The sequence below is a fragment of the Algoriphagus sp. genome, assembly GCF_029254265.1.
In the GTDB taxonomy this organism is placed as follows: Bacteria; Bacteroidota; Bacteroidia; order Cytophagales; family Cyclobacteriaceae; genus Algoriphagus.
Genome location: NZ_JAQWXX010000073.1, coordinates 1 through 197,839, shown reverse-complemented (window position 1 = coordinate 197,839; position 197,839 = coordinate 1). Strand labels below are relative to the sequence as shown.

Genomic DNA, 197,839 nt, shown 5'->3' with positions numbered 1-197,839 from the left:
AACTTATTTATTGTCGCCAAATTTTGGCGTTTACTTTCTGTTTTTGTTTAGGTAACAGCGATAAAAGGCTCCTTTATGTTGCTGATATCTTTTATAGGTCATCAAATGGAGATTTAATATTCATAATTGATTTAATGGATACATGCGTATAGATTTCGGTAGTCTTGCTGCTTTTGTGACCTAACAATTCTTGAATATACCGAAGGTCTGTGCCACTTTCCAATAAATGAGTAGCATAACTGTGACGAAGCCAATGAAGAGTAGGCTTTTGTTTGATGTTGGCTTTAGTTACTGCCTGGTTCATCACGTTTTCAAGACTTTTACCCGAATAGGCTTTCCCCGCTACTTGTCCCTCAAACAAATAAACCTTTGGCTTTTCATACTGGTAGTATTCTCGAAGTAAGCTCACTAGCTTTTCACTGATCGGCACCATCCGGTCTTTCTTTCCTTTTCCTTGATTTACGCGAAGCATTCCCCGAGTGGAATCAATATCCTGTGGCTTCAAATTCAGCAGTTCTGATCTCCTCAGCCCACACGCATAGATAAGCGAAAGCATCGCTCGGTGTTTGATGTTTTGATGGGATTCCAGGATTGCTTTCACTTCCTCTTTCGATAATACATGTGGTAATAGTCTTGGGTTTTTTGGACGTTCTATAGCCACTGGTTCCAGTTTTCGCTTTAGTCTGTTCGAAAAGTACAGCTTCACGGCATTGATCACCAAGGATTGAAATGAAGCAGAATAATTTCTACTAATGATATAATCTTTATGAAAGGATTCCAAATCAGCATTGGTGATTTCTTCCGGATTTTTGTTGCCGGTAAATCGCAAAAACAAACTCAGGCTCTGCACATAATTTTTGATGGTCGATTCCGAATAGCGCCTGTTTCGCATCCAGTCCTGAAATTTAGAAATTTCCAACTGCGTAGCAGGATCAATAGCTGGGAGTGAAGCATGTGCCGGCTCGGGCATTTTCACCTTTTTGAAGTCGGAATAGTCCAGCCAAGCTTTTCCCTGAAAGACAGGTAAGAGTTGAGAAATAACATCTTCGGAATAGGGGATAATCCATGCTTTTTGCTGGATAGACCAAGACCAGGATGGAAGGGTTTTCACCAGATCAATCAGTGTCTGATCAAAAGGAAAGGATAAAAGGACCACTGGCCTCTTTCTGATTTCGCCGTTTCGAATAAAAACTGTTTTCATGATTGATCCTTAAAAAGTTTCCTAAAGTATGTAAAAAGCAGTTCAAAAAAAATCCCTCAGATTGCTCCAAGGGATTTGTAAGTATTCGAAGTTCTGAATAGTGATGTTTACCCCAAGCACTTGTAGTAACGGTATCTCTATTCTCTTAATCTCTAATCTCAAACTTATAATGACGAATGCCGAATATCGAAGTTTAAGAAGCATGAGCCTCAACCCAAACCCTCGCATTCACAAAAGCTTCCATCCACGGCGTAAAATCATCGTTTCGATCCATCGGATAATGCGCCCAGTTCCAAGGCTTCAGGCTTCGCTCTATATGTGGCATAATCGCCAAGTGACGTCCATCGGCTGAGGCGATACCTGCTGTGGCATGATCAGAACCATTTGGATTGCCCGGATAGGCTTCGTAGCTGTATTTCATCGCGAAGTTGTATTCGCTTTCTGCTTGAGGAAGTGAGAATTTTCCTTCCCCGTGCGCCAGCCAAACACCCAAACGCTGTCCACTCAAAGAACCGAGCATCACAGAGCTGTTTTCCGGAATAGTCACATTCACAAAAGCAGATTCAAACTTATGGCTTTCATTGTGGAGCATTTTCGGTTTTTCTGCATGATCAGGAGTCACCAAGCCTAGCTCAATCATCAATTGACAACCGTTGCAGACACCGAGACTCAAGGTATCAGGTCTTGCATAGAAGTTGTCCAATGCTTGCTTTGCTTTTGGATTGTACAGGAATGCCCCGGCCCAGCCTTTGGCAGAACCTAATACATCCGAGTTGGAGAAGCCACCTACGAAGACAATCATTTGTACGTCTTCCAGATTTTCACGACCAGCGATCAGGTCGGTCATGTGCACATCTTTCACTTCAAATCCTGCCAACCAAAGGGAATAAGCCATCTCACGATCGCCATTTACGCCCTTTTCCCGGATAATTGCTGCCTTCGCTTTTCCTTTTTTCGTACGGAAAGGATCAAGTCCAGCTGCCTCAAAACTTCCCTTCCAACCTTCAGCAAAAGAATAGGAAAGCGGCTGGTTTTTATAATTATCAAATCGAGCTTTTGCTAGTCTTTCACCACTTTGCTTGCGGTCAAGCAGATAGGAAGATTGATACCAAACGTCTCGCAGCTCTGCTACATTAAGGCTTAGATTTTTTCCTTCGAAAGTCAAAACGCCGGAATCAGTAACGGTAGCCAGCTCCACGTAATCTACATCTGCCTCGACAAGTAAACTTTCTACGGCATTGTCATCAGCTACTTGAACCAGGATTCCCGGATTCTCCGCGAAAAGTGCTTTTACTAAATCAGTTTCTTCCAATCGATCCAGCTTGACATCCAATCCGATCTGAGTAGAAGGGAAGCACATTTCCAATAATGCAGTGATCATTCCACCCGAAGAAATATCGTGTCCAGCCAATATCCAAGTCTGATCGATCAGATCCTGAACGGCCATAAAGGCTTTTGCGAAATAAGCAGCATCACTTACAGTTGGAGTTTCAGTACCCACTTTATTCAAGGTCTGATAGAAGCTAGAACCGGCAAGCTTGAAACTGTCTTTAGAAAAATCAATGTACAAGATTTTGCTGCCTGCGATTGGTTTCAAAGCAGTTTTCACAGTTTTCTTCACATCGCTGCATTCGCCGACGGTGGAGATGATTACTGTTCCTGGAGAGTAAACTACTTTACCATCCGGATACTTTTGAGTCATGGAGAGTGAATCTTTTCCTGTTGGGATATTCACGCCCAATTCGATAGCAAACTGTGAAACAGCTTCCACAGCTCTATACAAACGATCATTTTCACCTTCATTTTTCGCTGGCCACATCCAGTTGGCAGAAAGGGAAATTCCCGCCAAGCCATCTTGAATCGGTGAAAAAACCAAGTTGGTCATTGCTTCAGCGATTGCCAATCGGCTACCTGCCTCAGGATCTGCCAAAGCCGCAACCGGTGCATGACCTATGGAAGTTGCGATTCCTTTATTTCCGGTGAAATCTAAAGCCATTACCGCCACATCATTAAGAGGCAATTGGATTTCTCCTACGGTTTGCTGGGTAGCTACACGGCCAGTTACGGAGCGATCGACTTTATTGGTCAACCAGTCCTTGCAGGCCACTGCCTCCAACTGTAGTACTTCACGGATATAGCCGAGAATCAATTCAGGATTGTAGTTTGCTTCCGCAAAGTTTGAATGAGAAGTCTGATCTTCCAGCACTGTCTTTGGCGATGAGCCAAACATGTAGGATAGATTCCAATCGACCGCTTTTTCCCCGGTTTTTTGATTTTCAAATTTGAAATGCATGTCCCCGGTCGTCTCACCCACCACATAGAATGGCGCGCGTTCACGATCAGAGATTTGATGCAGCATGTCTACGTCTTTTTTACCGACTACCAATCCCATTCGCTCCTGAGACTCATTTCCTACAATTTCTTTGGCAGAAAGCGTAGGGTCGCCTACAGGAAGTTGGTCGATATGAATCGTACCTCCGGTGCTTTCCACCAATTCAGAAAGACAGTTCAAATGTCCACCTGCACCGTGATCATGAATAGAGATGATCGGGTTATTATCGCTCTCAGCCATGGCACGGATCACATTGGAAACTCGCTTTTGCATTTCTGGATTCGAGCGCTGGATCGCATTGAGTTCGATCGCGTTGGAAAGTTCGCCGGTATTCAAGGATGAAACAGCAGAACCGCCCATTCCGATTCGGTAGTTATCACCACCCATGATCACGATCTGATCACCGGCTTTTGGTTCTTTTTTCTTGGTGTATTTGGCATTGGTAAAACCAACGCCGCCAGCTAGCATGATAACTTTATCGAAGCCATGCTGCTTTCCGTTTTCCTCATGCTCAAATGTCAAAACTGATCCACAGATAAGCGGTTGACCGAATTTGTTTCCAAAATCCGAAGCTCCATTGGAAGCCTTGATCAGGATATCCATTGGGGTTTGATACAACCAAGGTCTAGGCGCAAGATTGGATTCCCAGCTTCTGCCTTCAGCAGATCTTGCATAGGAGGTCATGTAGACTGCTGTTCCAGCTAAAGGAATGGAGGCAGTTCCGCCAGCCATACGGTCTCGGATTTCCCCACCTCCACCTGTTGCAGCTCCGTTAAACGGCTCTACTGTGGTTGGGAAGTTGTGAGTTTCTGCTTTTAGGGAAATGACCGTGTCAATCTCCCGAGTTTCGAAAAAGTCTGCCTTATCAGCAGTTTTTGGAGCAAATTGTTGTGCTTTCGGTCCATCCACGAAAGCCACGTTGTCTTTGTAAGCCGAAGCAATCCGATTAGGATGTGCTTTGGAAGTTTCTTTGATAAGTTGGAAAAGTGTTTTTGGCTTTTCTTCTCCGTCAATGATGAATGTACCATTGAAGATTTTGTGCCGGCAATGCTCTGAATTCACCTGAGAGAATCCAAATACTTCGGAATCTGTCAAAGGTCGCTCAAGCTGTTTAGATACGTTTTCTAAGTAATCTACTTCTTCCTGACTCAGCGCCAGACCTTCTGCTTTATTGTAAGCAGCAATATCTGTGATCGCCTTGATAGGCTCAGGCTGTAGGTGAATATCGAAGATTTCCTGGTCCAAACCCTCATAGCTTTTTTGAAGCATCGGGTCAATTTCATCACCCTCTTTCATTGGGAAAAATTCCTCGATCCGCTGAATTCCATGAATCCCCATGTTTTGGGTGATTTCCACGGCGTTTGTCGACCACGGCGTGATCATTTCTTTCCGTGGTCCAGAAAACATTCCTGAGACCGAATTTCCTGAAAGTGGCTTTGCTTCTGCAAAGAGCCAAATCAGTTTTTGGATGTCTTCAGGTGCTAAAGGTTGAGGAGTTTGAACTGCGTAAACGAGTTGCTGAGGGGATTCAAAGAAGAAAATCATGTCCTTTGGATGGTAAGGTGCAAAGGTAAGGAATTGAGAATTTAGAAGGAAATGGAAATGTTATTAGAAATTCGATTGAAATAGACCTTCCTGTGGTAGTTGAAATAGGATAGAAATACACCTCGCTTCGCTTGGGGAAATAAAATAGAAATACATCTCGCTACGCTCGATGAAATAGTATTTCGCGAAGCCTATTTCGCCGAAGGCTTATTTCAGCGAAGCTGTATTTCCTGAAAAGCTATTTCGATATATACGTTACCGTTTCTTCTATCAATTGCCCATGCCCAACCGGCAAGGTGATTAATTCGAGGTGGGGGATTTTCGAGCTGAAGCGTTTTAGGTTTTCGCCTTTGATCATTTTATCAAATTCTCCTATATATAATGTGATTGGAGTTTTTCGGTTTCTAATCTCTGTAATGATTGTGCCTAGTTGTGGTTGGAATCCACCGAAGACCCGCCAAGTCAAATAAACCTGCGCTCGCTTGGATCGGGTTTTCATCTCGTTTTTTACGAATTTGGTTAAGCTACTTTCCACTAAACCGACCTGTTCCAGATTTTCTATAATTTTGAAAAAACGGTTTGGTTTGAAAATTACACTTCGGAAAGACTGGTGCAAAAAACTCGGGTAACTGTTAAGACTGTACCAAAGGCCTGTTTTGATTCCATCAGGTGCCAATAATTTAAGACTCTTTACTTTTTCTGGAAGGAGTTCATAGGTAATCAAAGAAAATTTTCCTCCCATACTATACCCGATCAAGTGGAACTCCGCGAATTCTTCTTTCCTCATCAGCTCGCAAATTATTTCCTTCCAAATCGATTTGCTTAAAGTGAGATTAGGGTCTCTCCAAGCACTACGACCATGATAGAAGACATCAATGAAAATGAATTTCCTATGTTCATTAAGTAAGGATTCGAATGGAAGCATATCCTCGTGACTTTGACCAAAGCCATGAAAAATTAAAAAAATATCATTTCCATCACCTTTAGTGGCGTAAGCAAGTTTTCCCCATTTCGTTTTTAGGAAATTCATCTGGATTAATAAAATTTCATTTGGTAGTCAATAAAATGTCGAAATTAACTAAATATTTTTATTTCAAACACAACACAATATTTCGAATTAGGGGCGAAATATCCGAAAACGATCAGTTTCTAATATTAAATAGATGCTAACTCAGAATAAAATTTCTTAAAAAACTTCAGAAACTTTGAACCTTCTCAAAGTTTCCATAGTTTTGACCTCGAATTTAAGAGAATTTTGAGATGAGAGAAAGGATTTTAGAGTTAGCCGGAGAGCAATTTACCCGATTTGGTGTCAGGACTGTCACGATGGAGGATATTGCAAGGCTTGCTGGAATTTCCAAAAAGACGATTTACCAGGAGTTTAAGGATAAGAAAGATTTGGTAAAAGAAGCTTTCAAGCTTATTCTAGAAAGAGACAAAGAACAGCTTCAATTTATTGTTGACTCAGAGGATCGAGTGATTGAGCACTTGGTGAAATCTTCACAAACCATGCGGGAGCGTTTAGAGCATATGAATCCAATCGCAATTCTGGAAGTTCAGAAATATTTTCCTGATGCTTGGGCTGAATTTGAATCTTTCAAAGAGGATTTTGTATTGAAAGACATATATAATGTAATAGAGCGCGGGAAGACCTTAGGCTATTTTCGCCCCGAAATAGATTCCATGATTCTAGCACGGCTTCGTGTAAACCAAGTTTCCTCAGTATTCGACTCGGGTATGCAAGGTCGGACAGGGCTTGAAGTTTTAAATATGCAGCTGGAGCTTATGGACCATTTTCTACATGGGATTTTTACAGAAAAAGGAAGGTTAGCATACAATCAGAAAAAAGAAATTACCAACTAATATGAGTTCATTTAAAAACCTAATTGTAGCAGTTTTATTGATTGCTGCTATTCGCCAACCAGTATCAGCCCAAGAAGTGGTACAGCTCAATCTAAAGCAAGCTTTGGAATATGCTTTGGAAAATAATGTAGATGCGAAAAATGCGAGACTCGAATTATTGATCGCAGAGACTACTGTAAAAGAAGAATTGTCGAAAGGTCTTCCTCAACTCAACGGTTCTTTCAATTTGAATTACAATCCTGAAATTCAGGTCATCTTTCTTCCCAATGAACCTCCTTTTGGAGATCCTACTATTGATTCAGATGTGATTCCGGCACGATTCGGGGTCAGCTATCAATCAGGTTTGGGAGTGACTGCCAGCCAGATGATTTTCGACGGTTCATTCTTCGTAGGATTGAGAGCATCCAAAACCCTTCGCGAGCTGACCGAATACGATCGAATCAAAACCGAAAATGATGTGCTTCTGACTGTAAAGAAGGCCTATTTTGGAGTTTTGGTAAATAAAGAGCGGATTAAATTGGCCCAGGCAAACCTTTCCCGGATCGATTCACTTTTGCAGGAAACCAAAGTGCTTAATGAAGCAGGTTTTACCGAAAAGATTGATGTTTCTAGAATTCAGGTTCAGAGAAATAATACCTACACCCAAGTGGAGCGAAGTCGGACTGCTTATGAAATCAGCAAGCAATTGCTGAAAATTCAGATGGGACTTCCTAGAGAATATGACATTATGATCACCGAAACATTGGCAGAATTGAACCCTGAGGAACAACTCACTCAATTGTTGACAATGGAGGGAATGCCTCGTGTAGAGGTCAATCAGCTAGATAAAAATCTAGAATTGGTGGGTTTGGATTTGAGAAATAATACCGTGCAATACATGCCGAAGATTACATTCAATGCCAACTATCAGCGCTCTGGTGCAGGGAATACCTTTGGACAGGTTTACGATTCTAAGAATTGGTTCAGCAGCTCCTTGTTAGGGGTTTCAATGCAAATCCCAATTTTTGACGGGTTTTTAAAGAGTTCTCGAATCCAACGAAATAGAATCCAACAGGATCAGTTGGAGAATCAACGCTTGTTTTTGGATGACAACATAGAATTGGAAATCTATCAGGCAAGAACCAACCTCAAGAATGATTTAAATATTCTCGCGGTACAAAGAGAAAACATGGCATTGGCTCAGGAAGTCTATGACATATCTAAAATCAAATACAACGAAGGTGTAGGATCAAACTTGGAAGTTGTAGATGCTGATGCTGCCTTAATCGAATCAGAAATCAATTATTTATCAGCGCTTTACGACGGCCTTATTGCAAAAGTTGACTTAGAAAAAGCTCTTGGAATATTAAAATTTGGAATTGAAAATTAAACCAACTATTCCTTACACAAAAAGGAATTTTACCAACATATTATTTACAAATCTATGAAATTATTAGTTAGATTTTTGCCCTTATTAGCACTTTCCCTTTTGGCAGTTTCCTGTGCAAAAGATGAAAGTCTTGAAGCAAAGAAAGCAGAACTTCAGTCGCTCAAGCAGCAATTGAATGAGATTAATACTTCTATCAAGAGTTTGGAGACGGAGATTTCAACACTTGATCCTGAGTTTGCAAAGCAGAATAGAAAGTCTATTCTAATCACTACAGCTTCTGCCAGAAAAGGTAGGTTTGAGCATTATGTGGAGGTGACAGGTTCGGTTCTTTCTAAAAAGAATGTGAGTATCAGTGCTGAAACTATCGGAAGAATCCTCACCGTTCCTGCTGTAGAAGGAATGAGAGTTGAAAAAGGATCAGTTCTAGCAACTATAGACTCTGAGTCCACTCAGAGAAATATCGATGAGCTTCAAAATTCCTTGTCCTTAGCAAAAACTTTATTTGAAAAGCAAGAGCGGCTCTGGAAACAGCAGATCGGTACCGAGGTACAATACCTAGAGGCAAAAAACAGAGTGGAAGGATTAGAGAGAAGCCTTGCATCCTTAAAAACTCAATTAGATAAGGCAGTAATCCGAGCTCCTTTTTCAGGAACTATCGAAACTGTAAATGTCAGACTAGGAGAGTTAGTACAGCCTGGTGCCCAGATGTTTCAATTTGTAGGTGTAAGTGATTTATTTATTGAAGCGGATATTTCCGAGTCTTATGTTGGAGTATTGGGTAAAGGTGATTCTGTAGACGTTAGTTTTCCTTCGATTAATGAGGAATTGAAGACCAAAGTATCTTCAGTTGGTGCCATCATAAATCCAAATAACAGGACTTTCAAAGTCGAAGTATTTTTACCAAATATTTCAGGTGTAAAGCCAAATATGATCTCAGTATTAAAGATTCAGGATTATGAGTCGAATAGTGCGGTGATTATCCCAAGTCATTTGATATTGAGTGACAATAGAGGTGATTATGTGTTCACGGTGGTGGATGGAATAGCGAAAAAGACCTATGTGAAAAGAGGGAAAACCTTCAATCAGGAAACTGAGATTTTAAATGGTTTGGAAGGTACCGAAATTCTGGTAGATAAGGGCTTCAGAGAAGTTGGAGATAATTTTAGCGTGAACATAGCTCAACAGTAAATCATGGCAGATCAACAAAATAAAAGTAAATCCAGAGAATTTGGGCTGTCGAGCCTGAGCGTGGATAATTCCACCTCGGTGGTAATCCTTACCCTAATCATCAGTGTATTGGGGCTGGGAGCATACCGATCGATGCCAAAAGAAAGTTTCCCGGAAATTGTTATCCCTACGGTCTATGTAGGTACTCCTTATCCCGGCAATTCGCCGGTGGATATGGAGAATTTGATCACCAGACCGATTGAAAAGGAACTGAAATCCATCAATAATGTCAAGGATATCAAATCTACTTCTGTTCAGGATTTTTCGTCCATTGTAGTCGAATTTAATCCTGGTGTTGAAATCGCAAAGGCGATTCAGGATGTGAAGGATGCGGTGGACAAGTCGAAGAGTGAGTTGCCAACAGATTTGGATCAGGATCCAAATGTGTTAGAGATCAATACTTCGGATTTTCCAATTATGAATGTGAATATTTCGGGTAATTACTCGGAGGCCGAGCTCAAGAAGTTTGGGGAATATTTGGAAGATGAAATTGAAAAACTTCCTGAAATCTCAAAGGCGGATTTAGCTGGAACCGTAGAGCGAGAAATTCAGATCAATGTTGACCCTTACAAAATGGAGTCTGTTGGGGTGAGTTTTGGTGATATCTCAGGAGCTATTCAATCAGAGAATGTGACAATTTCTGGAGGTAATATTCGGTCCGGAGACTTTCGACGAACACTCCGGGTTGATGGTGAATTCACAGATCCCTCAGAATTGCTTGATGTAATCGTAAAAACTGACAATCAGAAAATCGTTTATCTCCGTGATGTAGCTACGATAAATGATACCTACAAGGAGAGATCAAGCTACGCTAGAAGTAAAAATTTACCGGTAGTAACCATTAACGTGGTGAAGCGAAGTGGAGAGAACTTGTTGAATGCATCCGATAAGATTAAAGAAATCATTCAAAAGACTCAAGCGAATCGATTCCCACCTGACTTGGAAATCAGTATTACAAACGATCAGTCAAAAAAGACAAGATCGCAGGTAAGCGATCTGGAAAACTCGATCATCTTTGGTGTGATTCTGGTAGTTTTAGTTTTGATGTTCTTCTTGGGATTCCGTAATGCACTTTTCGTAGGTACAGCGATTCCTTTGTCCATGTTTATTTCATTCCTCATTCTCAATGCTTTTGGGATCACACTAAACTTGATGGTGTTATTCTCCCTAATTCTGGCTTTGGGTATGCTTGTCGATAACGGAATTGTGGTGGTGGAAAATATTTACCGACTAATGTCGGAGGGTAAGTCCGCGATTCAAGCCGCAAAAGAAGGAGTAGGAGAAGTAGCTTGGCCGATCATTACATCGACCGCGACTACTTTGGCTGCTTTCTTACCTTTGGCTTTCTGGGAGGATACTGTGGGAGAATTCATGAAGTTCTTACCGATTACGCTAATAATCGTTCTTTCTTCTTCACTTTTTGTGGCTTTGGTAATCAACCCAGTGTTGACTGCCCTTTATATGAAAGTTGAAGATGTTACCAAAGTGAAACCGAAACAAAAACCGATCATTGTTTCCGGTATTTTCTTGATACTATCGGCTATACTCTATTTGTTGGGTTGGACAGCCATGGGATCTTTGTCCTTGATCGCTTCCGTACTCACTCTCTTTAATGTGTTTTTACTTCGGGGAGCGATTCGCTGGTTTCAGACTGTTTTCTTGGTAAAACTTGAAAATCTATACGGATCAACTTTGTCTTTTGCTTTGGAAGGTAAAAGACCTTATGCATTCTTTGGGGGAACTGTACTTTTACTAGTCTTTTCGGTCGTGTTGTTGGGAGTTAGATCTCCAAAAGTTCTTTTCTTCCCGGATAATCAGCCTCAGTTGGTCAATGTGTTTGTGGAATTCCCAATCGGTACAGATATCGAAGCTACGAATGAGTTTGTAGATAAGATGGAAGATGAAGTGATGGTTACTTTAGAGCCCTATCAAAACATTATTGAATCTGTAATCTCACAAGTGGGTGAGGGGACGGGTGATCCTACTGAAGGACCAAGTAATCAGGCAACTCCTCATAAAGCTAAAATCACTATTGGATTCGTCGATTACATAGATCGACAAGGGATCAACACAAATGGTGCTATGGAATTGATTCGGGATATGGCTGAGCAATACCCTGGAGTTCTGATTACAGTGGATAAGCAAAGGGATGGTCCTCCAGTAGGAAAGGCAGTAAATATTGAATTTGTAGGAGAAGACTACGATCAGTTAATCGCCTACGTCAATCAAACAAAGGAATACTTAGAGGATTTGAATATTGCCGGAATTGAGGAATATAAAACAGATTTGTCTCTTGGAAACCCAGAGCTGATCATGGATATCGATCGGGAAAAGGCAAGAAGATTTGGACTGTCGACTTCACAAATTGCGCAAGACCTTAGAACTGCCTTGTTTGGTTTGGAAGTGTCTAAATTCAAAGAGGGAGAAGATGACTACCCAATTCAGTTGAGATTGGATGAGGATTATCGGTATGATATCAACACTCTGGTTAACAAGAAAATTGGATTTAGGGATAAGTTTGGTACAAAACGAGAGGTTCCGATTTCTGCAGTTGCTGATATACAATATGGATCTACGTATGGATCAGTAAAGCGTAAAGACCTGGAGAAAGCGGTAACAGTATTCTCAAATGTACTTGATGGTTATAATGCGACAGAAATCAATCAGCAAATTCAAATCGCTATGAATAATTACGAGGTGCCTGATGGTATCTCTGTGAAATATACCGGAGAGCAAGAAGAACAGGCTAAGTCTATGGAGTTTCTAATCGGAGCTTTGGGAATTGCCGTTTCTCTTATCTTCTTGATCATAGTTGCACAATTCAATTCAGTGACAACTCCATTTATTATTATGGCATCTGTTGTTTTAAGTACGATTGGTGTTTTTCTTGGATTGGTTGCATTTAACATGGATTTCGTAGTGATCATGACTGGTATAGGAATTATATCTCTAGCAGGAGTGGTAGTGAACAATGCCATTGTATTAATTGATTATACTAATTTGGTTCGAGAGCGAAAGAGGGATGAGTTGGGAATCAAGCAAAATGAATATCTAAACTATTCGGATCTTGTAGGGAGTATAGTAGAGTCTGGGAAAACAAGACTTCGTCCAGTGCTTTTAACTGCGATCACCACAGTACTTGGATTAGTCCCTCTTGCAATCGGTATGAATATCAATTTTGGTTCACTATTAAGTTCTTTTGATCCTCAATTTTATGTTGGTGGAGATAATGCAAATTTCTGGGGGCCGATGGCTTGGACTGTGATATTTGGTTTAACCTTTGCGACTTTAATTACGTTAGTGATTGTACCGGTTATGTATTTGATGGCGGACAAGCTTAATATGTCAATTCGCCAGTTCAGAGCAAAATCGAATTAAGGTTGGTGGTTTTTTTTATGAAACCTTCGGGACGATGTCTCGAAGGTTTTTTGTTTTAATTACAAGTTGTAAATCTTAGAGAAAGGAGCTAGATTTTGTAGTTTCGTCCTCCGAAAATTGAAGAAAATAGAAGATGGAAGAATTGAAATGGTACGTGATGTACACCGCTTCTAGGTCAGAGAAGAAAGTTGCTGAGCGATTGAAAGAAAGAGGGGTGGAGGTTTACCTTCCAATCGTAGAAGAATTACGTCAGTGGTCAGATAGAAAAAAGAAAGTTCAAAAGGCGCTTTTTAATGGTTATGTTTTTGTCAAAACCCGAAGGAACGAACTTTGGGAGTGTCTTCAAGTTCCTGGAGCTGTCAAGTTTGTTCACTTTGCAGGGACACATGCAACAGTGAGGGATGAAGTGCTTGATATGATCAAGCGTATCGTAGAAACTGGCGTAGCGATTGAAACCGATGGTTCAGAAATCGAACCAGGCGAAAAAGTGAAAGTTATCGGTGGGCCACTTCAAAATATGACTGGAGAGGTCATTGAAAAAGGAAATAAAGATTATTTCATGATTCGAATTCCGGGAATTCACCAGAACATGTTAATAAACCTTCCTAGAAAGTTCCTAGAGGTTATTTTGAAGCCAAACCCCTAATTTTATTGTTACTTAATTTTCCTGGATTTTCCCTTTGGATCTTTTGATCCTCTGAATCTCGCCGGAGTCCAATTTTTTTTCGATGATAATCCGATTTTTAATCTGAGGAGCGTTTTTCAGTTCCTTTCGTTCAAAGATTCGATTTTCATAAATTAATGGGGCAGATTTAATTTTGCTTAAGGAATCTACGATTTCAACAAAGTTCAACTCTTCAATAGGGTTATTCGAAGGGTTATTAAGAGAATCTGAAAAAAGTGTCAAAGTAAAATCTCCAAGATCCGCCTGCCAAAGCTCCTCAAGTGTTTCTGGACTTACTTTGAAAATACCGACCTCTGTCACAATTTCCCCGCTTGGTACAATTGATTCAAGGCTCATAGCAATCATTACATTTTGATTATTTTCTAGCCCCTTGGGGAATTCCATGCTGATATTTGGATTTAGTTCTTCAAAATTAGAGTCGGGCGAACTAGTATTATCTACTGAAACAAAATCTGGAGAAGATGAATCATAGGATGGGAAAAAGAAAAATGCAATCAAAATAATCCCAGCTAGCGAAGCTGCATAAGGTAATATCTTTTTAAAGATACTTTTGCCTCCTGCTTTTGGTATAGAGGGAGATGGTGAGCTAACTGTAGGTTTAGAAAAAGAAGTAGGAGTGTTTTTCGGGATAGGTAAGTCTCCAATTTTTGATTCCATTTTAACTTCTTCTGACCCGGAGTATTCGAATGAAAATTCTGGAGGACTTAAGTTGCTTTCAGCAGTCTCATATTTGGCAAGAGCCTTAGGGACATTTGCTGCTGTTTTTACATTACGTTCGAGTACAATGTCTTTTTTCCGCTCTTTACCTAGAATTATTTGAATCAAGGTGACTCTCAAAATCAGGATGAAATCACCTGCTACTAAAGGTTTGACATCAAAGAGCCATTCGGTAAAGTCATCGCTAAGAATAAACTGTTCCTCATTATTTAGAGCTTTTATTTCGAAATTGCTACCTGATTGTCCTTCATTCAAACTTACTTGCATGATTTCTCCCAATCGAATAGATTCGATGACTTGCTCCTCTTCAGGGATCTTTAGTCCTTCTTTCAGTAAGATTTCTTCCCAAGCAAGCCTGACTGTGCACCTAGTCCAAGAGAGAACCTGCATCGTTCCTGGAATATGATACAAGACTTTCCCTTCTTTTCGGCTCGAAGTTGGAGCAGGAGTTTCTGTTGTATCAGAAACAGAGGATTTAAGAGCTTCAATTAATGGCTGGTAAGATTTGCTCCTCATGATTTCAATACTCAGCGTATTCATATTACTGAGTGTTCCTGCTAATTCATCAATGGCAGTTCTGATTTCAGCAAAAAGATTAATCTCGGTTTGAATTGTATTGATTTTTTCAAGACTATCCAACTCTTTAGCACTGGCATTCAGGTCTTTTAACTTTTTATCCCAATATTTTAAGTAGCTAAGTATTCCCAATCCATCATAGATAGCAGCATCGGGCAAAACGATAGGGAAAATCCGATCTAAAAATGATCCTCTCTTAGCAACCTCCATCAACTCAAACATGCAGTTTTTAGATTTGAGGTATTTGTCGCTGATAATCAAAACTACAAAATCCCCTTTGCCTATCTGCTCCATAAACTCCCGAATCAGTCCTTTAAAACCAAGGTTATTTTTATCTCTGATCAGGTCGATTTGATTGGATTTTAGTATTGCCTCTAACTCATTTGCGACTTGTTCGCTTTCTCCTCCCCAAGCATATGAAATAAAAACTTGTTGCAAGCCCATTTTAAATAGAAGTCTTTGATAATTAAGTTACCGCTCTTTTGTCAGAATATCAAAAAATGAAAAAACCAACCATTTACGGTTGGTTTGGATTTGGCAGGTCGAATAAGTCTAATCTCTACTTTTTGGAATAAAGTACCTCCGGTAAACGATTTGAGCTTGGGCTAAATGATCTCCGTATCGATTGAATCCTATATTGCCATCAAGATTGTCAGTAAAAGTAAAAAACATAGTGCCCTCTCCTGCAATATCTGAATATGGCCCAATCCTATAGCTCAATCCTGCTCTCACGGGAATATAGGCTGTGGTTATCTGCTCTTTGGTAGGTACTTCATTTTCGCTAAATGATTTCGTCTGCTTGGTGCTGACATTCATCACTCCGATTCCAAAACCTCCGTAAAGATTCCATCTGCTTCTATTCATGTGATTGGCAAATGGGACTACATTCATGCTTGGCATCAGGTCAAAATAGAAACCTTGACCTACTGCTGTATAAGAAGAAAAATTAGCAAACCAATTGTCAGTTACTGAAGTGCTTGGATTTCCTCCACTTGAAATCCATTGCACCCCTGCTGTGGCCCGAAGGTCAAATCTCGTATTCAAGCGTTTAATTATGGAAGCTGAGATAGATGGCTTAATCTCAAAATTACTAGCCCGATATTGTCCACCATTATCCATGTAGGCAAAAGATGGCCCGACACCAATGCTAAAAATATTATCTCTGGAAATCCGCTCTTTGTAAAAATTTTGCCCATAAATAAGAGGGCTTAATCCAAAGAAAAAGAGCGTAAATGTGATTTTAATTAGTGTCGACATATCAAAGTAGCCTGATGAATTCTTGATTCAGGACGGGATTAAGATGTGAATTTGGCAACAAATATGCCAATCAGCCCTGCCCGGATATAGTTTAAACAGAGAAATGTCAAAATTAGTATTTGGGGCTTTTGTGAATTATGCCCCTTCAAAAGCTTTTAAAATATCTTCCTCTGTGGATTTGAGTTTTGCCTTACAGCTTTTTACAAGTTCAGAAGCTTCTTTTACAAGTTCAGATAGCTCATCCACACTCTTTTTCCCTTCTTCCAGTTGACTCAGAATCAGCTCCAGCCGATTCATGGCTTCATCGTATTTTAGATTGTTCATTTTGATTCTATTTTGGTGATGGTACTCTCTATTTTTTGCTTTTGTGAATAAGTGAGTAGTTTTTCCCCAACCTTTAATTTGGCCAAGTCTACAGGAACACCTTCAACTTCGGATCTTGTGTAACCGCGTTTGAAAATTGATTTTGGATCGAGTTGATTCAAAGTGATGGATTTGGATTGTAATTCCTGTTCTTGAGTTCGGACAAACTGTAGCATCCCCTTCAAGATCGACTTTTCCAGACTTACCAGATTATTTTCAGCTATTCGGATCTTATTTCTGCTAGAAGAAATCAATCGCTCAGCCTTGGATTTTAATTTTTCAGATTCAAGTTTGATTCGGCTATCTCCCGTAGCTTTCACTTGATGACTAAGTTGATTCAATTTGGCTTCAGTATTTTTCAACTGAAATCGAGTGGATCTATCTAATCGAGTTAATGCAAGATTCAGGTTTTCCTCAAATTCTCTAAAGCTTGCCAATAGAAATTCAGCTACTGCGGTAGGTGTTTTCAGTTGCGTATGAGCTGTAAGATCGGCAATTGATTGATCTCGCTCATGGCCAATTCCCGTCAGGACTGGGATTGGAAATCTGGCTATTGCTACAGCTAACCTGTAATCATCAAAGCAATCTAAATCCAGTTGTGCACCACCGCCACGGATAATGACTACTGCATCAGGTTTGAGTTGATCCAAATCCGCGAATATGGATTTTAAACTATTTATCAAACTGATCACCGCTTCATTTCCTTGCATCATGCTTGGATATAGCTTGTGATAGATTTGATAGTTATCCGGATTTGATTCGATTTGATTGATGAAGTCCCCATATCCTGCGGCTGTGGGGCTACTGATAATTGCAATTTTTTGAATTACAGGTGGTAATTCATGTCTCGCATTGAGTCGGATTAATCCCTCTACCGTAAGTCGATCAATCGTTTCCTGTCGGATTCTGGCACGCTCGCCCAATGAAAAAGAGGGGTCAATATCCTTCACATTGACACTTAATCCATAAAGTGGGTGAAAATTCACAGCAACCTGTGCCAATACTTTCATCCCATTTTTGATACCACTACCGGTTATTGATTCAAACCTTGCCGCAACGGTTCGGTAAGTAAATTGCCAAAGATTGGCTTTGATTTTTGCCAGAACTTGATTCCCCTGCTTCTCTACCAGTTCGAAATAGGCATGCCCTTGTGGCGCCTGTCTAAAATCCGAGATCTCACCCACCACCCAATAAACCGGATCAAGTTCACTTTCCAGCGTCGCTTGAATGAGTTGATTGAGTTCTAAAATGGATTTTGGAGTCATAATCAGTTCATGCTATCTAATTCAGCCTTGATTCTCGAGTTTAAGCTTTCGGTGGCGCGAAGCATGGGAAGACGCACCTGATCTCCACAGATTCCAAGATGCTTGAGTAGGTTTTTTATTCCAACTGGATTTCCTTCCTGATACATCAATTCATTCAGTTTAATCAAAGAGAATGCTGCCTTCAATTGACTCTCATGCTCTGCATGGCAAAGTGTTTGGAAAGTTTCAGGCAGGGCATTCGCCAAAACAGAAATAATTCCTGAACCCCCAATGCTGAGCATAGCCTTGGTCATCAAATCATCTCCTGAAATCAATAAAAAGTCCTTCGGCATTTCACTGGCGATCCGCATACACTGCTCCAAATTGCCACTTGCTTCTTTCATCCCAATAATATTGGAATGCTGCGCTAGAGTCAGCGTAGTTTCGGCTGTCATATTAGACATCGTCCGTCCTGGAATATTATATAGAATCACCGGTACTGGAGAGGCATCTGCTACAGCTTGAAAATGTGCAATAATTCCAGCCTGTGAAGGTTTGTTGTAATAAGGACTTACTGAAAGGATAGCTGTGATTCCGTCAAAGTCTGTCGCTTTGATCTCTTCTACCACAGCATGGGTATTATTTCCCCCGATTCCATAGACGACAGGAACTCGATTGGCATTAAACTCTAAGCATTTTCCTAATACTTCCTTTTTTTCGGAGCTACTCAATGTCACTGTTTCACCTGTAGTTCCCAGTACCACTAAATAATCCACTCCACCAGCGATCACGAAATCGATGAGGCGTTTCAAGCCTGCGAAATCTATCGAATAGTCTTCATTAAATGGGGTTACTAGTGCTACTCCTGTACCTTTGAGTTGATTCATGGATGGTTAAAGTTTGAGGCCTCAAAGATACGGTTCTGATTTCAAATGCAATTCCGTTTATCCTAAAATTGGGGAATGAAAGGTTTAAACCCAGAAAATGAAATCAAAGTCTCTCATTGGTTGTCCCCATTGATCATCTTTAAAAATTCCTCCTCCGAAATCAGTGGCACTCCAATCTTTTGAGCTTTTTCTTTTTTACTTGGTCCCATTTCTTCTCCCTCGATTATAAAATCGAGATTTTTAGATACCGAAGAAATGTATTGCCCACCATGAGCTTTTACAGTATCAATGATCTCATCTCTTTTAAAATGATTCAATTTTCCGCTGGCTAGAATTCGCTTTCCGGCCAAAGAATTCCCCAAGATGGTCGACTCTTTTTCGGCTATTTCAAGATTCAATCCATGAGACTTGAGTCGATCGATTATTTTCAGGTTTTCTGGCTGCGCAAAAAAGTAGTGAATACTTGTGACCAGGATTTCTCCAATTCCGTTGATTTCAAGTAATTCCTCGCTACTTGCCTCTTTTAATTTGTCAATACTTCCAAAGTGATTGGCTAGGAGTTGAGCGGTATTCTCCCCGATATTCCGAATTCCGATTCCAAAAAGCACTTTCTCAAAGGGTTGTTTTTTGGAAGCCGCAATACCTTCCATGATGTTTTTCACGACACCCTCTTGAAAAGTATTTGCTTTTAACTTTTTGATTCGCTCTGTCAGCTGATCGGATAGCTCCAAATTCAATTTTAGCAAAATCCCGTGAATCGTTCCTTCGTTTTTGCTAGCTTCAAGAATAGTCTCGAAATCTACTTTTCTTCCTAAGAAAATTTCCAGAACAACTGCAACGGGCACATAATCTTCGAGTTTTGGAAGTTGGTGATCTTTGAGGCTTGCTATTAAAAAATCAACCATTCCAATATTAGAAGGCACTTTTTTCTTCCATTTCCGAATCTGTTCTTGGAATGCTCTCAAAGTTTCATTTAAGGGCAGCGCAGCATTCTCGTTTAAGAAATCTTGGATTTGCTTGAATGAAATCTGTTCCGTTAAAGCAAAAAGTGCCTTTTCCAACGAAATATAGAGAAGACCTTCTCCTTCCAATTCATATTGGTCATGAGACATTTCCAAACCCAATAATTCGGCTTTTTTTTCTTCCAGATCATAGATATCAGCAGGGTTAGAGATGAATTCCTGATCGATTAATGCTCTAATCCGCTCGGTACCCATGGAGTCGATGTCCATAGCTCTTTTGGATACAAAGTGCTCGATTCTCCCTAAAACCTGAGGAGGACACTCTGAAGCATTGGGACAGTAATGTTTGGCTTCACTTTCTTTTCGTTCCAGTAAAGTGCCGCATTCTGGGCAATGTGTGATATAAGAAATTGGTTTGGCTCCGGGCTTCCGGAGTGCTTCATCTACTCCAGTGATTTTAGGAATGATCTCACCTCCTTTTTCCACATGAACAAAATCACCTTCATAAAGCCCCAATCGCTCGATTTCATTCGCATTGTGAAGTGAGGCGCGCTTTACAGTCGTTCCTGCTAAGCTTACCGGAGAAAGGTTCGCAACCGGGGTTATGGCACCAGTACGTCCTACTTGGTAAGTGATCGAGAGTAATTCGGTTTCGGCACTTTCTGCTTTGTATTTGTAAGCGATTGCCCATCGTGGGTTTTTTGCAGTGAATCCCAATTCCTCCCGCTGATTGTAGCTGTTGATTTTCAATACAACTCCATCTGTATCAAGTGGAAGTGTGAACCTCTTTTCTCTCCAATCCTCAATGTATTGAATTACATCCTGAATAGAGCTAGTCTTGCGGTAAGTAGGGGAGACATTGAAGCCCCATCTTTCGATTAGGTGAATAGCTTCCTCATGGGTTTGCACCGTGTCAACTCCGAGAAGTTGATAGAAATAGCAATTCAATCTTCGCTTTGCGACGATGGAGGAATCTTGCATTTTTAGGGTGCCGGAAGCTGCATTTCTTGGATTAGCGAGTAATGCTTCTCCGTTTTCTTCACGCTGTTGATTGATTTTTTGGAATTGGGAATGGGGGAGAAAAATCTCTCCTCGTACTTCAAAGTTTTCGGGAATTCCAGGTCCTTTTACAGTCAGAGGAATATTTCGAATGGTTTTTACATTTTCTGTCACATCATCACCCTTGTAACCGTCACCTCTCGTTACAGCCCTGGCAAGTGTGCCGTTTTCATAAACGAGACTGATCGCCACTCCATCAAACTTCATTTCGCAGAAGTACTCATAGTCAGTTCTTCCAAGACCTTTTTGCACCCGCTCATCGAAAGCGATTAATTCTTCAATCGTATAGGTATTTCCTAAGGAAAGCATTTTGGTGGTATGCTCCACCGTCTTAAAATCTTTCGTAATCGTACCGCCAACCCGCTGACTCGGACTATCTGACTTTAATAAATCCGGAAATTGATTTTCCAACTGAATCAATTCTTCCAAAAGCTGATCGAACTTAAAATCAGATATTTCGGGATTACTTTCTTGATAGTAGCGGAAATTATGATAGTTGATCTGCTCAGAGAGTTGGGCGATTCTTTGTTCAGCTTCGGTACGAGTCATTCTTTTCTTGGAAAAATTTGAGGAGTAAAAGTACATTTTGAAAAGCCAAAGAACAATTCAATTCTAGTGGAGATTCTTATGGTGTCAGATACTTTTGAACTAGTTGTATTGGTTATATTTGAAGTCAGTTTCCTAATCTATGAGTAAGAAAACAGTAAACGAGCGAAGTATTTTGGAGTCAGCCTATTCCCTTTTTTTGAAAAAAGGCTATCGTCATACTACTATGGATGATATTGCGCTGTCTCTGGCTATGAGCAAAAAGACACTTTACAAATACTATCCTGGAAAATTGGAATTACTTTCTGCTTCTTTTGAAATCTTAAAGACCAAAATGACAGCAAAAGTGGAGGCAATCTTAGAAAATAAATACATTCCTTTTCCTCTTAAGCTAAAGTCCACACTTACAGTAATCGCTACCCATTTAGCACCAATCAATCCTGAGCTCTTTGAAGACCTGAGGGAATATGCTCCTGAAGTATGGGAAGAACTACGAGTTTATATCAATGAATCCGCCTATATCCGTTTTCAAAAATTGATCAAGCAGGGTGTTGATCAAGGATTGGTAAACCCGAGGATTAATATCAGTCTGATGGTGATGCTCTATGCAGCAGCTGTTCAGTCACTTTTGGACCCCAAATTCATTGGTCAATTTCCAGAAGATATCACCGGTCAAATTAATCTCAGTCCTTCGGAGATCTATGATCAGGCAATTAGTATAATTTACAATGGAATCCTGACCGAAGAGGCGAGAAACGAATTTGTCAATGCCTGAGGCCTCCTTTGGCTGATTTCCCTATCTTTGCGCTTATTCCGATTTCAGACTTTCCATGCACTGTTTTGGACAGGGCAATGAATCAATTATAAAACATGAGTTCTAAGAATTTTAAGCGATATACCGTCACATCCGCACTTCCGTATGCTAATGGACCTCTTCATATTGGGCATTTGGCGGGATGCTATATTCCTTCCGATATCTATGTTCGCTATTTGCGAAGCAAAGGTAGGGATGTAGCTTACGTATGTGGCTCAGATGAGCATGGTGTTGCGATCACAATCAAAGCCAAGAAAGAAGGTAAAACTCCCCAAGAAATCGTAGATCGATATCATGAGATGATGAAAGGGAGTTTTCAGGAATTTGGAATCAGTTTCGATCATTATTCTAGAACTTCCGCAAAGATTCACCATGAAACAGCTCAGGGGCTTTTCAAAGATCTCTACCAAAAAGGTGAGTTTTTGGAGCAAACTACTGAGCAATATTATGATGAAGAGGCGGAGCAGTTTTTGGCGGACCGATACATCGAGGGCACTTGCCCGAAGTGTGGGAATGAGCGCGCTTATGGAGATCAATGCGAGCGATGTGGTACTTCACTTAGCCCAACAGAGCTAATCAATCCAAAATCTAAATTAAGTGGTAGAACGCCCGTTTTGAAGGAGACCAAGCATTGGTTTTTAGATTTAGGTAAATACACTAATTTCCTAAAAAATTGGATTCTAGAAGAACATGCTGATGACTGGAAGAATAATGTTTTGGGACAATGCCGATCTTGGCTAGAAGCTGGTGATGGCTTGCAAGCCCGATCCATGACCAGAGATATGGTATGGGGAATTCCTGTTCCAGTGGATGGTGCCGAAGGAAAAGTGCTCTATGTCTGGTTTGATGCCCCTATTGGCTACATCTCTTCGACCAAAGAATGGGCAGCTGAAAAGGGAATCGATTGGGAACCCTATTGGAAGGATAAGGATACTAAACTGGTCCACTTTATAGGGAAAGATAACATCGTTTTCCATTGTATTATTTTCCCGGCAATCTTAAAAACGCATGGTGAATTCATCCTTCCGGATAATGTGCCAGCCAATGAGTTTTTGAATTTGGAAGGGGATAAGATTTCTACTTCTCGTAATTGGGCGGTCTGGCTACATGAGTATCTGGAGGAATTTCCAGGAAAGCAGGATGTGCTCCGCTATGTCCTGACTGCGAATGCACCGGAGACCAAAGACAATGACTTTACCTGGAAAGATTTCCAGACCAGAAATAACTCAGAACTCGTAGCGATCTACGGTAATTTCATCAATCGCGCGGTGGTTCTTACACATAAGTACTATCAGGGAGTTATCCCTCTGCGGGGAGAATTAGTAGGATATGATGAAGAAGTGATCGCGGCATTGGGTGAATTCCCGGAGAAAATTGCAGCCTCCTTGGAGCGCTATCGTTTCAGAGAGGCTTTGGGATTGATGATGGATCTCGCTCGTCTTGGAAATAAATATCTGGCCGATACTGAGCCTTGGAAGGTAATTAAAACCGACCCTGATCGAACCGCTACCATCTTGAATATTGCCCTGAATATTGCAGCTAATCTAGCAATAGTTTCAGAGCCGTTTTTACCTTTTACGGCAGGTAAGCTAGTCGAAATGTTTGGAATGAAAACAGTGAATTGGGATGCTGCAGGTTCGGCAGAGTTGCTTTCCAGCGGACATGTGCTGGGAGAAATGGGGCTCCTGTTTGATAAAATCGAAGACGAAACCGTAGAAAAACAAGTTCAAAAACTATTAGATGCAAAAAAAATGAATGAAGCCGAAAATGCCCAAGTGCCAGTAATGAAGGAACTGATCACCTATGACGATTTTGCAAAATTAGACATGCGCGTAGTGACTGTTTTGGAAGCGGAGAAAATGCCGAAGTCTAAAAAACTGATAAAGCTAAAGGTTGATACAGGACTTGGTCATCGCACTGTTTTAAGTGGAGTAGCGGAGCATTTCGAGCCGGAGTTTCTAATCGGAAAGCAAGTGACGATGCTTATTAATCTTGCGCCTAGAAAGATGATGGGAATCGACTCGGAAGGGATGATTCTGATGGCGGAAGATAAAGACGGAAAGTTGAAGCTGCTTACCCCGCATGAAGGAACTGCGAGCGGATCGACGATATCGTAAAGTGATCGTCACTGTGAGCGCACCGAAGAAGTCTTTTTTTAGAACCAAGAACCAAGAACCAAACTCAAGATTCGAGTCTAAGTTCTTGGTTCTAGATTCTCAAGCCTTGACACTTAATATCTAGCTACTTTTTTAATGCAACGGCCGCTTCTTAATCATCCCACCCTTGGTATCCTTGATTGGATATTGGATCACAAATGCTTTGGGATCGATTTTATCAATTTCTGTAAGCATCCGAGTCACTTCTAATCGTGTAATCACGCAGAAAAGTACTTTTCGGTCGGGGAGTAGTTTTGCTTTTTCTCCATAGCCTCCATCAGATTTAAGGACAGTCACTCCGCGACCTAAATCATGAGAAATCATGGATTTGATTTCTTCGGCATATTGAGACATGATCATAACACCAAGGTATTCTTCCACCCCGTTGATGATGAAATCGACCGTTTTCGAAGCAGAGAAATAGGTGAGGAGGGAATACATTGCCGTTTCCAGATTCACAAAGAATGCGGCAACAATAAATAGGAAAACATTAAATACGGTGATAAAATCACCTACGGTCAAGCTGGAAGTCCTACTGACAGAAATTGCCAAAACCTCTGTACCATCGATTACGGCACCTCCTCGGATTGCAAATCCAATCCCGCTTCCCAAGAAAAATCCTCCAAAAACAGCTATTAAAAGCTTATCAGCGGTGATGGTAGGGAATTCAATAAGGTGAACCAATAGTGCCAGTCCAAAAATGGCAAGCGTACTCTTGATCGCAAAGGGAAGTGAGATTTGGCGAGCACCCAGAAGGATAAAGGGCAGATTGACTAAAATGATCAAGACTGAAAGATTCATCGGAGTGAGGAGTTCGAGTAAAAGCGAAATCCCCATTGCTCCACCATCAAAGAATCCATTTGGAAGCAAAAATCCTTTCAGACCAATGCTGGCCATAAATACACCCATGGAGATAAAAATAAAATCCTTAATCTGTCGCCAAACCGTGATTTTCTTCACCCAATTGGAATCCTGTATTTTCAAAAGTCGCTTTACCATTACTTAAAGGTAGAACCGAAATTTTAAAAATTTAAAGTACGATCATATATATCTCGTATTTTTAATTTAAACGAAATGGATTGAGGTTTTTTTTGAATTATTACTAATTATTTATTGATCTTTTGAATTCCAGTAAATTCAATTACCTTATAGAGGTTCAAAATTTTTATAAAAACATGAAATCGAGCATGACTCAAAAGCCACACGCTGGGATGATTAAGTGCTGCGAGATTCCATATGGCCTATAAAAATCAAATTATAATCATATGAAAACAGAAGGATATAAATCAGGAGAACATTACGACGAAATGTTTACTCCCGAAGGGGAGACTAGAGCACATTATTTGGAGTTTTGCGAGACCTTGAAGAAAAACACAGCAAAGAAAATGCATCATTTGCAGTTTGCGGCAAATCAAACGCAGCGCTCGATGGGAATGACTTTTAATGTGTATCATGATAATCAGGGATTGGAAAAAATCCTTCATTTAGACATCATCCCTCGCATAATTCCAAATGAAGAATGGAAAAAAATCGAAGCAGGATTGAAGCAGCGAACCAATGCTTTGAATATGTTTCTTCAGGATATTTACAATGAGCGTCGAATTCTAAATGATGGAATAATTCCCAGTGAACTGATTCTGAATAGTAAGGATTACCTCGAACCTTGTGTGGGGCTGACTCCTCCAAAAGGGATTTGGTGTCATATCACAGGAACCGATTTAGTCAAAAGCAAGGATGGTGAATATTACATCTTGGAGGATAATCTCAGATGTCCTTCGGGAGTGTCATATATGCTGGAAAGTCGGGAGATTATCAAGCGAGCCTATCCTAAGCTTTTTTACAAACGTGGCGTGATGCCAGTGTCTGACTATCCTGCAAAGTTATTGCAGATGCTCCAGAACCTGTCTAATAAGGCAAAACCTGTGGTAGGAGTGTTGACTCCAGGGATTTACAACTCGGCCTATTACGAGCACTCTTATCTAGCTTTGCAAATGGGTGTAGAATTAGTTTCTGGGGTAGATCTGATCGTGGAGAACAAAATAGTATATATGCAAACCACCCAAGGATTGCAGCAAATCGACGTTTTATATCGTCGGATTGATGATACTTTTTTGGATCCTTTGGCTTTTAATCCAGATTCCATGCTCGGTGTGCCTGGGCTATTTGAAGCGTATAAAGCAGGAAATATCGCCTTGGCTAATGCTCCTGGAACTGGAGTGGCAGATGATAAAGCAGTATATGCTTACGTCCCGAAGATCATCAAATACTACTTAAATGAAGAACCTATTCTGAATAATGTGCCTACTTATCTCTGTCGGGAAGAAAATGACAGAAATTATGTTCTGGAGAATATTCATGAATTGGTAGTTAAAGAGACAAATGCCGCGGGTGGCTACGGAATGCTAATCGGGCCAAAGGCCACCGAAGAGGAACATGAAAAGTTCAGAGAACTGATCAAGAATAACCCAACCAATTACATTGCGCAGCCCACACTTTCGCTTTCGACAGTTCCCACATTGACTGAAGATGGAATTGAAGGGCGACATGTAGATTTAAGACCATATATCCTTTATGGTAAAGAAATCGAAGTAATCCCTGGAGCCTTGACTCGAGTCGCTTTGAAAAAAGGCTCTTTGGTAGTAAACAGCTCTCAAGGTGGTGGAAGTAAGGATACATGGGTTTTATATTAATTAATCAAAAAAATTATGCTGAGTAGAGTAGCAAACCATATTTATTGGCTAGGTAGATACCTAGAGAGGGCTGAGAATTATGCAAGATTCATTGATGTGAATTTTAATTTGATGCAGGACCTTCCTATTGATATGAAAGAACAATGGATGCCACTTGTGGCGGCCACAGGTGATTTGGATTTGTATAATAAATTTAATGAGGGTTTTGATAGCAAAAACGTATTGTTTTTTCTTGCCTTTGATGAAAGGAATCCAAATTCCATGATGTCCGCTGTCAAAAGTGCAAGGGAAAATGCAAGGATCATTCGAGAGAATCTAAGTAAAGAAACTTGGGAAAAATCCAATGAGCTGTACTATATGATGCAAGAGGGCTGCGAAAAGAAAATCTGGAAGAAGGAAGATCCTAGAGCTTTCTTTGAGAAAGTGAAGAACCAAATTCTCTTGCTTTATGGTATTGCTGACAGCAGTTTGGCTAGGACAGAAGGTTGGTATTTTCGCCAACTTGGTCAATTTTTGGAGCGGGCGGATAAGACTTCTAGAATCTTAGATGTGAAATATCATATCCTTTTACCTTCTGAAGAAGAAGTTGGTACTCCCTTGGACTTTCTTCACTGGATGGCATTGCTGAAATCTGTTACGGCTTTCAATACTTATCGAAGAGCATATGGAAATATTGCGCCGGCTAGCGTAGTGGAATTCCTGGTATTGGATAAATATTTTCCAAGGTCGATTTACTATTGCATCAGAGAGGCAGAAAGCTGCCTTCATAAGATCTCTGGAAATCAAGGCGGTGGGTATAAGAACTCTGCCGAGAAAGCTATTGGGGAGCTCCGATCCAAACTGGAGTTTGCGGATGTCAAGGAAATAATTGCCTTTGGACTGCATGAATACCTTGATAATCTTCAAATTAAAATCAACTCAATCTCTAATCAGATTGATGGTAATTTCTTCACGATTAGAGATAACTTTACCAAACAAACAACGGTTCAAGAATGACATTTTGCCTAGGCATTAAAACGAAGGATGGTATTGTGGGATTATCAGATACGAGAATCACCACAGGAAGCGAAACCACCTCATCTAAAAAAGTATATACCGTCAACCGTGAAAAACACTCCTTCTTTATTATGACTTCAGGATTGCGATCGGTACGAGACAAAGCCATCACTTATTTTTCAGAAGTCATCGAAAATAAAGATGATTCATTCACAAAGCTCTACCATGCGGTAAATGAGTTTGGAAATCAAGTAAGGGCAGTCGCTAAAGAGGATCGGGAATATTTGGAAGAAGCCGGGCTGAATTTCAATGTGTATTCGATTATTGGTGGCCAACTGGAAGAAGATTCAGAACCAAAGCTTTATTTACTCTACCCTCAGGGAAATTGGATAGAGATCCGAAGAGGAACTCCTTTTGTGATCATAGGGAATACTGGATTTGGAAATCCTGTTTTAAAACGATCACTTTCCTATGAAGACTCCCTGGATTATGCTTTGAAATGCGCCTTTTTGGCATTTGATGCTACGCGGATTTCTGCAAATGATGTGGATTTCCCCATTGATATGGTTGTTCTCCCCAACAATACGTTTATGGCGAAAGAGCAGCGATTCGAGCAAAAGGAATTGGAGCATATTTCCACTTTCTGGAACGAGCGGCTTAAGAACGCCATTGAAGAACTTCCGGCTTCCATTTTAGATAAAGCGTTTGAAGGCGATTTCAAACCTGTTTCTCAAGACTAAAACTAGGAATGTATCTAAAAATCAAGCATCTAAGTAAATATTATTATGAAAATCCCGTGACCCTTGGGATCCATGATTTTTTTTTAATTCCCCAAACTCAGGATTTTCAGACAGTTTTAAAATGTGATCTATTGATTGATCCATTGCCAAAGGGAAAATCCATGAGGCGAGATTTTATAGGCAATTCCTATTTACAAGCTTGGTTTGAAGGGGAAACAAAAAGTCTGGAAGTAAAAAGTGAAGCACTGATTGAATGTCATAAATTCAACCCTTTTGCTTTTATTATTGAGCCGCAATTTTTAAAATCTTTTGACAGGGAAAAAGCTGGTGGCTTCGAGTATCCTTTACCAATTCAATCGCTAGTCCATCCATTTATTCACCGAAATTCAGATTCTCAACTTGCTCCTTCCGTACTAAACACATTTAATCAGTCTGTAGATTTATTGGATTTCTTAGTCAAAATCACCGCTCAGATCCATCAGGATTGGAAGCATTTGATTCGAGAGGAAGAAGATATTTGGTCTCCTGAATTCACTTTTTCGCAAGGCAAAGGATCTTGTAGAGATCTTGCCTGGATGGAGATGAATATGCTTGGAGTGCTCGGTTTGGCAAGCAGATTTGTCAGCGGATATGCATACAATCCAGAGCTTGACGAAGGTCACGAACTCCATGCTTGGATGGAAACATACCTTCCCGGCGCAGGCTGGATTGGATTGGATCCTAGTTTGGGTTTACTTACTAATGAATTGTATGTTCCTCTTGCTTTCCACCCTAATCCGCAATTGACGTTACCTGTACAAGGAAAATATGGAGGCGAATCCAATTCAAAATTAGAGGCGCTCGTTCAAATTGAGCAAGTCAAAAATCAGTCGCTGTAGACTCCTGTCTTTGGCTTTTCGAAGATTGAAGCATCAAACTCATCAGGTAAAAGCAATAAGTCTCCAAAGCTTAAATTGTACCTAAGCTCCTTGGTAGAATCATTTTCAAACTTGTAGCCAGTAAGGATTCTCGGGAAATAGATTCCATTATTATCCCGGTAATCCTCATACTTCAGTGCATTCAAGCTAGGGTTGCTTTCTCCATAATAAGTCACGGTATAGAGTAAATATTCCAGACGATTGGTTTCAGGATTAATCAGCATGAAATATTCGTCATCGGGGCTGTCTCCGACATTGTTGTCAAAACTTGCACGCAAAGTGGTATAAAACTGACCATTCAGACTTTTATCGGAAACCTTCTCCACAGTCACCCCAGGGTCAGTAAATACGAAGGGAATGGAGTAAAAATAGAAATAGAGGTTGTGATAGAACTTTAAGGACTTCCCAGAATAGGCGTCTCGACTAGGGCTGATCCATGTTTTTTCACCATCAAATCCCAAATCGAAAAACTGGGTGGAGATTCTTGTCTTTCGGCTATTAAGATTAATAAAGTGACTTTCTTGGGTAAGGTTAGTTTCATGAACCATAGCGTAACTCATCGCCTTGGCATCCATCCATTTTTGCCAATCCCCATGTGCTTCAAGTACTTTTTTAAAATCTGGATTTAGTTCTTTCTTGCTTTCCGAAACCGAGACATTTTCCTTCTCAGCACAGGCAAATTGAATTAAAAGCAAAAAGGCAAGGGTAAAAGATCTTAAGACTGTTTTCATGGGGCTACTTAGTTTGCATGCAAGTTAATAAACAATCTTTTTTTGAGCTTAGATATTCATTTTCTATTGAATCCTGTAGAAAATAGAAATTTTGATTATCCACTTCCTTATTAGCAGCATCATTTAACGACTTAATAGTCCGATTGAAGTTCAGTTTTGCTAAACTTTGGTCTTCGTTCATCCAGTCCAACAACTAGAGGAAATCGCCACAATGGTGTAATTGCTGCTATACTTAATTGAAACTTTATACTATTAATTATATTCAGTCTAAAGAAAAATAATCTTTAGAATTAATCTAAATAAATAAAATTGTTTTTATTTTTGTCGGGTATTCCGATTGTCAAAACTCAACCCGAAACACATGAGATCTAACTCATCTTCTGCTTGGAAAATCATCCGAAAACTTTTTAATAAAATTCATCTTTACGCAGGATTAAGTTGTGGACTGATTGTTATCGCAGTCTGTTTTAGCGGAACGATTTACGTTTACAATACAGAGATTCGAGAGTTTTTTGATTCTGAGCTTTATTTTGTAGAAGAGGCAGGGGAGAGAAAGAGTCCTGAGCGCTTAAAAATTATTTTGGAAAAATCCCAAGAGTCAAAAGTTATAGCTGTAAACTGGAATGAGGAAACTGATCGCAGTGTTCAGTTCACTTTGAAAAAGGAAACCGAGGAGGGGAGAGGGAATACGTTTTTTGTGAATCCATACTCAGGGGAAATAATTGGAAACAGTTCGGATAAAACTTCCACAGCTGAGTTTATGGGCTATATGTTTAGCCTTCACCGCTGGTTGTTGCTGGATCGGGTGGAGGAACCCATACTAGAAAGTATGGGGAATCGCGATTTGGGTAGATTAATTAATGGGATTGCGACGCTACTGTTTCTTATCGGGGTGATTACGGGAATTGTGATCTGGGTTCCTAACAAGGTCAAAAACTGGAAGCAAGGTCTCAAAATCAAATGGTCAGGAAATTGGAAGCGAACCAATCACGATTTACATAACACTCTTGCTTTTTATTCGCTGATTTTCTTATTCATCATGGCTGCGACTGGACCTTTTTGGTCTTTTACCTGGTATCGTGAAGGTTATCAAAAGACCTTTGATACGTTTGTGTCTCCTAAGCAAAAAGAGGCTGAAAAAAATGTCGCTCTGCCAATTTTCATCAAAAATCAGGACATTACACTGGACGATATTTTGGCCAAAACGGATCAAACCTTTGATTTTGAAGGTTCCTTGCGGATATCCCTTCCGGCATCTGAATCAGAGGTAATTTCTGTCCGTAAATATAAATCAGGTTTTTTTGCAGGGACTGGATCCGACGAGTTGCATATGTCTCCAGAGAATTTAGAGATTTTGGAGGTGAAACTTTTTTCAGATTTAAGCTTTCGTCAACAGATTGGTAGGTCTGTAAAAGCACTTCATACTGGAGAGATTTTCGGGCAATTCTCTAAGTTTCTCTGGTTTTTAGCTTGTGCAGTAGCTACCTCATTACCAATCACAGGTACCCTGATCTGGTGGAATAAGCGGAAAAAGAAATCTTTTTACAGAAAGCCAAAGCAGTCAAGACAAGTCGAAATGGCGTAAGATTTATTATCTATATCCGCAATTACAGCAGTATGGTAATTTCATTTGATTTTTGGGCTGGAAGACAGATGACTGAAGACCGAAGTTTGCCAAAGCTTAGATCAATTGGACTTTTATGCCTTTAAATTAAGCTACTAGTAAGAAAGCGGATAATCATAAAATTTATTATTAACGTCTCAAAAGCTACCATTGGGTAAATTTTCTATGTTTGACCAAATGCATCTCCTTATTTATTGGTAATGCATATTTTTTACCAACCAAAAACCTATCTTCCGATTCAAAAAAACTGCTCAATAATGAAGAAGTTGATTTCTTTAATCCTGATTTTTCTTTCTTTTTTTTCAACTCAAGCCCAAGAAAAGTCCTGGATGCTAGGCCCTTTTCTTAGGCCTGAATCTGCGAAACCAATAATCACTCCACAGAATACAACCAATTTTGAAGACCCGATGACTGGTAGAACTGTCGCTTGGGAGTCGATGGCTACGTTCAATCCTGCTGCTATCGTAAAAGATGGAAAGGTACATGTCCTTTATCGGGCCGAAGAAAAACTCGGTGAAAAAGAGATTGGTGGTCATACTTCCAGATTAGGTATGGCCATTTCAGCTGATGGTTTTTCTTTCGTTCGCGAGACGGAACCCATATTTTTTCCAAAAGATGATAATCAGAAAGAATTTGAATGGACGGGAGGTACCGAGGACCCTCGAATCGTAGAGACGAAGGAAGGACTTTATGTATTGACCTATACACAATGGAACCGGGATGTACCAAGACTAGCTGTTGCCACTTCGAAGGATCTACGAAACTGGGAGAAGCATGGGCCGATTTTCAAAGATTGGAAGGATGGGAAATACCACAATACGGAATCAAAATCTGGTGCCATCGTTACGGAATTGAAAGACGGAAAGCTGACAGCAGCTAAAATCGATGGGAAATATTGGATGTATTATGGTGTACCTCATGTTTGGCTAGCTACCTCAGAAGATTTAATTCACTGGCAACCTGTGGAGAACCACGAAGGCAATCGGGTGCCCGTCCTAAGTCCTCGACCTGGTTATTTTGATTCTTGGTTGGTGGAGGCTGGGCCTCCTCCAGTGCTAACAGAAGATGGAATTGTGGTCCTTTATAATGCCGGAAATTCCCAGCAAGTCGGAGTTAAGAATCTAGGAAATCGAGTTTATTCAGGTGGTCAGGCACTTTTTTCTGCCACAGAGCCTTGGAAACTTTTAGACCGAGTGCAAGAGCCTTTCATCCAACCTACTTTACCTTTTGAGAAGTCAGGCCAATACCCAGAGGGAACCACATTTTTGGAAGGATTGGTTTATTTCGAAGGAACTTGGTTGTTATATTATGGAACAGCAGATAGCATGGTAGGGGTGGTTTCCTCAGTATTTAAAAAAGGATCTTAAGATAATCTTAAGGAACACTTAAGTAAATTGTGAATCCCGAAACTGTAATTTTATCTTTTTAAAACTTAGATGAAAGAACTGACTATAATAGTTCCGATTTACAATGAAGAAGCTGGGATAGATATATTGGAAAGTGAGTTCCAGATCTATTTCGAAAAGTCCTCTTTAAACCCTCAAGTACTTCTTGTAGATGATGGCTCTACAGATGGGAGTTTGCTTAAGATTAAAAAACTATGTCTTGCAAACTCGAGATTTCATTTCCTTTGATCGAAATAGGGGATTAAGCGCGGCGATTCTAGCTGGATTTAAGTATGCAGAAAGTGATTGGTTAGGCTATATTGACGCGGATCTTCAGACGAAACCGATTGATTTCCTCAAATTCGAACCCTTCTTGAGTTCTTTTGACTTGGTCCTCGGTGCTCGCGTGGGCAGAAAGGATTCTCCTGTAAAGAAAATTACTTCACGATTTGCGAATTGGTTTCGGGACTCAATGCTTCATGATGGAGTAAAAGACTCTGGCTGTCCGCTTAAAATCATCAAGCGAGAGTATGCTCTTGCTTTACCTTATTTTTCCGGAGTACACCGATTCATTCCCGCATTGGTGCTGATGCAAGGAGGTAAAGTCAAGGAGATTCCAATCGCCCACTATCCTAGAGAAAGTGGCAAAAGTAAATTCAATTTCCTTAATAGATCGATTGGACCGCTTGTGGATACATTTGGAGTCAGATGGATGATGAAGCGTAAGATTAATTACAAGATCCAAAGTTCAGATAGAATGTCTAAAAATCAGATTCTATGAATGGCATTGGATTACTTTCACTTGGATTTTTAGCTCAGGGGCTATTTTCTGCTCGTTTTATTATTCAATTGATTCGCTCCGAAAAAGCAGGGAAAGTGCTTTCGCCTTTGATCTTTTGGCAGCTAAGTATTCTTGCCTCTTTCCTGTTGATGGTATATGGGACATTTCGCCATGATATTGTGATTGTTGGAGGGCAGGTTTTTGGATACTTTATTTACATACGTAATCTTCAACTTCAGAATGCTTGGGATAAGTTTCCGAAATGGAGTAGGGTCCTAATTCTGATAATGCCTTTTGTCTTTTTCGGATTTCTTTTTTCAGGGGACTTCTCCTTTCCTTCTTTATTTTCTAACCCTGAAATTGGCACTTTACTCCTGACTTGGGGTAGCATCGGTCAAGTGCTATTTACAGGTCGGTTTTTTGCGCAGTGGTATTTCGCAGAGCAAAAAAAAGAGTCTCATTTCCCTATCAGTTTCTGGTATATCAGCATTGTTGGAGCTGTAATAATTGCTTCTTATGCGATCTTTCGAAAAGATGCTGTTCTATTTATCGGTCAGGCATTCGGGGTCTTGGTTTATGCTCGTAATATCAGTATCGAAAAGAATCTAAAATTTTCCATTCCCTCCGCATTTCTTGATCAGATTAAATCCTATCGATTGCCAGTACTAATTGGATTTACCGCTTTTGTACTCTTTTTCAATATCCAATCTTGGTCTGTAACGGAATCAAGCGAGGCACGGTATGCAGAAATTGGCAAAGAAATGCTGGAGTCAGGAGATTGGATTCATCCGCAATTGATGGGGATTTATCATTATCACAAGCCCCCAATGACCTATTGGATTACTGCGGTAGCTTATAAACTCTTTGGCGTTTCGCCTTTCTCTGCCCGGTTTTTCTTGCAAATCGCAGTTCTGTTCCAGATTTTTTTGGTTTATAGACTTGGCCTTTTGCTTTTTCAAGATTCAAAAAAAGCCTTTTTGGCAGCTATGCTTTACAGTTCATTCTCGGTGGTAATCATCGGAAGTAGAGCTTTGACCACTGATACATATTTAGCCACCTTCATATTGGTAGCGATATTTTTTTGGTTTTCCCATCAAAAATCCAAAAAACCCATTTCACTAATCGCCTCTTTTGTTTTTTTAGGTTTGGGATTTCTGACCAAGGGTCCTGTGGTGTGGATTGTGCCGATAGTACTTAAGGTTTATCAAGCTTATCAAAAAAGAGCTTGGCCAAAATTCAATTGGCCTACGCTGTTGGGGCTGGTATTAATGCTTGGGATTGGACTGTTTTGGTTTGTTGGGCTCTATATTGAAGATGCCAGATTTCTGGATTATTTTCTTTTTAAGCATACGATTCAGCGATTTGCCACTGATACTTTTTCACGAGGTCAGCCTTTTTGGTTTTATCCGGTAGTCCTTATTGTTACTGCTTTTCCATGGTTTTTGATTTTGCTTCAGAAGTCTGTTTGGGTGGCAAAAAATAAGTCAACACAACTTGCCCTCTTTTGGGTATGGGTGGTCATTCCGGTTCTTTTTTTCTCCATCAGTCAGTCTAAATTGGTTCTATATATACTTCCCGTGTATTCGGGATTAGCTTTCGGTTCAATATTAGCCTGGGATCAACTTTCGGATCGAGCCCAGAAAAAGTGGGAAATCACCCAATTCATTTTCTTTGGTCTGGTGTTGATAGGCCTTATCATTTCTCCTAAGATTGATCCGAGGATTACTTTAGGGTATAAATTTTATTATATCTGGTTCATTTTAATAGGAACATTAGTAGGGCTTTTGATTTCAGGAATTCAACGAAAAGATCGTGTTTTGATCAATGCATGGGTATTTACAATGGGAGTCGGTTTGATGGCATCGTATTTTTTCAGTGCCAATCCAGCTGTCGTCAATGATACCCGAAGAGTCGCTGCGTGGATATCTGAAAATCATATTCCTGATGATGAAATATTCATCTATGACAAGCGACTTCCTTCAATTTCTTTTCAGAGCGAACTGCCTATTGTTTCCATTTACGATGGAGATGAAAGCCTCAATCGGGAAACTCAATTTCAAAAAGATGAGAGTTGGAAAGAAACTTTGATTAATTTAAAAACTGATCCGGATTGGATCAATCAAGCTGTCAATCAAAAAGGGTTTTGGATTTCAAAATCAAGTAAAAAACTTCCTGATCTTCCTACTGACTTCAGTTGGAAGCTTCAAGTTGAAATCGACGGTTGGAAAATTCATCGGATAGAACCTAAAAAATAGCAAATGAGAATTCTAGTAGTAGAGGATGAACCAGGGATTTCCGGTTTTTTAAAGCAAGGACTTGAGGAAGAATCCTATGCCGTGGACGTTGCGGATAATGGGAAGATAGGCTTGGATTTGGCCCTTTCGGGTAATTATGATCTTTTGCTTCTAGATTGGATGCTTCCAGGATTGAGCGGGATTGATCTTTGTCGAGCTTTCCGAAAAGAACATAAGGATACTCCAATCATCTTTCTCACCGCTAAGGACACGACTGACGAAACCGTCTTTGGCTTGCAGGCAGGGGCAAATGATTACATCAAAAAACCCTTTCATTTCGAAGAATTACTAGAGCGCGTACGCGTACAACTTCGGGCAAAAGTCGGTGAACCGGAATTCTTCACTTTAGGTACGATTTCCATTTTTCCTGAAAGACATCAAGTATTGAAAGACAATGTTGAGATTCCTCTTACACAGAAGGAATTTGCTCTTCTGGAATATTTGGTCAGAAACAAGAATAAGGTATGCCGAAGAACATTAATTATCGAAAAGGTATGGGATATACATTTCGAGTATAATACGGGAGTGATCGATGTTTTTATTAATTCGCTTCGGAAAAAACTGGATCTTCATGAGGAAGAAGGATATATACAGACTATTCGCGGAGTAGGTTATATGGCTAAAGAATAATGAAGAAAAGAAATTCCTATCGTGAACGAATAGCTAGGAGGCTAACCAAGATGACTGCGATGATCATCTTGGTTGTTTTTGCGATTATCTATTTAGTGGTTAATTATTCAGTTATTGAAAATAGTGATAAAGCCCTTTTAGCTGAGGCTCAAGATCATTTGAGAGAAATCTCTCTTGTGAACGGAGAATTGATTTTTTTAAATAAAAATGAATGGGAAGAAGCGGAACATTCTCAAATTCAGCTCAATCCGATTTTTATTGAAATCGTTGATCTTAAGGGAAATACTATGGACCGCTCTCCAAATCTTCGAGGAAATCATTTGACTTTTTTACCCGATCGAGCTTCAAGAGATGATGCATTGACCCTAGAGATAGGAGATGAAGAGGTTCGGCAGATACAGATTCCCTTGAGACATGAGGGTAAAATTGAAGGGTATATGCTTGTGGCAACTTCCTTTGAGGATTCGCGACATTTACTTTATAATCTCCTTAAGATTCTTGTAGTCCTTTATCCTGTCATTTTGATCTCACTTTTTTTAATGATGAGATTTATGGTTGGAAAAAGTATTGCACCAATCCAAATCATCACAGATACTACCAATCAGATTAATCAGAAAAATCTGAATGAACGGGTACCACTTACCGAGCAAAATGATGAAATAGGTCAGTTGGCTCGATCGATCAACTCATTACTTTCCAGACTGGAACAATCACTAAATCGCGAAAAGCAATTTACCTCTGATGCTTCCCATGAGCTTAGAACTCCGTTAGCTGTTCTTCGGGGGACATTGGAAGTCCTGATCCGTAAGCCTCGTGCCACAGAAGAATACGAATCAAAAATTCAGACCGCTTTACAAAGTATTGATCGAATGAGTGAGATGATTGAGCAGCTTTTGGCTTTAGCCCGTGTTGGTAAATTTTCGAACTCTGATTATTTGTCAATCGATTTGCTTGAATTTGGACGCAACTTCGCTCAGAAAATGTCTCTAGATTATGCGAGAAAAATTGATTTCGAAACCAACCTTACTCTACCTCTGGTGATTGAGGTGAATACGAAGTCTCTTCATATGATCTTGAATAATCTGCTTCAAAATTCGCTGAAATATTCCGATCATGACTCTTCGATTTCTATTCGGGCAGGAATTCATCAGGGTGCACCATTTATTACTGTAGAGGATCAAGGAGTAGGTATTGAAGAAGATTCCTTAGATCGGATTTTTGATCCATTTTTCAGAGAAACTCAGCTTTTGGAAAAACCTGTTCCAGGAACTGGTTTGGGACTAGCTATTGTAAAAAAACTCGCTTTGGAGTCAGACATTTCAATAGATGTGCAAAGTCAAAAAGGCTCAGGTTCTATTTTTAGATTGACTTTTCAAGAGAAGATTTAAGCGAACTTTAAGGATCCCCTTAGGATATCTACTGTAGTTTATAGTCATTTTTGTAGTATAAAGATTATAGCTATGCTAGATAAAATTATTAATTGGAGTATTTCAAACAAGCTTATTATTTTCCTGCTGATTGCAGGATGGATAGGGTTTGGGATTTACGCTTTATCGCGTCTCTCAATTGGTGCCGTTCCTGACGTGACCAATAATCAAGTACAAGTCATCACCACCTCTCGAAATCTCGCTACCGAAGATGTAGAAAAATACCTGACCTATCCAGTAGAGCTGGAGATGGCCAATCTACCAGGAGTAAAAGAGATTCGTTCCGTTTCTAAATTCGGCTTGTCAGTCGTGACGATTGTTTTTGAAGATGATTTAGGCACGTATTTACCTCGACAGTTAATTGCCGAACGAATCAAAATCGCGCAGGATCAGATCCCGGATGGTTTTGGTCAGCCTTTTATGGGGCCAATTTCTACAGGTTTGGGGGAGATCTATCAATATGTGATTGATGTGAAGCCTGGCTACGAAGACAGATATTCGATCACTGATTTACGAACAATCCAAGATTGGGTAGTTCGCCGTCAACTTTCTGGTATCGTGGGAGTCGTAGAAGTAAATACCTGGGGAGGATTTCTCAAGCAATATGAAGTAGCGATCAATCCAGAGCGATTGAAAGCGATGGGCATTAGTCTGACTCAGGTCTATGATGCATTGAGCAAAAATAATTCTATTGCTGGGGGTAGCTATATTGAAAAGACCAATGAAAGCTTTTTTATCCGAGGCGAGGGCTTGGTGAAAAGTTTGGAAGATATTGGGAACATAGTACTTGAGGTTCGGGAAGGAACGCCACTTTATATCAAAGACATTGCAAAAGTCGATTTTGGACATGCCAATCGTTTTGGGGCAGTTACTGCGAATGGCGAGGGCGAAAAAGTACTCGGTCAAGTCATGATGCTCAAAGGGGCTGGATCCAAAGCAACCATTGATCGGGTAAAAGAAAGACTGGTTCAGATCGAATCATCTTTGCCTGAGGGAGTAGTTATAAATGGGTTTTTGGACCGTTCAGCGTTGATTGGACGAACGACCTTCACAATCGCCGAAAACCTGATATTGGGTTGTTTGATTGTGATTTTTGTAGTCGTTTTACTTTTGGGAAATATTCGATCCGGTTTGGTAGTTGCCTCTGTGATTCCTTTGAGTTTGCTTTTTGCCATTTCGATGATGTACATCTTTGGAGTCGATGCCAACTTGATGAGTTTGGGAGCGATTGACTTTGGGATTATTATTGATGGTGCAGTAATTATCGTAGAATACATTGCATTCCGATTTACTAAAATCGGAGAGAGTTCTGTTCAGCTTTCCCCAGAGGAACTTCGGGTGAAAAAAGATGAAGTCTCCCTTCAGGGTGCTTCCAAAATGATGCATTCAGCAATTTTTGGGCAGATCATCATTATTATCGTCTTTATTCCTATTCTCTCCCTGACTGGTGTGGAGGGCAAGATGTTCCGACCAATGGCTGAAGTATTCAGCTTTGCGCTCGTGGGAGCCATGATTTTAGGTTTGACCTATGTTCCGGTTGTTTCTTCTATGTTTCTGAAGACAACTCCTCCTGGTCCTAAAAATATTTCTACCAGGATTATTAATTCGATCAATCGTGTCTATGAGCCAGCTATCAAATGGGCACTAGATCATACAAAAGCTGTTTTAGCAGGAGCCTTTGGTTTGCTGGTAATCACGATTTTTGTCTTTTCCAGAATGGGATCTGAGTTTGTTCCTACACTAGATGAAGGTGATTTCGTAATCCAGCCGGTTTTGAAGACTGGAACTACACTGACCAATACGGTTGAAACGATGACACGTATTGAGAATGTACTCAAGCAATTCCCTGAAGTAAATCAGATCGTAACTCGAATTGGTGCAGCAGAGATCCCGACTGATCCTATGTCCATGGAAGAGACAGATGTGATCGTGACTTTGCATCCACCTTCGGAGTGGACCACTGTGGAGACCAAAGATGAATTAGCAGAAGCATTCAAAAAAGCTTTGGAAGTTATTCCAGGATTGGAATTCGAATTTACCCAGCCGATCGAAATGCGTTTCAATGAATTGATCACCGGAGTCCGTGCAGATTTAGCGATCAAAGTTTTTGGAGAAGATTTGGATGTTTTGCTGCAAACAGCAGAGAAAATAGAATCTGCTATTCAAGGAGTAGAAGGTGCTGCAGATATCATTGTGGAGAAGGTTGACGGTTTGCCTCAGATGAGAATCGAATATGACCGAGCAAAAATTGCACGCTTTGGATTAAATATTGAAGAACTCAATCAAATCGTTACAATGGGTTTTGCCGGGCAAACTGCCGGAAGAGTTTTCGAAGGCGAAAGACAATTTGATCTGGTCGTTAGATTTGAGAAAGAATTTAGACAGGATATCTCTAATCTTGAAAACGTGGCGGTTCAATTGCCGACTGGAGGATCTATTCCACTATCTGAATTGGCAAAAATCTCTTACACCAAAGGACCTGCAAAAATCTCGCGAGATAACACACAACGTAGAATAGTGGTCGGTGTAAATGTCCGAAACAGAGACTTACAATCAGTCGTGGATGATATTCAGGCTATTGTGGCTAATGAAATTGATATTCCTGAGGGCTATCGTGTTTCTTACGGAGGACAATTTGAAAACTTGCAGCAAGCGAGAAGTCGCTTAATGATAGCTGTACCAATCGCTTTGTTCTTGATATTTGTGCTTTTGTATTTTGCATTTTCTTCAGCAAAAGATGCTATTATGATTTATTCAGCGATTCCTCTTTCTGCCATTGGAGGTGTGTTTTTGCTCTGGGCTCGGGATATGCCTTTTAGTATCTCCGCAGGAGTAGGGTTTATAGCTTTGTTTGGAATCGCGGTGTTGAATGGTATTGTACTGATCGAACATTTTAAATCCATGGAATCGAAGTTTACTAATCTTAAGGATCTTGTATTTATTGGAGCTAAAGAGAGACTACGTCCAGTTTTACTGACTGCCTCCGCAGCGGCTTTGGGATTTCTCCCAATGGCAATTTCCTCCTCAGCAGGAGCAGAGGTACAACGGCCTTTGGCTACAGTCGTGGTCGGTGGATTATTCACAGCTACATTTTTAACACTGTTCGTTTTACCGGTATTGTATGTGCTTTTCAAAGAAAAAAAGGGAAAGAGTGGTTTGAATCCAAAAGTGATTGCGACCATTATCCTTCTCATGATCGGTGTGCCAGCTATGGCTCAAGAAGTAACAGAACCACTGACTTTGGAAGCAGCTCTAGAACTCGCAGAAAGTCGTAACCTTAGAATTCAATCTGCTCAAAAAGCGGCTGAATCGGCTTTGGCAAGAGAAGGAGCAGGATGGAATGTCGATAAGACTACAGTGTATTATGGTTTTGACAAAAATGACATTGCTGAGAATGGTGTCTATAACCGTGTGTGGGGAGTGAATCAGCGGTTTGCTTTTCCTTCGCTGTATGCTGCCCAGAAAAAGGTGCTTCAAGATCAAGCACAAATCAGCCAGCAGCAAACGGAGCTCGAGAAAATGCGAATCAGAGGTGAAGTGAGTAGCGCTTTTTTAACTGCGCAGCATTTCAAAAATTTGATTAATCATTATGACTTTTTGGACAGTCTTTATGCAGTTTTTTCAAATGCTGCTACCAGAAGGTTTGAAACAGGAGAAACTAATTACCTCGAAAAATTAACTGCCGCTGGTAAACTGCAGGAAATCAAACTCAAAAAATCCGAAGCTGACCAAAATTATAGAATCGCACTGGATCAACTCAAATTGCAATTGAACTGGGACGGAGAATTGCAAGTGAGTCAAACTCCTACCAAACTCGAATTAGTGACTTTAGAGCAATGGGATTCCCATCCTGGAATTCTATTATATGAGGGGGTACGAATCCAAGCGGCGCATCAGCTTCAGGTGGAGAAGCGAAAATTGTTACCCGATATTTCGGTGGATTTATTCCGTGGTACCAATCCAGGTCCTAACGCGGCAGTTTATCCAGGTTTCCAAACAGGCCTTTCCATCCCTTTGTTTTTTGGTTCCCAAAAGTCAGAAATCAATTCTTCTCGATTTCAACAACAGCGGGTAGCTATAGAATCTGAAAATTATCAAAATCAGCTGATTAGCAAATCCAGCCAGCTTCAGACTCAATTGAAGCAGCAGATTCAAGTGATAGACTACTATGAGTCTGAGGGTAAAGTACTTTCTGAGCAATTGATTGACCAAGCACAACGATCCTATAAAGAGGGCGAAATCGACTTTCTTCAATATGCACAATTACTGGAAAACTCCAGAAATATCACACTTCAGTATTTGCAAAGCAGATACGATTATCAACTTACTATTTTGAAAATCAATTACTTGATAAACTAATGAAAACTAAATCAATTTATTTTCGATATTTCCTTGCTCCATTGACTTTATTAGTTGCCTTTTCATGTGGTCAAAATTCCGGTGATAATTCCGGACTTGAGATAGGGGATTCTTCTGCTGACAATGGTACGATTCAATTGAATACCGAGCAGTTTAGCTCTTCTTCCATGGCCTGGGGGAAATTAGAGAAAAGTGAGTTTTCTGAAGATATTACAGTTCAGGGAGCTATTAGAGTTCCTGTGGAAAATATGATTGATGTGACTACCTACTACGGTGGATATGTCACTGGCTTGGAATTGCTGGAAGGGCAATCGGTAAAAAAGGGGGAAGTGCTTTTCTACTTAGAAAACCCGGAATTTATACTTCTCCAACAAAATTATTTGGAAGCAAAAAGCCAATTGAACTATTTAAAGTCCGAATATGATCGTCAGAAAACTCTTTTTGATGAGCAGATTGCTTCGCAAAAGAGTTACTTAAAAGCAGAAGCAGACTACCAAAGTACACGGGCAAAAGCAGAAAGTTTGAAGCGTCAGCTTGGCTTGCTTCGAATCAATGCAGACCAACTCCAGCCTGAGTCGATCAGATCCAAAATTGCTATTTATTCACCTATTGCAGGCTTTGTGACGGAGATTAATGCTGTTCCCGGTGCCTATGTACAGCCTACGGATGTTCCAGTTCGTCTAATTAGTAGGGAGCATTTGCACATCGAGTTAATGATATTCGAGAAAGATGCCACAGCAATCAAGAAGGGACAAACGGTGGAGGTTCGGGTTCCGGAACTTTCTTCAGAAATATTTATTGCGGAGGTTTTTATGGTTGGGCAATCCATAAATGATGCACGTCAAATTAATGTTCATGCAGACTTTAAAGACGAAAGCAAGGAGTCGCTTCTCGTTCCCGGGATGTTTGTCGAAGGGAAAATCCAAAAAGATCCTCAGGAAGCGATTTCAGTTCCACAAACTGCGGTGATCGAATCAGAAGGAAAAATGTATGTATTGGTACTACGAGAAAAAAATCAAGCTGGGTTTTCATTGGAGAAAGTTGAAGTTGAAACGGGCCGAATGGTAGATGGAAAGATTGAATTATTACCAAATGCGAAACTCTCAGAAACTGATCAAATATTAATAAAAGGTGGGTTTAATCTGATTTAAAGTAAAAGAAAATACGATTATCCACTTTCTTGCCAGTAACTTGATTTACCGGCCTAAATGCTCGGTTGAAGTCAAATTTTGGCAAACTTCGGTCTTCGGTCATCCGTCTTCCAGCCAAAAATCCAAATGAAATTTTCCTACTGGTGTAATTGCCTATAATCATAAAAGAAAACAACTTCTCTCTTTTTGAACATTCAATTTCAACCCGGTTTGTTACTTTTGGAATCATGAAGCATTTCCTGATTCTGTTATTAAGTATCTCAGTATTTCTGACCTGTCAAATTTCTTTCGCCCAAAAAGTATATCGAAATGAAATGGGCGGAATCATAACTCGTGAAAGCTATGAAGAGCAGATTTTGAATGGACCCTACTTTGGGGTACCAGGACTTGATGAAAATGACCAAGTTCTGATTCACCGAATGCCTTTTGGGCAGATTGATAATCCTGAAGTATTCTATAAGGCATTAGGCTTGTCGGAAGTCCTAAAAGAAGGAAAGCCAATTGTGGTGATTTTCTACCCAGGAAAAGATGAATGCAACTCAACCGGATTAACAGAGGGAAATACCAAATTTTATCAAAAAGATCAGGAATGGCTAGCCAAAAATATAGCTAAAAAAGGTGGTTATGGTCCATTGTATATTTATAAAAATCCTTCGGGTTTGGAGAAATATTCAGGCATCATGACTTGGGCTCCAGACCCTGAAGGGCTTTTTGAGCAAAGGTTTTTCAAATTCCCATATCCCTGTAGAAGTTTTGTAGTGATCGATCCTTCAGGTAATTATCGGGCTATTTTGGGGGAGTTTCCAAATTCCCAAATAGTTGATGCTTTGAAAAAACTTGAAAAATCCAGATAATCATGGGTTATCGCATCCTAAAGTCTGATGTGTCTGATTTGCCAGAATTATTGAACATGGCTCAAAAGGCTTTTGTCCAAGCTTTCACCGCAAATAATAAACCTGAAAATGTAAAAGCTTACTTAAATGAAGCTTTCACCCTAGATCAATTTCGGGAGGAATACCAAAAAGAAGGTTCTACCTTTTTTAAGTTGGTCAGTGGAACTCAAATCATCGGCTACACCAAAGTGAACCTCACCCCTGCCCAAACCGATGTGCACGATCCGGAAAGTTTGGAAATCGCTAGGCTTTATCTGTTAGATGAATTTATAGGCTTGGGTCTTGGGAAAATGCTTTTGGAGCAAGCGATTGATTTCGCGAAGGAGAAACAGAAGAAATACATCTGGCTGGGAGTATGGGAGCATAATCCCAGAGCGATCAGTTTCTATGAGCGAAATGGATTTGAAAAATTCAGTTCACATCCCTTTCCTTTTGGAGATGAGGTTCAGACAGATTGGCTGATGAGGAAATTGATTTAATCAATTGATTTTACTTTAGGCTGATTCCCAGGAAAACCTGATGAAGTTTCGTTCAATCCAAAATTTCCAAACCTAAGTATCAACTTTAATTGTTTAGTATTTATATACTTTATTTTTTAATATTTCCTTAAACTTCACGAAACATTTCAAATACTTCTGATTTTAAAAATGGCCAAAACAGTTTTATATGACTGTATTTTAATTTTTTTAGAAAAAACTGTAAAACATTTGTTCATTTTTTGATAATTCTGATTTAATCAGATTGGCTTCTAGGATGTATAGTTTTGGTAAAAATTTAACCAAAATTATTATCAAAAACATCTACAAAAAAATGGCTGCGAACAAGAGCATTTGGCGATGGATGGCTACTGCCAGTCTATTGCTGATCATGAATTTTTCGTTTGCTCAGGAATCCAGACTCACTGGAAAAGTAACTGATGCAAACAATGAAGCTTTACCAGGCGCAACGGTCTTGGTAAAAGGTACCAATCGGGGGACCGTCACTGACGTGGACGGGACGTATATGATTGAGGCAAATCGAGGTGAGATTTTAGTTTTCTCGTTCGTGGGTTTTGAGAGTATTGAGCGAACAGTTGGAAATGCCTCTCAAATTGATGTTTCACTAAGTGAAGGTCTAGCATTAACTGAAGTAGTAGTAACAGCTCTAGGAGTTGAGCGAGAGACAAAAGCACTCGGTTATTCTGTTCAGGCCGTGGATGGGAGTAGGTTTACAGAAGCCAGAGAAAGTAATGTAATTAACTCATTGAGCGGTCGAGTAGCTGGAGTTCAGATTACGAACGGTTCCAGTGGAATCGGAGGGTCTACGCGTGTGACTATCCGAGGAGAATCCTCTTTGAATATCAATGCAAATCAACCTCTATTTGTGGTGGACGGAGTTCCGATTTCAAATAGTGTCGTAGGATCCTCTGGTTCAGGAAATCAAGAAGTTGATTATGGAAATTCAGCGGGTGAGATCAATCCTGATGACGTGGCTTCAATGACTGTATTGAAAGGTCCCGCTGCTGCGGCATTGTATGGTTCACGTGCGGCAAACGGAGCAATCCTAATCACTACCAAATCAGGTAAAAATAGACAAGGCTTAGGAGTGGTAATTAACTCCAATACTACTTTTGACAATACTCTTGTGATGCCTCAATGGCAAAATGTTTATGGTCAAGGAAATAATGGGCAGTTTGAATTCGTCAACGGAGCAGGTGCAGGTATAGCAGATGGAGTGGATGAAAGTTGGGGTCCACGCTTGGACGCAGGTTTGTTGATTCCTCAATTTGACTCTCCAAGATCGGTGCCTGGATTCAGAGGTGGTGATTTAAATGCACCTTCGGGAAGTACCATTCAGGCAACACCCTGGGTAGCACAGCCTAATAATATTGATGACTTTTTTCAGACTGGCGTCACACTTAATAATAACGTGGCTATCTCAGGGGGGAATGAAAAATCTAATATTCGACTTTCTTGGACCAATTTGGATCAGAAAGGAATCGTTCCGAATACTGATTTGAAAAGAAATACGATCTCGCTCCATGGAGGAACTAAAGTGACTGAAAAATTGACCGTTAATTCCTCAGTAAATTATCAGCGAACCAACAGTGGCAATCGACCTAATATTTCCTACGGTACAGAAAACCTGATGTATCTCTGGATTTGGTATGGAAGACAAATCAACACCGCCAATCTAAGAGATTATTGGATGCCGGGTCTGGAAGGAGAGCAGCAGTTTAACTATAACTACAACTATCACGATAACCCGTATTTCAACGTCTTTGAAAATACGAATGGGCAGGAAAAGGATAGGATTTTTGGAAATATCTCGTTGAACTACAAATTCACTCCAAAGTTGAACTTGATGTTACGGACTGGTTTGGATTCCTACAATGAACTTCGAGACCGTAAGCGAGCATTTAGCACACAGCGATTTCCAAAGGGAAATTACCGAGAGGATAATATATTTTTCAGTGAACAAAACTCCGACTTCTTGTTGACTTATTCTGAGACTACCAAGCCGGTATGGTCTTACAGCATCGCTTTGGGAGGGAACTCGATGAGGCAGGAAAACCGATTCCTTCAAACTGTTGCTCCTCAACTGTTGATTCCAGGGATTTACAACTTTACCAATACTGCAGTAAATCTTCAAGTCAATCAATTTACTTCTGAGAAGCGAATCAATTCCTTCTACGGTTTTGGTCAGATAGGCTACAAAAATATTTTGTTCCTTGATATTACGGGTCGAAATGACTGGTCAAGTACCCTGCCTGCAGACAACAATAGCTATTTCTATCCTTCTGCTACCCTTAGTTCAGTGATTTCGGATATGATTACGCTACCATCTGCTATTTCATTTATGAAAGTTCGTGCAGCTTATGCAGAGGTGGGGAATGATACTGACCCTTACAGTCTTTCGAATGTCTATAACTCTCAAGTAGCTTGGGGAACAATCCAAGCAAAATCAGAATCTAATCGATTATCAAATGCAGAGCTAAAGCCAGAGCGAACAGCTGCCTTCGAAATTGGGGCTGATATTCGTTTTAATGAAGGAAGGTTAGGATTGGATTTCACCTATTTCGACAACCGTACCAGAAACCAAATCATCCCAATTGAATTGGATATCGCTACAGGCTATGCTTCTCGAATCATCAATGCGGGTGAGATTCAAAATCAAGGAATTGAAATTGTATTGAATGCCAAGCCGATCCAGAATAAGAATGGATTTAACTGGGATTTCATAGCTAACTTTACCAGAACTCGTGGAAAAGTGATTGAACTGACCGAAGGTTTGGATGCCTATACCCTTACTGATCGAAATGGAGCCATAATCCAGGCGAGAATTGGTGAGCGAATGGGGAACATTTACGGTGTAGGTTTTGAGCGGGTAGAAGATCCAAATTCTGAATTTTTTGGTCAAATCGTCCATAACTCAACAGGTACTCCTTTGAGAGATCCTGAATTGAAACTTCAAGGAAATTACAACCCTGACTGGATGTTGGGATTACAAAATAACTTCAGCTACAAAGGCATTTCTCTAGGGTTTTTATTTGATTTCCGATACGGTGGAATTGTTGTTTCTCGAACCAAGACTATTGGAAGTACTTCTGGACAATTAGAGGAAACACTCTATGGACGTGAGAACGGCTATGATTTGAACGTGGAAGGTAACGGTATTATCAGTCCAGGAGTAGTTCAAAATTCGGACGGATCATACAGTCCCAATACTGTAAAAATTACTTCACGAAACTGGCATAACAGGTATTACGAGCGAAATAATGTGGAAGCGGCAAAATATGATGCGACTTTTCTGAAGCTGAGAGAAGTAACGATTGGCTATACGATTCCTCGATCTTTATTTGGCAAATTACCTATTCAGGATTTTAAAGTATCTCTTGTGGCAAGAAATCTTGCTCTTTGGACTGAGAACCCACACTTCGATCCAGAGACCTTGTCTATGGCTGGAGGTACGTTACAGCCAGGTATTGAAAATATGGCTTTCCCTTCTACCAGAAGTATTGGATTTAATATCAATGTTAAATTCTGATCAGTTTAAAATTTATTCTAAACGAAAGACAAAATGAAATTTAATAGAAAATACATATCAGGATTAAGCTTAGCAGTTGTTTTTGCACTTAGCTCCTGTGATAAAGATTTCGAAGAAATCAATATGAATCCAAATAGTCCTGAAGTGGTTTCTTCAGATTTGCTATTGCCAAATGTGATGCGAAGCACAACGAATGAAATTGCAGGAAATGCATGGGGAATCGGAAACGTGGTCATGCAATACTCTGCAAAAATCCAGTTTACAAATGAAGATCGATACAACTGGGGTCCTTTTGGAAACCCTTATGATAACTTCTACAATTCACTTAGGGATTTAAACAATGTAATAGAAATCTCTACAGAAGCTCAACAGAGTAACTATGTGGGAATTGCTAAGGTAATGCGCGCTCATTTGTACTCCTTCATGTCAGATGCCTATGGAGACCTGCCTTATTCGGAAGCAACACAAGCTAAACAAGGTATAAATTATCCGGCTTTTGAAACCCAAGAGGCCATCTATGCCGGGATATTGAAAGATTTGACCGAGGCAAATGCGCTTTTGGGTTCGACTGCCGAGCAAGTAAAAGGAGATATCTTCTTTGATGGTGATATTATGAGATGGAAGAAATTCGCAAATTCACTTAGACTTCGGGTGTTAATGAGGATATCCGATCGTCAAGATCCTTCAGCTGCGATGCAGGCGATTCTTTCAAATCCTTCCCAGAGTCCGATTTTCACTGGAAATGATGATCAGGCAGTACTGCAATATTTGGGTGATGTACCTAATCAGCATCCGCTATATACGACTAGATCTGGTTCATTTGATGAGTATCGATTGAGTGAAAATATGGAAGACAAACTGAAAAATCTTGGAGATCCGCGTCTTTACGCTTTTGCTCAACCTACAAACGCTTCGGGTGCAGGGATAATTGGCGAATTGGATGATTATCAAGGAGTACCAAATGGTCTTGCTGATGAAGAAGCGCTGCAATATTCTCCTTCAGGAGACCCTGCTTTTGGCGGATCTAATTACATCTCAAGAATCGGGCTGCTTTGGTCTTGCTCTGCTTGTACTTCATTGGCTAATCCAACTGGATATCAGGCAATTTTGATGAGCTATGCAGAGCTGCAGTTTATTTTGGCAGAAGCTCATGAGCGTGGATTTATCACTGTTGGTTCTGCGGAAGAATATTACAAAAAGGGTATAGAAGCCTCTATGAGTTATTACAAAGGACGCTATGAGACAGTTAATCTTCCTCAAATCGCCGAAAAACTCATAGTGACTGAGGCCTACTTTGCCCAGCCAGAAGTGGCCTACACTGGTACTCAAGATCAAAAGCTCGCAAAAATTGGAACACAAAAGTGGCTTTCCCTTTTCTTCACAGGCTTGGAGGGATGGTATGATTGGAGAAGAACAGGGTATCCTGAGATTGTCCCAGGTCCAGCAGCTTTCATCAGTACTGTGCCTGTACGATACATGTACCCATCCAGCTTACAGGCTCTTAATGGGGAGAATTATCAAATCGCTATACAAAGACAGGGTCCTGATGCGATTACAACTCGTGTTTGGTGGGATGTCAACTGATAGAATTTAAGTAACTTCAAATCCGCTTCCTTTTCGGGAAGCGGATTTTTTAATCCAAATTAATAGACTATGAAAACTAAAATAATAAATATAATTTCAATTGCCCTATTTACTTTTGGGTCTGTGCAAGCCCAAGAGTACAAAACCGAGAATGTTGTTCTGATAACATTTGACGGACTTCGCTGGCAGGAGCTTTTCAAAGGTGCGGATTCTCTGTTAGTAAATGATACCGGAATGATCGAAACTCCCAATTCCCTGCTGGCGGATTACTGGTCAACTGATCCTGTTAAACGAAGAGAAATGCTCTTCCCGTTTTTTTGGAATACTATTGCAAAAGAAGGTCAGATATATGGTAATCGGGCCTATGGGAACTTAGTGGATAATCAGAACAAAATGTGGTTTTCCTATCCTGGATACAATGAGGTTTTAAGTGGATTTGCCGATGATACACGGATTACCAGCAATGATAAAATCAATAATTTAAATGTGACTTTTTTAGAATACCTGAATCAGATGCCGGAGTATAATGGAAAAGTAATGGCTTTTGGCTCTTGGGATGTTTTTCCTTACATCATTAATTCGGAGCGAAGTGGGATTCCCGTAAATGCTGGTTTTGGAAAAGCCACGGGAGATAATCTTACCGAGAAAGAGGAGCTACTCAACAGAATGCAAGATGAGATCCGTGGTCCATGGGGAGGGGTGAGGCTAGATCCATTTACGCATCATTATGCAATGGAGGCTTTAAAGACCAAAAAGCCGAAGGTGCTTTATATCTCCTATGGTGAGACAGATGATTGGGCGCATGGTAATAGATATGATCAATACATTTGGTCGGCAAAACAGACAGATGCATACATTAAAGAGATATGGGAATTCATCCAATCAGATCCTCAGTACAAGGATAAAACAACGATGATCATCGCGGTAGACCATGGAAGAGGAGTGACCAAAACTTCCTGGAGAAGTCACGGTTCATCTGTACCTGAAGGTGGTCAAATCTGGATGATGGCCATCGGGCCGGATACTCCTGCTACAGGTGAAATGAAAATCCGGGGGCAATGGCAGTCTGCGATGATCCCACGAACTATTTTCAAGCTTCTGGGAAAAGAATATCCGGATGACAAAGCTGCTCCAATAATTAAAGAAATGATGAAATGAAGGGAGTAGTATTTCTGGTTTGGGGGATTTTAATCCTTTCAAGCTGTGAAAATAAATCTATTAAAAATGCTTCTCCAACTTATGGGGAGGCATTTTTTTCTAATGAGCACTTATCTAAAGTGCTTTTAGGCAATCAGTTTCCAAAAGATGGCTTACGGTTAATCGATAAAAATTGGGAGCTTTTGTCCATCGATTCTCTTCCGGGAATTGATCGGGATTTACCGGAGTTTGAAAAAGGAGAGAAGATCACTTTGCCACATCGGGTTTCCCTTCCGAATCATTCGTTTTGGTACCGGACTTTTCTGGATCTTAAGGAAGGTTATCTGATTATTGACTCCGATGATGGCGCCCAACTCTGGATTGATGGAAAAAGAATCCGAAGAGAAAAGGAACTGGAATTTTTTAAAGTTGATGGAAAAGCGAATGCTGAACTAATCATCCGTGGTATTAACAATGCCATGGCGGGTGGTCTCCGTAAGGTCTATTGGATCGGAAAATCGGATGTTGATAGGTGGAGGGCTACACATAGCGCTTTGAAAGATTCCCTGATTTTCAAAAGTAAGATTCATTCTTTGCAAAATATTGAATTGCAGGATGAAATCAACTTCTTAAGTATTCAAGAGCAGCAAGTGAAATTAAGAGACTATTCAATTTTGATGTCTGAACCTGTGTTGATCAGCAGTGCAGATGGTGATTATTTTGTTCGTTGGGTTTCTGAGAAAGCAGGAGAAGCTAATCTGATTTTTGAAGATGGGAGCGTAGCAAAAATCCATTCGCAGAATGAGGTTTTCACCTTTTCACTGGAGGATTATTCAAATCACTCTTTCCGGATTTCTCAGGAAAAATCTTTTTTCGGACCATTTGAGTTTTCCATCCCCAAATCAAAAGAATCAATCAGATTAGCAATTTGGGCAGATTCTCAGGGAGGTTGGGAAACTTTCCAAACGGTCTCTGATAGGATCTCCTTTCATCAGCCTGACCTGAGTATCGGAGCAGGTGACCTAGTCAATAATGGTTCTGAAACTTATGCTTTTTCCCGCTTTCTCCAAAAACTAAGCACGATGAATTCACCTCAACTGTTGGTGCCGGGAAATCATGATTACGATGGGTTTTATGAGGATTTACAACCCCAACTGCTCCGGAAATACATTCAAAGAAGCTTTGATAAAAGTTATGGAATACTGCAAATCGGGGCTGCGACTATCATCAGTCTGGATCCAAATTTATATTTTCCCGTGTCTATTCCGGAAGGTTCCGATCAATTCAACTGGTTTAAAGAAGCGATGGAATCCGAGGAATGGGCCTTGTCTCCCTGGAAAATCATCGTCCTACATCAGCCCCCATATTCTCAAGGATGGCCAGGATATCAGGGTGAAAAATCAGTTTTGGATTTATTGGAGCCTTATTTTCATCAAGGAAAAATCGATCTGGTCATTGCAGGGCATACCCATGACTACGAGCGATTGACCAAGGATTTTTCCGGGAATAAGGTCACCTTTTTAATTGTGGGCGGAGCCGGGGGAAGTCTGGAACCGATAGGTCAGGAATCTGATTCTCCTAAGATGGATCTGCTTATTAAAGAACATCACTTTGGGATTTTAGAACTTGATTCCACGAGGTTTAGCTGGAGGGTGTATGGCCTAGATGGACAGGAATTCGATAGTCTGCTTGTGAATAAAGCGAAATAAATATCAAAATTTAAATCAAGTTTTTGATTCAGCTATCCAGGACTTCTTTAGCCATCTCCTTGTATTTATTCAAGTCAGGAATAGGAACCTGTACTTCTTTTGCTGCTTCATCCCAGCTTCGCATCTTTAAGGACACTTCGAAAAGCGGATCTTTTTCAAAGCCTTCCGCCTCTTCAGCATTCATCGCACCTCCTTGGTATTCCAGAGTTTTTAGACTTGCTTCAGAAAGTTTTGCTAAATAGTCTGGGTATCTGAAGGTGAGGTATCGCTTGGCTTGGACATGATTCTCAACCAATTTTGCCACCCGCTCAGGGAAGCCATTTTCACGTAAAAAATCCGCACCGATTTGTTCATGACTTTTCACTCCATAGCCTCCCATGGATTCCGTCTCGGTATCTTGAGCTAGAAGATGCCCTATGTCATGAAAAAAAGCTGCCAAAATTATGGCAGAGTCATACCCTTCCTTTTCTGCCAGTTGGGCTGACTGGGCCATGTGTTCGAGTTGAGATACTGGTTCGCCGATGTAATCCGCAGAGCCAAAACGCTCATAAAGTTCAAACACTTGGTGTACTCTTATGGCTTTTTCGAGGTTTTTCATTTAACAAATGTTTATAAATACTAAATAAGTGAAATGAATTTTAAAATTAAGCTGACGGATGTGAAGTTTTTGTGAATTTCCAAAAACATCCTTTATGCTGATAATTTGAAAGATTTTATGCTGTTTTTGAACGGTTAGGGTTTATGTCGACCGGTTTAATTCATGATTTTTTAACAAATGAATAACCTGAAATTTTTATAAATTATAGTTTAGGTGTTTAATTTTACTAAACAGTAATTGAAATGGTTTTGCCTTTAAAAAGGGGATAAGAGCGTTGCTAATCCCCCTTTTTTTCCGGGAAGACCTCATCCAACTAATTAAATCAGCATGCCTCAAATTAAACTGGCGGTTTTTGATATGGCAGGAACCACTATTCACGACGAAAACAGCGTGGCTAAAGCTTTTCAAGCTGCACTGAACAAACATGGCTACCCGTTAATCTCACTTCAGGAAGCCAACGAAAAAATGGGCTATTCCAAACCTCAAGCCATAAAGGAACTTTTAGAAATCCATGAAGAAGATTTGTCAAAAATCACTGCTGAATTGATCGCAAAGATTCACGAGGATTTTGTGGAGGGAATGATGGACTATTACCAGACAGATCCTTCTATCCGTGCAATTGCCGATGCTGAGGAAGTATTTGATCAATTGCATAAGTGGGGTATAAAGGTGGCTTTGGACACAGGTTTCAGTCGGGACATCACAGATATAATTTTGAGGCGGGTAGGATGGACAGATGGGCGGTATGTGGATGCTACCGCGGCAAGTGATGAGGTGCCGGAAGGTCGACCAACACCACACATGATCCATCAGATCATGGATGAATTGGGGATTTATGATCCGAAGGAAGTGATTAAAATCGGGGATACCGAAGTTGATGTAAATGAAGGGCATAATACCGGATGCCTAATGAGCATTGCGGTCACCTCTGGGATATTTTCCGAAGAAGAACTCATTCCTCATAAGCCAACTCACTTGGTGAAGAATCTAACTGAGATTTTGGCAATTGTGGAGGATTACGAAAAAACGTTGAACCAGGGATGAAACAAATCCCTGCCTTGACCCGGAAATTGGCTCAGACTAGCTCCTTTAAAATGAGTCTTTTTGCAGCAATTACTGGGTTTTTGGTGTACAGCAGTATGTATGCTTTTCGCAAGCCTTTTGCTGTCGCGACTTTTGCAGGGGAGGAGTTTTTGGGATTCGATTACAAAGTTTGGTTAATTCTTGCTCAGACTTTGGGCTATATGGCCAGTAAATTTTTTGGAATCAAAATGATCTCAGAGCTTTCTTCCAAGGGAAGAGCTTGGCTGATTGTAGGACTTATTTCCATTTCGTGGCTAGCCTTACTTGGCTTTGCGGTATTGCCATCTCCAATGGGGTTGGTTTGTTTCTTAATCAACGGTTTCCCTTTGGGCTTAATTTGGGGCATTGTCTTTCACTACATGGAAGGCCGCAAGTTTACCGAGATGATGGGCAGCATGCTTGCAGCAAGCTTTGTTTTTTCCTCTGGGTTTGTTAAAAGTGTAGGCCAATTCCTGTTGGTCAATTTTAATATTTCCGAATATTGGATGCCTTTTGCCACCGGAGCAATCTTCTTTCCACTACTTATTTTGAGCGTTTTTCTCCTCAATCATATTCCGGAACCAACCGCAGAGGACAAAATTCTTCGATCACCTCGAAGCGCCATGTCTGGAAAATCCCGAATGGATCTTTTCAGGGAATTTAGACTTGGATTGATTTTCCTAATTCTGGTCTATATGATGCTCACGGGTCTTCGTGATCTTCGGGATAATTTCGTGGTGGAGATTTGGAGAGGACTGAATACTAACGTAGAACCCGAGCTGCTTACCCAAACAGAGATCCCGATTACTTTGGCGCTTTTGGTTATGATGTCTCTTTTGGTTTTGGTGAAAAATAATAAGAAGGCTTTCTACCTGAACCACTGGATTATCATCGCGGGATTTGCAGTTTCGATTCTGGCAACATTGGGATTGCAAGCTGGGATTATTGCGCCATTTCTTTGGATGGTGTTAGCCGGTACAGGAGTTTATATGGCTTATATTCCATTCAACTGCCTACTTTTTGACCGACTCATTGCTACTTTTAAATATGCAGGGAATGTTGGTTTCCTGATGTATTTAGTGGATAGCTTCGGGTATTTAGGCTCTTCCATGGTTTTGGTTGCCAAGCAATTCGGTCAATTTGAAAATATCAGTTGGCTCAATTTCTATATCAATTCCCTTTTGCTTTTCCTCAGTATTTCATTGGTCTTAATCTTGAGTTCCTACCTCTATTTCCAGCGAAAAAGCAAACAGAATTCTCAAGCAATCACATTTCAACAACCAACGCTCACTTGAATGAACTCAAAACCTACTGCAATTGTAATTGGAGCCGGAATCCTTGGATTAGCTCTGACGCGAGCTCTTAAAGAGAGAGGATATTCCGTTCGTGTTTTCGAAAGACATCCTCAGGCTCAAGGGGCGTCGGTTCGCAATTTTGGGATGATCTGGCCCGTGGGACAAGCCCAAGGGAAAACCTTTGATCGAGCGATTCGCTCACGCGAAATTTGGTTGGAAATGAGTCAAAAAGCTGGGTTTTTCGCTGAACAAACCGGCTCACTTCACCTAGCTTATACTGATCTGGAAATGCAAGTGGTGAAAGAGTACGTGGCTGAAATGCAGGGAGTAAAATCCGCTTTTTCCCTTTCCCCTGAAGAGACCCTAAAGAAAAGTCCCGCCGCTGTTAGCAAAGGGTTGAAAGGCTCTCTTTGGACAGCAGAGGAAGTGATTGTGGATCCCAGAGAGGCGGTTTTAAAACTTTCAACATATTTTTCGAAATCGGAAGACGTGGCCTTTCATTGGAATACTGCGATTTCAGGAATTCAAGGCAACACAGTTTTTTCAGGACAGAAAAGCTGGTCGGCTGATCAGGTTTTTGTCTGCTCCGGTGCTGACTTTGAAACCCTGTATCCGGAAGTTTATGCGGAAGCCGAAATTACAAAGTGCAAACTCCAAATGATGCGGCTAACGCAGCAGCCTCAAAATTGGCGGATCGGTCCTCCATTATGTGCAGGATTGAGTTTTATTCATTATAAGGGATTCGAGGTCGCTTCCTCCCTTTCTGAGCTTAAGTCTTATTATCAAAATCAATATCCTGAGCTTATAGAATGGGGAATTCATGTCATGGTTTCTCAAAACGGACTTGGAGAATTAACGATTGGAGATAGTCATGAATATGGATTGAATCTTTCACCATTTGACCGTCAGTATGTTAATGACTTAATTTTGAATTTTTTGAAGACTTTTGCTCAATTCCAAGACTGGAGCGTGGATTCGGCTTGGCATGGGATCTACCCCAAAATGACCAACGGAGCGACTGAGTTTGTCAGGAAAATTGATGAGCAGGTGACCATAGTCAATGGGATCGGAGGAGCAGGAATGACACTTTCTTTCGGATTGGCAGAAGAGGTGGTAGAGAAAATGGATTTTGGGAGATAGGCTTTTCTAATCTGTAATTTCTCTAAAATGCCTTTAGAAAATTGAAATCAACTCAATAATCAATGAGTGTCACAAAATCTATTTTTGCCATTCTTCCAATTTATTCTGGCTTATTTCTTTGCTAACCGTAATTTTTTCCATCTTTTTTGTAGTTTCCAAGATCAACTAATTTTTCCAAATCCATGGAGCATGAAGTGATCGTTCAGATCAGCAACAAGATCAAAAGCATCCGAAAGGAAAAGAATCTAACCCTTCAGGATATTGCCGACAGGGCAGGTGTTACCAAAGGTTTGATTTCGCAGATCGAGAATAGCCGCACCATTCCTTCATTGGTAGTTTTGATTCAAATCGTTAAGGCACTGGAAGTGGATTTGGATTTGTTTTTTAATGATTTGAGTGCCCATTCAGCTGCCTCTTCTATTTTGGTACAGCGAAAATCAGACTATGAACGTTTTGAAAAAGAACCATCAAGTGGTTATGAGTATTTTCGGATTTTCACTAAAAAAGTAAAGCAGAGCACGATTGATTTTGTACTGCTCGAAATTCAGCCCGGGAGTTCAAGAGACTTTGTCCAAACAGAAGCATTTGAATACAAATACATTATTTCAGGTTCAGTCAAATACCAGTTTGTAGATAAGGAAATCATGCTTCATGCAGGAGATTCTATGCTTTTTGACGGCAGAATAGCCCATAATCCCATTAATGAAGGAACTGAAGTTGTACAGATGTTGGTGGTTTATTTCTTTGAAGAGAAGTGATGGCTAATTAATTAAATGATTAAAGCCATTTTGAATACTTTATCATAGCTCAGTGTATTAGCGGTGGGCTAAGTAGTTTATGATAGAGTTCAAAAAACCCCGTTCAATGGTTTTATTTAGAGGAAATAGGAAGTTTAGGGTTTTAGTGATGGTAATTCCTTTGCTATTTTTTGATTTGATGAATTAGTAAGCAAAGCCATCAGCAATAGGAATATTCCCAAAAAATAAACTAAAGCTGAATATCCTGTTAGTATTGTTATTTTCCCAAAAAGAAAGGGCATTAGTGTAATTCCAACGTATGCACTGGCCATTTGCATCCCCATAATTTTTTGTGAGTGTTTTTCTCCAAAATTCACCGGAGTTTCATGCAAAAGACTTGGAAAGATCGGAGCACAACCTAATCCAACCATCAGAAATCCCGGTAAAAGCATGGCATCATAAGGCATGAACAATAAACCCAATCCTATAGCAATAACTCCCTGTCCCAAATAGACCAATTGACGGTTGCTGAAATACTTGGTCAAGAAACCGGAAAATAGTCTTCCCGCTGTAATTCCCACGTAGTAAAGAGAGACAAGTCTTGCTGCTGCATCTGCCGCGTAACCTTTTTCAAAAACCAAAAAACTAGCCCCCCATAATCCGAAGGTTGCCTCAATCGTGCAATAACAAAAGAAGACCAAAAGAGCCTGTTTAAGACCGGGAATTGTTTTTAATAAATTCAGTAGGTTACCAGAAACTCCTTTGTGTTCTGCATCATTGGTTAGTTGTCTATTGCTCCAAAGCGGAAGCGAAAGAATCAAAATGACCACCAGACCGATTTGAATCCATGCGATTGTTTGATAGCCGTTGGACCAAGACATTCCTTTAGCTAAATAACCGGCCATGATTATTGGCCCAATGGCTGCCCCGACACCCCAAAAACTATGAAGCTAATTCATATGCCTAGCTTGATAATGAAGTGCCACATAATTGTTGAGTGCAGCATCTACACTGCCTGCCCCTAAACCCAGAGGAATGCTCAATAGGCAAAGAAAAAGGAAGTGATGGGAATAAGAGAATCCCATTAGGGCGATTGCGGTCAGTATTACACTGATTGTTGTCACCTTTGCTTCACCAATCTTTTGGATCAAACTACCACTGAATAGGCTTGAAATAACGGTTCCTGCTGCCACGATCATCGAAATTATCCCTGCATAATCTATAGGGACATTCAGATTTTCAAACATTGTCGGCCAAGCAGAACCCAATAGTGCATCTGGGAGCCCAAGGCTGATAAACGCCAAATAGATGATGAGAAGGAGTATTAGCTTTTTCACCGATTGGATTCAAAATAATCTTGTTGAAGAAAATAAATCACAAGGAGTTATCCTCTTTTTCTCCCTATTTATTCTCCTCCAAGGTTAAGCTTTAAAAAGAAGAAAATAATCTGGATTTATCAGGAAGAGTTTGAGGTTTGATTTTAGACTTTAATAAACGTTTTATTTTTGTACATATACCATAGTAACAAATAGAGGAGAGCAAAACCTCCTGTTGCGGTGATCATTCCGTAATAGGTCCCTACGTATTGCTCTAATCCAAAAAACAGAAAGTCTGAAATCTTAGAAAAATTAAAGACGTGAGAAAGTACATACGCTGCGATTGCATTCATGCCAATTACCTTGAAAGGAAATGCCCACTTCACTTTTCCTTTTACATCAATAATCCAATAGAATAAAGCCAGTAAAATATAACAAACTCCAGATGATGCCAGTACGAATGAACTGGTCCATATTTTTTTCACAATCGGATGCCAAATCCCCCATATCAATCCTAATCCAAGCGCAGCAATTCCGGCAATTAATAAATACAAGGCTACTTTTTCTCGGGGCAGTTTTGATTTAATTAATTCACCGGCAAAGACTCCAGACAAGGTTGTTGCTGTAAATCCTAATCCGGTGAGAAACCAAGTATACTGAAGGCCATCATCAAATTTTCCAAAAACCAAATGATCAAAGTATAAAGCATAATTACGATCTGGAAGTATTACACTCTTTCCAACACCCGGAACATTGGGTATCGTTAAGATCAAAGCATAAGCAATTAAACAAAAGGCAAAAATTAAATACAGCCATTTTCTCTCCAGGTTGATATAGGCAATACATGAAAAAAAGTACCCCACGGCAATTGCTTGCAAAGTATTGCTGAAAACATGGAATTGAGAAGAATCTAAGGCCAATAGATTACCCTGAACAATCCAGCCAAGAATAAATAGGATGATGAAACGCTTGATAAGCTTTTTGTAAATAGAGTAGGAAGAGGTGTTTTCCTGCATCCTTTTAGACAAAGAAAATGGGATTACTGCTCCGACAACAAAAAGGAATAAGGGCATTATGATATCGTAGAATGTAGAACCAAACCATTCGGGATGATCAAATTGATTTGCCAAAGATTCAGTAAAGGAGGTTCCTGCACCTTCATGTAGGCCAATAAAAAAACGATCCGCAAAAATTATTAGCAACATGTCAAAACCTCTCAAGACATCAATTGAAAGGATTCGATTTGAGTTTACTAAGCTTTTATTCATAAGAATTCGAGTTAATTGGACCTGGTTTTTTCGATAGGTATGCTTTTATGGGCTATATCCCCCTTATTTGATTTATATAATTACTTCTTAGACTTTTTATTCCTTTAAGAAAACTCTGCAAATCAAAATATATAAAAGCGCTGAAAAGGTTTTATGAAATTAATTTAGAATTATACCTCTAATTTCCCGCCGATTTCCAAAACCTGATATGGAATCCCTTCCCTTTCAGCGGCTTCTATAAAGCGCTCAGGATCTTCAGTGTTAAACTCGAACATATTATAATGGTGCGGAATGACTATCCCTGAGCCTGCCGCTTTTCCAAACGCAGCGGCTTCTTCTGCACTCATATTTCCTGCAACTTTCCGTTCCGGTTTGTTTCCGTTGATGGGTAAAAGAAGCACATCAGGCTGGAAATGAGCTACTTTTTTCTCTAAACCCTCATACCAAAGTGTATCGCCAGAATGATAGATGGAATAAGGTCCAATCTGAATGACATATCCTAGAAACTTGTGATGTCCATTTTCATTGACCTCCAATTCATTATGGGCGGATGGAATGGCATTGATTGCTACTGCTTGGTTGAGAAAGTAACTCTGTCGATCGGTCAATCCAATTGGGAAATTCAGATCACATCCCACACGCTCAGCTACAAAAGCTCGATTTGCTTCCGGTATCACAAAACGGATTTTTGGGTTTGCCTTTAAAATTGGCTTTAGGGTCTCCGCATCCAAGTGATCAGTATGATTGTGGGAGGAAGTGACCAAATCAATGAAATCTAATTTTTCCGGTGAAATAACCAACTCACTTATCCGTACATGAGGCTTTTCTGTATCCTGATACTTTTTGCTGAGACTATCGGATAAGTAAGGATCCAAAAGTAAATGAATTCCATGCCATTGAATTAGAAAACCACTTTGACCCAGCCACCAAATTCGAAGTCCTTCCACTTCCTCAGCATATGCTTTGATTTCGGCCAAAAGCTCCTCGTCTTTTTTGATTGGTTTGATCATATCAATAGCCGGACTTGTCTTCTGCAGCCTCTTTTTTATCAGCAGCTATTCCTAATCTGGATTTGGCTTCTTCCATAATCGCTACCGTTGCTGAGGCTCCGAGACGCGTGCAACCCAAATCTCTAGCTTCCAGCAAACCATCCAAGGTTCTGATTCCTCCAGCGGCTTTGATCTGAACTTTAGGGTCGCAGTATTTTCGCATTAGTTTTAGATCATGGGTGGTCGCTCCAGCATAGCTGTATTTACCGTCGATTCCTTTGACAAAGCCGTAGCCGGTACTTGTCTTTACAAATGCAACTCCGATTTTGCTGCAGATTTTACAGAGCTTGATTTTGAATTTGTCTTCAGGAAGGAAGTCATTTTCGAAAATCACTTTCAGGATTGCCCCATGCTTTTCGCACTCTTTATTGATTGCTTTGATTTCTTTTCGAACATAGCTCCAGTCTTCGCCTAGGACTTTGCCGCAGTTGACCACCATGTCGATTTCAGTTGCGCCATCCTTACAAGCTTGACGGGTTTCCAATACCTTCAATTTGATAGTGCTATTCCCATGAGGAAAACCGATCACCGAGCAAACTTTGACTTTGGAGCCTTTCAAAAGCTTGGCAGTTTCCTTGACAAAGTAAGGCTTGACACAGACTGCGGCTACATCGTATTCTAATGCCAGCTTACATCCATCCTCCATTTCCTGATCGGTCATCGTTGGATGAAGGATAGAGTGGTCGATCATTTTTGCGACTTCTTTTAAAGTGAAATTCATGAGGAAGAATTTAAAATTTGAAAATTAATAATTTAAACTTATGAAGTTAAAGGCCATTTGAAAGTCTAATTACCAGCCTTTTACATTGGGGTATAAAATTTTGGAATTCAAGCACCTGACTTTTTTTCTTCCAACTTCCCACCTCCAACATCCCGCTTCCTACTTCCTCATTTCCCTCGCTCCTTGGCACATTGCCGCAAGCTTTCGTTTGGATGCCCATCGAGCTGTTTGGCTGAGTCCACAATCGGGTGCCACAGCCAGTTTTTCTGCGGGAACATATTGAAGCACTTGCTTGATTCTGTTTTTGACATCCTCAACCGTTTCGATATAATAATTTTTCACATCAATGATTCCCACCGCAACATCCATTTTCTCTGCGAATTGCGCCAAAAGTGGCAGTTCGTCAAATTCCCGATTGGCCATTTCGATATGGATTTCATCGACGTTGAAGTCTAGAAAATCGGGTAACATCGGATATAATTTACGAAAACCAACAGGCCTTCCTTTGAAATTACCAAAACATAAATGCGTTGAAAGTCTGGACTTGCCTACAGCAGGTGCGACTGTTCGATTGAAAATATCTACAAATCGTTTTGTATCCTCTTTGTAGGCATAGCAAGACATGGATGGCTCATCCAGGGTAATTTCTTGGCAACCTGCATCCACTAGTCTTCTGATTTCATCTCGAACCAATGGTAAAAGTGCCTCTGTGATATCATATCGATCTTTGTAAATTTTCCCATCAGGTATCATTCGACCACTCAAGGTATATGGACCCGGGATTGAAGCTTTCAAAGTTGGTCCTTTCGGCGCCAATCGAACGAGCCTTTGGTATTCTTCAACTGCACCCAATCCTCCCGGAGCAGAAAGAGGAGCAATGATCGAATGCTTCCCGCGCTGATCATGTGCCGGAGGCCCAAACTTTCGGGTCTCATCATGATTGGGTTGGAGACCTTTCAGAAAGCCATAGAAAGAAAGATTAAAATCAATCCGGGTTTGCTCCCCGTCAGTGATTACATCCAATCCTGCATCGACTTGATCTTTGATTGCAATACTAACGGCATCATCGATCATTTCGGCAATATCTGCTTTTCCAAATTTGTCTAGGTTGTTCGAACCGAACTCGAGCCATCCAGGAAAAGGGTAGGAGCCGATTACTGTAGTTCTGATTGGGGTGGGTTGCATTTTTATTTGGTAAGGTTATTTTTTTTGATAAACTCGAAAACAGGATGCTTAAAATGAAAAATTTAATTTTCCTGCTTTTGCTTATTTAGCGTAGTTATTCCATTATTGCTCAATTAAAACCACAGTTGATAGTGGGGCAATAGTGATATCCCCCATAAACTTATTTTCGATTTGATTTTCAGGACTGACATAAAAAAACGTTTTTTCGTTTGCCATTGTGAGGGTAACAGATTCTTTCAGGTCATTATTTATCATCACAATTGCCTTTTTACCGCTTTCTTGGTTTATAAAAACTGAATAGTCCGAATAAATGGAATTCTCATTTAAAATAGTTGCCCCTTGAGTATCCATAAAAACCCCATCCCATAAGAAAGCCTTGTATTTTCGTCTTAAGCTATCCATTTTATTCCCATAATCCATTGTACGAGGTATTTCACTTAATTTCCCCTTAAAATTTTTAGGTTCATAACTCAAAATAAAATTATTTTTGAGAGCTATATTTATAAATCTTCGGTCATTATGGCCACCTACCACTACTTGCATTTTTTCCATTGGAGCGACATATCTGTGCATTGGAATAAAGTTGCTCGATATTCTGAAGTAGGTCATATGGTAACTTTGAAATTGGAGGTCGCGATTACTTTCGCCACAAAGTAGATAATCAGGATTTTTTTCTCTCATCACACTCCAAAAATCATCTTCCAATAGTTTATCTCCATAGAAAACATTTGCAGGGACTGGGTGATCATGATTTTGATCAAAACAATAGAATGCTCCACCATGATGCTGGTTTTCATCGTACAACATACCTGAAGCTCCTAATTCAATGCTCTTTGTAAACTCCTTTACGGCGATCTCCCTCCAATCCTTAGACAGGGGACACATAGGAATAAGACGCCTTGTATTTATATCTGCCAATTGCATTGGTGTTTGATATTGATAACCATGATATACTGGGTAATTACCATAGGGATCTTTTATTGAATATTTCACCAATTCATTTTTAAACCAATCCTGACTTTGATCTGCCCAAGTGTATTTGTTGAAAAGAATAATATTTACACCCTTTTTCTTACACTCACTGATAGCGTTTTTAAGTTCATCGTAAGTACCAAGAAGAGGATCTATATCATGAGAAGGATTATCGCTATCCTGACCACCTTTAGTCCATCCAGTCAGTTGGATGGCTTTTACATTATATTTTAAACACTCATCACAGTAATCAGTAAGTTGTTTATAAGTAAATAATGGCCTGTCCTCGGCAGAATTGATTTGAATCTGACGCCATGAATGTACTTCGGAAGCCCATTTTGGTAAAGGCAAATTATTCGTCCAAGTAGTACGCCAGTTTTTATAGTAATCAGCTCCATTATGCCAATCTCCTTCATAGGGATTTAGAACTACTGGAAATAATTTACTTGTTTCGTTACTTTTTACATATGGAAAATGCGTAACATAAAACTCATAATTTGCGACTTGTCCATCAATTGTATCATCTTCTGGGACTTTTCCACTATACATCCAGCTGCTATTACTATATTCAAAACCAGGCTTTAATTCAATAGTGAAATCTAGTTTAATAAGGTCGGTAGTGTCATGATAACCAAAATAAATTCCCTGATTTTTAGTTTGCAACAGTCCAAAATGACTGTATTGAGTTGAATGAAGTTGAATAGGATTATCAACTCCCCAATACCCTTTAGAACTATTGAAATAAGGACTTATAGGAGTTTGTACCATCCCTCCATCATAATTGAAATTTAGCCAGTTGGTAGACTCTTTTTTATTAGGTAAATAAAAGTCACCTAAATAAGGCCAGTGAATGGCTTCTATATTCAGCTTTGAATTGTTCCTTACCGATGCTGTAAAGACTAGTCCTTCATCTGTTATTTCGATTATTCCCGTAAATTCTATATTTAGATTTTCCACAACCGTGCTATTGAGGTCTGCCCAGTTTAAAAACAATTTATTGTCTTCAAATTTGTAGTCTGATAGCTCATGAAGTTCACCACTTATAGAGTTGTCTTTTCTGTCAGCGGTAGGTACATACATTTTAAAAGACTTCGCGAGCTCGGGCCTATTTTGAAATACCCAGCCCGTTTTTTTATATTCTAAATAAACGAGTGTTCCATACTTTTTGTCAAATTCTGCTTTCATTGTTTTGTTCTCTAACACAATAGTGTTTTCTGAAACATTCGCAAATGCTATGTTTGAAGCAATAAATAAGAGAAGTATAAGATATGCTCTGTTTAAGATTTCATGTTTCATAATATGTCTTTTGAATGAATTACAATGAATGGAACTTTATATGTTATGATTATCTGCAATGGTGTCAGCTAGCTTATTTTCTAAGTTTTACTGGATGAATGACCGATTGGCCTAAAACCTAGAGTTTAACTTATTATTTACTGCTTAAAGATCTATACTGCCAGAAAAGCGGATATACATATTTTCTCAGTTAGATATGATCGAGTACTATTTTTACTTGCTCTTCGATGGTCATGGTAACGACAGGATCAATTTTTTTTTCGGAATAAATTCAATACTCAAAATAGGTTAAGAGCCAAATAATGAAGTTACGGACGCTTTTTAGTGTTGTGAGGAGTCGGTATAAAGCGATTTGAGTTCAGAGATTTTTGGGAAGAAAATAGGCTAGAAATAGCCGATATCTTGCAGCCGAAATCTAAGATCCCATAATTTCCTTGACCTCCCCACTTTGTTTATTTTTGACTATAGTCACTTGATTTCCGTTAGGTAATTTTTCAGTTTTGATCAGCCAATGATCTGCGTCATACTCCTGAAAGACCGAAGGTTTGGTCACTCCGGTTTTTCCGCGCCAGACTTTCAAATCCACCGGTTCCCAAAGTTTAGTTTTCGCAGATTTATAAGCAGCATCGATTATTGCATTCACCACATAGCCATCATAGAAAGTTTCTTGGGGCTGTATTCCTTTTTCGATCGCATCAAACATGTCGATAAACATATTTGGATAGCCCAATTCGTGGGCCTCGTCTCCGACTGGGAATTGCCAGCCAGAATCTGATTCCGCTTTTTCGGCTACATAGCCTTTTCCCTCGCCTGAGGTGAACATCTCAAATCCGGTTCTGAGCCAAGAATTCACCCAAATCGTCCCCTCAGTCCCCATTACTTCATCTCGAAGATCCATTCCACCCCGGAAGGTCCAACTCACTTCGAACTGACCGATGGCGCCATTTTCATATTTCACCAAACCGATCGCATGATCTTCAGCATCGATAGGTTTCACTTGTGTATCAGCCCAGCACATGACTTCGACTGGTCGGATATCTTTTCCGATAAAATTTCTTGAGATTTCGATGCAATGGCAGCCCAGATCCACAATTGCTCCGCCACCGGCAGCTTCCAAATCCCAGAACCAATCGGCATGTGGTCCTGGATGGGTTTCTCTGGATTTTGCCCAGAGTACTCGCCCAATTGCTCCTTCCTGAACAGATTTGAGTGATTTTTGAAATTTTGGGGTGTAGCAAAGATCTTCCAAATAGCCTGAGAAGACTCCTGCTTTTTCGCAGGCATCCATCATTCGGAATGCTTCTTCGGCATTTCTACCAAGTGGTTTTGTGCAGAGGACCGGCCTTTTATATTTCACACAAAGCATTACTGCTTCCTCGTGAAGGTAATTGGGTAAGGCAATAATCACTATCGCTGAGTCTGGATGAGCAACTGCCTTTTCCATGTCGGTGAAGGACAAAGGGACATTATAATCTTTCGCAAAGCGAGCCACGGTCTCCTCCGATCTGGAATAGACCACTTTGACTTCATCTTTTGATCTTCTTCCAATTAACGACTCGGCATAAAACCGACCGATAAATCCTCCTCCGAGGATGCATAAGTTTGCCATAGGTTATGAATTTTGGGGTTGTATAAATGAAAATATCCTTCTTGGGTTTTGAATGAAAAGCAAATCATAAAAATCCTCAAGGTTACGTTTTTTTAGTTCTTTTGGGAATGTTGTAAGTAGATAATCTAGGCCTGGTTTTCCGCCATAACTTTTCCAATAGGAATTCCTGGCAGCATCCATTCCCACGACGATTTGATGGGGGTATTTGGATAGCAATGTTTCCAGATGAGTGTAAGTTTGATTTTCAGGAGTTTTCCAGCGAAAGGCCGAATCGAACTCAACTGAAACACCAGTATCCAAAACTTGCTCGATATATCGACTATCTGGATTTCGATCTACATGGGAAAGAACCACATGGTCTAAGTTTGCGCCTAACTTTTCAAAGAATAGCGCTTGCTCCAGCGCAAAAGTCCCGTTGGTCGTATGAGTTAAAATAGGTGCCCCTGAATGGAGATGTACATTGACTACTGCTCTGAAAATTAGCTCTTGATGTGCTGAAAAAGGTTCTTCATTAGTCGCAAGTTTGATCATTCCTGCCCGGTGTGAAGGGTTTCTCTCTACAATAGGGCCGTTATAATCGTAGCGATCTATTCCTTTTTCAATATCTGCGATAAATAAATCGCTAAGTTGGTCTTCGCTATATTGGAATCTCCAATGATTTCTTGGATAATATTTTTCCTGATGAATCCCGGTAGGTACTATAAGATGAATTCCAGTTTCTTTGGATAATTTTGCCGACAAAACTGGATTCCTACCGGCATTTACCGGCATAGTGTCTATCATGAGACTCAGTTCAAGTTTTTTTAATTCTAATAATTCCTCTTTTAGTTTCTCAAAATCATTGAGTAGAAATTCCGGATGAATATCAGTTGCAAAACAATGATCAATGACTACATGCTCATGTGAGTAGGTCAATCCTATTTGCTCCTTCGGAATATCACCCAATATGGTTCTAATGAAGTTCATGGTTGAATTTGGTTTTTGAGCCAATCCCCTCGTCCAATTCTCGCTTCTTGGTTTGGGACTTCTAAGACTGCTCCGATTTGAAGAAGTCTTTCTTGCAATTCTCTGGAAGAGATATTTGATGCACTAATATCTTTTTCAAGAGAAATCTGTGTAGCAAGACCTGCAGCCTGGCCCATGGACATGGTTTGAGCCATGGATCTGCAAGAAGCATGTGCATCATGAGTTGCTGAAAAACATCGACCGACTGCCCAAAGTGTGTCCGATTTTTTCGGAATTATGGTTCCATAAGGAACCCCGTAAATACCGGATTTCGGGATATATTCCCAAATGGTTTCACTTTCACCTTTTGGATCCGCGCTATGGTCTTCTATAGGTGCTCCACAAAGAAAAATACTGTCTGCTGGAATTTCAGCATCCATACACTCATCCTTGGTCAAGCGGTGATTTCCATAAACTCTACGGGTTTCTCTTACACCGATTTGAGTGGAAAGTCCAACGATTTTGGAGTTTTGATAGCCAGGGATTTCTTTTCTAAAAAACTCTTCGAAAATGAAAGCTTGTCTTCGTCCTTCCTTTTCTGCTTCATTCAGTTCGCTATTGATTAAGGCATTTTTGTTTACAACCTTGACAGCCACAGTTGAGATGCATTTTGGTACATTCATCTCATGCGCAGAGCCTTCTTTTCGAGGTAAAGGCATTGAGGTAGAATTCATTACTTCTTTTAGAAGCTTTTTCCCTCCTGATTTTTCAAATTCTTCGAAATCAACATTAGCCATGCGAAAGGTAGTAGTCATACTTTGTGCAGGTTCATTTTCTCCCGCTACTTCATAGTCAAAACCTGCTAAATGGCAGAAGTCGGCATCCCCTGATGCATCAATCACTCGCTTAGCAATGACAGAAAATATCCCAGATTTATTCCACAGAATAGCTTGATATCTTCCTTCTGGAATTTGAACTACATCGATCAATGTAGTGTGGAGCATCACTTTCACCTGCGACTCATCCAATAATTGATCCCAGACTAATTTCAAACGCTCGGGATTATAATTTACTCCAGTGCCAGCGCCATAAGTATTCGGACGGAGGAAAATTTCCCCCAAGGTATTAAGACGGTTTACGACCCGATCCACAAGTCCACCTACGATTTTTTTTGAGCTTTTTCCTGGTGTAAAAAAACCATAAAAAGTATCCAACATTTGAGTAGAAGTACCTCCTAAAAAACCATAGCGCTCTACTAAGAGTACGGAAAAATCAGAATTTTCCCGTGCAGACATCGCTGCTAAACAGCCTGCTGAACCTGCACCAATAACCAAAACATCTTGCGATGGTAAAGCTTGTGGATCTAGATTCATTTCATCGAGTTTTGTTCCGAAACATAAGATGGGATCCCATTTTGCTGGTACATTTTGGCGATTCGATGCCCATGCTCATCATAGGCAGCCTGGAAAATAGCTGCTGCTTTTTCAGCCCCGATGACAGCACCAGCTGTGAGGACTTTAGGGGGATGTCCCGCTTTGTTAAGCAAGTTTGCTACTTCGGCTTTGACAGTATTGATCAGCATACAAGATCCTATCGTAGAACCGGGAGCAACGGGAGTTTCTAAGCCTTCGATTTGAACCATTGCATCTCCCACCGGTGCGCCTGAATCCAATACTAAATCACAGAAATCCTGCAGTTTCTTTCCATCTGACCTTTTTGATGTGGAGGCTTCGGAATGTTTTTTGGAAATCAAGCCGACGGTTTTGATCCCTTTTGATTGGAATATTTCGGCCATTTCAATTGGCACTATATTGCAACCCGATGAAGAAATAACCAATGCAGAATCTATTTCTGATAGGTCAAAATTTCGAAGGATTTGCGAAGCGAAATTTGGAATGTTTTCCAAGAACATGGCTTGTCGCTGTCCGTTTGCCCCTACGACTAGATTATGAAAAGTCAACGATAGCTCCACAATCGGATTGAAACCGGGAAATGAACCGTATCTAGGCCACATTTCTTCCACCATGATTCGGCTATGCCCCGAACCAAAAACATGGACCATTCGACCAGCTAGAATGGATTTTGAAAACCAATCTGCGGCAGTTTGAATTGCTGATTCTTGAGTTCGTACACCATCCAAGAGTTCTTGGCAGCGGTCGAGGTAGGTTTGGGTATAACTCATATTGAAGTTATTTCTTGTTGAGAATTTTTTAATGCGAAAGCTCCTGCACCAATAGCACCAGAGAAGTCTAGGTACTTTGCTTGTAGCAGTTCAGTTTTTTTACCTTTTGGTCGAAACTCGTAGAGATCGATGAAATCCTGTAAAGTGTTGAATAATTGATCACCAGCTTGTGTCATTCCTCCAGCAATTACGATCGCTTGTGGACTGAAAGTATTTATCCAAGAACAGATACTTAGTGAAAGGTTTCTCATCATATCCAGCCAAAGCCAGGTGGCGAATGTTTCTCCATTTCTGGCAGATTCTAATAGAGTATATGTGTTTTTGAATTTCCCATGGCTTCGTTTTTCTAAAGAATAATTTCCAAGAGCATACTCCAAGCTTCCTGGCATTCCTAGAATACTCTGCTCATCGTTATTAGAATGGGTGATAGAATGCCCCAAGTGTCCTGCCATTTGGGCTAGGCCTTGATATAATTTGCCTTCAAGAAGAATCGCTCCGCCTACGCCTGTGCCAAGCGTGACTAAAATAGCATTATTGAAATTTTTTAGGACTCCAAAAGTACTCTCTGCAATTAATGCCGCATGCGCGTCATTCAACACAGAAGTCGGTTTACCAAAATATTCTGACCAGTTGAAGTTTTCCAAACCTGGAAGACGATTTGGTAAATAGCTAATGGAGGTATTACTATCATTAGCAAGTCCCGGGGCAGAAAGCCCAATAACTATCGATTCATCCAAGGTGTATTTGGAAATTTCAGCAAGTACATTTTTGATTTTTTCTTGCCAAATCCCATCAACTTCTCCCTTTGTTTTCGACTTTAATTGATTCAATACAGTTCCATCCTCATTGATCAATACAGCTTTTATATTAGTGCCTCCGATATCTATTCCAATCGCTTTCCTCATAAGTATTGTCCCTCGGTTAAGTGCCAGCCCCCGTCAATATGTAGTACTTGACCAGTGGTGAATTTGGAGTCATCGGAAAGAAAAAATACCGCTGCCTGGTCTAGATCAGAAGGCTGTCCTACACGACCACCGTCCAGGGGCATTTTGGAAGCAGAAAAACTCATGATTTCAGCATTGGTCATTGCTCGTTTGGACATGGGGCTTTCTACCAAAGCCGGTGCAAGTACATTGATTCGGATATTTTGTGAAGCGTAATAGGCGGCTGAACTTACAGTCAAACCTTCCACAGCAGCTTTTGCAGCAGCATATGCATGGGTGACGAAGTATTTGGGAGAAGGTGAAAAAGCTAAAATGGACCCAAGATTCAAAATTGATCCACCGTGATTTAGTTTTTGAAAAGCCTTGACTGCCGCTTGATTGGATAGCATTATGGAAGTCAGATTTAAGGCAAGCGTTTGATTCCAACCTTCGAGTGTCAACTCATGAAGGGGGCCATCCCCGAATTTCCTACCACTTCCTCCTGCGACATGGTAGAGACCATTAAAACCCCCAAATTGATTGACACAGGTTTCAATGGCAGATTTAGCAATTCCTTCTTGTCTCGCATCTCCACAAATAATTTTGGGATTTCCGGGTAATTCTTCTTTAGCTTTTTTGCAATTTTCTTCGTCAATTCCGACCAAAACCAGATTGGCGCCTTCCTTCGCTAAAGCTTTAGCTGCCGAAAGACCTATTCCGGAAGTTCCTCCAATAATCACTATTGCTTTTTGACTTAATTTCATGCAAATATTCTATTGAAATATTGTGTTGATATAAGGTTTATATAATTATCCGCAATGATACCAGTAGGCTTATTCCCCTTGTTTTACTTGACAGAAGACCGATGGTATATGCTCGAAGTGGTCTAAAATCAAGAGTTTAACTTATTATTTGCAACTTTAAGTTCTTTACTAGCAGAAAAGCGGATATACATAAAGATTTATAAAATTATATCGATTGAATTTTGAATTCTACTTTAATATTCTAAATTAATGATACTATTTTTGCATATATGGCTAAAGCACCTCTTTTACAAAAACTCCCAATCAGCAAGGGGAACTCTTTTTTGGCACATAGATTCGAGTCACCGTATTTCGAAACTCCTTGGCACTACCATGAGGAATTTGAAATTTTGCTTTGTGATGGGGGCTGGGGAAAAAAATATGTTGGAAATCATCTTTCAGAATATAAAGAAGGGGATGTTCTTTTTCTTGGCAGTAATCTTCCACATTGGTTCGCAGCAGATGAAAGTATCTACATCGAAAAAAAAGTCAAGCCTGCTTCCATTGTAATTCAATTTACTAAAATAGGGTTTGGGGAAAGTTTTTTTGAGTTAGAAGAAATGAATAAAATTCAGGAAATGCTCCAAAATTCTGCAAATGGGTTAGAGTTTTTTGGAACCTCAAGAGAAAAGTTTGCACATCAAATCAAATCTATTTTGGAAAAGCGAGGTGTCAAACGATTTCTTTCATTAGTGATGCTTTTAGAAGACATGTCAAGGTCTGAAGAATCCAGTAAATTAACCTTAAATCCTGTTCTTGGTCGAAGTAGCTTGGATAGCCCTAGAATGGATGCAATTCTTCAATTTTTATCAGCCAATTTCTCAAGAGAAATCAGATTAGAAGAGGTTGCGGATTTAGTTCAAATGTCACCGGCGGGATTTTGTCGATATCTTAAATCAAGAACTCAAAAGACATTGATCGAATTAGTAAACGATTTTCGAATCAACCAAGCTTGTAAATTACTCCATGAATCTGACATGAAAGTAGTTGAAGTTTGTTATGAAGTTGGATTTTCTAATCTATCTAATTTTAACCGTCAGTTTAGAAAACTAACTAAAATGAGTCCTAAGGAATACAGAAATAGTAGGTAGAAAGATTTCTTACAACACTGAATTTTTGATGGTTTATAAGTTGAGCTTTGATTGATTAAGAAGGAATTTGATAGCTAAATCCCAATCTGTCCAAGCCTTCTTTTACCTCAGGGGCATTCATAAAAAGTCTCCAGCCTAATTCACTTCGATAGTTTTCAATCATAGTTACCATTGGTCCTTGGTCAATGGCAAGGTATCGCTGTGGGAAGAAATCATGATGTGGACTCATCGCATCAAAGAATCCATACTTTCCAAATACTTTATCCCCATAGTTTTCATAGAGATTTCGAATCACTTTCATGCTTTCGGCTGGGGTATAAACTATTGATGAGACGGCAGCCGTTGGAGAAATCACACCAGTGTCATTTCCAGGGCGATGTGCGTCGTAGAAATTGATCGAATAAGAGGCCGTTAATCCCCATAGGTCTTCCCCATAGCCTTCAAAGTTGCCGGAATTGTTGATGCACCAAGCTCTGTTTATCAGCGTTTGATTTCTGTTTTCCTGCCAATAGTCTGCATATTGATCTCTTAGCCCTTTTGGGTTAAGGCTCAAATAGGAGTAATGTGCCCAAAAAAGTGGCCCTCCATATTCTTCGGCTCCATTATGTTTGAGTTGTAAGGGAAAACCGAATGGACTAATGCCACTTGCTTTGATATTTCCATTTCTTGCCCAACCCTGGTGGTAAACTTCCGGTGCAATTGGGTGAGTGGGGGAGGAAGCCGCCAAGATGTAGGTTATCAAGGCCTCATTGTAGCCTTCGAGGGCAAAATTCATGTCCCAGGCAAAATTTGGCGACCAATGCCAATACAATACTTTTTGACCGTCTCGGGTATGGAAATCCCATTCCATTTCGCGCCAAAGCTTATCGATTCGGCTAGCTAGAGACTTTTCTTCTTCCGATCCATCCTTGAAATATTCCCGAACAGCAAGCAATCCCTGAATTAAAAAAGCAGATTCAACCAAGTCGGCCCCATTATCTTTCGGAGAAAAAGGTTTGACTCTTCCGGTTTTACCATCCAGCCAATGGGGCCAGATTCCATGCCAGCGGTCCGCCTTTTCCAAGAATGCCACCATCTTTTCAAATCTTATCCTTGCCTGATTCCTAGTGATCCAATCTCTATCGATCGCTCCTAAGATTCCGATTAAGCCCATTCCTGTTCCTCCAGTCGTAATGATGCTTTGATCATTGTCTGGATAGTTCCCATCTAAATGAATGCGCTCTGGTGCCATGCCTGAATTGGATTCTGCCCCATCCCAAAAGTATTGAAAAGTGTAATATTGGACCGAGTCAAGAAGCTGCTCATCAGAAAGTTCGACTACTGTCGAAACGTTGGGGATTTGATGCTGAGTGCATCCTATGAACGCTAGGCAAAAGCTAATCAGAGCTATGTAGCTGACCGAACTAAAAATCTTAAAAGGATTAATCATGCTTTGAAATTAGAATATTTCTTTAGCTATTGAAAAAAAAAGACGCCGTTTCGGGCGTCTTCAGAATCATTAATTTATTATGGATTAGCGCTTAATTCTTGCTCAATTCACTTTTTTTATTGCGTCATTTTGCATTTTCTCGTTGGCAGAAATAGCTACTTCTACTCTTCTGTTTTTTTGTCTTCCTTCTTCTGTATCATTTGAGGCTATTGGCATTTCTTCTCCAAAAGCTGTCACCTCTAATCTATTGCTATCCACTCCTAGTGAAGTCAAATAATCTTTTACAGATTCAGCTCTTCTTTTTGATAACTTCATGTTATATGCCTCTTTCCCCGTATTATCTGTATGTCCTTCGATCAGAATATTGGTATCAGGATGTTCTTTAAGAGATTCGGCTAATTCACGCAAGTTTGTTCTAGACTGCTCTATAAGCGCATATTGATCAAATGGAAACATCAATCCGGAATCGAAAGTGATTTTTATTCCTTCACCTACGCGTTCTACTTCTGCATTTTCCAATTTCTTTAATTCCTCTGCTTGCCTATCCATTTGCTTTCCAATGATCGCTCCAGCTGATCCGCCGATTGCTGATCCTAAAATCACGCCTAAAGCAGTGTTTTCTCCGCCTGCCATGACTCCGCCTAAAGCGCCACCAGCTGCACCACCTATTACACCGCCTTTGACAGCGTTGCTCGTAGAACCACAACTAATAGATCCAAATGATATGGCGGTTAACATTACTCCAATTACTAATTTGTTGATCGTTTTCATTTTTATTGATATTTGACTTACCTATACCCAAATCTTATACCGTGTCAAGATTGGCTTGTCAGAGGACTATTTTGATTTTCTATCAGTAAGTATTTGCCGATTTTGGGGAAAAGTGAGTAAAAAGAAACTGATGGATTTTTATTTGTCTCAAAAGTTTCATTCCAAGTTTGTCTATTCATTTGTGTTTTGTCGAGAAAGGAAGAACTTTGACAAATCCTAAAGGAAAGTACCATGAAAAAATTGTTAAGCATTTTTAGCATTTGTCTGCTTTTTATTTCAAATCCCTCAATGAGTCAGGAAAAGTCAGATCCTCATGTGATTTTGATATCTCTGGATGGATTTCGATTTGACTACGTGGAGCGATTTCAACCTGAAAATCTTCAGAAATTCATTGTAAGTGGCGTTGCCGCTAATTCTTTGATTCCATCTTTTCCGACAAAGACATTTCCAAATCACTATACGATTGCAACAGGCCTACGGCCTGAGCATCATGGGATTGTGGATAATTCATTTTATAACCCCAAAAAGGATGAGGAATACCGAATTAATAAAAGAGAGCTGGTGACAGATGGGACTTGGTATGGTGGAACTCCGCTTTGGGTTCTTGCTGAGCAGAATGGAATGAAGGCTGCGAGTTACTTTTTTGTGGGTTCGGAAGCTGATGTGCAGGGTGTTCGACCTAGTTATTACTATGATTATGATGGGAGAATAAACAACCTTACTCGAGTTTCTAAGGCTTTCGAATGGCTGCAAATGCCAGATTCTATTCGTCCACGGATGATCACGATGTATTTTTCGGATATGGATGATGTCGGCCATGGTTACGGAGCGAATAATGATGCACAGTTGTCAAAGCGATTAGCTCAATTGGATCGAGAGTTGGGAGCTTTATTTGAAGGTGTCAAAAGCTTAAATCAAGATGTCAATATTATTATAGTCTCAGATCATGGGATGGCTGATGTGCCTTTGGAAAATTATATTGCACTTGATGGGATTACAAAAAATATTTCTGGAAAAGTAGTCAGCAGTGGAGCCTTGGCCCATATCTATTTGGATGACCCAAAAGACAAGCAGAAAGTTATTGAAGAAATAAAAATGAAAGAAGCTGGGTTCACGGTTTTTGATCCAGTTGAGGGCGAATATTACCATGATCTAAGCGTCCATGGAGACCGAATTGGAGATGTGATCGTTTTGGCTGATTTGGGGTATTACTTTATGGAAAATGAAGAATACAGGGAAGTCTTGGGTCGTAGAATGCGAATTGATCAAACTGCAGTAAGAGGAACCCACGGTTACAGTCAGGAGTACCCTGAGATGCATGGAATTTTCTATGCTCAGGGACCTCAACTAAAATCTGGTTTGGCAATTGACTCTTTTGATAATATTCATATTTACCCGCTCATTTGTAAGATTTTAGGACTTCCTATTCCAGAAAATATTGATGGGAAACTGGAGGTTTTGGAGAAGATTCTGAAAGACTGATAATGGATAGAATTGATATCAGGAGCCGAAAGGAAGTTGATTTTTTAGTTCGGAGATTCTATAAAGAAATCCGGGTACATGAGACCCTAGGGCCGATCTTCAATTCCGTTGTCCATGATTGGGATCATCATTTAGTACATCTTTCTGATTTTTGGGAAATGATTTTACTTCAAACCGGACCAGGAAAAGGGCAATTCAATCCAACAAGAGTCCATCAGCAGGTGGATCAGAAAGCAGATTATTCCATCGAGCAAGCCCATTTTGGGAATTGGCTGGAGCTTTGGTTTATGACTATTGATCGGTATTTTGAAGGAGAAAAAGCGGACTTTGCCAAAGAACATGCACGCAGAATGGCTCACATGCTGTTTATGCGAATTTGGGAAGCAAGACCTCGATAAGTTGAATTTTAATCAAATCTGAACTATGAAACTGACTACTGCTTTTACCATTTGTTTTTTCTCCTTTCAAATTGTTTTTGCTCAAGGAAAGGAGATTTCACTTTTTAATGGAAAAGATCTTGCTGGATGGCATATCGATGTTCCTGATTTACAAAAAGACAGTTCGCTTCGAGTTCCATTTATTGTGAGAAACGGACTTTTGGTGAGTTTGGGAACTCCTCAAGGTCATTTGATTACGGATGCGATTTATGAAAATTATACACTGGAACTAGATTATCGCTTCGCTGGTGAACCGGGGAATTGTGGGGTTTTGGTGCATGCCTCGACTCCACGGGCTTTATATGGGATGTTTCCCAAGTCCATAGAGGTCCAGTTGATGCATCAGAATGCAGGTGATTTCTGGTGTATTCAAGAAAATATCCAAGTGGAAAATATGGAGGCTAGGAGAGGAGCAAAGGAAAATTGGGGTGTGACAGAAGGGAAAGAGCGAAGAATAATCAATCTGACTGATGATACCGAAAAGGCATTAGGAGAATGGAATCACTTAAAAGTAGAGTGTAATCAAGATCGGGTGACCGTTTGGGTAAATGGAGTCTTGGTTAATGAAGGTTTTGGTGCAACCGCCACCAAGGGTCAGATTGCTCTTCAGGCCGAAGGTGCTGAGGTGGAATTTAGATCGATTTTTCTAAAAAACAGGTAATACCGATCTGTTTCTTTGGTTTGGGTTCTTGATTTCATCTTAAGATTTTTAGTATATTTCCATTGAGCTGTTGAAATATTTTGAGTTTAGAGTCTTTCATCAGGTTTGAATTATACTTCTTTAACTGATTTGCTTTCAAAGCTTTTTTAAATGGAAAAATACCTTTCGATTATCAATTTCAGAACTTTCATTTCATTGGGCATCACTTGGTTTGCCACTTTTCTGACCATCAGATTTAACTTTCAATACAATTTTGATTTGACGATGATCAGTATTGCAATTATTTTCCCTCTGGTTTTTACGATCAGAAGCGCATTCAAGCGTAGAGAAAAAGCGTTGGAGTTTTTATCGAGATTTAAGGCAGGAATAATTACAGTAAAGTCCAGCATCGAAAGCAACACGAAAATCTCATCGAAAGAGAAAGATGAGATTTTGGAAATACTTCTTAGGATTCCAAAGTCATTGATTTCTTATTTGGGACCAGAGCCTCTTCCTATAGAAAGCTTAAGAGCGGATGTTAGTAGAGTAAACGATCTGCTAATCCATTGGAACGATAAAGTAAAGGTCAACGGACTACTCAAAATTCTCGGTTTCATGCGCGATGTGCATATCGGAATTGAAAATACTGCTGCGATCAAGCTTCATCGAACTCCTACATCTATCAGAGCTTATTGTCTTTTATTTATCTATCTCTACCCAATTATTTACGTTCCATCGATTCTTTTCAGATTGAATGAGTCTTCATCCATGAATGATTCGTGGATTCTTTATTCCCTTTCGATCGTATCTTCATTTATTCTCATTTCTCTTTTCAATGTGCAGGAGCAGTTGGAAAACCCCTTCGATCAGGATGGTATTGATGATATCAAACTCGAAACTTTTGATTTGGACTCCGTCGAAATGGAAAGAATAAAAAAGGAAGCCAACCCAATTTTTGAATAATTATAAACTTAAACCGAATTAAAATGAATGTACAAAATCGATTTTTCGCACTCTTCCTAATCGGGTTCTTTCTTTCGTTAAATTCATTTTCTCAGACTTATCCAGAGTTGTTTTCTACTGAAGAACCCTTAGAACTTCAGATGCGGTTTTCATCCAAACAAGTAAAATCTGAGACGAATGACTCTACTTTTATTGACACATTCTTGATGTATAAAAACAACGAAGGTGGCTGGGATAGCCTGGATATTGACTTGAGAGCCAGAGGTAATTTTCGTAGGGACAATTGTTCCTATCCTCCGATTCGGATAAAAATCAAAAAGAAGAAATCAAAAGAAACGCCCTTTGAAGGTCAAAAAAGCCTAAAGTTAGTCATGCCTTGTAATGACTCAAAAAATGCTCCGAGCTACATTGCAAAGGAATACCTTGCCTATAAGATGTATGAGAAAGTCACTCCCTACTTTTTTCCAACTCGTTTGGTAAAAATTTCCTTTATCGATGAGGATGATAAAAAAGGAGAGGTAAGTGAGTTGATAGGATTTTTGATCGAGGATGATGACTTGGTGGCGGAGAAATTCGGCGGGGAGATTTTTGATGAAAAAAAGCTGGGGCCTACTTTTCTGGTGGATTCTGCAACTGTACGTCATGATCTTTTTCAATATATGATCGGCAATACAGACTGGTCAAGTATGTTCTATCACAATCAGAAGATCATGAAACTTTCCGATACCGAATTTATTCCTTTGGCGTATGATTTTGACATGACTGGCTTGGTTAGCCCTCCTTATGCTCAAGTGAGTAACCTGGTAGATATCGAAAAAATAACCGATCGGCTTTATCGTGGATTTTGTAGAGACGAGGGGATTATGCAGGCTGTTCGGCAAGAGTTTTTGGCTAAAGAACCTGAGCTAATGGCTTTGGTCGACAATCAACTTTTCATGGAAGAACGTGATGTCAAGCTCGCCAAATCCTATCTGAAGGAATTCTTCTCCACCATGTCAAATGATAAGCAGTTTGAATCCCAGATAATGATGAAATGTAGAAGATAGTATGCTTTTTGATTTATTAAATAAGTCCATCATTGTTAGATGGGATAATTTATTTTTAGAATGATGTGGAAAAAGGAAAAAACAAAAGAGCAACTCGAAGAGGAGCAGCAAAAATTAATTGATCGAGAGATAGAGAAGTCAAAATCTCCTAAGAAAGATACTGCCAAATCTCATGGTGAAATCCTGCGAGAGCAGCTTGGTGATGCACAAGAGACCTACGAGAAAAGTCCCCAGAGTATCTTATTGAGTTGCCTTACCGCAGGTTTGGAAATTGGCTTTAGTTACCTAATGATCTGTTCACTTTTTTATTTTTTGGGTGGGAAACTAGGCGAGGATACCATTTTCAAAATGATTGCCTTCGTCTATCCTCTGGGGTTTATCTTGGTCGTCTTGGGGCAAAGTATTCTCTTTACCGAGCAAACTGCTTTGCTGACTCTCCCGGTTTTGAATAAAAAAAGAGATGTTTTAAGCCTTTTGAGAATATGGGGTTTGGTGATTTCCGGAAATTTGATCGGCGGGTATTTTATCGCTCTGGTATTACTTTGGTTAGGACCAAGTCTTCATTTATTTGATCAGGAGGTTGTGGTGAAAATCGCTACCCATGTGTTGGATTTTAGTTTAGGAGTAATTTTTGTCAGTGCGATTTTGGCGGGCTGGTTGATGGGACTTTTGTCTTGGTTGCTCGCTTCAGCTCGAGATACGATCAGCAGGATCGTGATGATTTTTTTAATTACCGCGGTGATGGCATTTACCGGATTGCATCATAGTATTATCGGAAGTGTTGAGATTTTCTCAGGAATGATGAGTTCTCCTGAAATTTCATTCTGGGATTACCTTTCGTTTCAAAGTACAGCCTTAATGGGGAATGCTTTCGGAGGTGCAATTTTTGTGGCTTTACTGAAATACCGAGCATTTGTCTTTAATGTTGGTGTGAAAAGCTGAGTTTACTTTTTTTAACTAAAATCTCAGAAGCCATTTCTCTATTTTTCAGCATGAGAAAATCAGTGCCTTTTTTAGGATTTCTAGCGCTAGTTATTCTAGGATGTAATTCCTCTGAGCAAACAAATCAGGATGATGCCGCAAATTATTCATTAGAGATTGTGGACTCTCTTCAGATTGATTATTTAGGTGACTTGTGGATCATGGATTATGATTCTTCCAGTCAGCGATATCTTGCTTGGGGGAATGGTGATAGAGAAGTGTTGGTTTTGAATGAAATCGGAGGTATTTCTTCCATATTTAATTTCCCAACTGATGGACCAGATGCCTTGCCAGGATGGATAAATCCTATAGGGTTAAATAATGGAGGAATTGAATTTATGACTGCTCCAAATGGATTTTATAGTTATGATCTTGAGGGGAATAGAGTTTGGAGCTATAAAACACCATTTGAATTTTATTATTTAAATGGAATTAAAGGCGATCCATTTTATTCTTTGGGAGAAGACATCGCATTTTTGAGGCCAGAGAAAGGTGAATTGGATTGGGATAATCTGGGTGATTTATTCAAGGATCTGTATAAAGCTCCTATCCTAGAAGTTATCGATACTGCTTCCCATACCTCTCGATTTACTATGGCATTTCCTCCCAACTCTATTTATAATGATGGGAATTATCATTTTTGGACCTTTCCCACTGTCAATAAATTCGGAAGTCAATGGATTCTTTATTTTAGAAATGAATTGAAATTTTGGGTTTATCAGGAGAAAGAGGGAGAAGTATTATTTCACAAAGAAGTGAGCTTGGATGTATCTGATACAATCATGGAAAAAGGTGTTCCATTTGAAAATGCTGAGGATTATAATGAACTGACTGAATATAGTTTTCCCGGTTCTATTCAGGAGATCTATCGAACTGAGGATAAAGTATTGGTGATCTATCACAAAGGAGTCTCAGAAGATCAAGCAAGGCAATTTGATAGGAATAGTCCTGAAGGAAGGAGGGAAATAGAATGGCTGAAGAAAAGATACTTGGCTGTTTTTGATTTGGATTTTAGTCAGTTACAAACAGATATTCCTGTTCCCCCAGGTTTGATTTTTACTACAATCTCTACAGAAAATGGAGAGGTATTGGCATTGAAACATCAGGATTTTTTTGAAACCGAAGAAGATCAGGTGATTTATTATAAGTTGAAATTGAATGAGATAGCTAAAGAATGATTTTATTTTACGTAGAAAATATTTATTTTTGTCGTATAAAAATTTAGCTATGGATTCTAAAATAACACTTGCCTTTGATTCCAAAGTGATAGCAAAGGCTAAAGCCTTTGCTAAACAGAATCAAATCAGTCTTTCAAGATTGACTGAATATATTTATTCTCAGTTGACTTCGGGTGAATTTAAAGGTTTAGAAGATCTTCCGATTGCAGATTGGATTGATCAAGTTGCTGAAGGAGAGGCGGAGTATATCCGAACCACAGATAAAAACTCTTCCAAGAAAAAGGAATTCTTTGAGTCTAGGAAATGAAGGTGTTTTTAGACGCAAACGTTCTTATTTCTGTTTTGAATAAAGAATTTCCTGTTTTCCCCTTTTCTTCCAGGATTCTAAGTTTGGGACAAATCAATGGATATGAGCTCTGCACTTCTCCAATTTGTCTTGCAATTGCTTTTTATTTTTCGGAGAAAAAGAGTGGATCTACACTCGCAAAAAAGAAAATCGGAATTTTAGAGTCTAAGCTTTTGATTACCTCAGTGGGTACAAATGAAGTCCGCCAGGCAGTTTTAAATCCTAAAGTTTTGGACTTGGAAGATGGCTTGGAATATTATGCTGCTCTGGGGGCTGATTGTGATGTGATAGTAACAGAAGATTTAGGAGACTTTCACTTTTCAGATATTCCCGTATTTGATTGTCAGGGATTTGTGAGAAAGTATTTTGGGTAGGTTTTTGCGCGTAAACGACTTTTCAATAAATCACTTGACAATCCGCTGATCCATCTCTAGCGGATAGGTTTTGAATTCCAAAAGATGAATTTTATCAGAAAGTGGATGGATTACATAATTCAAAGAACTGGGATCCACTACCGATGGCACAGCAAAACAGGCTATTCCGGATTTTAAAAGTTCATTGCCGTACACTTGTGAAGCTCGTACTGGAGGAATATGATTCCAGTCTATCGGCAGATTCAGGATTTTTGGTGAAAATACCAGCTCATTGGGAATAGTAATTTCCATCACCGCATATCTAATATACCGCTCCGAGGATAACAATTCGGGATCAATCGTCAATCTTTCAAGCAAGGAAGAAGAGATACTCGATCCCGCATAGATAGCAGGAGATCCGGGGAGATTCCATCTGCCTCCATAGATTTTGGCTCCTTCGCCACTGGTATCACAGTATTGGGATAAGACGATTCGATAGACTTTCATGTAGCTCAAACAGCAATGCCGTGTTGTAACCGCATGATTTCTGTTTTGAGAAGGTCCAATCCTTCTGATAGATCAATCAGACCAAGGGGGACACGATTGCCAAGCGTGAAAAGTGGTCGCTCCATCCATCTTCTGAATCCTTCTCGACCAAAATAATTGATGCCCAACGTATATAATTCGGCCAACTCATAGATCTTTTCGGACTGAGCAGTATCAAAAATTTCTTTTCGTTGGAGGGTTTTAGAGGAAACGCCCAAAGCTGTGGCTAGGGTATTGTAATCAAGTCCCGATAGTTCTTTGAGGTTTTCAAAAGACTTTTTCTCGAGACCATTTCTAAAGGTCTCTACCCGACTCAGTGGCTCTTCCAACCTGCTTGAAGCAATATCAAGCACATCCCCTACGGATAGATTGGTCGTCCGGAGATAAGCAACTGCAGGCTCGCTGACTTTTTGATTTTTCTTTGCCATGACTCAATTAGGTAATTTGTCTTTTAAGATAACGTAAATTGTCCAATTTAGATCTTTTTTTTAAAAGTTTTTTACCACAAATCACGCAATGATCTACAATGGAAAGGAGATCAGTCTTGACATATAATTGGCTGGAGGCTTCAGATAATTCTCAAGACCTAGACCTTTCATTCTCTTGTGATTCGTTTATTTTCAATTCTCACATGCTTCATTTTAAATTCATTACTCCCCTCCATTCCAATATTCCAGTTTCAACACTGTAGAAGTCGAAATCCTGAGAGACTTTGCTTTTGATTGGTAGGCTCAAATCAATTAGCGAGGCAGAAAGGTTAATTATATTTTCAAACAGGTGAAAAATTTATTTTTTAACTTGACTTAAATTGAAGTTGGGTACAAAGTATTCTTATGAAATCGAGCGTGACTCAAGGGTCACTCACTGGGATGATTATGTTAGATGCGGGATTCTCCCAAAATGGGTTCGGGACAGGCTATTAGGCAAATAAAAAAAGAATAAACAGATGAAAAAGAGCATTTTAATCTTAGGAGCATTATTTTTTTTGATCCAAGGCATATCAAAAAGTCAGGATTTGAGTCTGGTTGTATTTGAAAATGTGCGAGTGTTTGATGGAAAGTCCGAAGTGCTAACTCCTGTAGTCAATGTTTTGGTAGAGGGAAACAAAATCAAATCAATCAACCCAACAAATATTGAAATAATGCCCGGTGCAAAAAGGATCCAAGGAAACGGTAAAACTTTGATGCCCGGTTTAATTGATGTGCATGTACACATGGCTTTTGGCGCACTCACGATGAAGGAAATGATGTCGCCGATGTTGTCGGAGGGAGTTATTGTTGAGAAAACCTCCAAAGGTGCAGAGGAGATGTTACAAAGAGGTTTTACATCTGTCAGAGATGCAGGAGGGCCTATTTTTCCGTTGAAAATGGCAATAGATGCGGGGAAGTTTGAAGGTCCGAGGATTTGGCCATCCGGAGCGACTATCAGTCAGACAGCAGGACACGGGGATTTTAGGACACCTGAAGAAAAGTCCAGGAGATTTTTTGGTGAACCTTCCAGGGCGGAAAGGTACAATGCAACTTTTATCGCAGATGGGAGGGATGAGGTATTGACAGCTGTTCGTGAGAACCTTCGTTTTGGAGCCAGTCAGATCAAATTGATGGCAGGAGGAGGAACTTCCTCAGCATATGATCCAGTGGATGTAACCCAATATACTTTTGATGAAATGAGGGCTGCTGTGGAGGCTGCGGAAGATTGGGGTACTTATGTGATGGTACATGCCTACACGCCAAGGGCAATCCAAAGGGCCATTGAGGCAGGAGTGAAATGTGTGGAACATGGACAGATGCTGGATGAAAAAACGCTTCGGTTGATGGCAAGGAAAAAAGTTTGGCTGAGTACTCAGAATCTGGTAGAAGATACTCCAGATATGGATCCCCTGCGTCGGGAGAAACGTAAGCCTGTGATCGAAGGACAGGCGAAAGTATGGCCAATGGCCAAAAAACTCAAAGTGAAACTGGCTTGGGGCACGGACTTCCTATTTGAACCTGAACTTAATGCATTGCAGAATGAATATATTCTCCGACTTCAAAAGTGGTTTTCCAATGCCGAAATCCTCAAGATCGTTACCCATGATAATGCGGAATTGCTCCAGCTGTCTGGTTTGAGAAGTCCTTATCCTGGAAAATTGGGAGTAGTGGAAGAAGGGGCATTGGCAGACTTGATTTTAGTGGACGGTAATCCTTTAGATGACCTTAGCCTGATTGCACAACCAAAAGAGAAATTTTTGATCATCATGAAGGATGGTGAGATTCATAAGAATCTTATAAATTTCACAGATCCAAGTCTTTAGACTTGGGCCATATCTTTGATGTCTTTAGACTGCTGCTCCCTCTGAAAGCTAGAACTATTTTGACTCAAAACTAAGTCTCGAATCAGTCTAAGACTTGAACTAGTCACCCGCATTCCAATATTCCAACCGCTCGCATTTGGTCACTTCGATACTGTAGAAGTCGAACTCAGCAGTGACTTTGCCTTCGATCAGGTAGATCGCTCTTCCCTTGAAAGGATACTTTTTGACCACAGGCGGGAAATGCACCGTGTCGATCCAGTGTCCTTCCCTATCTACGAAAGTCCCAAAGTTCATCACATCGCCTTTGATCGTACGCGTGTATTTGACCGTGACGAGATAGCCGACGATCTGCACGGTCTTGCCTAGATAGCTCTTCATATCCTGAGCTCGGATGCCTTGGATGCTTTGATCTTTGACCAGATGAAAAGGTGAATTCAGCGGAAATTCCAAGATATCGATCTGATCGACGATCTCTTGTCGAATATCGATTTCTTCCAGTTTCGGGACAGTCGGCTGCCGGAAGTTGAATCCGCTATCGCCTTTGAAAAGATCCGTCGGACCGGGAATGACTTTCCGCTTGTTGAGAATAAAATGTGCCTCCCAGAGTAATTCTTGCTTGGTCTTTCCTGTGAAGCGAAAGCAACCAATCCGAATCAGAATTAGCAACTGCTCCAAGCTGATCTCTGCTCGTGCGGTGAAGTCTACCAATCCTGCGAAGGGTCCGTTTTCACGGCGATCGCTCAGAATCTTTTCCACACTGGATTTCTCCAGATACTTTAGATGGATAAAGCCCAAGTAAACGGTCTTACCAGTGATCCGAGTCAGATAATCGCTTTCATTGATGTGCGGAGCTTGGATATCGGCTCCGTTCATTCTGAGTTCGTGGATGTAAAACTCAGTATGGTAAAAGCCTCCGAAGTTATTGATCACGCCAACCATAAACTCCAGCGGGAAATAGGCCTTCAGGTATAAACTCTGATAGCTTTCCACAGCAAAGGACGCCGAGTGGCCTTTGGCAAAGGAGTAGCCCGCAAAGCTTTCGATCTGATACCAGACTTCTGCAGCCAGCTTATCCGGATGACCCTTTTCTTTGCAGTTGCCAAAAAAGCGATCTTTCACCCGCTCAAACTCATCCTTGGAGCGGGATTTTCCACTCATGCCCCGGCGTAGCACATCTGCTTCACCCAAGCTTAGTCCGGCGAAGTAGTGAGCGACCTTGATCACGTCCTCCTGATAAACCATGATTCCGTAGGTTTCGGGCATGATCTCGGCCATGACCGGATGGGCCATTTTACGACGCTCCGGATCGATGTAGCGAAGAATGTATTCTCGCATCATCCCTGAGCGAGCTACTCCTGGACGGATGATCGAACTGGCAGCCACGAGCTCGAGGTATTCGTCTGCTTTTAGCTTGGCCAGGAGCATACGCATGGCGGGCGACTCCACATAGAATGCTCCGATCGTATGCCCATCCCGTAGATGCGCTTTGATCTTTGGATCTTTTTTGAATTGCTCCACTTGACGGATATCGACTTTGATCCCTTGATTTTCATAGATGATCTGAATGGCAGATTTGATATGACCCAATCCGCGCTGACTCAGGATGTCAAACTTGTGCAGCCCAATATCCTCGGCCACATGCATGTCAATATGTGCAAGTGGAAAGCCCTTCGGGGGCATTTCTGTGGCCGTGTAATAGTGAATCGGTTTATGCGAAATGAGAATTCCGCAGGCATGAATCGTCAGATGCGAGGGCATGTCGTGGAGGACTTGACTGTACTTCAGAATGAGTTTACCATATTGATCAGCTGCATAGTCCGGCTTGCTGGCATAGTGGATCAGCGATTCGATCTCGCTTTTAGGTAGCCCAAAAACCTTCCCGAGTTCACGGATCATGGAGTTGGACTGGAATGTGCTATAAGACCCAAGCAAGGCAACATGCTCCTGACCGGACTGATTGTATTTTTGGAAAATATACTCCGTCACTGCATCCCGATCCGTCCAACTGAAGTCTATATCGAAGTCAGGAGGATTCTCCCGGTAGAGATTGATAAAGCGCTCGAAGTATAAGTCCAGCTCAATCGGATCCACATCGGTGATTCCGAGGCAATAGGCTACGATACTATTGGCACCGGAGCCTCTGCCGACATGATAAAAATTGCGCTCTTGTGCAAAAGTCACAATGTCATAATTGATCAGAAAGTAGGAGGTAAAGGACTTTTGTTGGATGAGTTCAAGCTCCTTTTCGATTCGCTGACTGATCGTCGGGCTGAGATTCGGATAGCGATTGATGGCACCTTTGAAAGTTTCTTGTCGGAGGTAGTCAAAGTCCTCCCAGTCCGAACCTAGAATATCCCGACGGTTTTTGACTGCTTGGAAATAAAAGGAAAACTGACATTGCTCCAGAATTTTTTGTGCATTGGCAATCAGGTAGCTGTGATTTTCGCAGCGTGCGACCATATCGGCGTAGCTATAAAACTGATCGCTAGGATCTGCCTGTTCCTCGATTGGCAGCTTGCTCAGGAGCGTATTCAGATCGATACTGCGCAAAAGCCGATGCGCATTGAATTCGATTTTGGAAGAGAAATTTACCGCTTGGAGCAGGACGAGTTTGTCTTTGAAGCGAAACCAAGGGGAGGAAATCAGTCGATTGAGCTGGTGGGGATGCACACCGACAAATTCATTTTCTCGCAGGGCAAAGTACTTCTCCGGAAGCGGATAGATAATGAAACTATGGGCAAAAGCCGGCGCATGCTTCGCAAATGGCTTTTTATGAACCAAGTGATCTGAGAGATGGCTGTTGAGTTCGTAGAAGCCTTCCTGATTTTGTGCCAAGCCGACATAGGATTGTGTACTGCCATTTCGAAAATCAATTCCCACCACGGGGTGAATCCCCACCTTTTGCGCAGCTCGGATAAACGGAAAAATACCAGCGGTGCAGTTGATATCCGTGAGCGCAAATGCATCGATCCGCTTGGCTTTAGCCTCTGCCACCAATGCCTCGATGGACATCGTACCGTATTTGAAACTGAAGTGGGAGTGGCAGTTGGTGAACATGGTCATTTCGAACGAAGTGAGAAATCTCCGTTGGTTTATTTTTAGAAATAGAGATATGCTGAAATAGACTTCGTGAAATACAGCTTCGTGAAATACGCCTTCGGCGAAATAGGATTCGAATCAATTATTTCACCAAGCGTAGCGAGGTGTATTTCGACCATATTTCAATTATATTTCATCAAAATGTTAATTAAATCAACAAATTAATGTTTATAATGTAGTTAAAAAAATAACCCTAATACAAGGGCAAAGGAGGAAATTGTCAGATGATTTTGAGAAAGGGGGTTTTAAGAAAAACATCAAACGGAGAATTCAATAAGATAAAAAAGTGAGATTGATAGCTTGATTGGATTTTGCTATTTGTTTCATAGTTTAACTATCTGAAAGTATAAAAATATAGAATGCTGAACATCAAATGATGAATCTCGAAGTCACATCATATATCTAACATCATAAATTTTATATTCTATCCCACTTTAATTCGATACTTCTCCAACAAACCAGGCAATCCATCCAAGTCGAAAAATGCCCCTTTGATTCGGTTGAGTTCGGGATCGATGGAAAAGTTTTGGGCGTTTCGAAAGTCGGTTTTCTCTAAGACTGTACGGTCGAAAATCACTCCGCTCAAATCCGAATCCCGAAAACTTCCACCGCTTACATCTGCTTGGGTGAAACTTGCTTCACGCATGCGGCATCCTTCAAACTTGGTCTTTTTCATTTGAAGATTGAAAAAACTACAGTAATCCAACTGACACTTCTCAAAGTTGAATTCCAATAAAAACGGATTGCAAGTGTGAAAGTGAACTCCAAGAATTTTACAATCCTTGAAATTCACTTCCTGAAATCCGGCTTTGAATACTTTCACATTGCTGAGATCACAGCTGGAGAAAGAACAATTCTCGAAGCTAAAGCCACTTAAGTCCAAGCCCGAAAAATTACATTGTGTAAACTGACAAGACTCATACTCCCCCTTTTCAAGAGGTTCCGTAGTAAAGTCTTTATTTTGAAAGTTTTGGTTAGAGAAGTAGGGCATTTGGGGATGGGGTTAATTTGAATTCACTTCAAAATTCAACATTCGATGTTCGATATTTTTCTTAAATAGTTAATGTCGAATGCCGAACACCGAATATCCAATGATGAAGATTACAATCCTGCCAAATCCCATTTCCGAATCGTTTCTTTGATTAGCCCAGCCACTTTTGCATTGACTTTTTGGAAATATTCTTTGGCTTGGGCTTCATTGAAATTCGGATAGCCTTGACCTTCTTGATACAGTCCGATACTGGAAGGAAAAGGTACCGCAGACCAAGTCCCTGCCTTAGGGTAGGCCGTTGCCATATCGGCGTTGTATTTTTCTTTGTGTACTAGAGTCGGGTCAATCGCCTGGATATATGCTGTCTCATTCAATCCTGCATGTCCACCATCTTCCTTGAACACTTCCAAGGTCACATCCGAAGCATAAGACCACCAATTGATCACCAGCGTCCGGATTCCAAGTTCATTGGCAACCTCTCCTGCTATTCGTTGAAGCACAGCTGTTTGCCCTCCTCCATGACCGTTTAGAATAATAATATTTTTGAAGCCGTTTTTGGCAAGCCCCTTCAAAATATCTTTGATAAATGGCGCGTAAGCTTCCTCCGTAATCTGAAAAGCTCCCGGGAAAGCGGCCATTGATCCGGTGATTCCATAGTTTAACGTTGGTGCGATTAAGGCATTGAGTTCGGTTGCGATTGCTTTTGCCATTGCGGTGGGGGCAGTATTGTCTGCGCCATTATTTACTACGCCATGAGGTTCAAGTGTTCCCGTTGGAAGCAAAACCGTATTGATTTTCTCAGGAACGAAATCTGCGAATTCCATCCAGTTGATCCGATCCATCTCGCGGGTGGAAGGGTTTTGCTGCGCAAAGCTGAAAGTATGGATTAGGATTAGGGAAAGTGTTAGTGCTAGATATCTCATGGTGAAATTTTGTTTTCGAAAAATAAACCTTTTCTCAAACAATAAGCAGCGAATCTAGGACTAGATGCTGATTTCTACCTTTTAGCGGATAAGATGAGATTCCATTTTTTTGATTCTGTATTTTTTTTCAATCCAGACAATCCAATCGCTTTGTCCACTTCGTAAGTCAGTTCAAATCCACAAAGAATGATTTTCTGAAATATGCTTTTGTGGCTTAAAACTTTAACCGATGTATTATTTAAAAACCAATCAAAATGAAAAATGAGGGAATCAAACCCGTAAGGCTGGTCAAAAGTGCCAATCGTAGGGAGTTTTTGAAACGCGGAACATTGTCGGTCGCCACGGCAGGACTACTTCTGGTAGGCTGTAACGAGGATGAGGATATGATGCCACCTATGATGGGTGGGGTAAGCCTTGGCTCCGGTGATATCGGAATCTTGAATTATGCCTATGCTTTGGAACAATTGGAAGCGGCATTTTATGCAGCGGTACTAGGCGGTGGATACTTTGCTAATGCAAATGCGGAAGAAAAGACCATCATGGGAGATCTCGAAAAGCATGAGCGTGCTCATCGAGAGTTTTTTAAAGCGGCCTTGGGCAATATGGCGATTGCTGATTTGGAAGTTGACTTTTCTTCGATTGACTTCAATAGCCGAACTTCTGTTTTGAACGCAGCGAAAACTTTTGAAGACCTGGGAGTTGCTGCGTATAATGGAGCAGGGCAGTTTCTTGAGAGCTCGGATTTCTTATTGATCGCAGGAAAGATTGTTTCCGTGGAGGCAAGGCATGCTGCGGCTATTCGTGATTTGATTAATCCAGGTTCGGCTGATTTTGCCGGTGATGATCTAATCGACGCCAATGGGCTGGAGCGAACCTTGAATTTCACTCAAGTATTGACTGCGGCAAGTACATATGTAAAGACACCAATCGACTTTAGTCAGCTGCCTTCTTAATTTCCAATTAAAATCTAGAGATATGAACTTATTAAAATTATTAGATACCATGTGCCCGGACACCAAAACTCCGGAAGAAAAAGATACTTTTTTCTCCAGAAGAGATGCCTTTCGTCAATTCGGAGACTTGAGTAAGAAAATGGCAATGGCTGCAATTCCACTTGGAATATTATCCGCTTTGCCAAAAGTGGCCAAAGCTGATACCGCTAGTTTGATCGGGGTTTTGAATTATGCCTTGACTCTGGAGCATTTGGAATACCGCTATTATCAAACTGGTATCGAATCGAATGTGATTACTTCAGCGGATCGTGTGATTTTTCAGAAAATCCGGGATCATGAATTAGCGCATGTGAAATTTCTTCAAGAAGTGATTGCAATTGTATTGGGCGGGACACCTGTAGAAGAACCTAATTTTGATTTCACCGCGGGCGGAAATTTCGCTCCATTCACCGATTACCCTACATTTTTGGCTTTATCGCAGGCATTTGAGGATACGGGAGTTAGAGCCTACAAAGGGCAGGCGGCTAATGTGAAAGAAAGCGATGTGGTGTTGACTGCCGCCCTGTCAATCCATTCAGTGGAGGCAAGACATGCTTCAATGGTCAGAAGACTGAGAACCAAAAAAGGTCAGGATACCGTGAAGGGTTGGATCACCAATGGATCTATCGGCTCGCTACCTGTAGCAACTCAAGCAATCTATGCCGGCGAAGAAAATGTATCTCAAGGTGGAGTAAATGTGGTAAGTCTTACAGGTATTGATGCCGGTGCGGTATCCGAAGCCTGGGATGAGCCATTGACTGATCAGCAAGTGCTGGGAATTGCTTCGTTATTCTTGGCTTAGAAAAAATAATAGTTGGGTGGTTAGATGTCGTCTCTGTAAAGGGGCGGCATTTTTTTTGAAAATGAAATAGACTTTGTCAAATACAGTCTTGCTGAAATACGCCTTCGGCGAAATAAACCTTCGGCGAAATAAGACTCGAATCCAGTATTTCACCGACCGTTGGGAGGTGTATTTCAATCTTATTTCCATTTATGAAATATACTTAATGAAATACGCCTTCGGCGAAATATGCTCCGCGAAATAGAACTCCAATCTAGTATTTCGCCGACCGTAGGGAGGTTTATTTCTATAGTATATCTATTGTATTTCCATCAAATTTCAAAAAGTGATCTTATATAAGCTACAAGGATTTAGCCTTGGAGTGTTTTTCAACTCCTCCAATTCAAAATCCTTTATGAAAGCCAGACCTGCCTTTTCCATCACTTTTGTTGAGGCCTTGTTGCTGCTCGAAGCGTAGGAATAAACTTCTTTGATCCCCATTTCTTTAGCATATTCCAAGACGCGTATGGCTCCCTCGCTGGCAAATCCTTGGTTCCAAAATCGCTTATCCAATCGCCATCCTATATCTACACAAGGAGTAAAGTCAGCTTCAAAGGTTTTCCAGCCCATCCCGATCATTCCGATGAATTCTCCTGTTTCGAGGGATTCGATTGCGAAATAGCAATGGCCTCTGTCGTCATATAGCTTGTTCATTCGCTCCATCATAGCTTTGGATTCTTCCTCAGAAAGAGGTTTTTCAAAATAGCGCATGGCTTCCTCGTCGGCATTCATGGCTGAAAAGCTGGGAAGGTCAGAATCCCGCCAAAGCCGGAAACCAAGTCGGGAAGAGGTGAAGAGATAGGTTGGGGTCATGCCTAAATCTACAGATTTCTTAAAAAAAATAATCGAAGATTTTTGATTTTGAAAATAAGCTTTTAGATTAGTGTCATAATATACTATGACAGTAAAACAGGTGTTATGATTTCAATCCAAAATCTAAGTTTTTTCTACCCTAAAAAGTCAGCTCTTTTCCAGGAGTTGGATTGGGAATGTCCGGCAGGATCCATCGTTGGGTTCCTTGGTAAAAATGGCGCAGGAAAATCTACTTTTCTCCGCTTGCTATCCGGTTTGATTTTTCCAAAAAGTGGAAGTGTGGAGGTGAACGGTCAGTATGCTAAAGATCGTAGCCCTGATTTTCTTCAAGAATTATTCATGGTTCCTGACGAACTGGCTCTGCCGCTGCATTTGTCTGTGAGCGCTTATTCCAAAATGATGTCCCCTTTTTATCCGAGGTTTGATCAGACGCAGTTTCAATCCATCCTGAAGGATTTTGAGATTGAGCCTAATTCAAAGCTTGGGGATTTTTCCTTTGGGCAGCAGAAAAAAGTGATTTTGGCTTTTGCCCTGAGCACCAATTGCAAGCTCCTGTTATTTGACGAGCCCACGAATGGTTTGGATATTCCTTCCAAAACTTCTTTCAGAAAGGCTGTGGCTGCCAATCTCAGCGAGGAACAGACGCTGATCATTGCCACCCACTTGGTCAAAGATGTAGAAAACCTGATCGATCGGGTGGTGATTTTGGCAGATGGCAAGGTGAGGCTGGATCAGGATTTATTGGAACTCAGTGATCGGCTCAGTTTTGGGATGGCAGCCTCTGCTCCAGAACATGCAATTTACATGGAGAAAAATAAGTTAGGAGTCCAATTTATCCAAGCTCGAGATTCTGGGGAAAATCAAACTCCGGTCAGTCTGGAACTCCTCTTCAATGCAGTGATATCCGGAGCGATTTCCACTTCTATTTTATCAGAAAAAAATCTAGCTAGCCATGAATAGTACTTCTAATTTTCAAATAAAGCGAATAGGGAACTTAATTCGATACGAATGGGTGAACCGAAAGAAGATGTATGTGGCGGCAATATTCGGAATGATCGCTTTGCTCATTTTCTTTTTCCAATTCTTTTTCTACTCGAATATTGGCTCAATGAGGTGGGAGAGTGGTTATTATCATGGAGTTTTCATTATAGGCCTATTCATATTGTCATTCTTGGCTGTTGGTCAGAGCTTTTTGGATCTTCGGGAAAAAAAATCAGCAAGATTGTATCTAACGCTTCCTGCTTCCCATTTAGAAAAATACACAGTCCAATTCTTAATGAGGGTATTTCTACCGCTAGTTTGCTACCCTTTACTTTTTTGGGTAGCATCTATTTTATCGGTTGAATTATTCAAGTTGGGAGATTTGATTTTTTCATACTCGAGTGAATCAAGTAACCCGGAGGTAGCTCAACTAGGGGATTTATTAAAGCTCCCAGAATTCCAAATTTCTGTGGTTTATTGGCTGGCTGTGGGGTTACTATTCATGATTCTATCTTTGATGTTTTCAGGCGGAGTGTTCTTTGGAAAGTGGAATTTTATTCTGATGCCACTTACTGTTCTCTTTGTTTACGGTATAATGGCGGTGAGTACAATAGGATTATTGTGGTTGTTGAAGCCAGACTCAATCCAGTGGGAAGAGCAAATTAAGTTTGATCTACCCAATATTGATGCCCCTGAAGTCTTTCCTGACGTTCCACTTCTGATGTTTGTTTCTGCGATTTTGATTTGGCTAGTGGCAATTCTTTCTTATGTAGCCAGCTATTTCAAGTTGACCGAAAAAGAAGTTTAAGATGGATTTCAACGAAAGTAAAAACATCTTTCTTCAAATTCGGGACTGGCTTGCGGATCAGATCATGCAGGACAAAATCCTGCCGGGAGACAAGGTGCCTTCTGTGCGAGAACTTGCCGTGGACTTGGAGGTCAACCGGAATACAGTCATGAGAAGCTATGGGCTGATGGAAGAGGAGGGGATTCTCGAAAACAAACGGGGGATAGGTTTTTTTGTCGCTACTGATGCAAAAAGAAACCTCCTGAAGATTCAGAAGGAATCCTTTTTCGAGCAGGATCTGCCTGGTCTGTTACATAAAGTGAAGGTGTTGAAACTCAACTCCACCGATCTCCAATCACTTATTCAATCCATTCAATCCAACGATCATGAAAACTAGTACTAAGATTATTCTCTCCTTTTTGACTTTCTGTTGGGTCACACTGATGGCTGCTCTCCTGATTTCATTTCGCTATTCGGATCAGCGAGGGTATGGCTTTATAGAAAAGATCGAAAAAGAAGAGATTCTGCTTCAGGAGTTTAAACACATAGTAATCAAAAATTCCGGGGTGCTTACGATAACTAGTTCAGATTCCTTAAAACTGACGTATTTCAAATTGTTTTTTGATACGGGTGAGATTCCTGAAGAACCCGAACTAAGTTACCGAATCTCAAATGATACGCTTTTCATTGATAGCCTAATGCAAAGATCATCGGGCTATTTTGAGCTAAAATTAAGAACCTTGAATAGTCTGATCCTTGAAGATGTTGCCGAAGTGAATTTCAATAAATTCCATCAAGATTCTTTGAAGGTTATTTCTAGTCAGGCTAGTTTAGTTTTTGAGGATTCTATGAGAGTTACTTCAAAAGAATCTTTTTCAGTTTTTCGGGGTGTAAAGTTGGGATTTCTGGATTATAATGGAACATCGTCTGACTTGAAGGCAAATGTGATCTCAAATTTTAAAATTCGAATAGAGGATACTCAAGCCGAACTCGGAGGTGATATTGAATCAATCAGCGGCTGGGTAGGGGAAAGGTCAATTTTAATGCTTCCCAATAAGGTGGGCAAAGTGAACTTGGAGAAATCTAACTCTGGTCATATTCAGTTGAAATAAAGTTTCGTTTTGCTCCATCGGATTTGGAAAGCTTTTTCTGGTAAGAAAATGAAAATATAACTAATGAAAAATGAGGAATTAAAGCTCCTCATTTTTCATTTAATCCTTTTAATTCTCCAATTCAGCCCATTCCATATTTCCTTCGTATTTGTGGGAAATGGTTCCGGAATCATCCAAGGCCAGAAGGAAAATCCATTGATTGTCGAATAGGTTTCTGATGTTTTGGTGTTTGGCCAGAATTTCATTGATGGCTTCCAGAGGCGCATCAATAATTACATTTAACCTAGCTGGCTCGTGCTGATATTTTTCTCCATCATGGATGGACTGCATTGGCAATCCAACTCGTAAGTCCCCTGAGAATCCCTCCAATACCCCAATACCTCCGGTGACATTGTGAAGGGTTTTATTTCCTGCACCTAGATGCGTATTGTCTACCGTGGAGGCGAAATATTGCAGGTTAATCCAGCTGGTAACTACCATCGGTGCGGTCATGATAACCTCCAAAATCTGGAAACCTGGATCTTTTTCCCAAGTGTAGGAATGAAGGAAGGATTTTCCTTCCAGATCCAGGGATTTGGTTTTTTCTCTGGGAGCAATGACAAATGCCGAGCATCCAGCCAATCCCCATTCTGGTCTTACTTGTGACCAGTCTACGCTTCTGGAGATTAGACCTTGATCCGAATTTTTGTCGGAATTCAATCGAAGTCCTCTTTCCAATCTGGTAAGTTTACCTGCTTGCTCCAAAGAAGCTTGCAAAGATTGAAATTCCTCTTTTTGATTTTCGGAAACTAATTCTGGATTTAGAATGCTTACCTGGTCCGTCACCGTATTGTGAAGAGCTGCTAAGAAGACGGTATCCTTAGGAATATGGATGCCAATTTTTTCTAAGTTTTCCCGGACCTGAGGATTATTTAAAACAGCAGCAGCTACTTGGGAATTTATTTCTCCCGAATGACCTCCGCAGGCTCCACAATCTAAGCCTGAGGCATGTGGATTATTGACCGAATGAGATCCATGTCCTACGATCAGCACAAATTTAGCGAGCTGATCAGGCAGAGACATGGCTTTTAAAGCATTTTGTGCCATTTTCACCTGTTGATCGAGAGGAATACCAAAGTCAATTTCGTTCTTCGCTTCCTCGTTTATGCTGATTTTGGTACTAGACTTAGTTGCAGATTTCCCTTTTAATTTTTCTGCCTGAAGGCCGAGTTTTGACATTCTAAGGCTTGAAGCGAAAAGTCTGAACAGGTAGAAAATCCCCAAAGGACTGACAAAACTAAAGCAGGTAATTGCTCCGGATTTGAAGCTTTTCCAAAGCTTGCCCAATTGAAATTTCCGGATTTTACTTTTTAAAAGGCTTTGTTCTTGTCCAGCTTGCGTAGCAGTTTCTGAAATTTTGATTCCTGCAGGAATCAGCACAGGACACAAGGACTCGCTGTGTTCATAACCGAAGGGAAGGTACTGGATAGGGAAGCCAAAGAAACCGGCAAAGCCAAAGGTTTCTATTTTCAAGTCTGAAGCTTCCAGGTTTCTTCTATAGACTTCGGATCTTACATCAATACAAAAAACCGCCTGAGCTGTAGGCCTGCTGACAGAAGCCGTTGATAAATGAGAGGCAGATCTGAATTTGGAAATTAAATTCTGCTGCATCGCTCGGTCAAATGATTCCTGAAGTTTCAGCCTTTCTGCTAATTGTCGAGGAACCAAGACCTCAGGTTCGCATTTTTGATGCTGGCGCTTGGCTTTTTCCCAAAGTAGGGAAAGAGCTGGAGTACTTAGGGAGAGTTTCATGCTTGCCTCCCAGCATACGAGGATGGTCAAGAATTCAGAAAGTTTCCCTCCTTTTTTTCCATAAAGCTCATTTTCCCAGTCCAATTGGGAAATATATCCAGACCAGCCTCCGACTTTCAGCAAAAGACGATGGAGATAGGTTGGAAGGCTTTTCTCAGGGATATCCAAAATTTGTAAGGCTTCTTGCAGCGCTTTATTGGGATGATCTGAAAAGGATTTTACCTGTTTTCTGAAATTTTTCAACCCAGCGATCTCAGGGCTAAGATCCAGAGAAGCTTCTGTTTTCCAAGATTTAAAAATTCCAGCATTTTGATCTGCAGCAATCCAGTTGGCCTGACCTTGATCAAAATAGGCCGAAGCCCAGGCAGTGATTCTGTTGATCAAGAAATGATTCCAGTCGTGGCCCGTTTTCAGAGATGCTACGTCGCTGAAATTTTCCAATTCTGGCAGTTTGGTGTTTTCCGTATTCTTTGGGTCTATGGAAAGCCCATTTAAGTCTAGATCTTCAGCTCGGATATGTCCTTCATTGATTTTTTGCAGGTAAAAATCCTTAGGTAAGGTCAAACTGATTCCTCCGACTTGAGCTAGGTAATTTGCGGCAGTTTCAAATTTCATCTCCGTTAGTCCTAGAAAAGGATTCACCGCGACGAAATTCTTTAGCGGCCAAAGCGGTGCGATTTTTTTACAAGCTTGCGCAAGAATTTCTTCAAGTTGAGGTGGAAGACTATCAGATGTTTTTGAGATGGTAGAATTCATATTTTTTTGGTTAGCTAGGAGAGAAGTTTTAGGCCAAGAAATCTTCGAGGGATTTCATTTTTGATTCGTTTTCTGACCATTTGGACTCATTTTTCAGCAGATTTGCAGATTTTGGCACTCTTAGTCCGCCTACTATTCGGTCAAAAATCGCATTGGCATAGAGTCCATTTCGAAAGTGAATGGCCCAAGCTAAACGAACTGGGGAATTGGGCTTGGAAAGTGTCAGCAATTGACCAAGTACAACAAGTCCAGAGATCAGAATTATGCCTGAGGCTAGCGTTATTCTACCAGAGCTTGGCTCAGCAAAAGCTGGAATTTGGGAAACAATAAGTTGGTGTGTGAATGATTCCAGTACAAAGAAAATACTTACCAAACCAGCACTTAGTGCGGCGACAAGCGGGAATATGGAAGGGTTTTGAGAATTTGCCAGAGCTGAGGATAGGAGTTGAAACACTCCCAGAATCATAATTCCACCTAAAAATAGCAGTCCCCAATCTTGTTTTGGATCTATTCCAAAAGCAAAACCAATTCCTCCGAGAAGCGCTAGACTTAGGATAAATCCAAGACCCAATTGCCAAGGTTTTGGGGAATATTTTTTGGATTGCATTTTTCCCTTTTGAATTCCCTCAACCGCAGTTCCGGAAGAAAGGAAAGCATGGGCTTTGTAAAAGGAATGAGAAACCAAGTGAAGCAAAGCAGCAGAATAAAGTCCTAATCCACTCATCATTAAACTGAATCCCATATGACCCACACTGGAGTATCCTAGGGCTGTTTTGATGGATGTTTGAGTGAGGTAGGCAATAGTCGCTATGATAGCTGTTAATCCTCCGATGCCGAGTAAAATCAAAGGTGCATAAGTGCTACCTTCCATGATTTGGGCCATTCGAATGATAAGAAATGGACCTGAATTCAATAAACCGGCATGGAGTAGGGCTGAAACAGGAGTGGGGGTTTCCATTACTTCAATCAGCCAGCCATGAGTAGGGAATTGAGCCGACTTCAAGATCGCTGCGAGAGCTAATAAACAAGCTGCTAGCTCGATTAAGACTGAAGGGTTTTGAGCATATTCAGTTGTGACATGAGAAAAGATTGATCCTAGATTTCCTGTACCGGTAAGAAAATACAGGAGGCCAAATGCAAAGAATAATGTGATGTCAGACATTCTGGCTACGATAAATTTCTTCCTTGCAGCGATTTTTGCTAGTGGCCTCTCTGGGTAAAAAACCAATAGGCGATGGAGAAAAATGCTCGTCAAAACCCAGGTGAATCCCAGTAAGGCTAGGTTTCCAGCGATTACCAAGATTTGTACTGTCGCAAGTGTTGCCGCTAATCTTCCCAGAAATACCCCTTGTCTAGAATCTCCATCCAAGTAGTTGATGCTGAAATGCAGGATGATATAACCAAGTAGGGAAATCATGCTGTAAATAATCAGGCTGAGAATGTCTAGTCTCAGACTAAATCCCAGTTCCGCAAATCCCCATAGCGGAGATTCCATGCTTCCTTTGGAAATAAAGAGGATTGTAATTCCAAGAGAAGCGAGGATACCGAAACCAGCGCTGAATTTGCTGGCCATTCGAGTTGCTCTAGGTCTGATTCCGGGTTGAAACCATGAGATTACTGCTGTGAGTGCATAGCCTGCCGGGGCTAGGAGCATAAGAAATGTCAGTGGATTACTTGTTAGATTCATTAAGTGGATTTTGAATGGTCAGAAAGAATTATGTTTTTTAATTCATAAATAATTGTCCTGCAAATTTGAGGCTTTGGATTAATAAGTTTTTATTTATATTTAATATCAAAAGCATAAACATTTTTTATGAATTACACGCTGCACCAACTGAAAATATTCCTCAAGGTGGTCCAAACTCAAAGTATTACCCGGGCTTCAGAGGAGCTGTTTATGACTCAGCCTGCGGTTTCTATTCAATTGAAAAATTTTCAGGATCAGTTTGATTTGCCTTTGACAGAAGTGATCGGAAGACAGCTATATGTTACCGAATTTGGCAAGGAGGTCGCTGTAATTGCGGATCGCGTAATCGAGGAACTTGAAAACATCAATTATAAATCCCAGGCTTTTAAAGGGCTCTTGACTGGAAAACTGAGTATATCTTCTGCTTCTACCGGGAAATATGTGATCCCTTATTTTCTGACTGGTTTTTTGGAAAAATATAGAGGAGTCGATCTGATCCTGGATGTGACCAATAAAAGTTTGGTCATTGAAAGCTTGAAAAAAAATGAAATTGATTTTGCCTTGGTTTCGGTTTTGACTGATAAAATCGAAGTGGAGCAGGAAATACTCCTTGAGAATAAACTGTATCTCATGGGAAATAGCCCTGTTCGTGATGAGAAACGACCTTTAATTTTCCGAGAAGAGGGATCCGCCACTCGAATTGCCATGGAACAATACCTTAAATCTCAGGAAGAAGTCCACAGAAAAAGAATAGAATTGACATCCAATGAGGCCGTTAAACAGGCGGTAATTGCCGGGATCGGTGATTCCATTATGCCATTGATTGGGGTGAGAAATGAATTGCTAAGTCATGAATTGCATATTATTCCCGCTCTAGGATTACCTGTGAAGTCCGACTGGAGGTTGGTTTGGTTGAAAGGTAAAAAACTCTCAGTAGTCAGTCAGGCCTTTTTGGATTACATCCGAAATGAGAAACAAAGCCTGACCCAGAAGTATTTTGATTGGTACTTGAGTTATTAGAAATTCGGATTTAAGGAAAATTGTAAATTTTTTCTTTTACACCGCCAACCCATTAAAAGGATCGAATCGCCGTCTTCAACACTTATTTAACAGGGAAATAGGGAGATTTTTATTTCTGGAATATCTCGCTTAATACTCGAGTATTTGCAGTTTGTTTATTTTTTAGCCAGGTGTTATAATTTTTTAGTTCTATTGCTTGACTTTTACACACACACACACCATATTTTAGTTGAAAAAAATGCTTTTTATGGGTTGGCAATCCATCTTAAGTCGGGTATGTGAAAGTGAAAAACGACTTTAAAAATCCTGGAGTAACCGCGGAAACCGAAAAGCGAATGAGTAGGTAAACAAACTTTTATCTAGATAACTATGAAAAAGAGAATTTCAATTTTGATGAGTAGTTTAGTTTTTGTGGTAAGCTTATTTTCAATTCAGCCCACTTTTGCAACAGATACTACACCTGAATTTACAAAAGAATTTTGCGCGATAAGCCAGGCAGATAAGTGCAAGCAAACTGGTAAGGGTTGCCCTGGAAAGAAAATTTGTTTATGGAAGGATTTAAAAGATGTAGCTACTTTGGCAGCAACAATAGTTACTACCGCTGCCGCTATTGATGCCCTTGTTGATTGATTGTTTTAAAGCGGCCTTTTTTAAGGCCGCTAACCTTAATTTAATTCAAATGAAAATTCTTCGGTTAAGTATTTTTTTGCTTGCAGGATGTACTCAGCATACTGAAAATGCTTCCATTCAAAAGGAACTGACTCATCGGTTTGAAGATGAAAAAACCTTGATTAATTCGAAATCAAAAGTCATTTTGATTGATTCACTTTCCTTGCCTTTTTATGATTATTTCCAACTGATTGAGCAGAATAATGTGCCCTATTTGTTGGGATTCAACAGGCAAAGTGTTTCGCTGGACTTTATCCCATTGGAATCTGGTTACGAGATTAAGCACTTACTTTTTGCCGAGGATGGACCAAGTGCTGTTGATGCTGATTTGGATATCATTCACCTGTTTTCGGAGGACAGTATTGTGACCATACAAGACCGCGCCCTACGATTTAAAGTGCTGAATAGAGAAGGGAAATTGATCAACTCTTACCGAAAGACAATAAGGGATTCCAAAGGGGTGGAGATGTTTCCTGTCTCTTATTCCTATCTGGGTCAGTGGCCGGTTTTTTTAGATTCGGTTTGGATTTTACCTGTATATCCGGACTTAAACGTGAAGAAGAAGCCCTACTATGAGCGGAATAAATTCATGGTTTATGATCCAGTTAAGGATGAAGTGGTGGATGAGTTTGGAGCCTATCCACAAATGTATCGAGAAGATAATTACTTTGATGTTTTACGTGAGCCCAATCTTACCCCAACCCCACAAGGGACATTTTTGGTAACCTTTCCTGCTGATCCTGGGATTTATGAATACCAACTCGGAGTGGATACAGTCATCTACCATCACTACCCAGAATGGGAGCGATTTACGAATGAAGGAATTGATCGAAAAGATGATATGCAGCAGTTCGTCAACCATTATATTTCCTCGGCTTGGTTTCAGCAGTTGACTTATGACCCTTTCCGCAAGGTCTATTATCGATTTGGAAAAGAAAGTCAGGAACTCCGAAGATCAGACGGGGAGAAAAATACAGCATTTGATGCGGACTGGAAGATATTTATTTTGGATGAAGAGTTAGATCCAAAAGGGACATATACACTGGATGCTAATCGATTCAATCCCCTGTTTTCATTTGTAAGTGAAGAGGGCTTATTTATTTATCAAAACTCAAGAGAAAATGACGATCAGATGGTTTTTGGATTATTCGTTTTGGAAGATAAGTAGTTTCTGTATGCTGCTGGTAATTAGTTCGTGTTCGGATAGGGGCATGGAGGTTTATTCTTACCAGAATGATTTTCAAGACTATCTGAAAGCAATTGAAGCTGATCTTCAAAATGATGAGGTACTGCTTCTTCCCCTTGACAGCTGCGGTCTCTGTGTAGATCAGGTACTTGAAGACTTGGAAAAAACTGAAAAACTTATTTCGGTCATTTTATCTGGTAATCAAGTAGCTAAAGATCGACTGGACAAGGCTAAAAAGTTATTACAAAAGAAAAATCTTCAACTTATTATCGACGAAAACAGTAGGTCAAAATCTTATGACCTGAATGCCTTTAGTCCAATTATTATAGATGTTTCAAAAAAAGAGTATCGCTATGTATCGCTTTCGCCAAAGAATTCTGCTGAGTTTATTCTGGATTAATTTCTTGAGTACACCGACTCTTTTTTCTCAAGAAGCAAAACCCGAGCTGGTCTATGCTTGTGAGAACTGCGTGTTGACCTCGTACCTACCCATGGGCGAGTATAAGGTGCTTATCTATGCGTCAAATAATAAACCGATGAAGCGGCACATGTATCTTTTGGATAAGTCCAACCTGATCGTCGATGATATGAAGATTGATGCGGCTCAGTCTTTTGTAAAGGTGAATGATTCTATTTTCAGTCCTGAGGATGTAAGCTATGCGATAATGATCAAGGTGAAGGAAAAGGAATTGGTAGTCGAAGAGGCTTACGAGTTTTACAATGGACCCAAGCATGGGATTAATACGCCAGGTACATTTATGAACCCAGAGTACATTGTCGGCTTTGATTATATCCGAAATGAAGATACGGAAGGTGTGCAGCTCTTTTTAATTGATCGGCCGAAGAAAAAGTTTATCAACCCGAGCCGGCGTCATATGGGTTATGACTTTAAGGAAAGGCCGCCTTTTGACTATGGCTTTCTCTCCAAGGAGGATACGACTGTCATATTCCAGCCCTATGGGAAATTAGTAGGGAAGTCCGATGAGACATTTTCTAGTGATAATGGCTATAAAAATGGAACAACTTATATCTGGGCTTCCACACACAAGACACTGATCAGACTGGATAAAAGTGGGGATATGCAAAGGAGCAAGGTGCCTATCGCCAGTGAAAATACGGAGATGAAGATGTACTTTGATCATGAGGCAGGTGAAGTGTATCTGCTCTCTTGGGAGTCTGGTTTGGAAGATGCTGAGCGTGTTTATACACTTAATCAAATCACAGCTGACAATCAACTTCGACCGCTACTCAATCTTTACTTTTTTCCAATGGTCATTGATGATGGCTATGTGTATGAAGGAAGAAAAGGAAAAAAGTCATTTGAGGTATACCGCTATCCGCTCAAGGGACAAGTTCCCGAGAAGGTGATTCCATTTGGGTTTGAGGGAAATTAGATGCTTACAATTCAGTCTAATTTTAAATTCCTTCATTTTAAATTCCATCACACCGCCATCCCATTAAACGGATTAAACCGTCGTCTGCCGACACTCATCCCCACCGCTCTGCAGACGCTTTTTTCACCAAATTTCCCATTGATTTTGTCCAGTGCCTGATAGAGGTTGATCTGCTCCTGCGTGTCTTCGAAGAGGCTGATTTGATAGTTGCCATAGACGAGGGAACTGAAGCGCACGCCGATGAGCCGGATCAGCATGCGTCGGTTGTAGAGCTTACGAAAGAGCTCCTTGACCAGCGGAATTAGCGTATGATCAGCCGAAGAGTAGGGGATGCGCTGCTGTGTCGTATGGGTATCAAAGTCCGAGTATCGGATCTTCACACTCACACAGGCGGTGAGTTGGCCGTTCAGACGCAGCTTGCCGGTGAGTTGCTCGCACATCGCCACGAGTGTTGCCTCCAGCATGCGCACGTCGATGGTGTCCTGCTCGAAGGTGTTTTCCGTCGAGATGGACTTGGCCTCGGAGTAGGGCGTAACGGGCGAGGTGTCGATTCCGTTTGCTTTTTCCCAGATCATCGTACCATTTTTTCCGAAGGTTGCCTGTAGGAGTTCGGCGGGCATCTGCTGCAAGGTTAGCACTTTTTTCACCCCCATATTATAAAGTGTCTGGGAGGTTTTTTCACCGATCATCGGGATTTTGCGAACGGAAAGAGGCGCAAGAAAAGGCTTTTCTTCGCCCAGAAGAATCTGCTTGGCATTATTTGGTTTAGCCTCGCCGGTAGCTACTTTGGAGACGGTTTTATTAGCAGAGAGTCCTAAGGAAATAGGGAGTCCAGTTTCCTTGATGATACGCTCTCGGATCTGCTGGGAAAGTTTAAAGCAACCAAAAAACCGATCCATTCCCGTCATATCGATGTAGAATTCATCAATGGATGACTTCTCGAAAAGCGGGACTTCCTCTCGGATGATCTCGGTGACTTCGTGGGATTTTTGGCTGTACTTCTCGAAGTCACCCCGGATGATCAGTGCCTCGGGGCAAAGCTGCCGCGCCGTCCGCATGGGCATGGCCGAGTGCACACCGAATTTCCGGGCTTCGTAACTGCAAGATGCCACGACACCTCGATCACCCGAACCCCCAATCAGGATAGGCTTTCCATTCAACCGGCTATCAAACAGCCGCTCCACCGACACGAAATAGGAATCCAGATCCATGTGCACAATATTCCGCTTCACTTCCATTTCTAATTGTTGATTAAATTGACATTATATTGTTTATAATTTAATCAAAGTTTTTATATTTGGAGAAGCTTAAAATTGGATTGACGGAGGTTGACGAGGAAAGAAAGATAGGCCTTCGGCAAGATAAGCTTCGCGAGATAGACCTTTGGTGAGATAGGAAAAGACAGGTTTCACTAGATATCGTTGCGCGGAGATATAGGGAGAGACAGTAGTAAACTAATTCAGACAAAGCCATGGAATCCAGCTCAAAATACATCCCCCTCAAGGAATTGGACATCTATATTTTGTCAAGACAATTGTCTGCTAAGGCATGGACTATCTATCAAAGACTAGATTATCACCTAAGGAAAAACTGGGGAGATCAGATGATAAGTTCTATAGATTCTGTGGGAGCAAACATTGCCGAGGGCTATGCGAGATTTCATTTTCTTGATAGAATAAGGTTTTATTATATCGCTAGGGCATCACTTTCAGAGAGTGTTGAACACTGGATTAATCTAGGTCATGAGCGCAAAATAGTGCTAGAAGAGGAATATCAAGAGATCAATTGTATTGCAAAAAATTTGCAGATCAAACTTAATCGGCAGATCAAGACAACTTATGATGCAAAAGACAAAGTTTCGTCCAAATAGAGTTTGTGTATATACCTTCGGTGTAAATAGGTCTTCGGAAAGATATAATTCACAATTGTCTAATGTAAGTCAGGGGGTAGGCTATCTGTCTTAGACTATCTTGAAAATATCTGCGAAGCTATCTTAAACTATTACTAAATGAACAAATGACGCTTAATTCTAACATCAAATTCCTCCGAAAACAAAAATCCCTCACCCAAGAAACCATGGCTTCCGCAATAGGAATCTCAAGATCTAAGTTGGCGGGCTATGAGCTGAATGTGAATCCGCCTTTGGAGACACTGGTGAAAATTTCGGATTACCTCGGGGTATCGGTGGATATTTTACTTCGGGAAGATCTTGCTTCCTATTCCCCTTACAAGCTCCGCGAACTGCTTGAGACGGATCAATTTCTTCGCGGGCGAAAGTTGCGAATCTTAGCTACGACGGTGGATGAGCAGGGAAGAGAATTGATTGAAGTAGTTTCCCAACGCGCAAAGGCGAGTTACCTAGCTGGGTTTTCCGATCCGGAGTTTATTGCGGAGTTGCCACGATTTGCATTGCCTTTTCTGCCCATGGATAAGAAACATCGGGTTTTTCAGATAGACGGAGATTCTATGCTGCCGATTCCGGATGGAGCCTGGATTGTCTGTGAATATGTGGATGACTGGCTGGCAATCAAAGATGGCGAACGCTATGTGATCGTCACCGAGCAAGATGGAGTGACCTTTAAGATTGCCTATAACCGAATCAACTCAGACCAGAAATTATTGCTTTGCTCCGCAAACCCAATCTATCCGCCCTTCGAAGTGGAGGTTGAGCAGGTTCGGGAAGTGTGGAGATATCGACTGGCGATGAGTTGAAATTAAAATAGAAATACAGTAGAAATACGATAGAAATATATCTCCCTTTGGTCGGTGAAATAAGGTAGAAATAAATGGAAATACACCTCGCTTTGCTCGGTGAAATACTGGATTCGAATACTATTTCGCAGAGCATATTTCGCCGCAGGCGTATTTTAGCGAAGCTGTATTTCGCGAAGCGTATTTCAAAAAGTCTATTTCCTACTCTTATCTTTAAATAAAAAAGCAATCAATGCCCATCATCCCTTCTCCACTTGGAAATATCTTGATCAATACCCAGGAAGAAATGATCTCCGAACTCCGTTTCACAGAGGAGTCTGTTTCCACGGAGATTTTGGAAGCTGTCGTTTTGAAGGCTCAGGAGCAATTGCAGGAATACTTTTCAGGCAAGCGGAAGACTTTTGATTTGCCATTAGCTATGACTGGAACGTCCTTTCAGCAGCGCGTTTGGACAGCGGTGAATACGATCCCGTTTGGTCAAACGACTTCCTATCTGAAACTTTCACAGGCTTTAGGAAATCCCGCTGCCATTCGCGCCGTCGGAGCAGCAATTGGAGCTAATCCGGTTTTGGTCATTATCCCATGTCATCGAATCATCGGTACCAATGGCCAACTTACTGGCTATGCCGGAGGATTGGATAGAAAAGAGAAGTTACTAGAGCTAGAAGGAAGACCTCAACAGGCAAAGCAGGCCAGTCTTGATTTTTAACAACTCAGTCTTTCAACTCAACGATTACCTCTATTTCTACTGCGATATTATTTGGTAAGGCAGCAACACCCACTGCTGATCGAGCATGCTTTCCAGGTTCACCAAAAACTTCGACCATTAGATCCGAGAATCCATTAATGACTTTAGGATGATCCGTGAAATCCGGTGCGGAATTCACCATTCCCAGCACTTTTACAAATTGTTTGATCCGGCTTAAATCACCACTTGTGGCAGCTTTGAGTACGGCTAAAATCTCGATACCGGTTTCTCTGGCTGCTTGATAGCCTTGCTCCAGTGTCAAATCATCTCCAACTTTTCCATATACATCCGGGCCATTACCTGCCAAATAAAGTGTATTCCCTACCTGTCTCCACTTGACATAAGTCCCCATGGGTTGTCCCACTTCAGGCAGATTGATGCCTAGTTCTTTGATCCGTACATCAGGTGATTGCGCATTTGCGAAAAATGGGAAAGTGACCAGCATTGCCAGCAAAGTGAAGAATTGGGATGGTTTCATGGTGTTTTTGATTTGAATGTTTTTCTAAGCTAATCGATTCTGTTTACATTTAACAATCTCAACCCTCAAAAAATAGAACTCGTGGACCAAGTTCAAATTTTACCTTACTCCCCAGCTTATAATTCTGCCTTCAAAGCAATCAACCAAGCTTGGGTAGAATCACTTTTCTCGCTTGAGCCTTTTGATATCGAACAGTTCGAGCGGCCAGAGGAGACTATTATAAAAACTGGAGGCACAATTATCTTCGCTAAACTTGGAGACGAGATTCTTGGAACTGTAGCTTTATACAAATCGGGGGACGATACCTTTGAAATGATTAAAATGGGGGTTGATCCAAAGGCCCAAGGTAAAGGGATTGGAATGCTTTTGGGAAAATCTATCATCGCCAAAGCCCGAGAAATGGGAGGTAAAAAGCTTGTTTTGTACAGTAATACCAAGCTGAAAGCAGCGCTCCATATTTACCAAAAACTTGGTTTTAGATCAGTTGTACCAGAAGAAGGGAAGTATTGTCGATGTGATGTAAAAATGGAAATGGATTTGTAAAGATTTTTTTGCTAATTTTTATCATGAGTTTAGCTGATTTTTGATAGCTGAAAATAAATTGAATATTTTGAAATTGAGGATCAATCAATTTCCCTATTGTCATGAAAAAGATCCTCGTTCCTTTTGATTTTTCCTCTTATTCTTTGGCGGCACTAAAAACTGCTCAAAAAATAAGTGCCAAATCTGATGCAGAGATTCTCTGTGTTACCGTAATTCCTTCAGAGGTGGATTGGGAGTTACTCTCCGATGAGGCAAAAAAAAACTATCCGGATTTGATCGAAGAATTTGAAGAAGCTCAGGAAGTTCTTCCAGATTATCTTCTTAAGATTGCTCCTGCAAAAGCTCCAATCCGGCAAATAATTCGGATAGGCGTTCCCAATGAGTTAATCCTTCGAGTAGTTCAAGAGGAAAATCCGGATTTAGTAGTACTAGGTGCTTATGGAAAAGGTTATGTTGAAGGAAACTTTATAGGTTCCACGCTCCAAAAAGTGCTTCGCAAAGCCTCTTGCCCTGTTTTAGCTGTAAAAGAGGCATTGGATGGAAATGATTTCCGAAAAGTTGCTTTTGCTTCAGATTTTGAACCGAAATCTAAAATTGCTTTTGAGAAAATCAAGCCTCTTATAAAGCTATTCAAAAGTACAGTTCATTTACTGTTCGTCAATGTTCCTGCTCATTTCACTTCGACGCAAGAAATTACCTCAGGAATGAATGCATTTATGAAAGGACATGAAGAATTGACTTTTCATCAGCATATTTTCAATGACTCAGATGTAGAAAAAGGGATGATTGCTTTCACTGAAACCCAGAATATCAAATGGATTATTTTGGTTTCAAGTGATCATAGCCATGCATCTTCCTATCAAATTGGAACTACAGAGACTTTGATCTTCAAGAGTGATTTAGGGGTGCTAAGTGTAAAAAGCTAGCTTACCAGAATCTGAATCGCTTTTCGTTGATTCGGTTTCTGAAGATCCAGTTGTCGAAAATATCTCGAGACAAGTGGATTTCAAGACCAAGATTAACTGTCATGTATCCATCGTATCTATGGGTAAGACCTGATCCTCTTCGGATTCGGCCATTGTTTCTTAGGATTTTATCGACATCAGGCAGACCGTTGTCATCCATGAAGTTCGGATTTCTGATTGCAAGCCTAAGTCGATCAGGATTATTTCCAGTGACATAATCATCCACTAGATCTAAATAAAACTCTGATACATTGTATGCAGAAATGTCATCCATGTAGTCTGTAAAAGTCCATCGGTAATTTCCTTCTAAGGTCAGATCCATGTATACATTTAACTTGTATTTGAATCCCAGTCCTGTTGGAATCACTAAAATATACCTTTCATAAGGGTTATTTTCGAGTTGTAGCGGTCGAAGGTCAACCCAGTTTCCATCTAACTGGGTTTCTGGATTGTTTGTCGACATTCCTACCCCTGCAAACAAGTACGCATTCCAAAGGGGGCGGTTGATGTTTGGTGTTTTGACTGGATATAGATAATATTCCACTATTCCGGTTACTTCCCAGTTTTGAGCTCTAAAGTCCAGATTTCTTGGAGTACGATTTGCTCTTGGATCTGATGGCGGGTCTTGACCAGACATTTTGATGTAAGAGAAATCTCCTCGAGCTCTCAGGTGGGTGCCAAAGGTATAGTGGAAACTTATATTTGCATTCCAATCGGGTTGAACTCCCTCGCTATACTTCCAAAAAGAATAGAGTTCTCCAAAATATTGGGTAGGACCGATACTCGCCGATATCGACCATGGTTCTTCAAATCGATACCTGTAGAAGCTTTGTGAATAGGCAGAGGCAGTGGAGAAAAAAAGAAAAATAAATATTAGTTTTTTCATGTTCAGACTTTACTCTAGCCTCTTTTTCTTATTAGAGCTGAAAATTAGACTTATTTTATTAGATTTTCAAACCCTGATTTCATGTGAAGATCGCGTTGTGGGAATGGTATTTCAACGTTTTCTTCCTTAAATATCCTAAAGATCTCGTAATATAATTGACTTTTAAGAACTTTTGGCCGATTGATATATTCCGAAGTCCAAACCCGAAGGCTAAAATTAAGACTACTATCACCGAATTCCTCAAATAAAACATCTGGTTCAGGTAAATTCAAAACCCCACCATTATGCTTAGCTACATCAAGTAAAATTCGTTTTATTTTTTCGGGATCTTCTTTGTATGAAACACCTACAGGGAAGTTGAATCGGATATTTCGATCATTATGTGACCAGTTTATTACTTGACTATCAATAAATTGACTATTTGGTACGATGATGCTTATGTTGTCATTTGTTACGATCATGGTTGATCTTGCGGATATTTTAATTACATCACCTGAAACATCCCCAACTTCTATTCGATCCCCTTCTTTGATTGGTTGTTCAAAAAGGATAATCAATCCACTAATGAAGTTGTTGGTGATATTTTGGAGTCCAAAACCTATACCAACACCTACCGCTCCTGCCAAGATTCCAAATGCACTTAAATCAAGGCCATTGGTTTGGAGAATAGAAAAAATACCTGCCAAGATTAAAAAGTACTTAACCATCGTTCCTATAGAGGTCCGAGTTCCTAAATCCAATCTGTAGCGGCTTAAAATCTTATTGACGATAAGTTTACGAATCCACTCGGAGCCCACAAAAAGTATAATGAAGGAAATAACCAATGTAATTATAAGTCCTATAGTCAATTTGGAATCTCCCAAATTAAAAAGGCTCAAATTCATGATTTTTTCAAACCAATCAATAATTCCCTCTGCTTTTTCTTTTGCTACTGCTTCTATTTCCTGTTCCATTAAATATTTGCCCTTATTTTTTTTTGATTTTCTACAGCTAAATCAATACCAAAAGGGTGAATCCTATAAGGCAAGTTACGATTTCTTTAATATCAATTCGAATTTGATAATGCCACAATATTAGAGAGTTTTGGCTAATTTTGGCTCATGAGCAAACACAGAGAAGAACTCGAGCATAGACTCAAACTTCGAAACATCAAGCTTTCTGACTACGAAGATATCCGCAAAATAATGATATCGATCTATCAAAATCAGGGTGGAGCTTGGACAAAATCAGAACTAAAAAATCAACTTAATGCCTTTCCTGAAGGCCAAATTTGTATAGAGGATAATGGGATTGTAGTAGCTGCGGCTTTGAGCTTAATCGTGGATTATGCGCGATTTGGAGATAATCATACCTACGATCAGATCACCGGTTTTGGCAAATTTGATACCCATGATGATGAAGGAGATACGCTTTACGGAACAGATGTATTCGTCCATGCCGATTATCGTGGGATGCGAATTGGCAGAAGATTATACGATGCCCGAAAGGAACTCTGCGAGAATTTAAATCTAAGATCAATTATCGCTGGCGGACGTATTCCTGGCTATTCGAAATATGCTGATGAGATGACTCCAAGAAAGTACATCGACTTAGTTAAAAATAAAGAGGTTTTTGATCCAGTTCTTTCGTTTCAATTAGCCAATGAGTTTCACGTCCGAAAGGTTATTACTAAATATTTGCCTTCTGATACAGATTCTAGAGCCTATGCTACTCTCCTGGAATGGATTAATATCTATTATGAAAAGGACGAAAAGTTAATTGGAAACAAGAAGTCAATCGTCAGACTTGGATTAGTACAGTGGAAAATGCGTCGTTTCTCCAATGTGGATGATTTGATGCAACAAGTTGAGTTTTTCGTAGATACGGTTTCTGGATATAAATCTGATTTTTGTCTTCTTCCTGAGTTTTTTAATGCACCGCTTCTTGCGGAATTTAATGATATGGATGCCTCAGAGGCTATTAGAAATTTGGCTGACTACACTGATGAGATTATTAGTCGAATGAGTGATCTAGCGGTTTCCTATAACGTAAATATCATCGCCGGTTCTATGCCCGAATATGATGGAAAGAAACTTAGAAATGTAAGTTACCTATGCCGAAGGGATGGTACTCAAGACAAACAATACAAATTGCATATTACTCCTGATGAAGCTTCCTATTGGGGATTGCAGGGTGGTAATGGTATCAATGTTTTTGATACTGATGCTGGAAGAATTGGAATATTGATTTGTTATGATGTGGAATTTCCTGAGTTGGGAAGAATTCTTGCTGAGCAGGAAATGGATATTCTATTTGTTCCTTTTTGGACTGATACCAAGAATGCTTTTCTTCGAGTAAATACCTGCGCCAGATCACGTGCGATCGAGAACGAATGCTACGTGGCAATCACTGGTTCTGTGGGTAACCTCCCAAAAGTTGAGAATATGGATATTCAATATTCCCAAGCAGCAATTTTCTCACCTTCTGACTTTTCTTTTCCGCATGATGCTATAGTAGCGCAAGCTTCGGAAAACGAAGAAACAATTATTGTAGCGGATGTTGATTTGGACTTATTGACCAAGCAACGAAAAGCAGGAAGTGTAAGAAACCTTGAACAACGAAGACTTGACCTTTATTCGATCCAATGGAAACAGAAAAAATAGTTGCCTTATATTTTTCTCATATTCCGGATGAAGTCTGGGAAAAAGCCTCAAAAATCAAACTACTCATCACAGATGTGGACGGAGTATTGACAGATGGTGGTATCATCTATGATAATATGGAAGTTGAGTATAAGAAATATGATGTCAAAGATGGATTGATCGTAAATCACTTGAGAAGGAATAAATTTATGGTGGGGGCAATCACCGGCCGTAACTCAAGAGTGGTAGAAAATCGATGCGAAGAATTGAAGTTTGATTTTCACTACCATGGAGTGAAGAATAAAGGAAAGAAACTCGAAGAAGTGCTTGAGACTTTAGAATTGGAGGCAGATCAAGTGGCTTATATCGGAGATGATTTGATCGATATTCCTATCCTTTCGAAGGTCGGCTTGGCGATTTGCCCGGCAGATGCGGTAGAATACGTAAAACCCTTTGCTCATTATGTTTCCAGATTTCCCGGTGGAAAAGGAGTCTTTAGAGAAATCGGCGATTTGCTGCTTCATGCCAGTCAATTGCTTGTCCCTATAATTGAAAATTTATCCCAAAAGGAAAATGATAAGAACTAATCAAGTTATGAAGATCACTGAAGATGTGATCTTGGGAGTAGATAAGCCGGTTTTGTTTTCTGGGCCTTGCGCGGTGGAGAGCTTTGATATCTGTATGGAAATCGGGACTAAAGTAAAAGAATGGGCTGAATTGTATGGGTTTTCATATGTTTTTAAAGCCTCTTTTGATAAAGCAAATCGCACATCCTCAGGTTCTTTTCGAAGTATAGGAATGGATAAATCGCTGGAGGTGCTTCAACGAGTTGGGAAGGCCCTCAATGTTCCATTAGTGACAGATATTCATGAAAGTTATCAAGCTGCTGAAGTTGCCGAGGTAGTGGATGTACTTCAGATTCCAGCTTTTCTCTGTCGTCAGACCGATCTGCTTTTGGCAGCTGGAAATACCGGAAAGGCTGTTAAAATAAAACGCGGTCAATTTATGGCGCCAGAGGATATGCAGTATGCAGTAACAAAAGTCCGATCTACGGGAAATGATAATGTATGTCTAACTGAGCGAGGATTCTCTTTAGGCTATCATAATTTGGTTGTGGATATGAGAGGGCTTCCGATCATGAGACAGTTTGCACCTGTGGTATTTGATATCACTCATTCCGTTCAGCAACCGGGTGGACAAGGAGGTACCAGTGGAGGTCAGCGGGAATTTGCACCGATTTTGGCTCGAGCGGCGGCGGCAACCGGAATTGATGGATTTTTTATAGAAACTCATCCAGAACCTGCAAAAGCCTTAAGTGATGGGCCTAACTTGATCCCTCTTCATCGTATGGGAGACTTTTTGGAAATGCTCCATGAAGCTTGGAAACTAGGCCGGAAGTACCAGGATTTTCAAGTATTGTAGTCTTAATATATGAACATTGTATTAGCTATTCTTGGTTTTTTTTATCTGCAGACTGGCTTTTCATCAACTATCAGCGATCAGATTAGATTTAGGTTGGAGTCTGATGAGCCGGGAAAGAAAATCGAAATCCGTGGAACCTCATTACTAAGCAAGGACGAGATTCAGACCTTTTATGCTAATCGAAATTTTGAAGAGGTATGGTCTGAAAATGGGATTTTGAAGGAATTAGCATATGAAATGCGATTTGAAATCCTTCAATCAAAGTTTGATGGGCTCAATCCATCAGATTACAATCTTGAGATTTTAGAGACTTTTTTTCAAACTTTCGAAAACAACAAAAAGAATAAAACTAAAAATAATCCAGGCGATTTAGCAGATTTAGATTTGATTCTAAGTGATGCTTTTTTTCATTTGGCGTCTCATCTGGAGCGCGGTAAAGTGGATCCAATAGCTTTGGAATCAACTTGGGATATTACGCGAAAGCCTAAAAAAGCAGATTATAGCGCACTGCTTGAAGAAGGTGTGAGTTCTGTTGATATACGAAGACAACTTGAAAAACTTTATCCTGATTTTGTGATTTACAAAAGGGGAAGAGAGGTAATCAGGTCAATGGATGAGCTTCGCAAGTCCGATACACTTTCTTGGAAAAGAGTAAAAATTGATAAAACAATTAAAGTAGGAGATGAAAATTCAATTATTCCAATTCTTCGAGACCGTTTGATTTTTTGGGGTTATTTATCTCAATATCCTGTTTGGGATCAAAAACGCTACGACTCGACGATGCTGAAAGGAGTCAAAGAGTTTCAGAAGAATAATGGTATGGAGCCAGATGGAGCCATCGGAAATTTGACTGGTCAGGCACTCAACTATTCACCAGAAGATCTTATAGATAAGGCTTCAGTAAACTTAGAGCGGCTTAGATGGCTTCCTGATACAGTTATAAATCATGAGTTTATACTGGTTAATATCGCAAATTATCAGTTAGACTATATTCATAATCTTGATACCTTGTTTTCGGCCAGAGTGATAGTAGGAAAGCAATATCATGAATCGCCAATCTTTACGGCAGATATGAGTTATATTGTTTTTAGCCCATATTGGAATATCCCAAATTCAATTATTAAAAATGAGATTATTCCTTCTGTAAAGAAAAACCCCAATTATTTGAATCAGAAGAATATGGAAGTGATCACTTATTCGGGAAAAGTTGTTGATCCTGGTTCCATTAATTGGTCTTCTAAATCATTTCCTTACCTAATAAGACAAAAACCTGGTGGAAGTAATTCTTTGGGGTTAGTGAAATTCATGTTTCCAAATCGATATAGCGTCTATATACATGATACCCCGTCGAAAGCTTTATTTACAAAGGAAGAGCGTGCACTTAGTCATGGATGTATAAGAGTTCAAGATCCAATAAAACTAGCGTCATTACTTCTAAAAGATAATCCAGAATGGACTTCAAAAAAAATCGATGAAGCTATGCATCAAAACGTCGAGCGTATTGTGAATTTGGAAAAGAAAATCCCTGTTGTATTACTTTATCTTACTTTTTGGGCGGATTCGAATGGAAAAGCTTATTTCAGGCCGGATATCTATGATCGTGATCAGGAAGTGTTAGAATTTTTGAGGAATTAAGGTTGTAGAAGCTGGGAGCTTGAGAGGTAATTTTCGTCTTTAGCGAAAACAAATAAAAGTGAACCGTCCTTGATCAAGTTGATTGCTTTGGTTGACAATTCCGAAGGTAAGGCCGGACAACCTAGACTTCTCCCTAGCCTTCCGTTTATTTTTGCAAAAGACTCATTTGCATAGTCTGCACCGTGAATAACTATTGCTCGGTTTCTGGCTTGGTCATTAACACCTTTTTCAAGGCCATCTAAACGTAAAGAATATCCGTGTTTTCCTTGATAAGTCTCTCCAGTCATATAGAAACCAAGGCTGCTTTGATAAGACTCTGGTTTGTTCGAAAACTTACTCGCCATAAGTTCTCCTGAATTTCTTCCATGGGCAACTACCGAGTGGAGAAGTACTTCCTTTTCTTCGGGAGCAATCACCCAAAGGCGTTTTTCTGTAGAAGGAAGACTAAAATCAATGATCGTTAGAACTCGAGTTTTTAATTCCTGATCCAATTTTTCCCATCCTATGTAGGCTAGCTTGAATACCTCCTTTGAAGGTAATTCAGGATTTTTTGATTTTAAACTTTCGTATATGCTATCAATTGAATCGATTGATTTGTCGCCTGTCTCAGGAAAGGAAGCATCAATATTAGTAGGGATAAAACTCGCAAATAATACAAGTAGTGAAAGAAATAAGATGGATAGTCGCATAGAGATTCAGAAATATGAATGTAGAGAACTTTCTGGTGATTGAAATTTGTCTACCTATTGGTTATACATCTTATAAATCAAAAATTCAGAAATTTGGTTCCGGGAACCTATTTCGAAGAAATTGGGGTTTATTATCCGGATCAATAAAAATAACGAAAGTTAATAGCAGAATATTATTCTGTAAATTTATAAACTCCAAAGAAAAAATAATTCGTTGAATAGCAAGGTTTTGGAAATTTTGTTTAACGAAATTTTATAAAAATTAAACAAAAATAAATAATCAGGGTTCAACATCCAATGAAAGTATCCGTATTCAGAAAAGAGCATTTCAATGCCGCGCACAGATTAAACAATCCCTCTTGGTCAGAAGAAAAAAACCAAGCCATATTCGGGAAGTGTAACAATCCTAGTTTCCATGGTCACAATTACGAATTGTTTGTGGAACTGTTTGGGGAAATTGATCCAGATACTGGATATGTCTATGACATGAAAATATTAAGTGATCTTATAAAAGAACACGTTTTAAATAAATTTGACCACAAAAATTTAAACTTGGATACCGATGAATTCAGTAAACTTAATCCAACCGCTGAGAATATTGCAGTGGTTATTTGGAATATTTTAAGGGAAAAAATTGATCGGAGATTCGAATTAAAGATTCGACTTTATGAAACAGAAAGAAACTTTGTTGAATACAATGGGAATTAATATTTCCAACTCCTCATTTGATGAATTGGGAGAAGACCATGTAGGAACTTCCTTTGAAACTCCCCTTAGAGAGGATGCTTTCGAAATGGATGACAACTTGAAAATTGAACTTATTGAGAAGCACTTCAGAGAGATCATGCACATCATGGGGTTAGATCTCACCGATGACAGTCTCCAAGGAACGCCGCACCGTGTCGCGAAGATGTATGTGAAAGAGGTTTTTAGCGGATTAAATCCCAAGAATAAGCCTGCTGCTAAACTATTCGAGAATAAGTATAAGTATAATGAGATGTTGGTAGAAAAAGATATCACATTTCATTCTCATTGCGAGCATCACTTTGTGCCAATTTATGGTAAAGCTCACGTTGCTTATATCTCCAACGGAGATGTTATTGGCCTTTCCAAAATCAACCGGATTGTTCAGTATTATTCCAAAAGGCCACAAGTTCAAGAGCGATTGACTATGCAGATTGGTAATGAATTGAAAGAAGCTTTAGGAACCGAGGACGTAGCAGTGATCATGGATGCATACCACATGTGTGTAAGTTCTCGTGGTGTCCAGGATACAAACAGTTCCACTGTAACTTCATTCTATTCAGGAAAATTTCAGCACGATGAGCACACCCGACAAGAGTTTTTGAAATATATCGAATTGAAAAAATAGAATTCAGAAGACTAGACCAACAAAGCCGGATTTTTGTCCGGTTTTTTTTTGACTTTCTAAAACAAAAAACATCCAAAATTGCTTTTATAGACTATATGAAAGGTAAAAATATTGTAATAATTGGAGGAAACTCCGGGATTGGAAAAGCACTAGCCGATCAACTTTCCGACGCTGGAGCTCATCTTTTCTTGTATTCAAAAAGTGGAAATGGGACTAATGTTCTGGACGTTTCTGTAGACTTTGATCAAATTCTTGACCTTCCAGAGGTCATTGATGGATTGGTTTATTGTCCAGGTACAATCAACCTGAAGCCATTTCACCGGATAGCCATTTCAGATTTCCAAAATGAAATGGACATTAATTTTTTTGGAGCAGTACGAGTTCTTCAGGCCTGTCTTAAAGGATTGAAAAAGTCCGATTCTGCTTCAGTCGTTTTATTTAGCACTGTTGCAGTGCAGACTGGGATGGGATTTCATGCAGGAATAGCTTCCGCAAAGGGGGCTGTTGAAGGATTAACCAGATCCTTGGCAGCTGAGTGGGCTCCCTCCAAAATCAGAGTAAATTCGATTGCTCCATCTCTGACGGATACACCTCTGGCATCAAACCTGCTGTCTACTCCTGAGAAAAAAGAAGCATCAGACAAGCGACATCCACTGGGAAGAATAGGTTCTCCGGAAGATCTTGCTAACGCTGCATTCTATCTACTATCGGAAAACTCCTCATGGATGACAGGTCAAATCCTGCATTTAGATGGAGGTATGTCAAATCTTAAATAAGATCTTTAAACAATTTGACTTCGAAAAGTGTACTCTTAATGGGTATTGTCCCGAGAAGTAAGAACTGTGAATATGAAGACACCACCTGAATCATTCTTATTATTCAAAGAAGAATTGAGGAAAGCCCAACTTGAGAAAGAAAGGCTCAAAAAGGAGTATGATCAAAAATTGAGCGGAGTCAATAAAGAACTCGAACGTCTCAAAGAGCAAATCCAAGCTCAACAGGAAATGCTTCGTACTACCTTGGATTATGCATCCAATCTTGAAGTAAAGCTTGATCAAATCAAGTCAGATGTAATTATTTCTCAGTCTCAAAAAAATAAATCTGTTTATTGATTAAACACGCCTGTCATGAACGAAACTCAATATCCTTCCGAAACGCGAGATTTTGAATTAGCCTTTGAGGAGAAATATGCTCGGGTGCTAATTAATGTGGAGAAAAAAATGGTTATCTGTGAATTGCTTGCGGATTACATACCTATCGATGATTTCAAAGAGACTTTTTATAGAATCGGAGATTTGGTCAAAGAAGGAGACTTTCAAAAATTCATTTTTGATAAGCGTTCCTTGCGGGCATTTCATCAACCTACGATGGAATGGTACTTTATCCATTGGAAAAGTGAAATGCTTAAATACGGTGTAACCAAACATCGAAAAATACTTCCTTCAGAAAAGTGGTTTGAAAAAATGGTTCAAATAGCCAAAGCTCAAATCCTCCAAAATTACCCTGAAAATATTATAGACCAGTTGGATATACAGTATTGTGACTCCATCGAAGAAGCAATAATGAAATGATAAAACATTTCGATCAAGAAGCAATACTTTCGGCAGACTCCTTTTACCGGAGAAATCTAATTAATTGCCTCTCAGGTTATAAGAGTTTAAATTTAATTGGAACTCAGAATAAGGAAGGCGTAACCAATCTCGCTCCTTTTTCACAGGTCTTTCATATTGGGGCATCTCCTCCTTTGGTAGGGATTTTATTTCGTCCTCATACTGTAAAGCGTGATACGCTTGAGAACATTCTGGAAACTGGCTTTTTTACTCTTAATCATGTCACCTCCGAATTTTACAAGGAAGCCCATTGGTCCTCCGCGAATTGGGATGGCTCGGAATTTGAAAATACGAGTTTAGTCCCCGAATACTTACTTGGTTTCTCAGCACCATTTGTGAAAAACAGTCCTTTAAAACTTGCTTGCGAACTGGTTGAGACGCAGACTTTGAAGGTAAATCAGACTGTGCTGTTAATAGGTAGTATTTCACATATCTTCGTAGAAGAAAAAGGCTTGAGGGTTGATGGCTCTTTGGATTTGAATGTGCTAGACACAGTAACTGTTTCTGGTTTGGATGAGTATCACAAAGGATTGAAGCTAAGTAGGTTGAGCTATGCTAAGCCTGTTCAGATGCCATCTGAAATTTAATTTTTGGCCAAAAAAACTAAATAGAAAAATCCTCCATTCAATTTCTAATACAAAGACAGTCTTCTTTTAAGATTTTGTAACAATAAATTGAAACTCCTAGAACTTACCGAATCAGGTTTATTTTGCCCGGCCGCCGGAATTTATATTGATCCCTGGAGATCGGTGGATCGTGCCGTAATTACTCATGCACATTCGGACCATTCTCGCTGGGGGATGAAACATTACCTGGCACATCATCATTCTGCCGAAGTTATGAGGCTTCGCCTTGGAAAAGAAATTAGCCTTCAGACCCTTGATTACAACCAAGACATTCACATCAATGGAGTTAAAATCTCCCTCCATCCGGCAGGTCATATTCCCGGTTCATCTCAAGTTCGGATAGAATATCAAGGGAAAGTAGCCGTCGTCAGCGGTGACTACAAAGTTGATTCAGATGGTTTATCCACGCCATTTGAACCTGTCAGATGTCATGAATTCGTGTCCGAATGTACTTTCGGACTTCCGATCTATAAATGGGAAAGCCAATCAGAAATTTTTAAAGAGATCAATTCCTGGTGGAGGTCAAATGTCGCGGAAGGAAGGAATACCGTGCTTTTTGCTTACTCCTTAGGAAAGGCTCAGCGTATCCTCCAAAACCTTGATCAAAGTGTCGGTTCAGTATATGTACATGGGGCCATCTGGAATACCAATCAAGCATTAATCGCTAATGGAATTGATATCTGGGATGTCCCAAAAGTGACAGCGGATTTACCCAAGTCTGCTTTCAAAGGTTCTTTGATTATTGCCCCACCCTCAGCCATGGGTACGCCTTGGATTCGCAGATTTTCTCCTTACCGAACAGGAATTTGCTCTGGTTGGATGGCTGTGAGAGGGGCAAGGAGAAGGCGAGCTTCAGATCGTGGATTCGTTCTTTCAGATCATGCCGATTGGGAAGGCTTGGTTTCAGCCATCACTGCTACTGAGGCAGAAAGAGTCTATCTGACTCATGGGAATACGGCGTCATTTGGAAGGTTTCTTCAAGAGGAGCGAGGGATTGACGCAGTTGAATTGAAGACACTTTTTGGGGAAGAGGAAGAATCTTGAATTTTTTTTAATTTCTGCACGTAGGTTATTGAATTCAAAATTATAAGGATTTAAAATCTAGTCAATTTCTTTAGAAGGGCGGGGGAAGCTCATTTAATTTTCAAAAAACTCTTCTCAAAGGGTAAGTTCAATAGAACAGATATCCATTTAAAGAATATTAAAAAAAACCAAAAATCTTATGTTCTACCTTAGTCTTAATTAACTTAAAATCAATATATTGATTCGTTTAAAAATTATGATCCCATGAATTACCCAAGCATATTTAATGACGTGGTCGGTCCCGTGATGAGAGGCCCATCCAGTTCCCATTGTGCAGCAGCTTTAAGAATTGGTAGGATTTGCCATGACTTGATGAATGGTAGGATTTCTGAAATCATCATTGATTTTGATCCCAATGGTTCTCTGGCTACTACGCACAAAGAGCAGGGTTCGGATATGGGTTTGTTTGGAGGTTTTTTGGGTTGGGAAGCATATGACGAGCGATTGGTTCAATCCGAAATGCATCTCGGAGCTGCTGGAATTAAATTTGAAATCAATATCAAGGATCTTAAGTATGATCATCCAAATACCTATCAAATTACTTTAAAGAATCCCTGGGAGACTCACCAGGTAATTGCCAACTCCACTGGGGGTGGAATGATAGAAGTTATAGAAATTGATGGTGTAAAGGTCTCTTTAGCAGGAGATAAATTTGTAACCTTGATCTACTCATCTGATCTACAAAAGTTGAATAATTACCTGCTGCAATCCGGAATATTAGAGGATGTGGAGTTTCATGTTGAGAAAGGATATTTTTTGGCATTAACGTCTCAGGCTTTTTTGAATGAGTCAATTATCGAGGAGCTAAAAGAAATCGAAGGTGTCTCTCAAGTGAAGCAAATCAAGCCAGTATTACCGATTCTGGCGGGAAAAAACATAACTGTTCCATTCATCACCTGTGATGAGATGCTAGCGTATAATAAAGATAAGAATCTTAGTTTATGGGAACTGGCAGTAAAATATGAAAGTATGCGGGGAAATATTCCCGAGCATGAAGTGCTTTCAAAAATGAATGAAATTCGAATAATCCTTAAAAACGCTGTAGAAACTGGATTGAAAGGAACTGAATTTGAAGACCGTATTTTGGGGCCACAATCAGTGAATTTTAAGTCCATGATGGAAGAAAAAAAACTGATTGACGGGGATGTTTTAAACAGGATTATCATGTATGTATCCGCAATCATGGAGGTAAAGAGTTCCATGGGTGTGATCGTTGCTGCTCCCACAGCCGGATCCTGTGGAGCGATGCCAGGTGCTGTATTAGGAGTAGCTGATTCATTGGGACTTTCCGATGAGGAGACAGTCAAAGCCTTAATGATTGCCGGTTTGATAGGAGTATTTATCGCGGCTCATTCCACCTTTGCGGCTGAAGTCGGTGGTTGTCAGGCAGAATGCGGTTCTGGGTCTACTATGGCTGCCGCAGCAATTGTAAGTTTGGCTGGAGGTACCTTGAATCAAAGTATTTCTGCTGCTTCCATGGCTTTGCAAAGTTCTTTAGGAATGATTTGCGACCCAATTGGAAATAGGGTAGAAGCACCTTGCCTAAATAAAAATGTGATGGCTGCTTCAAATGCACTTTCCTGTTCGAATATGGCCTTGGCAAGTTACGATCATCTAATTCCATTGGACGAGGTAATAGAAACCATGTATGAAGTAGGAAAAAGTATTCCCAATACCCTAAGATGTACCAATTTGGGAGGGCTTTCTATTACGAAAACTGCCAAGGAAATCGAAGCTAGACTTACTCAGAAGCATTTTTATAAAAGTTGCTAAGAACTCAAAGATCTTAAAATCAAAAAAATAAGTAGGTGAAGCAAAAGATGTTCTTCTGATTCACCTACTCTTTTTATTACTCATAAACCACATCGCCTTTAGATTCGAACCAATGTCCGTATCGATCTTTATGAATTCCTTCGACTCTATTTCGTTTTACTTTTAAAGTAGGAGTCAATAATCCGTTGTCTACAGACCAATCCTCTTCCATAATAATCACCTTGGCAATTTTCTCATAGCTTTCAAGGTCAAGATTGAGTTCGTTGATAGTACCCATCAGTGACTTCTCCAATATTGCTTTACTTTTTGACTTTCCAAGTTCAGATACTACGACCAAAGCAATTGGTTGAGGAATACCAGTTCCTACAATACAGACCTGATCAATGTCTCCGTTTTTCAACAACTCCAATTCAATAGGTGCAGGACTGATGTATTTCCCTTTGTCTGTTTTGAATTGATCTTTGATACGTCCGGTAATAGATAGGTAGCCATCATGATCGAATTCTCCAATGTCTCCAGTTCTTAAAAAACCATCTTCAGTAAACATCTCAGCTGTTTTCTCTGGCTCTTTAAAATAACCTTCCATTAGGCAATCACTCTTAATCAGGATCTCGCCCTCTCCAGATAGTTTCGATATAACTCCAGGCAGTGGTCTACCTACAGTACCAAATTTATTAGAGCCAGGTAAATTAAAATGCGAAAGAATACAATCTTCTGTCATACCATACGCTTGATTGATTTCTATACCAAGTTTTGCGTACCATTTCTGCAAGCTAATCGCGATAGGTGCTGCACCAGAAAAATTTGCTAATGAGGCATCCAAGCCTAATTTCTTTCGGATTTTTTTCTTGATAAAACCACCTAAAATTGGCAGACTAATGAGCCGGTCCAGTTTTTTTTGAGGCATCTTTTCGAGAATCTTTTCTTGGAATTTCTGCCAAATTCGAGGTACTCCAAAGAATGTTTCAGGCTGAACCAAAGCAAGGTCCTCTCCAAATGTGGCAAGTGATTCTGGGAAGCTTACGCAAGCACCGCGGTAGACAGCAGATAGTTCAACCCCCGCTCTTTCAGCAATGTGGGTCATCGGTAGATAAGAGAAGTATCGAGGTTGTTTAGGTAATTTAATAACCTCAAATGCTGTATTGAGCAAGGTGTTAAAATTACCCACAGTGTGCATGACACCTTTAGGGCTACCAGTAGTTCCTGAGGTGTACATGATGGTCATAAGGTCTTCATGCTTCTGATCAATTAGACCTTTTAAAGCCTGATTTTTTGCTACAAGCCCTTCCCAACTGAGAGGTTCATTAATGTCATATAGTTCAACTCCAATTATCGGAATTTGAGGTATCCCTGATTTTTGCTGACTATAATCGTCCAATTTGCCGACTATGATGGCTTTTGACTCACTATGAACCAATATTTCATTAATTGACTCTGCGCCTAAAGTGGGATATATGGGTATGGAAATGCATTCTGCCATCATAATAGCGAGATCTGCCATGATCCAATGGGCGCAATTCTTAGAAAGAAGTGCAACATGACTGCCTTTTGACAGTCCCATGGCTTTTAATGCAGAAGCTATTTTTCGTATTTCTTGGTCTGCTTCTTGAAAAGTGTATTCCTTAAATACCCTATTAATAGGTTGTCTTAGGAATGTTTTGCTTGGTGTTGTATCTACCCAATGGGCAAACGCCTCCAAGGGAGTATTAAAGCTTTTCATGTATCGGTTATTTTAGGTTAATAGAAATATAGGAATTTTATTTTTTTGAAAAGAGAAATATCACCTAACGGCTATTTCTCCCAATTGATGAATCGTGTTTTGGATTGATCCTTCAATGCTTTTTCCATTCTTATCCTTCACTTGATATTGAATTTCCATGACCCATGTTGGTTTAATGTCGGGGATAGTCAGCGTTATCGTTTTTCCATCTTTCCCTAACTCCGCTTTGGTGACAGGTAGAGTTTTTTCATTGTAGTGCTTTGATCCATAATTCCTTGATCTCAACAAATCCCATGTTTCTACGGTATAATTAGCAACTTGATTGACGCTAGTTTGATCGAGTTCATCGGTAAATCTTAGCTCAATTCCTGCAGTAGTGGCCTTGATTCCAATTGGAATAACCATGGGTTGATTTACTTTTCTTATTCGATAAAGTCCTCCCAATTGTGGCTGTGTGGAACCCCAAGCAGATAAGCCACAGAGGTACAACTGCTCATCTCCGGGATTGAATCGACCACGCATCACACCGGTAGAAAATCTCGGAATAGGTAATTCGAAAATGCCTCCCTGTACCTGATCCACAACTGTCTCGTATGGAATTACAAAGACTTTTCCATAGCCATAGGAGAAGTTTAGGAGTTTCCCATTCAGCGCTCCCCACTTTTTGCTATCTACCCACAAAAGTTCAGAAGGTGATTGATCAATATCTCGCTCTACCCAAACTAAGGGAAGTTCCATTCCATTTTCAGTGCTGTCAGGAGGTGGGTTGTAGCTAAACATGTTTCCATAGAATCCGCCTTCTTTTACCCAGTTGATTCTATTCATCGGGTTCCAGTGACCTTCCTGATCCGTTACGATAAAAGTGCCGTCAGGATTGATGCAAACCCCGTTTGCTGCTCTGAAACCTCTTGCGACGATATCGGTTTTTTGACCGTCCTTGCTGACTTTGATAAGTGTCCCATGCTGGGGAATCAAAGCTTCTCTGGCATGGCGGGCACTTTTGGCGTAATAAAAATTGCCTTCATCATCAACCTGAAGCCCCATGGCAAATTCATGGAAGTGATCGGTCACTTGATGATCATTGTTAAAGCTTTCATAAAAGTCTGTTTCCATGTCTCCATTATAATCATGCAAGCGAACAAGTTGATCTCGGCAGGTGACATAAATTTCTTCTTTCACCACTTTTATTCCCAAAGGCTGAAACAAACCTGAAGCGATACGTTGCCAAGTAAGTTCTCCGGAATCCTCGAGGAAACCTTCTACCAACCAAACGTCTCCGTCAGTAGAGCAAATCACACCTTTGTTGGGATCTTTGAAAAAGTCCAGACCGCTTAGTCTGAATTGATTTTTCCAAGGGCTATCAAATGGTGGATTCAGAATGTCCACTTGAAAGGGACCTTCTTGCTCGCCCTTCTGAATTTCTGTAGTTAATATTTGAGGGTATCTGGCAGGACCTCCTTTGATCAAGGTATTCAAATCCTCTGGTTGTGATGAAGATTTAGAATACTGCTGGAGTCCTGTTACTTCTGACTTTGCTATCAATAATTTGATTTTCAGAGATTTGTTAGGATTTACTTCCAATACTTTAAATCCTCCTTGATCTTTTAATTCCGCTCCGTCACCTACCAATGCAACAGCTGTAGTCCTTGGGGCAACTCTCATTCTGAGTGGTTTGTCAGAGGGAGATATGTTTAGTGTTCGGGTGAAAACAGGTTGATCATCCAAAGTTTCCAGTCCAAAAGTTTCCAATACTCTTGCTTTGCCCACCGTGTATGAAATAATTACCCGATCATTGAATTGGTATAGACCCTCGTAATGAGTCCAATCTCTTGGCAATGGGCCAAACTTCCTTTTGTCTCTTGCCGTAAATCTGGGATCATCAAAGCTTCCGGTGGCTGGGTTTGCCCAAGCCGGTGCAACAGGATTTTCAAAATGTAATTCTCCGATTGTTCTAGGGGAAATGTTGTGTCTTCCGTTAAATAAAATTGCTTCCCAATCTATAAAGCCTTCACCTGTCCAAGCGCCTGCAACCCTCATCAGATCGTGATCAAACATCATCCAAGCTTTGCCAGCGGCAACTCCTCCTTCCCCTTTGTCAAGTCTTACTGCAATGCCCTTATAAGCAAAATTGGAATTCACCAGATTTTCATCTGGTAGCGGAGCTGGACCACCAGAGCGTTCTCTTGGAGCTTCATCAAGTCCTGCGAGTTCATAGGTATTTATTAAAAAATTCCCATAATCCATTTCAGCCCAAGGTTTGAATTCTTTGGGAGCAGGACCAATATTCATTCCAGAAGGTAAGCTTGCGAGATATGTGGAGTCTACTTCTAAATATTGATTCGGATTGTCTTCTTTTAAAAATTCTTCCCTTAAGTAATTGATAATATCATACTTTTCTACCGGGGTTAAATTGACTTGTGGTGGCATTGACCCGTAGCCTCTGGTAAGCGTTTGATAGATCGAATAGGGATCTTTTCCTACTTTAAATTCATCCTTCCAAAATTTAAAAGCATTTGGCATTGAGCCTTCCTGATCAGGATTTCCATGGCAATTGAAACAGATATTGTTATAAATATGCTCGCCTGTTCGAATAGATTCCCCTTGCCTATCATCCCATGCAGTTAAGAGTCCTTCATGGTCAATATCCTTTTCATAATCCGGGAGGTCTGATTCCTGAAGGTTAAAACCAATTGGAATTTCTGATTCTGTTGTATTGGAATTACATCCTATGAAAATCAGAAGGAATAAAAGAGAATTCAAACCAAACAGGAGTCTTTTCATAATTAGGTTAAGTGGGCTTATTTGCTAATTCTATTTCAATATTCATTTCTGTTCAAGAATCGATTTTAAATTAAGGTAAACTTCTGATAGAGAGTAGAGAAAATACATATTTCTTCGAGAGTACTGTATTATAAAAGGATGCTTTCTTTAATAGCAAACTTGTTTGCTATTGGAATTTGGAACTTAATCTGATTGTGCTTTCAGTTTTTTGATTTGTCAGAGCTATTTGGAATACCAACCAAGGTTCAATTACAAATGGAATGGAAATCTGGAATGTAAAAAAGTAACAGCTGAAACACCCAAGTATAGTTTCAAAGGTTCCCTGGTTATCGCTCCTCCATCAGCCATGTTTACTGCTTGAATGCGGAGATTCTTAACTAATCGATCTGGAGTTTGCTCTGGCTATCTGGCTGTCCGAGTAGCAAGAAGAAGACGAACCGCAAACCGTGGCTTTGTGCTTTCGGATCATGGGGAATGGTAAGGATAGGTTTTTGCCACAGAATCTGAAAAAGTCTACCTCACTCATGGGAATACTGCTTCATTTGGAAGATTTCTGCAGGAAGAGCGAGGGATAGATAGGTTTGAATAAAAGATACTATTTGGAGAAGAGGAATAAATTTAGTGGCATATGCAAAACCTTGAAAATAATTTTTCAGTTTTAAATTTAAGTTCGATTTAAATCCAGTCTATTATGAAACCACTTTCATTAGTATTTCTGATTTGTCTTTTTTTTGTTGAGTTTTCTTTCGCCAAAGAGACTCAAGATGAGTTTGTAATCAAAAATGCTAATTATTCATTTGAGCTAATACCACTTCCTCAAACAGGTTTTCACAAAGGAGGTAGTGCTTCAGGTCCAAAAATGATTCAAGTAATTGGAAAACCGGATCAAGTCTTCAAACAGGTCTGGCCTGAATTCTCAATCAAATCTGAATGGGAAAAGAGCGAATACAGTTTAAAGCTTACAAGTTCTGATCAGGAAATCAATTCCGCATTTTTAAAAGAAGTCTTAGACGATCTGATAAATAGATATCCTGATCGATTCTCAATAGGAACTAAGTCAATAGAGTTCAATTGCATGAAAGTTGAAGACGATTCACTTTTGAAGAATGCCTTGTTTAATCCCAATCGAGGAATTGAAAAGTTCATTGCCCATAAAAATAATTCAGTAGAGGTTAAAGGACTTAAACTTGAAGAAATTGCAGAATGGCTTACTGAAAACACGCAGTATTCATTCGGCTTCTTAGGAGATCAGGAGGGGGTTTATGAAGTCAAAATAAATCTTACCTCTGCAAAAACCTTAGCTTGTTCCCTTGAAAAAATAGGTCTGAATACTGCTGTCTGCAAGTGTCAAGTAGAGGAAATAATATTGATGGATTAACTGAATCAGTTAAATTGCCTTTAATGAAGCCTTTCGGATTTAGTATATCAGTTCTTCTTATTATTGGACTTCTGTCTTTTTCCTGCCAAGAGAAAGTGAGTCACGAATCAAATGGATTTTTTAATTCAGTTTCAGGCAGTCATTCGATTGATTCCTTAGGGCTCACCTTGATTCACGAGCATATGCTAGTCGATTTCATTGGTGCGGATTCGGTTTCCGAGGATCGATATAATCGGGATTCTGTAGTTCAAAAAGTCTTGCCATATCTTTTGGAGGTCAGAAAACTTGGTGTCAAAACTATCTTCGATTGTACTCCATCCTATTTAGGAAAAGATCCAGAGCTTTTAAAGATTTTGAGTGAAAAGTCGGGAATTCAGCTGGTTACTAATACAGGGTATTATGGAGCTGTGGATGGGAAATACTTGCCCAAACATGCATTTTCTGAGTCAGCTGAGGAACTTGCGGCTAGATGGATTGATGAATTTGAAAATGGGATTTCTTCCACCGGCATTAAACCTGGATTCATCAAAATATCTGTAAATGCGGAGGAACCGTTGCGTGATGTCGATTCCAAACTCGTTAGAGCTGCTGGAATAACTTTTCAGAAGACTGGTTTACAAATTGTCTCTCATACAGGTCCTTGGTTTGCGGCTTCGCAGGAAGTTGCGGTTTTGCAAGAAATGGGAATTGATCCTTCGGCTTTCGTTTGGGTGCATGCCCAAAATGAACCCGATTTCGAGAATTTCAAGAAAGCAGCGGAATTGGGTGTTTGGATTTCCTGGGATGGGATTGGGTGGGAAGTAGATTCCTATGTCGATCGATTACTATTTGCCAAGGAAAATGATTTTTTAGATCAGGTTTTAATCTCTCATGACGCTGGTTGGTACAAGCCAGGTGAAGCGAATGGCGGAGATTTTCAGCCTTTCACAGCGATTTTTACTGACTTAGTGCCTAAACTGGATGCTAAAGGGTTTACAAAACAAGATTGGGAAACGCTATTAATAGATAATCCCAAACAAGCTTTTGGGTTAAGTAATTAGGGAGATTAAACCGAAGGCTATCCGAAATTGTAATAAAGCCAATACAATTTACGGGGTTTGTACCTGGATAATTGGAAATCAAAATAAGCTATAGAACCCTTGTCAGGGTCAACATGTGCAACCTATTAAATACTACTGGAAATACTCCAAAATCCCTTTGGCAATTAGTGCATGTCCTTTTTCATTCGGGTGATTTCCTTGAGACATCAAGGAAACAAGATCGCCTCCAGAGATTACTTCATTTTTGAACAATGCGTAGCTATCAGCAAGGCCTACCTCGTATTTTTCTGATAAGGCACGAATTTGATTTGCATGCTGATCTAAAATGGTATCATCTTCTTTTAAATCTATTTTCTGATCGGGTGAAGGAGTTAAAAGAATGATTTTTATATCCGCTTCCAAGGCCATTTGGATCATTGATTCCCATTCAACTTTTGCGCTATCAATTCCAAGACTTCTGTCATTTAAGGCATAGTCAATAAATAGTACATCAGGTTTATGAATTAGGACATCTGATTTGAATCGCCGGGCTCCACTTTTAGAATCTTCGCCACCAATCGAGGTATTGATGATGTTAATCACAGCGTATGGATATTGTGCTTTTAGCTCCTTTAATACTAGGTAAGGATAGGATTCGAGGGTATTTACAATTGGGGTTTTGAAATAACCGGCAGGTACAGAATGTCCATGAAAAACCAAGTTGATCGTCCTGTTTTCAGGCCATTTTTTCTGGAATTCGATTTTCAGATCATTCAGATAGTCAGATGTATACTCTTTAGGCTGAAATGCAAAAAGAACTAAAGAAATTAGGATTAAGTGGAGTGACTTCATTTCAAGATCGGATAGCGTTGCTTATTGTAAGGGTAATTTAATAATCTTCGGGTGGAGGCTTTGTTTTCCATATTTGGATATGCCGATATTCTTGAGTTTTCAATAAAAGTTGGTATTTTGATATTATAAAATCATTGGAGTACGAAAAGACTGTATACCAATTTACTTTTTTGATATCTCTGTCCTAATCCATTTTAAACCCAACGCATTATGGTAGTATTTCTCATTATTGCTGGAATCATCGTGTTTCTAAGCATTATTCTAATCGGTATTTTCAACAAAATTGTAAAAAACAAAAACACAGTAAAAGATGGCTGGAGTAATATAGATGTAGCTCTTAAGCGACGCTATGACCTTATTCCTAATCTTGTGGAAACTGTAAAAGGCTATGCAAGTCATGAAAAAGAAACCCTTGAAGCGGTAATCCAAGCCAGAAATGCTGCGATGGCTGTACCTTCTGATGACATCAACCAACAGATCCAAGCAGAAAATCAAATCCAAAAAACACTGAGAAGCATCTTTGCATTAAGTGAAGCATACCCCGATCTTAAAGCCAATACTAACTTTCTTCAACTCCAAGACAAACTGAATGAAATAGAAGAAAATCTAGAACGATCAAGACGCTATTACAATGGCACTGTTCGCGAAAACAACACCTATGGGGAAAGTTTTCCAGCAGTGATGGTTGCGGGTATGTTCAATTACCAACATTTTGACTATTTCGAAACTGAGCCAGAAAGTCGTGAAAATGTAAAAGTGAGTTTTACTTGATCTGATTATCCTTTTTGATGCCATTACCCATAATTCTTTGTTTTACCGGACGTAAGACAGAAGACCGGTGACCGAAGTAGCCTAAAATCTAGTTTGGAGCTTTTTCACTGATGCTTTTGTCAAAATATTTTCAGAAAGTAAGAAACACCTATCTCTTAATTAGAAAACAATTATCCTTACAAATCTTCAGTTAAGCTTTGTAGGAACTTTAGCACTAACATGAAAAAAATCTCATTTTTATTACTCTTATTTTTTGCGCAGCTAAAAGTCTATGCTCAAGATTTTACAGTCACTTCCTACTCAGTGGAAATTACGATTCATGAGGATGGTTATTTTGATGTAGTTGAGAAATACAACCTCAATTTTGAAACTCCAAAACATGGGATTTTTCGGGATATTCAAACTTCCTATGATTTGTTGACTGAAGATCACAAGCAAGAAACCCGTAAGATCAAAGTAAGCAACATTGAAGTTCCAGGCTATAAGTTTGAGGCTCCCTCAGCATTTGGGCAGAAAATGTCCGATAATTTACAGATCAAAATCGGTGATGGCGATGTGACTTTGGAAGGCCCACAGCAGTACGAAATCAGGTATAGAGTGGAGAACGCTTTTCTTCACGAGAAGGAGGCCATACAATTCTATTGGAATATCAAGCCTAGTGATTGGAATGCTCCTTTCAATAAAATTGATTTCAAAGTTCATTTGCCTAATGGAGTCACACTTGAGGAAGGAGATTACTTTTTGTATTCCGGAATGATAGGTTCAAATGTGCCCTCCTCAGATTTTCAGTCAAGTTATTCTAATGGTACTTTTTCTGGCACCAGCAAACCTGATGTAGTTTCTTCTGGCGGAGAAGCGGTGACAGTCCTTTTGAAATTGCCTTTGGGGAGTGTTAAAGAAATCAAACCCTTCTGGCCGTTCTGGACAAATTATGGATGGATAATCATTTTGACCTTAGTCTATATTGCATTTCATGCAATTTGGAAAAAACATGGAAAAGACGATCATGTCACCACTACGACGAGTTACTATCCGCCAAAAGGTATGGATCCGGCTATGGTGGGTTACTTGATCGATGATTCTGGAGATACAACAGATTTGATATCGCTCATTCCCTTCTGGGCTTCCAATGGCTACCTCACTATTGAGGAGATAGATGAAAAGGGTTGGTTTGCCAAGGATGACACTAGGCTTAACAAATTGAAAGATCTTGAAGCTGATGCTCCTTTATATCAGCGCCAACTTTTCAATGGACTATTTGCAAGCACAACAGAAGTGCTAGTCAGTAGTCTCAAAGAGAAGTTTTATACCACAATGAGTACCGCAAGTGGTGATCTAAAAGCCGCAGCGCAGATTTACTATGTGAATAAGTCTCGTAGAATTAAAAATTTTACAATCGTCGGATTAGTAATTCTGATTTTAATTCTTACGCCATTATTTCTGTTTTTCTGGGGAATAATAGCCGCAATCGCTGTCGTAGTTTTGCTACTTTTCTTGATAGTCATGAGTCAGTTTTTGATCAAAAAGAATAAAGAAGGAACTGCGATTCTATCCGAGTTGAAAGGTTTCAAACAATTCATCAAAGTCGCTGAGGAGAACAAACTCAAAATGCTACTCAAGGAAGACCCTTCTTATTTCGAGTCTACGATGAGCTATGCCTTGGCTTTTGGCATGTTTGACAAATGGGCAAAGAAATTCGATGCCCTAAACATACAGCCACCAACCTGGTACTATTCTACTTCAGGAAGGATCATGTCAATGAATCATTTCTCCAAATCCTTTAATAATTCTATCAAATCTACCCAATCCACTATGGTGAGTTCTCCTTCCAGTTCTGGAGGTTCGGGAGGCGGAGGATCATCTGGAGGTGGATTTGGTGGCGGCGGTGGAGGAAGCTGGTAGATGATTTAAAAATTATCATTATTCTGGGTGAAGTCAGAAGCTTAATTTCTTTATTTTAATAGACCAAAGACCGATGACTGAAGTAGGGATTTCCAAATGTTGATCATTTCTTAAGAGGCTTTCAATTTTCTACTTAAGAAAAGTAAAGTATCTCATAAATTATAAAACAAATCTTATGAAATCGAGCGGGTCGTAATCGACACACAGAGGTATGCCCCGATAGCTATCGGGGAAGCCTTGCGAAGATTCTATGTGGCCATTAAAAATCAAATTATAAACACATGAAATGCTCATAAGAAAAGTTCTCATACAGGAGAATGTCCAGAAATATCGGGATTAGGGCGTTCCATATGACCGCTAAAAATCAAATTATAAACACATGAAAAAGGTAGCAATTCTAGCAATCACATTCTTTGCCATTTCGATGACCGTAAATGCGCAATCCACGGATTCCAAATACTTAAGCAAGGTTCAGACGCTTGATAGCACAATAGAAACATTGTATGGAGTGATTTCTGGAGAAAAAGGTCAAGCAAGAGATTGGGAGTTATTCAAATATCTATTCCATCCAGACGCCAAGCTGATCCCTTCTGGTAAAAACCAAGCTGGGGTAATCGGAGCTACTTTTTTGACACCAGAAGCGTATATTTCCAGAGCTGGAAAAATGTTAGTTGACACCGGTTTCTTTGAGAAAGAAAGCCATAGAACGGCAGACACATTTGGTGCTATCACCCAGGTATTCAGCACCTATAATTCCTATAATAATGAATCAATGGATACGCCATTTGCGAGGGGAATTAACAGTATTCAACTGCTGAACGATGGCAAAAGATGGTGGATTATTAATATCTACTGGATGCAGGAATCGGAAGAAAATCCCATCCCAGAAAAGTATTTACCGAAGAATTGAGTTCTAAAAGATTTCAGCTTTGGCTAAGATTAGCTGAAATGAACTTTTGGAAATGAAAATGGATAATGCTCAATTTCCAAACTCGTTTGATCCGCCAGGAAAATAAAATGTATTAGAACTGGAATTCGATCACTTGTGCTTTAATTGCTGTTTTGGCCTTTGTTATCTTTTTTGAAATTTCAGCATCATCTCCTAGCAGCAAATCCTTGATCGTATCCAGTGACTTTTCATAATAGTCGAGCCAAGTATCTAAGATTTCTTGCTCATTTTCTTTAGATCCTCCCGCTGCAATAGCCTTTTTGCTAAGCTCGACCTCTATCTCTAGTCGCTGTGAAGCTTTTTCAAGAAGCATTTCAATCATTTTCTCGGCAGTATTCTCATCAGCATTTAGTAAGGTATAAGCACTTACCAAGGCTCCTGTGGCTACATTTTTTAGTGTTTCTTGGGAGACTTTATCCAATCGGTCATTATCCGTGTGGTAAAACTGATCTGTAAAGTGCCAAAGTAACAAGCCTGGAATATTGGCAGAAAGGAAAGGAGTATGGTCAGATCCTCCCTCAAACGGATTTGTTTCAACCACCCAATTCGCATACCGACCTTGATTCTGAAATACGCTAAGAATAAAATCATTCAGGTAATGTGGCTTCATGTCTTCAACTTTCAATGGCCGGCCTCCCCATTCGGTATGTTTATCCTGACCTCGAGTCCAGATAGCACTTGGGTCAGGCATTTTCTCAATTAGAAATGTGCCACCAGTAAGTGCGGTGTTTTCTCCTACCATATCCAAAGAAATCCCCCAATTAATCTGAGCTTTTCGTTTCTCTTTTTCTTCAATGTATCGACGAGTAGAAATAATCTCGTCCCCCCAAAGAAATGTGAGTGTTCGCTTTAAATCTAATTTTCCACTTTGGATCAAATCCGCCGTAAGTACCGCCATTTCCAATTGGGCTCCGACACCAGTTGCATTGTCATTTGCGCCTGGTTCCTGAATATGTGCTGAAAATACTAAGCTCTCTAAGGGTAATTCTTTTCCTTTTACATCCGCTATAATGGTGAGCTCTTCGGACTCATAGATGTTGGTTTCAATCTTTGCGTTGACTTCAACTTTGCCTTTTGCCAAAGCTGCTTTCAATTTTTCTTTTGCTTCAAAAGAAAGTGCCATCGCCCAGCTTTCTTTTTTAGCTTCATATCGCATACTTCTAAATTGAATTGAGGTTTGATTTTTTTCAGGTTGTAGATAGTCAGGATTGTCATAGGTTAAAATCCCAACTATTCCCCGATCAGCAAATGATTGAAGATTTCGAAAGCTCACTTGATCGGAAAAAACAATTTTCCCATTTAGATCCATTTGCTCAAGGTCTTCCTTTTTGGAAATGTAAATGACTTCCGCTTCGACTCCGGATCTAGGAGTAGAGGAGGAGTATTGATAAATCATATTACGATTCGTAGTGAATTCTAAAAGATCTTGATTTTCTCCTAAGATTTTCAAACTCGCTGCTACAGGTTCCCAAGTTGGGCGATTCATAGCTCTTTTTTCGATTCGATAAGTAAGTCTAGTATCTGGTTTTGAATTTTCTTCCAATACAAATCCTGCTTCTTCCAGTTTTTTGGCAATCAGAAACACCGATTCGTTGAATCCGGTATTTCCAGCTACACGCCAGTATTTTTCTACAAAAGCTACCGTCTCGAAAGCTAAATCACCCGAATAGTTTGGTCTAACCACATCAAAATAGGGATTGAGAGTTTGATCGAGAGAACTTTGAGCAATGCTCAATTTTGAAAAGGAGAGAAGTAGCAGGAATAGAAAAGAGATTTTTCTCATTGAAGTTTGAAATTGAAATCAGGTTCGAATTTTAGTTTTTTAAACTTCACAACCAATCGAATCTTTTTGGTTGATGGATTTTTTGGCTTATTTGTCGACATAGCCAAACATTCTTCGGTTATTTTCTAATATCATTTCGGCAATTTCCCTGACCTGATTACCTTTGCGCATGGCAGAACAAATCTTGATCCTCGATTTCGGTTCTCAGTACACCCAACTCATCGCTAGAAGAGTCCGAGAACTGAATGTTTATTGCGAAATCCATCCTTATAATAAAGTCCCAGAAATCACTTCCGATATCAAAGGAGTGATCCTTTCAGGCTCGCCTTGTTCCGTTCGAGACGAAGGTTCTCCTGATTTGGACCTAGACGTTTTTAGAGGAAAGCTTCCACTTTTGGGAGTTTGCTACGGTTCTCAGTTGCTAGCGCAAAAATACGGAGGAGAGGTGTTGCCATCGGAGATTCGGGAATATGGTCGTGCAAACCTTTCTCATATCGATACGCATTATGATTTGTTGAAAGAAATGAGTCATGGCTCTCAAGTGTGGATGTCACATGGTGATACGATTAAGGAATTACCTGATAATTTTGAAGTGATTGCCAGCACATCTTCAGTGCGTGTTGCGGCTTTCAAAGTCAAAGAAGAAGAGACTTATGGAATTCAATTTCACCCAGAAGTAACGCACTCTTCAGAAGGAAAAAATCTCCTTCGAAATTTTGTGGTTGGAATCTGTGGCTGTTCCCAGGATTGGACTTCCGATGTTTTCATTGATGCGACAATAGCAGACTTGAAAGCGAAAATTGGTTCAGATAAAGTAGTGATGGGGCTTTCTGGAGGAGTAGATTCTTCAGTAGCTGCAACTTTAATTCACCGAGCGATTGGAGATCAGTTGACCTGTGTTTTTGTAGATAATGGCTTGCTTCGCAAAAATGAATTTGAAGAGGTGCTTGATTCTTACAAACATATGGGCTTGAATGTGATTGGAGTTGATGCTAAGAAGAAGTTTTACGATGCATTGGAAGGACTTACTGAGCCAGAATCTAAACGAAAAGCTATTGGAAAAGCTTTTATCGAAGTTTTTGATGATGAAGCGCATACAATTGAAGGAGTGAAATGGCTTGGTCAGGGAACGATCTACCCGGATGTGATCGAATCTGTTTCTGTAAAGGGACCTTCAGCGACTATCAAATCTCATCACAATGTGGGAGGATTACCGGACTTTATGAAGTTGTCCGTGGTTGAACCTTTGAATACTTTATTTAAAGATGAGGTTCGGGAAGTGGGTAGAGCATTGGATATTGTAGAGACAATTATTGGAAGACACCCTTTCCCGGGTCCGGGATTAGCAATTCGAATTCTTGGGGATATCACTGCAGAAAAGGTAAAAACACTTCAGGAAGTGGATTATATTTTTATCCAAGGCCTAAAAGATCATGGTCTTTATGACCAAGTTTGGCAGGCAGGAGCGATTTTGCTTCCAATCAATTCTGTTGGAGTAATGGGCGATGAGCGAACTTATGAAAAAGTGGTCGCACTAAGAGCAGTTGGATCTGTAGATGGAATGACCGCTGATTGGATTCATTTGCCTTATGAATTTTTGGGTAAAATATCCAACGAGATCATTAATCGAGTGAAGGGAGTCAATAGGGTAGTTTATGATATTTCTTCCAAGCCACCTGCTACGATTGAGTGGGAATAAAAATCATTTAAGAGATAGGATTTAAAATAAGAACCCGGAGATATTCTGCGGGTTTTTTTTATTGAATTCATTCTTCAATCCATTTTGGCTTAAACTTTGGGTTTGAAAAATATGGGTTAAATTTGTAAATCCTGAATTATAAGGCATACTGACTATCCATGAGAAAATTTCTTTTTCTATTTCCACTCATTTTTATTTTCAGCTTCGCGAAAGCACAGATTCCAATACCAGCTCAATATACAAAGGCAAAAACTGAATTGGCAGCTAAGAATTATTGGGAGGCAATGCCACTTTTTAAGGAGTTCTTGGATGAGAATAAATATGGGAATCTTTCGAATTACGCAGCTTTTCATTTGGGAGAGGCGGCTTTGGGAGCAAATCAAGCCAGTCAGGCAATTGAAGCATTGCAACCCATTTCTTCAAAAAGCTGGTTAAAGACAGATGAATCAAATTATCTCCTCGCATTAGCCTATTTCCAGAATAATCAAAATCTGGAAGCCCTTCGGACTATCAAAAAAATTCAAAAAGAGGAAATTAAAAATCTTGCAGCAAAAGCAACTTTCGAGAATCTTAAAAGTGAGAGTCCAAGTTTTATGGTTACCAATCTTGGTGAATTCAAGGATAATCCTGGCTATGGTGCTGTGATGAAAGTTGTTTTGGAAAGCCAAACTGTACTTTCATCCACAGAGCGTGCGGCATACTATGAGTTGCAGGGGTTAGGAAGTTCCAATAACAAAATCAAAGATGAGGTATTGGATCTTGTAGTGATTTTGCCATTTACTAATTCCAATAATTCTTCAGTTCTGAATTTATCAGAGAATGATTTTGTGTTTGAATTGTACCAAGGAATAGAATTGGCAATGCAGGAATTACAAAATCAAGGAGTCAAAGTAAGTTTGGCCATTTTTGATTCGAAACGAGACTTGAGTCACCTTCAAACTGTTTTGCAAGATCCTTTGGTGGCAAAGGCGGATGTGATAATTGGGCCAATCTATCCTGAAGAAACGGATTTAGTTAGCGCTTTTTCTGAAAATTCGAAAATTCCTTTTATTCACCCGCTTTCTAATCTCGGGGACCGATTTGAAGAGATGAAGTATAGCTATCTGTTTAGACCTTCAGTTCAGTCGCTTGCCAAAGGTGTGGTCGCTAGTCTCAAACAAAAAAACTGGGGAAAGCGGGTAGCTATTGGGAATAGTGGCAGCACTAGGGATGAAAAACTGGCAGGCCTTCTAGGAGAAGAACTTAGGAAAGAAGGTTTTACTGTAATTAGCAATAAATCAGTTAATCCTAGAGACGTTTCAGGGTTTTTAAAAGATTTAGGAATCAAGTCTGGAAAGGATTCACTATCTAAAGAAGTCGTCGATCAGATTATTTTGCTTTCAGATGATCCTGCAATAGCCCAACCTACATTCGCATTATTGGAATCCGTTTCAGCTTCTGTCCCCACATTAGTAATGGACTCTTGGTTAACCTTTAATTTTGCGAATTTTGAGATGCTTGAGTTCCCGAACTTTCATTTTATAGCAAATAATACACTCAATTTTGATAGTGAGGCTTCCGGGCGATTTACAGAGAAATTTTACTCTGTGTATAAATCAAACCCCAATATTAACAGTTCGCTTGGCTATGAATTGGTCTATTTACTTTCTTCCAATATGTCTTCAAGCAAAGGCTTTGATTTAAGGAGAAACCTAGATCAATCAGTCTATCAAAAAGGAAAGTTGACTTGGGGTTTTAATTTCCAAAATAGTAACAACAATCAATATGTACCTGTGTTTAGTCTAGAAGCAGGTGAATTGAAACCATTAAACTAATCCATGACTATTTCTGAAAGCAAGCGGCTTTTTGCCCATGCTCAAAACTTTATCCCAGGTGGTGTTAACTCACCCGTTCGTGCATTTCGTGCTGTAGGTGGGGATCCTTTATTTATCAAAAAGGCAAATGGAGCCTTCATCTATGATGAGGACGACAATGAATATATTGAACTAATCAATAGCTGGGGTCCAATGATTCTAGGTCATAACAATCCGATGATTCGGGAGGCTGTGATCAAAGCAATGGAAGATGGTACCTCTTTCGGCGCTCCAACAGCTAAAGAAGTAGAAATCGCTGAATTGATTGTTTCAATGGTTCCTTCGGTAGAGAAAGTTCGAATGGTCAATTCAGGAACTGAAGCGACTATGTCTGCGATCCGAGTAGCAAGAGGCTTTACAGGTCGAGATAAATTCATCAAAATGGAAGGCCACTACCATGGACACGGAGACTCGTTTCTGATTGCAGCTGGTTCTGGCGCCATGACCATGGGTAATCCAGATTCACCGGGAGTTACAAAAGGGACTGCAAAAGACACGCTTTTGGCCCCTTATAATGATCTTCAAGCCATAGAGCGACTGGTGGAAGCCAACAAAGGAGAAATTGCAGCCTTGATTTTGGAGCCTGTTCCAGGAAATATGGGCTTATGTTTGCCTCTTCCCGGATATTTGGAAGGCCTCCGAGAAATCTGTACCCGTGAAGGGATTGTGTTGATTTTTGATGAGGTGATGACTGGCTTTAGATTAGCAAAAGGTGGAGCACAAGAACTCTATGGGGTGACTCCAGATATGACCACTTTAGGGAAAATCATCGGTGGAGGCATGCCGGTCGGTGCATACGGAGGAAAAAAAGAAATCATGGAATTTGTCTCTCCAGCCGGCCCAGTTTATCAAGCGGGGACACTTTCAGGAAATCCTATCGCTATGGCAGCGGGATTAACGATGCTGAACTACCTCAATGAACATTCGGAAGTCTATGCTAAGTTGAATCATATAGGGACAAAACTTTCCGAAGGTATCATGAAGATTAATGAATCAATGGATTTTGGGTTTACCGTGAATCGACTGGGAAGTATGTATTCATTCTTCTTTTCTACTGAACCAGTAATCGATTTTGAATCTGCGAAAAAATCTAATACGGTTTTGTTTGGAAAATACTTCCAAGCCATGCTTCATCGAGGAGTTTATTTGGCACCTAGCCAGTTTGAGAGTTTGTTTCTTTCTACGGCTTTAAGTGATGATTTGATCGATCGGATATTGAATGCACATCAAGAAAGTTTGAAGGAGATATTTGAATAAATTTTGAAAATAAAATGGCTATAAAAGTTTACGGAATAAAAAATTGCAATACGATGAAAAAGACCTTTGACTTTCTTCAGGAAAAAGGCGTTGATTACGAATTCATCGATTATAAAAAGCAAAAACCCACGGCTGATTTATTGGAAGGGTTTTTGGGAAAAACCGAGCTTAGTAAATTAGTGAATCGGCAGGGGACGACTTTTAGAAAGATGGATGATGATCAAAAAGCAGCTTTAGAAAATGGAAAAACGGCCATTCCGATATTAATAGAAAACTCAAGCATGATCAAAAGACCTGTAATAGTTTATCCAGATGGTTCTTTGACTTTAGGATTTGATCAGGATCAGATTGCTTCCAAAATCTCTCAATAAACAATTGTGTCCGTTGCCAATTTTGGCAGTAAATAATCCCCAGTTTCCAATTCAAAAGAAAAGTTCTTTTTTTCTTGACTGGATGCTGGGGTTTTAAATACATAAACTTTTTCAAGAGTAGGATGCCCATCCAATAAACTCAAGCTTTCCATGGTGACGTCCGTGGAATTCAAATAAAGTAATTTTAGGTTTTGACAGTTTTTCAGCGAAAATAAGTTTTCACCTGTTATTTCAAGTCCGTTGACTTTCAATACAGTGATATTTGAGGAACTTCCCAGGGAATCAAGAATTGAGGCACTTGCTTTTGAATCGCTCAGATCTAAATATGCAATGTGTTCTGAAACTGAATTGAGCAATTCCCAATCTTTATCTTCAAATGCAGGAAAGTTAATGCAGCTTACTCGAAGTAATGGATTGTCCAAAGCAATATTTTCAATGAAAAACCCCTTCTCTCGTAGTTTTGAAAGTGTGTCTGAGGAGATCCCTTGAAGAGTTGTTTTCGGATAAAATGGAATTTTTTCCTTAGCAAAGAATTGAGAAATTAAGCTGGTTGAAACCTTGGAATCTCCCAGTGTTTGATCCATTGATCCTCCATTTTCTATCCACGCTTTTATTAATTCGATTTCAGCTTTTCGTGGTTGTCTTTTTTCCTTTGGAGGCATATGCTCCTCATCTTCTTTTGGTAAGATTAAGCGCGAAAAGAGCTTACTGTTTTCGGCATTACCCTGATTCACTATTTTGCCACCTTCTCCTCCTCCTAATAATCCTTCTGAAGATGTTAAATCCAATTCTCCCTTCATATTCTTAGGATTGTGGCAAGAAATACAATTGTGATTAAGGATAGGCTGAATCGCTCCCTCGTAGAAAGCAAGTTCTTCCCAGTTTTCAGTAGGTAGTTCTAAAGGTTTGGACTGTTCAATCTCTATTCCCAGAAAGGTCTGCAAACCCGAAGGCAAAACTTCAAACAAATAATCATCCCCATGAGTGATATTGCCTCCAAAGTGCCCCGTGAGAATCAAAATTAATAGGAGTCCACCGGATTGGATTTTTCTGATTTTTGTGACATCAGGTTTACTTCTAAATGAAAAATAAAGCCAAGCAGAAAGAGCAACAGTGCACCAACCTAAAATCAAATGGATTCGTACAGTTTCCCAAGTATATCCTTCGTGCTGATATTGGAAAAATCCGGAAATTGCAGAAAGAAAGGCAAAAACAGTTCCGGTAAGGAAAGCAATTGGAATTACTTGGCTGAAATTGTTCTTTTTCTTTTTTGAAAGAAAAATCAATAGCACAGCAAAGAATAAAATCCCGATTGGTAAATGGACGAAAAGTGGGTGGAATCTGCCAAAAAGCGGTAAGAGGAAATCCATTCGGCTAGGCTAAAATTGAGTGAATTAATTCCCCCTCTACATCGGTCAATCGGAATGGGCGACCTTGAAAATCATAAGTAAACTGCTCGTGATCAAAACCCATCAGGTGCAAAATGGTAGCATGTATGTCATGAACAGAAACTCGCTCATCAAGCCCTGCAAAACCAAAATCATCAGTGATTCCATAACTAGCCCCTTTCTTTATACCTCCTCCGGCCATCCACATCGTAAAAGCATCTCCATGGTGATCACGTCCCTTCCATCCTTGAACTTTCCCTTCTCGATTTTCTTGCATTGGAGTTCGTCCAAACTCACCACCCCACACAACAAGCGTTTCTTCAAGAAGCCCTCTTTGCTTCAAATCGAGCAAAAGTGCAGTTATAGGTCTGTCTATTTCCTGACATTTTTGGCGAAGACCTGAATCGATAGACTCTTTTTTTGAGGTGCCATGGGTATCCCAGCCCCAATCGTAAAGCTGAACAAAGCGAACTCCTTTTTCCACTAATTTCCTTGCTAAAAGGCAATTGTTTGCAAATGATTCCTCACCAGGTTTTGTTCCATAAAGCTTTTGAATCGCCTCTGGTTCATCGTTGATATTCATCACTTCCGGAACTTCGATTTGCATTCGATAAGCCATCTCATATTGATTGATGCGAGCCAAGATTTCTGGATCACCGAAATCCTTGAAGCTTTCTTCATTTGCAGAATTAATAGCTTGTATGACTGATTTTTTCATGTCTCTAGTCATGCCTTCCGGATCTTGAAGGTATAATACTGGATCTCCCTTTGATCGGCATTGTACTCCTTGATATACGGAAGGTAAAAATCCAGAACCCCAGACACTTTTACCGGCATCGGGAGTTTTTCCCCCTGATGTCAGCACCACAAAGCCAGGTAAATTTTTGTTCTCCGTGCCCAGCCCATAGGTTACCCAACTTCCAATACTAGGTCTTCCCAGTCTTGGACTTCCAGTCTGCATAAATAATTGTGCTGGACCATGATTAAACTGGTCTGTATGTACCGCTTTTAGAAAAGCAACTTCATCCACTACGGAAGAAAAATGAGGCAAATAATCTGATACCCAAGCTCCTGATTGACCATGCTGAGAAAACTTTGCTTGCGGTCCAAGGATATTTGGAACGCCTCGGATAAATGCGAATTGACGGCCTTCCAATAAAGATTCCGGGCAGGCTTTTCCATCGTATTTGACTAGTTCAGGTTTGTAATCAAATAATTCCAATTGCGAAGGAGCTCCTGCCATATGGAGGTAAATGATTGATTTGGCTTTAGGAGCAAATGGTGGTGGGAGTGGAGCCAAAGGATTTAAATCACGATCTGAAAGATTTAATCCTTGAGATTTTTTGATAGTTCCGGGTTCGCATCCAAATAGTAGCGGTACCATTGCAAGTCCTCCTACTTTGCTCACACAATCCATCAGGAAATGTCGTCTGGTTTGATTCTGCAGTTTTTGTTGCAAAAACTCATTCAGTAGCCTTTCGAGTTGATTCATATCAGGGCTTGGTTAGAAATTCATCCAAATTCAAAAAAGCATTGGCCACTAAAGACATTGCTGCTAATTCTGGAGTCACTATTTGGTTCTTAAATCCAAAGAACTTTTCAAGCAATTCAGGTCGAGTTTGATATTCTGAAAGTCCTTGCTTGTAAAGCGACATCATTGCTTCTGAAGTGTTTTTTGAAATTTGACTTAATACTAATTTAGAATAGCCATATGAAATGGCGGATTTTGGATCCGCTGGGTTGGATTCCATCATTTCTTTTGCCAAATGGAAAGAAGCCTCGAGGAAAACCGGATCATTCAAAGTAACCAAAGCCTGAAGTGGTGTATTCGTTACGATCCTTCTACTTAGACAAACTTCCCGACTTCCTGCATCAAATGTTACCATGGAGGGATAAGGACTGGTACGTTTTAAAAAAGTATAAATTCCTCTTCTGTATCGATCTTCTCCTTCGGCCTCTACCCATGACTCGCCATTGTAGACAGTTTGCCAAATCCCTTCAGGTTGGGGAGGCATAACTGGCTTTCCAAACATTTTAGAACTGAGTAGTCCACTTACGGCCAGCGCCTGATCTCTCACTTGCTCTGCTGAGAGTCTGATTCTTGGGCCTCTGGCATACCACTTGTTTTGAGGGTCCGCCGCAAATAGCTCTGGTGACAAAACAGATTTTTGCTTGTAAGTTTCCGAAGTTACAATCTCACGGATGAGTTCTTTGATACTCCAATCATACTCATTCATGACTCTCCAAGCCAAATAATCCAGTAATTCAGGATGCGATGGAGGATCTGACTGGGTTCCCATATCTTCCAGAGTACTTACTATTCCTCTTCCAAATAACTGATCCCAAATTCGATTCACGAGCGTCCTTGCTGTTAATGGGTTTTGATTATCAACCAGCCATTCTGCAAATCCCAATCGATCCTGTCTCCATTTTTTTTCACTAGGATTTAAACTTTTTGGAATCTCAGGACTAACTTTTTCTCCAAGGATCATCCAATTTCCTCGCTCAAAAACATGTGTTTCCCGACTCATGAAACTTGGATTTTCTATTAGTATAGGAACCGTAGTAGTTTTAGCCGCAATTAAGTTTTCCCAATTATTTTGGACTTTTTCGAAGCCATTTTTTTCTTTCCCCGGTAATGAGGGCAAAAAAGCAAACCAAACTACAGCAATTGCATTCTGTTCTGTTTTAGCTTTTGGACTTTTCATTTCCAAGTATAAATCATGTTTTCCCGAAAGTTTAGGGAAAGATATAGTTCGAGTTGCTTTTGCGGATTTATTTATTGGGATAGTACTCAGGATATCGCCCTCTGGACCATCTTTTCGGATGGTCAGAGTACTCCCATCTACATCAGACCAATAATTCAAAAGCAGTTGATCTGCTTCTTGTGTATCTATATCTCTTAGGTAGCAAGATCCATCGGCTTGCATTCCAAGCCATTTGGTGTCAATTAATTCTGACTTGATGAAATCCTGAGCAATATGGGCAGCGTATTTTGGCTCTTGATAAGTCAGGAATTTTTTGAATTTATCAGCTTCTTCGTCGTCTTGATTTTCACTTACCCAATTGACGATTTCGTTTAGCCTTTCCTGATCTTCTGATTCGTAAAAACGAAGTTTAGGTTCTTCATCATGAGTGTCCTCGTCTCGACTATTATTGAAAAAAGCAGTAGACTGATAGAATTCTTCATGACGAATCGGATCATAAGGATGACTATGGCACTGTACACATGCCATAGTGGTGCTTTGCCAGACTTCATAAGTGGTACTCACCCGGTCGAGAACTGCTGCGACCCGAAACTCTTCATCATTCGTACCACCTTCATCATTATTCATGGTGTTTCGATGAAAGGCGGTGGCAGCAAGTTGATCCGTAGTAGGATTATGCAACAAGTCTCCAGCTAATTGCTCAATTGTAAATTCATCAAAAGGTTTGTCTGAATTGAACGCTCGAATAACCCAATCCCGATAAGGCCACATCGTCCTACTTACATCCCGCTCATATCCTTTGGTATCTGCATATCTTGCTAAATCCAACCACCAAGATGCCCATTTCTCCCCAAAAGAAGGGGAAGCTAGAAGTTGATCAACGGCAGTATCATAAGAGATTTTACCGGATTGGATAGATTGGATCAATTCCTGAGAAGGGGGTAAGCCTGTGATGTCGAGCGCTGCTCTTCGAATCAATTGGGATATATCTGCTTGCTCAGAAGGTTGAAGATTTAACTCTTCTAATTTTTCCCTCACATAGTAATCAATGGGCTTGAGTGGTATTGGTTCGTTATTATTTCCCAATGAAGCAGTAGATGGGCTTGCAGGAAGGTTTGGTTCTGCTACTGGAGAATAAGCCCAATGTTCTCCCCATTTGGCTCCTTGTCGGATCCAAGTTTTCAAGAGTTCAATTTCTTCTTCGGATAGTGGGGATTTTTGATAAGGCATCCTAAGCTCAGGATCACTCTCGGTAAGTCTTCGGATTAGCTCGCTTCCGTTTGGATCACCCGGAATTATTGCAGGATGACCGGATTTTGTAGGAGCGAAAGCTTCTTCTTCAAAAAGTAATGAGAACTCGCCGTTTTTCTTCACCCCTCCATGGCAGGTTATACAATGCGTATTGAGAATAGGTTTGATTTGAGTACTGAAATCAATCTTTTCTTCTTCTTTCCAAAAGAAAAAAAGAAGTGAAACTCCAAGTAAAACAGATAGAAGGATCGCTATTCGCTCGCGGGTCATGCCATAGATTGATTCTCCCTAAAATAGCCAAATAGATCGATTTGGAAAAACTATCAAAAGTCGGTTTGATCTAAAAAAATAAAGCTCGAATCGATCGAGCTTTTTAATTGAAGAGTTACTTTGCCACAGGAAAATAATCAGGCAAATTTTTAAGAATATCCAAAGTCATTGAATCCAAGTCATAATCAGGTTTCCAGCCCCAATCTTTTCGAGCACAGCTATCATCGATACTATCCGGCCATGAATCAGCAATAGCTTGTCTAAAATCAGGCTGATATTCAATCTCGAAGCTAGGGTGATGTTTTTTTATGCTTTCAAAGATTTCCTTTGGAGAAAAGGTCATCCCTGAAAGGTTATAACTAGATCGGATTTTAACCAATTCCCGTGGTGTATTCATCAGATCGAGCGTAGCTTTGATAGCGTCAGGCATGTACATCATCGGAAGGTAGCTGTCCTCTTTTAGGAAGCAGGAGAACTTTTGACCAGCTAAAGCCTTGTGATAAATATCAACTGCGTAATCCGTCGTTCCTCCACCTGGTAAGGATTTATATCCGATCAAACCTGGATATCTCAGGCTTCTTACGTCGACATTGAATTTCTGGAAGTAATATTCACACCATCGTTCACCTGCTTGTTTGCTGATGCCATAAACTGTATTAGGTTCCTTGACGCAGTATTGTGGGGTGTTTATTTTAGGAGTATTTGGGCCAAAAACTGCAATTGAAGAAGGCCAGTATACTTTTTCTAGTTTAAATTCTTTTGCAAGTTCTAATACATGAAGAAGGCTCTCCATATTTAAATGCCAAGCAAAGATTGGTTTTTTTTCTCCCGTGGCTGAAAGAACAGCTGCAAGATGATATATCTGGGTTACTTTCTCATTTTTGACCAAGTCCCTCAATCCATCTTTATTCATTACATCTAGGACTTCAAATCTGCAATAATCAAATTTTGATCTGGCTGACTCTTGGAGGTCTGTAGCTATAACTGATTCTGATCCATAGAGATCCGCAAGTGATTTGGTTAATTCTGAACCAAGCTGTCCGGCTGCACCGATAACAAGAATTTTTTCCATGTAGAGGCTTTCAAAATCACCCAAAGTTCTGCTTTAGGTTTTTGTTTATATTTGGGTTTGCTATCGCAAAAGTAAGAAAAATCAATTCTCTTTATGGGGTTTTTGACGAATGGAAATCCCTGTTTTTGCATCATTTATAGACCAAATATTCATGTACGATTCATTAAAACCCAAATTAGAACAAGAATTAAAAGAAATAGAGGCAGCTGGACTGTTTAAAAAGGAGCGAGTGATTACTTCTCCACAGGCTGCAGAAATCACAATCTTAGGTGGTAAGCATGTTCTCAATTTTTGTGCAAATAATTATCTAGGACTTTCTTCCCATCCAAAAGTGGTAGAGGCTGCGAAAGCCTCCATAGATTCGCATGGGTACGGGATGTCTTCAGTCCGTTTTATTTGTGGAACTCAAGACATTCATAAGGAATTAGAGCGAAAGATCTCTGAATTTTTAGGGACAGAAGATACCATTCTTTATGCTGCTGCCTTTGATGCCAATGGGGGTGTTTTCGAACCGATTTTTGGTGCTGAGGATGCGATTATCTCAGATGCATTAAACCATGCTTCGATTATCGATGGAGTTCGGCTTTGCAAAGCCATGCGGTTTCGATATGAGCATAACAACATGGAGGATTTGGAAAAGCAATTGCAGGATGCGGTTGCGAAAGGAGCAAAGCAAAAAATCATCGTAACGGATGGTGTGTTTTCAATGGACGGAACGATTGCTCAACTTGATAAAATTGTAGCTCTAGCAGAAAAATATGGTGCACTTGTCATGTCAGATGAATGTCATTCTACGGGCTTTATGGGTAAAAAAGGACGTGGAGTTCATGAGCATTGCGATGTCATGGGTAAAATTGATATTATTACCGGAACTCTAGGTAAGGCGCTTGGAGGTGCATCAGGTGGGTTTACTTCTGGTAGAAAAGAGATTATTGAACTTTTGAGACAGCGTTCACGGCCATATTTGTTTTCAAATACTTTGGCTCCATCCATTACCGGAGCATCGATAGCTGTTTTAGATTTATTGTCTGAAACCACTGAGTTACGGGATAAGCTCGAATCAAATACAGCTTATTTTAGAGAGAAAATGAATGCAGCTGGATTTGACATCAAACCAGGTACCCATCCCATTGTTCCAGTAATGCTCTATGATGCTGTACTTTCTCAGAAAATGGCAGAGAAACTTTTAGAAAAAGGAATCTATGTGATTGGGTTTTATTTCCCCGTAGTACCTAAGGGGCAAGCAAGAATTAGAGTTCAAATTTCAGCAGGACACGAAAGAGAACATTTGGATAAAGCGATTAATGCATTTATAGAAGTTGGAAAAGAGCTGGGCGTGATCTAGATTCTAATTTATTCTAAACATAAAAGGCAGTGAATTCACTGCCTTTTATGTTTTACTGGTCATTGCTAGTTTTCTTTTTTTCTTCAACTCATATTCCTGAATATCCTCAAACCTACTATCTACCTCCTCATTGTTCAAGTAATCATTGATGGTTTCTCGAATCTCCTGAAACGACATGTTATGTAAGACTTTGCCATTTTTTGTAATAGAGAGTTGTCCGGTCTCTTCAGAAACAACTAGTACTATGGCGTCTGTTGCTTCAGACATACCTATTGCAGCACGGTGCCTTAATCCAAACTGAGCAGGCACTTCTCTTTCCGTCACTGGAAGTATACATCTTGCAGCTTTGATTTTCCCGTTGTGAATGATAACAGCCCCGTCATGAAGTGGGCTATACTTATTGAAAATAGAAATCAATAGTCTCTTAGATAATTCGGCGTCCAATATGTCGCCGCTTTCAGCATAAAACTTCAACTCTGTACTTTTGGATATTACAATGAGTGCACCTGTGTTGCTTCCAGCCAATATTTTTGAGGCATCAACTATAGGGCTAATATTAAATGTCCCGTTTTCTCTTTTTTTCCAAAAGAATAAAAGGTCTTTCCAGATGTTGTCATTAGATAGGAATGATGATCTGCCTATTAGGAGAAGGAATTTTCTGATTTCAGGTGCAAAAATGATAATTGCTGCAATCACACCAACTCCCATGAATTGACCCAGAATAGATGAGAGGAGCTCCATTCTAAGTGCTCTTACAAGCAAATAAATCAAATAAATAGATAGGAAGCCTAGAAAAATCTTGATAGCTACACTGCCTTTTAGAAGTTTATAGACTTGGTATAGCAATGCCGCCACCAAGGCAATATCTATCATATTGACAATGGAGATTTCTAAGAAACCTATTTTAAAAAGCAAGCTCAAGTTGTTGGGTATAAAATGTTATATAAATCTATAGTTTGTTTAGCTTCTTTAACGTCATGCACTCTAAGTAAGTTTGCCCCTTTGGATAAAGCAAACATATGAAGTGCAGTAGATCCATTTAAAGCATCTATTGGATCAATTTCCAGCGTTTTGTAGATCATTGATTTTCTAGAGACACCTGCCAAAATAGGAACTCCAAAAACTTTGAATAATTCAATGTTTCTCAATATCCAAAAATTTTGGGGAATGGTCTTAGCAAATCCAAAACCTGGATCAAATATTACATCATTAATGCCAAACTTTTTAAATTCTTCCAGTTTTTTAGCGAAATAGTACATTATTTCTGCTAAAATATCTGAATAATCAATTTGACTCTGCATGGTTTTGGGATTCCCCTTCATATGCATAGCGATGTATGGAACTTTTAATTTCCCAACTGTAGCCAACATATCAGGATCTAATTCACCAGCTGAAATATCATTCACTATATGAGCGCCTTCTCTGATTGCCGATTTTGCAACTTTACCTCTAAAAGTATCAATAGAAATCAATGTTTCCGGGTGATTTTTGGAAATCCAAGTCACAATCGGCAGAACCCGATCTTCTTCTTCTTGAATTGAAATTTCGGAAGCACCCGGCCTAGTACTGTATCCCCCTAAATCCAAAATATCTGCTCCTTCTGAAATGTGCTTTTCAATTAGTTTAATTGCAGTCTCCAATGTGTTGTATGTCCTACTTCCTGAGTAAAAAGAATCAGGAGTTAGATTAACAATTCCCATTATCTGAGGTCTTTTCCAATTTAAAAGCCTCCCGTTGATTTGAAATGTATATTTTTGGGGAAATAATTTATCTTCGATAGAAGAATTGTTGTCCTGATCGGGAATCATAAAAATTAATCACTTTGGAGAATCAAACTAGTAACGAATATAATCAAGTTATCAGTCGATGTAAAGAATTATTCAGGAAGAAAACCTTAGATTATGGTACGGCCTGGAGAATTTTGCGGCTTCCTTCAATAACTGATCAGATCTTTATTAAAGCTCAGCGAATAAGGTCAATTCAAGAAAAAGGACTACAAAAGGTAGGTGATCCTGTGGTCGATGAATTTGTGGGGATTATAAATTACTGCATTATTGCATTGCTTCAAATCAGTTTTAAGGATGATTCCCTTATGGAAATTCCATTTGAAATCATCGAGCCTAAGTATGATCAATGGGTGAATGACACAAGAGCTTTGCTGGAAAATAAAAATCATGATTATGGAGAAGCTTGGAGAGAAATGCGGGTGAGTTCCATGACTGATATTATCTTAATGAAACTCCTTAGAGTAAAACAAATTGAAGATAATGAGGGACAAACATTGGTATCTGAAGGTATCGAGGCAAACTATCAAGATATGATCAACTACGCTGTTTTCTGTTTAATTAAACTGGGTTATCATGATTAAAGATGGCTTTTTATGGGTAATTAGACTTCTGGTAGGAGGGCTATTTATCTTTTCTGGTTTGATCAAAGTCAACGACCCGGTAGGGACTTCGATAAAGTTGGAGGAATACTTTGATGTTTTTTCAAATGATATTGCTGGTTTCTTTTACTATCTCAAACCATTTGCCTTAGAGTTTGCTGTAATTTTGGTGGTTATTGAGGTGGTTCTTGGAGTGATGCTTATTCTTGGAGTCAAAAGTAGATTCACTGTTTGGGCGCTTGCATTGATGATTTTGTTCTTTACTTTTTTGACATTCTTTTCCGCATACTTTAATAAAGTAACAGATTGTGGATGTTTTGGAGATGCTATCAAACTGACTCCTTGGCAATCTTTTTACAAGGATTTAATTCTATTGGTTCTTATTGCAATCTTGTTTTTGTTTCAATTGGATCTGCCGAAAAAGTCGGCCCTTTGGGCAAAAGTTGTAACTGCAGTTTGTTGCGTTTTGGCTTTAACTCTATCTATTTTAGCCATACGAAATCTCCCATTTATTGATTTTAGAGCATATAAAGTAGGGGTGAATATTCCTCAAAACATGCTTCCTTCTTCTCCGCTTGAGTATTCTTATGTAATGAAGAAGGACGGGGAATTGCTTACTTTCGATCAATATCCATCTGATGAAACGTTGGAGTTTGTAGAGATGAATTTGAAAAACCCTGAAGCACTTCCCAAAATATCAGATTTCGCAGTTTGGAATGATGAGGGAGATTTTTCTTCTGAAGTTTTCACAGGAGATAAAACATTAATCTTGGTAAGTAGCATGCTTAAAGTGAGTGATTCTAATCTTGAAGAAATCGATCAATTGATTAAAGATTTAAAGGGTTCTCCAATTCAACCAGTTTTTGTGGCTGCAGCTTCACAAGAAGAAATTACTTCCTTTATGAATGAGAGGGGATGGGATATTCTTGGATTACAAGCTGATGCTACTGTTGTCAAAACGATGATAAGATCGAACCCTGGCATTATGCTACTGAAAGACGGTCAAGTATTGGCTAAATATCATCACAACAACACTCCGAGTTCAAGCGAAGTTTTGGATTATTATATCAAATGAGTAGTGAATTAAAAGTAGTTTTGGTTGGATTGCCAGGTTCGGGAAAGAGCACTTTCGGACGACAATTGGCGTCCATATTGAAATTCCCCTTTTATGATTTAGACCATTTGATTGAAAATCGATATAAAATGAAAATCTCCGATATCTTCTCAATCCACGGGGAGGGAGGATTTCGAAATTGGGAGACAGAAGTATTGGACGATGTATTGAATTTAAATGAATCTTTTGTTTTAGCCTCAGGAGGAGGTTGTCCCTGTTTCAATGGGAATATGGATCTTATTAATTCTAAGTCTACCTCTGTGTATTTAGATGTTCCTTTGGAAGAGATATCAGCAAGGTTTGGAGCCTCAAGATCTCAGAATCGGCCCATGTTTTCAGATTTAGACCAAGGGGAGGTAATTTTAAAATTGAAAAGTCTGTTGGTCGATCGAGACCATTTTTATAATCAAGCAAAAATAAAACTCAGCGGAGAAGATTTTTCCGCTGAGTTATTGATTTCTGAATTGATTCGATTAATTAAAAATTCAAACTAAGAGTCAAAACTCCATTTGTAAGACTATTCTTCAATTCAGTTACTGGACCAATATTATTTCCGGCATTATCCAGAACTTGATAACTGGAATATAGCGTATTGAATTTTTGATTAATGAGAGCAAAGTCTATAGCGAAATTATTTAATCTGACTCCAAATCCACCTGATAATTGTTGAGTACTTCTATCGTATTCAGAATCAGCAATTGGATCACCATACAACGCATATCCACCTCTAAGGCTGAAATTACTGATCTTGTATTCTGCACCTATTCTAAAATCAATGGTGCTCGTATAAATATTTTGAATTTCTAAATTATCTGGACCTGGATTGAAACTATTTGAGTTCAAACGTGCCGCTGAATAATCAACCCAATCAATATCAGCGGAAATAAATCCATTCTTACCTAAAAAGAAAGCAGCTCCACCCCCAATTTTCAAAGGAGTATTCAGACTAAACCGATTAAGAAACACATCGGTGAATGCTTCTTGTCTCCCAAGTGTAACATCTTCTTGCTCAAAGTAGTAGTTATCATAAAAAGCTAAATTACTTGCACTGTATTCTTCATCTAAAGTGTACCAAGTAGGACTTTGGAAGTTAAATCCAAGATTTACGTAATCAATTGGTTTATATATCAATCCAAGATTCACATTCAATCCACTTCCATTTATAAAAAGATTTTCAGAAAGTGAAGAATTAATGAGAGGACCATCTATAAATTCTTCATTATAAACTTTTATTGAAGAGTAATTTAGGGTTCTTATTCCGAGAGAACCTCCAACAAAAATTTTATGATTGAAATTAGCTCCATAACTAAATGAGAGTTGGTTAGCTGACCCTTCTTGTCTTACATTTTCATCTTGAAAAGGGAAACCCGTGACAAAAGAGTCATAGACATCAGGATTTGGAATAGGATTGCCTTCATTATCAAAAGCAACAGGATTGATTTGATAGGTTTGGTAAGCTAAGCCAGTTAAACCGAAAGATTCAATTTGGTTTTCAGGAATCCCAAAGGAATCTTGAATGTAAAAATCAATAATTGAGGTTTCTCCTATTTCATCAGAGAAATAACCATATTCAGTATTAAAGTTTGCAATTCGTTGAAGGCCGATTCCAAAAGCCCCACCTTTAAAAGCCCCTCTTTCTAGCTCTCCCTTTGGTTTTGCAATTACCATACTGAGATTTGGGAGTGCGAAATTACTGGTGTTGTAGCTTTTATTTTGATTGAGGTAAGTTGTCTCTACACCCCAATCTGTGATGCCTAAGGTCACACTAGCTTGAGATGATCTGAAGAATCCAAGTCCAGCTGGATTTCCGGCAACATTTGATACATCTCCTCCTAGCGACCACTGTGTTCCACCTATAGCCATTATCCTTGCAGATCCAGATGGCTTGTTTTGACTAAATCTATATGCGTCTTCAAAGTAACCACTTTGAGCATATCCTGATGAAATTGAAATAAGGCAGAATATTACTAAAAAGGATGACCTCATTTAGAATTTGTTTAGTGTGATTAAATAACGGAATAAAGGGCTATTAGGCTTAAAATTATTCAAAAAAAAAGGGGAATTAATTCCCCCTTCCACCTCTTGATCCTCCAGAGCTGGCTCCGCCACCTCCGCTACTTCTTGATGCTCCTCCTCCAGAACTCATTCCTCCTCCTGAAGAACTACGACTTGGTGTGCTATAGTTCGATGGAGAAGAAGATCTGGTTGGAGTACTATATGTTCTTGTATTTGTACGACCTGGATTGTACGATGGACTTCCAGATCTGCTAGGAATGGTACTTCTATTATATGATGGACTAGATGATCTGTTGTTATAAGATGGACTGCTTGATCTCGTAACCCCACTTCTACTAGGACCTGTGTATGACCGTGAATTTGATGGGATCGCTGAAGGTCTAGCCGAAGGCATAGCACTTCTTGTTCTGGTTACTGATCTGTCCATTGCTGGAGAAGCAACATTTCTGGTACTTCCATTTGTCGCAACTCTAGATCTTGAATTTGAATAATAATCATTCTGTGAAGTTCCAAAGTCTCTTGAAGTGGTTCTAGCATTATTAGAATTTGTTAAGGTTCTTCTCGAAGATGAGCCGCTATTTAATACATCTCTTCTAGCTTGCGCTCTTGCTGTACTTGGCTGGATTGCAGCATTAGATGAAGATCTACTGGTATTTGCCAAAGATGAACCTCTAGTTGGTCTAGCTCCACTTACTACTCTTCTATCTCCGTATTCGCCACCGGGAATAACGTAAATTGGTCTACCATACATAGGGTATCCCCATCCAGGATAACCTCCGTAGATAGGCATTCCCCAACCCATTCCAAAATTTGGTCCCCAAAATGGATTATAACCTCCAAAACCTATACCGAATCCAAAACTCAAATTAAACCCAGGTCTGTATCCCCAAGATGGACCCCAAAATGGGTCATAGAATCCTCCCATTCCCCAAGGACTCATACCCCACGGACTCATCCATGGATTCATCATTCCCATGCCATACATCATCCCCATATTAAAGGACATAGCAGGATTAAAACCAGAATTTACACCTGATCCGCTTACTCTAAAATTATTATAGGCATCGATATCTCCTTGATTAGTTTGATTTTCATCAACACCTGATTCATCAAAATAAACTACTCCTTCGTCTCCCTCTACGGTCTCAGTCTGGTATCGAGCAATGTAGTCTGGGTTTACGTTTCTTGAACTGAAGTTTTCTTGAGAATAAGCTTCTGCCTGTAAGCTAGAAAGTGATTCAAATTGCTCAGGATTATTATTTTGAACGGCAAACTCTGTCGCTACTTTGGCATCGGATGCCATGAAGTATAGATTGTCTTGTTGGTTATTCATAGCCATCTTATTAGTGCTACAAGATGCTAGAATTACTGCTCCTACAAGGAATGCTGACGTTTGAATTGGAAATTTCTTCATAATAGAAGTTGAATTAGTTACTCTGTTATACGTACACACAGACTAAGGGTTATTCTTTTTGGGTTATATTTGTCACGCTGAAGTTAGCAAAAATAAGAACAATCTGTATCTCAATCAACAACAATGAGTAAAGGACTACCAAAGAGAAGTGAAGATTATTCACTCTGGTATAACGAATTAGTAAAAAGAGCTGATCTAGCTGAAAATTCAGCTGTAAGAGGCTGTATGATCATAAAACCTTATGGTTATTCTATCTGGGAAAAAATGCAGGCCGAATTAGACCGGATGTTCAAAGAGACTAGTCATGTAAATGCGTATTTCCCTCTTTTTATACCCAAATCATTCCTAAGCAAAGAGGCAAGCCATGTAGAAGGGTTTGCCAAAGAATGTGCTGTAGTTACACATTATCGACTCAAAAATGCTGAAGATGGGAGTGGAGTTATCGTTGATCCAGACGCTAAGCTTGAAGAAGAATTAATCGTCAGACCAACATCTGAAACTGTTATTTGGAGTACTTTTAAAAGTTGGGTTCAGTCGTATAGAGATTTGCCTTTACTTATTAATCAGTGGGCAAATGTAGTTCGCTGGGAAATGCGAACTCGGTTATTTTTGAGAACATCTGAGTTCCTATGGCAAGAGGGGCACACGGCACATGCCACAGCTGAAGAGGCGAAAGCGGAAACACTTCAAATGATGAATATCTATGCTCAATTTGCAGAAGAGTTTATGGCGTTGCCAGTAGTGAGAGGGAGAAAAACTGAAAATGAACGGTTCGCTGGTGCGGATGATACACTTTGTATCGAAGCAATGATGCAGGATGGTAAGGCCCTTCAAGCAGGAACTTCTCATTTTTTGGGTCAAAACTTCGCAAAAGCATTTGAGGTAAAATATGCCACCAAAGAAGGAGGCCTTGAATATGTCTGGGGTACATCTTGGGGAGTTAGTACCCGATTAATGGGTGCTTTGATAATGGCACACTCGGATGATAATGGCTTGGTACTTCCTCCAAAATTGGCCCCTTTTCAAGTAGTAATTGTTCCTATTTACAGAAGCGACGAAGAATTCGATGCGATTTCTGAAAAGGTAAATGAGATTATGTCGGAACTTCGAAAAGCAGGAATCACCGTTAAATTTGATAATCGTGATACGCATAAACCAGGTTGGAAATTCGCTGAATATGAGCTAAAAGGTGTACCTGTACGAATTGCAATTGGACCACGTGATTTAGAAAATGGTACTATTGAGATCGCAAGAAGAGATACTCTGACTAAGGAGCAGTTTGAATTATCAACACAACCAATTGCGGAGAAGATTTCAAATCTTCTTGATTTGATTCAGGAAGAGATTTACAACAAAGCATACAATTTTCAACAAGAAAAAACTACCGAAGTCAATTCCTGGGAAGAATTTAAAGAAGTTTTGGAGACAAAAGGTGGTTTCCTTTCTGCGCATTGGGACGGTACTTCTGAGACTGAAGATAAAATCAAGGATCTCACTAAAGCTACAATCAGATGTATTCCTCTTGATCAAAAAATTGAAGAGGGAAAATGCATACTCACTGGAATGCCTTCTAAAGGGCGAGTGTTATTCGCAAAAGCATATTGATAAACTAGCCCGATTATTCGGGCTTTTTTTATGAATATTCAACTTTTGTAAAAAGTAATCTTGTATTTTAGTCGAATTACTACCGACTTTTCACCATGACGATCTTTGTCCTTTCTAGCCTTCTGATTATAGGATTAATTCTATTACTTGCAGAAGTTCTCTTTGTGCCTGGAACAACAATAGTGGGGATTCTTGGAATGATTGTAAGTCTTGCAGGAATTGCTTACGCTTTCATTAGTTTTGAACCAGAGGTAGCATGGTGGATTACAGGAATTGCAGTAATTTTAAACGTGGCTGCGATAATTTATGGGTTCTCTTCAGGAGTATGGAATCGTTTTTCTCTGAAATCCGAGATTAAAGGCGGTACTTTTGATGGAAGGACTGAAGGTCTTCAAGTTGGAATGCCAGGCCGTACTATCTCTGATCTAAAGCCTGTAGGCAAAGCAATGATTGATGATAAAATCTATGAGGTAAGATCATCAGGAGGATTTATTTCTGTAGGAACAGAGATTACAATAATTAAAATTGAAAACAACACTATAATAGTAAACTAAAAATGGAACCATCTAGCGCAACTTTTATACTAATCGCCGCTTTTGCGGGAATAGTACTTTTATTCATCTTTCTTTATTTCGTCCCTGTTAATCTCTGGATTACAGCCCAGTTTTCAAATGTCCGCGTAGGATTACTAGAGCTTGTAGGGATGCGGATCAGGAAGGTGCCACCAAGTGTGATTGTTAATTCTATGATCACAGCTACCAAAGCTGGACTTCAGTTGACCACCAATGATTTGGAAACTCATTTTTTGGCAGGGGGAAATGTGCCAAATGTAATCAGAGCTTTGATATCAGCGGATAAAGCAAATATTACTCTTTCATTCAAGCAGGCTACTGCCATCGACTTAGCTGGAAGAGACGTGTTTGAGGCCGTACAAATATCTGTTAATCCGAAAGTAATCAATACTCCAAATGTAGCCGCAGTAGCCGCAGACGGGATTCAATTGATAGCTAAAGCAAGAGTTACTGTTCGAGCTAATATTGCTCAATTGGTAGGTGGAGCAGGTGAAGAAACTATTCTGGCAAGAGTAGGAGAGGGTATTGTGACCTCAATCGGCTCTGCTTCCAACCACAAAAGCGTGTTGGAAAATCCCGATAAAATTTCAAAACTCGTTTTACAACGAGGATTAGATGCTGGTACAGCATTTGAAATTCTTTCTATTGATATTGCGGATATCGATGTAGGTACTAATATCGGAGCGAAGCTTCAAATCGACCAAGCATCTGCGGATTTGAAAGTTGCTGAGGCGAAGGCAGAGGAAAGAAGAGCAATGGCCGTGGCATTGGAGCAAGAGATGAAAGCGAGAAATGTAGAAATGCGAGCAAAAGTAATAGAAGCAGAAGCGGAAGTACCAAAAGCTCTTGCAGAAGCTTTTAGATCAGGAAAGCTAGGTGTGATGGATTATTACCGAATGGAAAATATCAAATCTGATACTTCAATGAGGGAATCCATTGCAGGTTCTGATACTGATTCGAAAGATTCAGGAAAAGGAAAAACAGATAAAAAATAAAAAAAAAGGGGCGTTAAGCCCCTTTTTTCTTTCTCTTTTCAATTGGAGCTTCCTCCAATATAATTGGTTGGTAGAGACTCTTTGTTAAAATTTGATTGTTCTCCCAGTCAACTATCAGTTCTTCAAAAGCTAGAGGAAGTAAAATAGCACCACTATCATTTAATACTCCCATTGATCCTTCTTTTTGAACAACAATAAAGTCCTTTTTTTCTCGGATAATTCGTTGGAAATCCAACGGAAGGATTTCTACTCCCTCAGCAGATAGAAGACCTGTTTTTCCGGAATCTTCGATTAGAAAAAAACCATCTGAGGTTCTGGAAATATTATCATATCCTTTTTCGTTCAAAATGTTCCCAAATCTATCAAGCAAAAAATACTTACCAGAGTTTTTTCCGATCCCGATTCCGTTTCTGTATGGTTTAATTTCTTCCCAGTAACTAATGCCTATTTGATTTCCGGATGTATTTATTAACTGCCATTTCCCCGTGCTTTTGACGGTAGCTATCTGATCAGAAAAAAGTAAAACCTCATCCCAAGTTGGAGAAATGATCCATTCACCATTTGAATTCAGAAAGCCGAATTTACCTTTTGATAATGCAGGAAATAAGTTTTCACTCCCATTTTCTATCCGTTCAGCATTGATGTTTGGTTCTACAAGCCAGCCCTTTTTTCCAAGCAAACCAACTTTATTTCCTCTAAAGCGAACATTGTAAAGGTTCGTCCCAATTCGCTCTACTGACTCAATTCCAACCGAATCCAGCAATATGCCATCTTCCTCCATTACTCGACGAAGCTTGCCATGAATGTATTCAAGCATGAGTCCATTCTCAAAAGTGATTTCATGAAAAGAATTATAACGAATATTCGCGCTGATGTCATTTCCCTCTATAAGAAGGTATTGATTTTCGTCATATCCATAGAAAAAATTCCCTGCAGTATGCTCGAGTCGATCGATAACTGGATTAAGAACATAATCTCCTTCTAAATTGATCAAGCCAAACCCAGACTCCTCTTTAGTAAGGACATAGCGCCCGTCATTGTCTAGTATAAGTTGAAATACCTTGTCAGGGTTTTTGGAAAGAGGTAAGAAATAGTTGTCTCCTCTTCTTGCAAATAATAACCCTAGCTTCGTGAATTTTGCCTCGTCAAAGGTTCCAATAGAAGTTAACTTATTTGTTCCTCTCTCAAAAACCCAATATTCTTTTCCTTTTCGAGCAAGTAAAAAGTTGTAAAATGTCTGGATCTCCTCATATTCCAATGGCAACACTTTTTGACCATATTCATGGTATGCCCCTATACCCTGAGGGCCTTTCACCAAAATCCACGGTGCTAAATATTGGTAGATTTTATTTCCATCAAATTTTAAGGCTGGTTTTAAATCTTGAGAAAGTAAGAATAATTCTCCATCTACTTTTCCAATACGTACTGATTCCCCCAGTAATTCAATTTGATCATATATCAGCCTGGATTGAAGCTCTAATTTGGAATTATATACTTCCCAAGTTTGGGCTATCAAAACCTGGTTGAAAAGAATAACTGTGAATACAGTGAGAGTAAACCTTGATTTCATTTTCATGAAGACTTTGTTGAAATAGGCTAAAGATAAAATGACCAAGAGCGTTGTGTATTTCCCTTGGTCATTTGTGTTTGATTTATTGACCAATTAATGGTCTGACTTGATTTTGTCCAGATCAAAAAGATCTGAGATCATTTCGATCATTTCTTCTGCTTGGTCTCGCTTACAGGCGGCCCTAAGCTGGACTACAGGTACTTTAAGCACTTTTTGCATCATGCTTTTGGTGATTTTATCTATGATTGCAAACTCCTCTACACTTAGGTTCTTCAGGTGCCGGGCTATTTCTTCTTGACGAATTTGCTCCAATGTCAATTTCAACTTGTTGATGGTGGGAGAAACCATCATTTCTTTTTTCCAATTGTAAAACTCATCAATACTTCCATTGATGATTTCCTCAACTTGTGGTACAGCCTCAAGCCTTCTCTCTAAAGTAGCGGAAGCTTTACTTCTAATGTTGTCTACGTTATAAAGTATCACTCCAGGAACATCTTCTACACTAGTTTCTATACTTCTCGGAACAGATAAATCCACCAGGAGCTTATAGCTCATGATTTCGAATTCCTTTAGGATTTTTTTAGTGATGAAAGGCTCAGGTCGAAGTATAGAACTTACAATTACATCAGCTTCTTTCATTGCTTCAAGGCAGTCTTCGAATGGAACTACCTCAAACCCCATTTCATCTGCAATCTCTTGTGCTTTAGAAAAAGTTCTATTGGTAATCTTGACTTTTGCCTCTGGCAAATGAATCATGTTTTTCGCGACATCCTCACCAATTTCTCCCACTCCTATCAATAAAATCCTAGGTTGATAAGTATTTGATGTCAGACTTTCGATAAGTTCAATTGTCGCATAGGAAAGTGAAGCAGCACCATCACGAAAAGCTGTTTTTTGAACGATTCTTTTATTAGTGAAAAAGATAGTGTGCATCAACCTATGCAAAAAAGGTCCTGCCATATCCAAATCGGCGGATGCTTGATAGGCGCGCTTTACTTGATTTGATATTTGAATATCTCCAACAACTTGAGCTTCAAGACCCATTGAGACTCGAAATAGATGTGTGATTGCCGGACGATCATCATTGAAAATCTCAAAATAATCTAGGTAATTGATAATGTCAGTTAGTCCTTTTTCGAGCCCGATAAGTTTGATGATCTCCGTACTTAAGTCAAGATCATGGCTGTAATAAACTTCTGTACGATTGCAAGTGGATAAAATAAGTGCATCTCCCAAGCTAAAGAAGTCTTTTAGTTTAAGAAGTATACTATGTATCGCCTGATCATCCAGTGAGATGATCTCTCTGATTTGAACAGGGGCGTTTTTATGAGAGATACTTAAGGATCGAAACTTAATCTGCATTATTCCTACGCTGGGACTGCAAATTTAACAGACAAAGACTTGGGAAAAGTTCTTTTGGATGTATGATCTGTCAATTTGTAATCTGTCTAAATAAAATATTATTTCTCCCAACAAAGATGGGAGTTTGTGAATTTGATTTCTAATATTATTAACTTATACGTTATTGATAAAAGCTATCAGCATCTTTTTTAATGAGAAACAAACTTTTTTACTGGCTCAAGATAAATCTAGGCTTCTCAAATAAGGAGTCTAAAGGTTTTTTATTGCTTACTCCTTTTTTGGTGATATTTGCTATTTCGCCTTACATGCTGAAGACTATCAAAACCTCAGGAGCTAAAGAATTCCACGAGCACTACCTAGCTACAATTGATAGCCTAAAAAAGTTTGAAGTTGAAGTAAAAACTTCTCCAAATCCTATTTTTAACCCAGCTGATACTGCAGCCAAACCTAGTTCCATTTCAAAAACAAAAAATCTCAATCGAATTGAATTTTCAGAAGCAGACTCCACCTTGCTTCAGATCGTTCCAGGAATTGGTCCAGGTCTTAGTGGTCGCATCATTAAGTATAGAGAAAATCTTGGAGGATATTATTCAAAAAATCAACTCAATGAAATCTATGGGCTTAAACCAGAGACGATTGAGGAAATTTGGACGTATTTTGATTTCAATCCCTCAATTACACGGAAAATACCAATCAATTCATCCGACACCAACCAACTTTCTGCTCATCCTTATATTAGTTATGGTGAAGCAAAAGTAATTGTAGCCTACAGAACCCAACATGGGCTATTTACTTCCTCACTTGATCTGAAAAAAATCAAAATCTTCAAAGAAGATTGGATTTCTAGAATTGAGCCATACTTATCTTTTGAATAGTCAATATTGAGTGGCTAATTTCTTCGATTTTGTGCACCTTTGATTATGGATTCCATAAAGAATCAAATCGAATTACCGCTGCTTAATTTACCCGGTTATAATCCAGAGCTTTTTCGAAAGTCTGAGAAACTTTGGATTTTTGATCCGATTAGAAAAAAGCAATTAGTTTTAACCCCGGAGGAATGGGTTAGGCAGCATTGGATCAATTTTCTTGTCAATCATCAAAACTATCCTAAAGGTCTTTTTGCACTTGAGAAAGGATTGAAATACAATCAACTTCAAAAGCGAACAGATTTAGTGATTTGGGATAAAATGGGAGCTCCTTATCTTTTAATTGAGTGTAAAGCACCAAGCGTGAATTTGTCTCAAAAAACCATGGAGCAAGCTTGTGTCTACCACCAAGAGCTTAAGTCTCCTCATTTAATTATTTCAAATGGGAATCAACATATCTTTATGAGTTATGACTCTAAATTAAATGTCTTTCAGCAAGAGCGAGATTGTCCCGAAGCCCCAAATTGATCTGTTTTTTTGTGATTTTTGTCAGTTATTTTATAACTTATATCTTTCTTTTTAAAGACTAAAAAACCATGGGTAATCCAATCAACAAAATGCCATGTGAGCTTTGCTCCAGCAGAAAACATTCGATGTTATCCGAATTATCAGAATCTCATATCTGTACGATTTCAGAAAATAAAAATCTGATCTCTCACAAAAAAGGTCAAATTCTTTATTATGAAGGGACTAAGCCTCTAGGGATTTTTTGTATCAATTCTGGAGTAGTGAAAGTTTACAAAACTGCTTCTAATGGAAAAGAACAAATTATTCACCTAGCAAAGTCAGGTGATTTTCTTGGATATTCTGCTTTATTAGGTGAGGAGAATTATTCAAATTCCTCGATGATTATTGAGGATGCAAAAATCTGCTTCATTCCAAAAGAGTCTTTCTTGAATACATTATTCTCAAATAGTTCATTTTTCAAAAGAATCACAAAAGAACTTAGTCATGAAATAGGTGTGATGGAATCCAAGCTTACAGATGCCAACCAAAAAAGCATTCGTGAGCGACTGGCATTTATTCTGTTGCAGCTAGGTAGTACTTATGGTGTAGAAGGAGGTGAGAATCAAAAAATCGATCTTATTCTAAGTAGGGAAGAGATTGCAGGTATGGTGGGAACTGCTACTGAATCGGTAATCAGACTTCTTTCTGAATTCAAAAAGGATGAATTGATTGATTTGGAGGGTAAAAAAATTATTATAAAAGACAAGCGCGGATTGGCAAGATTGTCTGATTTTTACGCTTGATTTCGAACTGCATTTCTTAGAAATCAGTTACCCAATCATGCAAACAATAAATAAGAATTATTTTTGGGCCTTTGTTGTCGCAGTAAGTTTGTTCATTTTGCCTAATCAAGGCATTGGGCAGTCATTGGCGTATAGAACACTTCTTTCCACTCTTTATGACACAGATTTTCCCACACTCAAACCTACTGAGCTTTCTACCTTAGCAGATTTTCAAATTTTGGATACTCGCGAGAAAGAGGAATTTGAAGTAAGCCATTTGGAAGGTGCTAAGTGGGTGGGATTTGACACCTTCGAATTAGAGAATGTAGCAGACCTTGATAAGAATAAACCTGTTTTGGTCTATTGTACAGTGGGAGCCCGTTCCCAAGATATCGGGAAACGTTTGACTGACGCAGGCTTTACCAAAGTATTTAACCTTTATGGTGGTATCATTCATTGGTCAAACGAATCGATGCCGCTTTACCAAAAGGGATTGCCCACCAATCAAGTTCATACCTATTCAAGATCTTGGGGTATTTGGCTGGAAAAAGGCCAAAAAGTCTATTGATTTCCTGATTCCTGTCTGCTTCCCGACCAAAAGGGAATTTAAAACATCCCAATTTTACTTCACTGCGTAGATCAGGTATAACTATTCAACTTATGAAATATTTTAGTCGCTTTCTAATTGCCATAATTTCTCTTGGGACAATAGCCTGTCAAAATTCAATTCCAGGAATGGCTGGAACAATTCCACCAAATCACCAAACTTGGGATCAATTGCTTAAAGCCCACGTAAGTCCAACGGGTATTGTTGACTACAAAGGGTTTATCAAAGACAAAGCGAAGCTAGATGCCTACCTAAAGACTATTAGTGAGAATGCGCCTGATCGAAAGACTTGGTCAAAAAATGAACAGCTTGCATATTGGATCAATGCCTACAATGCTTTTACCGTGAAACTTATTGTAGATAATTATCCAGTGAAAAGTATTCGTGATTTAGGATCAGCTTTGAAAATCCCCATGATCAAGGATGTATGGCATTACAAATTTTTTAAAATAGGGGGGCAAGAATCTAGTTTGGATGAAATCGAACATTCGATTTTGCGAAAAGAATTTGAAGAACCAAGGATTCATTTCGCTATTAACTGTGCTTCAGTATCTTGTCCACCACTTTTGAATGAAGCTTTTACAGCAGCTAAAATGGAATCTCAACTTGATCGGGTTGCCAAGACTTTTGTAAATGATAAATCCAGAAACAAAATCAGTGCAAATGCTGTAGAGATTTCCTCGATTTTCTCTTGGTTTAAAGGTGATTTCACTAAAAATGGGTCGATTATCGATTTCTTAAATAAGTATAGCACATTGAAAATCAACTCGAATGCAAAAGTGTCGCACTTAGATTATAATTGGAATCTTAACGAATAGCCAAAGCTTTTTGTAAATTCCTTTTCCAACCCAACCCTTTCCTATATGAGCGGCACTCGCCACGTAGTTATTATCGGCAATGGAATCTCCGGCGTGACTTGCGCCAGAAATCTGAGAAAACTTGATGAAAATGTACGAATCACCTTGATCTCAGGGGAATCAAAATATTTTTTTTCCAGAACAGCACTCATGTATATCTACATGGGGCATATGAAATTTGAGCATACTCAGCCTTACGAAAATTGGTTTTGGGAGAAAAATAGACTCGAACTCAAAGAATCTTGGGTAAAAGAAATTGACTATTCATCTAAACAGATTTGTTTCCAATCTGGAGAAAAGATGGATTACGACGATTTGGTCATTGCGGTAGGCTCAAAGCCAAATAAATTTGGTTGGAAAGGTCAAGACTTAAAGGGAGTTCAAGGCTTGTATTCGAAACAAGACTTAGAGCTAATGGAAGAAAACACCAAATCAGGAGTCAGTCGTGCTGTCATCGTTGGTGGAGGATTGATCGGAATTGAGATGGCAGAAATGCTTGCCTATAAAAAAATACCAGTAACCTTTTTGGTCCGTGAATCTGGCTTTTGGGATAATGTGCTTCCAAAAGAAGAATCAGAATTAGTAGGTAGACATATTTTAGAGCATCATATAGACCTACGATTGGAATCAGAATTAGATGAAATAATCGGGGATGAATCAGGAAGAGTTAAATCGGTTCGAACCAAAAGTGGGAAGAAGATTTCCTGCCAATTCGTTGGATTGACTGCTGGGGTGAGTCCAAATATTGATTTCCTAAAAGGAAGTGAATTACATATCAATCGAGGGGTAAAAGTGAATTTGAACTTTGAGACCAATATTCCGAATGTCTATGCGATTGGAGATTGTGCCGAGTTCGATCAATCTCCTGCAGCAGATCGAAGACCCATCGAGCAAGTTTGGTACACAGGAAGAATGCACGGAGAAACACTAGCGCAAACTTTGGCTGGTAGACCCACTTCTTATAAACCTGGACACTGGTTCAATTCTGCAAAATTTCTGGATATCGAATATCAAACCTATGGGACGGTGCCAGCTAATTGGGATTCATCTCAGATCGATTCCTTTTATTGGGAGCATACTGCTGGTAAGATAGCTTTCCGAATGCTTCAAGATAAATCAGGGACATTGGTTGGAATCAATAATTTTGGATTCCGCCTGCGACATGAGTTTTTTGATCGAGCCTTAACCGAAAAATGGTCCGGGGCCAAGGTGATCGCAAATCTTGAAAAAGCGAATTTTGATCCGGAGTTTTTTGCTCCTTATTATATAGAGATTCAGAAGGAATTCAAAAGTCAATTTGGAGGGGATTTCAAAGTTTCAAAACCTTCATTTATTCAAAAATTATTCGGAGCAAGCGTATGAAGTGGATTCAAAAATTAGGTCTAGTTCTTTTTTTAATCGGCTTAGGGAGTTTTATCCTGATTCCTTTTTTGGGGAATTACAGTCTGGATAAAGAACTTGTTCTTGCCAATACAAAGGAAATTCACCAGGAAAAAATGGCTGAAATACTAGAGCCAATGTATGGTGAGACTTACTCTTCGAATTTTGCATTTCTGAGTGCCTTTGGGGATTACTTCAATACCTACAATGATCAGTTAAAGGCTGATGCAAATTGGGATCAAGTAATCTGGGATGATTATTCTTTCTCATTGGCTTTGGCGGGATTAGACAGTCCTGTGAAGGATAATCCTTGGATGTTTTTCGCCTTGTCTATTGGATTGGCGGTACTTGGTGGGATTTTCTATAATCTTCCAAAATACCAAGGCGAACCTGAAGGAATTAAGAATAACGGAATTTTTCATTCATCTATTAAGAACAGAGGTATTCTTGGAATGATTACCGGATCTTTTTTAATCCTTTTCTATATCGTCCTGTATTGGTTTCCTGCCTATCTCGTGACTTTGGTCGCTATGGTTTCACCGATTAGTGAGATGCTCAGTGGTAATCCTGCAAGTCAATGGTTTTTGTATGGTTTGATTTACACCTTGGCAATTATCGTCATGGGAGTCAGGATGTTCAGAAAATACCGCGGGAATAAATACCAGCAATTACGAACCGCATCAGTGATGTTTTTCCAGACTGCTTTTGCCTTTTTGATTCCTGAAATATTGGTGTTGATGAACCAGCCCTATTTTGATTTCAAGAATATTTGGCCGCTGGATTATGATTTTTTCTATGATTATCAGATCAGTACTTTTCTGAGTTCTGGTGGTGTAGGGATGTTTATGTTGATCTGGGGGATTTTATTAATTATAGTTGGAGTGCCTGTTTTTACTTATTTTTTCGGCAAGCGTTGGTATTGCTCTTGGGTTTGCGGTTGTGGAGGATTAGCAGAGACTGTGGGTGATCCTTTCAGACAGCTTTCTGATAAGTCTCTAAAAGCTTGGAAATATGAGCGCTATATTATTCATGGAGTTTTGGTTTTAGCAGTAATAATGACGTTGGTTACTATTGCCAATTATTTTTCAGGCTTTAGTTTTCTGGGAAATGCCACAAACCAGTTACATTCGTTTTACGGTTTCGCTATCGGATCTGCTTTTGCCGGAGTAGTTGGTACAGGTTTTTATCCTTTCATGGGGAACCGTGTATGGTGTAGATTTGGTTGTCCACTCGCAGCTTATCTTGGACTCGTACAACGATTCAAATCTAGATTTAGAATCACTACCAATGGTGGGCAGTGTATTTCCTGCGGAAATTGCTCAACTTACTGTGAGATGGGAATCGATGTCCGAGCATATGCTCAGAAAGGACAAAATATTGTCCGCTCCAGTTGTGTGGGCTGTGGGGTATGTTCAGCAGTTTGTCCGAGGGGCGTACTAAAACTTGAAAATGGATCTGAAGAGAACCGTATTACTGATTTCCCAATTCTAATCGGAAACGACTCTGTTAAGTTGAATGCCTAAATGATTTTCCTCTACCTTCTACTGGGAATATACACCCTGGGAATGCTGTTTGTTTTTGCCTATAGCTTAGCTCAAGGGCATTTGCTTTTGAATTTTTTAAAATCCAGAAAGATAAAAGTCCCTGTACCAAAAGATCCCGCTAATTGGCCAAAAGTAACCATACAGCTGCCTGTATTTAACGAACGATATGTGGTAGAGCGCTTGATTGATGCCACTGCAAAAATAAATTACCCGAGAGAGTTGCTTCAAATCCAGATTTTGGATGATAGCACGGATGAGACAGCTCAGCTCATTTTGGAAAAAATCAAATCCTTTCCTGATGTTGATTTTCAATACCTCCATCGTGTGGATCGAAAAGGATTTAAGGCAGGAGCTTTAAAGGAAGGCTTGGAAAAAGCAACCGGGGAATTCATTGCCATATTCGACGCGGATTTTGTGCCTGATCCGGATTTCTTGAAAAAAACAATTCCTTATTTCACTTCAGAAAAGATTGGAATGGTCCAAACCCGCTGGACACACTTGAATGAAAATTATTCCCTACTTACCAAATTGCAAGCCTTTGCTTTGGATGCCCATTTTCTAATTGAGCAGATTGGCAGAAATACGCAACATGCCTTTATCAATTTCAATGGAACAGGAGGAGTCTGGCGAAAAAGCTGCATTCTCGATGCAGGAAACTGGGATGATGATACGCTCACGGAGGATTTGGATTTGAGCTATCGTGCACAGCGAAAAGGTTGGGAATTTGTCTATCGAAGGGAGATTGAATCTCCAGCTGAACTCCCGCCCATCATGTCAGCTGTTAAGTCTCAACAATTTCGCTGGACCAAGGGGGGAGCGGAATGTGCTGCAAAGCATGCTGGAGGAGTCTTGAAGCAGGATTTACCCCTATCTACAAAAATCCATGCAATGGCTCACTTGTTTAATAGCACGATTTTCATAGCAGTTATCACAGTAAGTTTATCAAGCATAGGAGTGTGGTGGGCTGGGCAGCAAGGATTAATTCCTACCCAATTATTTCGGTTGGCTGGAATATTCATGATCGGATTTGTGATCATTGCTGCAGTGTATCTGGTTGCTTTTTTTTACGAGAAAAAAGGATTCTGGAAAAGTCTGATCCAGGGGCTTTATATTTTGCCGCTCTTTCTTTCTGTTTCGATGGGTTTAGCGTTGCACAATTCCCAAGCTGTTTGGGAGGGACTTACAGGGAAAAAGTCTCCATTTATCCGTACTCCTAAATTCAACCTTGAGGGAGGCAAAACCGGTCTGAAATCAAATCTCTACATCACAGGAAAGATCCCGGTGACTACATGGTTTGAGGGGCTTTTTGCATTGATTTTTGGTGCAATGGTTTTTCTTTCTATTCGGGTGGGTGCTTTTGAAATGCTCCCTTTTCATTTGATGTTGACAATCGGATACAGTTTGGTCTTTATCACCTCTTTCAAAGCCTATGCATTGGGTAAATAATAAATGAAATCGAGCATGACAAAAAAGACACACACTGGGATGATTAAGTGCTGCGAGATTCCATATGGCCTATAATAATCAAATTATAATCATATGAAAAACAACCCAATTATTGATGTCATTATTCCTGCCTATAACGAGGAAAAGTCAATCCCTAAAGTAATTGCTGAAATCCCGGATTTGGTTAGACATATCGTAGTAGCCAATAATAATTCTTCGGACAGAACTGCCGAAGCAGCGGCAGCAGCTGGGGCTCAGGTAGTATTCGAACCTCAAAAAGGTTATGGTAAAGCATGCCTCACGGCAATGGACTGGATTAAAAAGCAGTCGGTCCAACCAAATATCGTTGTATTTTTGGATGGAGACTACAGTGACTATCCAGAAGAATTGCTAGACCTCATTCAGCCCATTTTAGAAGAAAAAGCCGAAATGGTGATTGGTTCCAGAGCGCTGGGTGAGCGAGAATCGGGATCGATGACCTTGCCTCAGGTTTTTGGAAACTGGCTTGCGACTACCATGATGCGATACATGCAAGGGGCTAATTTCTCAGATTTAGGGCCTTTTCGAGCGATAGTATGGCAAGACTTGTTGAACTTGAATATGGTTGATCAAAATTTTGGTTGGACTATCGAGATGCAAATCAAGGCTCATAAGGCAGGACTCCGCTATACAGAAGTACCGGTAAACTATCGAAAAAGAATTGGTGTTTCAAAAGTCAGCGGTACTGTAAAAGGCGTATTCGGAGCGGGATACAAGATTATTTTTACGATTTTTAAATATTGGTAAAGGAAGCCGTATTTGAATATTCAAAATTTTAATTCGCTGTGAAAATATTCTAGTTAACAGCTTATAAGCCCGATGTCCGAAGTGACCTTATTTCAAATTGCGGGAAACTGCGAAAACTTAATTTTATGAAGTCGAATCTCTTTTCTTTATTTCTCATAGTTCTCCTTTTTTCCTGTAGTCCTTCAGGACGGGAAGGGGTACTGGAAGAACAGTTTGCTGGGTATTGGTACCAAGGAAAAGCAGAAATCAATGTGTTTGAGCTAAAGCAATCACGATATGGCGAAGTCCGAGAAGGTAAAGCTGTGATGATTTTTGTTACAGAGGATTTTTCGAAGCGGAAGCAAGTCAAATTAGATAACCCTGGTAGTTCTGGAGCTGATGCTCAAAAAGTCCTAAAACTCAATATGACTCGGGAGTTTTTAACAGGAGTTTATCCATACCATACAATGCTCTCGGTTTTTACACCAGTTTATGAGGAGATAAATTCCCCCAAATTAACAGCCTCAATGACTGAATGGTGCGGCCAGTCTTTTGCTCAGATGAATTGGAAAAATAACGGCTATCAAACTCAGATTTTTTCCTATTTCGAATCCGAAGGAGATCAGGAGTTTAAGCTGAGCGGTAAATCTGAGGATGAGTTATTTAATCTGATTAGATTAAATCCCGCTTTGATTTCTGAAGGCGAGACTAGACTAATTCCGAGTTTGATTTATCAGCGCTTCTCTCATATTCCACTAAATGTCGAGGAGGCTGTGATCACCAAAAAAGCTTTTGGATCTGCTCAGGAGGAGCTAGATTTGAACTATCCTGAATTAGGTAGGACGCTGGTGATTCGCTATCAAACTGCTTTTCCTTATGAGATTCTTTCCTGGCAAGAAATTCAGATAACAAAGGACGGTCAAAAGGAAGTCACCTCAGCAGTGAGAAAGCGGGTTCAAATGCTTGATTATTGGACTAAGAATGGACTGGAAGATGAAGTTTTACGTGAAAGTTTAAGCTTTTGAGACCACCTCTTAGAAATGGCCTGAACTTCATAATTTGGTTCTTGATGTTATTAGGAATCATGGCTTTAGGCTATTGGGTTCCGAGAGCTGATTTCACAATACTTTTTACTCTTTTTGCCATAGTTTTTGCGGGGATGTTATTTCTTGGGAAATCATTTTCTCCAACTGTAAATTGGAAATGGATTTTCTTTGCAGGCCTGATCCTAAGAATTTCCTTGTTATTTGCAGCTCCAAATTGGTCGGAGGATTACCTAAGGTTTCTATGGGATGGGGATTTAATTCACAATGGTATAAATCCGTATTTGAAGACCCCTTCGCAACTGGAAGAATTAGGTATGGTCACTGACAATGCCTTCCGGAATCAGCTTTTTGATAATTTGAATTCCCCTGATTATTATTCGGTCTATCCACCACTGAATCAGGCTTTGTTTTACATTGGAGCAGCATCATCTTATGGTTTTGTATGGAATGGGGTAATGACTCTAAAAGCCATTTTAATCCTAGGAGAAATAGGCGTTTTTTTTGTTTTTCTTAGAATTTTTCTGCTTTCGAGTATTCCAATTAATAAGCTGATATTCTATTGGTTGAATCCCTTAGTTATCTTAGAAATCTCGAACAATTTGCATTTCGAGGGCTTGGTGCTCCTGTTTTTAATTGGCAGTTTTTATTTTTTGATAACCAAAAGTTTGGCCAAATCAGGATTTTTTTGGGGGATCTCAATTGGAATGAAACTACTACCGTTGATGCTTTTTTCTTCTTTTTTAGCTTTTGAAAAAACGAATAAATCATACACTTTTTGGATCGGAGCTTTTTTGGCTTTTGCCTTGAGTTTTGTTTGGCTTTTGATTGATCAGTCATGGATCAATTTCTTCCAAAGCCTAAAACTCTATCAAGGTAAATTTGAGTTCAATGCATCAATTTACTACCTCCTTCGGGAAGTAGGTTTTTGGATCAAAGGTTATAATACAATTGATACATTAACCAAAGGATTAAGCGGGATCACCTTGATAAAGATTCTTTATTTTTCCTGGAAAAAAAGACCCAATTCCAATCTGGAATTAGTCGATTTGTGGGTCTTGATTTACCTGATTTATTTGATTTTTCAGCCGGTGGTTCATCCATGGTATATTCTTCCAGCTTTAGGATTAAGCTTGTTGACAGAGCGAAAAGTATTCTTGATTTGGAGTTTTGCCGCAATTTTCTCTTATCAAGCTTATGGAAATACTGATTATAGTGAGAATCCATTTTTCCTCCTGATGGAATATGGATTGGTAGGCTCAGGGATTTATTTGGATTACTTTAGTCAAAAAAGAAATTCTAATTTGGTCCTATGAAATGCCCATGAGAAAAGTTCTCACACAAAGGGGATGATTATACAGGGCATTCCATATGACCGTTGAAAAACAAATTATAAACAGATGAAAAATAATTTTGTGTGGTGTTTTTTCTCAATCGCTTTGCTAATCGGTTCATGCACGCCTAGTCCTGAGAAGCAAGCCAGAGAATTTCTTCAAAAAAGCATAATTGCCCATGAAAAAGATAATTCCTGGGAGAACCTTTCAGCTATAAAATTTAAAAAATGGACCCGACTATTAAATGAAGATGGGTCTATTGAATCTGAAACCGACCAATTAAATGAGTATCGAATTAAGCCGTATTTCGAGGGGAAAATTACTTGGACAAAAGATAGTGTAGCTCATGTTTCGAGTTGGGATGGTAGCAAAATGAAGTATCTAATGGGTGGGAATGAGGTTTTGAATTCTGATTTTTTAGCTAAAAAGAAGAAAGATTTGGATGCTGCCTTTTATGCGCTTGCTCAACCATGGAAGCTTCTCGACGATGGCCCAAAGCTTTCGCTACAGCAACAAAAAATACTTGAAAATGGAACTACGGTTGATGTGATCCTCGTTGATTATGGACCTGAATCGGATACATGGTGGTATTATTTTGACCCGATCACTCACCTGATGATTGGCAACGAAGTGCAACTCAAAGATCACCGAAGTCTAATCTATAATCTGAGTTATGATGAAAGCAGTGGAATGCTTTTGCATGGCACCAGAGAAAGTTTCAGAGTGAATGAAAAAGGCGAAAAACTGTTTTTGAGAGCAGAATATCGCTATTATGATTACGAATTGATTTTTGAATAAAAGGAAAAAATGTATCTCGGCAATTACACTGGTAAGGATGTTTCCATTGGTTTTAGGGCTGGAAGACGGATGACTGAAGACCGAAGTTTGCCTAAACTGAAATTCAATCGAGCTTTTAGACAGTTCAACCATGCTACAGGTAAGAAATCAGATAATCATAAAAAGAAAAATATAATCGCTTTTACCCCTGGGAAGAAATTACCCAATCTAAATCAGGGTAACTCCCTAATTTAGTTTGGTTTCGATCTTTTGTCTTCGGTTTAAGAATGCAAAGAATATAAATTAACTAGCCTCATTTAGGATTGCCATAAAAGAAAATACCCATGCAGAAGAAATACAGCTTATTATTAATTATTGTCTTAGGTTTAGTTTATTACTCTTGTGACTCAAGGACTGAAGCTGAAAAGATTGTGGATGAATCTATTGAAGCACATGGTGGAGAAGCCTTCTCAAACTCTTTGATTGAGTTTGATTTTAGAAATATTCACTACACCATTTATAAAACTGAAAGTGAGTTTGAGTATATCCGAGAGTTTTCTGATTCGACAGGAAATGTAAAAGATGTCTTGAATAATACAGGTTTCCTGCGAACCGTAAACGGCACCAAAATCGATACGCTAGACCAAGAATGGATCGGTAAATATTCCAGATCTGTCAATTCTGTCGCATACTTTGCGTTTCTGCCATATGGCTTGAACGATTCTTCGGTGATCAAGGAATATCTGGGAGAAACTACTCTAAAAGACAAAATATACGATTTGATAAAGGTTACTTTTCAGCAAGAAGGAGGAGGGGATGATTTCGATGATGAGTTTTTATACTGGATTGGGAAAGATGATAAATTCATTGATTACATCGCTTACAGTTACAATACCGATGGTGGAGGGGTAAGACTTAGAGAAGTGACGGATGTGATTGAAGTGGGAGGGATTCGCTTTCAAAACTACCTGAATTTCAAGCCAGAAGATAAAAATACTCCAGTAGAAAAAATGCAAGATTTGTATGTTTCAGGAGATTTAGAGTTACTTTCAGAGATCATTCTTGAGAATATTGAAGTGAGACCTTTGCAGAAATAATCGGCTATGAATCCTAAACCCTTAAAATTTGAGAATCAAAAAGGGCTTAGCCTTGCCGCAAATCTGTACTTGCCTTTGGATAAGGCTCCTAAATTTTATGCGCTCTTTGCCCATTGTTTTTACCTGTACAAAGAATTTTTCTGCGGTAACCCAGATTTGTAGCTCGCTATCCCAGCAGGGAATAGCTGTATTAAGTTTTGATTTCACAGGACTGGGAAGGAGTGAGGGAGAGTTTCAAGATAGTTCGTTCAGCGCCAATATTTCGGATTTGAGTGATGCTGCTGCTTTTTTGGAGAAAAATTATGAAGCTCCAAAAATGTTGGTAGGTCATTCGCTGGGAGGTTCTGCAGTATTGTATGTCGCAAGACTACTTGACTCAGTTCAGGCTGTAGTTACCATTGCAGCGCCGGCTTTTCCTGCTCATGTCAAGCATTTATTTGAAAGTGACTTGGAGGAAGTGGAAAAAAACGGGTCTGCAAAAGTGAATATTGGAGGCCGCTCGTTTCGAATAAATAAATCTTTTTTAGAGGATCTGGAGCAAAGACCTATCACTAGTTTCCTTAAAAATCTTAGAAAGTCTATTTTGATTTTTCATTCGCCACAAGATCAAATTGTGGGGATTGAAAATGCAGCTGAAATTTATGGGGCTGCATTCCATCCCAAAAGCTTTATTTCCTTGGATGGAGCAGACCATTTGCTTTCCAATGCTGCCGATAGCCAATATATCGGAGAAGTAATTTCTTCCTGGAGTATTCGCTATGTAGCGATTTCAGAAAATTCTAAGCTAAACGACCTGAAAGGAAATCAAGTCCTAATCCGATTAGCCGGCGATGGCTACACTACTGAGATCAAAACTCCCCATCATCATCTTCTTGCAGATGAACCCATTGAAGTCGGTGGAGCCAATCTCGGACCTACCCCCTATGATCTATTGATGGCATCGCTGGGAAGCTGTACTGCCATGACTTTGAAAATGTATTCAGAACGAAAGGACTGGCCTTTAAAACAAGTGCAAGTCTACTTGAATCATGATAAGGTACATTTGGATGATAGCAAAGCTTCTGAAGATCCCGGAGCAAAAGTCAGTCAGTTTACCCGCATCATCGAACTGGAAGGTGATTTGGATGAGGATCAGCGGCAGAAATTATTGGAAATTTCCAATCGATGCCCAGTTCATCGTACCTTACAGGAAGAAATTAAAATTCGAACCATGCTAGCCAAATGAAAACTCCAAGAATCAACACTTATTTGTTCAGCTCCGTGGGCTTGGTGTTGATGCTGTTTTTTTCTTGGGTTTTTATTCCTGAAAATGAACTTCTAATTGCAACAGAAAAATGGAAAGGAGTCTGTTGGGTAGGGACTCGATCACCGCTTGAAGGTCCTGAACTGAAAGCTTTGAAAGCTACCGGAGCTGATGCAATCTCACAGACTCCATTCGGATGGCAGAGTGCTGTAAATTCCCCTGAGATCAAATGGCAAACTGTCAATGAAAAAATGTGGTGGGGTGAATCCTCCAATGGTTTAAAGGCCACCTTGGATTCTTCTTCTGCCTTGGGTATGATGAACATTCTCAAGCCACATCTTTGGGTGCGGGGCAGTTGGCCGGGAGAGATTGAAATGAAGACTGAGGAAGATTGGTCACTTTGGTTTGAAAATTACCGTGGATTCATCTTGGATTATGCTATTCTTGCCGAGGCCCAAGGGTTTCCGATGCTATGTATCGGTACAGAGTTAGAGAAGACTTCCCATCGGGAAAGTGATTGGCGAAAAGTGATTGCTCAGGTCCGAAAGGTCTATTCAGGTAAGTTGGTTTATGCTGCAAATTTCACGGAGTTTGAACAAATCAAATTTTGGGATGAACTGGATTATATTGGAATTCAAGCCTATTTTCCCCTTGCCAAGTCGCATGACCCAAGTTTAAGTGAACTTACAAAGTCTTGGGAGAATCATATTCCAAGGATCGAAAAAGTGGTCAGGAAGTATAATAAGCCTGTATTCTTCACAGAGATTGGTTATTGTAATACAGTGGATGCAGCGATTGAGCCTTGGGTTTGGCCAAATGAGCGAAAGGAAATCCAGCTCTCAGAAGAAATCCAAGCGCTTTGCTACAAGGCATTTTTTGAAACAGCTTGGAAAAAATCCTGGATGGCTGGCGTATTTTTCTGGAAGTGGTATCCTGAAGCACATGGTAGAAATCCAGATTTTACCCCTCAAGGAAAAGCGGCAGAAGCGGTGATGGCAGAATATTTTTTAGCAGATTGATTAAGAAGTAGTTTTGGTTTTTTTTTTAACAAAAAAAACTAAAGTCTAAAAAAATGACAGAAAGGAATTCAATCTAACCTATTTTCATCCTACTTGTGATTTTAATTAGACATTAAATAGATGTGGGGTAGGATACAGGAGCATTCTTAAGAGGCAGAATTCATAATTTGCTATTTGAGAATGCTCAGACAATGGTGTTGAAATATACTGCTTACAAATGCTAAGCAAAAAAAATCAAGAAAGTAGTGAAATCTTTTTAGCTAGACTTCGCTAAAGCTTTCCTAAATACACTGAATCAGCCAGAAGGTATTGCCTTGTTTTTGCGTTTTCCTGAGCAAATGTCAGATAAATATGCCATGATCCTCTCCCCAGCTCAATATTAAATGGAACCTGCGCCTGTATTGCATTTCTTCGGGTCAAGCCTTGAAACCATTTATACCTTTTCTCTTCCACATTGTAGCAAAGCACTGAGACTTCATCATTTGCTCTGGCATTCCCTTCAAATGAATTGTCTTTCCAGGTGATTTGGATAGTACCGCCTTCTAACCTTAGCTGTGAATCTTCAGGTCCCAAAAGATTTCCCTTGCTTATCTTTAGAAAGGAAGGATCGACTTTAGTCTCCAAAGTATGATTATAGCCTTTTGCACTGAGTTCAGAAAAGGCCCAATGCATTCCCTTTTTACTTTGGGTTAGAAATTGCTGATAGCCAAAATCCAAGACCTGCTTGATCGGCTTCAAAAAACCATTAATGTTAGTCAGCTTTTCCCGCTGAATCAATTGAAGTGGGCTGGGATTGTATTTGTTTTTATGATTACCGGATGGCTTGCTGCGAACCACCGTTTTGCCATTGAGGGTATAGAAAACTAGATTGCCAAGTTTTCCCTTTGGTAAAATAAGGTTTTGATCAGATAAGGTGGCCATGGCTTAAAAGGTTAAGGGTTTCAAAACGATAACCTTAAGTTAGAAAAAAGTAAACACGAAACAAACTGTTAGTCAATCTAACTTAACGAAAACAAGAGAGCTAAGATAAGTTTTAGATAGGGTTCAGTTAGGTTTAATTAATACTTACCCTAAATAAAACCTGACAAATCCCTCTATAAACCCTAAATAAACTTACTTTTTATCTTCCTCTTGACTTTGGATTGCTGTCGGAGGAATCTGCTCGGAAATCCAATTCCAAAGGAGTTCGAAGAAGTAAAGTCTATCTGCCAAATCAGCTCCTTCTGCATGTTGATTGATATAGCAGACCCATCCTTTTTGCATTTCCCAGAGGTAGTGTTGGATGGTTTCCTGATCATGACAGGCAAATAATTCTTCACCTGAGTTGGGAGATAAGGAATTCATAAACTGGAATTTTTAAGTGAATTGGAAGTGGTAAGTTCTAAGATTTTGCACTCCTGAATCAGATTATCCAGTTCTTTAACGCATTGGTGATCCAATTCGCATTCTCGCAAAATAGCGGCAATAAGTTTGCGATTGATTTCTAAGGTTTGGAGTAAGAATTCCTGTTTTTTAGAGGATTCCTGATCGTAACTAACGATATATTCTCCACTTTTCGAGGTTGCTGGGTTTTTGAGATTTGTTAGATGGAAGATTAACATAAATTTTGGTTTTTTGATACCATAGCAAATTGAAAGGATAACAAAAGGTATCCAATTCTGAAATTGAGTCATTTAGAAATTATTGGGAATAATTTATTCTCCATATTTTCGGTGCTTGCTCATTAATCATATGTTAATTATGCAGAAATCGACATTCAATAACAGATCTTTCAAATGGGGGAAGGCTCTTTTTGGTGATTTGGGGGAATTGGAATAACTTAGTTTGAGGTATATGAATGGAAATCCTTATTTTCAATCAAAAGATTCAAAACTATGAACAAGAAGATCCACCACGGCAGAAATATCAAGAGATTCAGAGAGATGATGGGCATCAAGCAGGATGCTCTAGCCCATGAACTTGGGCCAGATTGGTCACAAAAAAAAATCAGTCTGCTGGAGCAAAAAGAAGAGGTGGAAGAGGAATTGTTAAAACAGTTAGGTTCGATCCTAAGAATTCCTGTAGAAGCTTTTCAAAATTTTGATGAAGAAAAAGCAGTTAATGTGATTTCCAATACATTTAATGCCAGCGATAGTGCAACTGGATTTATTTACAATAACCATCCAACATTCCATCCTATTGATAAACTTGTCCATCTCCATGAAGAGAAAATTGCTTTATATGAGCGGATGCTCAAGGAAAAGGATGAAATGATAGCGAGATTTGAGAAATTATTAAGCAAGCAATAAAAATCCGTTTTATTATTCAAAATAATGGATTAAGACTCGTTGTTGTCATACTTTTTTGAAATATATAAAAAGGTTTGAAAATTCTCCTAGAATGTTAAGTGTGATTCCATATTTAGAAGTATGGGATACGTTATGCTGGAATAAGAGGTGAGATTTTTTTGAATATTTTCGGTTTAGGAGATTGTTTAGATAATTTAAAATCAATTATTTAACTGACTTTTATCATAAGATCATGGTCTGATTATTTATAAGTTTATTCATTATTAAAAGTGAATTGATCATTCTCCAAACCAAAAAGTCATGAGAAAAAATATGGGAAATGCTGACCGGACAATCAGATTGGTAGTGGCAGCAGTTTTAGTGGTATTGTATTTTTCTGGAGTAATTTCTGGAACATTGGGCTTAATAGGAATAGTTGTTGCTGCAATTTTTACATTAACAACAATTTTGGGCTATTGCCCACTTTATTCATTGATAGGTGTAAAAACCTGCAAGGTCCGAGAGGTTTAGCAGTCCATAGTCTGATAAAATAACAAGCCGAAGGAGAAATCCTTCGGTTTTTTTGTGTTCAATCCTCTACTAGAAAAGGGTTGAAAGCGGATTTTTTACTTGAATGACATCAAATGTCAGAAAACTTTAAAAGTTTATAAGAAAATTAGTTTAAATCTTTTTTGAATATAAAATTCTATTAATATTTTAGTGACGAGAGTTAAAAAAAGAAAAGGCGAGTTGCCCCGCCTTGGATGTTTTCACAACGGAATAATCCTTATTGTGAATTGCTTTCAAAATGTGGTTAAATATAGGCTTAAACTTTAATTTTTAAAATAATATGAAAAATATTTTAGGTTTGGATTTGGGGACAAACTCCATCGGATGGGCTTTGATTAACCAGGATTTTGAGAAGAAAAAGGGCGAAATTCTAGGGATGGGAAGTCGGATTATTCCGATGTCTCAGGATATTTTGGGCGAATTTGGCAGAGGAAACTCAATTTCCCAAACTGCTGAACGAACTCGATTAAGAGGAGTCAGGAGACTGAAAGAAAGACACTTGTTAAGAAGGGAGCGCTTACACCGTGTTTTAAATGTGCTGGAATTTTTACCCACTCATTACGCTTCCCAAATTGATTTTGAAAAACGTCTGGGGAAATTTATTGAGGACTCAGAGCCAAAATTGGCTTATAAATCTAGCTGGAATGAATCGAGCAATAAGAATGAATATGAGTTTCTGTTCAAAGAATCTTTTCAGGAAATGCTGGAGGACTTTCGTAAAGCACAGCCTCAGCTACTGGTGAATAAAAATGGTGATGCGGCCTCTATACCCTATGATTGGACGATTTACTTTCTTAGGAAGAAATCCTTAACCTCTAAAATAAGCAAGGAGGAATTAGCTTGGATACTTCTTAATTTCAATCAAAAACGAGGATATTATCAGCTGAGAGGGGAGGAAGAGGAAGAAAACCCAAATCAAAAAGTCGAATTTCATTCTTTTAGAATTGTGGATGTGCTTGCAGACGAACCACAAAAAGGGAAGGCAGATATTTGGTACTCACTTATTCTGGAAAATGGATGGATATACAGGAGGTCTAGTAAAACTCCATTGTTTGATTGGAAAGATAAGAGCCGAGATTTCATTGTGACGACTAATCTAAATGATGATGGAACAATAAAGACTGATAAGGAAGGAAATGAAAAAAGAAGTTTCAGGGCTCCTGGTGAAAATGATTGGACTTTAGTTAAAAAGAAGACTGAGCAGGAAATAGAAACTTCAGATAAAACTGTTGGTGCTTTTATCTACGACTCTTTATTGCTCAATCCAAAGCAAAAAATCAAAGGGAAATTGGTTAGAACCATCGAACGTAAATTTTACAAAGAAGAACTCAAACAGATCTTGAAAAAGCAGGTAGAGTTCCATCCCGAATTGAAAGATGAGGAGTTGTATGATACTGCCGTGAGGGAGCTCTATCGCAATAATGAATCTCACCAAGAACTTCTGGGCAAAAAGAACTTTGGGCATCTTTTTATGGAGGATATAATCTTTTACCAGAGGCCCTTACGAAGTCAAAAGTCATCCATTGCCAATTGCGCTTTAGAGAAAAGGCCAATGAAGGATGAAAAGGGCGTATTGCTTAAGGATGAAAATGGAGAACAGGTTTATAAAGCACTGAAAGCAATTCCAAAATCAAATCCTTATTATCAGGAGTTTCGAATTTGGCAATGGATGTACAATCTCTCAATTTACAAATTGGACGAAGAGGCAAGTATTACCGAGCAATTTTTGAACACCATGGAAGATTGGGAGGGACTTTTCGAATTTTTAAATGGACGGAAAGAAATAGAGCAAAAACCTTTGCTCAAATACCTGCTCGAGCGGAATGGGTTGAAAGGAAAAATGTTAACAAGCGAAGTTGAAAAGTATCGTTGGAATTTTGTAGCGGATAAGAAATACCCTTGTAATGAAACTAGGTCGCTTATCAGCAGCAAGTTAGATAAGGTGGATGGTGTTCCTGCTGATTTTTTGACTAGAGCTATCGAACAACAGCTTTGGCATATCATCTATTCAGTAACAGACAAAGTCGATTTCGAGAAAGCACTCAAGACTTTTGCAATCAAGAATGAGCTTGACCAAGAATCTTTTGTTGAAGCCTTTAAAAGATTTCCACCTTTCAAAAGTGAATATGGGTCTTATTCAGAAAAGGCAATTAAAAAACTTTTGCCTTTGATGCGTGTCGGTAAATTTTGGAACGAAAGTGATATCGTTCGTGATTCACCAGTTTATCTTAAAAACATAGAATCTGTCCTTTCAAAACTAGACTCAAAAATCAATTCAATAAAAAACGAAGAAAGCGAGAAGTGGAATAAGGAGGTAAATACCAAGCTGTACGAAGAACTGAAAATGTTTCTAGACGGGGAAATTTCCTCATTTCAAAAGTTAAGACTTCATATAGCTACCTACCTTGTGTATGGACGCCATTCAGAGGCTGCTGCCATAAGTAAATGGAATTCGGTAGATGATTTAGAAAACTACCTACAGGAATTTAGACAGCATTCTCTTCGAAATCCTATAGTTGAGCAAGTGATTACAGAGACTCTTCGGGTGGTTAAAGATATTTGGATTCACTATGGTAAAGGTGCAAAAGATTTCTTTAGTGAAATTCATGTCGAGTTGGGTAGGGATATGAAAAACACCTCAGCCGAAAGGGAGCGAATAACAAAGCAAGTATTAGAAAATGAGAATACTAACCTTAGAATCAAGGCTTTGCTTGTAGAAATGCAGGAGGATTTAAAGTTTGAAAATGTTCGCCCTTATTCACCCATGCAACAGGAGATCCTGAAAATTTATGAAGAGGGAGCGCTTAATTCCGATATTGAAATCGATGAAGATATTCTCAAAATAAGTAAAAGCGCTCAGCCTTCCAGTTCTGATCTGAAGCGATATAAATTATGGCTGGAGCAAAAATATTGTTCGCCATATACCGGTAAAACCATTCCATTGAATAAGCTCTTTACTCCTGAATATGAAATAGAGCATATAATCCCTCAGAGCCGCTATTTTGATGATAGTTTGAGTAATAAAGTAATTTGTGAGTCAGCTGTAAATAAGCTTAAGGATAATCAAATTGGCTTGGAATTCATCAAAAATCATCACGGAGAGAAGGTAGCTATTGGGATGGGAAAGGAAGTTGAGGTATTTGAAGTGGCAGCTTATGAGGAATTTGTAAAGCAACACTATGCCAAGAATCGCTCGAAGCGGAATAAGCTTCTGATGGAGGAAATTCCTGAAAAAATGATTGAGCGACAGATGAATGACACCCGCTATTTAAGCAAGTTTGTGTCATTGATATTGTCAAATATCGTGAGGTCTGATAGCAATGATGATGGGGTTAATTCTAAAAATGTAGTACCAGGGAATGGTAAAATTACCAACGAACTGAAGCAGGACTGGGGCTTAAATGATGTATGGAATGAATTGATTTTGCCTCGTTTTGAGCGAATGAATTCCTTAATCAATTCAACGCAGTTCACTGCTTGGAATGAAAACCATCAGAAATTTTTACCGACTGTGCCTCTGGAGCTTTCCAAAGGTTTTTCAAAAAAGCGTATTGACCATCGCCATCATGCGATGGATGCATTGGTTATCGCTTGCGCTACCCGAGATCATGTTAATCTCTTAAATAACAAGCATGCTAAATCAGCCACTCGGTTTGATTTGAATCGGAAACTTCGGAAATACGAGCGCGTAGTTTATACTCATCCCAAAACGAAAGAAAAAATAGATCGAGAAGTCCCAAGGGATTTTTTGAAGCCATGGGAAAGCTTCACCATCGATGCCAAAGATGCACTTTCTAAAATCGTGGTAAGCTTCAAGCAGAATCTGAGAGTAATCAATAAGGCTACTAATAAGTATGAAAAATGGACCATTAAGGATGGCGAAAAAGTCAAAGAAGTACACACCCAACAAGGAGTAAATTGGGCTATACGAAAGCCTATGCATAAAGATACGGTTTCAGGACTTGTTCAATTAAGAAAAGTAAAGACTGTTTCATTGAATCAAGCACTTGAAACGGTGCAGGAAGTAGTAGATAAGAAATTTAGAGCTGAGCTACTAAGGCTAATCTCTGAAGGATTGGATAAAAAGAAAATCTCAAAACATTTTCGAGAGGCGAATAATCTATTTGGTGAGCAGGATATTTCAAGAGTTGAAGTATTCTATTGGGAGCATGACAATGTAGCTTCACGAGTTTCCTTAAATGATTCTTTTGATGAAAAGAAGATAGAGTCTATCACTGACACGGGGATTCAGAAAATACTCCGTAATCATCTAGAGCTATATAGTGGCCGATTGGATGAGAAAGGAAAAGTGATTTCTGCACAATTGCTGGCTTTTTCACCGGAAGGGATAGAAGAAATGAATAAAAATATTGAAGCTCTAAATGGGGGAAAGTTTCATCAGCCGATTTCGAAAGTTCGCACCTACGAACCTAAGGGAAATAAATTTACAGTAGGTCTTCAAGGAAATAAGGGCAGCAAGTATGTCGAAGCTGCAAAAGGCACGAATCTCTTTTTTGCTATTTATCAAGATGAAAATGGAAAACGAACCTATGACACTATTCCATTGAATATTGTAATAGAAAGGCAAAAACAGGGGCTAAGTTCTGTTCCAGAGCGAAATGAGAAGGGAGATTTATTGTTATTCCATTTGTCTCCAAATGATTTGGTTTATGTACCAACAGAAGAAGAAAAGGAAAATCCAAATTTGGTTGATTTTGCAATGATGAACAAAGAGCAAATGAACAGAATTTATAAATTTACTGATGGAAGTGGAAGTACCATGAATTTTGTGCCTACTAACGTTGCAAGTTTATTATTTAATATGTCATATAAAGAGCAAGAAAAAGCTAAAATTAAGGTATCAATACAGAATGAGTTAGGTTTAGGTAGTCCACAATCTAAAAATCAAAATTCTCTAGATGGTATCCAGATTAAATCTGTTTGTTGGAAACTTAAAGTTGACAGGTTAGGTAATATTTCAAAATTCTAAAGAATGGAATACCTCCAGTCTTATCAATTTTTCAATCACGCCAACGGAACAGAGAATATTTCCCGTGAGCAGGAGAACTATCGATTTTTTCTTCAGCAATACGAGAAGTATCTGGGAGGGGTGGTGGAAACTTATGCCTATTGCTTGATGCCTAATCATTTCCATTTCTTAGTTGGGGTGAAAGTGGAAGCGGAGTTAGTGAAAACTTTTCCAAAGTTCGAAACTTTGGAAAAGTTGGTGTCCAAACAATTCTCCAATTTCTTTAGCTCCTATACCCAATCTTTTAACAAAAAATACCAAAGAAAAGGAAGTCTGTTTATCAAAAACTTTAAGCGAAAACCCATTCTTACAGAATCCCAATGGCAGGATACTTTTCTTTATGTCCATTTGAATCCTATTAAACATGGGTTTGTGAAGGACTTGAAAGATTGGAAATGGTCGTGTTTTCATGGATATGAAAGAGCCGCAGATCCTTCAAAATTAGAGAGAAACTACTTCCTAAATTACTTTGATAACTGGCAGCATGTAACTTATCTGCTGCAATCCAAAAGAGAACTAATTATGAGTGAGGATATGGAATAACCATTGGAGTGAAACAACTTTTCCAAAGTTTTAAAACTTTGGAAAAGTTTGATAAAATACCATAACACATCATTTATGATCAAACGAACCCTATTTTTCGGCAATCCAGCCTATCTCAGCACTAAAAATGAACAACTGGTCATTACTTTTACGGATGATAAACCAAGTCGTACGGTAGCAATAGAAGATCTGGGAATGATCGTTTTGGAAGATCAGCAAATCACCATCACCAATGGATTACTGGGGAAATTGACTGACCGGAAAGTCGCCATCGTAACTTGCAATTCCCAGCACCTTCCAGATGGACTTTTACTTCCTATGCATGGACATACAGAGCAGGTAGAGCGGATTGGAAAGCAATTGGATGCCAGTGTGCCGCTAAAGAAAAACCTTTGGCAACAAACCATTACCGCCAAAATCACCAATCAACATGGATTGCTCAAGGAGAAAGGAAAGTCGAGCAAGCGAATGGAGTATCTGGCGAAAAATGTAAACTCAGGAGACACAAGTAACCACGAGGCGCAAGCTGCTGCCATCTACTGGCAGAGTTTATCCCGAAATATGCATTAGGCTTCCTATTACGAGCCCAAACCGCTTCAAAATCAACCGCTTTGCTGCATTTAGCTCAATCACCTTAGCGGTGCTATGCCTCATTCGCTAAATGCTTGATTTTCTTGTGGTTTGAACTCTCATTACAGATTCTAATGCATAATCCGAGTTTATTTGATATTCCTGATTTCAACAGGGGACAAGCTGGTATTCCACCAAATAATTTGCTCAACTATGGCTATGCTATCTTGCGCGCCGTGATCGCAAGAGCATTAGTTTCTTCTGGATTACTTCCAAACGTAGGGATTTGGCATCATAATAAATATAATGCCTATTGCCTTGCTGATGATATTATGGAGCCCTATCGACCGTACGTGGACTTGGTAGTTTCTCATATCGTAGCTACAGAAGACTCCTATGATGAGTTGAACATAGATCTTAAAAGAGAGCTATTGACCATTCCTGCCTTGGATGTGATCATCGATGGGCAGAAGAGTCCCTTGATGGTGGCTGCTAGCCGAACTACCAATTCACTCTACGAATGCTTTGCAGGATTAAGTAGAAAAATCATTTACCCCGAATATGAATGAGAGCTATTATTCCAGACTTAATGCCTATCGGAGTTTGTGGGTCTTAGTGTTTTTTGACCTGCCGACCGATACTAAAAAGGATCGAAGCATCGCCAGTAAGTTCCGCAAAAGATTGTTGGACGATGGATTTGCTATGTTTCAGTTTTCCATCTACATGCGATTTTGTGCCAGTCGGGAAAATGCGGAAGTGCATAGCAAGCGAGTTCGGATCAATCTTCCTCCAAAAGGTAAGGTTGGAATCATGCAGATTACGGACAAGCAGTTTGGAATGATGGAAGTTTTCTATGGAAAGAAACCTATGGAGACAGAAGCTCCTGTGCAGCAGCTGGAACTTTTTTAAATTAGGGTTGATAGAGAAAAACTTTTCCAAAGTTCGAAACTTTGGAAAAGTTAAACACCGACACCTACCCAAAATGAGAGTAAAAGACCATCATTTTTTAGATTTCTAAAAACGGTGATAAATCACAGCATACCAGCCACTTATCGTGGGGTATGCTGTGATTTCCATTGGAAAGATACATTTTGAAAGCAATTCACAACTAAAAAGAAATACAATACCAATTTTTGACGCTGTGATTTCCATTGGAAAGATACATTTTGAAAGCAATTCACAACAGATTCTTACAGGTGAACGTAGCTCAAGAGCTGTGATTTCCATTGGAAAGATACATTTTGAAAGCAATTCACAACGGCTGGCTTGGATTGGCGTGATATTATTTTGCTGTGATTTCCATTGGAAAGATACATTTTGAAAGCAATTCACAACATCATTTCGTTTCTTCGTTTAGTTGCTTAAGCTGTGATTTCCATTGGAAAGATACATTTTGAAAGCAATTCACAACCAGTCCTAATCCACAACGACGACAAAGCTCGCTGTGATTTCCATTGGAAAGATACATTTTGAAAGCAATTCACAACTGAATACGTTTGCAAATGTTGTGCAGATGAGCTGTGATTTCCATTGGAAAGATACATTTTGAAAGCAATTCACAACTCTGAGGATGAGCAAAAAGTATTCTTTGATGCTGTGATTTCCATTGGAAAGATACATTTTGAAAGCAATTCACAACGGCTTATTGTGGTGGCGAATCAAAGTCTGAGCTGTGATTTCCATTGGAAAGATACATTTTGAAAGCAATTCACAACAAAGAAGCTATTGGACACATATTAATTTCAGCTGTGATTTCCATTGGAAAGATACATTTTGAAAGCAATTCACAACATCCCTATGGAATGGAACTACGAAGGATACGCTGTGATTTCCATTGGAAAGATACATTTTGAAAGCAATTCACTCCAAAGTTGGTCTTAATTTTAGAAGGGATACCCTAATCAGTAGCTAAATGGATTTTCCTAAATGATTCCCAAATCAGTCCCAGCTTGTTTTGAAGGGGTATGGGTTAAAAAATATTTTTCTAACTCAAGAAATGACCTTCCTGAATTTGACCAGATTATCAGCCTAAATACAAATGATCAAAATCATTGAGAGACCTGCTTTTATTTATGGTTTTCCATAGATCTCAAATATAATTTTCATCAAAATTCAAATTTTTCACTTAAACAAATTAAAGCGATGAAAACTAAACTTATTTTGACCGTTTTGATTACCGCTTTTCTGTTGGGTTTTTCCACTCAAACTTTCGCCCAAGAAATGTCCAAGGAAAACTATTTGGAAAAAAGCCGTAAACAAAAAACCACAGCTTGGATTCTCCTTGGTGGAGGAGTGGCCATGGCAGTCACAGGGGCTATCCTTTTTGACGAAAACTTCATACTATTCGGTGCTTCCGACGCAGAGGAAAACAAGGCTGGCATAGGAGGTGCTATGTTTGTAGTCGGAGGCTTGGCTGCATTGGGAAGTGTTCCTCTCTTTATCAGTTCTAGCTCTAATGCCAAGAAAACCGCAAAGATTAGTTTTAAGAATCAGCCATTAAATAACCTAAGGTATGCAGGGAATATCCCAAAGTCAATTCCCTCGGTCCACATTTCAATCCCCTTAAATTAAAAATATCAGCGTGGGGAGATATAAAAAGTCTCCCCAAATGATATTTCAACCAGTTTTCAGTAGTGGTCATATAGAGAAGTGTTTTTCGCGATTACTTCAGGTAAAATTTGAATTTCGAATGCTGTCTAAGGTCAATTTTTTTAAGAAGATTGTTGAACTTTTTATATTTCGCTATCTATCTTCCTTTATTTTTTTTTAATTAGCTATAGCATAGAAACTCAACATAAAAACCATGGACAATAATAAAAGGCGCGAATTTTTGAAATCAACTGGCCTGATGGGGCTTGGATTATTTGGAGCTGGATCGGCTTTTGGAATGGATCTGGAAAAACTTCCTGCTCAAGCTGCCAGAGGAATCAATCGAATTCAATCTTTTAATATGTCCGGATTTGCGGCTCCTAAGTTGGAGACTGTACGTGTAGGAATTGTTGGATTGGGAATGCGCGGCCCTGGGGCTGTAGATCGATTGAGTAAAATCGAAGGAGTAGAGATTAAAGCACTTTGTGATTTATTACCGGAGCGAGTGGAAAAAGCCAAAGAGCAGTTAAAAGGTACTTCGCACCAACCTCAAGGCTACTCTGGAAATGTCTATTCCTGGAAGGAAATGTGTGACCGTACAGACCTGGATCTGATTTATATCGCTACTCCTTGGGAGTGGCATACCCCAATGGCTGTCTATGCTATGGAAGCTGGAAAGCATGCAGCAACTGAAGTCCCTGCTGCCCGTACACTTGACGAGTGTTGGCAATTGGTAGAAACTTCTGAGCGTACCAAAAAGCATTGTATGCAGTTGGAAAACTGCTGTTATGATTTTTTTGAATTGATGACTTTGAAAATGGCCCGTGAGGGATTTTTCGGGGAGGTTGTACATGTAGAAGGTGCCTATATTCACGATTTACTTTGGCTGAATTTCGATAAGGATACTGGTTATCAAGATATGTGGAGGCTAAAAGAAAACTATCGAAATGGGAATCTTTATCCTACCCATGGATTAGGTCCAATCTGCCAGATTCTAAATATCAACCGAGGAGATCAGATGGATTACCTGAGCTCGCTCTCTTCCAATGATTTTTTGATGAAGAAAGAAGCAGAGAAGTTGGCAAAAGAGGATATGTTCTGGGCAGAATTCGCTTCAAAAAACTATCGAGGCAATATGAATACAACTGTCGTGAAGACCAAGCAGGGCAAGTCAATCATGATCCAACATGATGTGACCTCGCCAAGACCGTATTCTCGACTTCATGTGGTCAGTGGCACCGAAGGCTATGCTCAGAAATATCCTGAGCAAAAAGTGTCTAAAGGCCATGCTTGGATGAAAGAGGAAGAAATGGCTGAACTGACAAAAAAGTATACGCCTGAGATTGTCCAGAAAGTGGGTGAGCTAGCCAAGCAAGTCGGAGGTCATGGAGGCATGGACTTTATGATGGATTGGCGTCTGATCGATTGCCTTCGAAATGGTCTTCCACTGGATCAGGATGTCTATGATGCTGCATTATGGAGCAGTATTTCTCCATTGAGTGAATGGTCGGTGATGAATAGATCGAATTCGATTGATGTGCCTGATTTCACTGCAGGAAATTGGAAAACAAATAAGCCAGTTCCGATTACTTTAAGATAAAGGACGATTAATAGATTTAGTTTCCGGAATCTTTCTTTCTTTTAATCAATTCCAGCGTAACCAGAATGGCATAGTGATCTGAATAGGGGAGCTGGATCACCTCATAGCTAATGAGTTGAAAATAAGTCGAATCATAAAAAAGGTAGTCGATTCGTTTACCGTCTGTACCTGGATAAGTGGGTTCATAATTACCGGCTTCTCTTCCCGCATCTTTCCAATGGGTTGGGATTCTCTTATAGGCTTCCGAACCTTCCTCAAAGTTAAAATCGCCCATGACAAAAGCAGGGAGTGGAAGGGACTCGGCATACGAGAATAAGGAATCGACTTGGGCTATTCGATTTTCTTCAAATTCATGGTCAAGATGCGTATTCCCAATGTAAATTTCTGATAAATTCTGCAGCTCAAGTTGCGACCATACCATTCCTCTAGGCTCCCCATTGGCAGGATTTGGAAGGGCTAGCGTATGATAGCCCTTGCCATTGGATTTTTTGTTTAAAATTCCATTTCCATAAGCTCCGCCATCAAATGCCATTGATCTGCCGAAATAACCTTTATAACCTGTTTTAATAGCGAGTTTGGAGATCAGATCGACTTTTTCACCATAACTATTCACTGAGCGAAGTGTCATACTATCCACTTCTTGTAGCGCAATGGCGTCTGGTTGCAAACGAATAAGGTATTCGGCAATGGAATCTAGGGTAGGGTTTCCTGGTTGAGTGGGATTTTCCCCGTGGTAGATGTTGTAGGATATTACACTTATCTGCTGAGCATCAGTAAAATTGATACTTAAAGCAAATAAAAAATTCAAAAGGATTAGTTGTTTCATTTTAATATTTCTGATCTCAAGTAGTAAAAAAAAGATGAAATCTCGATTCATATTTCATTTTAACCTGTTCCCTAAACTATTTCTTTCCAGAGGTAAGGGCTAAGTATTGATAAGTATGAGACTATTTTGGCTTAAACCCATTTTTAAAGTTAAAATTATATTCCTTATTAGGTCAATAAGTATTCTTTAAATTGAAGGGGACCTCGTCAAATTCAATTGGTTAATAATTCGATTGTTTAAGCTATTTTTCAGCAATGAAAAAATTATTTGTTGGGATTTTACTACTAGCTGGATTACTTGCCGGACTGGCTTTTGGTTTGGAGCTTTATTTCGAAAAAAGGATTTCTCAATTAATAAATTCTAATCCAACCAGAAAGTATGATCTTCTTTTTGAAAATATTTCCGTCACCCTTTTAAAAGGTAATGTTAGTCTTGAGAAAATTCGATTGGTCCCTTTGGATTCGACGAGTTCCACTAAAGTAAGTGGCTCTTTGATTAGCATTGAATTGAGCGGTGTGAGTTTTTTGGATTTATTATTTAATCGCAAGTTGACAATTGATCGGGTTTTGCTAGATGAGCCAGGATTTCGACTGATTCAAAAGGAAGTCCAAGGTCGACCTGAGGATAACTCGGAAGCTCTTCAAGGGGTTTTTCAGGATATTATTTCCCGTGGGGTGATTAGTAATTTTGAACTCAGAAATGGCACCGCCGAATTTCTTGTTCAAGTAGACAGTATCAGACCTTTCGCGCATTTCACAGATCTAAATATCTCCGCAGAAGGAATAATATCAGATTCGGTAATTGTCCAGAATTTAGTTCCCTTTCAGGTGGAATCGATCCAGATAAGCCTAAAAAACCTTTTGGTGAACCTGCCGAATAAACAAAGTTTCAAGCTCGGTACCATGGAGTTTGACTCAGAGGCTAAAAAAATCGTGTTTCAGGATATTACTCTGAAATACGAGGATTGGGAAGAAACCGTGAAGACGATGGTTTATCAAAGTGATGTTATCGAATTGGCGTTGAAGTCACTTTCCTTAAGCTATATCGATGAGAAAAACAGTATTTATGGCAATTGGCAAATCATTGCAGGACTGGCAGCCTTTGATAGTTTGATAATTGATGATTACCGGGATAAAAATAAACCTCGTCCTGACGAGCCTGAAAAACCACTTTTTGAGGGAATGATTGAACAAATTCCTTTCCCAATCTACTTGGATACCATTCGTATCAGTAACTCAAAAGTTGTATATCGGGAGCTGCTTCCCGGTCAGTCCAGTCCCATTGTTTTTAATTTTGGAAATCTAACCTCGGAGATTATCAATGTGATATCAACAGATTCTTTGCAAAAAGATTTGAACTTAAAAATTCAAGCCAATGCAATTTTCAATGAGATAGCTCCTGTACAATTGGATATTTTGTCGCCTTATGATTTGGGCTCATATAGCGTTCAGGCTCGAATATCTGGTTTTGAATTATCTGAATTAAATGATTTGTTGGAGCGAATTGCAAATGTTAAGGTCTCCTCTGGGAAAGTCCATTCAGTTTACTTACAAATGGAAGGAAGCAGGTTCAGCTCTTCCAATCACCTAACTTTTGACTATGAGGATTTGAAATTGGAAATATTGGGGAAAGATCATTCTAAAAATAAGTTGAATACCACATTGGCAAATATGTTGACTTCCAAAAGCAATATGCCTACTTCTGCCAAGTATAAAATAGCAGCATATCAAACAAAGCGGAATATTTCTAGAGGGCCTTTCAACCTGATTTGGGAAAGTACAAAAGACGGGTTAATTCAGATTGTCCCAAGTGATGTGGTTCAATTGTTCAGTCAAAAATGAAATGCAACAATCTTATTCCCGGAAATGAAAAAAAGTCTTAAGGAGTTTAAGATTTCTTCTTTCTGTTTTTAAATTCCTTCATTTCGGATGCTATTTTTTTATCTAGGTCCAATTCGCTTTTTGAGAGTTGAGCAACAATGTTATCATAATTGGTTTCATCGCGATTCTGAGAAAGCTTTGCGCTAGCTTGCACCTCAGTAATGACTATCTCAAAACCTACCAAAGCTCGAATCTGACTCTGCAGGTAATTATCACTCATTCCTTCCACAGTCACTCGGTTAGGCCGGCCTTCTTCATAAATATTCACTAGGGTTTTTAGATGATCCAATAATTCCTCCCCTTCGATAATTCGAATTTTCCCATAGACGTGCACAGCTAAATAATTCCAGGTAGGAACATTTTCATGATTGTACCATGAAGACGAAATGTAGGCATGCGGACCTTGAAACATCACCAAGACCTCAGATTGGTCAGGTATAGATTTCCATTGCGGATTTGCTCTTGCAATGTGACCGGTAAGAATGGCTTTTCCATCTGAATTTTTGTCTAACACAAATGGCAAATGAGTTCCATGCGGACGTTGATTTACCTGAGCGACTAGTGTGCCAAAGGCATTTTGCCTGATAAATGCAATGATTTGAGGCTCGTCCTCCCAGATATTAATCGGATGGATGTACATGGCTTTTGGGGCTTCTTTCTAATTTTGATCTAAACTATGAAAATTAAGGGCTCAAAGTCAATTTCAATTTAATTCAAACTCAATTTTTTAGTAAGTTAGTTGTATGGAAAATGAATCAACGGATCGGTTAGAGTTGGCAGCTAAATTTGTCAACAATACTGGTGCACCAATTTTTTTGACCGGGAAGGCAGGAACAGGAAAAACCACTTTTTTAAGGGATCTCGTTCGGAAAACCCATAAGCGTCATGTGATTTTGGCACCAACTGGTATTGCAGCATTGCATGCAAAAGGAGTTACAATTCATTCGCAATTTCTTCTTCCATTGGGGAGTTTTCTTCCTGTAAGGGAACCAGAAGGTAATTTCACTAGCCAATTTGGCTTTTTTACCCAGCATACATTAGCCAGAAAACATCCTTTAAATCAACTTCGGAAGAATGTCTTAAAAGCAGTTGATCTTTTGGTTATCGATGAGGTCAGTATGCTTCGTGCAGATGTTTTGGATGCGATCGACTATCGGATGCGAAGCGTCAAAGGGAATTATAGAGATCCTTTTGGAGGTGTTCAAGTCTTGATGATTGGGGATTTGTACCAGCTGCCTCCGATCGTTAGGGATCAAGAATGGGAGGTTTTAAGGCAATTTTATCCAAGTATGCATTTCTTTGAAGCAAAAGCTCTTCAAAATTCCGGGATGGTGTATTTGGAATTGGATAAAATATTCCGCCAACAGGATGATGAGTTTATACGAGTTTTGAATCATCTCCGAGACAATGAAGTGACAGCAGAGGATGTGAAGTTGCTCAATGCTCATTATCGATCGGCCGATGAGGTAAAAGACTTACCGCCCTGTATCACGATCACCACCCATAATTACAAAGCTGATCAGCTTAATCAGAAAGAACTTGAGGCGCTGAACATCACTTCTTTTTATTATGATGCTGATGTGGAGGATGATTTTCCTGAATCACTTTTTCCTTTGCCCAAGACCATAGAGTTGCGAGAAGGCGCTCAGATCATGTTTGTTAAAAATGACAGTTCGGGTCAATCTGAGTACTTCAATGGAAAGCTTGCCAAAGTCATTAAACTTACCAAGACTGAAGTGATTGTACGAATGCAAGATTCGGAAAAGGAATTCCAGCTTCGCAAAGAGACTTGGGAAAACAAGAAATACATTATTAACCCGGAGACCAAGGAGCTGGATGAAGAAGTGGTGGGTACTTTTTCTCAATTTCCAATCAAATTAGCTTGGGCGGTCACAGTTCATAAGAGTCAGGGACTGACTTTTGATCGTGCGATTATTGATGTGGGGCAAGCGTTCGCTCCTGGGCAAGTATATGTAGCCTTGAGTAGGCTTAGGAGTTTGGATGGATTGGTGCTACGAAGCCGGATTCAATCGGATTTGATTCACTCAGATCGAAAGGTGGTAGATTTTTCAGTCGGTGCCAAAAAACAAACTCGACTTGAGGAACTTCTGATTCAATATCAAAGTCAATATGTTTCACATATTTTAGATTCTACGTTTGATTTTAGTCCGATACAAAAAGAGTTGGAATTCTTTCAAAAGGATCAAGCTAGCAGTATGGAATTTGAAGATGAAGAAATGCGCGGGGCCATTCCAACGATTCAGCAGCGCTTTCAATCTGAGAAAGAAAACTCAGATCGTTTTCGAAGACAACTTTTGGCGTTGGTTTATCAGGGAAATCAATCCAAACTCCAAGACCGCTTAGACAAAGGAAGTCAGTATTATCGTGAGATTATTGCCAATCAGATTCAACAAGTCATTGGCTTGAGAAGTCAAGTAGAACTCTTCAGTAAAACCAAAAAATATCAAGAGGGATTAGAATCGCTGGAGGCAATGTTGCTTCGAAAATACCTTGAAATCAGTAAAGTGGCTCGGATAGTTAAAGCCATTCTTAATGGCGATATGCCAGGGAAGATGGAGGAGCTCGATCAGGAAATTTTGGCATTGCGAATGCAGTTTATTAATAGAGCTAAGGAAAAAGCTGCAGAAAAAATCACCAACCTAAAGTCCAAAACAGGCAAGAAGAAAACCGGTGTGGCAAAGCCCAAACGAGCGAAAGGAGATTCTCAAGAATTGACTTTTGCACTTTTCGAAATGGGAAAAACCATTCCTCAAATTGCGGAGGAGCGCGAATTGGCGGAATCTACTATCAAAAGTCATCTCGCCGATGGAATCGCATTGGGAAGAATTGAACTTTCCGATTGTCTTCCTGAAGAGGTGATCTCTGAAATAAAATCCCAGTTTGATCGCTTTAAAAGCGTTTCAGCCCTACGAGAGCACTTTCAGGGTAAATTTGATTATGGTACTTTGAAGATGGTTTTTGCTGGTAATAAGTTGGATTGATATGAGATAATGGAAGGAAATCAGAAGTCTAAAGTGAGAAATCAGAAAGCTGAAGGCTGTACTTTGTACTTCCCTAAATAGCGTTGACCGTTTGGTTCAACATTTATTTAATTCCATCGGGCAATTATGAGCCAGAGGTTCTTCTCTTGGGTAAACTTCCAAGGGGCTCGATGCCT

Annotated in this window: 170 protein-coding genes, 1 pseudogene and 1 CRISPR repeat array; of the genes and pseudogenes, 112 read left to right on the top strand and 59 right to left on the bottom strand. The window is 39.6% G+C overall.

Going from position 1 to position 197,839, the window contains the following annotated elements; all coding sequences use genetic code 11:
* Window positions 1–91 precede the first annotated feature (91 nt).
* The 3 genes from P8O16_RS11070 to P8O16_RS11060 form a co-directional block, all read right to left on the bottom strand.
* The gene (locus P8O16_RS11070) at window positions 92–1,201 is read right to left on the bottom strand and encodes a site-specific integrase (RefSeq protein WP_300314595.1); all 1,110 of its coding nucleotides are present in this window, start codon (window positions 1,199–1,201) and stop codon (window positions 92–94) included.
* Window positions 1,202–1,394: 193 nt separating this feature from the next.
* Window positions 1,395–5,078, bottom strand: coding sequence for a phosphoribosylformylglycinamidine synthase (gene purL, locus P8O16_RS11065; RefSeq protein ID WP_300314592.1), 3,684 nt, complete (start codon window positions 5,076–5,078; stop codon window positions 1,395–1,397).
* A 238-nt stretch (window positions 5,079–5,316) separates the two neighbouring features.
* Window positions 5,317–6,108 carry an alpha/beta hydrolase gene (locus tag P8O16_RS11060; RefSeq protein WP_300314590.1) on the bottom strand — a complete coding sequence of 264 codons (792 nt, stop codon included), beginning with the start codon at window positions 6,106–6,108 and terminating at the stop codon, window positions 5,317–5,319.
* A 230-nt stretch (window positions 6,109–6,338) separates the two neighbouring features.
* Here P8O16_RS11060 and P8O16_RS11055 point away from each other — a divergent pair, with 230 nt between their 5' ends.
* From P8O16_RS11055 to P8O16_RS11035, 5 genes are all read left to right on the top strand, one after another.
* A complete protein-coding gene (locus P8O16_RS11055) occupies window positions 6,339–6,941 on the top strand; it encodes a TetR/AcrR family transcriptional regulator (RefSeq protein WP_300314587.1) in 603 nt (200 codons plus the stop codon).
* Between the two features lies 1 nt (window position 6,942).
* Entirely contained in the window at window positions 6,943–8,310 is a 1,368-nt protein-coding gene (locus P8O16_RS11050) for a TolC family protein (RefSeq protein WP_300314584.1), read from the top strand.
* Window positions 8,311–8,364: 54 nt separating this feature from the next.
* Window positions 8,365–9,498, top strand: coding sequence for an efflux RND transporter periplasmic adaptor subunit (locus P8O16_RS11045; protein ID WP_300314582.1), 1,134 nt, complete (start codon window positions 8,365–8,367; stop codon window positions 9,496–9,498).
* Between the two features lie 3 nt (window positions 9,499–9,501).
* The gene (locus tag P8O16_RS11040) at window positions 9,502–12,915 is read left to right on the top strand and encodes an efflux RND transporter permease subunit (RefSeq protein WP_300314580.1); all 3,414 of its coding nucleotides are present in this window, start codon (window positions 9,502–9,504) and stop codon (window positions 12,913–12,915) included.
* Between the two features lie 133 nt (window positions 12,916–13,048).
* Complete coding sequence (locus P8O16_RS11035) at window positions 13,049–13,561, top strand: UpxY family transcription antiterminator (protein WP_300314577.1); 513 nt, start codon at window positions 13,049–13,051, stop codon at window positions 13,559–13,561.
* Window positions 13,562–13,573: 12 nt separating this feature from the next.
* On the opposite strand, the gene P8O16_RS11030 is transcribed toward P8O16_RS11035, so the two are convergent.
* The 6 genes from P8O16_RS11030 to ligA all read right to left on the bottom strand — a co-directional run bounded on the left by P8O16_RS11030 (window position 13,574) and on the right by ligA (window position 21,214).
* Window positions 13,574–15,337: a toll/interleukin-1 receptor domain-containing protein gene (locus P8O16_RS11030; RefSeq protein ID WP_300314574.1), complete on the bottom strand. Its 1,764-nt coding sequence runs from the start codon at window positions 15,335–15,337 to the stop codon at window positions 13,574–13,576.
* A 108-nt stretch (window positions 15,338–15,445) separates the two neighbouring features.
* Entirely contained in the window at window positions 15,446–16,150 is a 705-nt protein-coding gene (locus P8O16_RS11025; RefSeq protein WP_300314572.1) for a hypothetical protein, read from the bottom strand.
* 135 nt (window positions 16,151–16,285) lie between these two features.
* The gene (gene xseB / locus P8O16_RS11020) at window positions 16,286–16,474 is read right to left on the bottom strand and encodes an exodeoxyribonuclease VII small subunit (protein WP_300314569.1); all 189 of its coding nucleotides are present in this window, start codon (window positions 16,472–16,474) and stop codon (window positions 16,286–16,288) included.
* A complete protein-coding gene (xseA, locus tag P8O16_RS11015; protein WP_300314567.1) occupies window positions 16,471–17,778 on the bottom strand; it encodes an exodeoxyribonuclease VII large subunit in 1,308 nt (435 codons plus the stop codon). The genes xseB and xseA overlap by 4 nt, the downstream gene beginning before the upstream one ends.
* 2 nt (window positions 17,779–17,780) lie before the next feature.
* Window positions 17,781–18,644 carry a 4-hydroxy-tetrahydrodipicolinate synthase gene (gene dapA / locus P8O16_RS11010; RefSeq protein WP_300314564.1) on the bottom strand — a complete coding sequence of 288 codons (864 nt, stop codon included), beginning with the start codon at window positions 18,642–18,644 and terminating at the stop codon, window positions 17,781–17,783.
* Window positions 18,645–18,757: 113 nt separating this feature from the next.
* On the bottom strand, window positions 18,758–21,214 hold the full coding sequence (gene ligA / locus P8O16_RS11005; protein ID WP_300314562.1) for an NAD-dependent DNA ligase LigA: 2,457 nt from the start codon (window positions 21,212–21,214) through the stop codon (window positions 18,758–18,760).
* A gap of 139 nt (window positions 21,215–21,353) precedes the next feature.
* On the opposite strand from ligA, the gene P8O16_RS11000 reads away from it, so the two are divergent.
* Both P8O16_RS11000 and metG read left to right on the top strand, forming a co-directional pair.
* A complete protein-coding gene (locus P8O16_RS11000; RefSeq protein ID WP_300314559.1) occupies window positions 21,354–21,986 on the top strand; it encodes a TetR/AcrR family transcriptional regulator in 633 nt (210 codons plus the stop codon).
* A 95-nt stretch (window positions 21,987–22,081) separates the two neighbouring features.
* Window positions 22,082–24,142, top strand: coding sequence for a methionine--tRNA ligase (gene metG / locus P8O16_RS10995; RefSeq protein WP_300314558.1), 2,061 nt, complete (start codon window positions 22,082–22,084; stop codon window positions 24,140–24,142).
* A 132-nt stretch (window positions 24,143–24,274) separates the two neighbouring features.
* Here the strand turns inward: metG and P8O16_RS10990 are convergent, their stop codons facing one another.
* Complete coding sequence (locus tag P8O16_RS10990; protein ID WP_300314556.1) at window positions 24,275–25,180, bottom strand: YitT family protein; 906 nt, start codon at window positions 25,178–25,180, stop codon at window positions 24,275–24,277.
* Between the two features lie 266 nt (window positions 25,181–25,446).
* Between P8O16_RS10990 and P8O16_RS10985 the strand changes: the two genes are divergently transcribed.
* From P8O16_RS10985 to P8O16_RS10970, 4 genes are read left to right on the top strand one after another with little or no spacing between them, the layout of a single operon-like run.
* Window positions 25,447–26,871, top strand: a complete 1,425-nt coding sequence (locus P8O16_RS10985; protein WP_300314553.1) for a circularly permuted type 2 ATP-grasp protein — start codon at window positions 25,447–25,449, stop codon at window positions 26,869–26,871.
* Between the two features lie 15 nt (window positions 26,872–26,886).
* Window positions 26,887–27,867 (top strand): alpha-E domain-containing protein, encoded by a 981-nt coding sequence (locus tag P8O16_RS10980; RefSeq protein WP_300314550.1) that lies wholly within the window; start codon window positions 26,887–26,889, stop codon window positions 27,865–27,867.
* Entirely contained in the window at window positions 27,864–28,607 is a 744-nt protein-coding gene (locus tag P8O16_RS10975; protein ID WP_300314547.1) for a peptidase, read from the top strand. The genes P8O16_RS10980 and P8O16_RS10975 overlap by 4 nt, the downstream gene beginning before the upstream one ends.
* A gap of 8 nt (window positions 28,608–28,615) precedes the next feature.
* Window positions 28,616–29,485 carry a transglutaminase family protein gene (locus P8O16_RS10970; protein WP_300314544.1) on the top strand — a complete coding sequence of 290 codons (870 nt, stop codon included), beginning with the start codon at window positions 28,616–28,618 and terminating at the stop codon, window positions 29,483–29,485.
* Here the strand turns inward: P8O16_RS10970 and P8O16_RS10965 are convergent.
* Complete coding sequence (locus P8O16_RS10965) at window positions 29,473–30,255, bottom strand: DUF6503 family protein (protein WP_300314542.1); 783 nt, start codon at window positions 30,253–30,255, stop codon at window positions 29,473–29,475. The genes P8O16_RS10970 and P8O16_RS10965 overlap by 13 nt on opposite strands.
* A gap of 361 nt (window positions 30,256–30,616) precedes the next feature.
* Between P8O16_RS10965 and P8O16_RS10960 the strand changes: the two genes are divergently transcribed.
* The 14 genes and pseudogenes from P8O16_RS10960 to P8O16_RS10895 all read left to right on the top strand — a co-directional run bounded on the left by P8O16_RS10960 (window position 30,617) and on the right by P8O16_RS10895 (window position 53,255).
* Complete coding sequence (locus P8O16_RS10960) at window positions 30,617–31,840, top strand: PepSY domain-containing protein (RefSeq protein ID WP_300314539.1); 1,224 nt, start codon at window positions 30,617–30,619, stop codon at window positions 31,838–31,840.
* A 296-nt stretch (window positions 31,841–32,136) separates the two neighbouring features.
* A complete protein-coding gene (locus P8O16_RS10955) occupies window positions 32,137–33,246 on the top strand; it encodes a glycoside hydrolase family 130 protein (protein ID WP_300314537.1) in 1,110 nt (369 codons plus the stop codon).
* Between the two features lie 69 nt (window positions 33,247–33,315).
* Window positions 33,316–34,045: pseudogene (locus P8O16_RS10950) on the top strand (glycosyltransferase).
* Window positions 34,042–36,300 carry a lipid-A-disaccharide synthase N-terminal domain-containing protein gene (locus tag P8O16_RS10945; RefSeq protein WP_300314534.1) on the top strand — a complete coding sequence of 753 codons (2,259 nt, stop codon included), beginning with the start codon at window positions 34,042–34,044 and terminating at the stop codon, window positions 36,298–36,300. The pseudogene P8O16_RS10950 and the gene P8O16_RS10945 overlap by 4 nt, the downstream one beginning before the upstream one ends.
* A gap of 3 nt (window positions 36,301–36,303) precedes the next feature.
* On the top strand, window positions 36,304–36,969 hold the full coding sequence (locus tag P8O16_RS10940) for a response regulator transcription factor (protein ID WP_300314532.1): 666 nt from the start codon (window positions 36,304–36,306) through the stop codon (window positions 36,967–36,969).
* Entirely contained in the window at window positions 36,969–38,357 is a 1,389-nt protein-coding gene (locus P8O16_RS10935) for a HAMP domain-containing sensor histidine kinase (RefSeq protein WP_300314529.1), read from the top strand. Before P8O16_RS10940 ends, P8O16_RS10935 begins: the two co-directional genes overlap by 1 nt.
* Window positions 38,358–38,429: 72 nt before the next feature.
* The gene (locus P8O16_RS10930) at window positions 38,430–42,755 is read left to right on the top strand and encodes a CusA/CzcA family heavy metal efflux RND transporter (RefSeq protein WP_300314526.1); all 4,326 of its coding nucleotides are present in this window, start codon (window positions 38,430–38,432) and stop codon (window positions 42,753–42,755) included.
* The gene (locus P8O16_RS10925) at window positions 42,755–43,906 is read left to right on the top strand and encodes an efflux RND transporter periplasmic adaptor subunit (protein WP_300314524.1); all 1,152 of its coding nucleotides are present in this window, start codon (window positions 42,755–42,757) and stop codon (window positions 43,904–43,906) included. Before P8O16_RS10930 ends, P8O16_RS10925 begins: the two co-directional genes overlap by 1 nt.
* A gap of 227 nt (window positions 43,907–44,133) precedes the next feature.
* A complete protein-coding gene (locus tag P8O16_RS10920; RefSeq protein WP_300314521.1) occupies window positions 44,134–44,760 on the top strand; it encodes a hypothetical protein in 627 nt (208 codons plus the stop codon).
* 2 nt (window positions 44,761–44,762) lie between these two features.
* Window positions 44,763–45,278: a GNAT family N-acetyltransferase gene (locus tag P8O16_RS10915; protein ID WP_300314518.1), complete on the top strand. Its 516-nt coding sequence runs from the start codon at window positions 44,763–44,765 to the stop codon at window positions 45,276–45,278.
* Window positions 45,279–45,609: 331 nt separating this feature from the next.
* On the top strand, window positions 45,610–48,825 hold the full coding sequence (locus P8O16_RS10910) for a SusC/RagA family TonB-linked outer membrane protein (protein ID WP_300314516.1): 3,216 nt from the start codon (window positions 45,610–45,612) through the stop codon (window positions 48,823–48,825).
* Between the two features lie 33 nt (window positions 48,826–48,858).
* On the top strand, window positions 48,859–50,409 hold the full coding sequence (locus P8O16_RS10905) for a SusD/RagB family nutrient-binding outer membrane lipoprotein (protein WP_300314513.1): 1,551 nt from the start codon (window positions 48,859–48,861) through the stop codon (window positions 50,407–50,409).
* Between the two features lie 69 nt (window positions 50,410–50,478).
* The gene (locus P8O16_RS10900; protein WP_300314511.1) at window positions 50,479–51,567 is read left to right on the top strand and encodes a phosphoglyceromutase; all 1,089 of its coding nucleotides are present in this window, start codon (window positions 50,479–50,481) and stop codon (window positions 51,565–51,567) included.
* Window positions 51,564–53,255: a metallophosphoesterase gene (locus P8O16_RS10895; protein ID WP_300314508.1), complete on the top strand. Its 1,692-nt coding sequence runs from the start codon at window positions 51,564–51,566 to the stop codon at window positions 53,253–53,255. The genes P8O16_RS10900 and P8O16_RS10895 overlap by 4 nt, the downstream gene beginning before the upstream one ends.
* Window positions 53,256–53,283: 28 nt before the next feature.
* On the opposite strand, the gene P8O16_RS10890 is transcribed toward P8O16_RS10895, so the two are convergent.
* Window positions 53,284–53,853: a phosphonate degradation HD-domain oxygenase gene (locus tag P8O16_RS10890; RefSeq protein ID WP_300314506.1), complete on the bottom strand. Its 570-nt coding sequence runs from the start codon at window positions 53,851–53,853 to the stop codon at window positions 53,284–53,286.
* Between the two features lie 327 nt (window positions 53,854–54,180).
* On the opposite strand from P8O16_RS10890, the gene P8O16_RS10885 reads away from it, so the two are divergent.
* The 4 genes from P8O16_RS10885 (at window position 54,181) to P8O16_RS10870 (ending at window position 58,108) form a co-directional block, all read left to right on the top strand.
* Window positions 54,181–54,897 (top strand): HAD-IA family hydrolase, encoded by a 717-nt coding sequence (locus P8O16_RS10885; protein ID WP_300314503.1) that lies wholly within the window; start codon window positions 54,181–54,183, stop codon window positions 54,895–54,897.
* A complete protein-coding gene (locus tag P8O16_RS10880) occupies window positions 54,894–56,210 on the top strand; it encodes a DUF5690 family protein (RefSeq protein ID WP_300314500.1) in 1,317 nt (438 codons plus the stop codon). Before P8O16_RS10885 ends, P8O16_RS10880 begins: the two co-directional genes overlap by 4 nt.
* Window positions 56,211–57,350, top strand: a complete 1,140-nt coding sequence (locus tag P8O16_RS10875; RefSeq protein WP_300314497.1) for a TIGR03364 family FAD-dependent oxidoreductase — start codon at window positions 56,211–56,213, stop codon at window positions 57,348–57,350.
* Between the two features lie 182 nt (window positions 57,351–57,532).
* Window positions 57,533–58,108, top strand: coding sequence for an XRE family transcriptional regulator (locus P8O16_RS10870; RefSeq protein ID WP_300314494.1), 576 nt, complete (start codon window positions 57,533–57,535; stop codon window positions 58,106–58,108).
* 134 nt (window positions 58,109–58,242) lie between these two features.
* Here the strand turns inward: P8O16_RS10870 and P8O16_RS10865 are convergent, their stop codons facing one another.
* The 13 genes from P8O16_RS10865 to P8O16_RS10805 form a co-directional block, all read right to left on the bottom strand.
* Window positions 58,243–58,992, bottom strand: coding sequence for a sugar MFS transporter (locus P8O16_RS10865; RefSeq protein WP_300314491.1), 750 nt, complete (start codon window positions 58,990–58,992; stop codon window positions 58,243–58,245).
* 45 nt (window positions 58,993–59,037) lie between these two features.
* Complete coding sequence (locus tag P8O16_RS10860) at window positions 59,038–59,424, bottom strand: sugar MFS transporter (RefSeq protein ID WP_300314488.1); 387 nt, start codon at window positions 59,422–59,424, stop codon at window positions 59,038–59,040.
* 143 nt (window positions 59,425–59,567) lie between these two features.
* Window positions 59,568–60,671: a DUF5009 domain-containing protein gene (locus P8O16_RS10855; RefSeq protein ID WP_300314485.1), complete on the bottom strand. Its 1,104-nt coding sequence runs from the start codon at window positions 60,669–60,671 to the stop codon at window positions 59,568–59,570.
* 170 nt (window positions 60,672–60,841) lie between these two features.
* A complete protein-coding gene (locus P8O16_RS10850; protein ID WP_300314482.1) occupies window positions 60,842–61,681 on the bottom strand; it encodes an MBL fold metallo-hydrolase in 840 nt (279 codons plus the stop codon).
* 1 nt (window position 61,682) lies between these two features.
* Complete coding sequence (gene deoC, locus P8O16_RS10845) at window positions 61,683–62,441, bottom strand: deoxyribose-phosphate aldolase (RefSeq protein WP_300314478.1); 759 nt, start codon at window positions 62,439–62,441, stop codon at window positions 61,683–61,685.
* A gap of 159 nt (window positions 62,442–62,600) precedes the next feature.
* A complete protein-coding gene (locus tag P8O16_RS10840) occupies window positions 62,601–63,626 on the bottom strand; it encodes a cobalamin-independent methionine synthase II family protein (protein WP_300314475.1) in 1,026 nt (341 codons plus the stop codon).
* A 102-nt stretch (window positions 63,627–63,728) separates the two neighbouring features.
* On the bottom strand, window positions 63,729–65,894 hold the full coding sequence (locus P8O16_RS10835; RefSeq protein ID WP_300314473.1) for a DUF6259 domain-containing protein: 2,166 nt from the start codon (window positions 65,892–65,894) through the stop codon (window positions 63,729–63,731).
* Between the two features lie 415 nt (window positions 65,895–66,309).
* A complete protein-coding gene (locus P8O16_RS10830; protein WP_300314470.1) occupies window positions 66,310–67,503 on the bottom strand; it encodes a Gfo/Idh/MocA family oxidoreductase in 1,194 nt (397 codons plus the stop codon).
* A gap of 3 nt (window positions 67,504–67,506) precedes the next feature.
* Window positions 67,507–68,469, bottom strand: coding sequence for an aryldialkylphosphatase (locus P8O16_RS10825; protein WP_300314467.1), 963 nt, complete (start codon window positions 68,467–68,469; stop codon window positions 67,507–67,509).
* Window positions 68,466–69,821, bottom strand: a complete 1,356-nt coding sequence (locus P8O16_RS10820; RefSeq protein WP_300314464.1) for an FAD-dependent oxidoreductase — start codon at window positions 69,819–69,821, stop codon at window positions 68,466–68,468. The genes P8O16_RS10825 and P8O16_RS10820 overlap by 4 nt, the downstream gene beginning before the upstream one ends.
* Window positions 69,818–70,630: an SIS domain-containing protein gene (locus tag P8O16_RS10815; protein WP_300314461.1), complete on the bottom strand. Its 813-nt coding sequence runs from the start codon at window positions 70,628–70,630 to the stop codon at window positions 69,818–69,820. Before P8O16_RS10815 ends, P8O16_RS10820 begins: the two co-directional genes overlap by 4 nt.
* On the bottom strand, window positions 70,627–71,535 hold the full coding sequence (locus tag P8O16_RS10810) for an ROK family protein (RefSeq protein ID WP_300314458.1): 909 nt from the start codon (window positions 71,533–71,535) through the stop codon (window positions 70,627–70,629). The genes P8O16_RS10815 and P8O16_RS10810 overlap by 4 nt, the downstream gene beginning before the upstream one ends.
* Entirely contained in the window at window positions 71,532–72,317 is a 786-nt protein-coding gene (locus tag P8O16_RS10805) for an SDR family NAD(P)-dependent oxidoreductase (protein WP_300314456.1), read from the bottom strand. The genes P8O16_RS10810 and P8O16_RS10805 overlap by 4 nt, the downstream gene beginning before the upstream one ends.
* Window positions 72,318–72,586: 269 nt before the next feature.
* Between P8O16_RS10805 and P8O16_RS10800 the strand changes: the two genes are divergently transcribed.
* The gene (locus P8O16_RS10800) at window positions 72,587–73,447 is read left to right on the top strand and encodes an AraC family transcriptional regulator (RefSeq protein ID WP_300314453.1); all 861 of its coding nucleotides are present in this window, start codon (window positions 72,587–72,589) and stop codon (window positions 73,445–73,447) included.
* Between the two features lie 55 nt (window positions 73,448–73,502).
* Here the strand turns inward: P8O16_RS10800 and P8O16_RS10795 are convergent, their stop codons facing one another.
* Both P8O16_RS10795 and P8O16_RS10790 read right to left on the bottom strand, forming a co-directional pair.
* Window positions 73,503–74,876 (bottom strand): glucoamylase family protein, encoded by a 1,374-nt coding sequence (locus tag P8O16_RS10795; protein ID WP_300314450.1) that lies wholly within the window; start codon window positions 74,874–74,876, stop codon window positions 73,503–73,505.
* A gap of 102 nt (window positions 74,877–74,978) precedes the next feature.
* Window positions 74,979–75,647: an OmpA family protein gene (locus P8O16_RS10790; protein WP_300314447.1), complete on the bottom strand. Its 669-nt coding sequence runs from the start codon at window positions 75,645–75,647 to the stop codon at window positions 74,979–74,981.
* Between the two features lie 288 nt (window positions 75,648–75,935).
* Here P8O16_RS10790 and P8O16_RS10785 point away from each other — a divergent pair, with 288 nt between their 5' ends.
* The 9 genes from P8O16_RS10785 to P8O16_RS10745 all read left to right on the top strand — a co-directional run bounded on the left by P8O16_RS10785 (window position 75,936) and on the right by P8O16_RS10745 (window position 83,094).
* A complete protein-coding gene (locus P8O16_RS10785; protein ID WP_300314444.1) occupies window positions 75,936–77,129 on the top strand; it encodes an alkaline phosphatase family protein in 1,194 nt (397 codons plus the stop codon).
* 2 nt (window positions 77,130–77,131) lie between these two features.
* A complete protein-coding gene (locus P8O16_RS10780; RefSeq protein ID WP_300314442.1) occupies window positions 77,132–77,527 on the top strand; it encodes a group III truncated hemoglobin in 396 nt (131 codons plus the stop codon).
* A gap of 25 nt (window positions 77,528–77,552) precedes the next feature.
* The gene (locus tag P8O16_RS10775) at window positions 77,553–78,227 is read left to right on the top strand and encodes a DUF1080 domain-containing protein (protein WP_300314439.1); all 675 of its coding nucleotides are present in this window, start codon (window positions 77,553–77,555) and stop codon (window positions 78,225–78,227) included.
* Window positions 78,228–78,377: 150 nt separating this feature from the next.
* On the top strand, window positions 78,378–79,169 hold the full coding sequence (locus tag P8O16_RS10770; protein ID WP_300314436.1) for a hypothetical protein: 792 nt from the start codon (window positions 78,378–78,380) through the stop codon (window positions 79,167–79,169).
* Between the two features lie 23 nt (window positions 79,170–79,192).
* On the top strand, window positions 79,193–80,215 hold the full coding sequence (locus tag P8O16_RS10765; RefSeq protein ID WP_300314433.1) for a hypothetical protein: 1,023 nt from the start codon (window positions 79,193–79,195) through the stop codon (window positions 80,213–80,215).
* A 60-nt stretch (window positions 80,216–80,275) separates the two neighbouring features.
* The gene (locus P8O16_RS10760; protein ID WP_300314430.1) at window positions 80,276–81,157 is read left to right on the top strand and encodes a formate/nitrite transporter family protein; all 882 of its coding nucleotides are present in this window, start codon (window positions 80,276–80,278) and stop codon (window positions 81,155–81,157) included.
* 50 nt (window positions 81,158–81,207) lie between these two features.
* A complete protein-coding gene (locus P8O16_RS10755) occupies window positions 81,208–82,374 on the top strand; it encodes a hypothetical protein (protein ID WP_300314427.1) in 1,167 nt (388 codons plus the stop codon).
* Window positions 82,375–82,423: 49 nt separating this feature from the next.
* Entirely contained in the window at window positions 82,424–82,681 is a 258-nt protein-coding gene (locus P8O16_RS10750) for a DUF6364 family protein (protein ID WP_300314424.1), read from the top strand.
* Window positions 82,678–83,094, top strand: a complete 417-nt coding sequence (locus tag P8O16_RS10745; protein WP_300314421.1) for a PIN domain-containing protein — start codon at window positions 82,678–82,680, stop codon at window positions 83,092–83,094. The genes P8O16_RS10750 and P8O16_RS10745 overlap by 4 nt, the downstream gene beginning before the upstream one ends.
* Window positions 83,095–83,124: 30 nt before the next feature.
* On the opposite strand, the gene P8O16_RS10740 is transcribed toward P8O16_RS10745, so the two are convergent.
* The gene (locus P8O16_RS10740) at window positions 83,125–83,580 is read right to left on the bottom strand and encodes an RES domain-containing protein (protein WP_300314418.1); all 456 of its coding nucleotides are present in this window, start codon (window positions 83,578–83,580) and stop codon (window positions 83,125–83,127) included.
* Window positions 83,581–83,585: 5 nt separating this feature from the next.
* Window positions 83,586–84,047, bottom strand: coding sequence for an antitoxin Xre-like helix-turn-helix domain-containing protein (locus P8O16_RS10735; RefSeq protein WP_300314415.1), 462 nt, complete (start codon window positions 84,045–84,047; stop codon window positions 83,586–83,588).
* A gap of 518 nt (window positions 84,048–84,565) precedes the next feature.
* On the opposite strand from P8O16_RS10735, the gene P8O16_RS10730 reads away from it, so the two are divergent.
* The gene (locus P8O16_RS10730; protein WP_300314413.1) at window positions 84,566–85,912 is read left to right on the top strand and encodes an amidohydrolase family protein; all 1,347 of its coding nucleotides are present in this window, start codon (window positions 84,566–84,568) and stop codon (window positions 85,910–85,912) included.
* 99 nt (window positions 85,913–86,011) lie between these two features.
* Here P8O16_RS10730 and P8O16_RS10725 read toward each other — a convergent pair whose 3' ends face one another.
* The gene (locus tag P8O16_RS10725; RefSeq protein ID WP_300314597.1) at window positions 86,012–88,906 is read right to left on the bottom strand and encodes a DNA polymerase III subunit alpha; all 2,895 of its coding nucleotides are present in this window, start codon (window positions 88,904–88,906) and stop codon (window positions 86,012–86,014) included.
* Between P8O16_RS10725 and P8O16_RS10720 the strand changes: the two genes are divergently transcribed.
* Window positions 88,814–89,014, top strand: coding sequence for a hypothetical protein (locus P8O16_RS10720; RefSeq protein WP_300314600.1), 201 nt, complete (start codon window positions 88,814–88,816; stop codon window positions 89,012–89,014). The two genes, P8O16_RS10725 and P8O16_RS10720, sit on opposite strands and share 93 nt — an antisense overlap.
* 421 nt (window positions 89,015–89,435) lie before the next feature.
* Here the strand turns inward: P8O16_RS10720 and P8O16_RS10715 are convergent, their stop codons facing one another.
* Both P8O16_RS10715 and P8O16_RS10710 read right to left on the bottom strand, forming a co-directional pair.
* Entirely contained in the window at window positions 89,436–90,002 is a 567-nt protein-coding gene (locus tag P8O16_RS10715; RefSeq protein WP_300314410.1) for a pentapeptide repeat-containing protein, read from the bottom strand.
* A 110-nt stretch (window positions 90,003–90,112) separates the two neighbouring features.
* Complete coding sequence (locus P8O16_RS10710) at window positions 90,113–90,925, bottom strand: creatininase family protein (RefSeq protein WP_300314408.1); 813 nt, start codon at window positions 90,923–90,925, stop codon at window positions 90,113–90,115.
* Window positions 90,926–91,179: 254 nt separating this feature from the next.
* On the opposite strand from P8O16_RS10710, the gene P8O16_RS10705 reads away from it, so the two are divergent.
* Window positions 91,180–91,878: a ferritin-like domain-containing protein gene (locus tag P8O16_RS10705; protein WP_300314406.1), complete on the top strand. Its 699-nt coding sequence runs from the start codon at window positions 91,180–91,182 to the stop codon at window positions 91,876–91,878.
* Window positions 91,879–91,900: 22 nt separating this feature from the next.
* Window positions 91,901–92,719, top strand: a complete 819-nt coding sequence (locus P8O16_RS10700) for a ferritin-like domain-containing protein (protein ID WP_300314403.1) — start codon at window positions 91,901–91,903, stop codon at window positions 92,717–92,719.
* Between the two features lie 318 nt (window positions 92,720–93,037).
* Here P8O16_RS10700 and P8O16_RS10695 read toward each other — a convergent pair whose 3' ends face one another.
* The gene (locus tag P8O16_RS10695) at window positions 93,038–93,571 is read right to left on the bottom strand and encodes a GNAT family N-acetyltransferase (protein WP_300314400.1); all 534 of its coding nucleotides are present in this window, start codon (window positions 93,569–93,571) and stop codon (window positions 93,038–93,040) included.
* Between the two features lie 105 nt (window positions 93,572–93,676).
* Here P8O16_RS10695 and P8O16_RS10690 point away from each other — a divergent pair, with 105 nt between their 5' ends.
* The 4 genes from P8O16_RS10690 to P8O16_RS10675 are packed head-to-tail and all read left to right on the top strand — an operon-like array spanning window position 93,677 to window position 96,451.
* Window positions 93,677–94,531 carry an ATP-binding cassette domain-containing protein gene (locus P8O16_RS10690; protein ID WP_300314397.1) on the top strand — a complete coding sequence of 285 codons (855 nt, stop codon included), beginning with the start codon at window positions 93,677–93,679 and terminating at the stop codon, window positions 94,529–94,531.
* A complete protein-coding gene (locus P8O16_RS10685; RefSeq protein ID WP_300314394.1) occupies window positions 94,524–95,360 on the top strand; it encodes a hypothetical protein in 837 nt (278 codons plus the stop codon). The genes P8O16_RS10690 and P8O16_RS10685 overlap by 8 nt, the downstream gene beginning before the upstream one ends.
* A gap of 1 nt (window position 95,361) precedes the next feature.
* The gene (locus tag P8O16_RS10680) at window positions 95,362–95,736 is read left to right on the top strand and encodes a GntR family transcriptional regulator (protein WP_300314391.1); all 375 of its coding nucleotides are present in this window, start codon (window positions 95,362–95,364) and stop codon (window positions 95,734–95,736) included.
* Window positions 95,726–96,451: a hypothetical protein gene (locus tag P8O16_RS10675; protein ID WP_300314389.1), complete on the top strand. Its 726-nt coding sequence runs from the start codon at window positions 95,726–95,728 to the stop codon at window positions 96,449–96,451. Before P8O16_RS10680 ends, P8O16_RS10675 begins: the two co-directional genes overlap by 11 nt.
* A gap of 108 nt (window positions 96,452–96,559) precedes the next feature.
* Here P8O16_RS10675 and P8O16_RS10670 read toward each other — a convergent pair whose 3' ends face one another.
* Both P8O16_RS10670 and P8O16_RS10665 read right to left on the bottom strand, forming a co-directional pair.
* On the bottom strand, window positions 96,560–98,998 hold the full coding sequence (locus tag P8O16_RS10670; RefSeq protein ID WP_300314386.1) for a YbcC family protein: 2,439 nt from the start codon (window positions 98,996–98,998) through the stop codon (window positions 96,560–96,562).
* A 28-nt stretch (window positions 98,999–99,026) separates the two neighbouring features.
* Window positions 99,027–100,685, bottom strand: a complete 1,659-nt coding sequence (locus P8O16_RS10665) for a proton-conducting transporter membrane subunit (RefSeq protein ID WP_300314384.1) — start codon at window positions 100,683–100,685, stop codon at window positions 99,027–99,029.
* Between the two features lie 126 nt (window positions 100,686–100,811).
* Here P8O16_RS10665 and P8O16_RS10660 point away from each other — a divergent pair, with 126 nt between their 5' ends.
* From P8O16_RS10660 to P8O16_RS10640, 5 genes are all read left to right on the top strand, one after another.
* Entirely contained in the window at window positions 100,812–101,705 is an 894-nt protein-coding gene (locus P8O16_RS10660) for a LysR family transcriptional regulator (protein WP_300314381.1), read from the top strand.
* A gap of 369 nt (window positions 101,706–102,074) precedes the next feature.
* Window positions 102,075–102,335 carry a hypothetical protein gene (locus P8O16_RS10655; RefSeq protein ID WP_300314379.1) on the top strand — a complete coding sequence of 87 codons (261 nt, stop codon included), beginning with the start codon at window positions 102,075–102,077 and terminating at the stop codon, window positions 102,333–102,335.
* Between the two features lie 49 nt (window positions 102,336–102,384).
* The gene (locus P8O16_RS10650) at window positions 102,385–103,542 is read left to right on the top strand and encodes a DUF4221 family protein (protein WP_300314376.1); all 1,158 of its coding nucleotides are present in this window, start codon (window positions 102,385–102,387) and stop codon (window positions 103,540–103,542) included.
* A 7-nt stretch (window positions 103,543–103,549) separates the two neighbouring features.
* Window positions 103,550–103,960 (top strand): hypothetical protein, encoded by a 411-nt coding sequence (locus tag P8O16_RS10645; protein WP_300314374.1) that lies wholly within the window; start codon window positions 103,550–103,552, stop codon window positions 103,958–103,960.
* 91 nt (window positions 103,961–104,051) lie between these two features.
* Window positions 104,052–104,954, top strand: a complete 903-nt coding sequence (locus P8O16_RS10640) for a hypothetical protein (RefSeq protein ID WP_300314371.1) — start codon at window positions 104,052–104,054, stop codon at window positions 104,952–104,954.
* Between the two features lie 47 nt (window positions 104,955–105,001).
* On the opposite strand, the gene dinB is transcribed toward P8O16_RS10640, so the two are convergent.
* A complete protein-coding gene (gene dinB / locus P8O16_RS10635; RefSeq protein ID WP_300314368.1) occupies window positions 105,002–106,192 on the bottom strand; it encodes a DNA polymerase IV in 1,191 nt (396 codons plus the stop codon).
* 233 nt (window positions 106,193–106,425) lie between these two features.
* On the opposite strand from dinB, the gene P8O16_RS10630 reads away from it, so the two are divergent.
* The 3 genes from P8O16_RS10630 (at window position 106,426) to P8O16_RS10620 (ending at window position 108,375) form a co-directional block, all read left to right on the top strand.
* Window positions 106,426–106,824 carry a four helix bundle protein gene (locus P8O16_RS10630; protein ID WP_300314365.1) on the top strand — a complete coding sequence of 133 codons (399 nt, stop codon included), beginning with the start codon at window positions 106,426–106,428 and terminating at the stop codon, window positions 106,822–106,824.
* A gap of 146 nt (window positions 106,825–106,970) precedes the next feature.
* Window positions 106,971–107,666, top strand: a complete 696-nt coding sequence (locus P8O16_RS10625; protein WP_300314363.1) for a LexA family transcriptional regulator — start codon at window positions 106,971–106,973, stop codon at window positions 107,664–107,666.
* Window positions 107,667–107,898: 232 nt separating this feature from the next.
* A complete protein-coding gene (locus tag P8O16_RS10620) occupies window positions 107,899–108,375 on the top strand; it encodes a methylated-DNA--[protein]-cysteine S-methyltransferase (protein WP_300314360.1) in 477 nt (158 codons plus the stop codon).
* A gap of 4 nt (window positions 108,376–108,379) precedes the next feature.
* Here P8O16_RS10620 and P8O16_RS10615 read toward each other — a convergent pair whose 3' ends face one another.
* Window positions 108,380–108,892, bottom strand: a complete 513-nt coding sequence (locus P8O16_RS10615; protein ID WP_300314357.1) for a RidA family protein — start codon at window positions 108,890–108,892, stop codon at window positions 108,380–108,382.
* A gap of 81 nt (window positions 108,893–108,973) precedes the next feature.
* Between P8O16_RS10615 and P8O16_RS10610 the strand changes: the two genes are divergently transcribed.
* Window positions 108,974–109,435: a GNAT family N-acetyltransferase gene (locus P8O16_RS10610; RefSeq protein ID WP_300314354.1), complete on the top strand. Its 462-nt coding sequence runs from the start codon at window positions 108,974–108,976 to the stop codon at window positions 109,433–109,435.
* A gap of 101 nt (window positions 109,436–109,536) precedes the next feature.
* On the top strand, window positions 109,537–110,361 hold the full coding sequence (locus P8O16_RS10605; protein ID WP_300314351.1) for a universal stress protein: 825 nt from the start codon (window positions 109,537–109,539) through the stop codon (window positions 110,359–110,361).
* A 1-nt stretch (window position 110,362) separates the two neighbouring features.
* Here P8O16_RS10605 and P8O16_RS10600 read toward each other — a convergent pair whose 3' ends face one another.
* Together P8O16_RS10600 and P8O16_RS10595 are read right to left on the bottom strand one after the other, a co-directional pair.
* On the bottom strand, window positions 110,363–111,286 hold the full coding sequence (locus tag P8O16_RS10600; protein ID WP_300314348.1) for a hypothetical protein: 924 nt from the start codon (window positions 111,284–111,286) through the stop codon (window positions 110,363–110,365).
* Window positions 111,287–111,336: 50 nt separating this feature from the next.
* Window positions 111,337–112,239, bottom strand: coding sequence for a mechanosensitive ion channel domain-containing protein (locus tag P8O16_RS10595; protein WP_300314346.1), 903 nt, complete (start codon window positions 112,237–112,239; stop codon window positions 111,337–111,339).
* Window positions 112,240–112,386: 147 nt separating this feature from the next.
* Here P8O16_RS10595 and P8O16_RS10590 point away from each other — a divergent pair, with 147 nt between their 5' ends.
* From P8O16_RS10590 to P8O16_RS10575, 4 genes are read left to right on the top strand one after another with little or no spacing between them, the layout of a single operon-like run.
* Window positions 112,387–113,928 (top strand): bifunctional GNAT family N-acetyltransferase/carbon-nitrogen hydrolase family protein, encoded by a 1,542-nt coding sequence (locus P8O16_RS10590; protein WP_300314345.1) that lies wholly within the window; start codon window positions 112,387–112,389, stop codon window positions 113,926–113,928.
* Complete coding sequence (locus tag P8O16_RS10585; RefSeq protein WP_300314343.1) at window positions 113,910–114,494, top strand: HAD family hydrolase; 585 nt, start codon at window positions 113,910–113,912, stop codon at window positions 114,492–114,494. The genes P8O16_RS10590 and P8O16_RS10585 overlap by 19 nt, the downstream gene beginning before the upstream one ends.
* Complete coding sequence (gene kdsA / locus P8O16_RS10580) at window positions 114,481–115,329, top strand: 3-deoxy-8-phosphooctulonate synthase (protein ID WP_300314341.1); 849 nt, start codon at window positions 114,481–114,483, stop codon at window positions 115,327–115,329. Before P8O16_RS10585 ends, kdsA begins: the two co-directional genes overlap by 14 nt.
* 9 nt (window positions 115,330–115,338) lie before the next feature.
* Window positions 115,339–116,964 (top strand): L,D-transpeptidase family protein, encoded by a 1,626-nt coding sequence (locus tag P8O16_RS10575; RefSeq protein WP_300314338.1) that lies wholly within the window; start codon window positions 115,339–115,341, stop codon window positions 116,962–116,964.
* Here P8O16_RS10575 and P8O16_RS10570 read toward each other — a convergent pair.
* Window positions 116,961–117,653: a murein L,D-transpeptidase catalytic domain family protein gene (locus P8O16_RS10570; protein ID WP_300314335.1), complete on the bottom strand. Its 693-nt coding sequence runs from the start codon at window positions 117,651–117,653 to the stop codon at window positions 116,961–116,963. The genes P8O16_RS10575 and P8O16_RS10570 overlap by 4 nt on opposite strands.
* A gap of 297 nt (window positions 117,654–117,950) precedes the next feature.
* Here P8O16_RS10570 and P8O16_RS10565 point away from each other — a divergent pair, with 297 nt between their 5' ends.
* The 8 genes from P8O16_RS10565 to P8O16_RS10530 all read left to right on the top strand — a co-directional run bounded on the left by P8O16_RS10565 (window position 117,951) and on the right by P8O16_RS10530 (window position 124,117).
* Entirely contained in the window at window positions 117,951–118,361 is a 411-nt protein-coding gene (locus P8O16_RS10565) for a 6-carboxytetrahydropterin synthase (protein ID WP_300314332.1), read from the top strand.
* Window positions 118,321–119,025, top strand: coding sequence for a GTP cyclohydrolase I FolE (gene folE, locus P8O16_RS10560; RefSeq protein WP_300314329.1), 705 nt, complete (start codon window positions 118,321–118,323; stop codon window positions 119,023–119,025). Before P8O16_RS10565 ends, folE begins: the two co-directional genes overlap by 41 nt.
* A 95-nt stretch (window positions 119,026–119,120) precedes the next feature.
* Window positions 119,121–119,801 (top strand): SDR family NAD(P)-dependent oxidoreductase, encoded by a 681-nt coding sequence (locus tag P8O16_RS10555; RefSeq protein WP_300314327.1) that lies wholly within the window; start codon window positions 119,121–119,123, stop codon window positions 119,799–119,801.
* A 72-nt stretch (window positions 119,802–119,873) separates the two neighbouring features.
* On the top strand, window positions 119,874–120,137 hold the full coding sequence (locus tag P8O16_RS10550) for a hypothetical protein (RefSeq protein ID WP_300314323.1): 264 nt from the start codon (window positions 119,874–119,876) through the stop codon (window positions 120,135–120,137).
* Window positions 120,138–120,152: 15 nt separating this feature from the next.
* Entirely contained in the window at window positions 120,153–120,596 is a 444-nt protein-coding gene (locus P8O16_RS10545; protein ID WP_300314321.1) for a hypothetical protein, read from the top strand.
* Window positions 120,593–121,222 carry a flavin reductase gene (locus tag P8O16_RS10540; RefSeq protein WP_300314318.1) on the top strand — a complete coding sequence of 210 codons (630 nt, stop codon included), beginning with the start codon at window positions 120,593–120,595 and terminating at the stop codon, window positions 121,220–121,222. The genes P8O16_RS10545 and P8O16_RS10540 overlap by 4 nt, the downstream gene beginning before the upstream one ends.
* A gap of 87 nt (window positions 121,223–121,309) precedes the next feature.
* On the top strand, window positions 121,310–122,305 hold the full coding sequence (locus tag P8O16_RS10535) for a ligase-associated DNA damage response exonuclease (RefSeq protein ID WP_300314315.1): 996 nt from the start codon (window positions 121,310–121,312) through the stop codon (window positions 122,303–122,305).
* Window positions 122,306–122,548: 243 nt separating this feature from the next.
* Entirely contained in the window at window positions 122,549–124,117 is a 1,569-nt protein-coding gene (locus P8O16_RS10530) for an L-serine ammonia-lyase, iron-sulfur-dependent, subunit alpha (protein WP_300314312.1), read from the top strand.
* A 76-nt stretch (window positions 124,118–124,193) separates the two neighbouring features.
* Here the strand turns inward: P8O16_RS10530 and P8O16_RS10525 are convergent, their stop codons facing one another.
* Both P8O16_RS10525 and P8O16_RS10520 read right to left on the bottom strand, forming a co-directional pair.
* Window positions 124,194–125,837: an AMP-binding protein gene (locus P8O16_RS10525; protein WP_300314309.1), complete on the bottom strand. Its 1,644-nt coding sequence runs from the start codon at window positions 125,835–125,837 to the stop codon at window positions 124,194–124,196.
* Window positions 125,838–125,897: 60 nt separating this feature from the next.
* Entirely contained in the window at window positions 125,898–128,618 is a 2,721-nt protein-coding gene (locus P8O16_RS10520; RefSeq protein WP_300314306.1) for a DUF6797 domain-containing protein, read from the bottom strand.
* Window positions 128,619–129,309: 691 nt separating this feature from the next.
* Between P8O16_RS10520 and P8O16_RS10515 the strand changes: the two genes are divergently transcribed.
* Both P8O16_RS10515 and P8O16_RS10510 read left to right on the top strand, forming a co-directional pair.
* A complete protein-coding gene (locus tag P8O16_RS10515; protein WP_300314303.1) occupies window positions 129,310–129,996 on the top strand; it encodes a hypothetical protein in 687 nt (228 codons plus the stop codon).
* A gap of 23 nt (window positions 129,997–130,019) precedes the next feature.
* Window positions 130,020–131,036 carry a phosphotriesterase gene (locus P8O16_RS10510; RefSeq protein ID WP_300314300.1) on the top strand — a complete coding sequence of 339 codons (1,017 nt, stop codon included), beginning with the start codon at window positions 130,020–130,022 and terminating at the stop codon, window positions 131,034–131,036.
* Window positions 131,037–131,168: 132 nt separating this feature from the next.
* Here the strand turns inward: P8O16_RS10510 and P8O16_RS10505 are convergent, their stop codons facing one another.
* The gene (locus tag P8O16_RS10505; protein WP_300314297.1) at window positions 131,169–131,867 is read right to left on the bottom strand and encodes a GDSL-type esterase/lipase family protein; all 699 of its coding nucleotides are present in this window, start codon (window positions 131,865–131,867) and stop codon (window positions 131,169–131,171) included.
* Window positions 131,868–132,077: 210 nt separating this feature from the next.
* Here P8O16_RS10505 and P8O16_RS10500 point away from each other — a divergent pair, with 210 nt between their 5' ends.
* From P8O16_RS10500 to P8O16_RS10490, 3 genes are all read left to right on the top strand, one after another.
* Entirely contained in the window at window positions 132,078–132,638 is a 561-nt protein-coding gene (locus P8O16_RS10500; RefSeq protein ID WP_300314294.1) for a LemA family protein, read from the top strand.
* Between the two features lie 219 nt (window positions 132,639–132,857).
* Entirely contained in the window at window positions 132,858–134,540 is a 1,683-nt protein-coding gene (locus P8O16_RS10495) for a DUF2207 domain-containing protein (RefSeq protein WP_300314292.1), read from the top strand.
* A 379-nt stretch (window positions 134,541–134,919) separates the two neighbouring features.
* A complete protein-coding gene (locus P8O16_RS10490; RefSeq protein WP_300314290.1) occupies window positions 134,920–135,450 on the top strand; it encodes a hypothetical protein in 531 nt (176 codons plus the stop codon).
* 112 nt (window positions 135,451–135,562) lie between these two features.
* Here the strand turns inward: P8O16_RS10490 and P8O16_RS10485 are convergent, their stop codons facing one another.
* Complete coding sequence (locus P8O16_RS10485) at window positions 135,563–137,272, bottom strand: M28 family peptidase (RefSeq protein WP_300314287.1); 1,710 nt, start codon at window positions 137,270–137,272, stop codon at window positions 135,563–135,565.
* 169 nt (window positions 137,273–137,441) lie between these two features.
* Between P8O16_RS10485 and guaA the strand changes: the two genes are divergently transcribed.
* From guaA to P8O16_RS10465, 4 genes are all read left to right on the top strand, one after another.
* Window positions 137,442–138,971, top strand: a complete 1,530-nt coding sequence (gene guaA / locus P8O16_RS10480) for a glutamine-hydrolyzing GMP synthase (RefSeq protein ID WP_300314284.1) — start codon at window positions 137,442–137,444, stop codon at window positions 138,969–138,971.
* A gap of 158 nt (window positions 138,972–139,129) precedes the next feature.
* Window positions 139,130–140,785 (top strand): amino acid ABC transporter substrate-binding protein, encoded by a 1,656-nt coding sequence (locus tag P8O16_RS10475; RefSeq protein ID WP_300314281.1) that lies wholly within the window; start codon window positions 139,130–139,132, stop codon window positions 140,783–140,785.
* A gap of 3 nt (window positions 140,786–140,788) precedes the next feature.
* Entirely contained in the window at window positions 140,789–142,081 is a 1,293-nt protein-coding gene (gene hemL / locus P8O16_RS10470) for a glutamate-1-semialdehyde 2,1-aminomutase (RefSeq protein WP_300314279.1), read from the top strand.
* Window positions 142,082–142,095: 14 nt separating this feature from the next.
* Window positions 142,096–142,452 carry a Spx/MgsR family RNA polymerase-binding regulatory protein gene (locus tag P8O16_RS10465; RefSeq protein WP_300314276.1) on the top strand — a complete coding sequence of 119 codons (357 nt, stop codon included), beginning with the start codon at window positions 142,096–142,098 and terminating at the stop codon, window positions 142,450–142,452.
* On the opposite strand, the gene P8O16_RS10460 is transcribed toward P8O16_RS10465, so the two are convergent.
* From P8O16_RS10460 to P8O16_RS10445, 4 genes are all read right to left on the bottom strand, one after another.
* Window positions 142,446–143,822 (bottom strand): c-type cytochrome domain-containing protein, encoded by a 1,377-nt coding sequence (locus P8O16_RS10460; protein ID WP_300314273.1) that lies wholly within the window; start codon window positions 143,820–143,822, stop codon window positions 142,446–142,448. The two genes, P8O16_RS10465 and P8O16_RS10460, sit on opposite strands and share 7 nt — an antisense overlap.
* A 4-nt stretch (window positions 143,823–143,826) precedes the next feature.
* Window positions 143,827–145,332 (bottom strand): DUF1501 domain-containing protein, encoded by a 1,506-nt coding sequence (locus P8O16_RS10455; protein ID WP_300314271.1) that lies wholly within the window; start codon window positions 145,330–145,332, stop codon window positions 143,827–143,829.
* Between the two features lies 1 nt (window position 145,333).
* Window positions 145,334–148,069: a DUF1553 domain-containing protein gene (locus tag P8O16_RS10450; RefSeq protein ID WP_300314269.1), complete on the bottom strand. Its 2,736-nt coding sequence runs from the start codon at window positions 148,067–148,069 to the stop codon at window positions 145,334–145,336.
* Window positions 148,070–148,184: 115 nt separating this feature from the next.
* Window positions 148,185–149,141 carry an NAD-dependent epimerase/dehydratase family protein gene (locus P8O16_RS10445; protein WP_300314266.1) on the bottom strand — a complete coding sequence of 319 codons (957 nt, stop codon included), beginning with the start codon at window positions 149,139–149,141 and terminating at the stop codon, window positions 148,185–148,187.
* A gap of 151 nt (window positions 149,142–149,292) precedes the next feature.
* Between P8O16_RS10445 and kbl the strand changes: the two genes are divergently transcribed.
* Complete coding sequence (kbl, locus tag P8O16_RS10440) at window positions 149,293–150,486, top strand: glycine C-acetyltransferase (RefSeq protein ID WP_300314263.1); 1,194 nt, start codon at window positions 149,293–149,295, stop codon at window positions 150,484–150,486.
* Between the two features lie 45 nt (window positions 150,487–150,531).
* Here kbl and cdaA read toward each other — a convergent pair whose 3' ends face one another.
* Complete coding sequence (gene cdaA, locus P8O16_RS10435) at window positions 150,532–151,407, bottom strand: diadenylate cyclase CdaA (protein WP_300314260.1); 876 nt, start codon at window positions 151,405–151,407, stop codon at window positions 150,532–150,534.
* Window positions 151,404–152,294 (bottom strand): dihydropteroate synthase, encoded by an 891-nt coding sequence (gene folP / locus P8O16_RS10430; protein WP_300314258.1) that lies wholly within the window; start codon window positions 152,292–152,294, stop codon window positions 151,404–151,406. Before folP ends, cdaA begins: the two co-directional genes overlap by 4 nt.
* A 14-nt stretch (window positions 152,295–152,308) precedes the next feature.
* Here folP and P8O16_RS10425 point away from each other — a divergent pair, with 14 nt between their 5' ends.
* Genes P8O16_RS10425 through P8O16_RS10415 form a run of 3 tightly spaced genes read left to right on the top strand, consistent with a single transcriptional unit; the run spans window position 152,309 to window position 154,480 of the window.
* Window positions 152,309–152,854, top strand: coding sequence for a DUF1599 domain-containing protein (locus tag P8O16_RS10425; RefSeq protein ID WP_300314256.1), 546 nt, complete (start codon window positions 152,309–152,311; stop codon window positions 152,852–152,854).
* Window positions 152,847–153,947: a BT_3928 family protein gene (locus P8O16_RS10420; RefSeq protein WP_300314254.1), complete on the top strand. Its 1,101-nt coding sequence runs from the start codon at window positions 152,847–152,849 to the stop codon at window positions 153,945–153,947. Before P8O16_RS10425 ends, P8O16_RS10420 begins: the two co-directional genes overlap by 8 nt.
* Window positions 153,944–154,480 (top strand): shikimate kinase, encoded by a 537-nt coding sequence (locus P8O16_RS10415; RefSeq protein WP_300314251.1) that lies wholly within the window; start codon window positions 153,944–153,946, stop codon window positions 154,478–154,480. Before P8O16_RS10420 ends, P8O16_RS10415 begins: the two co-directional genes overlap by 4 nt.
* Here P8O16_RS10415 and P8O16_RS10410 read toward each other — a convergent pair.
* Together P8O16_RS10410 and P8O16_RS10405 are read right to left on the bottom strand one after the other, a co-directional pair.
* Complete coding sequence (locus tag P8O16_RS10410; RefSeq protein ID WP_300314249.1) at window positions 154,464–155,972, bottom strand: long-chain fatty acid transporter; 1,509 nt, start codon at window positions 155,970–155,972, stop codon at window positions 154,464–154,466. The genes P8O16_RS10415 and P8O16_RS10410 overlap by 17 nt on opposite strands.
* 76 nt (window positions 155,973–156,048) lie before the next feature.
* Window positions 156,049–157,416: a hypothetical protein gene (locus P8O16_RS10405; protein WP_300314247.1), complete on the bottom strand. Its 1,368-nt coding sequence runs from the start codon at window positions 157,414–157,416 to the stop codon at window positions 156,049–156,051.
* Between the two features lie 123 nt (window positions 157,417–157,539).
* Between P8O16_RS10405 and proS the strand changes: the two genes are divergently transcribed.
* The 3 genes from proS to floA all read left to right on the top strand — a co-directional run bounded on the left by proS (window position 157,540) and on the right by floA (window position 160,588).
* Complete coding sequence (gene proS, locus P8O16_RS10400) at window positions 157,540–159,021, top strand: proline--tRNA ligase (protein ID WP_300314244.1); 1,482 nt, start codon at window positions 157,540–157,542, stop codon at window positions 159,019–159,021.
* Between the two features lie 95 nt (window positions 159,022–159,116).
* Window positions 159,117–159,575, top strand: coding sequence for an NfeD family protein (locus P8O16_RS10395; protein ID WP_300314242.1), 459 nt, complete (start codon window positions 159,117–159,119; stop codon window positions 159,573–159,575).
* Between the two features lie 2 nt (window positions 159,576–159,577).
* Window positions 159,578–160,588, top strand: a complete 1,011-nt coding sequence (gene floA / locus P8O16_RS10390; RefSeq protein WP_075351546.1) for a flotillin-like protein FloA — start codon at window positions 159,578–159,580, stop codon at window positions 160,586–160,588.
* Window positions 160,589–160,601: 13 nt separating this feature from the next.
* Here the strand turns inward: floA and P8O16_RS10385 are convergent, their stop codons facing one another.
* Entirely contained in the window at window positions 160,602–162,164 is a 1,563-nt protein-coding gene (locus P8O16_RS10385) for a WG repeat-containing protein (protein ID WP_300314238.1), read from the bottom strand.
* Between the two features lie 87 nt (window positions 162,165–162,251).
* The gene (gene hemA / locus P8O16_RS10380; protein WP_300314235.1) at window positions 162,252–163,520 is read right to left on the bottom strand and encodes a glutamyl-tRNA reductase; all 1,269 of its coding nucleotides are present in this window, start codon (window positions 163,518–163,520) and stop codon (window positions 162,252–162,254) included.
* A gap of 191 nt (window positions 163,521–163,711) precedes the next feature.
* Here hemA and P8O16_RS10375 point away from each other — a divergent pair, with 191 nt between their 5' ends.
* From P8O16_RS10375 to P8O16_RS10300, 16 genes are all read left to right on the top strand, one after another.
* The gene (locus tag P8O16_RS10375) at window positions 163,712–164,395 is read left to right on the top strand and encodes a helix-hairpin-helix domain-containing protein (RefSeq protein ID WP_300314233.1); all 684 of its coding nucleotides are present in this window, start codon (window positions 163,712–163,714) and stop codon (window positions 164,393–164,395) included.
* Window positions 164,396–164,440: 45 nt separating this feature from the next.
* A complete protein-coding gene (locus P8O16_RS10370; RefSeq protein WP_300314230.1) occupies window positions 164,441–164,914 on the top strand; it encodes a type I restriction enzyme HsdR N-terminal domain-containing protein in 474 nt (157 codons plus the stop codon).
* Between the two features lie 68 nt (window positions 164,915–164,982).
* Complete coding sequence (locus P8O16_RS10365; protein ID WP_300314227.1) at window positions 164,983–165,696, top strand: Crp/Fnr family transcriptional regulator; 714 nt, start codon at window positions 164,983–164,985, stop codon at window positions 165,694–165,696.
* Window positions 165,697–165,733: 37 nt separating this feature from the next.
* Window positions 165,734–166,243 (top strand): rhodanese-like domain-containing protein, encoded by a 510-nt coding sequence (locus P8O16_RS10360; protein WP_300314225.1) that lies wholly within the window; start codon window positions 165,734–165,736, stop codon window positions 166,241–166,243.
* Window positions 166,244–166,335: 92 nt separating this feature from the next.
* A complete protein-coding gene (locus P8O16_RS10355) occupies window positions 166,336–167,100 on the top strand; it encodes a DUF547 domain-containing protein (protein ID WP_300314223.1) in 765 nt (254 codons plus the stop codon).
* A gap of 45 nt (window positions 167,101–167,145) precedes the next feature.
* The gene (locus P8O16_RS10350) at window positions 167,146–168,501 is read left to right on the top strand and encodes an FAD-dependent oxidoreductase (protein ID WP_300314221.1); all 1,356 of its coding nucleotides are present in this window, start codon (window positions 167,146–167,148) and stop codon (window positions 168,499–168,501) included.
* A complete protein-coding gene (locus tag P8O16_RS10345) occupies window positions 168,498–170,042 on the top strand; it encodes a 4Fe-4S binding protein (protein ID WP_300314219.1) in 1,545 nt (514 codons plus the stop codon). The genes P8O16_RS10350 and P8O16_RS10345 overlap by 4 nt, the downstream gene beginning before the upstream one ends.
* Window positions 170,043–171,509 carry a glycosyltransferase gene (locus P8O16_RS10340; protein ID WP_300314217.1) on the top strand — a complete coding sequence of 489 codons (1,467 nt, stop codon included), beginning with the start codon at window positions 170,043–170,045 and terminating at the stop codon, window positions 171,507–171,509.
* Between the two features lie 93 nt (window positions 171,510–171,602).
* The gene (locus P8O16_RS10335; RefSeq protein WP_300314214.1) at window positions 171,603–172,295 is read left to right on the top strand and encodes a glycosyltransferase family 2 protein; all 693 of its coding nucleotides are present in this window, start codon (window positions 171,603–171,605) and stop codon (window positions 172,293–172,295) included.
* Between the two features lie 125 nt (window positions 172,296–172,420).
* Entirely contained in the window at window positions 172,421–173,299 is an 879-nt protein-coding gene (locus P8O16_RS10330) for a hypothetical protein (protein ID WP_300314212.1), read from the top strand.
* Window positions 173,300–173,343: 44 nt separating this feature from the next.
* On the top strand, window positions 173,344–174,633 hold the full coding sequence (locus tag P8O16_RS10325; RefSeq protein WP_300314209.1) for a glycosyltransferase 87 family protein: 1,290 nt from the start codon (window positions 173,344–173,346) through the stop codon (window positions 174,631–174,633).
* 84 nt (window positions 174,634–174,717) lie between these two features.
* Entirely contained in the window at window positions 174,718–175,449 is a 732-nt protein-coding gene (locus P8O16_RS10320; RefSeq protein WP_300314208.1) for a hypothetical protein, read from the top strand.
* A gap of 9 nt (window positions 175,450–175,458) precedes the next feature.
* On the top strand, window positions 175,459–175,683 hold the full coding sequence (locus P8O16_RS10315) for a hypothetical protein (RefSeq protein WP_300314206.1): 225 nt from the start codon (window positions 175,459–175,461) through the stop codon (window positions 175,681–175,683).
* Window positions 175,684–175,772: 89 nt separating this feature from the next.
* Window positions 175,773–176,525, top strand: a complete 753-nt coding sequence (locus P8O16_RS10310; RefSeq protein ID WP_300314203.1) for a DUF6503 family protein — start codon at window positions 175,773–175,775, stop codon at window positions 176,523–176,525.
* 97 nt (window positions 176,526–176,622) lie between these two features.
* The gene (locus tag P8O16_RS10305) at window positions 176,623–177,750 is read left to right on the top strand and encodes a bifunctional alpha/beta hydrolase/OsmC family protein (protein ID WP_300314201.1); all 1,128 of its coding nucleotides are present in this window, start codon (window positions 176,623–176,625) and stop codon (window positions 177,748–177,750) included.
* Window positions 177,747–178,787: a hypothetical protein gene (locus P8O16_RS10300; protein WP_300314200.1), complete on the top strand. Its 1,041-nt coding sequence runs from the start codon at window positions 177,747–177,749 to the stop codon at window positions 178,785–178,787. The genes P8O16_RS10305 and P8O16_RS10300 overlap by 4 nt, the downstream gene beginning before the upstream one ends.
* A 270-nt stretch (window positions 178,788–179,057) precedes the next feature.
* On the opposite strand, the gene P8O16_RS10295 is transcribed toward P8O16_RS10300, so the two are convergent.
* The 3 genes from P8O16_RS10295 to P8O16_RS10285 form a co-directional block, all read right to left on the bottom strand.
* Window positions 179,058–179,708 carry a DUF6266 family protein gene (locus P8O16_RS10295; protein ID WP_300314198.1) on the bottom strand — a complete coding sequence of 217 codons (651 nt, stop codon included), beginning with the start codon at window positions 179,706–179,708 and terminating at the stop codon, window positions 179,058–179,060.
* Between the two features lie 192 nt (window positions 179,709–179,900).
* Complete coding sequence (locus tag P8O16_RS10290; protein WP_300314195.1) at window positions 179,901–180,131, bottom strand: hypothetical protein; 231 nt, start codon at window positions 180,129–180,131, stop codon at window positions 179,901–179,903.
* Window positions 180,128–180,388, bottom strand: a complete 261-nt coding sequence (locus P8O16_RS10285) for a hypothetical protein (RefSeq protein WP_300314192.1) — start codon at window positions 180,386–180,388, stop codon at window positions 180,128–180,130. The genes P8O16_RS10290 and P8O16_RS10285 overlap by 4 nt, the downstream gene beginning before the upstream one ends.
* 273 nt (window positions 180,389–180,661) lie before the next feature.
* Here P8O16_RS10285 and P8O16_RS10280 point away from each other — a divergent pair, with 273 nt between their 5' ends.
* The 9 genes from P8O16_RS10280 (at window position 180,662) to P8O16_RS10240 (ending at window position 191,955) form a co-directional block, all read left to right on the top strand.
* Window positions 180,662–181,075, top strand: a complete 414-nt coding sequence (locus P8O16_RS10280) for an XRE family transcriptional regulator (RefSeq protein ID WP_300314189.1) — start codon at window positions 180,662–180,664, stop codon at window positions 181,073–181,075.
* Between the two features lie 300 nt (window positions 181,076–181,375).
* Window positions 181,376–181,585, top strand: coding sequence for a DUF2892 domain-containing protein (locus P8O16_RS10275; protein ID WP_300314187.1), 210 nt, complete (start codon window positions 181,376–181,378; stop codon window positions 181,583–181,585).
* 319 nt (window positions 181,586–181,904) lie between these two features.
* On the top strand, window positions 181,905–186,614 hold the full coding sequence (cas9, locus tag P8O16_RS10270; RefSeq protein WP_300314184.1) for a type II CRISPR RNA-guided endonuclease Cas9: 4,710 nt from the start codon (window positions 181,905–181,907) through the stop codon (window positions 186,612–186,614).
* A gap of 3 nt (window positions 186,615–186,617) precedes the next feature.
* The gene (locus P8O16_RS10265) at window positions 186,618–187,196 is read left to right on the top strand and encodes a transposase (protein ID WP_300314182.1); all 579 of its coding nucleotides are present in this window, start codon (window positions 186,618–186,620) and stop codon (window positions 187,194–187,196) included.
* A 75-nt stretch (window positions 187,197–187,271) separates the two neighbouring features.
* On the top strand, window positions 187,272–187,766 hold the full coding sequence (cas1, locus tag P8O16_RS10260; RefSeq protein WP_300314180.1) for a type II CRISPR-associated endonuclease Cas1: 495 nt from the start codon (window positions 187,272–187,274) through the stop codon (window positions 187,764–187,766).
* A 134-nt stretch (window positions 187,767–187,900) separates the two neighbouring features.
* The gene (gene cas1, locus P8O16_RS10255; RefSeq protein ID WP_300314177.1) at window positions 187,901–188,335 is read left to right on the top strand and encodes a type II CRISPR-associated endonuclease Cas1; all 435 of its coding nucleotides are present in this window, start codon (window positions 187,901–187,903) and stop codon (window positions 188,333–188,335) included.
* Window positions 188,328–188,675: a CRISPR-associated endonuclease Cas2 gene (gene cas2, locus P8O16_RS10250; protein ID WP_300314174.1), complete on the top strand. Its 348-nt coding sequence runs from the start codon at window positions 188,328–188,330 to the stop codon at window positions 188,673–188,675. The genes cas1 (P8O16_RS10255) and cas2 overlap by 8 nt, the downstream gene beginning before the upstream one ends.
* Before the next feature lie 154 nt (window positions 188,676–188,829).
* A CRISPR array of direct repeats spans window positions 188,830–189,557; the repeat unit is 46 nt; unit sequence GCTGTGATTTCCATTGGAAAGATACATTTTGAAAGCAATTCACAAC.
* Between the two features lie 351 nt (window positions 189,558–189,908).
* On the top strand, window positions 189,909–190,337 hold the full coding sequence (locus P8O16_RS10245) for a hypothetical protein (protein WP_300314171.1): 429 nt from the start codon (window positions 189,909–189,911) through the stop codon (window positions 190,335–190,337).
* A gap of 232 nt (window positions 190,338–190,569) precedes the next feature.
* Window positions 190,570–191,955, top strand: coding sequence for a Gfo/Idh/MocA family oxidoreductase (locus tag P8O16_RS10240; RefSeq protein ID WP_300314168.1), 1,386 nt, complete (start codon window positions 190,570–190,572; stop codon window positions 191,953–191,955).
* 16 nt (window positions 191,956–191,971) lie between these two features.
* On the opposite strand, the gene P8O16_RS10235 is transcribed toward P8O16_RS10240, so the two are convergent.
* A complete protein-coding gene (locus P8O16_RS10235; RefSeq protein WP_300314165.1) occupies window positions 191,972–192,781 on the bottom strand; it encodes an endonuclease/exonuclease/phosphatase family protein in 810 nt (269 codons plus the stop codon).
* A 254-nt stretch (window positions 192,782–193,035) separates the two neighbouring features.
* Here P8O16_RS10235 and P8O16_RS10230 point away from each other — a divergent pair, with 254 nt between their 5' ends.
* Window positions 193,036–194,622 (top strand): hypothetical protein, encoded by a 1,587-nt coding sequence (locus P8O16_RS10230; RefSeq protein WP_300314162.1) that lies wholly within the window; start codon window positions 193,036–193,038, stop codon window positions 194,620–194,622.
* Between the two features lie 46 nt (window positions 194,623–194,668).
* Here P8O16_RS10230 and P8O16_RS10225 read toward each other — a convergent pair whose 3' ends face one another.
* Window positions 194,669–195,301: an FMN-binding negative transcriptional regulator gene (locus tag P8O16_RS10225; RefSeq protein ID WP_300314160.1), complete on the bottom strand. Its 633-nt coding sequence runs from the start codon at window positions 195,299–195,301 to the stop codon at window positions 194,669–194,671.
* 103 nt (window positions 195,302–195,404) lie between these two features.
* On the opposite strand from P8O16_RS10225, the gene P8O16_RS10220 reads away from it, so the two are divergent.
* Window positions 195,405–197,663, top strand: coding sequence for a helix-turn-helix domain-containing protein (locus P8O16_RS10220; protein WP_300314158.1), 2,259 nt, complete (start codon window positions 195,405–195,407; stop codon window positions 197,661–197,663).
* Window positions 197,664–197,839: the final 176 nt, after the last annotated feature.

Excerpts from the sequence above, each read along its gene's own strand:
- P8O16_RS11070 (WP_300314595.1), bottom strand. The coding sequence starts at position 1,201 with ATGAAAACAGTTTTTATTCGAAACGGCGAAATCAGAAAGAGGCCAGTG.
- purL (WP_300314592.1), bottom strand. The coding sequence starts at position 5,078 with ATGATTTTCTTCTTTGAATCCCCTCAGCAACTCGTTTACGCAGTTCAA.
- P8O16_RS11060 (WP_300314590.1), bottom strand. The coding sequence starts at position 6,108 with ATGAATTTCCTAAAAACGAAATGGGGAAAACTTGCTTACGCCACTAAA.
- P8O16_RS11055 (WP_300314587.1), top strand. The coding sequence starts at position 6,339 with ATGAGAGAAAGGATTTTAGAGTTAGCCGGAGAGCAATTTACCCGATTT.
- P8O16_RS11050 (WP_300314584.1), top strand. The coding sequence starts at position 6,943 with ATGAGTTCATTTAAAAACCTAATTGTAGCAGTTTTATTGATTGCTGCT.
- P8O16_RS11045 (WP_300314582.1), top strand. The coding sequence starts at position 8,365 with ATGAAATTATTAGTTAGATTTTTGCCCTTATTAGCACTTTCCCTTTTG.
- P8O16_RS11040 (WP_300314580.1), top strand. The coding sequence starts at position 9,502 with ATGGCAGATCAACAAAATAAAAGTAAATCCAGAGAATTTGGGCTGTCG.
- P8O16_RS11035 (WP_300314577.1), top strand. The coding sequence starts at position 13,049 with ATGGAAGAATTGAAATGGTACGTGATGTACACCGCTTCTAGGTCAGAG.
- P8O16_RS11030 (WP_300314574.1), bottom strand. The coding sequence starts at position 15,337 with ATGGGCTTGCAACAAGTTTTTATTTCATATGCTTGGGGAGGAGAAAGC.
- P8O16_RS11025 (WP_300314572.1), bottom strand. The coding sequence starts at position 16,150 with ATGTCGACACTAATTAAAATCACATTTACGCTCTTTTTCTTTGGATTA.
- xseB (WP_300314569.1), bottom strand. The coding sequence starts at position 16,474 with ATGAACAATCTAAAATACGATGAAGCCATGAATCGGCTGGAGCTGATT.
- xseA (WP_300314567.1), bottom strand. The coding sequence starts at position 17,778 with ATGACTCCAAAATCCATTTTAGAACTCAATCAACTCATTCAAGCGACG.
- dapA (WP_300314564.1), bottom strand. The coding sequence starts at position 18,644 with ATGAATCAACTCAAAGGTACAGGAGTAGCACTAGTAACCCCATTTAAT.
- ligA (WP_300314562.1), bottom strand. The coding sequence starts at position 21,214 with ATGACTCGTACCGAAGCTGAACAAAGAATCGCCCAACTCTCTGAGCAG.
- P8O16_RS11000 (WP_300314559.1), top strand. The coding sequence starts at position 21,354 with ATGAGTAAGAAAACAGTAAACGAGCGAAGTATTTTGGAGTCAGCCTAT.
- metG (WP_300314558.1), top strand. The coding sequence starts at position 22,082 with ATGAGTTCTAAGAATTTTAAGCGATATACCGTCACATCCGCACTTCCG.
- P8O16_RS10990 (WP_300314556.1), bottom strand. The coding sequence starts at position 25,180 with ATGGTAAAGCGACTTTTGAAAATACAGGATTCCAATTGGGTGAAGAAA.
- P8O16_RS10985 (WP_300314553.1), top strand. The coding sequence starts at position 25,447 with ATGAAAACAGAAGGATATAAATCAGGAGAACATTACGACGAAATGTTT.
- P8O16_RS10980 (WP_300314550.1), top strand. The coding sequence starts at position 26,887 with ATGCTGAGTAGAGTAGCAAACCATATTTATTGGCTAGGTAGATACCTA.
- P8O16_RS10975 (WP_300314547.1), top strand. The coding sequence starts at position 27,864 with ATGACATTTTGCCTAGGCATTAAAACGAAGGATGGTATTGTGGGATTA.
- P8O16_RS10970 (WP_300314544.1), top strand. The coding sequence starts at position 28,616 with ATGTATCTAAAAATCAAGCATCTAAGTAAATATTATTATGAAAATCCC.
- P8O16_RS10965 (WP_300314542.1), bottom strand. The coding sequence starts at position 30,255 with ATGAAAACAGTCTTAAGATCTTTTACCCTTGCCTTTTTGCTTTTAATT.
- P8O16_RS10960 (WP_300314539.1), top strand. The coding sequence starts at position 30,617 with ATGAGATCTAACTCATCTTCTGCTTGGAAAATCATCCGAAAACTTTTT.
- P8O16_RS10955 (WP_300314537.1), top strand. The coding sequence starts at position 32,137 with ATGAAGAAGTTGATTTCTTTAATCCTGATTTTTCTTTCTTTTTTTTCA.
- P8O16_RS10945 (WP_300314534.1), top strand. The coding sequence starts at position 34,042 with ATGAATGGCATTGGATTACTTTCACTTGGATTTTTAGCTCAGGGGCTA.
- P8O16_RS10940 (WP_300314532.1), top strand. The coding sequence starts at position 36,304 with ATGAGAATTCTAGTAGTAGAGGATGAACCAGGGATTTCCGGTTTTTTA.
- P8O16_RS10935 (WP_300314529.1), top strand. The coding sequence starts at position 36,969 with ATGAAGAAAAGAAATTCCTATCGTGAACGAATAGCTAGGAGGCTAACC.
- P8O16_RS10930 (WP_300314526.1), top strand. The coding sequence starts at position 38,430 with ATGCTAGATAAAATTATTAATTGGAGTATTTCAAACAAGCTTATTATT.
- P8O16_RS10925 (WP_300314524.1), top strand. The coding sequence starts at position 42,755 with ATGAAAACTAAATCAATTTATTTTCGATATTTCCTTGCTCCATTGACT.
- P8O16_RS10920 (WP_300314521.1), top strand. The coding sequence starts at position 44,134 with ATGAAGCATTTCCTGATTCTGTTATTAAGTATCTCAGTATTTCTGACC.
- P8O16_RS10915 (WP_300314518.1), top strand. The coding sequence starts at position 44,763 with ATGGGTTATCGCATCCTAAAGTCTGATGTGTCTGATTTGCCAGAATTA.
- P8O16_RS10910 (WP_300314516.1), top strand. The coding sequence starts at position 45,610 with ATGGCTGCGAACAAGAGCATTTGGCGATGGATGGCTACTGCCAGTCTA.
- P8O16_RS10905 (WP_300314513.1), top strand. The coding sequence starts at position 48,859 with ATGAAATTTAATAGAAAATACATATCAGGATTAAGCTTAGCAGTTGTT.
- P8O16_RS10900 (WP_300314511.1), top strand. The coding sequence starts at position 50,479 with ATGAAAACTAAAATAATAAATATAATTTCAATTGCCCTATTTACTTTT.
- P8O16_RS10895 (WP_300314508.1), top strand. The coding sequence starts at position 51,564 with ATGAAGGGAGTAGTATTTCTGGTTTGGGGGATTTTAATCCTTTCAAGC.
- P8O16_RS10890 (WP_300314506.1), bottom strand. The coding sequence starts at position 53,853 with ATGAAAAACCTCGAAAAAGCCATAAGAGTACACCAAGTGTTTGAACTT.
- P8O16_RS10885 (WP_300314503.1), top strand. The coding sequence starts at position 54,181 with ATGCCTCAAATTAAACTGGCGGTTTTTGATATGGCAGGAACCACTATT.
- P8O16_RS10880 (WP_300314500.1), top strand. The coding sequence starts at position 54,894 with ATGAAACAAATCCCTGCCTTGACCCGGAAATTGGCTCAGACTAGCTCC.
- P8O16_RS10875 (WP_300314497.1), top strand. The coding sequence starts at position 56,211 with ATGAACTCAAAACCTACTGCAATTGTAATTGGAGCCGGAATCCTTGGA.
- P8O16_RS10870 (WP_300314494.1), top strand. The coding sequence starts at position 57,533 with ATGGAGCATGAAGTGATCGTTCAGATCAGCAACAAGATCAAAAGCATC.
- P8O16_RS10865 (WP_300314491.1), bottom strand. The coding sequence starts at position 58,992 with ATGGCCGGTTATTTAGCTAAAGGAATGTCTTGGTCCAACGGCTATCAA.
- P8O16_RS10855 (WP_300314485.1), bottom strand. The coding sequence starts at position 60,671 with ATGAATAAAAGCTTAGTAAACTCAAATCGAATCCTTTCAATTGATGTC.
- P8O16_RS10850 (WP_300314482.1), bottom strand. The coding sequence starts at position 61,681 with ATGATCAAACCAATCAAAAAAGACGAGGAGCTTTTGGCCGAAATCAAA.
- deoC (WP_300314478.1), bottom strand. The coding sequence starts at position 62,441 with ATGAATTTCACTTTAAAAGAAGTCGCAAAAATGATCGACCACTCTATC.
- P8O16_RS10840 (WP_300314475.1), bottom strand. The coding sequence starts at position 63,626 with ATGCAACCCACCCCAATCAGAACTACAGTAATCGGCTCCTACCCTTTT.
- P8O16_RS10835 (WP_300314473.1), bottom strand. The coding sequence starts at position 65,894 with ATGAAACATGAAATCTTAAACAGAGCATATCTTATACTTCTCTTATTT.
- P8O16_RS10830 (WP_300314470.1), bottom strand. The coding sequence starts at position 67,503 with ATGGCAAACTTATGCATCCTCGGAGGAGGATTTATCGGTCGGTTTTAT.
- P8O16_RS10825 (WP_300314467.1), bottom strand. The coding sequence starts at position 68,469 with ATGAACTTCATTAGAACCATATTGGGTGATATTCCGAAGGAGCAAATA.
- P8O16_RS10820 (WP_300314464.1), bottom strand. The coding sequence starts at position 69,821 with ATGAATCTAGATCCACAAGCTTTACCATCGCAAGATGTTTTGGTTATT.
- P8O16_RS10815 (WP_300314461.1), bottom strand. The coding sequence starts at position 70,630 with ATGAGTTATACCCAAACCTACCTCGACCGCTGCCAAGAACTCTTGGAT.
- P8O16_RS10810 (WP_300314458.1), bottom strand. The coding sequence starts at position 71,535 with ATGAGGAAAGCGATTGGAATAGATATCGGAGGCACTAATATAAAAGCT.
- P8O16_RS10805 (WP_300314456.1), bottom strand. The coding sequence starts at position 72,317 with ATGAAATTAAGTCAAAAAGCAATAGTGATTATTGGAGGAACTTCCGGA.
- P8O16_RS10800 (WP_300314453.1), top strand. The coding sequence starts at position 72,587 with ATGGCTAAAGCACCTCTTTTACAAAAACTCCCAATCAGCAAGGGGAAC.
- P8O16_RS10795 (WP_300314450.1), bottom strand. The coding sequence starts at position 74,876 with ATGATTAATCCTTTTAAGATTTTTAGTTCGGTCAGCTACATAGCTCTG.
- P8O16_RS10790 (WP_300314447.1), bottom strand. The coding sequence starts at position 75,647 with ATGAAAACGATCAACAAATTAGTAATTGGAGTAATGTTAACCGCCATA.
- P8O16_RS10785 (WP_300314444.1), top strand. The coding sequence starts at position 75,936 with ATGAGTCAGGAAAAGTCAGATCCTCATGTGATTTTGATATCTCTGGAT.
- P8O16_RS10780 (WP_300314442.1), top strand. The coding sequence starts at position 77,132 with ATGGATAGAATTGATATCAGGAGCCGAAAGGAAGTTGATTTTTTAGTT.
- P8O16_RS10775 (WP_300314439.1), top strand. The coding sequence starts at position 77,553 with ATGAAACTGACTACTGCTTTTACCATTTGTTTTTTCTCCTTTCAAATT.
- P8O16_RS10770 (WP_300314436.1), top strand. The coding sequence starts at position 78,378 with ATGGAAAAATACCTTTCGATTATCAATTTCAGAACTTTCATTTCATTG.
- P8O16_RS10765 (WP_300314433.1), top strand. The coding sequence starts at position 79,193 with ATGAATGTACAAAATCGATTTTTCGCACTCTTCCTAATCGGGTTCTTT.
- P8O16_RS10760 (WP_300314430.1), top strand. The coding sequence starts at position 80,276 with ATGATGTGGAAAAAGGAAAAAACAAAAGAGCAACTCGAAGAGGAGCAG.
- P8O16_RS10755 (WP_300314427.1), top strand. The coding sequence starts at position 81,208 with ATGAGAAAATCAGTGCCTTTTTTAGGATTTCTAGCGCTAGTTATTCTA.
- P8O16_RS10750 (WP_300314424.1), top strand. The coding sequence starts at position 82,424 with ATGGATTCTAAAATAACACTTGCCTTTGATTCCAAAGTGATAGCAAAG.
- P8O16_RS10745 (WP_300314421.1), top strand. The coding sequence starts at position 82,678 with ATGAAGGTGTTTTTAGACGCAAACGTTCTTATTTCTGTTTTGAATAAA.
- P8O16_RS10740 (WP_300314418.1), bottom strand. The coding sequence starts at position 83,580 with ATGAAAGTCTATCGAATCGTCTTATCCCAATACTGTGATACCAGTGGC.
- P8O16_RS10735 (WP_300314415.1), bottom strand. The coding sequence starts at position 84,047 with ATGGCAAAGAAAAATCAAAAAGTCAGCGAGCCTGCAGTTGCTTATCTC.
- P8O16_RS10730 (WP_300314413.1), top strand. The coding sequence starts at position 84,566 with ATGAAAAAGAGCATTTTAATCTTAGGAGCATTATTTTTTTTGATCCAA.
- P8O16_RS10715 (WP_300314410.1), bottom strand. The coding sequence starts at position 90,002 with ATGCCCTACTTCTCTAACCAAAACTTTCAAAATAAAGACTTTACTACG.
- P8O16_RS10710 (WP_300314408.1), bottom strand. The coding sequence starts at position 90,925 with ATGAGATATCTAGCACTAACACTTTCCCTAATCCTAATCCATACTTTC.
- P8O16_RS10705 (WP_300314406.1), top strand. The coding sequence starts at position 91,180 with ATGAAAAATGAGGGAATCAAACCCGTAAGGCTGGTCAAAAGTGCCAAT.
- P8O16_RS10700 (WP_300314403.1), top strand. The coding sequence starts at position 91,901 with ATGAACTTATTAAAATTATTAGATACCATGTGCCCGGACACCAAAACT.
- P8O16_RS10695 (WP_300314400.1), bottom strand. The coding sequence starts at position 93,571 with ATGACCCCAACCTATCTCTTCACCTCTTCCCGACTTGGTTTCCGGCTT.
- P8O16_RS10690 (WP_300314397.1), top strand. The coding sequence starts at position 93,677 with ATGATTTCAATCCAAAATCTAAGTTTTTTCTACCCTAAAAAGTCAGCT.
- P8O16_RS10685 (WP_300314394.1), top strand. The coding sequence starts at position 94,524 with ATGAATAGTACTTCTAATTTTCAAATAAAGCGAATAGGGAACTTAATT.
- P8O16_RS10680 (WP_300314391.1), top strand. The coding sequence starts at position 95,362 with ATGGATTTCAACGAAAGTAAAAACATCTTTCTTCAAATTCGGGACTGG.
- P8O16_RS10675 (WP_300314389.1), top strand. The coding sequence starts at position 95,726 with ATGAAAACTAGTACTAAGATTATTCTCTCCTTTTTGACTTTCTGTTGG.
- P8O16_RS10670 (WP_300314386.1), bottom strand. The coding sequence starts at position 98,998 with ATGAATTCTACCATCTCAAAAACATCTGATAGTCTTCCACCTCAACTT.
- P8O16_RS10665 (WP_300314384.1), bottom strand. The coding sequence starts at position 100,685 with ATGAATCTAACAAGTAATCCACTGACATTTCTTATGCTCCTAGCCCCG.
- P8O16_RS10660 (WP_300314381.1), top strand. The coding sequence starts at position 100,812 with ATGAATTACACGCTGCACCAACTGAAAATATTCCTCAAGGTGGTCCAA.
- P8O16_RS10655 (WP_300314379.1), top strand. The coding sequence starts at position 102,075 with ATGAAAAAGAGAATTTCAATTTTGATGAGTAGTTTAGTTTTTGTGGTA.
- P8O16_RS10650 (WP_300314376.1), top strand. The coding sequence starts at position 102,385 with ATGAAAATTCTTCGGTTAAGTATTTTTTTGCTTGCAGGATGTACTCAG.
- P8O16_RS10645 (WP_300314374.1), top strand. The coding sequence starts at position 103,550 with ATGCTGCTGGTAATTAGTTCGTGTTCGGATAGGGGCATGGAGGTTTAT.
- P8O16_RS10640 (WP_300314371.1), top strand. The coding sequence starts at position 104,052 with ATGGGCGAGTATAAGGTGCTTATCTATGCGTCAAATAATAAACCGATG.
- dinB (WP_300314368.1), bottom strand. The coding sequence starts at position 106,192 with ATGGAAGTGAAGCGGAATATTGTGCACATGGATCTGGATTCCTATTTC.
- P8O16_RS10630 (WP_300314365.1), top strand. The coding sequence starts at position 106,426 with ATGGAATCCAGCTCAAAATACATCCCCCTCAAGGAATTGGACATCTAT.
- P8O16_RS10625 (WP_300314363.1), top strand. The coding sequence starts at position 106,971 with ATGACGCTTAATTCTAACATCAAATTCCTCCGAAAACAAAAATCCCTC.
- P8O16_RS10620 (WP_300314360.1), top strand. The coding sequence starts at position 107,899 with ATGCCCATCATCCCTTCTCCACTTGGAAATATCTTGATCAATACCCAG.
- P8O16_RS10615 (WP_300314357.1), bottom strand. The coding sequence starts at position 108,892 with ATGAAACCATCCCAATTCTTCACTTTGCTGGCAATGCTGGTCACTTTC.
- P8O16_RS10605 (WP_300314351.1), top strand. The coding sequence starts at position 109,537 with ATGAAAAAGATCCTCGTTCCTTTTGATTTTTCCTCTTATTCTTTGGCG.
- P8O16_RS10600 (WP_300314348.1), bottom strand. The coding sequence starts at position 111,286 with ATGAAAAAACTAATATTTATTTTTCTTTTTTTCTCCACTGCCTCTGCC.
- P8O16_RS10595 (WP_300314346.1), bottom strand. The coding sequence starts at position 112,239 with ATGGAACAGGAAATAGAAGCAGTAGCAAAAGAAAAAGCAGAGGGAATT.
- P8O16_RS10590 (WP_300314345.1), top strand. The coding sequence starts at position 112,387 with ATGAGCAAACACAGAGAAGAACTCGAGCATAGACTCAAACTTCGAAAC.
- P8O16_RS10585 (WP_300314343.1), top strand. The coding sequence starts at position 113,910 with ATGGAAACAGAAAAAATAGTTGCCTTATATTTTTCTCATATTCCGGAT.
- kdsA (WP_300314341.1), top strand. The coding sequence starts at position 114,481 with ATGATAAGAACTAATCAAGTTATGAAGATCACTGAAGATGTGATCTTG.
- P8O16_RS10575 (WP_300314338.1), top strand. The coding sequence starts at position 115,339 with ATGAACATTGTATTAGCTATTCTTGGTTTTTTTTATCTGCAGACTGGC.
- P8O16_RS10570 (WP_300314335.1), bottom strand. The coding sequence starts at position 117,653 with ATGCGACTATCCATCTTATTTCTTTCACTACTTGTATTATTTGCGAGT.
- P8O16_RS10565 (WP_300314332.1), top strand. The coding sequence starts at position 117,951 with ATGAAAGTATCCGTATTCAGAAAAGAGCATTTCAATGCCGCGCACAGA.
- folE (WP_300314329.1), top strand. The coding sequence starts at position 118,321 with ATGAAACAGAAAGAAACTTTGTTGAATACAATGGGAATTAATATTTCC.
- P8O16_RS10555 (WP_300314327.1), top strand. The coding sequence starts at position 119,121 with ATGAAAGGTAAAAATATTGTAATAATTGGAGGAAACTCCGGGATTGGA.
- P8O16_RS10550 (WP_300314323.1), top strand. The coding sequence starts at position 119,874 with ATGAAGACACCACCTGAATCATTCTTATTATTCAAAGAAGAATTGAGG.
- P8O16_RS10545 (WP_300314321.1), top strand. The coding sequence starts at position 120,153 with ATGAACGAAACTCAATATCCTTCCGAAACGCGAGATTTTGAATTAGCC.
- P8O16_RS10540 (WP_300314318.1), top strand. The coding sequence starts at position 120,593 with ATGATAAAACATTTCGATCAAGAAGCAATACTTTCGGCAGACTCCTTT.
- P8O16_RS10530 (WP_300314312.1), top strand. The coding sequence starts at position 122,549 with ATGAATTACCCAAGCATATTTAATGACGTGGTCGGTCCCGTGATGAGA.
- P8O16_RS10525 (WP_300314309.1), bottom strand. The coding sequence starts at position 125,837 with ATGAAAAGCTTTAATACTCCCTTGGAGGCGTTTGCCCATTGGGTAGAT.
- P8O16_RS10520 (WP_300314306.1), bottom strand. The coding sequence starts at position 128,618 with ATGAAAAGACTCCTGTTTGGTTTGAATTCTCTTTTATTCCTTCTGATT.
- P8O16_RS10515 (WP_300314303.1), top strand. The coding sequence starts at position 129,310 with ATGAAACCACTTTCATTAGTATTTCTGATTTGTCTTTTTTTTGTTGAG.
- P8O16_RS10510 (WP_300314300.1), top strand. The coding sequence starts at position 130,020 with ATGAAGCCTTTCGGATTTAGTATATCAGTTCTTCTTATTATTGGACTT.
- P8O16_RS10505 (WP_300314297.1), bottom strand. The coding sequence starts at position 131,867 with ATGAAGTCACTCCACTTAATCCTAATTTCTTTAGTTCTTTTTGCATTT.
- P8O16_RS10500 (WP_300314294.1), top strand. The coding sequence starts at position 132,078 with ATGGTAGTATTTCTCATTATTGCTGGAATCATCGTGTTTCTAAGCATT.
- P8O16_RS10495 (WP_300314292.1), top strand. The coding sequence starts at position 132,858 with ATGAAAAAAATCTCATTTTTATTACTCTTATTTTTTGCGCAGCTAAAA.
- P8O16_RS10490 (WP_300314290.1), top strand. The coding sequence starts at position 134,920 with ATGAAAAAGGTAGCAATTCTAGCAATCACATTCTTTGCCATTTCGATG.
- P8O16_RS10485 (WP_300314287.1), bottom strand. The coding sequence starts at position 137,272 with ATGAGAAAAATCTCTTTTCTATTCCTGCTACTTCTCTCCTTTTCAAAA.
- guaA (WP_300314284.1), top strand. The coding sequence starts at position 137,442 with ATGGCAGAACAAATCTTGATCCTCGATTTCGGTTCTCAGTACACCCAA.
- P8O16_RS10475 (WP_300314281.1), top strand. The coding sequence starts at position 139,130 with ATGAGAAAATTTCTTTTTCTATTTCCACTCATTTTTATTTTCAGCTTC.
- hemL (WP_300314279.1), top strand. The coding sequence starts at position 140,789 with ATGACTATTTCTGAAAGCAAGCGGCTTTTTGCCCATGCTCAAAACTTT.
- P8O16_RS10465 (WP_300314276.1), top strand. The coding sequence starts at position 142,096 with ATGGCTATAAAAGTTTACGGAATAAAAAATTGCAATACGATGAAAAAG.
- P8O16_RS10460 (WP_300314273.1), bottom strand. The coding sequence starts at position 143,822 with ATGGATTTCCTCTTACCGCTTTTTGGCAGATTCCACCCACTTTTCGTC.
- P8O16_RS10455 (WP_300314271.1), bottom strand. The coding sequence starts at position 145,332 with ATGAATCAACTCGAAAGGCTACTGAATGAGTTTTTGCAACAAAAACTG.
- P8O16_RS10450 (WP_300314269.1), bottom strand. The coding sequence starts at position 148,069 with ATGACCCGCGAGCGAATAGCGATCCTTCTATCTGTTTTACTTGGAGTT.
- P8O16_RS10445 (WP_300314266.1), bottom strand. The coding sequence starts at position 149,141 with ATGGAAAAAATTCTTGTTATCGGTGCAGCCGGACAGCTTGGTTCAGAA.
- kbl (WP_300314263.1), top strand. The coding sequence starts at position 149,293 with ATGTACGATTCATTAAAACCCAAATTAGAACAAGAATTAAAAGAAATA.
- folP (WP_300314258.1), bottom strand. The coding sequence starts at position 152,294 with ATGATTCCCGATCAGGACAACAATTCTTCTATCGAAGATAAATTATTT.
- P8O16_RS10420 (WP_300314254.1), top strand. The coding sequence starts at position 152,847 with ATGATTAAAGATGGCTTTTTATGGGTAATTAGACTTCTGGTAGGAGGG.
- P8O16_RS10415 (WP_300314251.1), top strand. The coding sequence starts at position 153,944 with ATGAGTAGTGAATTAAAAGTAGTTTTGGTTGGATTGCCAGGTTCGGGA.
- P8O16_RS10410 (WP_300314249.1), bottom strand. The coding sequence starts at position 155,972 with ATGAGGTCATCCTTTTTAGTAATATTCTGCCTTATTTCAATTTCATCA.
- P8O16_RS10405 (WP_300314247.1), bottom strand. The coding sequence starts at position 157,416 with ATGAAGAAATTTCCAATTCAAACGTCAGCATTCCTTGTAGGAGCAGTA.
- proS (WP_300314244.1), top strand. The coding sequence starts at position 157,540 with ATGAGTAAAGGACTACCAAAGAGAAGTGAAGATTATTCACTCTGGTAT.
- P8O16_RS10395 (WP_300314242.1), top strand. The coding sequence starts at position 159,117 with ATGACGATCTTTGTCCTTTCTAGCCTTCTGATTATAGGATTAATTCTA.
- floA (WP_075351546.1), top strand. The coding sequence starts at position 159,578 with ATGGAACCATCTAGCGCAACTTTTATACTAATCGCCGCTTTTGCGGGA.
- P8O16_RS10385 (WP_300314238.1), bottom strand. The coding sequence starts at position 162,164 with ATGAAAATGAAATCAAGGTTTACTCTCACTGTATTCACAGTTATTCTT.
- hemA (WP_300314235.1), bottom strand. The coding sequence starts at position 163,520 with ATGCAGATTAAGTTTCGATCCTTAAGTATCTCTCATAAAAACGCCCCT.
- P8O16_RS10375 (WP_300314233.1), top strand. The coding sequence starts at position 163,712 with ATGAGAAACAAACTTTTTTACTGGCTCAAGATAAATCTAGGCTTCTCA.
- P8O16_RS10370 (WP_300314230.1), top strand. The coding sequence starts at position 164,441 with ATGGATTCCATAAAGAATCAAATCGAATTACCGCTGCTTAATTTACCC.
- P8O16_RS10365 (WP_300314227.1), top strand. The coding sequence starts at position 164,983 with ATGGGTAATCCAATCAACAAAATGCCATGTGAGCTTTGCTCCAGCAGA.
- P8O16_RS10360 (WP_300314225.1), top strand. The coding sequence starts at position 165,734 with ATGCAAACAATAAATAAGAATTATTTTTGGGCCTTTGTTGTCGCAGTA.
- P8O16_RS10355 (WP_300314223.1), top strand. The coding sequence starts at position 166,336 with ATGAAATATTTTAGTCGCTTTCTAATTGCCATAATTTCTCTTGGGACA.
- P8O16_RS10350 (WP_300314221.1), top strand. The coding sequence starts at position 167,146 with ATGAGCGGCACTCGCCACGTAGTTATTATCGGCAATGGAATCTCCGGC.
- P8O16_RS10345 (WP_300314219.1), top strand. The coding sequence starts at position 168,498 with ATGAAGTGGATTCAAAAATTAGGTCTAGTTCTTTTTTTAATCGGCTTA.
- P8O16_RS10340 (WP_300314217.1), top strand. The coding sequence starts at position 170,043 with ATGATTTTCCTCTACCTTCTACTGGGAATATACACCCTGGGAATGCTG.
- P8O16_RS10335 (WP_300314214.1), top strand. The coding sequence starts at position 171,603 with ATGAAAAACAACCCAATTATTGATGTCATTATTCCTGCCTATAACGAG.
- P8O16_RS10330 (WP_300314212.1), top strand. The coding sequence starts at position 172,421 with ATGAAGTCGAATCTCTTTTCTTTATTTCTCATAGTTCTCCTTTTTTCC.
- P8O16_RS10325 (WP_300314209.1), top strand. The coding sequence starts at position 173,344 with ATGTTATTAGGAATCATGGCTTTAGGCTATTGGGTTCCGAGAGCTGAT.
- P8O16_RS10320 (WP_300314208.1), top strand. The coding sequence starts at position 174,718 with ATGAAAAATAATTTTGTGTGGTGTTTTTTCTCAATCGCTTTGCTAATC.
- P8O16_RS10315 (WP_300314206.1), top strand. The coding sequence starts at position 175,459 with ATGTATCTCGGCAATTACACTGGTAAGGATGTTTCCATTGGTTTTAGG.
- P8O16_RS10310 (WP_300314203.1), top strand. The coding sequence starts at position 175,773 with ATGCAGAAGAAATACAGCTTATTATTAATTATTGTCTTAGGTTTAGTT.
- P8O16_RS10305 (WP_300314201.1), top strand. The coding sequence starts at position 176,623 with ATGCGCTCTTTGCCCATTGTTTTTACCTGTACAAAGAATTTTTCTGCG.
- P8O16_RS10300 (WP_300314200.1), top strand. The coding sequence starts at position 177,747 with ATGAAAACTCCAAGAATCAACACTTATTTGTTCAGCTCCGTGGGCTTG.
- P8O16_RS10295 (WP_300314198.1), bottom strand. The coding sequence starts at position 179,708 with ATGGCCACCTTATCTGATCAAAACCTTATTTTACCAAAGGGAAAACTT.
- P8O16_RS10290 (WP_300314195.1), bottom strand. The coding sequence starts at position 180,131 with ATGAATTCCTTATCTCCCAACTCAGGTGAAGAATTATTTGCCTGTCAT.
- P8O16_RS10285 (WP_300314192.1), bottom strand. The coding sequence starts at position 180,388 with ATGTTAATCTTCCATCTAACAAATCTCAAAAACCCAGCAACCTCGAAA.
- P8O16_RS10280 (WP_300314189.1), top strand. The coding sequence starts at position 180,662 with ATGAACAAGAAGATCCACCACGGCAGAAATATCAAGAGATTCAGAGAG.
- P8O16_RS10275 (WP_300314187.1), top strand. The coding sequence starts at position 181,376 with ATGAGAAAAAATATGGGAAATGCTGACCGGACAATCAGATTGGTAGTG.
- cas9 (WP_300314184.1), top strand. The coding sequence starts at position 181,905 with ATGAAAAATATTTTAGGTTTGGATTTGGGGACAAACTCCATCGGATGG.
- P8O16_RS10265 (WP_300314182.1), top strand. The coding sequence starts at position 186,618 with ATGGAATACCTCCAGTCTTATCAATTTTTCAATCACGCCAACGGAACA.
- cas1 (WP_300314180.1), top strand. The coding sequence starts at position 187,272 with ATGATCAAACGAACCCTATTTTTCGGCAATCCAGCCTATCTCAGCACT.
- cas1 (WP_300314177.1), top strand. The coding sequence starts at position 187,901 with ATGCATAATCCGAGTTTATTTGATATTCCTGATTTCAACAGGGGACAA.
- cas2 (WP_300314174.1), top strand. The coding sequence starts at position 188,328 with ATGAATGAGAGCTATTATTCCAGACTTAATGCCTATCGGAGTTTGTGG.
- P8O16_RS10245 (WP_300314171.1), top strand. The coding sequence starts at position 189,909 with ATGAAAACTAAACTTATTTTGACCGTTTTGATTACCGCTTTTCTGTTG.
- P8O16_RS10240 (WP_300314168.1), top strand. The coding sequence starts at position 190,570 with ATGGACAATAATAAAAGGCGCGAATTTTTGAAATCAACTGGCCTGATG.
- P8O16_RS10235 (WP_300314165.1), bottom strand. The coding sequence starts at position 192,781 with ATGAAACAACTAATCCTTTTGAATTTTTTATTTGCTTTAAGTATCAAT.
- P8O16_RS10230 (WP_300314162.1), top strand. The coding sequence starts at position 193,036 with ATGAAAAAATTATTTGTTGGGATTTTACTACTAGCTGGATTACTTGCC.
- P8O16_RS10225 (WP_300314160.1), bottom strand. The coding sequence starts at position 195,301 with ATGTACATCCATCCGATTAATATCTGGGAGGACGAGCCTCAAATCATT.
- P8O16_RS10220 (WP_300314158.1), top strand. The coding sequence starts at position 195,405 with ATGGAAAATGAATCAACGGATCGGTTAGAGTTGGCAGCTAAATTTGTC.